177 protein-coding genes and 18 pseudogenes (2 of these 195 running past the window's edge) are annotated in these 230686 nt (G+C 64.3%); 111 read left to right on the top strand and 84 right to left on the bottom strand.

Going from position 1 to position 230686, the window contains the following annotated elements; genetic code table 11:
- The 5 genes from ABIF91_RS03010 to cnbZ all read left to right on the top strand — a co-directional run.
- Window positions 1–119, top strand: partial view of a MexW/MexI family multidrug efflux RND transporter permease subunit gene (locus ABIF91_RS03010; RefSeq protein WP_028178280.1) — the final stretch only. It extends 2977 nt beyond the left edge of the window; only the last 119 of its 3096 coding nucleotides appear in the window; its start codon lies off the left edge, out of view; it ends in the stop codon at window positions 117–119.
- Between the two features lie 127 nt (window positions 120–246).
- Window positions 247–2307, top strand: coding sequence for a sensor histidine kinase (locus tag ABIF91_RS03005; RefSeq protein ID WP_028178279.1), 2061 nt, complete (start codon window positions 247–249; stop codon window positions 2305–2307).
- Window positions 2304–2693 carry a response regulator gene (locus ABIF91_RS03000; protein WP_024340065.1) on the top strand — a complete coding sequence of 130 codons (390 nt, stop codon included), beginning with the start codon at window positions 2304–2306 and terminating at the stop codon, window positions 2691–2693. Before ABIF91_RS03005 ends, ABIF91_RS03000 begins: the two co-directional genes overlap by 4 nt.
- Window positions 2690–3940, top strand: a complete 1251-nt coding sequence (locus ABIF91_RS02995; protein ID WP_028178278.1) for an adenylate/guanylate cyclase domain-containing protein — start codon at window positions 2690–2692, stop codon at window positions 3938–3940. Before ABIF91_RS03000 ends, ABIF91_RS02995 begins: the two co-directional genes overlap by 4 nt.
- Before the next feature lie 9 nt (window positions 3941–3949).
- On the top strand, window positions 3950–4696 hold the full coding sequence (gene cnbZ / locus ABIF91_RS02990; RefSeq protein WP_035673498.1) for a 2-amino-5-chloromuconate deaminase CnbZ: 747 nt from the start codon (window positions 3950–3952) through the stop codon (window positions 4694–4696).
- Here the strand turns inward: cnbZ and ABIF91_RS02985 are convergent.
- The 12 genes and pseudogenes from ABIF91_RS02985 to ABIF91_RS02930 all read right to left on the bottom strand — a co-directional run bounded on the left by ABIF91_RS02985 (window position 4693) and on the right by ABIF91_RS02930 (window position 18747).
- Window positions 4693–5580, bottom strand: a complete 888-nt coding sequence (locus ABIF91_RS02985; RefSeq protein ID WP_197967062.1) for an ABC transporter permease — start codon at window positions 5578–5580, stop codon at window positions 4693–4695. The genes cnbZ and ABIF91_RS02985 overlap by 4 nt on opposite strands.
- 3 nt (window positions 5581–5583) lie before the next feature.
- Window positions 5584–6525, bottom strand: a complete 942-nt coding sequence (locus ABIF91_RS02980) for an ABC transporter permease (protein ID WP_028178275.1) — start codon at window positions 6523–6525, stop codon at window positions 5584–5586.
- 160 nt (window positions 6526–6685) lie between these two features.
- Window positions 6686–8196: pseudogene (locus tag ABIF91_RS02975) on the bottom strand (ABC transporter substrate-binding protein).
- Between the two features lie 17 nt (window positions 8197–8213).
- Window positions 8214–9323 carry an ABC transporter ATP-binding protein gene (locus ABIF91_RS02970; protein WP_424578747.1) on the bottom strand — a complete coding sequence of 370 codons (1110 nt, stop codon included), beginning with the start codon at window positions 9321–9323 and terminating at the stop codon, window positions 8214–8216.
- 175 nt (window positions 9324–9498) lie between these two features.
- Window positions 9499–10488 carry an ABC transporter ATP-binding protein gene (locus ABIF91_RS02965; protein ID WP_028178273.1) on the bottom strand — a complete coding sequence of 330 codons (990 nt, stop codon included), beginning with the start codon at window positions 10486–10488 and terminating at the stop codon, window positions 9499–9501.
- Entirely contained in the window at window positions 10485–11195 is a 711-nt protein-coding gene (locus tag ABIF91_RS02960; protein ID WP_028178272.1) for a DUF1028 domain-containing protein, read from the bottom strand. The genes ABIF91_RS02965 and ABIF91_RS02960 overlap by 4 nt, the downstream gene beginning before the upstream one ends.
- A 9-nt stretch (window positions 11196–11204) precedes the next feature.
- The gene (locus ABIF91_RS02955) at window positions 11205–13010 is read right to left on the bottom strand and encodes a gamma-glutamyltransferase family protein (RefSeq protein ID WP_284282928.1); all 1806 of its coding nucleotides are present in this window, start codon (window positions 13008–13010) and stop codon (window positions 11205–11207) included.
- 86 nt (window positions 13011–13096) lie between these two features.
- The gene (locus tag ABIF91_RS02950) at window positions 13097–14086 is read right to left on the bottom strand and encodes an ABC transporter ATP-binding protein (RefSeq protein WP_028178270.1); all 990 of its coding nucleotides are present in this window, start codon (window positions 14084–14086) and stop codon (window positions 13097–13099) included.
- Window positions 14083–15069: an ABC transporter ATP-binding protein gene (locus tag ABIF91_RS02945; protein WP_028178269.1), complete on the bottom strand. Its 987-nt coding sequence runs from the start codon at window positions 15067–15069 to the stop codon at window positions 14083–14085. Before ABIF91_RS02945 ends, ABIF91_RS02950 begins: the two co-directional genes overlap by 4 nt.
- A gap of 13 nt (window positions 15070–15082) precedes the next feature.
- Window positions 15083–16055: pseudogene (locus ABIF91_RS02940) on the bottom strand (ABC transporter permease).
- Between the two features lie 11 nt (window positions 16056–16066).
- Window positions 16067–17047, bottom strand: a complete 981-nt coding sequence (locus ABIF91_RS02935) for an ABC transporter permease (RefSeq protein WP_028178267.1) — start codon at window positions 17045–17047, stop codon at window positions 16067–16069.
- Between the two features lie 104 nt (window positions 17048–17151).
- Window positions 17152–18747, bottom strand: a complete 1596-nt coding sequence (locus tag ABIF91_RS02930) for an ABC transporter substrate-binding protein (RefSeq protein WP_028178266.1) — start codon at window positions 18745–18747, stop codon at window positions 17152–17154.
- Window positions 18748–19051: 304 nt separating this feature from the next.
- Between ABIF91_RS02930 and ABIF91_RS02925 the strand changes: the two genes are divergently transcribed.
- The 6 genes and pseudogenes from ABIF91_RS02925 to ABIF91_RS02900 all read left to right on the top strand — a co-directional run bounded on the left by ABIF91_RS02925 (window position 19052) and on the right by ABIF91_RS02900 (window position 26769).
- On the top strand, window positions 19052–19309 hold the full coding sequence (locus tag ABIF91_RS02925) for a DUF6489 family protein (protein ID WP_028178265.1): 258 nt from the start codon (window positions 19052–19054) through the stop codon (window positions 19307–19309).
- On the top strand, window positions 19309–20109 hold the full coding sequence (locus ABIF91_RS02920) for an esterase/lipase family protein (protein WP_028178264.1): 801 nt from the start codon (window positions 19309–19311) through the stop codon (window positions 20107–20109). Before ABIF91_RS02925 ends, ABIF91_RS02920 begins: the two co-directional genes overlap by 1 nt.
- A gap of 47 nt (window positions 20110–20156) precedes the next feature.
- Window positions 20157–21707: a WS/DGAT/MGAT family O-acyltransferase gene (locus ABIF91_RS02915; protein WP_028178263.1), complete on the top strand. Its 1551-nt coding sequence runs from the start codon at window positions 20157–20159 to the stop codon at window positions 21705–21707.
- Between the two features lie 9 nt (window positions 21708–21716).
- Window positions 21717–22712, top strand: a complete 996-nt coding sequence (locus tag ABIF91_RS02910; protein WP_028178262.1) for an alpha/beta fold hydrolase — start codon at window positions 21717–21719, stop codon at window positions 22710–22712.
- Window positions 22713–22826: 114 nt separating this feature from the next.
- Entirely contained in the window at window positions 22827–26063 is a 3237-nt protein-coding gene (locus ABIF91_RS02905; protein WP_424578746.1) for a bifunctional cytochrome P450/NADPH--P450 reductase, read from the top strand.
- 30 nt (window positions 26064–26093) lie between these two features.
- A pseudogene (locus tag ABIF91_RS02900) lies at window positions 26094–26769 on the top strand (spermidine synthase).
- Here the strand turns inward: ABIF91_RS02900 and ABIF91_RS02895 are convergent.
- The gene (locus ABIF91_RS02895; RefSeq protein ID WP_028178259.1) at window positions 26766–27680 is read right to left on the bottom strand and encodes an alpha/beta fold hydrolase; all 915 of its coding nucleotides are present in this window, start codon (window positions 27678–27680) and stop codon (window positions 26766–26768) included. The pseudogene ABIF91_RS02900 and the gene ABIF91_RS02895 sit on opposite strands and share 4 nt — an antisense overlap.
- A gap of 166 nt (window positions 27681–27846) precedes the next feature.
- Here ABIF91_RS02895 and ABIF91_RS02890 point away from each other — a divergent pair, with 166 nt between their 5' ends.
- The 18 genes and pseudogenes from ABIF91_RS02890 to ABIF91_RS02805 all read left to right on the top strand — a co-directional run bounded on the left by ABIF91_RS02890 (window position 27847) and on the right by ABIF91_RS02805 (window position 43253).
- Window positions 27847–28227: a hypothetical protein gene (locus ABIF91_RS02890; protein WP_028178258.1), complete on the top strand. Its 381-nt coding sequence runs from the start codon at window positions 27847–27849 to the stop codon at window positions 28225–28227.
- Window positions 28224–29306 (top strand): PHA/PHB synthase family protein, encoded by a 1083-nt coding sequence (locus ABIF91_RS02885; protein WP_028178257.1) that lies wholly within the window; start codon window positions 28224–28226, stop codon window positions 29304–29306. Before ABIF91_RS02890 ends, ABIF91_RS02885 begins: the two co-directional genes overlap by 4 nt.
- A pseudogene (locus ABIF91_RS02880) lies at window positions 29303–29527 on the top strand (GNAT family N-acetyltransferase); the annotation flags it as partial. The gene ABIF91_RS02885 and the pseudogene ABIF91_RS02880, both read left to right, overlap by 4 nt.
- Before the next feature lie 91 nt (window positions 29528–29618).
- Window positions 29619–30748, top strand: a protein-coding gene (locus ABIF91_RS02875) for an IS3-like element ISRj2 family transposase (protein WP_129557670.1) whose coding sequence is annotated in 2 segments (ribosomal slippage) — window positions 29619–29871 and window positions 29871–30748 — 1131 coding nt in all. Because the reading frame shifts where the segments join, the coding sequence is not laid out codon by codon here.
- A 107-nt stretch (window positions 30749–30855) separates the two neighbouring features.
- Entirely contained in the window at window positions 30856–31263 is a 408-nt protein-coding gene (locus ABIF91_RS02870) for an N-acetyltransferase family protein (RefSeq protein ID WP_424579075.1), read from the top strand.
- 221 nt (window positions 31264–31484) lie between these two features.
- The gene (locus tag ABIF91_RS02865) at window positions 31485–31913 is read left to right on the top strand and encodes a phasin (protein WP_028178386.1); all 429 of its coding nucleotides are present in this window, start codon (window positions 31485–31487) and stop codon (window positions 31911–31913) included.
- 135 nt (window positions 31914–32048) lie between these two features.
- Window positions 32049–33335, top strand: a complete 1287-nt coding sequence (locus tag ABIF91_RS02860; RefSeq protein ID WP_028178385.1) for a DUF445 domain-containing protein — start codon at window positions 32049–32051, stop codon at window positions 33333–33335.
- A gap of 202 nt (window positions 33336–33537) precedes the next feature.
- Window positions 33538–34308, top strand: a complete 771-nt coding sequence (locus tag ABIF91_RS02855; protein WP_028178384.1) for an esterase/lipase family protein — start codon at window positions 33538–33540, stop codon at window positions 34306–34308.
- Window positions 34309–34500: 192 nt separating this feature from the next.
- A complete protein-coding gene (paaX, locus tag ABIF91_RS02850) occupies window positions 34501–35370 on the top strand; it encodes a phenylacetic acid degradation operon negative regulatory protein PaaX (RefSeq protein ID WP_028178383.1) in 870 nt (289 codons plus the stop codon).
- Window positions 35371–35447: 77 nt separating this feature from the next.
- A complete protein-coding gene (paaA, locus tag ABIF91_RS02845; RefSeq protein ID WP_028178382.1) occupies window positions 35448–36440 on the top strand; it encodes a 1,2-phenylacetyl-CoA epoxidase subunit PaaA in 993 nt (330 codons plus the stop codon).
- A gap of 10 nt (window positions 36441–36450) precedes the next feature.
- Window positions 36451–36738 (top strand): 1,2-phenylacetyl-CoA epoxidase subunit PaaB, encoded by a 288-nt coding sequence (paaB, locus tag ABIF91_RS02840; RefSeq protein ID WP_015687593.1) that lies wholly within the window; start codon window positions 36451–36453, stop codon window positions 36736–36738.
- Complete coding sequence (gene paaC / locus ABIF91_RS02835) at window positions 36738–37514, top strand: 1,2-phenylacetyl-CoA epoxidase subunit PaaC (RefSeq protein WP_028178381.1); 777 nt, start codon at window positions 36738–36740, stop codon at window positions 37512–37514. The genes paaB and paaC overlap by 1 nt, the downstream gene beginning before the upstream one ends.
- On the top strand, window positions 37508–38011 hold the full coding sequence (paaD, locus tag ABIF91_RS02830) for a 1,2-phenylacetyl-CoA epoxidase subunit PaaD (protein WP_028178380.1): 504 nt from the start codon (window positions 37508–37510) through the stop codon (window positions 38009–38011). The genes paaC and paaD overlap by 7 nt, the downstream gene beginning before the upstream one ends.
- A gap of 2 nt (window positions 38012–38013) precedes the next feature.
- Window positions 38014–39096 carry a 1,2-phenylacetyl-CoA epoxidase subunit PaaE gene (gene paaE / locus ABIF91_RS02825; RefSeq protein ID WP_028178379.1) on the top strand — a complete coding sequence of 361 codons (1083 nt, stop codon included), beginning with the start codon at window positions 38014–38016 and terminating at the stop codon, window positions 39094–39096.
- A gap of 101 nt (window positions 39097–39197) precedes the next feature.
- The gene (gene paaI, locus ABIF91_RS02820) at window positions 39198–39647 is read left to right on the top strand and encodes a hydroxyphenylacetyl-CoA thioesterase PaaI (protein WP_028178378.1); all 450 of its coding nucleotides are present in this window, start codon (window positions 39198–39200) and stop codon (window positions 39645–39647) included.
- A gap of 38 nt (window positions 39648–39685) precedes the next feature.
- Window positions 39686–41017 carry a phenylacetate--CoA ligase PaaK gene (gene paaK, locus ABIF91_RS02815; protein WP_028178377.1) on the top strand — a complete coding sequence of 444 codons (1332 nt, stop codon included), beginning with the start codon at window positions 39686–39688 and terminating at the stop codon, window positions 41015–41017.
- A gap of 64 nt (window positions 41018–41081) precedes the next feature.
- A pseudogene (locus ABIF91_RS02810) lies at window positions 41082–42085 on the top strand (quinone oxidoreductase family protein).
- A gap of 112 nt (window positions 42086–42197) precedes the next feature.
- Window positions 42198–43253, top strand: coding sequence for a YeeE/YedE family protein (locus ABIF91_RS02805; protein WP_028178376.1), 1056 nt, complete (start codon window positions 42198–42200; stop codon window positions 43251–43253).
- On the opposite strand, the gene ABIF91_RS02800 is transcribed toward ABIF91_RS02805, so the two are convergent.
- Window positions 43232–44146 (bottom strand): DMT family transporter, encoded by a 915-nt coding sequence (locus tag ABIF91_RS02800; RefSeq protein ID WP_028178375.1) that lies wholly within the window; start codon window positions 44144–44146, stop codon window positions 43232–43234. The genes ABIF91_RS02805 and ABIF91_RS02800 overlap by 22 nt on opposite strands.
- An 81-nt stretch (window positions 44147–44227) precedes the next feature.
- On the opposite strand from ABIF91_RS02800, the gene ABIF91_RS02795 reads away from it, so the two are divergent.
- Window positions 44228–45676, top strand: a complete 1449-nt coding sequence (locus ABIF91_RS02795) for a PLP-dependent aminotransferase family protein (RefSeq protein WP_284282170.1) — start codon at window positions 44228–44230, stop codon at window positions 45674–45676.
- A gap of 67 nt (window positions 45677–45743) precedes the next feature.
- Here the strand turns inward: ABIF91_RS02795 and ABIF91_RS02790 are convergent, their stop codons facing one another.
- The 5 genes and pseudogenes from ABIF91_RS02790 to ABIF91_RS02770 all read right to left on the bottom strand — a co-directional run bounded on the left by ABIF91_RS02790 (window position 45744) and on the right by ABIF91_RS02770 (window position 50485).
- Complete coding sequence (locus ABIF91_RS02790; protein ID WP_028178373.1) at window positions 45744–46967, bottom strand: bifunctional alpha/beta hydrolase/OsmC family protein; 1224 nt, start codon at window positions 46965–46967, stop codon at window positions 45744–45746.
- Between the two features lie 25 nt (window positions 46968–46992).
- Window positions 46993–47652, bottom strand: coding sequence for a sulfite oxidase-like oxidoreductase (locus ABIF91_RS02785; RefSeq protein ID WP_028178372.1), 660 nt, complete (start codon window positions 47650–47652; stop codon window positions 46993–46995).
- 3 nt (window positions 47653–47655) lie between these two features.
- Complete coding sequence (locus ABIF91_RS02780; RefSeq protein ID WP_028178371.1) at window positions 47656–48978, bottom strand: MFS transporter; 1323 nt, start codon at window positions 48976–48978, stop codon at window positions 47656–47658.
- 34 nt (window positions 48979–49012) lie between these two features.
- Window positions 49013–50234 (bottom strand): annotated as a pseudogene (locus tag ABIF91_RS02775) (cytochrome P450).
- 42 nt (window positions 50235–50276) lie between these two features.
- Window positions 50277–50485: pseudogene (locus ABIF91_RS02770) on the bottom strand (ferredoxin).
- A 136-nt stretch (window positions 50486–50621) separates the two neighbouring features.
- Between ABIF91_RS02770 and ABIF91_RS02765 the strand changes: the two are divergent.
- Window positions 50622–51269, top strand: coding sequence for a TetR/AcrR family transcriptional regulator (locus tag ABIF91_RS02765; RefSeq protein WP_028178368.1), 648 nt, complete (start codon window positions 50622–50624; stop codon window positions 51267–51269).
- On the opposite strand, the gene ABIF91_RS02760 is transcribed toward ABIF91_RS02765, so the two are convergent.
- The 3 genes from ABIF91_RS02760 to ABIF91_RS02750 all read right to left on the bottom strand — a co-directional run bounded on the left by ABIF91_RS02760 (window position 51266) and on the right by ABIF91_RS02750 (window position 54242).
- Window positions 51266–51916: an aspartate/glutamate racemase family protein gene (locus ABIF91_RS02760; RefSeq protein WP_028178367.1), complete on the bottom strand. Its 651-nt coding sequence runs from the start codon at window positions 51914–51916 to the stop codon at window positions 51266–51268. The two genes, ABIF91_RS02765 and ABIF91_RS02760, sit on opposite strands and share 4 nt — an antisense overlap.
- Window positions 51917–51926: 10 nt before the next feature.
- Window positions 51927–53345 carry an amidase gene (locus tag ABIF91_RS02755; protein ID WP_028178366.1) on the bottom strand — a complete coding sequence of 473 codons (1419 nt, stop codon included), beginning with the start codon at window positions 53343–53345 and terminating at the stop codon, window positions 51927–51929.
- Between the two features lie 120 nt (window positions 53346–53465).
- A complete protein-coding gene (locus ABIF91_RS02750; protein WP_028178365.1) occupies window positions 53466–54242 on the bottom strand; it encodes an SDR family oxidoreductase in 777 nt (258 codons plus the stop codon).
- A gap of 154 nt (window positions 54243–54396) precedes the next feature.
- On the opposite strand from ABIF91_RS02750, the gene ABIF91_RS02745 reads away from it, so the two are divergent.
- The gene (locus ABIF91_RS02745; RefSeq protein WP_424578745.1) at window positions 54397–55470 is read left to right on the top strand and encodes a tartrate dehydrogenase; all 1074 of its coding nucleotides are present in this window, start codon (window positions 54397–54399) and stop codon (window positions 55468–55470) included.
- A gap of 76 nt (window positions 55471–55546) precedes the next feature.
- Here ABIF91_RS02745 and ABIF91_RS02740 read toward each other — a convergent pair whose 3' ends face one another.
- From ABIF91_RS02740 to ABIF91_RS02725, 4 genes and pseudogenes are all read right to left on the bottom strand, one after another.
- Window positions 55547–56620, bottom strand: coding sequence for a malate/lactate/ureidoglycolate dehydrogenase (locus tag ABIF91_RS02740; protein ID WP_028178363.1), 1074 nt, complete (start codon window positions 56618–56620; stop codon window positions 55547–55549).
- An 11-nt stretch (window positions 56621–56631) separates the two neighbouring features.
- A pseudogene (locus ABIF91_RS02735) lies at window positions 56632–57544 on the bottom strand (NAD(P)-dependent oxidoreductase).
- A gap of 12 nt (window positions 57545–57556) precedes the next feature.
- Window positions 57557–58807: a Zn-dependent hydrolase gene (locus ABIF91_RS02730; protein ID WP_028178361.1), complete on the bottom strand. Its 1251-nt coding sequence runs from the start codon at window positions 58805–58807 to the stop codon at window positions 57557–57559.
- Between the two features lie 144 nt (window positions 58808–58951).
- Window positions 58952–59869, bottom strand: a complete 918-nt coding sequence (locus tag ABIF91_RS02725; protein ID WP_035673265.1) for a LysR family transcriptional regulator — start codon at window positions 59867–59869, stop codon at window positions 58952–58954.
- 120 nt (window positions 59870–59989) lie between these two features.
- On the opposite strand from ABIF91_RS02725, the gene ABIF91_RS02720 reads away from it, so the two are divergent.
- The 6 genes and pseudogenes from ABIF91_RS02720 (at window position 59990) to ABIF91_RS02695 (ending at window position 65569) form a co-directional block, all read left to right on the top strand.
- A complete protein-coding gene (locus ABIF91_RS02720) occupies window positions 59990–60805 on the top strand; it encodes a putative hydro-lyase (RefSeq protein WP_028178359.1) in 816 nt (271 codons plus the stop codon).
- 89 nt (window positions 60806–60894) lie between these two features.
- Window positions 60895–62139: an ABC transporter substrate-binding protein gene (locus ABIF91_RS02715; RefSeq protein WP_028178358.1), complete on the top strand. Its 1245-nt coding sequence runs from the start codon at window positions 60895–60897 to the stop codon at window positions 62137–62139.
- A gap of 196 nt (window positions 62140–62335) precedes the next feature.
- Window positions 62336–63169 carry a branched-chain amino acid ABC transporter permease gene (locus ABIF91_RS02710; RefSeq protein WP_244430028.1) on the top strand — a complete coding sequence of 278 codons (834 nt, stop codon included), beginning with the start codon at window positions 62336–62338 and terminating at the stop codon, window positions 63167–63169.
- A pseudogene (locus ABIF91_RS02705) lies at window positions 63169–64153 on the top strand (branched-chain amino acid ABC transporter permease). Before ABIF91_RS02710 ends, ABIF91_RS02705 begins: the two are co-directional and overlap by 1 nt.
- Window positions 64150–64881, top strand: coding sequence for an ABC transporter ATP-binding protein (locus ABIF91_RS02700; RefSeq protein WP_028178355.1), 732 nt, complete (start codon window positions 64150–64152; stop codon window positions 64879–64881). The pseudogene ABIF91_RS02705 and the gene ABIF91_RS02700 overlap by 4 nt, the downstream one beginning before the upstream one ends.
- Window positions 64865–65569 (top strand): ABC transporter ATP-binding protein, encoded by a 705-nt coding sequence (locus ABIF91_RS02695; RefSeq protein WP_424578744.1) that lies wholly within the window; start codon window positions 64865–64867, stop codon window positions 65567–65569. Before ABIF91_RS02700 ends, ABIF91_RS02695 begins: the two co-directional genes overlap by 17 nt.
- 182 nt (window positions 65570–65751) lie before the next feature.
- Here the strand turns inward: ABIF91_RS02695 and ABIF91_RS02690 are convergent, their stop codons facing one another.
- Window positions 65752–66420 carry an aldolase gene (locus ABIF91_RS02690; protein ID WP_424578743.1) on the bottom strand — a complete coding sequence of 223 codons (669 nt, stop codon included), beginning with the start codon at window positions 66418–66420 and terminating at the stop codon, window positions 65752–65754.
- Between the two features lie 104 nt (window positions 66421–66524).
- Here ABIF91_RS02690 and ltnD point away from each other — a divergent pair, with 104 nt between their 5' ends.
- From ltnD to ABIF91_RS02670, 4 genes are all read left to right on the top strand, one after another.
- Window positions 66525–67439 carry an L-threonate dehydrogenase gene (gene ltnD / locus ABIF91_RS02685; protein WP_028178352.1) on the top strand — a complete coding sequence of 305 codons (915 nt, stop codon included), beginning with the start codon at window positions 66525–66527 and terminating at the stop codon, window positions 67437–67439.
- A gap of 15 nt (window positions 67440–67454) precedes the next feature.
- Complete coding sequence (gene otnI / locus ABIF91_RS02680; RefSeq protein WP_028178351.1) at window positions 67455–68237, top strand: 2-oxo-tetronate isomerase; 783 nt, start codon at window positions 67455–67457, stop codon at window positions 68235–68237.
- A complete protein-coding gene (otnK, locus tag ABIF91_RS02675; RefSeq protein WP_028178350.1) occupies window positions 68234–69505 on the top strand; it encodes a 3-oxo-tetronate kinase in 1272 nt (423 codons plus the stop codon). Before otnI ends, otnK begins: the two co-directional genes overlap by 4 nt.
- A gap of 210 nt (window positions 69506–69715) precedes the next feature.
- Entirely contained in the window at window positions 69716–70912 is a 1197-nt protein-coding gene (locus ABIF91_RS02670; RefSeq protein WP_424578742.1) for an IS256 family transposase, read from the top strand.
- A gap of 29 nt (window positions 70913–70941) precedes the next feature.
- Here ABIF91_RS02670 and ABIF91_RS02665 read toward each other — a convergent pair whose 3' ends face one another.
- A complete protein-coding gene (locus tag ABIF91_RS02665; protein WP_424578741.1) occupies window positions 70942–72210 on the bottom strand; it encodes an IS256 family transposase in 1269 nt (422 codons plus the stop codon).
- A 237-nt stretch (window positions 72211–72447) separates the two neighbouring features.
- Here ABIF91_RS02665 and ABIF91_RS02660 point away from each other — a divergent pair, with 237 nt between their 5' ends.
- From ABIF91_RS02660 to ABIF91_RS02640, 5 genes and pseudogenes are all read left to right on the top strand, one after another.
- The gene (locus tag ABIF91_RS02660; protein ID WP_028178349.1) at window positions 72448–74139 is read left to right on the top strand and encodes a methyl-accepting chemotaxis protein; all 1692 of its coding nucleotides are present in this window, start codon (window positions 72448–72450) and stop codon (window positions 74137–74139) included.
- A gap of 293 nt (window positions 74140–74432) precedes the next feature.
- On the top strand, window positions 74433–76121 hold the full coding sequence (locus ABIF91_RS02655; RefSeq protein ID WP_424578740.1) for a methyl-accepting chemotaxis protein: 1689 nt from the start codon (window positions 74433–74435) through the stop codon (window positions 76119–76121).
- Between the two features lie 231 nt (window positions 76122–76352).
- Window positions 76353–78047 (top strand): methyl-accepting chemotaxis protein, encoded by a 1695-nt coding sequence (locus ABIF91_RS02650; protein ID WP_028178347.1) that lies wholly within the window; start codon window positions 76353–76355, stop codon window positions 78045–78047.
- 169 nt (window positions 78048–78216) lie between these two features.
- A complete protein-coding gene (locus ABIF91_RS02645; protein ID WP_284278230.1) occupies window positions 78217–81396 on the top strand; it encodes an efflux RND transporter permease subunit in 3180 nt (1059 codons plus the stop codon).
- Window positions 81383–82586 (top strand): annotated as a pseudogene (locus ABIF91_RS02640) (efflux RND transporter periplasmic adaptor subunit). Before ABIF91_RS02645 ends, ABIF91_RS02640 begins: the two are co-directional and overlap by 14 nt.
- A gap of 65 nt (window positions 82587–82651) precedes the next feature.
- Here ABIF91_RS02640 and ABIF91_RS02635 read toward each other — a convergent pair.
- Window positions 82652–84157 (bottom strand): acetyl-CoA acetyltransferase, encoded by a 1506-nt coding sequence (locus tag ABIF91_RS02635; protein ID WP_028178345.1) that lies wholly within the window; start codon window positions 84155–84157, stop codon window positions 82652–82654.
- Between the two features lie 136 nt (window positions 84158–84293).
- Window positions 84294–85427 carry a nitronate monooxygenase gene (locus ABIF91_RS02630; protein ID WP_035675231.1) on the bottom strand — a complete coding sequence of 378 codons (1134 nt, stop codon included), beginning with the start codon at window positions 85425–85427 and terminating at the stop codon, window positions 84294–84296.
- Window positions 85428–85679: 252 nt separating this feature from the next.
- On the opposite strand from ABIF91_RS02630, the gene ABIF91_RS02625 reads away from it, so the two are divergent.
- Entirely contained in the window at window positions 85680–87335 is a 1656-nt protein-coding gene (locus ABIF91_RS02625; RefSeq protein ID WP_028178343.1) for a flavin-containing monooxygenase, read from the top strand.
- Window positions 87336–87517: 182 nt separating this feature from the next.
- Entirely contained in the window at window positions 87518–88393 is an 876-nt protein-coding gene (gene yghU, locus ABIF91_RS02620) for a glutathione-dependent disulfide-bond oxidoreductase (RefSeq protein WP_028178342.1), read from the top strand.
- Window positions 88394–88466: 73 nt separating this feature from the next.
- Here the strand turns inward: yghU and ABIF91_RS02615 are convergent, their stop codons facing one another.
- From ABIF91_RS02615 to ABIF91_RS02600, 4 genes are all read right to left on the bottom strand, one after another.
- On the bottom strand, window positions 88467–89084 hold the full coding sequence (locus tag ABIF91_RS02615; RefSeq protein WP_028178341.1) for a flavin reductase family protein: 618 nt from the start codon (window positions 89082–89084) through the stop codon (window positions 88467–88469).
- 67 nt (window positions 89085–89151) lie between these two features.
- On the bottom strand, window positions 89152–90429 hold the full coding sequence (locus ABIF91_RS02610; protein WP_028178340.1) for an acyl-CoA dehydrogenase family protein: 1278 nt from the start codon (window positions 90427–90429) through the stop codon (window positions 89152–89154).
- Window positions 90430–90714: 285 nt separating this feature from the next.
- Window positions 90715–91095 carry a VOC family protein gene (locus ABIF91_RS02605; protein ID WP_424578739.1) on the bottom strand — a complete coding sequence of 127 codons (381 nt, stop codon included), beginning with the start codon at window positions 91093–91095 and terminating at the stop codon, window positions 90715–90717.
- Window positions 91096–91224: 129 nt separating this feature from the next.
- On the bottom strand, window positions 91225–92004 hold the full coding sequence (locus ABIF91_RS02600) for an SDR family NAD(P)-dependent oxidoreductase (RefSeq protein ID WP_028178338.1): 780 nt from the start codon (window positions 92002–92004) through the stop codon (window positions 91225–91227).
- Between the two features lie 189 nt (window positions 92005–92193).
- Between ABIF91_RS02600 and ABIF91_RS02595 the strand changes: the two genes are divergently transcribed.
- The 3 genes from ABIF91_RS02595 to ABIF91_RS02585 are packed head-to-tail and all read left to right on the top strand — an operon-like array spanning window position 92194 to window position 94346.
- Window positions 92194–92982 (top strand): enoyl-CoA hydratase/isomerase, encoded by a 789-nt coding sequence (locus ABIF91_RS02595; protein WP_028178337.1) that lies wholly within the window; start codon window positions 92194–92196, stop codon window positions 92980–92982.
- Complete coding sequence (locus ABIF91_RS02590; RefSeq protein ID WP_035675237.1) at window positions 92979–93965, top strand: phosphotransferase family protein; 987 nt, start codon at window positions 92979–92981, stop codon at window positions 93963–93965. The genes ABIF91_RS02595 and ABIF91_RS02590 overlap by 4 nt, the downstream gene beginning before the upstream one ends.
- A 3-nt stretch (window positions 93966–93968) precedes the next feature.
- The gene (locus tag ABIF91_RS02585) at window positions 93969–94346 is read left to right on the top strand and encodes a DUF6285 domain-containing protein (protein WP_028178335.1); all 378 of its coding nucleotides are present in this window, start codon (window positions 93969–93971) and stop codon (window positions 94344–94346) included.
- Between the two features lie 159 nt (window positions 94347–94505).
- Here ABIF91_RS02585 and ABIF91_RS02580 read toward each other — a convergent pair whose 3' ends face one another.
- Complete coding sequence (locus ABIF91_RS02580; RefSeq protein ID WP_028178334.1) at window positions 94506–95285, bottom strand: enoyl-CoA hydratase-related protein; 780 nt, start codon at window positions 95283–95285, stop codon at window positions 94506–94508.
- Between the two features lie 213 nt (window positions 95286–95498).
- On the opposite strand from ABIF91_RS02580, the gene ABIF91_RS02575 reads away from it, so the two are divergent.
- Window positions 95499–96773, top strand: a complete 1275-nt coding sequence (locus ABIF91_RS02575; RefSeq protein ID WP_035675239.1) for an acyl-CoA dehydrogenase family protein — start codon at window positions 95499–95501, stop codon at window positions 96771–96773.
- 173 nt (window positions 96774–96946) lie between these two features.
- Here ABIF91_RS02575 and ABIF91_RS02570 read toward each other — a convergent pair whose 3' ends face one another.
- Window positions 96947–98524 carry a fatty acid--CoA ligase gene (locus tag ABIF91_RS02570; protein WP_035694898.1) on the bottom strand — a complete coding sequence of 526 codons (1578 nt, stop codon included), beginning with the start codon at window positions 98522–98524 and terminating at the stop codon, window positions 96947–96949.
- 281 nt (window positions 98525–98805) lie between these two features.
- Window positions 98806–99678: an SDR family oxidoreductase gene (locus ABIF91_RS02565; protein ID WP_028178332.1), complete on the bottom strand. Its 873-nt coding sequence runs from the start codon at window positions 99676–99678 to the stop codon at window positions 98806–98808.
- 104 nt (window positions 99679–99782) lie between these two features.
- Between ABIF91_RS02565 and ABIF91_RS02560 the strand changes: the two are divergent.
- The 5 genes and pseudogenes from ABIF91_RS02560 to ABIF91_RS02540 all read left to right on the top strand — a co-directional run bounded on the left by ABIF91_RS02560 (window position 99783) and on the right by ABIF91_RS02540 (window position 104831).
- A pseudogene (locus ABIF91_RS02560) lies at window positions 99783–100591 on the top strand (crotonase/enoyl-CoA hydratase family protein).
- 159 nt (window positions 100592–100750) lie between these two features.
- Window positions 100751–102295 (top strand): acyl-CoA synthetase, encoded by a 1545-nt coding sequence (locus tag ABIF91_RS02555; protein WP_028178331.1) that lies wholly within the window; start codon window positions 100751–100753, stop codon window positions 102293–102295.
- Window positions 102296–102392: 97 nt separating this feature from the next.
- Window positions 102393–103196, top strand: a complete 804-nt coding sequence (locus ABIF91_RS02550) for an enoyl-CoA hydratase/isomerase family protein (RefSeq protein ID WP_028178330.1) — start codon at window positions 102393–102395, stop codon at window positions 103194–103196.
- 88 nt (window positions 103197–103284) lie between these two features.
- The gene (locus tag ABIF91_RS02545) at window positions 103285–104376 is read left to right on the top strand and encodes a rhomboid family intramembrane serine protease (protein ID WP_028178329.1); all 1092 of its coding nucleotides are present in this window, start codon (window positions 103285–103287) and stop codon (window positions 104374–104376) included.
- 50 nt (window positions 104377–104426) lie between these two features.
- Entirely contained in the window at window positions 104427–104831 is a 405-nt protein-coding gene (locus tag ABIF91_RS02540) for a YccF domain-containing protein (RefSeq protein WP_424578738.1), read from the top strand.
- Window positions 104832–105035: 204 nt separating this feature from the next.
- On the opposite strand, the gene ABIF91_RS02535 is transcribed toward ABIF91_RS02540, so the two are convergent.
- Window positions 105036–106037, bottom strand: coding sequence for an AraC family transcriptional regulator (locus ABIF91_RS02535; RefSeq protein ID WP_050995101.1), 1002 nt, complete (start codon window positions 106035–106037; stop codon window positions 105036–105038).
- 128 nt (window positions 106038–106165) lie between these two features.
- Here ABIF91_RS02535 and ABIF91_RS02530 point away from each other — a divergent pair, with 128 nt between their 5' ends.
- The 5 genes from ABIF91_RS02530 (at window position 106166) to ABIF91_RS02510 (ending at window position 111599) form a co-directional block, all read left to right on the top strand.
- Window positions 106166–106702 carry a helix-turn-helix domain-containing protein gene (locus tag ABIF91_RS02530; protein WP_244430029.1) on the top strand — a complete coding sequence of 179 codons (537 nt, stop codon included), beginning with the start codon at window positions 106166–106168 and terminating at the stop codon, window positions 106700–106702.
- A gap of 204 nt (window positions 106703–106906) precedes the next feature.
- Entirely contained in the window at window positions 106907–107566 is a 660-nt protein-coding gene (locus ABIF91_RS02525; protein WP_196233512.1) for a hypothetical protein, read from the top strand.
- Between the two features lie 96 nt (window positions 107567–107662).
- Window positions 107663–109093 carry a DUF1254 domain-containing protein gene (locus ABIF91_RS02520; protein ID WP_028178325.1) on the top strand — a complete coding sequence of 477 codons (1431 nt, stop codon included), beginning with the start codon at window positions 107663–107665 and terminating at the stop codon, window positions 109091–109093.
- Window positions 109094–109241: 148 nt separating this feature from the next.
- The gene (locus tag ABIF91_RS02515; RefSeq protein WP_028178324.1) at window positions 109242–110681 is read left to right on the top strand and encodes a DUF1254 domain-containing protein; all 1440 of its coding nucleotides are present in this window, start codon (window positions 109242–109244) and stop codon (window positions 110679–110681) included.
- 141 nt (window positions 110682–110822) lie between these two features.
- Window positions 110823–111599 carry a SphA family protein gene (locus ABIF91_RS02510; RefSeq protein ID WP_348522393.1) on the top strand — a complete coding sequence of 259 codons (777 nt, stop codon included), beginning with the start codon at window positions 110823–110825 and terminating at the stop codon, window positions 111597–111599.
- Here the strand turns inward: ABIF91_RS02510 and istB are convergent.
- Together istB and istA are read right to left on the bottom strand one after the other, a co-directional pair.
- Complete coding sequence (gene istB / locus ABIF91_RS02505; RefSeq protein ID WP_038952109.1) at window positions 111591–112358, bottom strand: IS21-like element IS1631 family helper ATPase IstB; 768 nt, start codon at window positions 112356–112358, stop codon at window positions 111591–111593. The genes ABIF91_RS02510 and istB overlap by 9 nt on opposite strands.
- Window positions 112359–112362: 4 nt before the next feature.
- A complete protein-coding gene (gene istA, locus ABIF91_RS02500; RefSeq protein WP_424578737.1) occupies window positions 112363–114120 on the bottom strand; it encodes an IS21-like element IS1631 family transposase in 1758 nt (585 codons plus the stop codon).
- Window positions 114121–114230: 110 nt separating this feature from the next.
- On the opposite strand from istA, the pseudogene ABIF91_RS02495 reads away from it, so the two are divergent.
- Window positions 114231–114608 (top strand): annotated as a pseudogene (locus ABIF91_RS02495) (SphA family protein); the annotation flags it as partial.
- Between the two features lie 79 nt (window positions 114609–114687).
- Here ABIF91_RS02495 and ABIF91_RS02490 read toward each other — a convergent pair.
- Entirely contained in the window at window positions 114688–115152 is a 465-nt protein-coding gene (locus ABIF91_RS02490) for a hypothetical protein (RefSeq protein WP_028182463.1), read from the bottom strand.
- Between the two features lie 432 nt (window positions 115153–115584).
- Between ABIF91_RS02490 and ABIF91_RS02485 the strand changes: the two genes are divergently transcribed.
- Window positions 115585–116094: a hypothetical protein gene (locus tag ABIF91_RS02485; protein ID WP_284280967.1), complete on the top strand. Its 510-nt coding sequence runs from the start codon at window positions 115585–115587 to the stop codon at window positions 116092–116094.
- 78 nt (window positions 116095–116172) lie between these two features.
- Here ABIF91_RS02485 and ABIF91_RS02480 read toward each other — a convergent pair.
- A protein-coding gene (locus tag ABIF91_RS02480) for an IS3-like element ISRj2 family transposase (protein ID WP_129557670.1) occupies window positions 116173–117302 on the bottom strand; the annotation gives its coding sequence in 2 pieces (ribosomal slippage) (window positions 116173–117050 and window positions 117050–117302; 1131 coding nt in all).
- Between the two features lie 103 nt (window positions 117303–117405).
- On the opposite strand from ABIF91_RS02480, the gene ABIF91_RS02475 reads away from it, so the two are divergent.
- Window positions 117406–117846, top strand: coding sequence for a hypothetical protein (locus ABIF91_RS02475; RefSeq protein ID WP_028180649.1), 441 nt, complete (start codon window positions 117406–117408; stop codon window positions 117844–117846).
- A gap of 154 nt (window positions 117847–118000) precedes the next feature.
- On the opposite strand, the gene ABIF91_RS02470 is transcribed toward ABIF91_RS02475, so the two are convergent.
- The 3 genes from ABIF91_RS02470 to ABIF91_RS02460 all read right to left on the bottom strand — a co-directional run bounded on the left by ABIF91_RS02470 (window position 118001) and on the right by ABIF91_RS02460 (window position 121894).
- Window positions 118001–118978, bottom strand: a complete 978-nt coding sequence (locus ABIF91_RS02470; RefSeq protein ID WP_244430031.1) for an HAD family hydrolase — start codon at window positions 118976–118978, stop codon at window positions 118001–118003.
- A gap of 189 nt (window positions 118979–119167) precedes the next feature.
- Window positions 119168–120841: an arylsulfatase gene (locus tag ABIF91_RS02465; protein ID WP_424579074.1), complete on the bottom strand. Its 1674-nt coding sequence runs from the start codon at window positions 120839–120841 to the stop codon at window positions 119168–119170.
- A gap of 126 nt (window positions 120842–120967) precedes the next feature.
- Window positions 120968–121894 carry a formylglycine-generating enzyme family protein gene (locus tag ABIF91_RS02460; RefSeq protein WP_035676162.1) on the bottom strand — a complete coding sequence of 309 codons (927 nt, stop codon included), beginning with the start codon at window positions 121892–121894 and terminating at the stop codon, window positions 120968–120970.
- Between the two features lie 791 nt (window positions 121895–122685).
- Between ABIF91_RS02460 and ppc the strand changes: the two genes are divergently transcribed.
- Window positions 122686–125484: a phosphoenolpyruvate carboxylase gene (ppc, locus tag ABIF91_RS02455; RefSeq protein ID WP_028180646.1), complete on the top strand. Its 2799-nt coding sequence runs from the start codon at window positions 122686–122688 to the stop codon at window positions 125482–125484.
- Between the two features lie 120 nt (window positions 125485–125604).
- On the opposite strand, the pseudogene ABIF91_RS02450 reads toward ppc, so the two are convergent.
- The 4 genes and pseudogenes from ABIF91_RS02450 to ABIF91_RS02435 form a co-directional block, all read right to left on the bottom strand.
- Window positions 125605–126722, bottom strand: a pseudogene (locus ABIF91_RS02450) (SMP-30/gluconolactonase/LRE family protein).
- 114 nt (window positions 126723–126836) lie between these two features.
- Window positions 126837–127751, bottom strand: a complete 915-nt coding sequence (locus ABIF91_RS02445) for an SDR family oxidoreductase (protein WP_035676155.1) — start codon at window positions 127749–127751, stop codon at window positions 126837–126839.
- 158 nt (window positions 127752–127909) lie between these two features.
- Window positions 127910–129049, bottom strand: coding sequence for a thiolase C-terminal domain-containing protein (locus ABIF91_RS02440; protein WP_028180643.1), 1140 nt, complete (start codon window positions 129047–129049; stop codon window positions 127910–127912).
- 3 nt (window positions 129050–129052) lie between these two features.
- On the bottom strand, window positions 129053–129466 hold the full coding sequence (locus tag ABIF91_RS02435) for a Zn-ribbon domain-containing OB-fold protein (protein ID WP_028180642.1): 414 nt from the start codon (window positions 129464–129466) through the stop codon (window positions 129053–129055).
- Between the two features lie 178 nt (window positions 129467–129644).
- Between ABIF91_RS02435 and ABIF91_RS02430 the strand changes: the two genes are divergently transcribed.
- From ABIF91_RS02430 to ABIF91_RS02410, 5 genes are all read left to right on the top strand, one after another.
- Window positions 129645–130994, top strand: coding sequence for an amidase (locus ABIF91_RS02430; protein ID WP_028180641.1), 1350 nt, complete (start codon window positions 129645–129647; stop codon window positions 130992–130994).
- The gene (locus ABIF91_RS02425) at window positions 130987–131673 is read left to right on the top strand and encodes a DUF2848 domain-containing protein (protein ID WP_028180640.1); all 687 of its coding nucleotides are present in this window, start codon (window positions 130987–130989) and stop codon (window positions 131671–131673) included. Before ABIF91_RS02430 ends, ABIF91_RS02425 begins: the two co-directional genes overlap by 8 nt.
- 151 nt (window positions 131674–131824) lie before the next feature.
- Window positions 131825–132571, top strand: a complete 747-nt coding sequence (locus ABIF91_RS02420) for a 2OG-Fe(II) oxygenase (protein WP_028180639.1) — start codon at window positions 131825–131827, stop codon at window positions 132569–132571.
- Window positions 132572–132580: 9 nt separating this feature from the next.
- On the top strand, window positions 132581–133234 hold the full coding sequence (gene alkB, locus ABIF91_RS02415) for a DNA oxidative demethylase AlkB (protein WP_028180638.1): 654 nt from the start codon (window positions 132581–132583) through the stop codon (window positions 133232–133234).
- A gap of 53 nt (window positions 133235–133287) precedes the next feature.
- Entirely contained in the window at window positions 133288–134532 is a 1245-nt protein-coding gene (locus ABIF91_RS02410) for an MFS transporter (RefSeq protein ID WP_424578736.1), read from the top strand.
- Here the strand turns inward: ABIF91_RS02410 and ABIF91_RS02405 are convergent.
- The 6 genes from ABIF91_RS02405 to hpaH form a co-directional block, all read right to left on the bottom strand.
- The gene (locus ABIF91_RS02405; RefSeq protein WP_028181528.1) at window positions 134510–136138 is read right to left on the bottom strand and encodes a thiamine pyrophosphate-dependent enzyme; all 1629 of its coding nucleotides are present in this window, start codon (window positions 136136–136138) and stop codon (window positions 134510–134512) included. The two genes, ABIF91_RS02410 and ABIF91_RS02405, sit on opposite strands and share 23 nt — an antisense overlap.
- Before the next feature lie 25 nt (window positions 136139–136163).
- Window positions 136164–137033, bottom strand: coding sequence for a fumarylacetoacetate hydrolase family protein (locus tag ABIF91_RS02400; protein ID WP_028181529.1), 870 nt, complete (start codon window positions 137031–137033; stop codon window positions 136164–136166).
- Window positions 137034–137202: 169 nt separating this feature from the next.
- A complete protein-coding gene (gene hpaD / locus ABIF91_RS02395; protein WP_035676149.1) occupies window positions 137203–138186 on the bottom strand; it encodes a 3,4-dihydroxyphenylacetate 2,3-dioxygenase in 984 nt (327 codons plus the stop codon).
- A gap of 132 nt (window positions 138187–138318) precedes the next feature.
- On the bottom strand, window positions 138319–139857 hold the full coding sequence (gene hpaE / locus ABIF91_RS02390; protein ID WP_028181531.1) for a 5-carboxymethyl-2-hydroxymuconate semialdehyde dehydrogenase: 1539 nt from the start codon (window positions 139855–139857) through the stop codon (window positions 138319–138321).
- Window positions 139850–140248 carry a 5-carboxymethyl-2-hydroxymuconate Delta-isomerase gene (locus ABIF91_RS02385; protein ID WP_028181532.1) on the bottom strand — a complete coding sequence of 133 codons (399 nt, stop codon included), beginning with the start codon at window positions 140246–140248 and terminating at the stop codon, window positions 139850–139852. The genes hpaE and ABIF91_RS02385 overlap by 8 nt, the downstream gene beginning before the upstream one ends.
- A gap of 30 nt (window positions 140249–140278) precedes the next feature.
- Entirely contained in the window at window positions 140279–141085 is an 807-nt protein-coding gene (gene hpaH, locus ABIF91_RS02380) for a 2-oxo-hept-4-ene-1,7-dioate hydratase (protein ID WP_028181533.1), read from the bottom strand.
- A 111-nt stretch (window positions 141086–141196) separates the two neighbouring features.
- Between hpaH and hpaR the strand changes: the two genes are divergently transcribed.
- Window positions 141197–141727 carry a homoprotocatechuate degradation operon regulator HpaR gene (hpaR, locus tag ABIF91_RS02375; protein WP_028181534.1) on the top strand — a complete coding sequence of 177 codons (531 nt, stop codon included), beginning with the start codon at window positions 141197–141199 and terminating at the stop codon, window positions 141725–141727.
- Window positions 141728–141844: 117 nt separating this feature from the next.
- Window positions 141845–142930 (top strand): malate/lactate/ureidoglycolate dehydrogenase, encoded by a 1086-nt coding sequence (locus ABIF91_RS02370; protein WP_028181535.1) that lies wholly within the window; start codon window positions 141845–141847, stop codon window positions 142928–142930.
- Window positions 142931–143096: 166 nt separating this feature from the next.
- Here ABIF91_RS02370 and ABIF91_RS02365 read toward each other — a convergent pair whose 3' ends face one another.
- Window positions 143097–144440, bottom strand: coding sequence for an IS1380 family transposase (locus tag ABIF91_RS02365; RefSeq protein ID WP_424578735.1), 1344 nt, complete (start codon window positions 144438–144440; stop codon window positions 143097–143099).
- 288 nt (window positions 144441–144728) lie between these two features.
- On the opposite strand from ABIF91_RS02365, the gene ABIF91_RS02360 reads away from it, so the two are divergent.
- From ABIF91_RS02360 to ABIF91_RS02330, 7 genes and pseudogenes are all read left to right on the top strand, one after another.
- Window positions 144729–145505, top strand: a complete 777-nt coding sequence (locus ABIF91_RS02360) for an HpcH/HpaI aldolase family protein (protein ID WP_028179613.1) — start codon at window positions 144729–144731, stop codon at window positions 145503–145505.
- Window positions 145506–145601: 96 nt separating this feature from the next.
- Window positions 145602–147125 (top strand): UxaA family hydrolase, encoded by a 1524-nt coding sequence (locus tag ABIF91_RS02355; RefSeq protein WP_028179614.1) that lies wholly within the window; start codon window positions 145602–145604, stop codon window positions 147123–147125.
- Window positions 147126–147371: 246 nt separating this feature from the next.
- Complete coding sequence (locus tag ABIF91_RS02350) at window positions 147372–147890, top strand: PAS domain-containing protein (protein WP_028179615.1); 519 nt, start codon at window positions 147372–147374, stop codon at window positions 147888–147890.
- Complete coding sequence (locus tag ABIF91_RS02345; protein ID WP_028179616.1) at window positions 147868–149172, top strand: methyl-accepting chemotaxis protein; 1305 nt, start codon at window positions 147868–147870, stop codon at window positions 149170–149172. Before ABIF91_RS02350 ends, ABIF91_RS02345 begins: the two co-directional genes overlap by 23 nt.
- A gap of 267 nt (window positions 149173–149439) precedes the next feature.
- A pseudogene (locus ABIF91_RS02340) lies at window positions 149440–152709 on the top strand (DUF2126 domain-containing protein).
- 27 nt (window positions 152710–152736) lie between these two features.
- Window positions 152737–155262: a circularly permuted type 2 ATP-grasp protein gene (locus ABIF91_RS02335; RefSeq protein WP_424578734.1), complete on the top strand. Its 2526-nt coding sequence runs from the start codon at window positions 152737–152739 to the stop codon at window positions 155260–155262.
- Entirely contained in the window at window positions 155259–156137 is an 879-nt protein-coding gene (locus ABIF91_RS02330; RefSeq protein ID WP_028179619.1) for a transglutaminase family protein, read from the top strand. Before ABIF91_RS02335 ends, ABIF91_RS02330 begins: the two co-directional genes overlap by 4 nt.
- 116 nt (window positions 156138–156253) lie before the next feature.
- Here the strand turns inward: ABIF91_RS02330 and ABIF91_RS02325 are convergent, their stop codons facing one another.
- On the bottom strand, window positions 156254–156871 hold the full coding sequence (locus tag ABIF91_RS02325) for a Crp/Fnr family transcriptional regulator (RefSeq protein ID WP_028179620.1): 618 nt from the start codon (window positions 156869–156871) through the stop codon (window positions 156254–156256).
- A 142-nt stretch (window positions 156872–157013) separates the two neighbouring features.
- Here ABIF91_RS02325 and ABIF91_RS02320 point away from each other — a divergent pair.
- Window positions 157014–157349, top strand: a pseudogene (locus ABIF91_RS02320) (transglutaminase-like domain-containing protein); the annotation flags it as partial.
- Between the two features lie 170 nt (window positions 157350–157519).
- Here the strand turns inward: ABIF91_RS02320 and ABIF91_RS02315 are convergent.
- Both ABIF91_RS02315 and ABIF91_RS02310 read right to left on the bottom strand, forming a co-directional pair.
- Entirely contained in the window at window positions 157520–159634 is a 2115-nt protein-coding gene (locus ABIF91_RS02315) for an alpha/beta hydrolase (RefSeq protein ID WP_035670968.1), read from the bottom strand.
- A gap of 9 nt (window positions 159635–159643) precedes the next feature.
- Window positions 159644–160246 (bottom strand): TetR/AcrR family transcriptional regulator, encoded by a 603-nt coding sequence (locus ABIF91_RS02310; RefSeq protein WP_050995105.1) that lies wholly within the window; start codon window positions 160244–160246, stop codon window positions 159644–159646.
- Window positions 160247–160438: 192 nt separating this feature from the next.
- Between ABIF91_RS02310 and ABIF91_RS02305 the strand changes: the two genes are divergently transcribed.
- Window positions 160439–161503, top strand: a complete 1065-nt coding sequence (locus ABIF91_RS02305) for a class I SAM-dependent methyltransferase (RefSeq protein ID WP_028179623.1) — start codon at window positions 160439–160441, stop codon at window positions 161501–161503.
- A gap of 83 nt (window positions 161504–161586) precedes the next feature.
- Here the strand turns inward: ABIF91_RS02305 and ABIF91_RS02300 are convergent, their stop codons facing one another.
- From ABIF91_RS02300 to ABIF91_RS02280, 5 genes and pseudogenes are all read right to left on the bottom strand, one after another.
- Window positions 161587–162411, bottom strand: a complete 825-nt coding sequence (locus tag ABIF91_RS02300) for a phosphodiesterase (protein ID WP_028179624.1) — start codon at window positions 162409–162411, stop codon at window positions 161587–161589.
- A gap of 68 nt (window positions 162412–162479) precedes the next feature.
- Window positions 162480–163760: an ABC transporter substrate-binding protein gene (locus tag ABIF91_RS02295; protein WP_028179625.1), complete on the bottom strand. Its 1281-nt coding sequence runs from the start codon at window positions 163758–163760 to the stop codon at window positions 162480–162482.
- Window positions 163761–163788: 28 nt separating this feature from the next.
- Window positions 163789–164625 carry a carbohydrate ABC transporter permease gene (locus ABIF91_RS02290; protein ID WP_028179626.1) on the bottom strand — a complete coding sequence of 279 codons (837 nt, stop codon included), beginning with the start codon at window positions 164623–164625 and terminating at the stop codon, window positions 163789–163791.
- The gene (locus ABIF91_RS02285) at window positions 164622–165557 is read right to left on the bottom strand and encodes a carbohydrate ABC transporter permease (RefSeq protein WP_424578733.1); all 936 of its coding nucleotides are present in this window, start codon (window positions 165555–165557) and stop codon (window positions 164622–164624) included. The genes ABIF91_RS02290 and ABIF91_RS02285 overlap by 4 nt, the downstream gene beginning before the upstream one ends.
- Before the next feature lie 7 nt (window positions 165558–165564).
- Window positions 165565–166715 (bottom strand): annotated as a pseudogene (locus ABIF91_RS02280) (ABC transporter ATP-binding protein).
- Between the two features lie 152 nt (window positions 166716–166867).
- Between ABIF91_RS02280 and ABIF91_RS02275 the strand changes: the two are divergent.
- The 6 genes and pseudogenes from ABIF91_RS02275 to ABIF91_RS02250 all read left to right on the top strand — a co-directional run bounded on the left by ABIF91_RS02275 (window position 166868) and on the right by ABIF91_RS02250 (window position 173372).
- On the top strand, window positions 166868–167767 hold the full coding sequence (locus ABIF91_RS02275; protein ID WP_035694908.1) for a LysR family transcriptional regulator: 900 nt from the start codon (window positions 166868–166870) through the stop codon (window positions 167765–167767).
- Between the two features lie 227 nt (window positions 167768–167994).
- Window positions 167995–168822, top strand: coding sequence for an HD domain-containing protein (locus ABIF91_RS02270; RefSeq protein ID WP_028179629.1), 828 nt, complete (start codon window positions 167995–167997; stop codon window positions 168820–168822).
- 120 nt (window positions 168823–168942) lie between these two features.
- Complete coding sequence (locus ABIF91_RS02265) at window positions 168943–169839, top strand: alpha/beta fold hydrolase (protein ID WP_028179630.1); 897 nt, start codon at window positions 168943–168945, stop codon at window positions 169837–169839.
- Between the two features lie 152 nt (window positions 169840–169991).
- A complete protein-coding gene (locus ABIF91_RS02260; RefSeq protein ID WP_028181045.1) occupies window positions 169992–170567 on the top strand; it encodes an HdeD family acid-resistance protein in 576 nt (191 codons plus the stop codon).
- Window positions 170568–170761: 194 nt separating this feature from the next.
- Window positions 170762–171974: pseudogene (locus tag ABIF91_RS02255) on the top strand (ABC transporter substrate-binding protein).
- A gap of 183 nt (window positions 171975–172157) precedes the next feature.
- Window positions 172158–173372, top strand: a complete 1215-nt coding sequence (locus ABIF91_RS02250; RefSeq protein ID WP_028181043.1) for an acyl-CoA dehydrogenase family protein — start codon at window positions 172158–172160, stop codon at window positions 173370–173372.
- Window positions 173373–173502: 130 nt separating this feature from the next.
- On the opposite strand, the gene arsA is transcribed toward ABIF91_RS02250, so the two are convergent.
- The 3 genes from arsA to ABIF91_RS02235 all read right to left on the bottom strand — a co-directional run bounded on the left by arsA (window position 173503) and on the right by ABIF91_RS02235 (window position 178742).
- Window positions 173503–175257 carry an arsenical pump-driving ATPase gene (arsA, locus tag ABIF91_RS02245; protein ID WP_028181042.1) on the bottom strand — a complete coding sequence of 585 codons (1755 nt, stop codon included), beginning with the start codon at window positions 175255–175257 and terminating at the stop codon, window positions 173503–173505.
- 71 nt (window positions 175258–175328) lie between these two features.
- A complete protein-coding gene (locus tag ABIF91_RS02240; RefSeq protein WP_028181041.1) occupies window positions 175329–176516 on the bottom strand; it encodes an acetyl-CoA C-acyltransferase in 1188 nt (395 codons plus the stop codon).
- A 486-nt stretch (window positions 176517–177002) separates the two neighbouring features.
- Window positions 177003–178742, bottom strand: a complete 1740-nt coding sequence (locus ABIF91_RS02235) for a methyl-accepting chemotaxis protein (RefSeq protein ID WP_028181040.1) — start codon at window positions 178740–178742, stop codon at window positions 177003–177005.
- A 240-nt stretch (window positions 178743–178982) separates the two neighbouring features.
- On the opposite strand from ABIF91_RS02235, the gene ABIF91_RS02230 reads away from it, so the two are divergent.
- The 3 genes from ABIF91_RS02230 (at window position 178983) to eutC (ending at window position 182838) form a co-directional block, all read left to right on the top strand.
- Window positions 178983–180365: an ethanolamine ammonia-lyase subunit EutB gene (locus ABIF91_RS02230; protein ID WP_035671003.1), complete on the top strand. Its 1383-nt coding sequence runs from the start codon at window positions 178983–178985 to the stop codon at window positions 180363–180365.
- 151 nt (window positions 180366–180516) lie between these two features.
- A complete protein-coding gene (locus ABIF91_RS02225; RefSeq protein ID WP_028181039.1) occupies window positions 180517–182103 on the top strand; it encodes a B12-binding domain-containing radical SAM protein in 1587 nt (528 codons plus the stop codon).
- A 6-nt stretch (window positions 182104–182109) separates the two neighbouring features.
- Window positions 182110–182838 (top strand): ethanolamine ammonia-lyase subunit EutC, encoded by a 729-nt coding sequence (eutC, locus tag ABIF91_RS02220; protein WP_051393968.1) that lies wholly within the window; start codon window positions 182110–182112, stop codon window positions 182836–182838.
- Between the two features lie 20 nt (window positions 182839–182858).
- Here the strand turns inward: eutC and ABIF91_RS02215 are convergent, their stop codons facing one another.
- Window positions 182859–184127, bottom strand: a complete 1269-nt coding sequence (locus ABIF91_RS02215) for an IS256 family transposase (protein WP_038952271.1) — start codon at window positions 184125–184127, stop codon at window positions 182859–182861.
- Between the two features lie 385 nt (window positions 184128–184512).
- On the opposite strand from ABIF91_RS02215, the gene ABIF91_RS02210 reads away from it, so the two are divergent.
- On the top strand, window positions 184513–186879 hold the full coding sequence (locus tag ABIF91_RS02210) for an efflux RND transporter permease subunit (protein WP_028176738.1): 2367 nt from the start codon (window positions 184513–184515) through the stop codon (window positions 186877–186879).
- A gap of 228 nt (window positions 186880–187107) precedes the next feature.
- Here ABIF91_RS02210 and ABIF91_RS02205 read toward each other — a convergent pair whose 3' ends face one another.
- Window positions 187108–187605 (bottom strand): hypothetical protein, encoded by a 498-nt coding sequence (locus tag ABIF91_RS02205; protein WP_028176737.1) that lies wholly within the window; start codon window positions 187603–187605, stop codon window positions 187108–187110.
- A gap of 458 nt (window positions 187606–188063) precedes the next feature.
- On the opposite strand from ABIF91_RS02205, the gene ABIF91_RS02200 reads away from it, so the two are divergent.
- The 6 genes and pseudogenes from ABIF91_RS02200 (at window position 188064) to ABIF91_RS02175 (ending at window position 194210) form a co-directional block, all read left to right on the top strand.
- The gene (locus ABIF91_RS02200) at window positions 188064–188297 is read left to right on the top strand and encodes a hypothetical protein (protein WP_025035011.1); all 234 of its coding nucleotides are present in this window, start codon (window positions 188064–188066) and stop codon (window positions 188295–188297) included.
- A gap of 191 nt (window positions 188298–188488) precedes the next feature.
- Window positions 188489–189374 (top strand): annotated as a pseudogene (hpnC, locus tag ABIF91_RS02195) (squalene synthase HpnC).
- A complete protein-coding gene (hpnD, locus tag ABIF91_RS02190; RefSeq protein WP_028176735.1) occupies window positions 189364–190203 on the top strand; it encodes a presqualene diphosphate synthase HpnD in 840 nt (279 codons plus the stop codon). The pseudogene hpnC and the gene hpnD overlap by 11 nt, the downstream one beginning before the upstream one ends.
- A complete protein-coding gene (gene hpnE, locus ABIF91_RS02185) occupies window positions 190203–191459 on the top strand; it encodes a hydroxysqualene dehydroxylase HpnE (RefSeq protein ID WP_028176734.1) in 1257 nt (418 codons plus the stop codon). Before hpnD ends, hpnE begins: the two co-directional genes overlap by 1 nt.
- Before the next feature lie 52 nt (window positions 191460–191511).
- Window positions 191512–193464 (top strand): squalene--hopene cyclase, encoded by a 1953-nt coding sequence (shc, locus tag ABIF91_RS02180; RefSeq protein ID WP_028176733.1) that lies wholly within the window; start codon window positions 191512–191514, stop codon window positions 193462–193464.
- Window positions 193461–194210: a phosphorylase gene (locus tag ABIF91_RS02175; RefSeq protein WP_028176732.1), complete on the top strand. Its 750-nt coding sequence runs from the start codon at window positions 193461–193463 to the stop codon at window positions 194208–194210. Before shc ends, ABIF91_RS02175 begins: the two co-directional genes overlap by 4 nt.
- Before the next feature lie 123 nt (window positions 194211–194333).
- On the opposite strand, the gene ABIF91_RS02170 is transcribed toward ABIF91_RS02175, so the two are convergent.
- The 3 genes from ABIF91_RS02170 to ispH all read right to left on the bottom strand — a co-directional run bounded on the left by ABIF91_RS02170 (window position 194334) and on the right by ispH (window position 197206).
- Window positions 194334–194789 (bottom strand): cupin domain-containing protein, encoded by a 456-nt coding sequence (locus ABIF91_RS02170; protein WP_028176731.1) that lies wholly within the window; start codon window positions 194787–194789, stop codon window positions 194334–194336.
- Window positions 194790–195098: 309 nt separating this feature from the next.
- Entirely contained in the window at window positions 195099–196259 is a 1161-nt protein-coding gene (gene hpnH / locus ABIF91_RS02165) for an adenosyl-hopene transferase HpnH (protein ID WP_028176730.1), read from the bottom strand.
- A 35-nt stretch (window positions 196260–196294) separates the two neighbouring features.
- The gene (gene ispH, locus ABIF91_RS02160; protein ID WP_424578732.1) at window positions 196295–197206 is read right to left on the bottom strand and encodes a 4-hydroxy-3-methylbut-2-enyl diphosphate reductase; all 912 of its coding nucleotides are present in this window, start codon (window positions 197204–197206) and stop codon (window positions 196295–196297) included.
- Window positions 197207–197660: 454 nt separating this feature from the next.
- On the opposite strand from ispH, the gene ABIF91_RS02155 reads away from it, so the two are divergent.
- On the top strand, window positions 197661–200249 hold the full coding sequence (locus ABIF91_RS02155) for an MMPL family transporter (protein WP_028176729.1): 2589 nt from the start codon (window positions 197661–197663) through the stop codon (window positions 200247–200249).
- On the opposite strand, the gene ABIF91_RS02150 is transcribed toward ABIF91_RS02155, so the two are convergent.
- Window positions 200217–200870 (bottom strand): DUF2147 domain-containing protein, encoded by a 654-nt coding sequence (locus ABIF91_RS02150; protein WP_028176728.1) that lies wholly within the window; start codon window positions 200868–200870, stop codon window positions 200217–200219. The genes ABIF91_RS02155 and ABIF91_RS02150 overlap by 33 nt on opposite strands.
- 142 nt (window positions 200871–201012) lie before the next feature.
- Between ABIF91_RS02150 and hpnO the strand changes: the two genes are divergently transcribed.
- Complete coding sequence (gene hpnO / locus ABIF91_RS02145) at window positions 201013–202404, top strand: aminobacteriohopanetriol synthase HpnO (RefSeq protein WP_028176727.1); 1392 nt, start codon at window positions 201013–201015, stop codon at window positions 202402–202404.
- A gap of 244 nt (window positions 202405–202648) precedes the next feature.
- On the opposite strand, the gene ABIF91_RS02140 is transcribed toward hpnO, so the two are convergent.
- Complete coding sequence (locus ABIF91_RS02140; RefSeq protein ID WP_424578731.1) at window positions 202649–203530, bottom strand: alpha/beta fold hydrolase; 882 nt, start codon at window positions 203528–203530, stop codon at window positions 202649–202651.
- Window positions 203531–203560: 30 nt separating this feature from the next.
- A complete protein-coding gene (locus ABIF91_RS02135; protein WP_424578730.1) occupies window positions 203561–205180 on the bottom strand; it encodes a GMC family oxidoreductase in 1620 nt (539 codons plus the stop codon).
- A gap of 174 nt (window positions 205181–205354) precedes the next feature.
- Here ABIF91_RS02135 and ABIF91_RS02130 point away from each other — a divergent pair, with 174 nt between their 5' ends.
- On the top strand, window positions 205355–206527 hold the full coding sequence (locus ABIF91_RS02130; RefSeq protein WP_028176724.1) for a M20 aminoacylase family protein: 1173 nt from the start codon (window positions 205355–205357) through the stop codon (window positions 206525–206527).
- Between the two features lie 111 nt (window positions 206528–206638).
- Here ABIF91_RS02130 and ABIF91_RS02125 read toward each other — a convergent pair whose 3' ends face one another.
- From ABIF91_RS02125 to ABIF91_RS02115, 3 genes are all read right to left on the bottom strand, one after another.
- Complete coding sequence (locus ABIF91_RS02125) at window positions 206639–208267, bottom strand: inorganic phosphate transporter (RefSeq protein ID WP_028176723.1); 1629 nt, start codon at window positions 208265–208267, stop codon at window positions 206639–206641.
- A gap of 94 nt (window positions 208268–208361) precedes the next feature.
- Complete coding sequence (locus ABIF91_RS02120) at window positions 208362–209804, bottom strand: UdgX family uracil-DNA binding protein (protein ID WP_424578729.1); 1443 nt, start codon at window positions 209802–209804, stop codon at window positions 208362–208364.
- Entirely contained in the window at window positions 209804–211039 is a 1236-nt protein-coding gene (locus ABIF91_RS02115; protein WP_028176721.1) for a putative DNA modification/repair radical SAM protein, read from the bottom strand. Before ABIF91_RS02115 ends, ABIF91_RS02120 begins: the two co-directional genes overlap by 1 nt.
- Before the next feature lie 162 nt (window positions 211040–211201).
- Here ABIF91_RS02115 and ABIF91_RS02110 point away from each other — a divergent pair, with 162 nt between their 5' ends.
- From ABIF91_RS02110 to ABIF91_RS02095, 4 genes are all read left to right on the top strand, one after another.
- Complete coding sequence (locus ABIF91_RS02110) at window positions 211202–211990, top strand: ImuA family protein (protein WP_028176720.1); 789 nt, start codon at window positions 211202–211204, stop codon at window positions 211988–211990.
- The gene (locus ABIF91_RS02105) at window positions 211887–213482 is read left to right on the top strand and encodes a Y-family DNA polymerase (protein WP_035717226.1); all 1596 of its coding nucleotides are present in this window, start codon (window positions 211887–211889) and stop codon (window positions 213480–213482) included. Before ABIF91_RS02110 ends, ABIF91_RS02105 begins: the two co-directional genes overlap by 104 nt.
- Window positions 213479–216958 carry an error-prone DNA polymerase gene (locus tag ABIF91_RS02100; protein ID WP_028176718.1) on the top strand — a complete coding sequence of 1160 codons (3480 nt, stop codon included), beginning with the start codon at window positions 213479–213481 and terminating at the stop codon, window positions 216956–216958. The genes ABIF91_RS02105 and ABIF91_RS02100 overlap by 4 nt, the downstream gene beginning before the upstream one ends.
- 244 nt (window positions 216959–217202) lie before the next feature.
- Window positions 217203–218117, top strand: a complete 915-nt coding sequence (locus tag ABIF91_RS02095; protein WP_424578728.1) for a hypothetical protein — start codon at window positions 217203–217205, stop codon at window positions 218115–218117.
- On the opposite strand, the gene ABIF91_RS02090 is transcribed toward ABIF91_RS02095, so the two are convergent.
- Complete coding sequence (locus ABIF91_RS02090; RefSeq protein ID WP_028176717.1) at window positions 218059–218829, bottom strand: SDR family NAD(P)-dependent oxidoreductase; 771 nt, start codon at window positions 218827–218829, stop codon at window positions 218059–218061. The genes ABIF91_RS02095 and ABIF91_RS02090 overlap by 59 nt on opposite strands.
- 198 nt (window positions 218830–219027) lie before the next feature.
- Complete coding sequence (locus tag ABIF91_RS02085) at window positions 219028–219315, bottom strand: hypothetical protein (RefSeq protein WP_028176716.1); 288 nt, start codon at window positions 219313–219315, stop codon at window positions 219028–219030.
- Between the two features lie 139 nt (window positions 219316–219454).
- Here ABIF91_RS02085 and ABIF91_RS02080 point away from each other — a divergent pair, with 139 nt between their 5' ends.
- The 3 genes from ABIF91_RS02080 to ABIF91_RS02070 all read left to right on the top strand — a co-directional run bounded on the left by ABIF91_RS02080 (window position 219455) and on the right by ABIF91_RS02070 (window position 225390).
- Complete coding sequence (locus tag ABIF91_RS02080) at window positions 219455–220855, top strand: CoA transferase (RefSeq protein WP_028176715.1); 1401 nt, start codon at window positions 219455–219457, stop codon at window positions 220853–220855.
- Window positions 220856–220999: 144 nt separating this feature from the next.
- On the top strand, window positions 221000–222244 hold the full coding sequence (locus ABIF91_RS02075; protein WP_028176714.1) for an efflux RND transporter periplasmic adaptor subunit: 1245 nt from the start codon (window positions 221000–221002) through the stop codon (window positions 222242–222244).
- Window positions 222245–222273: 29 nt separating this feature from the next.
- Complete coding sequence (locus ABIF91_RS02070; protein ID WP_028176713.1) at window positions 222274–225390, top strand: efflux RND transporter permease subunit; 3117 nt, start codon at window positions 222274–222276, stop codon at window positions 225388–225390.
- 3 nt (window positions 225391–225393) lie between these two features.
- Here ABIF91_RS02070 and ABIF91_RS02065 read toward each other — a convergent pair whose 3' ends face one another.
- From ABIF91_RS02065 to ABIF91_RS02050, 4 genes are all read right to left on the bottom strand, one after another.
- Window positions 225394–226356, bottom strand: a complete 963-nt coding sequence (locus ABIF91_RS02065; RefSeq protein WP_424578727.1) for an amidohydrolase family protein — start codon at window positions 226354–226356, stop codon at window positions 225394–225396.
- Between the two features lie 191 nt (window positions 226357–226547).
- Window positions 226548–227978, bottom strand: a complete 1431-nt coding sequence (locus ABIF91_RS02060) for a TolC family outer membrane protein (RefSeq protein ID WP_028176711.1) — start codon at window positions 227976–227978, stop codon at window positions 226548–226550.
- A gap of 187 nt (window positions 227979–228165) precedes the next feature.
- Entirely contained in the window at window positions 228166–228945 is a 780-nt protein-coding gene (locus ABIF91_RS02055) for an enoyl-CoA hydratase (RefSeq protein WP_028176710.1), read from the bottom strand.
- Window positions 228946–229090: 145 nt separating this feature from the next.
- Window positions 229091–229762, bottom strand: a complete 672-nt coding sequence (locus ABIF91_RS02050; RefSeq protein ID WP_028176709.1) for a hypothetical protein — start codon at window positions 229760–229762, stop codon at window positions 229091–229093.
- Window positions 229763–230052: 290 nt separating this feature from the next.
- Here ABIF91_RS02050 and ABIF91_RS02045 point away from each other — a divergent pair, with 290 nt between their 5' ends.
- Window positions 230053–230598, top strand: a complete 546-nt coding sequence (locus tag ABIF91_RS02045; RefSeq protein ID WP_028176708.1) for a sigma-70 family RNA polymerase sigma factor — start codon at window positions 230053–230055, stop codon at window positions 230596–230598.
- A gap of 2 nt (window positions 230599–230600) precedes the next feature.
- Window positions 230601–230686, top strand: partial view of an NrsF family protein gene (locus ABIF91_RS02040; RefSeq protein WP_028176707.1) — the beginning only. 553 nt of this gene lie beyond the right edge of the window; only the first 86 of its 639 coding nucleotides appear in the window; it begins with the start codon at window positions 230601–230603; its stop codon lies beyond the right edge, outside the window.

The raw sequence follows: 230686 nt of genomic DNA, 5'->3' as shown, positions 1-230686 counted from the left end.
TCGTGCTGCCGGCGGTCTATGTGGTGCTGGCGACCGACCATCGCGCGGCGGCCGATTCGGAGCGGAACAAGCAGGTCAACGAGCTCGACCTCGGCTCCAAGGCGCTGCGGCCGACCTGAGGCCGCAAGGCAAGCCAGTTCAAGGGCGGCAGCGGTCATACGCTGCCGCCCTTTTTCGTTGTGCCCTGGGAGCCCGCTCCTGCGCTTGCGAGAGACAAGGTCCGGTCTTCTTGCTAGGTTCCGCGGGATGAGCCTTTCCCTCCACTCCGACACACCTCGAGCCGGGCCGCTGCCGAGCGCGGCCCCAGGCAAGGCAGCGTCCGGCGGAACGGCGGGCCGCGGAATCAGGTCGCGGCTGTTCACCAAATACGTCGCGCTGTTTGTGGCCGTCGTCGCCATCGCTCTGCTCGCCAATGGCTTGTTCGAGGTCTTCTTCTACTATCGCGAGCACAAGGCTTCGCTGATCAGAGTCCAGCACGAGCAGGCCGAGGCGGCCGCGGCCAAGATCGGCCAGTTCGTCAAGGAGATCGAGAGCCAGCTCGGCTGGACCACGCAACTGCCCTGGTCGGGAGGTTCGATCGAGCAGCGCCGGTTCGACGCGCTGCGTCTCCTGCGCCAGGTGCCTGCCATCACCGAACTTGCCCAGGTGGATTCGACTGGCAAGGAGCGGTTGCGGGTCTCGCGGCTGGCGATGGACGCGCTCGACAGCGGAATCGACCTGTCGGCCGACCCGAAGTTCACCGAGGCGGTCGCGCACAAGGTCTATTACGGCCCGGTTTATTTCCGCCGGGAGTCCGAGCCCTACATGACGCTGGCGCTGGCCGGCGCCCGCAAGGATGCCGGCGTCAGCATCGCGGAGGTCAATCTCAAGCTGATCTGGGACGTTGTGTCCCAGATCAAGGTCGGCGAGCACGGACACGCCTACGTGGTCGGTCCGGAGGGACGACTGATCGCGCATCCCGACATCAGCCTCGTCCTGCGCAATACCGACATGTCCGGACTCCCCCAGGTACGTGCCGCGCTGGCCGGGACCGGTACCGTCGCCGGCGCGCTTTCCCAAGCGCGCAACATCCAGGGCCAGAAGGTGCTGACCGCATCGGCCCCAATCGAGCCGCTGCACTGGACCATGTTCGTCGAGCTGCCGGTCGAGGAGGCCTATGCCGCGCTCTATGCTTCATTGCAGCGGCTTGCGATCGTGCTGCTCGCAGCATCGATCTTCGCGGTGCTCGCCGGGATCTTCCTGGCGCGCCGCATGGTCGTGCCGATCCAGGCGTTGCGCAGCGGTGCCGAGCGGATCGGGGGCGGCGATTTCTCCCAGCGCATCTCGATTAGAACCGGCGACGAGCTTGAAGGGCTCGCCGACCAGTTCAACGACATGGGTGCACGCTTGCAGCAATCCTATGCCGACCTGGAGAACAAGGTCGAGCAGCGCACCGCGGAACTCCGCCAATCCCTCAACGATCTGCGCACCGCGCAGAACCGCCTGATCCAGACCGAGAAGCTTGCATCTCTCGGCCAACTCACCGCCGGCATCGCTCACGAGATCAAGAACCCGCTCAACTTCGTCAACAATTTCTCCGCAGTGTCGACGGAGCTGATCGACGAGCTCAACGAAACGTTGCGATCCGCCGCTCTCGACGGCAAGACGAAGGAGGAGGTCGAGGAGCTGACCGGCATGCTCAGGGGTAACCTCGAGAAGGTGGTGCAGCACGGCAGGCGCGCCGATTCCATCGTGCGGAACATGCTGCTGCATTCGCGCGAAGGCTCCGGCGAGCATCGCGCCGTCGACATCAATGCCGTCGTGGAGGAAAGCCTCAATCTGGCCTATCACGGCGCGCGTGCCGAAAGGCCGGCATTCAACGTCACGCTCGAGCGCGCGTTCGATCCCGCTGCCGGCATGGTCGACATTTATCCGCAGGAGATCACGCGCGTCTTGCTCAACCTGATCTCGAACGGCTTCTACGCGGCGGCCAAGCGCAAGGAGAGCGAGGGGGACAGCTTCGCGCCCACCTTGGGCGCGACAACGAAGGATCTCGGCGGCAGCGTCGAAATCCGGATCCGCGACAACGGCACCGGGATTCCGCCCGAGGTGAAGGAGAGGATGTTCAACCCCTTCTTCACCACCAAGCCGGCCGGCGAGGGGACGGGGCTCGGCCTGTCCATGAGCCATGATATCATCGTGAAGCAGCACGGCGGCACGATCGACGTGAACACCGAGCCCGGTGTATTCACCGAGTTCATCATCACCCTGCCGCGGGCGATGGCAACAGGCGGCACGACTGGCAGTACACCCGGAGGCAAGTCTTGAACGTTTACATCCTGGTCGTCGATGACGAGCCCGACGTCGAGGCGCTGTTTCGGCAACAGTTCCGGCGCGACCTGCGCGCCGGCCGCTTCCAGATGGAGTTCGCGCTCTCGGCCCCCGAGGCGCTAAAGCGCGCCGCCGAGGTTCGCGATCCCTCGCTGATCCTGATCCTGTCTGATATCAACATGCCCGGCATGAGCGGGCTCGACATGCTGCCAAAGGTGCGTGCCGCGCATCCGGATGTGCCCGTCATCATGATCACGGCCTATGGCGACGCCGAGACGCGCCGAAAGGCGATCGAGCGCGGTGCCGTCGGTCTTCTCACCAAGCCGATCGACTTCGCGCTGCTGCGGCAGGAGATCGACACGAGGCTCGAGCAAGCCGCATGACTGCGACCATCCTCTTCGTCGACGACGAGCCTGACCTCGAGGCGCTGATCCTGCAGAAATTCCGCAGGCAGATTCGCGATGGAAAGCTCGCTCTCATATTCGCGCGCGACGGCCTGGAGGCGCTGGAGTCGCTCCAGCTGAACCCGCATGTCGACATGGTGGTTTCCGACATCAACATGCCGCGGATGGACGGGCTGTCGTTGCTGGCGAAGCTCCAGGAGGCCGAGGACAAGAAGTCGACCATTATCGTCTCGGCATATGGCGACATGAGTAATATCCGCATCGCCATGAACCGCGGCGCGTTCGACTTCCTGACCAAGCCGATCGACTTCGCCGATCTGGAGACCACGATCGAGAAGACCATTCGTCATGTGGAGATGCTGCGCGAAGTGCGGCGGCGCCAGATGGAGGCCGAGCGCGCTTATGCCTCGCTGTCGCGTTTCTTCTCGCCGGAGATCGCAAGGCGCCTGGCGGCGGATGTCCAGGGTGACGGCATTGAGGTGCATTGGCGCGATGTCGCCACCCTCTTCACCGACATCACCGGCTTCACCTCACTGGTCGAGTCCGCGGCCCCGCAGACACTGGGCGAGCTTCTCAACGAATATTTCGGCGGCATGACCGAGATTGTCTTCGCTCATGAGGGGACGGTCGCCAAGATCATCGGCGATGCGATCCAGGTGCTGTTCAATGCACCCGGCGACCAGCCGGACTATGCGACGCGTGCAGTCGCCTGTGCCCATGACCTCGACGCCTGGGCGGAGGACTTTTCGGCGCGCTGGAAGGCGAGAGGCGTGAATTTCGGGACCACCCGCATCGGTGCCCATGCTGGCCCCGCGCTGGTCGGCAATTTCGGCGGCAACCGCTTCTTCGACTACACGGCCTATGGCGACACCGTCAATACGGCAGCGCGGCTGGAGGCGGCCAACAAGCATCTGGGAACGCGCATCTGCGTCAGTGCCAGCGTGGCCAAGGGGGCTGCGAACTTCCATGGTCGGCCCGTGGGCGACCTGATGCTGCGCGGGCGCAGCGAGCCGCTGCGTGCGTTCGAACCGCTGCTCCAGGCGAAGTTCGAAGCCCCGGCGACGGCGCAATATTCCGAAGCTTTTGCCAAGATGGAGGCCGGCGATGCCGCCGCCATGCCGGCCTTTGCCGCGCTGGTCGGGATGCATGCCGACGATCCGCTGGCCGGTTTTCACCTGAAGCGCCTGCTCAACGGCGCCAAGGGCACTCGCATGCAATTGGAATAGGAGTCCGTCATGACGCGCGAATTCTCCGCCGGAAACTATCGTTTCATTCCATCCGTGTTCCAGTATTCCGCCGGCGCCGCCGCGGATGAGGGCTATGAGATTGAGCGCGTTCGGTTCGACCGCCTGGTGCCGCTCGCGGAAGGATTTGCGCTGGCTGCAAAGTTCATCCAGGAGGCGGGGCGTCCATTGACGGCGTTCTGTGCCTGCGAACTGCGCTCGCCGGCGGCCTTCAGCGAGGAGGGCTTTCGCGCGTTCAACCTGCACTATGTGAAGACGTTGTCCGAGTGGGGCATCTTCGACGGCACGATCAATCCGGTGGCGCGCAGCAATGTCTGTCCGGAGATCGATCCACCGTCAGAGCCGTCCTTCTACGCATTCTCCTTCACGCGACCGACGCGATCAAACACGCCCAGCTTCGTCATCGCCGGCGGCGCCGAGGCACGCGAGGGGAGCGGTACCTATGTCGAGCGCACCGTGCGCTACCGCGACCTCAGTCCTGAAGGCTTGCGGGAAAAGGTTCGCTTCACCACGACCTCGCAGATGGAGAGCCGGATGGCCGCCTTCGGCTTCGGCTGGAAGGACACGACCGGCGTGCAAGCCTATTCCGTGCACGACTTCCACCACGCGCTGGTCGACGAACTGGTCCGCCGCGGCGCCTTGCGCTCCGGCCTGACCTGGCATTTTGCCCGGCCACCGGTCGTCGATCTCGAATACGAGATGGATTGCCGCCGCGTGATGCGCGAGGTTGTGATCTAGCGCTGCCGCGGATCGAGCGCGTCGCGCAGGCCGTCGCCGAGCAGGTTCAGCGACAGCACCACGAGAAAGATCGCAAGCCCGGGCCAGATCGCCATCCAGGGCGCCTGGGTCAGGAAGCGTTGCGCGGCGTTGAGCATACTGCCCCAGGACGGCGCGGGCGGCTGCTGGCCGAGGCCGAGGAAGGACAGGGCGGCTTCCGCGATGATGGCGGCGGCGATCGAGAGCGTCGCCTGTACCAGCAGCGCGGGCAGGATGTTCGGCAGGATATGGGAGAACGCGATCCGCCACGGCGGATTGCCGAGCGCCCGCGCGGCCTCGACATAGTCCTCGGCCTTGACGACGAGCACCTGGCCGCGGGTCAGGCGGATGAAGATCGGGGTCGCCGAGATGCCGATCGCGATCATGGCATTGCCGAGGCTCGGCCCGAGGAATGCCGCGAGCGCGATCGCCAGGATCAGGAACGGGCAGGCCAGCATCGCATCGGTGATCCGGCTGATCAGCGCGTCGGTGAAGCCGCCGCGATAGCCGGCGAGAAGGCCGAGCGGCACGCCGATGCCGAGCGCGATCGCGACCGAGATGAGACCCGCGAGCAGGGAGGCGCGCGCGCCGTAGATGACGCGGCTCAGGATGTCGCGGCCGAGCTCGTCGGTGCCGAACCAGTGCGCCGCCGTCGGCGGCTTGCGCACCAAGCTCCAGCTCGTCGCGATCGGATCGTAGGGAACGACGAGTGGCGCAAGTGCCGCAAGGAGGATGAATACCGTGATCACGACGAGCCCGAACACGGCCGCCTTGCGCTTGAACAGCCGCCGCCGGGCGCGGCGCGCCGGGCTGTCCAGCTCGTAGGCTTGGGCGGCGGGGCTGGCGGGCAGCGCAGTGTCCGTCATCGCCTAGCCCCTCAGCCGCGGATTGACGAGGACATAGGCGACGTCGGCGACGAGGTTCAGGGTGATATAAACCGTGGCCGTCACCAGCACCACGCCTTGCACCACGGCGTAGTCGCGATTGAACACGGCGTCCACGATCAGCTTGCCGAAGCCGGGAATGGAGAAGATCTGCTCGGTCAGCACCGCGCCCGACAGCAGCGTGCCGAGCTCGAGCGCGCCGAGCGTGATGATCGGCGTCAGCGCATTGCGCATGGCGTGCTTGAGGATGACCGAGCGCTCGGAAAGACCCTTCGCGCGAGCGGTGCGGACATAGTCGCTCTCCAGCACCTGGAGCATGGCGCTGCGGGTGTGTCGCATCAGGATCGCGGAAATCGCGTTGCCGAGCACGAAGGCCGGCATGATGGTGGCCGCGAGACTCGCGCGCCAGTCCTCGGTCAGCGGCACGTAGCCCGAGGCCGGCAGCCAGCCGAGCTTGATCGAGAACAGGAAGATCAGGAGGATTCCGAGCCAGAAATTCGGCGTCGAGATGCCCCACAGCGCGAACAGATTGGCGCCATAGTCCCAGGCCGTGCCCTTCTTCACCGCGGAGACGATGCCGGCGGGAATGCCGATGCAGAACGCGATCAGGATCGCCATCGAGCCGAGCTGCAGCGTCACGGGCAGTTTCTGTGCGATCAGCTCGCGCACCGGCATCTTGTTGCGCAGCGACTCGCCGAAATTGCCTGTCAGGACGCCCTTGAGCCAGTAGACATATTGGACCGGGACCGGCTGATCGAGCTTGTACTGCTGGCGGATCTGCTCGATCACCGCGGGATCGCGCTCCTCGCCGGCCATCACGAGCGCGGGATCGCCCGGCAACAATTGCTGCAACGAGAAGATCAGCACCGACACGAAGAACAGCGTCGGCACGATCTGCGCGATGCGGCGGGCGAGGAAGTTCAGCATGGTGCGGCTTGTGTCCTGGGCGCTGCGCAACATGCAATGTTGCGCTGCTGAACCGGGGCCCGATGGCCGCGGTTCGCTGCTGCTGTGGGGCCCGGCTCTGCGGAGCAGCGCTTATGCGCTGCGCCGCGTCCGGGACACGCCATCGTCGTCATCAGATCTATCACTTGAACTTCAGCCCGACCACGCGCACGAGGCCATCGGGCATCTGCCGGTAACCCTCGAGCTTCTTGGTGTGCGCGATCAAAAGCGTGCGGTGATAGATGTAGATGATTGGCAAGTCGTCGAGCAGGATCTTGGTCAGCTTGGCGTAGATCGCCTTGCGCTCGTCGACGTTCGCTGTCGCTCGCCCCTCTTCCATCAGCTTGTCGGCCTCGGGGTTGGAATAGCCTCCGTCATTCTGCGGCGCCTTGCTGCGCATGAAGATGTAGGAATTGCCGTCGGGATCGATCCGGCCGCTCCAGTTGATCTGGAAGACCTGGAACTCGCCGGCCTGGGCCTGCTTGAAGGTGGTCGCAAATTCGACGGCGCGGATCTTGATGTCGAAGCCGGCTTCCGCGCCATCGACTGGACGACCTGGGCGACGGCCTCGTTCTCCGCGCCCTTCGGGATCATGTAGTCCACCGTCACCGGCAGGGTGACGCCCGCTTCCTTCAGGAGCGCCTTGGCCTTGGCAACGTCGCGGCCGCGAACCGGGAATGCCTTCTGGTAATAGGGATGCGTCGGGCTGACCCATTGATTGCCCGGCGTGAATTCTCCGTTGAACACGACCTGGTTGAGAGCCTCGCGATCGATGGACAGATCGAGCGCCTGCCGGACTTTGGCCGACTGGCTCAGCGGGCCCTTGTTCTTGTCGTTACCGATGTTGATGGTCAGGCCGAGATAGCCAAGCTCCGGCGCGGTCGACAATACGAGCCGGGAATCGGCGCGGACGTCCTTGATGTCGGTCGCGAGCACGCGTTCGATCAGGTCGAGCGCGCCGGATTTCAGATTGGCGAGGCGCACGGTGGCGTCGACGATCGGCTGGAACACGACGCGGTCGATGTGGATGTTGTCCTTGTTCCAGTAGTCGGCGAATTTCTCGAACACCATGCGGTCCTGCTGGACGCGCTCGACGAATTTGTAGGGACCGGCACAGACCGGATGCAGGCCGAACTTGTCACCGGCCTCCTTCGCAGCCTTGGGCGAGACCATCATGCCGGAGCGGTCGGTGAGCTGGGCGATCAGCGGCGAGTAGGGCGTCTTCAGCACCAGCTTGATGGTGAGAGGATCGACCACCTCGACGTGGTCGACGCTGGCGAGCTCCGACTTGCGGAACGAGGTCGGTAGCGTCATGTGACGCTCGATCGAGAATTTCGCGGCTTCCGCGTCCAGCGGTTCGCCGTCGTGGAATTTGACGCCCGGCCGAAGCTTGATCGTCATGGCCTTGCCGTCGGCCGATGTCTCGTAGGACAACGCCAGCTGTGGCACGATGTTGAGCTTCTCGTCGATGTCGAACAGCTTGTCACAGAACGCGGAGAAGACGATGCGGCCGACATAAGTGCGGCCGATGCTGGGATCGAGGATGTCGGGGTCCTCGGCGATGCCGATGCGAAGCGTAGTCTGCGCCTGGGCGGTGCCCGCGAGCGACGTCAGCAATGCTGACGCCAGGATTGTCAAACGCACAAAGCTCATCGCTCTCAACCTCTGTTTCACGGCGTTGTGGGGGCCGCCCCCAATGAACGAACCCCGCCGCCGCGTGCTGCTTCCGGCCCGCCGCTGAAGGCTGCGACCAGTTTTTCCAGGACCGGCGAGAAGCCGCCATCCATGGGGACGATCGTCTCCGAGGAGGGCAGTTCCGATGTTCGGTGGCAGGCCGTTGCATGTCCGATGCCATCCGCGACGAGCCGAGGCATTTCGCTGCGGCAGCGATCGACCACATAGGGACAGCGGGTGTGAAAGCGGCATCCCGGTGGCGGATTGAGCGCGCTGGGGATCTCTCCCTGCAGCACAATCCGGCTGCTCTTTGCCCGCGGTTTAGGCACGGGGATCGCGGACAGCAGCGCTCGGCTGTAGGGATGGCGCGGCGCGGCGAACAGCGCGTCCGCCTCCGCGGTCTCGACGATCTGGCCGAGATTCATCACCGCGACGTGGTCGGCGATGTGCTTGACCACGGCGAGGTCGTGCGAAACGAAAATGTAGGCAAGGCCAAGCCGGTCCTGCAGCTCGCGCAGCAGGTTCAGGATCTGCGAGCGGATCGAGACGTCGAGCGCCGAGACCGGCTCGTCGCAGATGATCAGCTTCGGCTCGACCGCGAGCGCGCGCGCGATGGCGATGCGCTGGCGCTGACCGCCGGAGAATTCATGCGGATAGCGCCGCGCCAGCCGCGGCTCGAGCCCGACCAGCCGCAGCAGCTCGGAAACGCGCTCGGATCGTCGCGGCGCCGGAACGAGATCATGCAGCGCCAGCGGCTCGGTCAGGATCTGGCCGACCGTCATGCGTGGATTGAGCGAGGCGTAGGGATCCTGGAAGATGATCTGCGCCTCGCGGCGGAAGGCGCGCAAGCCGTTGGCGTCGAGCGAGAGCAGGTCGCGGCCGTCGAAGCGGACCGCGCCCGCATCCGGCTCGATCAGCCGCAGCACCAGACGGCTGACCGTGGACTTGCCGCATCCGGATTCGCCGACGAGGGCCAGCGTCTTGCCGGCGTCGAGCGAGAAGGACACGCCATCCACGGCTTTGACATGCGCCAGCGGCCGGCCGAACAGCGAGCGCTCGGCGACGAAATGCTTGACCAGGCCTTCGACCTCGAGGAGAGCGCTCATTGCTTCTGCACCCCGCAAGTACCGATCTCGTGTCCCGGGCGCGGCGCAGCACGAAGTGTTGCGACGCTGAACCGGGACCCAGATTGCCGCCACATGGGCCCCGGTTCAGCAGCGCACCACCGCGCTGCGCTTGTGCTGCGCTGCGCCCGGGGCACGAGAAGGGAGAACGAGGCCATCACGACACCAACAGTTCGAGCGGCGCGCGGATGCAGCGCGAGAGGTGGCCGGGGCTGACCTCGACCAGCGGCGGCGGCGCGTTGGTGCAGGCATCCAGCATGAAGGGACAGCGCGCGGCGAAGCGGCAGCCGGCGGGCGGCTGCGCCATGTTCGGGACCATGCCTTCGATCGTCGCAAGCTGCTCGGCCCGATGGTCGAGCCGCGGGATCGAGCCGAGCAGACCGACCGTATAAGGATGCTGCGGAGCCGAGAACAGCTCGTCCACCGGCGCGCGTTCGACGATCTCGCCGGCATACATGACCGCCACCTCGTCGCAGACCTCGGCGACGACGCCGAGATCGTGGGTGATCAGGATGATCGCGGCGCCGCTCGCCGCTTTCAGCTCGCGCATCAGCTCCAGGATCTGGGCCTGCAGGGTGACGTCGAGCGCGGTCGTCGGCTCGTCGGCGATGAGGAGGCGCGGGTCGCAGGCCAGCGCCATCGCGATCATGACGCGCTGGCGCATGCCGCCTGAGAGCTTGTGCGGATACTCGTCGATGCGCCGCTCGGGCGATGGGATGTGGACGCGGCGCAGCAGCTCGATTGCGCGGTTCCGCGCACTCTTCCGCGAGCCCCCGCGATGGCGCAGGATCGTTTCGATGATCTGGTCGCCGATCGTGAAACTCGGGTTGAGCGAGGTCATCGGTTCCTGGAAGATCATCGCCAGCCGGTTGCCGCGGAGGTCGCGCAGCGTCTGGTCCGGGGTCTTCAACAGGTCGAAACCGTCGAAGCGGATCGCGCCTGATATCTCCGCGCTCTGCTTCGGCAAGAGGCCCATGATGGCCAGCGACGTCACGCTCTTGCCGCAGCCGGATTCGCCGACGAGGCCGAGCGTAGCGCCTTGGGCGACACTGAGATCGACGCTGTCGACGGCGTGCGTGACGCGGCCGTCGTCGCCGTGAAAGCGGATGCGCAGATCCCTGATCTCGATGAGGGAGCTCGGGCTCATGACCGCCTTGCCCGCGCTGCTGCGATGCTGGCGTCGATGACGCTGCGATCGGTGTTGCCGGCCGGGTTCTGCCGCGTCGGCATGGAGGCGCGGAAGTGCACCCACAGCTCGTGGCTGACCTCTTCGAGCCGCTCGAGCTCGCCCAGCGGATCGGGATGGTCGTCGGCGCGAATGTCGAGCGCCGGCCATTCCTCCTCGCCGTGGATCAGCAGCGCGGCGGACTGCTTGCCGCGCTTGTCGCCGCCGGCGGCTTCGCCCGCGCGCATCGCCGCGAGCAGGCGGCGCGGGAAGGGGAGGCTGTCATTGGCGATGTAGGTCTTGGCCGTCTCGTCGAGCACGTCGGCGCAGGCGAGCATATTGCCCGCGATCGAGAAGCCGCTGCCTGCGATGTGGCCGCACCAGTCGACACAATCGCGCCCTGTATGCGCGGCGATCTCGCCGCTGGCATCCATGATGTGGATCTGGCGGCTTTCGCGGCCTTCGTCGGCCGCGAGCAGGGTGGCGAGTACGTCGTGCGCGTTCAAACCTTCGCGCAGCAGCTTGACGCCGTCGATGCCGTAATAGGGGTTGACGAAGGCTTGCGTTGCGATGGCGCCGACACCGGCGGCAATGTAGGGAACCCTCGCGCCGACGGCGAAGAAGCGGGTCGCTACCGCAATGCCAAACTGGCCGGTGGCAGGGTCTCGCGCGATGATCGACCAGGTCATGTGCTGCCTTCAGCGTCCTGCGGCGTAGCCCTGCATGCCGCGCGGATTGGCGGCGGCGCGGCGGCGCACGCCGACGCGCGAGGCCGCGGTGAGGCGGCCTTCCGACCAGTCGGGACCGACCTCGACGATATGCCCGCGCTCGCGCAGGTTCTCGATCGTCGCCTTCGGCACGCGGTTCTCGACCACGAGCACGCCGGGGCGCGCGGTGCGCGGCCAGAACGAGATCGGGAAGTGCTCGGAGTGCCAGGCCGGCGCGTCGATTGCCTCCTGGAGGTTCAGATTGCAATGGACGTGGCGCAGGAAGAACTGCGTGATCCACTGGTCCTGCTGGTCGCCGCCGGGCGAGCCCCAGGCGAGGTACGGCTCGCCATCGCGCAATGCCATGGTCGGCGACAGCGTCGTGCGTGGCCGCTTGCCCGGAGCGAGCGAACTGGGTTGGTTCTCCTCCAGATCGAACATTTGCGCGCGGCTGCCGAGGCAGAAGCCCAGCTCCGGAATGACAGGGGAGGATTGCAGCCAGCCGCCTGACGGCGTCGAGGATATCATGTTGCCGGCCTTGTCGATGATGTCGAAATGCACGGTATCGCCGCGCACCTCGCCGAAGCGCCCCACGGTTGGTTCGCCGGCGCCGAGCGCGCCAACGGCCTCGCGTTGGCCTTCTGCGCGGCGCAGCTTCACCACGCCGCCAAAGCCCTCGACCGCGCCGGGCCGGAGATCGAGCGAAGCTTTCTCGGTAACCAGCTTACGACGTTCGTTGTTGTAGGCATCCGACAGCAGCGTCGCGACCGGGATTTCGCTGAACTTGGGATCCCCGTAGAATTTTTCGCGGTCGGCGAACGCGAGTTTTGCGCATTCGATCTGAAGATGAATGAACTCCGGTCCGGTCGGATCGAGCCCGTCGAGCGCAAAGCCCTTGAGCAGTGCGAGCTGCTGGAGCGTGACGGGACCCTGGCTCCAGACGCCGGCCTTGCAGACGGTGTAGCGGCCATAGTCGTAAGTGAGCGGCGCCTCGACCGTCGGCTGCCAGCGTGCCATGTCGTCGGCCGAGAGCACGCCGCGATGCGGCGAGCCGCTGACGTCCATCACCTCCTGCGTCCGGCAGAACCTGTCGATGGCTTCCGCAACGAAGCCTTGCGACCAGGCCTTGCGCGCGCGCTCGATCTCGGCGTCGCGGCCGCCGCCGCCGCTCTCGGATTCGCTGAGGATGCGGGCGTAGGTTGCGGCCAGCGTCTTGTTGGTGAAGAGCGTGCCGGGTTTCGGCACCTCACCGTTCGGAAGATACACCGCCGCTGAGGTCGGCCAGTGCTTGCGGAACAACTGCTCGACGGTCTGGATCGTGGCGCAGGCGCGTTCGACCAGCGGATAGCCGTCGCGTGCGTAGGAGATCGCCGGCTCCAGTACGTCGCGCACGCGCATCGTGCCGTAGTCGCGCAGCAGCATCATCCAGGATTCGAAGGTGCCGGGAACGCAGGCCGCGAGCAGGCCGGTGCCAGGCACCATGTCGAGGCCTTCGCTTCTGTAATGTGCGATGGTGGCGCGCGCGGGTGCCGGGCCCTGACCGCAGATCACCTCGGTGCGGCCGCGCTTCACGTCGTGGACGATGATGGGTACGTCGCCGCCGGGACCGTTCAAATGCGGCTCGACCACCTGGAGCGTGAAGGCGGTGGCAACGCCGGCATCGAAAGCATTCCCGCCCTTTTCCAGGATGGCCATGCCGACGGCCGTCGCAATCCAGTGCGTGGTGGCGACGACCCCGAACGTGCCTTCGATCTCAGGCCTCGTCGTGAACGGATCGGGATTGATATTGCTGCCCATGAACTTCACCACCTTATTTCCGGCGCGCGCAATTGATCACAGGGCCACGCCGCCGCCAAATGCGCAGGCTGCATGGCACGCGCGCGTCACGCCGGGACCGGCGCGGTGTTGACGGCGTGGCAGGCGACACCGTCGATCAGTTCCGGGGTCTCTTTACGGCAGAGATCGAACGCGAGCGGGCAGCGCGGATTGAAGGCGCAGCCCGGGGGCGGATTGATCGGGTTCGGGATCTCGCCCTTGACCGGAATGCGCTGGCGGCCGCTCATGGCGAGATCGGGCACTGCGCCCAGCAGCATCTTGGTGTAGGGCATGCGCGGGCGGGCAAACAGCTCGCGTCCTTCCGCGATCTCGACGATGCGGCCGAGATACATCACGCCGACGCGGCTCGCCATGTGGCGCACCACGGCGAGATTGTGGCTGATGAACATGTAGGTCAGGCCGAACTTGTCCTGGAGGTCGCGCATCAGGTTGAGGATCTGCGCCTGCACCGAGACGTCGAGCGCCGAGGTCGGCTCGTCGCAGACGATGAACTCGGCATCGGAGGCGAGCGCGCGCGCGATCGCGATGCGCTGGCGCTGGCCGCCGGAAAACTCGTGCGGAAACTTCAGCCGGTCGTCGGGATGCAGGCCGACGAGGCTGAGCAGCTCGCCGATTCGGGCCTGGATGTCACGCTCGCCCTGGATCAGGTCGAAGGCGCGGATCGGCTCGGAGATGATGGCATCCACGCGGAAGCGCGGGTTCAGGCTTGCATAGGGATCCTGGAAGATCATCTGGATGCGGCGGCGCAGCTTTCGCCGCGCCGGCGCCTGCCGCGGATCGGTCATCGAGACGCCGTCGATCAGGACGTCGCCGGAACTTGGCGGCAGCAGGCCAACGACCATCCGCGCCACCGTGGTCTTGCCGGAGCCGGATTCTCCGACCAGAGCAAACGTCTCGCCCTTTGTGATGTCGAAAGTGACGCCATCCACCGCCTTGAGGTATTCGAGGTGGCCACCTTCGAGCACGCGGTTGAGCCAGGGCTTCGAGACGTCGAAGACGCGGCGCAGATTTGTGGCCTGGACGAAGGGAGCGCTCATGCCGCGCTCTCCGCCGGCACATTGTCATAGAGATGGCACGCGACCGATTGCGTGCCGCGCGGCAGCGGCTCCGGCCGCTCGACCCGGCAACGATCGAAGGCGAAGGCGCAGCGCGGATTGAACGAGCAACCACGCGGGATCGCCGACAGCCGCGGCATGGAGCCGGGAATCTGCACGAGGCGCTTGTCCTCGCCCGCAAGCGTCGGGATCGCGCCCATCAGGCCCTTGGCGTAGGGATGCAGCGGGTTCCTCACGACATCCTGCACCGGGCCGATCTCCGCGATGCGGCCGGCATACATCACCGCGACGCGGTCCGAGGTCTCCGCGATCACGCCCATGTCGTGCGTCACCAGCATCACCGCGGTGCCGTGGTCGCGTCCGAGCCGCTTGATCAGCGAGATGATCTGGGCCTGCACGGAAACGTCGAGCGCGGTGGTCGGCTCGTCCGCGATGATCAGCTCCGGCTCGGCGCAGATCGCAAGCGCAATCACCACGCGCTGGCGCATGCCGCCGGAGAACTCGTGCGGGTAGCCGTCGATCCGCTTTTCGGGTGCGGGAATGCCGACCTCGGCGAGCAGGTCGATGGCGCGGCGGCGCGCCGCCTGCTCCGACAGATTGAGGTGCGTCCGGATCGTCTCCACGATCTGGTCGCCGACCCTGTACAGCGGATTGAGGGAGGTGAGGGGATCCTGGAAGATCATCCCGATGCGCTTGCCCCTGATCCGGCGCATCTGCTCCGGCGGCAGATTGTCGATGCGCAGGCCCGCAAGACGAATCTCGCCGCCGGCGATGCGGCCGGGCGGATCGATCAGGCCGATTACCGAGAGGCCGGTGACGGACTTGCCGGCGCCCGACTCGCCGACGACGCCGAGCACCTCGCCCTTGGCGATGTCGAAGGAGACGTCGTCGATGGCGCGCAACGTGCCTCGGCGGGAGGCGAACTCCACCTGGAGGTTGCGCACGGAGAGAACGGGTTCGGTCATGGGCGAGGCGTACTCATCGAAGCTTCGGGTTGAGCGCGTCGCGCAGCCAGTCGCCAAGCAGGTTGATGGAGAGGATCAGGGCGGCGAGCGCAAAACCGGGGAAAGCGACGATCCACCATTCGCCGGCGAACAGATAGTTGTTGCCGATGCGGATCAGCGTGCCGAGCGATGGCATGGTGTCGGGCAGACCGACGCCGAGGAAGGAGAGCGTCGCCTCGGTGATGATGGCGAGCGCGAGGTTGATCGTGGCGATGACCAGAATCGGGCCCATCGTGTTCGGCAGCACATGCCGCAGCATGATCTTCGGCGCAGGCAGGCCGATCAACTGCGCGGCAGCCACGTAGTCCTTGTTCTTCTCGACCATCACGGAGCCGCGCACCGTCCGCGCGTACCCGACCCAGAAGCTCAGGCCGATCGAGATCACCAGCACCACCAGCATGCTGGTGGCGTCGAGCCGGTTGCCGAGGATCGATTTCGCGATGCCGTTGACCAGCAGCGCGATCAGGATGGCGGGGAAGGTGAGTTGCACGTCGGCGATCCGCATGATCACCGCCGTCGACTGCGCCGCCGAAATAACCGGCGATCAGGCCGAGCGCGATGCCGAGCGCGCCGGCGAAGATCACGCCGGCGACGCCGACGGCGAGCGAGATGCGCATGCCATAGAGAATGGCAGAGAACACGTCGCGGCCCTGCTCGTCGGTGCCGAGCAGGAACGGGCTCTGACCGTCGGCGGTCCACAGCGGCGAGATCCGCGAATTCATCAATTGCAGCTGCGCCGGATCGAACGGATTCTGCACCGCAAGCACGGATGCAAAGATCGCGAGCAGGAAGAACAAGACTGTGATGGCCGCCGCCACCATGGTGAGCTTGGAACGCCGGAAAGAATAAAAGAGATCGCTGTCGAGCGCGCGCCTGAACCAGTTCTGGGCGGCATGTGATGGCTGCGCGCCCTGCTTGTCGGAACTGGAGACGGCTGCGTCGGACATGCAGGGCTGCCTTATGCGGCGCGACCGATGGTCGAGCGCAGGCGCGGATCGACCACGGTATAGAGAATGTCGACCACCAGATTGATGGTGACGAAGATCAGCGACACCATCAGCAGGTAGGCGGCCATGATCGGGATATCGACATTTTGCACGGCCTGGACGAACAGAAGTCCCATGCCCGGCCACTGGAACACGGTTTCGGTGATAATGGAAAATGCAATAACCGAGCCAAACTGAAGTCCGGCCACCGTGATCACCGGAATCAGCGTGTTCTTCAGCGCGTGGCCGAAATGGATGGCACGGGTGGTCAGTCCCCGGGCACGTGCGAAGCGGATATAGTCGGTCCGCAGCACTTCCAGCATCTCCGCGCGCACCAGCCGCATGATCAGGGTCATCTGGAACAGGCCGAGTGTGATCGAGGGCATGATCAGTGCCTTCAGTCCGGACAGCGTGAGCAGGCCCGTCGTCCACCAGCCGAGCTTGACCACCTCGCCGCGGCCGAACGAGGGCAACCAGCCCAATGTCACCGCGAACAGATAGATCAGGAGAATGCCGATCAGGAAAGTCGGCAGCGAGATGCCTACAAGCGAAACGGCCTGGAACAGTTTGGCCAGCACGGTGTCGCGTTTGAGCGCCGAATAGACGCCCATCAGGATGCCGAACACCATCGCGAAGACGGTCGCGCAGATTGCAAGCTCCAGTGTCGCGGGCATACGCTCCATCAACAGCGCAGAGACCGGCTGGCGGAACTGGTAGGAAACGCCGAATTTGAACTGCGCTGCATCGGCGAAATAGCGCACGAACTGCACCGGCACGGGATCGTCGAGGCCGAGCGACTTGCGCACGATCGCCCGCTCGGCCGCCGAGGTGTCGATCGAGACGATCTGGTTGACGGGGTCGCCGGCGAAGCGGAACATCGAGAACGCGATGATGCCGACGGCGAACATGACGCCGATGGCCTGAACGGCGCGGCGAAGAGTGAAAGCGAGCATGCCTTCCACTGTCCTTGGGTGTGCGTGCGGCTGACGTCTTTGCCAGCCGGAAAAGGAATGGTCCCGGACGCCTCACGCGACCGGGACCTTGTGTTCAACTGACGCTATTCCTTCTTGGTCGCCCAGTGGAACATGACCAGATTGTCGGCGCGCTGCGGCAGGTTGACCTTTTTCGATACGCCCCATGCCAGCGCCTGCTGGTGCAGCGGAATGTACGCCCAATCCTTCATGCCGATTTCGTAGGCCTGCTTGATCAGCTGGTTGCGCTTGGCGGTGTCGGTCTCGACCAGCACCTTGTCGGTGATGGCGTCGAACTCCTTGTTGCAGTAGCCGCCGAGATTGGCCTCGCCGCGCGAGGATTTCGCATCGTCGCGGCAGCCCATGATGTCGTAGAGCACGTTATGGGAATCCATGGTGCTCGGCGTCCAGCCCAGCAGGTAGAACGAGGTCTGGTAGCCGCCCTGCTTCAGCACCTTGGCGAAGTACTGCGCCTTCGGCTGCGCCAGCAGATTGATCTTGACGCCGATGCGCGCGAGCATGCCGACGACGGCCTGGCAGATCGCGGCGTCGTTGACGTAACGATCGTTCGGGCAGTCCATGGTGACCTCGAAGCCGTCGGGGTAACCGGCCTCGGTCAGGAGCTTCTTGGCGCCGTCAGGATCGAATTTCGGCCGCGTGAACTCCTTCGACAGCGCGAACAATTCCGGCGCGATCATCAGAGCCGACGGCGTCGACAGGCCGCGCATCACGCGCGTCTTGATCAGCTCGATGTCGATGGCCTTGTAGAAGGCTTCGCGGACGCGGGCGTCCTTGAAGGGGTTCTTGCCCTTGATGTTAGAGTAGAGCAGCTCGTCGCGAGTCTGGTCGAAGCCGATGAAGATCGTGCGCAGCTCCGGTCCCTTCAGCACCTGGGCATTCGGGCTGGAATCGACGCGGGAGATGTCCTGGATCGGAACCGGCTCGATGACGTCGACTTCGCCCGACAGCAGGGCGGCGACGCGGGTGGCGTCGGAGGCGATCGGGGTGAAGATGATGTCCTTCAAATTGCCTTCGACCTTGCCCCAGTAGTTGGGGTTGGCCTTGAACACCGTCTTCACGCCGGGTTGATGGCTTTCGATGATGAAGGGACCGGTGCCGTTTTCGTGCAGCGAGGCGTAGCTCGGCGTGGTCGCCGCCACCGGCGTCGGATCGACGACGTTGTTCGCCTCGGCCCACTTCTTGTCCATGATGTACCAGACATCCCACGACGAATGCAGGATGGGATTGGGCGAGGGCAGGATGAAATCGACGGTGTAGTCGTCGACCTTGACCACCTTGACGTCGGGCGCAAGGCGGGTCTGCATGTTGGACCCCTTCTTGCGGACGCGGTCGGCGGAGAACAGCACGTCGTCGGCGGTGAAGGGATCGCCGTTGTGGAATTTCACGCCCTTGCGCAAATGGAAGCGCCAGCGGGTCGGCTCCGGCGTTTCCCAGCTTTCCGCCAGTGCGGGAATGATCTTGAGGTCCTTGTCGCGCGCGGTGAGACCCTGATAGACGTGGCCAAGATGGGCGTGGGTGGTGCTCTCGTTCAGGGTGTAGGGATCGAGCGACTTCAGGTCACCCTGGTTGGCATAACGTAGCGTCTGGCTCGACGCCGGCGAGACCGCCAACGCAAGCGCACCGGCGAGCGCCGCCGCAAACAGACTTTGACCGATTGACATTCTTGACCCTCTCCGCACTGCCACGCCGGTGATTTTTGATTGTTCGGCGAGGCTGACTGATCCATGTTGCCCAGAGTTATCGACCCGTGCAAGCGCCATTCCAGCAAGGAACGCGCCAAGTTGCACCGCTGTGCAGCAATGCCGACGGTGTCACCGGGCATGGAGGACCATGTCTTTCGACTTTGGTTGACCATGCCGGCTGATTGCAGGACGGGGCATGTCGCGCCGGCATCAGGTCGCTTGCGTTGCACCACAACTCGCGGCGATACTCAGACAGGCCGCTCGAATCTCATCTGGAGGGGACATGAAGGTTAACATCGAAATCGACTGCACCCCCCTCGAGGCTCGCCAGTTCTTCGGTCTGCCGGACGTGGCGCCGATGCAGGCGGCGGTGATGGACAAGTTGCAGCAGCAGGTTCTCAGCAACATCGAGAAGGTCTCGCCCGAGTCCCTGATCCAGAGCTGGTTCACCTTCGATCCCAAGATCGCCGAGCGGTTTCAGGACATGTTCGTCACGATGGCCGGCCTCGGCGGCTCTCGCAGCGGCGACAAGAAGAAATAATGTCGTCCGGGCCGGACGGGCCGCTGGAGTCGGGCCGGCTTCGTCCGCCAGGTCTCGGCCTGCTGCTGGCCGAAGCCCGTGGACTGTTCGAATTGAATGCGAGCCTGCTGCTGTCGCCGCTCCTGATGCGCGCGCCGAGGGGCGACGGTCATCCGGTGCTGGCGCTGCCGGGCTTTCTCGCCAGCGACCTCTCGATGGTGCCGATGCGGCGCTATCTCAGCGAGCTCGGTTATGAGGCACATGCCTGTCGGATGGGCCGCAATCTCGGCGGGCTCGGGCGGATGCGGGATTCGCTGCGCACCCGCCTGGCCGAAATCCATGCCGCGAGCGGACGCAAGGTCAGCCTGGTCGGGTGGAGCCTCGGCGGCGTCTATGCCCGCGATCTCGCGCTTTGGGCACCCGACAAGGTCCGCTACGTCATCACGCTCGGCAGCCCTTTTGCCAACGACGTGCGGGCGACCAACGCCACGCGGCTTTACGAGGCGCTGTCAGGCGAGCGGGTCGAGGATTCTGCCGAAGCGCGCGAGGCGATCGCCGGCGATCTGCCGGTGCCGACGACGTCGATCTATTCGCGCGCTGACGGCGTCGTGAACTGGCGGACCTGCCTGCTTCGTCCCTCCGCGCGTGCCGAGAACATCGAGGTGCATTTGGCGAGCCACATCGGGCTCGGGGTGAACCCCGCGGCGCTGTGGGCCGTGGCGGATCGCCTTGCGCAACCGGAGGGGGAATTCCGGCCATTTGACCGGGCGGGGCCGTTTGCCATTGCATATGCCCCGCCGGAACAGGCAATATCGGCCTGACGAGAAGCGCCGTCCAAGGCGCCCGTCAGATCTTGTGGGAGGGAACCATGGCCGACGGGAGGAAGCTGTCGTCGCTGGACGCGTCGTTTCTCTATCTGGAAACGCCGGAGATGCCGATGCATGTCGGGAGCATGGCGATCTTCCGCCTGCCCGACGACTACAAGGGCGACTTCTTCGAAGACTTCAAGGCGATGATCGTCTCGCGCCTGCACATCGCGCCGATCCTCAAGGCGCGGCTGGAGAAGGCGCCGCTCGACATCGATCATCCCTCCTGGGTCGAGGACGACCAGTTCGACATCGACCGTCACATCTTTCGCGCCAGCCTGCCGCAACCGCGCGACCGCGCCACGCTCGAACGCATCGTCGGCTGGATGCACGCCAAGCTTCTGAACCGCGCCCGGCCGCTCTGGGAGTTCTACGTGTTCGAGGGCATGAAGGACAATGAGGTCGGGCTCTATTCCAAGATGCATCATGCCGCGATCGACGGCGGCGCGGGTGCTGCGCTGACCAACATGATCTACGATATCTCGCCGATCCCGCGGAAGGTCGAGCCGCCGACGCCAGGAGCGAAGCCCGCTCAGGAGCCGCGTGACATCGCCGCGAACCTGCTCGATTCGTATCAGCAGCTCTTCTCTCAACCGCTCGACGCTTCGCAGGCCGCGAAGAGCCTGCAATTGCCGCGCACCGGCAAGAGCGACATCGGCTCGATCCTGTTCGACAACGCGATGTACCAGATCGAGAGCGCGGTGCGCTTCGCCGGCAACATCCCGACCGTGCTGAAGAGCGTCTCCGACGTGCTCGGCAAGGTCGCCGATCCCAAGTCGCGCGAGAGCCTCGCCAGCATGGTGTCGCCGCCGACCATGCTCAACAAGACGATCTCGTCGGAGCGCAGCTTTGCCGGCGTGTCGATCCCGCTGTCGCGGGCGAAGGCCCTGGCCAAGCAGGCCGGCGGCAAGCTCAACGATGTGGTGCTGGCGCTGGCCTCCGGCGTGGTCCGGCGCTACCTCCTGCAATATGGCACGCTGCCGGCGAAGTCCTTGACCGCCGCCGTGCCGATCTCGCTGCGCGAGGAAGGAAACACGGAGGCCAACAACCAGGTGTTCGGCATGATCTGCTCGATCGCGACCAACATCGAGGATCCGAAGGCGCGGCTGGAGGCCATCATCGCGCAATCGACCAGGTCCAAGGAGATGTCGCATCCCTTGCGCGCCCTGATGCCGCAGGTCTCCAACATCTCCATGCTGGGCGCGCCGATCATGGTGCAGATCCTGGCGCTGCTCTACAGCCGCTCCAACCTGTCGGACGTGCTGCCGCCGGCCGCCAACATCACGGTATCCAACGTGCCCGGGCCGCGGCAGACGCTCTATGCCGCCGGCGCCGAGCTGTTGCATATCTTCCCGGTGTCGATCTCGACGCACGGGCAGGCCCTCAACATCACCGTGCAGAGCTATCGCGACCAGCTCGACTTCGGTTTCATCGTCGGCGCCAACATCATTCCGCATGTGCAGGTGATGTGCGATATGCTGCCGGGGGAGTTTGCCGCGCTGGAGGCCGCCTATGCGCCGCCGGCCGCCGACATCAAGGGCGCGGCGGAATAGGAAGCCATGATGATTGAAATGCCGCCGCTCAAGTTCGCGCAGACGAACGGAATCCGCATGGGCTATTACGAGGCAGGCCCGGCCGATGACAAGCCGCCGGTCGTCCTATGTCACGGCTGGCCTGAGCTCGCCTTCTCCTGGCGCCACCAGATCAAGGCGCTGAGCGAGGCCGGCATTCGGGTCATCGCGCCGGACCAGCGCGGCTATGGCGCGACCGACCGGCCCGAGCCGGTCGAGGAATATGACATGGAGCATTTGACCGGCGATCTCGTCGGACTGCTCGATCACCTGAATATCGACAAGGCGATCTTCGTCGGCCATGACTGGGGCGGCTTCGTCGTCTGGCAGATGCCGCTGCGGCATCCCTCGCGCGTCGCCGGCGTCGTCGGCGTCAACACGCCGCATTGGGACCGCGCTCCGGTCGATCCGATCGCGCTGTTCCGTCAGCGCTTCGGCGACCAGATGTACATCGTCCAGTTCCAGGACCCCGCACGCGAGCCGGACAGGATCTTTGGCAGCCGCGTCGAGCAGACCTTCGACGCCTTCATGCGCAAGCCGCTGCCGCGGCCGGCGGCGAAGCCGGAGGAGCCGCCGATCGCGGGCGTCGGCGCCTCGTCAAAGACCAATCTGGCGTTTCCGCAGATGATCGCGGCCTATGATGCCAAGGTGGATCCGCGCACGCCGATCCTGTCGGCGGAGGAGAAGAAAGTGTTCGTCGACACGTTCACGAAAACCGGCTTCACCGGCGGCATCAACTGGTATCGTAATTTTACGCGCAATTGGGAGCGCGCGAAGGGATTGGATCATCACATCCACGTCCCGTCGCTGATGATCATGGCCGAGAACGATGCCGTGCTGCCGCCGTCGGCAGCCGACGGCATGGAAAGCCTGATCGCCGACCTCGAGAAGTATCTCGTGAAGGACAGCGGCCATTGGACGCAGCAGGAGAAGCCGGAAGAGGTCAGCGCCAAGCTGATCGAATGGCGTAGAAGGCGGTTTGGGTGACGACGCAGTCGTCATCCCGGGGCGATGCATAGCATCGAACCCGGGATCTCGAGATTCCGGGCCTGGTCCTTCGGACCATCCCGGAATGACGCAGGGCGAGGGGAAGCACTTTTCATGTCATCCAAGAATCGTCTGGACCCGATCCCGCACCCGCCGACCAAGCCGGTGGTCGGCAACATGCTGTCGCTGGATTCGTCCGCCCCCGTGCAGCACCTGACGCGGCTCGCAAAGGAGCTGGGTCCGATCTTCTGGCTCGACATGATGGGCTCGCCGATCGTCGTCGTCTCCGGCCACGATCTCGTAGACGAGCTCTCCGACGAGAAGCGGTTCGACAAGACGGTGCGCGGTGCACTGCGGCGCGTGCGCGCGGTCGGCGGCGACGGCCTGTTCACGGCTGACACCAACGAGCCGAATTGGAGCAAGGCGCACAACATCCTGCTCCAGCCCTTCGGCAACCGCGCCATGCAGTCCTACCACGGAAGCATGGTCGACATCGCCGAGCAGCTGGTCCAGAAATGGGAGCGGCTCAACGCCGATGACGAGATCGACGTCGTCCACGACATGACCGCGCTGACGCTGGACACGATCGGCCTGTGCGGCTTCGACTATCGCTTCAATTCGTTCTACCGGCGCGACTACCATCCCTTCGTCGAATCGCTGGTGCGCTCGCTCGAAACCATCATGATGACGCGCGGCCTGCCGTTCGAGCAGCTCTGGATGCAGAAGCGGCGCAAGACGCTCGCCGAAGACGTCGCCTTCATGAACAAGATGGTCGACGAGATCATCGCCGAGCGTCGCAAGATCGCGGAGGGCATCGACGACAAGAAGGACATGCTCGCCGCGATGATGACCGGCGTCGACCGCGCGACCGGCGAGCAGCTCGACGACGTCAATATCCGCTATCAGATTAACACGTTCCTGATCGCGGGCCACGAGACCACCAGCGGCCTGTTGTCCTACACGCTCTATGCGCTGCTCAAGCACCCCGACATTCTCAAGAGGGCCTATGACGAGGTCGATCGCGTCTTCGGCCCCGATGTCAACGCGAAGCCAACCTATCAGCAGGTGACGCAGCTCACCTATATCACGCAGAGTCTGAAAGAGGCGCTGCGGCTGTGGCCGCCGGCGCCGGCCTACGGCATCTCGCCGCTGAAGGACGAGACCATCGGTGGCGGCAAGTACAAGCTCAGAAAGGGCACTTTCACCACCATCCTGGTGACCGCGCTGCATCGCGATCCCTCTGTCTGGGGGCCGAACCCGGACGTGTTCGATCCCGAGAATTTCAGCCGCGAGGCGGAAGCGAAACGGCCGATTAATGCGTGGAAGCCATTCGGCAACGGCCAGCGCGCCTGCATCGGCCGCGGCTTCGCCATGCACGAGGCTGCGCTCGCGCTCGGCATGATCCTCCAGCGCTTCAAGCTGATCGACCATCAGCGCTATCGGATGCACCTGAAGGAGACGCTGACGATCAAGCCGGAGGGCTTCAAGATCAAGGTGCGTCCGCGCGCCGATCGCGAGCGTGGCGCCTACGGCGGGCCCGTTGCCGCGACGGTTGCGATTCTGAAGACGCCGCGGCAGCCGACTGCGCGCCCGGGCCATAACACGCCGATGCTGGTGCTCTACGGCTCCAATCTCGGCACCGCCGAGGAGCTGGCGACGCGCATGGCGGATCTCGCCGAGATCAACGGCTTTGCCGTGCATCTCGGGCCGCTCGACGACTATGTCGGCAAGCTGCCGCAAGAGGGTGGCGTGCTGATCATCTGCGCCTCCTATAACGGCGCGCCGCCCGACAATGCGACGCAGTTCGTCAAATGGCTTGGCAGCGACTTGCCGAAGGACGCCTTTGCCGGCGTGCGCTATGCCGTGTTCGGCTGCGGCAACAGCGATTGGGCTGCGACCTACCAGTCGGTGCCGCGCTTCATCGACGAGCAATTGTCGGCCCATGGCGCGCGGGCGGTCTATCCACGCGGCGAGGGCGATGCGCGTAGCGATCTCGATGGCCAGTTTCAGAAATGGTTTCCGGCGGCGGCCGAGGTCGCGACCAAGGAGTTCGGCATCGACTGGAATTTCACCCGCACGGCGGAGGACGATCCGCTCTACGCGATCGAGCCGGTGGCCGTGACCGCCGTCAACACCATCGTCGCCCAGGGCGGCGCGGTGGCGATGAAGGTGCTGGTCAATGACGAGCTCCAGAACAAGAGTGGCCCCAATCCCTCGGAGCGCTCGACACGCCACATCGAGGTGCAGTTGCCGTCCGACGTCACCTACCGCGTCGGCGACCATCTTAGCGTCGTTCCGCGCAACGATCCGACGCTGGTGGATTCGGTGGCCCGCCGCTTCGGCTTCCTGCCGGCCGACCAGATCAGATTGCAGGTCGCCGAAGGCCGTCGTGCGCAATTGCCGGTCGGCGAGGCCGTGTCGGTCGGCCGTCTGCTCAGCGAGTTCGTCGAACTCCAGCAGGTCGCGACACGCAAGCAGATCCAGATCATGGCGGAGCACACCCGGTGCCCTGTGACCAAGCCGAAGCTGCTGGGCTTCGTCGGCGAGGAGCCTGAAACGCTGGAGCGCTATCACGGCGAGATATTGGCCAGGCGCAAATCGGTGTTCGATCTGCTGCTCGAATATCCCGCCTGCGAATTGCCGTTCCACGTCTATCTGGAGATGCTCTCGCTGCTGGCCCCGCGCTATTACTCGATCTCGTCATCGCCGTCGGTCGATCCGGCGCGTTGCAGCATCACCGTCGGCGTGGTCGAAGGTCCGGCAGCCTCCGGCCGGGGTACTTACAAGGGCATCTGCTCGAACTATCTCGCCAACCGGCGTGTGAGCGACGTGATCTACGCCACCGTGCGTGAGACCAAGGCCGGTTTTCGGCTTCCCGATGATGCCTCCGTGCCAATCATCATGATCGGACCGGGCACGGGGCTTGCGCCATTCCGTGGCTTCCTCCAGGAGCGCGCCGCGCGCATGGCCAAAGGCGCCGCGCTCGGCCCGGCCATGCTGTTCTTTGGCTGCCGTCACCCGGATCAGGATTTTCTGTATGCCGATGAGCTGAAGGCACTGGCGGCCGGCAGCATCACCGAGCTCTTCACGGCATTCTCGCGCGCGGATGGACCGAAGACCTATGTGCAGCATTTGCTCGCCGGCCAGAAGGACAAGGTCTGGCCATTGATCGAGCAGGGCGCCATCATCTATGTCTGCGGCGACGGCGGCAGGATGGAGCCCGATGTGAAGGCCGCGCTGGTTGCGATCCAGCGCGAGAAGACCGGCAGCGACACCGCCACGGCTGCGCGCTGGATCGAGGAGATGGGCGCGAAGAACCGGTATGTGCTGGATGTCTGGGCGGGTGGGTGACGGCCCGCCCGATCGTGCTAAACGTCTGGCATGATTCCCTGGGAAAAGATCGACACCGCCAAGATCCCCGGCTCCGACGAGGAACTCCGCCTGATGCGGCGGGGCAAGGAGTTTTCCATCAAGCTCGGCAGCAACGAGCTGATGAACAATCGCCTGTCGGGCTCGGAGGCCGCGCTTGCGACGCTCGCGGCAAAGCAGATCGCGCAGGTCGCAAAACCCGTCATCCTCATTGGTGGCCTCGGCATGGGGTTTACACTGCGTGCGGCGCTCGCTGTGCTCGGAAGCAAGGCGAAGATCATTGTCGCCGAGCTCGTGCCGGCGGTCGTGGCCTGGGCGCGAGGTCCGATGGCGGAGGTCTTCGGCGACAGTCTCGATGATGCCAGGGTGAGCATCCGCGAAACTGACGTCGGCGAGATTATCCGGGCGCAGCGCTCGGCGTTCGATGCCATTCTCCTCGACGTCGATAACGGGCCGGAAGGGCTGACCCGGAAAGGCAACGATACCCTCTATGATGCGAGCGGATTGAAGGCGGCGAAGACGGCGCTGCGTCCGGGCGGGCGTGCTCGCGGTGTGGTCGTCGGGCCCCAACCCGGCCTTCACCAAGCGGCTCGGCAGCGCCGGCTTCGACGTCAACGAAATCAACGTCCGTGCCACCGGCAGAGGCGGCGGCGCGCGCCACGTGATCTGGATCGCGCGGAAGACCTAAGCCGCCTGCGCCGCTGCTCCGTGCGCATGCTTGTCGATGGCGTCGATGATCTCGGGCCAGAACCGCATCGGCAGGGCATGACCCATGCCTTCGATCATCAGCAGCTTGGCATTCGGGATTGACGCCGCCGTGTCCTTGCCACCTTCGGGATGGACCAGCGGATCGACGGTGCCGTGGATCACCAGCGTCGGCGTCTTCACGCTATGCAGGCGCTCCTTGCGGCTGCCGGAGGCCAGCACGGCACGGAGTTGCCGGCCGACGCCGGCCGGATTGAGCCCGCGTGCGAACACGCGCTCGGCACGTCCGAGGTCGAGCGCTTCCTCTTCCGGAAACGAACCGGCACGCAAAATCTTCCAGGTCTGGCCGAAGCGGATGATGAACTCCTCCTTGCTGCGTGGCGGCGGCGCCATCAGCATCGCGGCGGCCTCGCGGGTTGGCGGCGGTATACGCGGATTGCCCGTGGTCGACATGATCGATGTCAGCGAACGCACGCGGTGCGGAAACGACAGCGCCACCTCCTGTGCGATCATGCCGCCCATGGAGGCGCCGACCAGATGCCCCGACTTGATGCCGAGTGCATCCATCAAGCCGACCGTGTCCTTGGCCATGTCGATCAGCTTGTAGGTTGCGGCCACGGGAATCCTGAGGAAACGCAGCTTCAGCAGCTCGAGCGGGGTCAGGCGCTTGCCGCCCGTGAGATGGCTCGACTTGCCGATGTCCCTGTTGTCGAAGCGGATCACGCGGAAGCCGCGCGCCGCGAGCTGCTCGCAGAACCCATCGTCCCAATGGATCATCTGCGCCCCGAGCCCCATGATCAGCAGCAGCGGCTCGGCATTGTCATTGCCGAAGATCTCGTAGCAGATGTCGATGCCATTGGCGCGGACGGTGTGGGGCGGCTGATGGGCGGTCACGGGCGCGGTCCCTCCTGCTGGTCGCTGCTGTATCGCACGGTTTCGTTCCGCGAAGAAGCCGCGAGCGCGACACCGCGCCCACTGCTTGCCGGTTGACCGGCATCTTGCAACGGTGTGGTATGGCGAGAAAAGAAGGGTGCAAAGCCCTCCACATGGGAGGACGCTGATGACCGACAAGATCACCGATCCGGTCGCCTTGTGGCAGAAGATGGTCGGCGAGATGGAGAAGGGTTTCAACTCTTTCGCGACCAAGGCGATGGAGACGCCAGAGTTCTCGCAAGCCGTGAACCGCGCCGGCGGCGTTGCTGCAGGTGCTCAGAAGCAATTTGGCGATCTCATGGAGAAATATCTGCTCTCCATGAACCTGCCGAGCCGCGATCAGATGACCGGTATCGCGGAGCGGCTTCAGTCGATTGAAGGCCAACTCGGCGAGATCAAGTCGATGCTGAGCCAGATGTCGGCCAGTTCGGGTGCGCAGCAGGGCGGCGCTGCTCCGCGGCCGCCGCGGACGAAACGTCCGCCGTCCGAAGGCGGAGACCAAAAATGAACGCGACGACGGGACTTGACTTCGCGTCCATCCCGGAGCGCATCCAGTCCGAGGTGCAGCGCGCGATCCAGCGCAGCATCAAGGGCGTCGAGTATTTCTCGACCTCGGGCCCTTCGCTCGGCTCGACACCGAAGGACGTGCTGCATTCGCGCGGAACCATGGGCCTCTACCACTATCGGCCGATGTCGGACGAGATCTACCGCGTGCCGGTGCTGATCGTGATGGCGACGACCAACCGCGGCTACATCCTCGACCTCGTGCCCGGCCAGAGCTTCATCGAGTTCCTGCTGAGGCGCGGCTACGACGTCTACATGCTGGACTGGACCGCGCCGCGGCCGGAGGAGAAGAACCTGCGCATGGAGGACTATGTCCTCGACTTCATTCCGGACTGCATCCGCCGCGTGCAAGCCGATTCCGGCGAGCAGGATGTCTCCGTCATCGGCTATTGCTTCGGCGGCGTGCTGTCGCTGCTCTACGGCTCGATCCACAAGGACGGGCCCATGAAGAATTTGATCTGCTTCACCACGCCGATCGACTTCCGCGAGATGAGACTGTTCTCGAACTTCTCCGACCGCCGCTATTTCGACGTCGATCGTCTCGTGGATAGCGTGGGAAACGTGCCGCCGGAGATGATCCTGTCCTCGTTCGAGATGCTGCGCCCCGCCTCGCGCACGGCGAGTCAGATCCAGCTTTGGGAGAACATCTGGAACGACGAGTTCGTAAAGTCCTACCGCATGTTCGACCGCTGGGCGACCGACACGCTGCCGCTGGCGGGCGAGTATTTCCGCGCCATCACCAAGGACCTGATGTGGGACAACAAGCTGTTCAACGACACCATGTCGGTTGGCGGCCGGGCGGCGAAGCTGGAAGACATCACGGTGCCGATCCTGCATGCGGTCGCCGAGCACGACCACATCGTGCCGTATGAGGCCGCCAAACATCTGATCGCCAAGGTCGGCTCGGCGGACAAGGAGGAGGTGATTCTGAAGGGTGGTCACGTCTCTCTCGTCGCGGGCGCCAACGCGGTGAAGCGACTGTGGCCGAAACTGGATTCCTGGCTGGGAAAGAGATCGACATGAGTGAGCAGCGTTCCTACCCGCGTCAGGTCGAGACCGAGGCCGGCGATATCGAGATCCGCTTGATGTCGCCTGCGGACGAGGCCGCCGTGCTGGCCTTCGGCAAGGGCCTGCCGACCCACGATCTGCTGTTCCTTCCCCGCAACATCAGCGAGCCGAAGGTCCTGTCGGCATGGGTCAAGGAGATCGAGCGCGGCGCGATCCAGAGCCTGCTCGCGGTGAGAGAGAGAGCTGGCCCCGCAAATTCGGACAGTAGCTTGAGTGGATTTTCTGCCTGACAGCGGCGAGGATTCTTGCTGCGAATCAGGAGCGAAGATGACGAAGAAGAGCCGCCGGACGCATTCTCCGGCATTCAAGGCGAAGGTTGCTTTGGCTGCGGTCAAAGGCGACAAGACACTGGCGGAGCTGGCGCAACTGTTTGATGTTCATCCGAACCAGATCACGATCTGGAAAAACCAGCTCCTGGAAGGCGCCGCCGGCGTGTTTGGGCATGACAAGACATCGGCCGAGACGCCGGTCGATTTGAAGGCGTTACATGCCAAGATCGGCGAGCTGGCGTTGGAAAACGATTTTTTGTCCGGCGCGCTCACCAAGGCGGGCCTGCTGAGCGCAAAGCGATGATCGACCGCGATCATGATCTTTCTATCGTGCGCCAGGCGAAGGTCCTGAAGCTGGCTCGCAGCACGGTCTACTATGAACCTCGGCCAGTTTCGGCCGAGGACCTTGCCTTGATGCGTCGGCTCGATGAGCTGCATCTCGATTATCCCTTCGCGGGAGCGCGTATGCTGCGATCGTTGCTGCGGCGGGAGGGCGTATACGCCGGTCGCCGCCACATCGCGACGCTGATGAAGCGCATGGGGATCGAGGCGGTCTATCGTCGCCCGAACACGAGCAAGCCGGCTCCGGGGCACAAGATCTACCCGTACCTGTTGCGCGGATTGAAGATCGAGCGGCCCGACCATGCGTGGGCAATGGACATCACCTACATTCCGATGCGGCGTGGCTTCGTCTATCTCGCGGCGGTCGTCGATGTGTTCAGCCGACGGGTCCTGGCCCATCGCGTCTCGATCACAATGGAGGCGGCCTTCTGCGTCGAAGCGGTCCAGGAGGCGTTGGCGAAGCACGGCAGGCCCGAGATTTTCAACACGGATCAGGGCAGCCAGTTCACCAGCCTCGAGTTCACCGATGTGCTGCTGGACGCGAAGATCGCCATCAGCATGGACGGCAAGGGCGCCTGGCGCGACAACGTGTTTGTCGAGCGGCTCTGGCGCACGGTCAAATACGAAGAAGTATATCTCCGCGCCTACGACAGCGTGTCCGAGGCGCGAGCGTCAATTGCCAAGTATCTGGCCTTCTACAATCAGGGACGCCCTCACTCGAGCCTTGACGGGCGCACGCCCGACGAGGCTTACTTCGGCACGCAAGCTATGGTGATGGCCGCATGACCGTCGCCGACGGTTTTGTCGTCGCTCTGGTCGGGCTACGCCCTCCCGACGCAACGACAAAACCGTAAAGCCCCGCGTTCAGCATAATCCGGCAGGAATCCACTTAAATCCAGCGGGGCGCTGTCCAAACAACCGGGGCCAGCTCTGAGGGCAGGGTGGTCGGGTGCGGCACGCTGGTGCGCGATCCGCATTCCTGGTCGCCGCATGTCGGCGAGATCCGGATGGTGGTCTCGCCCGATGTCCGCGGCAAGGGAGTGGGCAAGGCGCTCTCGCAGGAGACCTTTGCACTCGCGCTCGGCGCCGGCCTGGAGAAGCTCTCGGTCCAGATGACCGTCGATCAGCAGTCGGCGATCGCCCTGTTCGAAAGCCTCGGCTTCAAGGCCGAGGCGCTGCTGCGCGACCATGTCCGGGATGTCCACGGCAAGACCCACGACATCGTCGTGCTCGGTCACAACATCGCGCAGGTCCAGGCCCAGATGGAGGCGTATGGGGTGCCGGGCGCTGTCCAGCACTAGGAACGCGCGCTCCACATTCGGTTCAAATCGGGCCGATCATCGGACCGGTGGCTAAAGAGGCATCATGATGCCTCTTGCCGAGGCTTGTCACACTTTTGTGATGGTGCGTCGCAATATGTATGTTGCGTCGCACAATTAACTATGCCATACAGATGGTTGCCCCGGGCCAATGAGGACGGGGTGAGCCCATAGCTCAGATCAATGAGGATGGAGAGAACCCCATGACCACTGAAACCAACACCGCTTTCGAGGGCTTCAAGGACGCTTTCAAGAACATCCAGAATCTGGAAGTTCCCGAGGCCGCCCGCGAATTCGTCAAGAAGACTGCCAACACTGCCAAGGACCGTGCCGCGGAGGCCTTCGCCGGCTCCGAGCGGGTGACCGCCGCTGTCGAGAATGCAGTGGCCGAATCCGTCGCCGAGGCCGGCAAGATCAGCCGCAATATCCAGCAGGCGATCTACGAGGACGCCGAGGCGTTCTTCTCGGGCATCGACAAGCTGGCGTCGGCAAAATCGATCAGCGAAGCCGTCGAGATCCAGTCGAGCCTGCTCCGCTCCCGCGGCGAAGTGTTCGTCTCGCGTGCCAAGGCGACCGCCGACTATCTCGGCAACCTCGCCGCCAACGGTGCGAAGTCCGCTCAGGACAATTGATTTGGTGCCTGAGTAGAAACTGAATTTGAGGCCCGCTTCGGCGGGCCTTTTGTTTGAGCTGCCGTAAGCACATCCACCGTCATTCCGGGTTCGATGCTTCGCATCGCCCCGGAATGACGTAGTCTCCAATTCACAATGACTCCACCCGCCACCTTCTCCTTCGATACCCCCGGCGATGCCGAACGCGCGGCCGAGCTGCGCCGCGTGAAAACGCTGGCGACGCTGGTGCTGGCCGCGACGCTTCTGCTCTTCATCGTCGCGAAATGGCTTCTTCCGGTGCATCCCGTGTTCGGCTTCGTTGCAGCCTTCGCGGAAGCGGCGACCATCGGTGGTCTTGCCGATTGGTATGCGGTGGTCGCGCTGTTCAAGCGGCCGCTCGGCCTGCCGATCCCGCACACGGCGATCATTCAGAGCAATCAGGCCCGCATCGCCGACAAGCTCGGCGAATTCATCCAGGTGCATTTTCTCGAGGCGGGTCCCGTCGAGGCCAAGCTGAAGGAGATCGATTTCGGCTCCTTCGTCGCGGACTGGCTGCGTGACCGCAAGCGCAGCGACGACCTCGCGCGCTTTGCGCTGCGCCTGTTGCCGGAGGCCGTTTCCGCCACGGAAAGCTCTGGCCTGATGACCTTCATCATCCGCCGCCTGTCCTCGCAGCTCCAGGCGATCGACCTTGCGCCGCTCGCGGCCGGCACGCTGCGCGGCTTCGTGGCGGAGGGGCGGCACCAGATCCTGTTCGACGATCTCCTGCGCGTGATGCACGACACGCTGAACCAGAAGGAAACGATGGCGATGATCCGCGAGAAAGTGCGCGCGGAGTTGCCGACCCTGCTCAGGCTCTATCGCGCCGACAAGTTTCTGGTGAACAAGATCGTGGCCTCAGCCACCGCTTTCTTCAACGAGGTGCGCAGCGATCCCAAGCATCCGTTCCGCGGCGAGTTCGATCGCATGGTGCTGAGCTTCGTCGATCGGCTCGGCACCGATCAGGCCTATGTCGATCGCATCGACGGCTTGAAGCGCGATCTGCTCGCGCGTCCCGAGCTTGCCGAACTCGCCCGCACCGTCTGGGCCAACACGCGCTCCTTCATCGAGCGCAGCGCGAGCGGCGAGACGCAGGTGCTGCAGCATCATCTCGCCGGCATGTTCGTCGCGGCCGGCGAGGCGCTCGCCGGCGATGCTGAGCTGCGCGGTGAGATCAACAAGGGCCTTGTAGCGGTACTGCGCAGCTTCGTTGCCGACCAGAAGAAGGGCGTCTCCACCTTCATCTCCGATCAGGTCAAGGCGTGGAATATGACGCAGCTGATTACGCTGATCGAAATCAACATCGGGCGCGACCTGCAATACATCCGCTTCAATGGTTCGCTGATCGGCGGTCTCGCCGGTCTCGCGCTCTACTCCGCAGAATTCCTGCTTCGATTGCTGTGACTTTCGCGTCACGGCCGTCAGCATTACCGCGCGGGCCTATTGCCGCCGCGCATCTCTCCCGCTTGAATGTCTGGAACCGGCCACCTAGCTGATTCATGTTGCGCTGCGGAACGTTCGAGAAGCCGGTGCATTGGAATTCATGCCAATTTGCCGGCTCCGCAGCCGGCGTCCTTTCCAGGAAGTCTCCCAGGGGGAAACATCGATGACCGCAACTGCCCAGACGCTGCGTCCGCCGTCCCGTACCCTGATGTTTCTGGAGGGGCGGGCGCTCCACGAGTTCGGCGCATTCCTAGGCGCGCTGCCGCTCCTGAGCCTTGCGCCGCGCGGCGATGGACATCCGGTGCTGGTGCTGCCGGGCCTCGTGGCTTCCGATGCGTCGACGCGCGCGCTGCGCACGTTCTTGACGAGCAAGGGTTATGCGGTGAGCGGTTGGCGTCAGGGTCGCAATTACGGCCTGCGCGAGGGCGTGCAGGACGCCATGGTCGATCTGGTCCAGGAGCTCAGCGACAAGCACGGCCGCAGGATCAGCCTGGTCGGCTGGAGCCTCGGCGGTCTCTATGCCCGCCAGCTCGCCAAGATGATGCCGGAGCGGGTGCGCCAGGTGATCACGCTCGGCAGTCCCTTCGCCGGCGATCCGCGATCGACCAATGCCTGGCGCGTCTACGAATGGGCCAGCGGGCACAAGGCCGATGAGGTCGATCCGCGTTTCGGGGGAGAGCTTGCCGCTCCGCCGCCGGTGCCGACCACCGCTATCTTCAGCCGCACCGACGGTGTCTGCGCCTGGCAGGGCTGCATGGAGAAAACGGGCGCACAGACCGAGAGCATCGAGGTGGAGAGCAGCCATTGCGGCATGGGCCATCATCCTGCCGTCGTCTATGCCGTGGCCGACCGGCTCGCGCAGAAGGAGGGCCAGTGGCGCCCATTTGATCGCAGCGGCTGGCGCAGCGTGGTTTATCCCGATCCGCACAGGTAAGCGGGCTTGCATGGTTCGAGACGTGCGGCCGCGCTCCTCACCATGAGGGGGACAGCTGCTGACGCCGCGCAAAGGAGGGTAGACCTCACTCTGAGGAGGCGCGAAGCGCCGTCTCGAAGGATCGAGCCCGGTTCTCGCATTTGGTGCTCGCGTCCATTGTCGCGCCCGCATCAAACGCGCTATGCCTCGCGCATGGCGCATCCGCTCTCCCGCATCATCGACCAGCTCAAGCGCGAGCCGTCGCGCACCGGCTCCATCGTCATCACCGTGTTCGGCGATGCCATCGTGCCGCGCGGCGGCTCGGTGTGGCTGGGGACGCTGCTGGAATTCTTCGAAAGCCTGGACATCGACAGCGGCGTGGTCCGCACCGCAATGTCGCGGCTTGCTGCCGACGGCTGGCTGACACGCGAGAAGGTCGGGCGAAACAGTTTCTATCGCCTGGCCGACAAGGGTCGGCAGATTTTTGAAGCTGCCACGCGCCACATCTACGATCCGCCGCCATCGGACTGGACCGGCCGTTTCGAACTGCTGCTGATCGGCAATGGCGAGGATCGCGACGCCTCGCGTGAGGCGCTGCGCAATGCCGGCTTCGGCAGCCCTCTGCCGGGCGTCTGGGTCGCGCCGTCGGGCGTGCCGGTGCCGGACGAGGCTGCCGGCGCCATCCGTCTCGAAGTCTCGGCAGAGGATGACAGCGGGCGCCGTCTGCTCAGCGCGAGCTGGCCGCTCGATCGCACCGCGGATGCCTATTTGAAATTCATGAAGACGTTCGAGCCGCTCCGTGCCGCGATCGCGCGCGGCACGGATCTGTCCGAGGCCGACGCCTTCACCGCGCGTATCCTGTTGATCCACTACTATCGCCGTGTCGTGCTGCGCGACCCGCTGCTGCCCGAAGGCCTGTTGCCCGCGGATTGGCCGGGAAGGGCGGCCCGCGCGCTCTGCGGCGAGATCTATCGCGCGCTCCTCGCTCCATCGGAACTATGGCTCGATGGCCATGGAATCAACGAGAAGGGGGCGGCGTTGCCGGCGGCCCGGAAGCTGCTGGAACGGAGGTTCGATACTTGATCTTTTATGTTACAGAAATATCTTGCATGATGTAATTTCTGTTATATATTTACTCCCAATAAATCGGGAGGATGCGCATGTATACCCAGGCGCTGAACACGGCCGAGACCGACGATCGCGGTCTCGAAGACGCGGCCAAGGCTGCGCAGTTCCAGGCCCGCATCGATGCAGAGGAACGCATCGAGCCGAACGACTGGATGCCGGCGGCCTACCGCAAGACGCTCACCCGCCAAATCTCCCAGCACGCCCATTCCGAAATCGTCGGCATGCTGCCCGAAGGCAACTGGATCACCCGTGCGCCGGCGTTGCGCCGCAAGGCCGCGCTGCTCGCCAAGGTACAGGATGAGTGCGGCCACGGGCTCTATCTTTACGCCGCAGCCGAGACGCTCGGCACCTCGCGCGAGGAACTGGTCGACGCCATGCTTGCCGGCAAGGCAAAGTATTCCTCGATCTTCAACTATCCGACGCTGACCTGGGCCGACATCGGCACAATCGGGTGGCTGGTCGACGGCGCCGCGATCATGAACCAGATCCCGCTGTGCCGCTGCTCCTATGGCCCGTATGCGCGCGCGATGATCCGCGTTTGCAAGGAGGAGTCGTTCCACCAGCGCCAGGGCTACGAAATCATGGTGACGCTGTGCCGCGGCTCGGACGAGCAGAAGGCGATGGCGCAGGACGCGCTGAACCGTTGGTGGTGGCCGGTGCTGATGATGTTCGGCCCGCCGGATGTCGCGAGCCAGCACAGCGACACCTCGACGAGGTGGAAGATCAAGCGCTTCTCCAATGACGAACTGCGCCAGAAGTTCGTCGATGCCACCGTACCACAGGCGCAATATCTCGGCCTCACCATTCCCGATCCCGGCATGACGCAGGACGCGGACGGACACTGGCGCTACAGCGAGATCGACTGGACCGAATTCAAGCAGGTGCTCGCCGGCAATGGCCCCTGCAACCGCGACCGCATGGCCGCGCGCCGCAAGGCACACGAGGAGGGCGCCTGGGTGCGCGAGGCGGCAGCCGCCTATGCCGCCAAGCGCGCGCGGCGTCAGACCGCGCAAGCTGCCGAATAGGGAGATCAATATGGCCACGCCGAATACGCCGCTGTGGGAAGTCTTCATTCGCAGCCGCAACGGACTCGCGCACAAGCACGTGGGATCGCTGCATGCCAGCGACGCGACCATGGCCCTGCAAGCCGCCCGCGACATCTACACCCGCCGCGGCGAGGGCCTGTCGATCTGGGTCGTGCCGTCAAGCGCGATCACCGCGAGCGATCCCGCCGAGAAGGGCATGATGTTCGAGCCGGCGGAGTCGAAGATCTACCGGCATCCGACCTTCTACGAGGTGCCGGAAGAAGTAGGGCACATGTGATGGCCGTGGCCAACATCCAGGTCTCCGAAACACCGCTGGTGCTCTATACGCTGCGCCGCGCCGACGATGCGCTGATCCTCGGCCACCGGCTGTCGGAATGGTGCGGGCACGCGCCGATGCTGGAAGAGGACATGGCACTTTCCAACATCGCGCTCGACCTCATTGGTCAGGCACGCGAGCTCTACAGCTACGCTGCGAAGGTCGAAGGCAAGGACAATGACGAGGACAAATTCGCTTACTTGCGCGACGTTCGGCAGTACCGCAATCTGCTGCTGGTCGAGCAGCCGAACGGCGACTTTGCCCAGACGCTGGTGAGGCAGTTCTTCTATTCCGCCTTCGCCGACCTTTACTGGCGTGCCATGATGAGCTCGCGCGACACGACGCTTGCCGCCATTGCCGCCAAGTCGGAGAAGGAGAGCGCATATCACCTGCGCCACGCCTCGGAATGGATCATCAGGCTCGGGGACGGCACGGATGAGAGCCACGCGCGTGTTCAAGGAGCGATCGATCATCTCTGGGCCTTTACCGGCGAGATGTTCGCTGTCGACGATAGCGAACGCGCCCTGATCCAGGCCGGTATCGCTGTTGATCCCGCGAACTTGCGCGGCCGCTGGTTGACGACCCTGTCCGATGTCGTCAGTGAGGCGACGCTTGCGCTGCCGCGGAACGACTGGATGCAGCAAGGTGGTCGTTCCGGCCGGCACAGCGAGCATCTCGGCCACCTCCTGTCGGAGCTGCAGTCGATGCAACGCACCTTTCCGGGGTTGACATGGTGAGCGTGCTGGAGCGCGATAGCGAGTTGCGTCAACGCGCCTGGAACGCTGCGGCCAGCGTGGTCGATCCGGAAATCCCGGTGCTGACCATCGCCGATCTCGGCGTTCTCCGCGACGTCATAGTCGACGGCGATCATGTCGAGGTTGCGATCACACCGACCTATTCGGGCTGCCCGGCCATGAACATGATCGCGTTCGAAATCGAGGTCGCGCTGGAGCGCGCCGGCTTTCATCATCCCAGGGTGCGGACCGTTCTGTCACCGGCCTGGACGACGGACTGGATGAGCGAGGAGGGGCGCCGCAAGCTGAGCGCCTACGGCATTGCGCCGCCGCAGGCTTCGAACTCGCGCCGCACGTTGTTCGGCGAGCAGGCCGTCGCGTGTCCGCAATGCGGCTCCGACAGGACAGAGCTGTTGTCCGAGTTCGGCTCTACGTCCTGCAAGGCGCTGTGGCGCTGCAAGGCCTGCCGCGAACCCTTCGATTATTTCAAGTGTCATTGACCATGTCCGCAGCCGCACCGCGCTTCCATCTCCTGACCGTCAACGACCTCCGCCGCGAGGCGTCCGACGCCGTCTCGATGACCTTCGCCATCCCCGGCGAACTCGCCGGCGATTACGCCTTCACGCCCGGCCAGTATCTCACGCTCCGTACCATGCTGGATGGCGAAGAGATACGCCGCTCCTATTCGATCTGCTCCGGCCCCGACGACGGCGAGATCCGCATCGCCGTGAAGAAGGTTGACGGCGGCGCGTTCTCGAGCTGGGCGGCGGACGAGCTGAAAAGCGGCGATGAGCTCGACGTGATGACGCCGACCGGCCGCTTCGGCGTGGTCCCCGCGGCAGATAGCCCGCGCATCCATGTCGGCTTTGCCGCCGGCTCCGGCATCACGCCGATCCTGTCGATCGTGAAGGGTGTGCTTGCCCGCGAGCCGGACAGTCGCTTCTTCCTGTTCTACGGCAACCGTACCACCGACAACATCATGTTTCTCGAAGCGCTCGAGGAGCTGAAGGATCGCTTCATCGATCGCCTCTCGCTCTTCCACGTCATCTCCGGCGAGGAGCAGGACATCCCGATCCTGCATGGCCGGCTCGACGGCAGCAAGGTGAGGGTGCTGCTGCGCTCGCTGGTGCCGGCGGGGAGCGTCGATCACGTCTTCATCTGCGGTCCCCTTGGCATGAGCGAGGAGATCGAGGCAACCTGCCGCGATCTCGGCATCGCGGACGAACGCATCCACGTCGAGCGCTTCGTCTCCGAATTCGGCGGCAAGCCGCGGCCGAAGAAGGCGGTTGCGCCCGACGCGCCGCCGAAGGCGATCGCCTCGCTGATCATCGACGGCAAGCGTCGCGACGTGCCGGTCGCCGAGGACGAAGCGATCCTCGACGCCGCCCTGCGCGCCGGCGTCGATCTGCCGTTCGCCTGCAAGGGCGGGATGTGCTCGACTTGCCGCGCCAAGCTGGTCGAGGGTGAGGCGCCGATGGACATCAACTATTCGCTGGAACCGTGGGAGTTCAAAGCCGGCTTCGTCTTGACCTGCCAGGCAAAACCATCGTCCGAGCGTGTCGTGGTCGATTATGACCATGTCTGATCGGGCAGATCAGACCCCATGAATGCAAATGCGTCGCATTATTTGACAGCTTGAGCCAACCAGCAGAACATCATGTGCGAGCATCTGGCCCGGAGAAGCGCGTGAACGTCAAAGCCGCCCTGTCGCCCGAGGATATTGCCCGCGCCTGCGCTGACGCGATGTGGGCCGAGGACGATGCGTCCAAGGGGCTCGGGATGGAGATCGTCGAGATCGGCCCGGGCTTCGCAACGCTTGCGATGACGGTGCGGTCGGACATGGTCAACGGCCAGCGCATCGCCCATGGCGGCTTCATCTTCACCCTCGCCGACTCCGCCTTCGCGTTCGCCTGCAACTCGCACAACGAGCGCGTTGTCGCGGCGCAAGGACAGATCACCTTCATCAAGCCGGGCAAGCTCGGCGACCGTCTCGTTGCGACGGCGCGGGAGATAACTCGTGGCGGCCGTTCCGGCATCTACGACGTGCGCGTGACCGCGGGCGACACCGTCATCGCGGAATTCCGCGGACATTCTCGCGTCATTCCCGGCACGTGGCTGCCGGCGCAAGATCAATAAGACCAAAGAAAAGAACAAACCAATGTGGGGAAACGAGGATGGCTCTGACGAGGCTCAAGGAAGGTGCCAGTGGCTATAGCGCCGAGATGGACGCACATGAGCGCGCCTCTCGCGACGAGATCATGGCGCTGCAGAAGCAGCGGCTGGCCTGGTCGCTGAAGCACGCCTACGATAACGTCGCGCACTATCGCAAGGCCTTCGACAAGGCCGGCGTACATCCGTCCGACTTTCGCGAGCTGTCCGATCTCGCAAAGTTTCCGTTCACGGCGAAGACTGACCTGCGCGACAACTATCCCTTCAACATGTTCGCCGTGCCGCGCGAAAAGCTGGTGCGCGTGCATGCCTCCTCCGGCACCACGGGCAAACCGATCGTCGTTGGTTACACCCGGCGCGATATCGACACATGGTCGGAGGTGATGGCGCGATCGATCCGCGCCGCCGGCGGGCGCACCGGCATGATCATCCACAATGCCTACGGCTACGGCCTCTTCACCGGCGGGTTGGGTGTGCACTACGGCGCCGAGAAGCTCGGCTGCACCGTGGTGCCGATCTCCGGCGGCATGACCGAGCGGCAGGTGCAGCTCATCAACGACTTCCGCCCTGACATCATCACGGTGACGCCCAGCTACATGCTGGCGATTCTCGACGAGTTCAAGCGCCAGAAGCTCGACCCGCGCCAGAGTTCGCTCAAGGTCGGCATCTTCGGCGCCGAGCCCTGGACTAATGCGATGCGCGGCGAGATCGAGGACGCCTTCGACATGGACGCGACCGACATCTATGGCCTCTCCGAGGTGATTGGCCCCGGCGTCGCGCAGGAATGCATCGAGACCAAGGACGGCCTGCACATCTGGGAGGACCATTTCTATCCCGAGGTGATCGACCCCGAAACCGGCGCGGTGCTGCCGGACGGGGAGAAGGGCGAGCTCGTCTTCACCTCGCTCACCAAGGAAGCCTTTCCGGTGATCCGCTATCGCACCCGCGATTTGACGCGACTGCTGCCGGGCACGGCGCGGCCCGGCATGCGGCGGATGGAGAAGGTGACGGGGCGCTCCGACGACATGATCATCCTGCGCGGCGTCAATCTGTTTCCGACCCAGATCGAGGAAGTGCTGCTCGCGACCGACTGGTGCGGCGGGCACTTCATCCTGGAACTGACTCGTGAAGGCCGCATGGACGAACTGACGATCATTGCGGAGGCGCGGCCCGAGAGCTGGGACGGCCGTGGTCTGCTCGACCACGCTGACCGCGTCTCGACCCACATCAAGAACACGATCGGGATCAGCTCCAGGGTGCAGGTGGTTGCGCCCGCCACGCTGGAACGTTCCCTCGGCAAGGCCAGGCGGCTCTACGACAAGCGCCCCAAGGACTGACTGGATGGATTGACTTGACCGCGCCCAGAGGCGACAAGGCCCGCGAGAAATCGCGGGTCTTTTCATGTCGACAGCCGATGCCAAAACCGTCGAAGCGCGCTGCGTGCGCCTTGCCTCAAAGGCTGAAAACGCTGCCGCGCTTGCGCCAGTCGTGGAGCGCCTGACACTCGAGCGCGGTCCGAACGATCTGCTGGTCGAGGTGAAAGCCGCGGCCGTCAATCCATCCGACGTCAAGGCCGCGACCGGGCTGATGCCCTATGCCGTGTTTCCCCGGACCCCCGGCCGCGACTACGCTGGCGTGGTGATCGACGGGCCGGCGGGTACGGTCGGCGCGAAGTGTTCGGCTCCTCCGGCGATCTCGGTATCCGTCGTGACGGCACCCATGCCTCCCATCTCGTGGTCGAGGCTGATGCCGTCGTTGAGAAACCGAAGACCGTGTCCTGGGAGGAGGCCGCCGGCATCGGCGTGCCCTTCGTCACCGCGATGGAAGGCTTTCGCCGCGCGGGCGTGCCGAAGAGCGGCGAGACCGTGCTGGTGTTCGGCGTCAACGGCAAGGTCGGACAGGCCGCGGTTCAGATCGCGACCTGGCAGGGTGCGCGCGTCATCGGCGTGGTGCGCAGGACGGAAGCCTATGAGGGGCATAGCAGCGCGCCGGTCGAGGTGATCGACGCCTCTGCCATTGACGTTGCCACGCGTGTGCGCGAATTGACCGGCGGGAAGGGCGCCGACATCGTCTTCAACACCGTCGGCGATCCCTACTTCCAGGCCGCGCACAAATCGCTTGCGCTGCGCGGCCGCCAGATCCTGATCGCCGCGATCGACCGCATCGTGCAGTTCAACATCCTCGAATTTTATCGCGGCCAGCACACCTATGTCGGCATCGACACGCTGGGCCTGTCGTCGGTCGCCACAGGCGCGGTGCTGCGCGACCTCGGTCCCGGCTTCGCCAGCGGCCATCTGAAGCCGTTTCCGATCGGGGCGAATGCGATCTATCCGCTCGAGCGCGCCAAGGAAGCCTATGTCGCCGTCGCCGGCTCCTCGCGCGACCGGGTCATCCTGAAGCCGTAGCAAATCGTCATTGCGAGCGCAGCGAAGCAATCCAGCCTGTCTCCGCGGATGCATTTCTGGATTGCTTCGCTGCGCTCGCAATGACGGACGTCGAGAGATCTGAGAACAGTCGATGGAATCCGCCCAATTCGTCATCCTCGCCGGTCTCGTCATCGGGCTCGTCTACGGCGCCGTCGGCTTGCTCAGCGGTTTCTGCCTGATGAGCAGCATGCGCGGCTTTCTGGCGGAGGGGGACGGGCGGCTGGTGCGGAGCTATGCGCTGGCGATCGCCGTTGCGATCGCTGCGAGCCAGTTCCTTGCCGGCAACGGCATGGTCGATCTCGGCAGGTCGATCTACCTGCAGCAGTCATTCTCAGTGCCTGTGCTCTTCCTCGGCGGCCTGCTGTTCGGCTACGGCATGGTGCTGTCGAATGGCTGCGGGTCGCGGGCGCTGGTGCTGCTCGGCCGCGGCAATCTCCGCTCCTTCGTCGTCGTGATCGTGCTGGCCATCGCCGCGCAGATGACGCTGAAGGGCCTGATCGCGCCAGCGCGTATCGCGCTGGTCCAGGCCTCGCAAACGACCGTCAGCGCAAATTCGCTGCCGTCCGTGCTGGCAATGCTCGGTCTCACGGAATCGCTTTCGCGCGCGCTTGCCGCCGCCGCGACGGTCGTCGCGCTGATGCTGTTTGCCTTCGCGCACCCAGCGTTTCGCCGTTCGCCGGGTCAGATCGCGGCAGGTCTCGTCGTGGGCCTGCTCGTCGCCGGCTGCTGGTACGTCACCGGCTGTCTCGGCGCTGACGACTTCAACCCCGTCCCCGTCACCTCGCTCACCTTCATCGCGCCGATCGCCGATAGCCTGCAATACGCCATGCTCTCGACCGGTCTTACGTTGAATTTCGGCATCGCGACGGTGGCCGGCGTCTTCGCCGGCAGTCTGGTGACGGCGCTCGCGACGGGCCGGTTCAAGCTCGAAGGCTATTCCTCACCGCGTCACATGCTGCGCTCAGGCAGCGGCGCGGCGCTGATGGGTATCGGCGGTGTGATGGCGCTCGGCTGCTCGATCGGGCAGGGGCTGACTGGCGTCTCGACGCTCGCGCTGGGGTCGTTCGTGGCGCTCGCCGGCATCCTGCTCGGCACGACGGCGGGCCTGCGCGGTGCGCTGCGGGTTCAACCCCTCGCGGTGGCCTGACCGCGCAGCAGTCGGTCGCCGAGCGTCGCAAGGCCGATGCCGCTGACGATCAGTCCGGCCGCGATGGCAAGGCTCGCGTCGATCGGCTCACCCAGCACGATCGCGGCACTGGCGATGCCGACGAGCGGCGTCGCGGTGGTCCCGAGCGACGTGGTCAGCGCCGAGATGCTCTTGTTGACCGTCGACATCGCCCAATAGGCCAGCGCCGTCCCGATCAGGCCCGAGTACAGGAAGAGCGACACGAGCCTCCATGACCACTCGACTTGCGGCAGCCCGTCGATGATCATCGCCAGTGTCGACAGCACGGCCGTGGCCACGAGCACCTGCCAGAGCAGGAGCTGGAGCGGAGAAGCGATCCAGCGATGCGCGCGGATATAGATGATGTTCGCGGCCCAGGAGATCGCGGCCAGGATGACCATGCCGGCGCCGAGCAAGACGCCTGCATTGGTCCAGTCGATCGAGGACGGATTCAGGATGACGACTAGCCCGATCAGCCCGAGCAGGGCGCCGGCAAGCGTCGGCGCGGTCAGCGTGCCCTGTCCGAGGATGGGCGCGGCGAGTGCGACCCAGAGCGGCGTGGTGTAGCCGAGCACGACGCCCTTGCTCGCCGGCAGGAAGCGTAGACCCGCCGCGACGAGGATCGAGAATAGCGTCATGTGCAGCAGCGCGACGCTGAGGATGACGGGTATATCGCGTCGTTCCGGGATCACCAGATTCTTGCTCAGTCCGAGGATCACGATGAGGCTGACCAGAGCGATCCAACTCCGGATCGCGGCGGTCCACAGCGGCGAGACGAATTCCACGAGTTGCTTCGTCACCGACCAGTTCACACCCCAGGCCACCACGACGATGAGGAACAGACCGACGGCCGCGCGGGGTGAAAGTGAGTTCATCTCGGAGTCCTTGAAGCAGTCCGGTTCGCGGATAGCATCGCCGCTGGCACCTGAAAAAGCGCCAGATCGGAGAATAATGAGATGCCAGTTTCGGAAGAGGTGATCTCCGCTCTGATCGACTTGAAACGGACGGACGACGCGGGGCTGGTGACGCAGCTGACGAGCCAGCTTAGAGACCTGATCGCGAGTGGCCGCCTCGGGAAAGGCCGTACGCTGCCGTCGAGCCGTCGGCTCGCGAGCGATCTCGGCGTCTCCCGCAACACCGTCACTTATGCGTACGAACAGCTTGCCGCCGAGGGATATGTTGCGGCATCGCACGGCCGCCGTCCGGTGGTCACGGTCGATGGTGGCGGAGATCGTCTAGGAGCGGGTGCCGCTGCGGCGCCTGGACGCTCCCGAAAGCCGCGACTTTCGCCCTGGGCCTCGAATCTCAAGCAGACCGACTGGCCGATGTCCTATCAGGGATCACTGAGGCCGTTGCGCCCGGGGCATGGCGATTTCAGAGAGTTTCCGGACGAGGTCTGGGCGCGTTGCTTGCGTCGCGGTGCCCTGCGTGCAGCCAGGCGCGAGCTCGGCCCGCTCAACCGGACGCGCCTGCGCGAAGTGCTCGCGGATTATCTGGCGACCAGCCGGGGTGTCCGGGCCGCCGCAGACCAGATCATGATCCTGCCGAGTGCGCAGGCTGCGTTGATCTTGATTGCCGCGACCATCATCACGCCCGGCGATGAGGTCTGGGTCGAGGATCCCGGTTATCCCGGTGCTGCGGCCGCCTTCCGGGCGTCCGGCGCGCGCGTGACCGGTATCGGACTGGACGGGCAGGGTATGCAACGGATGCCGGGCCTTGCGGCGCCAAAACTGATCTTCATGACGCCCTCGCATCAGCATCCGACGGGGCGGCTGATGTCGCTGGCCCGCCGCGCCGAGTTTCTCGGCCTGAGCAGGCCCGGCAAGACCTGGATCGTGGAGGACGACTACGACGGCGAATTCCACTATGACAGCCGGCCGGTGCCGGCCTTGCAGGGGCTCGATGCCCATGGCCGCGTGTTCTATGTCGGCACCTTCTCGAAGGCGATGACGCCGGATATCCGGCTCGGCTATCTCGTCGCGCCGCCGGCACTGGCCAGCATCCTGGAGATCGCGCAGCGGCATATCGGACTGATCGCTTCGAGTCACATCCAGGAAGCACTCTCCGAGTTCATCGCCGATGGGCATTTCCTCGCACATCTGCGCCGGATGCGCCGGCTCTATCACGCGCGCCGCGATCACCTCGTCGAGCAACTGGAGCGACAGCTCGGCGGGATGCTCTCGGTCGAAGTGCCTCCTGGAGGCATCCAACTCGTTGCCCGACTCGAGCGCGGTCGCACTGATCAGGCGGCGGTGAAGCGGCTGGTTGCGGCGGGGGTCGAGACGCGCGCCCTGTCGAGCCTGGCGGTTGGCCGGCCCCGCGATCGCGGCCTGCTGCTAGCCTTCGCGGCGTGGCGCGAGAGCGAGATCAGCACGGCCGTGCGGACGATGGCATCGTGCTTCTAAAGCATCATCCGGAAAAGTGCGCAGCGGTTTTCCGAAGAGATCATGCTTAAACAACAACCTGAAGCGCCTAGTCAACCGCCTTCGTCACGATGCGGATCTCCGACGTCAGCGTCCGGTGCACCGGGCACTTGTCGGCGATCTCCATCAGCTTCTTGCGTTGCTCGGCATCGAGGGCGCCATCCATCGTGATGTCGCGTTCGATCTGGTCGAGCATGCCGTCGCGGGTCTCGCATTCTTCGCAGTCTTTTGCGTAAATCTTGGAATGCTTCAGCGTGACGGTCACGCGCTCGAGCGGCAGTGACTTGCGGTCGGCATAGAGGCGCATGGTCATGGAGGTGCAGGCGCCGAGGCCGGCGAGCAGGAAGTCATACGGGCCGGGCCCCGCATCTGCGCCGCCGGCCGTGACCGGCTCGTCAGCCACCAGACGATGCGGCCCGACGGTGATGATCTGGTTGAACTTGCTCTTGCGGGTCTCCTGCACCACGACCTTTCGCGGGTCCTCGGCTAGATCCATCGCTTTTGCGGGCTTTTCTGTGTCAATGTAACGGCTCGCCCAGGCCGCGATCACGTCGGCCGCGTAAAGCGCGTCGGCAGGCTTCGTCAGCAGATGATCGGCATGATCGAGCGAGATGAAGCTCTTGGGATGCTTCGCCGCAACGAAGATCTTCGTCGCATTGTCGATGCCGACGGTGTCGTCGACAGGCGAATGCATCACCAGCAGCGCCTTGTGCAGGCCGGTGACGTCCTTCATCAGCTCGCGCTCGGCGATGTCGTCGAGGAATTCACGCCTGATCCGGAACGGACGTCCCGCGAGCGAGACTTCGACCTCGCCCTCGGTGCGGATCTTGTCGATATGCTCCTTGAACAGACCGGTGACGTGGGCGGGATCGGACGGCGCCGCGATGGCCACGACCGCCCTGGCTTCGGGGATCTGTCCTGCTGCCGCGAGGATCGCGGCACCGCCGAGACTGTGGCCGATCAGGACTGACGGCGCCTTGCGGATGCTGCGCAGGTGATCGGCCGCGCGCACGAGATCGGCGACGTTGGAGGAGAACGTCGTATTGGCGAAATCGCCCTCGCTGGAGCCGAGCCCGGTGAAGTCGAACCGCAGCACCGCAATGCCTTTGGCGGCGAGCGCGACCGCAATGCGCTTGGCCGCCAGCGCGTCCTTGCCGCAGGTGAAGCAATGCGCGAACAGCGCGAAAGCCGCAGCCTCGCCGTCAGGCAGCTCCAGCGCGGCCGAGAGCTGATGACCGCCTTCTCCGGTGAATTGGAAGCGTTCGGTCGGCATGGGCTTCCCTCGTCCTTGCTTGAACCTAATCGCCCGAATAGCGTTGTTCGGCCCAGGGATCGCCGCGGTTATGATAGCCGCGGACTTCCCAGAAGCCCGGCGCGTCCTCGGTCAGGAATTCGATGGCCTGGAGCCATTTGGCGCTCTTCCAGAAATACAGATGCGGCACCACCAGCCGCACCGGGCCGCCATGTTCCTCGCTCAGGGGCTGGCCCGACCAGCTATGGGCGAGCAGCGCGTCCTCAGCGGCGAAGTCTTCCAGTGGGAGGTTGGTGGTGTAGCCGTCATAGGAATGCAACACGACGAAGCGCGCATCCTCGCGCGGCTGGCAGGCCGCGAGCAGCTCGCGCGTCGCGAGTCCCTCCCATTCATTGTCGTAGCGCGACCAGGTCGTCACGCAGTGGATATCGGAGGTGAACCGCGCCTGCTTCTGTGCAATGAACTCGTCGAAGGTCCAGAACACGGGAGTTTCGATCGCGCCGTAGACGTCGAGCCGCCAGCGCTCGCGCGAGACCGGCGGTACGACGCCCAGATCGAGCACCGGCCAGTCCTTGGTGAGGTGCTGACCGGGCGGCAGGCGCTGATCTTCCGGACGCGTGATCTTGCCGGTGAGGAACCGGCCCTCGCGCGCCCACTTCTCCTTGGTGCGCGTCAGCTTGCTGTCGGATGGCGTCTCGTCGGTCATGGCCTACTCGTGCCGATGCATTGCGGAGGCGCGCTTGGTGTCGCGCATGGTTGAATAGATGATCAGCGACAGGCAGATGATGCCACTTAGATAGAAATAAAACCATTCCTCGTGCCCGATGCTTTTGAAATAGAGCGCAATCGCCGGCGCCGTGCCGCCGAAGATCGAGACCGTGATGGCATAGGGCAGGCCGACGCCGAGGGCGCGGACGTTGGTCGGGAACAATTCAGCCTTCACCACGGCGTTGATCGAGGTGTAGCCGGCGACGAACAGCCAGGCGGCGCAGATCAGGATGAACGCCATGAAGGGCGATTTCGTCTCCTTCAGCGCCATCAGCAACGGAACGGTCGCGAGCGTGCCGGCGACGCCGAAGAAAATCAGCAGCGGCTTGCGGCCGATCTTGTCGGAGATCGCGCCATAGATCGGCTGGAGGATGGTCGCGAAAATCAGTGTGCCGAAGATCACGAAGGTGGTCTGGTCCTCGGTCAGCCCGACCGAAAGCTTGACGAAGGTCTGCATGTAGGTGGTGAAAGTGTAGAACGCCGCCGTGCCGCCGGCGGTGAGGCCGACGACCAGCAAGAGCTCGCGCGGATAGCGCAGCAGATTGGTGATCGAGCCGGTCGGCTTCACCACTTTCCTGGCCTCCTCGAACGCCTCGGTCTCGTGCAGGCCGCGCCGCATCACCGCGGCGAAGATCGCTAGCAGCGCGCCGATCGCGAAGGGGATGCGCCAGCCCCAGGCCTTCAGCTCTTCCGGTGTCAGGAAGACCTTCTGCAGGAGCAGCAGCACGATGATCGCGGTGAGCTGGCCTCCGATCAGCGTGACGTACTGGAAGCTGGAATAGAAGCCGCGATGCTTGGGGTCGGCGACCTCGCTGAGATATGTGGCGCTGGCGCCATATTCGCCGCCGAGGCTCAGGCCCTCGATGACGCGGGCGAGCGCGAGGATCACCGGCGCGGCGAAGCCGATCGTGGCATAGGTCGGCGTCAGCGCGATGATCAGCGAGCCGAAGCACATGAAGACGACGGACAGAGTGAGCGAAATGCGGCGGCCGAAATGGTCAGCGAGATAGCCGAAAAACCACCCGCCCAGAGGCCGCATCAGGAAGGTCGCCGCGAATACGACGGCGACGTTCAATTGCTGGACGACGGGGTCGTTACCAGGGAAGAACGCGGGTGCGAAGTAGAGCGCGAACGCCGTATAGGCGTAGAAATCGTACCACTCGACGAGATTGCCGATGGAGCCGATGAAGATCGCCTTGATCCGCCGCTCGGCGTCGGCGACGTCAAAAGTCTCGGAGGCCGGTTGGATTGCTTGCTCTGTCACGTCCGGCCTTCCGCTTCCTTCGTCTGGGGAAGGCCTACATCGCCTTTCCCAGCAAAAATGGCAACTGCCGGGGGCCTCTCACCGTGCCCTGTGACCAAGTCACGGTGCCTGCCGGATCGAGCCGGAAGTCTGGAATCCGCTTCAGCCATTCCTCCAGCGCAACCTGCATCTCCATTCGCGCAAGGTTGGAACCGACGCAGCGATGGATACCGAGGCCGAAGGCGGCGTGGCGGTTCTCGCGGCGGTCGATCACGACTTTGTCAGCATTTGGAAACATCTTGGGGTCACGGTTAGCGGCCGGGAACGACAGCAGCACCATGTTGCCGGGCTTCACCGGACAACCCGAGACCGTGGTTTCCTTGACCACCTCGCGCGCCATCGTCACCGGCGAATAGGCGCGCAGCAGCTCCTCCACCGCGGTCGGGATCAGCCCGGGCTCGGCGATCAGCCGCTCGCGGTCGGCCGGCGTCTTCGCAAGATGCCAGAGCGAGGAGCCGATCGCGCTCCAGGTGGTGTCGATGCCGGCGATCAGCAGCAGGCGCAGCGAGCCCAGCACGTGGGAGTCCTCGAGCGGGTTGCCTTGCTTGTCCCTGGCGTTCATCAGATAGGAGATCAGGTCGTCGCTGGGCTTGTTCTTGCGCGCATTCGATGTGGCCGCTGAAATAGCCCGTCATCTCCTGCACGGCCTGGAGCAGCTTGCTCTCGTCCTTGATGCCGAGCTCGAGGATCATGTGAATCCAGTTGATGAAGAGATCGCTGTCGTTCTCGGGAATGCCGAGCATGTGCGCGATCGCCCGAACCGGGATGTATTTGCTGTAGCGTGCGGCAGCGTCGACCTTGCCGTCGGCGATAAACTCGTCGATCAGTTCGTTGCAGATGGCGCGAACCCGCGGTTCGAGCTTCTTCATCGCGTCCGGCGTGAAAGGCGGCAGCAGCAATTGCTTGGCCGGCTTGTGCTCGGGCGGGGCCGAGGTGATCGGCGGTGCCGCGTTCCTCGCGACTTCGGGGCGCACATCGCGGACGATGATGCGGCGTGAGGAGAAGTGCTCGGTGTCGTTGGCGATCTCGCGCACGGCTTCATAGGTCGTCGGCAGGTAGCAGCCGAGGAAGCGTTTCGTGTGCACCACGGGACTCGCGGCGCGCAGTTCGTCCCAGATCGGGAACGGGTCCTCCGTCCATTGCGGATCGGTGTGGTCGAAATCATGGACCCAGTCGGTCACGGGCGGATGGGCGGCGGGCTGGTTGACGTCGGTCATGGCAGGGAATCCCTCGGCTCGTGTTCGCTGCAGCTGGCCGCGCTACTCCTCGATCACATCGATTGCGATTTCCGGGCAGTTGGCTTTCGCAAGCCAGGCTTGTCCTCGAGCCCCGGCGGGACCGCGCCGTCGCCGGCTTCGTGCGCGTTGCCATATTCGTCGAGCTCGAAAAGCTCCGGCGCGAGGGCCTTGCAGCGGGCGTGGCCCTGGCATTTCTCCGGATCGACGTGAACCCTTAGTCGCTCTGACATTGCGGCTTCCTCGGTCGTGCGCGCGCGGGGCCCGAAGGGCGGCGCGTTCCTCATCTGGGATTGTTCTAAGTTATATCCTATTACATTCGCGGCGGGCTTCCCCTGTCAAGCGCAAACTCATAGGCTTCGACTCAACATGCGTTCACAATTCGCTCGCAAATCCGAGAAGACCTATCACCATGGCGATCTCCGCGACGCCTTGATCAAGGCCGCATTGCGCGAAGCGGAACAGGGCGGCGCCGAGGCGATCAGCATCAAGGCGCTTGCCAGGCAGCTCGGTGTTTCGCAGCCGGCGCCATACCGGCATTTCGTCGACCGTGAGGCGCTGCTCGCGGCGGTCACGGCGGAGGCGTTCCGGCAACTCACAGCGGTTCTGCGCGAGGCGATGGCGGAGCCGTCGAAGCAGTCGAAGCTCTCGCGACTCGCGCAAGCGACGCTCGATTTCGGTCTGCGCCGTAACGGTATCTACCGCTTGATGTTCGCCTCGCGCACCGTGTCCTGCGCGGCCAAGGGCAGCGAGCTGCACGAGGCGACGCGGGAGACCTTTGCGCTCGTGATCGAGGCGCTGGAGGCCCCGGCGGTCGGCTACTTGCGCGAGCGGCAGGCGCTCAAGATCTGGGCCGCGCTGCATGGGGTGGTGATGCTGGCCGAGCAGGGCCTGTTCACCGGCGAGGCGGCGCATGCCACGCGCGAGGAATTGGTCGAGGATTTCGTCAACGAGACGAAGGCTGCGCTCTCGGTCGCGATCAAGGATGCGCGGCGCCGGACAAAGGCCGGCGCCTAAGCCTTCGCCTTCAGCAGCCTCATCAGCTTGTCGACGGCACTGTCCGGCGTCGTCACGACCGGGCGGCCAGTGGCCTCCGCAACCAGCGGCGCAGTCGCGGCGATGCTGAATTGCGCGAGCGCGATGACGTCGCAGTCGCGCAAATCGCGAGATGCTTCCGCGATCAGCCGGTCGTGCGTGGCACGGTCGCCGCGATCGAGCGCGGCCAGCGCGCCCTCGGCCAGTTTCGGCACGATCTGGACGGAGGCAGGGAACTCGGGTGGCATCGAGGCCAGCGTCGGCGGAAAGGTCGAGAGCAGGCCGATGCGCTCACCCATGGTTATGGCACGTTCGATCATGGCCTCGTTCGGCTTCAGCACCGGCATCGACGCATGTGCGCGCGCGACCGCCTCGATGCAGGGGCCGAACGCGGAACAAGTGAACAGGATTCCATCCGCTCCCGTCGCCGCTGCGTAATCGCCCAGCGCGAGGAAGCGCTCGGTCATGGCATCGGTGAGCGCGCCGTCACGCGCCAGATCCGCAGACAGGCTGTCGTCGAGCAGGTTCATCAGCCGCGCCTCAGGCCACGCCGTCGCGAACGCCGCCTCGATCGGGGCGATGGAGTGCTTGAGGGCGTGGATGAGGGCGATGCGAGGCGGCGTCGTCATCAGGTATGTGTCAGTTCTTCACCTTCGGATCGATCGGGGTCGTGCCGCGCAAGCCCAGAATATCCTCCAGCACCTTCGCGCCGGCGATCACCTGGGCGTCGGCCCGCGGTGCGCCGACGACTTGCACGCCGACCGGCAGGCCCGACGCCGTGAAGCCGCACGGCAGCGAGAGCGCAGGACAGCAGGCGAGCGTGATGGCGTAGACGATGCCGAGCCACTCGACGTAATTGTCGAATCTCTTGCCGGCGCATTCGGCGACATAGCGGTGTTCGATCGGGAAGGGCGGCACGATCGTCGTCGGCACCAGCAGGAGATCGTAGGTCTTGAAGAACTCGACCGCCCGCGCAGTCATGCCGACGCGCTGCGCCTCGGCGCGCGCGAGCTGATCGACGGTGAGCTTGAGGCCTTCCTCGATGTTCCAGATCACCTCGGGCTTGAGCATGTCGCGTTTGGTGCGCAGCAGGTTGGCCTTGGTGATCGCGAAATCGAACGCGCGCAGCACGTGGAAGCATTCATGCGCCTCGCGCCAGTCCGGATGCGCCTCCTCCACGATCGCGCCGGCTTCCGCGAAGCGCTCCGCGGCCTTGCGCGTGATCTCCTTCACTTCTGGATCGACCGGCGTGATGCCAAGGTCGGGTGAATAGGCGATGCGCTTCGGCTTCTTGCCTGCCTGTGCCGCCGAAAGGAACGAGGTCGTCGGCGCCGGCAGCGACAGCGGATCGTCCGCATAGTCGCCGCTCATGGCGTCCAGCAGCAGCGCGAGATCCTCGACGTTGCGCGCCATCGGGCCGACCACGCCGAGATTGCGATCGATACCTGACTTGGGGGTATGCGCGACACGGCCGATGCTCGGCCGCATGCCGACGACGCCGCAGAAAGCCGCCGGGTTGCGCAAGGACCCGCCCATGTCGGAGCCCTGCGCGAGCCAGGCCATGCCGGTTGCGAGCGCCACGGCCGCGCCGCCGGAGGAACCCGCTGCCGATTTCGTCGTATCCCAGGGATTGAGCGTCGCACCGAACACCTCGTTGAAGGTGTTGGCGCCGGCGCCGAATTCCGGCGTGTTGGATTTGGCGTAGACCACCGCGCCGTTCGCCTCGAGGTTCTCGACCATGAGGTCGGACTTCGCGGGGATGTTGTCCTTGAAAATCGGCGAGCCCTGCGTGTTCAACACGCCCGCGACGTCGGTGAGATCCTTGATCGGCACCGGCAGCCCTGCGAGCAGCCCGCGCGCGCCGGCCGGCTTCTGCATCAGTGCTTTCGCATTGGTTCGCGCGCGATCGAAGCACTGCGTCGGCAGCGCGTTGACCTTGCCGTCGACCTCCTTGATGCGCTTCTCCAGCACATCCAGGAGCTCGAGCGGCGAGACGTCGCCGGACCGCAGCTTGTCGACGACGGCGCATGCTGTTTCGCGGATCAGGTCTTGAGACAATTATCTTACTCCTGTGCCCATTCTTGGTTTCGTCATTGCGAGCGCAGCGAAGCAATCCAGACTCTCACCGCGGATGCATTCCTGGATTGCTTCGCTGCGCTCGCAATGACGAGGATGGAGTTAGCCCCATCCCGCGCTGATGCCGCCGTCCACCGTATATATCACGCCCGACGTGTAGCCAGAGCGATCCGACGCCAGGAACGCCATGAGGTCGCCGATCTCGCGCGCATGCGCGGGGCGGCCAAGCGGCAGGCTCTTCTGGAATTCCTTGTAGCGGCTCTCGTCGCCGAACTGGTGCTTTGCCCGCGTCTTGAGCAGGGTGACGTGGCGATCGGTGCCGACGGGACCGGGATTGATGCCGACGACGCGGATGTTGTCGGCGAGGCTCTTGCCGCCGAGCGCGCGCGTGAACGCCATCAGCGCGGCGTTGCCGGCGCTGCCGCAGATGTAGTTAGCGTCGAATTTTTCGCCGGCCGCGCCGATGTCATTGACGATGACGCCGCCGCCCTTCGCCTTCATCTGCGCATAGATGTGCCGCGTCAGGTTGATGTAGCCGAACACTTTCAATTCCCAGGCGTGCCGCCAGGTCGCCTCGTCGATCTTGTCGATCGAGCCGCCGGGGATGTCGCCGGCATTGTTGACGAGCACGTCGATGTCGGCGGCTTCTTTCGCCAGCCGCGCCACGTCCTCCTCCTTGCGCAGATCGACGATGCTTGTTGTGGCGTCGATCTGGTGTGCGGAGCGCAGGCGGTCGGCCAGCGCCTTCAGCGCCTCGCCACTGCGGGCGGCGAGCAGGAGATGCGCGCCTTCCTCGGCAAACGCCTCGGCGGCGGCTGCGCCAATGCCCTTGGACGCGCCGGTGATCAGGACGCGCTTGCCACGCAGATGCAGATCCATGGGAGTACTCGCAGGATAGGAACAGGATCAAACCAGTAGGCGCTCGGCCGCGCCATGGTCAACATTGCAGTGCAGCGTTGCACCGTCCGCGACTTTGGTCCATTGCAGTGCGATCAAAACGCGGCGGCTGCCGGACCAACCAAGGACGTTCTCGATGAGCAAGAAGCAATACCGGATCGCGGTCATTCCCGGCGACGGCATCGGCAAGGAAGTCATGCCGGAGGGCCTGCGCGTTCTGGAGGCGGCGGCGAAGAAGCATGGCGTCTCCGTGCATTTCGACCATTTCGACTTCTCGTCCTGGGACTATTACGAGAAGCACGGCCAGATGATGCCCGATGACTGGAAGGAGAAGATCGGCAAGCACGATGCGATCTATTTCGGCGCGGTCGGCTGGCCGGCCAAGATCCCGGATCACGTCTCGTTGTGGGGCTCGCTGATCAAATTCCGCCGCGAGTTCGACCAGTACGTGAACCTTCGCCCGGTGCGGCTGATGCCCGGCGTGCCGTCGCCGCTGGCGGGCCGTAAGCCCGGCGACATCGATTTTTGGGTGGTGCGCGAGAACACGGAAGGCGAATACTCCTCCGTCGGCGGCCGCATGTTCCCCGACACCGACCGCGAGTTCGTGACCCAGCAGACGGTGATGACCCGCACCGGCGTCGATCGCATCCTGAAATTCGCCTTCGAGCTCGCGCAGTCGCGGCCGAAGAAACATTTGACCTCGGCGACGAAGTCCAACGGCATCTCCATCACCATGCCCTATTGGGACGAGCGCGTGGAGGCGATGGCCAAGAAGTTTCCGGGCGTGAAGTGGGACAAGTACCACATCGACATCCTGACGGCGAACTTCGTGCTGCATCCGGACTGGTTCGACGTCGTGGTCGGCTCGAATCTGTTCGGCGACATCCTCTCCGATCTCGGCCCGGCCTGCACCGGCACGATCGGCATCGCACCATCAGGCAACATCAATCCCGACGGCGATTTCCCCTCGGTGTTCGAGCCGGTGCACGGCTCGGCGCCCGATATCGCTGGCCAGGGCATCGCCAACCCGATCGGCATGATCTGGTCGGGCGCCATGATGTTCGAGCATCTCGGCGAAAAGAAAGCAGGAAGATCGATCGTCGATGCGATCGAGCGCACGCTGGCCGAACGCACGCTCCGCACCAAGGACCTCGGCGGCAACGCCGACACGACCGCCTGCGGTAAGGCGGTCGCGGAGATGGTGGATTGAGGCGGTGCTTCACCCTCTTCCCTTGTGGGAGAGGGTGGCTTCGATGCGAAGCACCGAAGACGGGTGAGGGGTCCGTTCAGCCCGCGATCTTCTCGATCGCGGCCTGATCCAGGCCGAACTTCTTCCCGGCTTCGAGAATCTCCTGCCAGGTGGTCGGATCGACCGGAACGCCTTCCGCGAGCCGCTTCTTCTTGGTCTCGCGCTCGGGATCGCCGGCGATCTTCACCTTGTCGACGCCGGGGGCGGGCGGCGAGGCGGTGTGCCAGGCGACGAAACTTTCGACTTCGCTCGCGAGGTTCTCGCCGGTGCCGAGCTTGCCCGGGTCGATGATGATCGAGAGCATGCCGTTGAGGACGTTGTACTTGCCGTCGGATGGGCCCTTGACCACCTGCCCCCCGGAGAGCGCGCCGCCGAGGATTTCGCACACCAGCGCGAGCCCCGAACCCTTGTGCTCGCCGAACGGCAGGATGGCGCCGTGCGGCGGGATCACGGTGTAGCGCGGGTTGGTGGTCGGCTTGCCTTCATTGTCGATGATGGTGCCGGGCTCGAGTTCGACGCCCTTGTTGTGGGCGACGCGGGTCTTGCCCTGCGCGATCCTGCTGGTGGCGAAGTCGAGCACAATCGGGGCCTTGCCCCTGCGCGGGATGCCGACGCAGAACGGGTTGGTGCCGTGGCGCGCATCGCTGCCGCCCCAGGGCGCCACGATCGGGCGCGAGATCACGTTGACGAAATGGATCGAGACCAGCCCGTGGTCGATGCATTGCTCGGCCCAGTGGCCGATGCGGCCGATATGGTGCGAGTTCGAGAGGCCGACGAGACACACGCCGTTGCGCTTGGCGCGCTCGGCGCCCAGCTCCATCGCCTCATAGCCCATCACCTGGCCGTAGCCGGTGAGGCCGTCGAGGGTGAGAAGCGGACCGGTGTCGAGCACGATCTTGACGTGCTGGTTCAAGGCGAGGCCGCCTGTGGTGACGCTCTGGACATAGCGCGGGATCATGCCGACACCGTGCGAGTCATGCCCTCTAAGATTGGCCTCGACCAGATTGGTGGAGACGAGCTCGGCCTCGCGGTCCGTAGACCCGCCCGCCTTGACGATGGCACGGACGACGTTGGTAAGCGGCTCAGCCTTGATGGTGCGATAGTCGGCCATTGTTGTTGCTCTTATCCTTTCACGATCCGGCGGCAGTGGACCCAGGCCGCTTCAATCAGGTTCTCGCTCGCCTCCGGCGTGCGGAAAGCCGAATGCGCCGACAGCGTCACGTTCGGCAATTTCGTCAGCGGATGATCGCCGGGCAGCGGCTCGATGTTGAAGACGTCGAGGCCGGCATGGCGAATATGGCCGGACTTCAGCGCGTCGATCATGGCGGCTTCGTCGACGACCGCGGCGCGTGCGGTGTTGATGAGGATGACACCACGCTTCATCGCAAGGATCTTCTCGCGCGTGATCATGCCGCGGGTTTCGTCGTTGAGCAGCAGATGCAGCGACACGACGTCGCTCTTCGCCAGCACCGTATCGAGATCGGTGAATTCGACGCCAGGATAGCTCTTGGGCGAGCGATTCCAGGCGATCACTTTCATGCCGCTTCCCGTGGCAATGCGCGCAACTTCCGCGGCGATGCCGCCGAATCCGATCAGGCCGAGGGTCTTGCCGCGTGAGCTGCATGCCGTCTTCGCGCAGCCAGTTGCCCGCCCGCATCTCGCGGTCCATCATCGCGATGACGCGGGCCGAAGCCCACATCAGCGCGATCGCGGACTCGGCGACCGCCGTGTCGCCATAGCCCTTGATCAGATGCACGGAAATGCCGAGCTCGGCGAGCTCCTCCGGGTTCATGTAGCTGCGCGCGCCGGTGCCGAGGAACACGACGTGCTTCAGCCCCGTGCATTTCCTCGCCACTTCGGTGGGAAGCGCGGTGTGGTCGACGATCGCGATCTCGGCGCCGTCGAGGATTTCCGGGTATTGCTCCGGCTTGATGTCGGGGTCCCTGTGGATCCGCACCTTGGGATCGCCGGGCTTCTCCAGCCGTTCCATGATCACGGCGAGGGCTTCATTGGCGTCGACGAAAACTCCGCGCATGGCTCTCTCCGATCAGGACGCTACGCCGGCAATCGCCAGCACGGTATGCATCAGGACGTTGGTGCCCGCAGCGCAGTCGGTCTGCGTGGCGTCCTCCAGCTCGTTGTGACTGATGCCATCCTTGCAGGGTACGAACACCATCGCCGCAGGCATGACGGTGTTGAGGTTGCAGGCGTCATGGCCGGCGCCGGAGGTGATGCGGCGAGAGGGATAGCCCAGCGTCTTCGCGGCGTTCTCGACCGCCGCGATCAGCTTGGGATCGAAATGCGTCGGCGGCTTGCGCCAGACCAGGTCGATCTTGACCTCGACCTTGCGCCGCGCGGCGATCTCGGCGATGGCCGCACGAAGATCGCGATCGAGCGCATCCATGATGGCGCCGTCGGCACTGCGGCAGTCCATGGTGAAGGCGAGCTCGCCGGGAATGACGTTGCGCGAGGGATTTGCGATCACGGCCTCGCCGATGGTGCCGACCGCGTTCGGCCCGTGCTTCTTGGCGATGGCCTCCATCGCCAGCACGATCTCCGACAGCGTCGCCAGCGCGTCGCGCCGCAGCGGCATCGGGGTCGAACCGGCATGGCTCTCGAAGCCGGAAATCTTGCCGTCGTACCAGAGCACGCCCTGGCCGGAATCGACCACGCCGATGGTCTTGCCTTCCGCCTCCAGAATGGGACCCTGCTCGATGTGCAGTTCGACGAAGCATCCGAGCTTCTGGAAGCCGACCGGCTTGTCGCCGCGATAGCCGATGCCGTCGAGCGCCTGGCCGACGGTCATGCCTTCGGCGTCCTTGCGCGACAGAATGTCGTCAGTGGTGAAGTCGCCGACATAGGCGGCGGAGGCCATCATTGCAGGTGCGAAACGCGAGCCTTCCTCGTTGGTCCAGTTGACGACGCAGATCGGAGCCTCGGTCTCGATGCCGGCGTCGTTCAGCGTCCGGATCACTTCCAGCGCGCCGAGCGTCCCCAGGATGCCGTCATATTTGCCGCCGGTCGGCTGGGTATCGAGATGCGAGCCGATGCCGACGGGCGGCTTCGACATGTCGCGGCCCTTGCGCAGGCCGAACATCGAGCCGAGCGCGTCGACGTGGACTTCCAGCCCGGCGTCCTCGCAGGCCTTGCGGAACCAGTCGCGCACCTGCTTGTCTTCCGCGCTCAGTGTCAGCCGCCGCACGCCGCCCTTGGCGGTCGCGCCGAATTGTGCGGTCTCGTGGATGGAGCCCCAGAGGCGGGCGGAATCGATTTGCAGATTGGTGGCGGCTCGGCTCATGCGTCTCTTCCATTTGATCGCTGTCATTCCGGGGCGCCCAAAGGGCGAACCCGGAATCTCGAGATTCCGGGTTCTCGTCTCCGGGCCGCGCGTAGCGCGGTCCCGCGAGAGCCCCGGAATGACGGTAGAAAACCCGGCGCTTTTTCAATGACGCGCCTGCGCGGGCGCGTCAACCGCGAGGCTGCTCTGCGCAATCTGCCTTGCGAGCTCGGCGACGCGCTCCACGGCGACGACGTCGGGAGAGGCGAGCCAGCTCGCGGTGAATGTCAGCGGCGCGATCGCGAGATCGGTGTCGAGCAGTTGCAGCCGTCCGTCGGCGAGCTCGTTCGCGACGATGGCGTCGGGGATCACGGCGATGCCGAGTCCCTCGACCGCCATGTGGATGACCGTTGCGAGCGAAGCAGAGGCATGCAGGCGGATCGGCGGCAGCTCCGGCCGGTCGAACACCTCGCGCACGACCTCGTAAGGCTTGGTCTTGCGCGGGAAGGTGATGATCGGAAACCGGGCGAGGTCCGCCGGCGTCACCGGGCCCTTGCCGAGTCCCAGCGAGGGGCTTGCGAGGAAGCCGATCGGATAATCGGCGAGCACGCGGTTGTGCACGCCGGAGGCGGACAACGGCCCGACGACGAAAGCGAGCTCGATCTCCTGCGCGAGCAGGCGCCCGGTGAGGTTCGGCGTGATGTCGACCTCGATCTCCAGCGACAGGTTCGGATAGACCTCGTTCACGCTCTTCACCAGCCGCGGCAGCCAGGTGTGCACGATGGTCTCGGCGACGCCGAGGCGCATCACGCCGCGCATCGCCGACCGGTCGCCGATCTCCGCCATCATCGCGGCACGCAGGCCGATCAGCTTCTCGGCATAGACCATCATCTGTCGCCCGCTGGGGGTGGGCGAGGCCACGCGATGATCGCGGTTCAGGAGCTTCACGCCCATCTCGCGCTCGAGCTGTGCAATGCGCTGCGAGATCGCCGGCTGGGTGGTGTTAAGTCGTTGGGCGGCGCCACGGAAGCTGCCGAGCTTCACAACCCAGAGGAATGTTTCGATCGACCTGAAGTCCAGCATTGGAAGGATTTTCCCGATCGATAAGTTTAATTTATCGATATTGATTAGAAACGACGATTAGACTTTATAGCACGCTTGGTGTTGGCTTGTCTTTGTCGAGTTTCTAGGCAGGTCGATCACATGACTGTTTTGGTGGCAGCGCAGCAAACTGAAACGCCCGACTCCCTTCCGAGCCGCAAGGCCCGGCTGGCCTATCGCGAGGGGCTGGTCGCCTCCACCGCCGGCGTCGCTCCGGGTTTTGTCCAGGGCAATCTGGCGATCCTGCCTGCCGAATATGCCGGCGCCTTTCACCGCTTCTGCCAGCTCAATCCGAAGCCATGTCCGATCATCGGCATGTCCGATGTCGGTAGCCCGCAGATCCCGTCCCTCGGCGCCGATCTCGACATCCGCACCGACGTGCCGCGCTACCGCGTCTGGCGCGACGGCGAGGTCGTGGACGAGCCGACCGACGTGACGAAGTATTGGCGCGACGATCTCGTGACCTTCGTGCTCGGTTGCTCCTTCTCGTTCGAAGAAGCTCTGCTCGAGGAGGGCATGCCGATCCGGCACATCGAGCACAATGTGCGCGTGCCGATGTACCGCACCAACATCGCCTGCGGCGAGGCTGGTCCATTCGCCGGTCCGATGGTCGTGTCGATGCGCCCGTTCAAGCCGGCCGATGCGATCCGCGCGGTGCAGATCACCTCGCGCTATCCCGCCGTCCACGGTGCGCCCGTGCATCTCGGCCATCCGCATCTGATCGGCATCAAGGACATTGCGAAGCCCGACTACGGCGATCCGGTGCCGGTCGCCGCCGACGAGATTCCGGTGTTCTGGGCCTGCGGGGTGACGCCGCAATCGGTGATCAATGCCGCAAAACTCCCATTCGCCATCACGCATTCGCCCGGCCTCATGCTGGTGACGGATCTGAAGAACAGAAACATGGCCGTGATTTAGTAGGCAGCGTCTGCTGCTTCTTCAGGCTTTACCGCATCCATCAATCGCTTCATTCGATCAGCCGAAATTCAGTAACAGGGAACCTTGCCATGACGATCACTCGCCGCGACGTGTTGTTGGGAGCCACCGCCACTGCCGCTCTCGTGCCGCTGGCAGCGCGCGCACAGAGCTCGGAAGTCGTGATCGGCGTGATCTATCCGTTCTCCGGCGGCAGCGCGCAGCAGGGCGTCGACGCGCAGAAGGCTTATGAGACCGCGCTCGAAGTCATCAACAAGGACACCGCTTTCGACCTGCCGCTGGCGAAAGGCGAAGGCCTGCCGGGTCTCGGCGGCGCGAAGATCCGCCTCGTGTTCGCCGATCACCAGGCCGATCCGCAGAAGGGCCGCGCCGAGGCCGAGCGCCTGATCACGCAGGAGAAGGTCTGCGCCATCATCGGCACCTACCAGAGCGCCGTTGCCGTCACGGTCAGCCAGATCTGCGAACGCTACCAGGTCCCGTTCGTTTCCGCCGACAATTTCTCGCCCAGCCTGCATCGCCGCGGCCTGAAATATTACTTCCGCGCGGCGCCGCATGACGAGATGTACTCGGCCGCGATGTTCGACTTCTTCGATGCCATGAAGAAGAAGGGCACCAAGATCGAGACGCTGTCGCTGTTCCACGAGGACACCATCTTCGGCACCGACTCCGGCAATGCCCAGACCAAGATCGCCGGCGAGCGCGGCTACAAGATCGTCACCGACATCAAGTATCGCGCCAACTCGCCCTCGCTCTCGGCCGAGGTGCAGCAGCTCAAGACCGCCAATGCCGACGTGCTGATGCCCTCGAGCTACACCACCGACGGCATCCTCCTGGTCAAGACCATGGCCGAGCTCGGCTACAAGCCGAATGCGATCGTGGCGCAGGACGCCGGCTTCTCCGAGAAGGCGCTCTATGATGCCGTCGGCGACAAGCTCGAAGGCGTGATCTCGCGCGGCACCTTCTCGCTCGACCTCGCGCAGAAGCGTCCGATGGTCGGCAAGATCAACGACATGTTCAAGGCGAAGTCGGGCAAGGATTTCAACGATCTCACCTCGCGTCAGTTCATGGGCCTGATCATCCTCGCCGACGCCATCAACCGCGCCAAGTCGACCGACGGCGAGAAGATCCGCGACGCGCTGGCGGCGACCGACATCCCGGGCGAGCAGACCATCATGCCCTGGAAGCGCGTCAAGTTCGACGAGATGGGCCAGAACAACGACGCCGATCCGGTGCTGCTGCAATATGTCGGCGGCAAGTTCGTCACCATCTTTCCGCCGCAGGCCGCGATCGCCGAGGCGATCTGGCCGATGAAGTGAGAGTGGGAAGCGGGAGCTCAGATGTAGCTCCCGCCCTCGTCCTGAGGAGCGGGCGTAGCCCGCGTCTCGAAGGACGAGAGCTGGGCCATCCTTCGGGACGCGCGCTGATGCGCGCTCCGCAGGATGAGGATCTATTTCGGGGGACAGACTTTTGACAGCCCAAGCCATAATCCAAAGTCTCGCGAGCGGCCTCCTCATGGGCCTGCTCTACGGACTGATCGCGGTCGGCCTCGCGCTGATCTTCGGCCTGATGGACGTCACGAACTTCGCCCATGGCGAGTTCCTGATGCTCGCGATGTACCTGTCCTTCTTTCTGTTCGCGTTCTTCGCCATCGACCCCTTGCTGTCGGCGCCCTTGGTCGCCGCGGCGCTGTTCGTTTTCGGAGCGGTGATCTACCTGCTCATTGTTCGCTTCGCCATGCGGGCCAAGGCCAACGCCGGCATGGTGCAGATCTTCACCACCTTCGGTCTCGCCATCGTCATGCGCGGCCTCGCGCAGTTCTTCTTCACCCCGGACTATCGCAGCATTCCGCAGTCCTGGCTCGGCGGCAAAACCATCTCCTTTGCCGGCATCTTCCTGCCTGAGCCGCAGCTGGTCGGCGCGCTGGTCTCGGTTCTCGCCTTTGCCGGTCTCTACTTCTTCATCCACCGCACCGATTTCGGCCGCGCGATCGAGGCCACCCGCGAAGATCCTGGTGCGGTGGCTCTCGTCGGGATCGACAAGAACCGCGTGTTCGCGTTCGGCTGGGGCCTCGGCGCCGCGCTGGTCGGTCTCGCCGGTGCGATCATGGCGGTGTTCTTCTACATCTACCCTGATGTCGGCGCGTCCTTCGCGCTGATCGCCTATGTCACGGTGGCGCTGGGCGGCTTCGGCAGCGTGTTCGGGGCCTTCGCCGGCGGCATCATCGTCGGCCTCGTCGAGGCGGTCACGGCCCTGGTGCTGCCGCCCTCGCTGAAATCCGTCGGCATCTACGCCGTCTACCTGCTCGTCGTCTTCATCCGGCCACGCGGCCTGTTCGGGTCGATGTGATGGACAAGAATTTTGCCGCGCGGCGCCGCCGCGACCTCATCATCGCCGCGGTGCTGGCCGGGCTCGCGGCGCTGGCGCCGCTGTTCGTCAAGGACGTCTACGTCCAGAACATCCTGATCCTGACGCTGATGTACGCGGCGCTGTCGCAGAGCTGGAACATCCTGTCCGGCTATTGCGGACAGATCTCGCTCGGACACGCGCTCTATTTCGGCATCGGCGCCTACACCACCGAGCTGCTGTTCACCAAGTTCGGCGTGCTGCCCTGGTTCGGCATGTTCGCCGGTGGGGTGATCGCGGCCGTCATCGCGATGGGGCTTGGCTATCCCTTCTTCCGCCTGCGCGGCCATTACTTCGTGATCGCGACCATCGTCATCGCCGAGATCGGGCTGCTGCTGTTCCAGAACTGGGAGTGGGCGGGAGCAGCGATGGGAATCACCATCCCGATCCGCGGCGACAGCTGGCTGAAATTCCAGTTCCTGCGCACCAAGCTGCCGTACTTCTATTTCGCGCTGGCGCTGTGCTGCCTCGCCTGGTTCGTCACCTGGTGGCTGGAAGATTCCAAATGGGGCTTCTGGTGGCGCGCGGTGAAGGACAATCCGGAAGCGGCCGAAAGCCTTGGCGTCGTCGTCTTCAACTCCAAGATGGGCGCGGCCGCCGTCTCGGCCTTCCTCGTCGCCATCGGCGGTGCCTTCTACGCGCAATTTCTCGCCTATATCGATCCTGAAAGCGTCATGGGCTTCCAGTTCTCGCTGCTGATGGCGCTGCCGGCCGTGCTCGGCGGAATCGGTACTCTCTGGGGCCCGGTGTTGGGGGCCGCCATCCTGATCCCGATGACGGAGCTGACGCGCTCCTATATCGGCGGCTCCGGACGCGGCGTTGACCTCATCGTCTACGGCACGCTGATCGTGCTGATCTCGCTGGCGCTGCCGCAAGGTCTGGTGAGCCTGTTCTCCCCGTTCGAAAGCAAAGGGAGCCACGCGATGACGGCGCTCCTTGAAACCCGCGGCGTCTGGCAGCGCTTTGGCGGCCTCATCGCCAACAGCGACGTCTCGATCTCGGTCGGCCGCGGCGAGATCGTCGGCCTGATCGGCCCGAACGGTGCCGGCAAGTCGACCCTGTTCAATCTCATCGCGGGCGTGCTGCCGCCGACGCAAGGCTCGATTCTATTCGATGGCGAGGATGTCACCCACATGCCGGCGGCCGAGCGCTGTCAGCGCGGGATCGGCCGGACCTTCCAGGTCGTCAAGAGCTTCGAGACCATGACGGTGATCGACAACGTCATCGTCGGTGCGCTCGTGCGCAATACCGTGATGCGCGAGGCGCGCCGCAAGGCGCATGAGGTGCTGGAATTCACCGGCCTTGCCGCGCGCGCCGACGTGCTCGCCAGCGACCTCGTGCCGGCCGAGAAGCGCCGTCTGGAGGTTGCCCGTGCGCTCGCGACCGAACCGAAGCTGCTGCTGCTCGACGAAGTCCTCACCGGGCTCACGCCGACCGAAGCGCAGACCGGTGTGGCGCTGGTGCGCAAGGTGCGCGATGCCGGCATCACCGTGCTGATGGTCGAGCATGTGATGGAGATCGTGATGCCGCTGGTCGACCGCGCCATCGTTCTCGACCTCGGCAAGGTGCTGGTCGAGGGCAAGCCCGCAGACGTCGTCCGCGATCCCAAGGTGATCAGCGCATATCTGGGAGATCGTCATGCTGTCGGTGCGTGAAGTCACGACCGCCTATCAGGGCCTGGTCGCGATCTCCGCGGTCTCGATCGAGGTCCAGAAGGGCGAGATCGTCTGCGTCGCCGGCGCCAACGGCGCGGGCAAGTCGACGCTGCTCAAATCCATCGCCGGTGCCGAGCGTCCGCGCTCGGGCACGGTGACGTTCGACGGCAAGTGCCTCGACGGCATGGCGCAGCACCACATCACGGCGACCGGCATCGCCTACGTGCCCGAGAACCGCCGTCTGTTCCCGCGCCTGTCGGTGCGCGACAATCTGCGTCTCGGCAGTTATCTCTACCGTGGCGAAGCCAATCGCGAAGAGCCGCTCGATCTCGTCTTCACGCTGTTTCCGCGTCTTCAGGAACGTTTGGAGCAGCGCGCCGAGACGCTCTCCGGCGGCGAGCAGCAGATGCTCGCGATCGGCCGCGCGCTGATGACGCGTCCGCGGCTCCTGATGCTGGACGAGCCCTCGCAGGGCATCATGCCGAAGCTGGTGGATGAGATCTTCCAGGCGGTGAAGCGCATCCGCGACGCCGGCATGACCGTGCTGATCGTCGAGCAGCGCATGGCCGAGTGCCTGGAGATCGCCGACCGCGCCTACATCCTGCAAACCGGCCGCGTGCTGATGCAGGGCGCAGCAAGCGAGATCAAGGGCAATCCAGATGTGAGGAAGGCGTATCTCGGGCTGTAGTCGAGAAGTATCGGGCACGCCCGCGCAACATACTCGGTGTCATCGCCCGACTTGATCGGGCGATCCAGTACTGGGAGATGTCAGAGATGTGCGGAGAAGCCGCGGCGTACTGGATTCCCCGCCTTCGCGGGGAATGACAGCGGTGGGTGAGGCGGGGCTGTTCCGCGCATGACTGCACGTCGCTAATGCCCATGCTCCGGCAGCGTCACCCCGAACGCCTTCGCCAGATCTTTCACCTGCTCCGGCGACAGATACCGCGGGTTCATCCCGCGCAGCAGCAGGTACAACTTCGCCGTCTCCTCCAGCTCCTCGGTAGCGAACACCGCAGCCTCAAGCGTGTCGCCGGCGACGACCGGGCCGTGATTGGCGAGCAGCACGGATGAATATTTTCCCGCCAGTCCCTTGATCGCATCCGCGACCGCGGGATCGCCCGGGCGGTAATAGGGCACGAGCGCGGTGGCGCCGCATTTCATCAGGTAGTAGGCTGTCATCGGCGGCAGCGCGGCGCGCGGATCGATCTCGGGCAGCATCGATAGCGCGACCGAATGGGTGGAGTGCAGGTGCACGATCGCGCGCGCGCTTGCGCGTGTGTCGTAGAGCGCGGTGTGCAGCGGAACTTCCTTGGTCGGCGCATCGCCCGAAACCAGTTGTCCCCTTTCATCCAGCCGCGACAGCCGCGCCGGATCGAGGAAGCCGAGCGAGGCGTTGGTCGGCGTGACCACCCAGCCGCCGTCGTCCATCCTGACGCTGATATTGCCGGAGGAGCCCGGCGTCAGTCCGCGCTCGAACAGGGACCGTCCGAAGCGGCAGATATCCTCACGCAGCAATGTTTCGTTGCTCATGGCCGTCATGCCTGCTTGTCTCACGCTTTGGCAGCGCGGCCAAGCCGTGATATCGGTTCGCTGAGCCGCCGCAAAGGCGGACCATCCGGGAAACGTTCGCAAGGGTCAGTTGCATGTCCTCTACGTCACCAAATCAGCGCATCGCCGTCGTCGGCCTCGGCTCGATGGGATACGGCATGGCGACCTCGCTGAAGCGCGCCGGCCACGCCGTGACCGGCTGCGATGTCTCGGCGGACGCGGTAACCCGTTTCGTGAAGGATGGCGGCGCGGGCGCCAAGACGCCGGCCGAAGCGGCCAGGGAGGCCGATGTCGTCGTCAGCGTCGTCGTCAATGCCGCGCAGACGGAGACGATCCTGTTCGGCAAGGATGGGGCCGCCGAGACCATGCCGAAGGGCAGCGTCTTCGTATCCTCGGCCACCATGGATCCCGACGTGGCGCGGCGCCTGGCCAAGCAGCTTGAGGCGACCGGCCGGCATTATCTGGACGCGCCGATCTCCGGCGGGGCGCAGCGCGCCGCGCAAGGCGAGCTGACGATCCTCGCCTCCGGCAGTCCCGCCGCTTTTGCGAAGGCGCGGCCCGCGCTCGATGCCATGGCCGCAAAGCTCTACGAGCTCGGCGATGCCGCCGGGCAAGGCGCTGCGTTCAAGATGATCAATCAATTGCTCGCCGGCGTGCACATCGCCGCCGCCAGCGAAGCCATTGCGTTCGCGGCAAAGCAGGGCCTCGACATCCGCAAGGTCTATGAGGTGATCACGGCATCGGCCGGTAATTCGTGGATGTTCGAGAACCGCATGCCGCACGTGCTCGACGGCGATTACACGCCGCGTAGCGCAGTCGAGATCTTCGTCAAGGACCTCGGCATCATTCAGGACATGGCACGCACTGCCCGATTCCCTGTGCCGGTCTCCGCCGCCGCGCTCCAGATGTTTCTGATGACATCAGCCGCCGGCATGGGCCGCGACGACGATGCTTCGGTGGCGCGGATGTATGCGCAGGTCACCGGCGTCAAGCTGCCCGGCGACAAGTAAGCAAGAGGAGCTCCGATGCCCCGTTTCGCCGCCAATCTTTCGATGATGTTCACCGAGGTGCCGTTCCTCGACCGCTTTGATGCCGCAGCCCAGGCCGGCTTCACCGCCGTCGAGTTTCTCTTTCCCTACGAGCATCCGGCGGAGGCGATCGGCGAGCGGCTCAAGCGCAATGGCCTGACCCAGGCGCTGTTCAATCTGCCGCCGGGCGACTGGAACGCCGGCGAGAAGGGCTTTGCGGCGCTGCCCTCGCGGTTCAACGATCTCAAGGCGAGTCTGGAGACGGCGCTGCCTTATGCCAAGGCGACCGGCGTCAAGCGCCTGCACCTGATGGCCGGCATCGCGAACCGCGGCGAGCGTGTGGCGATCGAGGCGTTCTACAAGTCGGTGGCCTGGGCCGCGGAATTCTTCGCGCCGCACGGCATCGACGTCGTGATCGAGCCGATCAATGCGCGCAACGTGCCCGGCTATTTCCTCAACGATTTCGGCTTCGCGCGCGACCTGATCCAGGAGCTGAGGCTTGCGAACCTGAAGCTCCAGTTCGACATCTATCACTGCCAGATCATCCATGGCGACGTCACCATGCGGCTGCGCGAGATGATGCCGATCATCGGCCACGTCCAGATCGCCAGCATCCCTTCGCGCAACGAGCCCGACGGTGAGGAGCTGAACTATCCGTTCCTGTTCGCAGAGCTCGATCGGCTCGGCTATGCCGGCTTCGTCGGCTGCGAATACAATCCCCGCGGCAAGACTACCGATGGACTCGCCTGGTTCAAGCCTTACGCTGGAGTGAAGTCGTGACACTTGCGGTGGGCTGCATCGCCGACGACTACACCGGCGCCTCCGATCTCGCCAATACGCTGACGCGCGCGGGCCTGCGCACCGTGCAGACCATCGGCGTGCCCGCGGACGATCTGGCGCTGCCCGAGGTCGATGCCGTCGTGGTGTCGCTGAAGAGCCGCTCGATCGAAGCCGGCCTCGCCGTGTCGCGCTCGCGCGCGGCGGAGACATGGCTGCGCGGCCGCGGCGCGGGCCACGTGTTGTTCAAGATCTGCTCGACCTTCGATTCCACCGACGCCGGCAATATCGGCCCGGTGATGGATGCGTTGCGTGCCGATTGCGGCGAAGCCGTCGTGCTGGTGACACCGGCGTTCCCGGAAACAGGCCGTACCGTCTACCAGGGCAACCTGTTCGTCGGTGCCGTGCCGCTCAACGAGAGCCCGCTGAAGGACCATCCGCTCAACCCGATGCACGATTCGAACCTGGTGCGCGTGCTGGCGCGCCAGAGTAGGACACAGATCGGCCTCGTCGATCTCGCCACCGTCACGCGCGGCGCGGAGGCCGTGCGGGCGCGATTGGCCGAACTCGCGGGCAAGGGCATCGGCGCCGCGATCATCGACGCCGTCTTCGACCGCGACCTCGAGACCATCGGACTCGTCGCCGCCGAACATCGGCTGTCGGTCGGCGCCTCCGGGATCGGCCTTGGACTCGCGCGGGCTCTGGTATCGACCGGAAAGGTCAGTGCAACGGCAACCAGTGATGCAGGTGCGCCGGTCGGCGGATCGGCGGCATGCCTTGCCGGGAGTTGTTCGCAGGCGACGCTTCAGCAGATCGCCAATGCCGAACGCATCATGCCGGTGCTTCATCTTGATCCGGACCGTATCATTACGGGGGCGGGCGAAGCACAGCGCGCGCTGGAGTGGGCGAGGCCGCGGCTTGCGGAAGGTCCGGTGCTGATCGCATCGAGCTCGACACCGGATCAGGTCGCCGCGCTGCAGGCGCGCCACGGTCGCGACGCCGCCGGCCATGCCATCGAGCAGGCCATGGCCGATATTGCAGAAAGCCTCGTAAAATCAGGCGTGCGACGGCTGATCGTTGCCGGCGGCGAGACGTCCGGGGCCGTTGTCGATCGGTTGAAGATTCCCGGATTTCTCGTGGGAGTGGAAATTGCCGCAGGCGTTCCGGTGCTGCGCGCGGTCGGTGCCGAAAGCGACATGCTGCTCGCTCTGAAGTCCGGAAATTTCGGCGGAGCAGAGTTTTTCTCCGACGCACTTAGGCTCATGCGCTGAGCGCAGAGCATTTTTAGCTGCCTGTTCATTTCTTTCGGGCTCCGTGCTCGCACGGAGCCGTCGTTAACATCTGCACAAGTGCTCTGGTGTTGGATGGCGGCGCTGCTCCCTTTGGTTGATTCGTAGAATTTCGGACGCGCGCCGGCGCGAGGGTGTCAGTAACTCGGTGTAAGATGGTTTCTGTGAGTTTACCTTTGACAGGAGACTCACATGGCTACGGATTTTTCACCTGAGATTTTGGACCAGCTTCTTGCCGGGGGCAGCCTCAAGCCAGAAGACTTAGCCGGCGAAGACGGGCTTTTCAGACGACTGAAGAAGGCGCTTCTGGAGCGCGCACTGGGTGCGGAGCTGACCCACCACCTTGGCTATGAGAAGGGCGACCCGGCGGGCCGCGGGTCGGGCAACAGCCGCAACGGCACAAGCAGCAAAGCGCTGTTGACGGACGACGGCGAGATCGAGATCGAGGTGCCGCGCGACCGCGCCGGCACGTTCGAACCGGTGATCGTCGCGAAGGGCCAGACCCGCTTCGACGGCTTCGACGAGAAGATCATCAGTCTCTACGGGCGGGGCATGACGGTACGGGAGATCCAGGGCCATCTGGCCGAGCTCTACGGCACCGAGGTGTCCCCCGATCTGATCAGCAAGGTCACCGACGCGATTCTCGACGAGGTCCGCGAATGGCAGAGCCGGCCGCTGGAAGCGATCTATCCGGTGGTCTTCTTCGACGCGCTCAGGGTCAAGATTCGCGATGAGGGGATGGTCAAGAACAAGGCAGTCTACGTCGTGCTGGGCATCACTGCATCGGGCGAGAAAGACGTGCTCGGGCTTTGGATCGAGCAAACCGAAGGCGCCAAATTCTGGCTCAAGGTCATGAACGATCTGAGGAACCGCGGCGTCGCCGACATCCTGATCGCCGTCGTCGACGGTCTGAAGGGCTTTCCCGAGGCGATCAACAGCGTCTTTCCCAAGGCGATGGTCCAGACCTGCATCGTGCATTTGATCCGCAACAGCCTATCCTTCGTGTCCTGGAAGGATCGCAAGGCGATCCTTCCCTCGATCAAGGCGATCTATCATGCCGAGAATGCCGACGCCGCTCTGCTCAGGCTCGAGGACTTCGAAGCCGAGTGGGGCAAGCGCTATCCCGCGATCGGGGCGGCCTGGCGCCGGGCGTGGGAGCACGTCATTCCGTTCTTCGCCTTCGCGCCGGAGATACGCAAAATGATCTATACCACCAACACGGTCGAGGCGCTGAACCGTTCGCTGCGCAAGATCATCAAAACACGCGGCAGCTTCCCCAACGACGAGGCGGCGATGAAGCTGCTTTACCTCGCCATCAGAAATGCCGGCATCCATTGGCGACGACCGGTTGCATGGACGGCCGCAATGGGCCAGTTTGCCATCCAGTGAGCTATGCGGGATTTTGGGTGACGAGGCGATCAGGCGGCGTGGTTTTCCGGCACTTGGATGACCTCGATGCCGTTTTCGAATCTGACACCTGCGCTGACCTTCGGCAACTGATTTGTGCCTTTCAGCCGCCGCCAGGTCTTTGATGCGGCGCAGAGCAGCTTGAACACCATCAACTTGGCAGTCGTTGACGATAACGAACCTTTCGTGCGCACCGTTCTGTGCCGGACCGTCGCGAACACGCTTTCGATGGGATTCGTCGTCCGCAAGTGGTCCCAATGCTCGGCGGGGAATTCGTAGAACGCAAGCATTGCGTCGCGATCTTTCGTCAGGCACTCGACCGCCTTGTCGTACTTCGCTCCGTATTTCTCGGCAAAGACATCGATCGCCACTTCGGCCGAAGCTCGGTTGGACGCCAAATAGACCTCGCGCAGATCCTTCTTCATGCTGGCCTGTACCGACACTGCGACTTTGTTCAAGATATTCGCGGTTTTGTGCACCCAGTACCGCTGATGTCGCGTGGCGGGAAAGACCTCGTCGAGCGCCTTCCAGAAGCCGAGCGCGCCGTCACCGACGGCGATTTCCGGGGCGATCTTCAGCCCTCGGGTTTTCGCCTCGACGAGCAGTTCGTGCCAGCTCTGCGTGCTCTCGCGCACGCCGACCTGGAAGCCGATGAGTTCCTTCTTGCCTTCCGGCGTCGCGCCGATCAGCACCAGCATGCATTCGCTATGGTCTTCCATGCGAGCCTGCAGGAAGACGCCGTCCGCCCACACGTATACGTACCGGCGCGCCGACAGATCGCGCTTCTGCCAACGCTCGTACTCGAGCTGCCACTCCGTCGTCAGTCTGGAAACCACCGCCGGAGAAAGATTCGGCGCATCCTTGCCCAAGAGCGCCGCCAGCGCCTCCTGGAAGTCGCCCGTCGAGATGCCTCGCAGGTACAGAACCGGCAAAAGTGCATCCAAGCTCTTCGTGCGCCGTGCCCACAACGGCAGGATCGCCGAGGTGAAGCGGATCCGCTCGCCATCGCTGGTCACCGCGCGATCGCGAATCTTTACCCGGGCGACTTCGACGGCGCCGATCCCCGTCTGGATCGTCCGCACTGGACCATGGCCGTGTCGCACGAGGCGGTCGCGGCCATCGGGAAGCTTCAAGCCCTTCATCGCGGCGAGAAACGCCTCGGCTTCCATCTCGACAGCCTGCGCAAGCAGCTGCCGAGCTCCAGATCGCAAAATATTCGTCAGTGGATCGTCGATCTCATCGGGCTGACGCAGTGGGACAATGTTGCTATGCTCGTTCATGGCGTATCGCTCTCCTTGAGGTTCTGGCAGGCTCGACACCCGCCTCGATACGCCGCCTATCTCATTCCGTCATCACCCAGTTTCCCGCATAGCTCCCATCCAGTTCGGCGAGCGCTTTGCAGGCTCAGCGGACTGACCCCATGGGGTCAGTCCGCTGACCCCGCAAACCCCTCACAGAGACGCTCTTACACAAAACTTCTGACACTCCCGCCGGCGCCAATACAACGAGGCCCGATTATGTTTGCCAAACTCTCCATCCGCACCAAAATCATCAGTGTCGTGGCATTCCTGCTGGTCGCGATGACCGGCATGGGCCTGCTCGCGGTCATGAAGATGCGGTCGATGAATGCCAACACCGTCGACATCACCACGAACTGGATGCCCAGCGTGCGGGTGATCGGCGATCTGCGCGCCAGCGTCATCACGTATCGCAACGTGGTGCGCCAGCACATGCTCGCCGAAGCTCTGGAGGATAAGCTCGCGACGGAGAAGACCGCTGCCACGGTGACTGAAGCGCTCGCCAAGGTGCGCTCCAAGTACGAGGCCATGATCAGCTCCCCGGAAGAGCGCGCGCTCTACAACCAATGGTCCAAGCTCTGGGACGACTACAAGAAGGGCACCGAGGAGGTCATGGCATTGTCGCGCAAGGAGGCCGGCAAGCTCCCGCGCGAGGCGCAGGAGCTCAACTCCAAGACCGTCAACAAGATCGGGCTCCAGGCCGACGAGGTCCTGAACAAGGACATCGAGCTCAACACCAACGGCGGCGATCGGGCCGCTCAGGATGCCGCCGACAGCTACGCCTATGCCTTCATGCTGGTTTCGGTCATTCTCGGCGCTGCTGTCGTGATCGGCCTTGGGCTCAGCTTCTATCTCGTCCGAGACGTCTCCAGCGGCATCGACTCGATCATCCAGCCGATGCAGGCGCTGGGCAAGGGCGACCTTTCCGCCGAAGTCCCGCATCGCGGCGAGAAGACGGAGATCGGTGCCATGGCCGACGTGCTCCAGATCTTCAAGGAGGCGCTGATCGCCAAGAAGGCCGCCGACGAGGCCGCCGCGGCCGATGCAGAGGCCAAGATCGAGCGCGGCCGCCGTGTCGACAACATCACTCGCGAATTCGAAACGATGATCGGCGAGATCGTTCAGACCGTGTCGTCGGCCTCGACTCAGCTCGAAGCCTCCGCCTCGACGCTGACTGCGACCGCGGACCGCTCGCAGCAATTGGCGACCACGGTCGCCTCCGCTTCGGAGGAAGCCTCGACCAACGTGCAATCGGTCGCCTCGGCGACCGAAGAGATGGCTTCGTCGGTCGGCGAGATCAGCCGTCAGGTGCAGGAATCGGCGCGGATGGCGGGCGATGCAGTCGGCCAGGCCCGCGCCACCACCGAGCGCGTCGGCGAGCTCTCCAAGGCCGCCGCGCGCATCGGCGACGTGGTCGAGCTGATCAACACCATCGCCGGTCAGACCAATCTACTCGCGCTGAACGCCACCATCGAAGCCGCACGTGCCGGCGAAGCCGGCCGTGGCTTCGCCGTGGTCGCTTCCGAGGTGAAGGCGCTCGCCGAGCAAACCGCGAAGGCGACCGGCGAGATCGGCCAGCAGATTTCCGGCATCCAGGCGGCGACCAACGACTCGGTCGGCGCGATCAAGGAGATCTCCTCGACCATCGAGCGTCTGTCGGAGATCTCGTCGGCGATCGCGGCGGCGGTGGAAGAGCAGGGTGCGGCGACGCAGGAAATCGCCCGCAACGTGCAGCAGGCGGCGCAGGGCACGCAGCAGGTGTCGTCGAACATCACCGACGTGCAGCGCGGCGCGACGGAGACCGGCACGGCCTCCTCGCAGGTGCTGTCGGCGGCGCAGATGCTGTCGAACGACTCGAACCGGCTCAAGACCGAGGTCGGCAAGTTCCTCACCAACGTCCGCGCGGCCTGACCGGTTGTAATTCAGCGGCCAAAACAGCGGCGCTGCCCATTCGGCGGCGCTGACAGCTTGGCTCGGGGCCGCACATGGGTCCGGAGCCTGTAGTCGAGTGGCCCGCCTTCCATTTTCCGATAGGCCGGTAAGAATGCGGAGCATTGCTCCGCATTACCTCCGTAGGAATGCGGAGTATGGCTAATGGTTTCATCATAAGTCGCGCGCATAAAAACAGGGCCGAACTTCGTGCGCAACTCGGGGAGCTGTGCGTTCGATGAGCAATTGGTGCACCGGCAGGCTTGGGGTTTCTGATGTCCTGGATCAATAATCTGCGCATATCCATCAAGGTTTCTGCGGTGTTTGCCGCGATCTGCCTGGTCGTCGCTGGCAGCACCGGGGCGATCTACAATTCGCTGAGCGTGATGAATTCGACGGCAAGAATGACCGTTCATACCTACGAGGTGCTTGAGCAGCTTTCTGGCCTTGTCAGCGCCATGGTCAATCAGGAGACCGGTGTTCGCGGCTATCTCGTGTCGGGCGATGCCGGCTTTCTTGCCCCCTATGAGGCCGGACAAAAGCAGTTTCAGGCGGCGGCGGCCAAGGTCGGCAGCCTGACCTCGGATAATGCGACGCAGCAGAAGCGCCTTGATCAAGTCAAGGCGTTCGCCAATGACTGGGCGACCAACATCGCACAGCGCGAAATCGCGCTGATGAAGGATCCTGCAACTCAGGCAAAGGCCCGCGAGCTCGAAGCATCCGGCGCCGGCAAGAAAGCGATGGATGGCTTGCGCGGCGTGGTGCAGGAGATGGACAAGGAAGAGCGGTCGCTGTTGTCGGTGCGGGCAGCGGCTTCCGACGCCGCGTCAGGCAATGCAACTCTGTCCATGCTGATCGGCGGCCTCGTCACCCTTCTGCTATCGCTTGTGGGCGCCTTCGGCGTTGCGTTCGCGGTTACCCGCCCAATCCAGCGTATCACCACGGAGATGGGGATTCTTGCGCAGGGTGACACATCGGTGGTCGTATCGGGCACCGAACGCAAGGACGAGATCGGCGCGATGGCCCAGGCGGTCCAGGTGTTCAAGACCAATGCGATCGAGGTCGAGCGATTGAAGGCGGAACAGGTCGAAGCCGAGCGACGGAATGCGGAGCAACGCAAGCAAGACATGATCAGGCTCGCAGACGATTTCGAAGGCGCTGTCGGTCAGATCATCGGAACGGTCTCGTCCGCCTCGACGCAGCTCGAAGCGTCGGCCTCCACCCTGACGGGTACGGCCGAACGCTCGCAGCAATTGGCAACCACGGTCGCCTCCGCTTCGGAGGAAGCCTCGACCAACGTGCAATCGGTCGCCTCGGCGACCGAAGAGATGGCTTCGTCGGTCGGCGAGATCAGCCGCCAGGTGCAGGAATCGGCGCGGATGGCGGGCGATGCCGTCGGCCAGGCGCGCGCCACCACCGAGCGGGTCAGCGAGCTCTCCAAGGCCGCCGCGCGCATCGGCGACGTCGTCGAGCTGATCAACACCATCGCCGGCCAGACCAATCTGCTCGCGCTGAACGCCACCATCGAAGCCGCGCGTGCCGGCGAAGCCGGCCGCGGTTTCGCCGTGGTCGCTTCCGAGGTGAAGGCGCTCGCCGAGCAGACCGCGAAGGCGACCGGCGAAATCGGCCAGCAGATTTCCGGCATCCAGGCGGCGACCAACGACTCGGTCGGCGCGATCAAGGAGATCTCCTCGACCATCGAGCGTCTGTCGGAGATCTCGTCGGCCATCGCGGCGGCGGTGGAAGAGCAGGGCGCGGCGACGCAGGAAATCGCCCGCAACGTGCAGCAGGCGGCGCAGGGCACGCAGCAGGTGTCGTCGAACATCACCGACGTGCAGCGCGGGGCGACCGAGACCGGCACGGCCTCCTCGCAGGTGCTGTCGGCGGCGCAGATGCTGTCGAACGACTCGAACAGGCTCAAGACCGAGGTCGGCAAGTTCCTGACCAACGTCCGCGCGGCTTAAAGCGCGGGCCATCCATCAAGCGCATGAGCGGCGCTGTAAGCGCCGCTCATTTTATTCGGTAGCATGATGTCGTTTGAAGCAAGCGTCCGAGGCCTTCCCAGTAATCTTACGGGCACGCCGTTTCATTGATAGTTAAACCGGATTTACGAATGTCGGGCGAGGGCAGCCCAGCAAGGGGCGAGGTTCCCATTGGAATGATTTCACACTGAACCGGTTTTTTTGGGGGATCCGATGCGCAAGAATTTTCCGGTCACGGCCGTCGAATATCCCGTCAGTGATGAGACGCTGATCGTTTCGCGAACCGATCTCAAGGGAAAGCTCACCTACTTCAATGAGGATTTCATTGCCGCTGCCGGCTTCACGTCGGCGGAACTCATGGGCCAGCCGCACAACATCGTCCGCCACCCCGACATGCCGCCGGAGGCGTTCGACAATCTCTGGGACACGCTGAAGGCCGGCAAGCCCTGGCTCGGCGCAGTGAAGAACCGCCGCAAGAACGGCGACTTCTACTGGGTGCTGGCGACGGCCTCGCCGATCCGCGAGAACGGTCAGGTCAAGGGCTATACCTCGATCCGCACCAAGCTGCCGGCCGACCAGCGCAAGCTCGCCGAGGTGGTCTACGCTGCAATCCGCGAGAAGAAGCCTCATGGCTATCGCATCGACGCCGGCATCATCCGTCGCCGCTCGCTGCTCGACCGCTTCAGCATCTTCACCAGGACGCTGAAGGCGCGCCTGGTCACGACGATGGTGCTCCAGGCGCTGTTCATGCTCGCGCTCGGCATCGGCGGTGCCCTCTCCACCGGCGGTTCGGCCGGTCTGATCCTGTCCCTGCTGGCTGTCGTCGGTGCCGCCATCGTCGGCTTCGCCGGCCTTGCAACCATGCGTGCGATCGGGGGGCCGATGCGGCAGCTCAATGACACTTTGATCAACCTCGTGCAGGACAAGTTCGACAACCGCATCGTGATCGAGCGCGACGACGAGATCGGCGAGGCGCTGCGCAACCTTCAGACCGTGCAGACCATCATCCGCTTCAGCCGCGACGAGGTGCAGGCGGTGCAGCGCCGTGCCGAGGCACAACGCAAGGCCGACATGACCAAGCTCGCCAACGGCTTCGAAGCCGCGATCGGCGAGATCGTCGAGACGGTGTCGTCGGCGGCGACCGAGCTCGAGGCCTCGGCCTCGACGCTGTCCTCGACCGCGGGCCGGGCGCAGGAATTGGCGACGGCTGTCGCCACCGGCTCGGAAGCAGCGTCGACCAATGTCCATTCGGTCGCTTCGGCCGCCGAAGAGATGTCGTCCTCGGTGCGCGAGATCGGCCGGCAGGTGCAGGATTCCTCCCGGATTGCGAGCGAGGCGGTCAGTCAGGCCCACGCGACCACCGAACGTGTCAGCGAATTGTCGCGGGCTGCATCGCGGATCGGCGACGTCGTGGAGCTCATCAACGCGATTGCCGGCCAGACCAACCTGCTGGCGCTCAATGCCACGATCGAGGCGGCGCGGGCGGGCGAGGCCGGTCGCGGCTTCGCGGTGGTGGCCTCCGAGGTCAAGGCGCTGGCCGAGCAGACGGCCAAAGCCACCGGCGAGATCGGCCAGCAGATCGGCGGCATCCAGGCGGCGACGCAGGATTCCGTCAGCGCCATCGGCGAGATCAGCGGCACCATCGCGCGTCTGTCGGAGATCGCCTCGGCGATTGCTGCGGCCGTGCAGCAGCAGGGTGCGGCAACCCAGGAGATCGCCCGCAATGTTCAGGAGGCGGCCAGGGGAACGCAGCAGGTGTCGTCCAATGTCGGCGACGTCCAGCGCGGCGCCTCTGAAACCGGCTCGGCGTCGTCGCAGGTGCTGTCGGCGGCGCAGATGCTGTCGCGCGACTCCAACCGCCTCAAGCTCGAAGTTGGCAAGTTCCTGAACTCGGTCCGCGCCGCCTGAGGCGCGCTGCCGCATGGCTGCGATGTCGGTTTCGCAGTGCGGTAGCAGGGAAGTGAATGCGGGATAGCCGCCGGGGATTAGCGTTTCCGGCGGTGCTCAGGTAAAGGGGGAAAGGGATCGCCGTGGGGGCGGATTCCATATCCTCGCTTGACCTGGAATTGCCTGGCGCATGATTGCTCTGGTCCGTATTGCCCTGAGCCGGCCTTATACATTCGTGGTGCTGGCGCTGCTGCTGCTGATTATCGGACCGCTCGCGGCGCTGCGAACACCGACCGACATCTTCCCTGATATCCGTATTCCTGTCATCGGCGTGGTCTGGCAGTACACCGGGCTGCCGCCGGACCAGATGTCCGGCCGCATCACCACGCCGTTCCAGCGCGCGCTGACGACCACGGTCAACGACATCGAGCATATCGTCGCCAATTCCTACAACGGCTTTGGCATCATCAAGATCTTCTTCCAGCCCAACGTCGACATCCGTACCGCCAACGCGCAGGTCACCGCGATCTCGCAGACGCTGCTCAAGCAGATGCCGCCGGGCGCGACGCCTCCCTTGATCCTGAACTACTCGGCTTCCACCGTGCCGATCATTCAGGTGGCCCTGTCGGGCGACGGGCTCACCGAGCAGAATCTCGCCGATATCGGCATCAACCAGCTTCGTACGCCCTTGGTCACGGTGCCGGGCGCGGCGATTCCTTATCCGTTCGGCGGCAAGCAGCGCCAGGTGCAGATCGACCTCAATCCTACCGCCCTCCAGGCCCGCGGCCTCTCCGGCCAGGACGTTGCCAACGCGCTGGCCGCCCAGAACCTGATCACACCGGTCGGCACCCAGAAGATCGGCCAGTTCGAGTACAACATCCAGCTCAACAACTCGCCGCTCCGGATCGACGAACTCGGCGATCTGCCGATCAAGACCGTCAACGGCGCCATGGTCTATGTGCGCGACGTCGCCACGGTGCGCGATGGCAATCCGCCGCAGACCAACATCGTCCATGTCGACGGCAACCGCTCGGTGCTGATGATGGTGCTGAAGGCGGGCGCGACCTCGACGCTCGATATCATCGCCGGAATCAAGCAGAAGGTCATCGACGTCAAGGATCAGCTGCCCGACGCACTGAAGATCGGCTTCATCGGTGATCAGTCGGTGTTCGTCCGCGGCGCGATCCAAGGTGTCGCCTTCGAGGGCGTGATCGCGGCGTTGCTCACCAGCGTCATGATCCTGCTGTTCCTCGGCAGCTGGCGCTCGACCATCATCATCGCGGTCTCGATCCCGCTGTCGGTGCTGGGCGCCATCATCATGCTGTCGGCGATCGGCGAGACGCTGAACATCATGACGCTCGGCGGCCTCGCGCTCGCGGTCGGCATCCTCGTCGACGACGCCACGGTCACGATCGAGAACATCAACTACCATCTGGAGCAGGGCAAACCGGTCGAGCAGTCCATCCTCGATGGCGCCAACCAGATCGTGACGCCGGCCTTCGTTTCGCTGCTCTGCATCTGCATCGTGTTCGTGCCGATGTTCTTCCTCACCGGCGTCGCGCGCTTCCTGTTCGTGCCGATGGCGGAAGCCGTGATGTTCGCGATGATCTGGTCGTTCATCCTGTCGCGCACGCTGGTGCCGACCATGGCGAACTATCTGCTCAAGGCGCATGTCCATCACGAGGGCGGGCCGCCGAAGTCGCGCAATCCGCTGGTCTGGTTCCAGCGCGGCTTCGAGGCGCGGTTCGAACGCATCCGCGGTGGTTATCGCGGCCTCCTTGGCCTGGCGTTGGCGCACCGGGCGGTGTTCGTCATCGGTTTCATCTGCATCGTCGGCGCGTCCTTCGCGCTGGTGCCGTTCCTCGGCCGCAACTTCTTCCCGGCCGTCGATGCCGGCAACATCCTGATGCATGTCCGCACCCAGGTCGGCACCCGAGTCGAGGAGACCGCGAACCAGCTCGCCGATGTCCAGAAGGCGGTGCGCAAGCTGATCCCGGGCGAGATCGAGACCATGACCGACAACATCGGCATGCCGATCTCCGGTATCAACATGACCTACAACAACACCGGCGTGATCGGCCCGCAGGACGGCGACATTCAGATCAAGCTGAAGGAAGGCCACAAGCCGACCGAAGAGCATGTCCGCGTGCTGCGCGAGCAGTTGCCGCGGCTGTTTCCCGGCGTGAGCTTCGCGTTCCTGCCGGCCGACATCGTCAGCCAGATCCTGAATTTCGGCGCGCCGGCGCCGATCGACCTGCAAATCCGCGGCGCCAATGTCAGCGCGAATTTCGCTTATGCCAACAGCCTGCTGGCGAAGGTCCGCAAGATTCCCGGCGTCGCCGATGCGCGCATCCAGCAGTCGCCGAACAACCCGACATTCAACATCGATGTCGACCGCACCCGCGCGCAATATGTCGGCCTGACTGAGCGCGACGTCACCAACAGCCTCGTGGTCAATCTCGCCGGCTCCTCGCAGGTGGCGCCGACCTACTACCTCAATCCCGATAACGGCGTGTCCTACTCGATCGTGATGCAGACGCCGCAATACCAGATCGACTCGCTCAGTGCGCTGCAGACCCTGCCGATCACCGCGGCCAGCAATGCGCAGTCGCCGATTCTCGGCGGCATCGCCGACATCAAGCGCTCGACCTCGAGCGCGGTCGTCTCGCAATACGACATCCAGTCCATGGTGCAGATCTTTGCCACGACCTCGGGCCGCGATCTCGGCGCGATTGCCGCCGACATCCGCCAGCTGATCGCCGACACCGCCAAGGAGGTGCCGAAGGGCTCGTCCGTGGCGCTGCTCGGCCAGGTGCAGACCATGAACAGCGCCTTCACCGGCCTGCTGTTCGGCCTGCTCGGGGCCGTCGTGCTGATCTACTTCCTGATCGTCGTGAACTTCCAGTCCTGGTCCGACCCGTTCGTGATCATCACCGCGTTGCCGGCTGCACTCGCCGGCATCGTCTGGATGCTGTTCATGACCGAGACCACGCTGTCGGTGCCGGCGCTCACCGGCGCCATCATGTGCATGGGCGTTGCCACCGCCAACAGCGTGCTCGTGATCTCCTTTGCCCGCGAGCGTTACGAGGACCTCGGCGATCCCATCGCCGCCGCGCTCGAAGCCGGCTTCGTCCGGTTCCGCCCGGTGCTGATGACCGCGCTCGCCATGATCATCGGTATGGCGCCGATGGCGCTGGGGCTGGGCGAGGGCGGCGAGCAGAATGCACCGCTCGGCCGCGCCGTGATCGGCGGCCTGATCTTTGCAACGTTCGCCACGCTGATGTTTGTTCCCGTGGTGTTCAGCATGGTTCACAAGAAGCAAGGCGCCGAAGCCGCCGCCTCATTGGAGACTCCGCATGTCGCCCACTGAACCCCGCTCCCCGGTGTCGCACCGGAAACTGGGCATCTTCGGCGTGGTGGCGCTGATTGCGGCAGGCCTTGTCGTCGGCACCGGCATCCGTGCCCGCGAGGAGCAGGGCTCCAAACTGAAAGAATGGACCGACGACCAGGCCATTCCCAGCGTGGCGGTGACGCTGCCCAATGCCAAGGACCTCAATGCCACCATCGAGCTGCCGGGCCGACTGGAAGCCTACTACCCGGGCTCCGATTTTCGCGCGCGTGTCGGGCTATTTGAAGAGCTGGAGCGCCGACATCGGCGCGCGCGTCAAGGCCGGCCAGGTGATTGCCGAGATCGAGGCGCCCGACCTCGATCAGCAGCTGCTGCAAGCCCGCGCCGACCTCGCCAGCCAGCAGGCCAGCGCCAGGCTGTCGGAGGCAACGCTGAACCGGCGCAAGACGCTGGTCGCTTCCAACTTCGTCTCCGCGCAGGAGATCGACGAGCGCACCGCCGACCTCTCCAACAAGAAGGCCGCCGTCAATTCGGGGCAGGCCAATGTCGAGCGGCTGGAAGCGCTCGCCGGCTACAAGAAGATCACAGCGCCGTTCGACGGCGTCGTCACCGCGCGCGACACCGACGTCGGCGCGCTCATCAATGCCGGCGGCGGCTCGGGCCCGGCGATGTTCGTGATCTCGGACATCACCAAGCTGCGCGTCTACGTCAACGTGCCCCAGAATTACGTGCCGGCGATCAAGATCGGGGCCAAGGCGATCATCACGCTACCGGAATATCCCAACCGGACTTTTCAGGCGACGGTGGAGGCTTCATCGCAGGCCGTCGACGTCGCCTCCGGGACGACGCGCATGCAGCTCGGGCTCGACAATTCGAGAGGCGAGTTGATGCCCGGCGGCTATGCCAGCGTGAAGCTCAGCCTCCAGCGCGACTCCGCGCCGCTCAGCATCCCTGCCAGCGCCCTGATCTTCAACGGCAGCGGCCTGCGCGTCGCGACGGTCGGTGCGGACGACAAGGTGCTGTTCAAGCCGGTCACCATCGCGCGCGATCTCGGCCGCGAAATCGAGCTCGCGTCGGGTATCGCGCCGGATGATCGCGTCATCGCCGCCCCGCCGGATGGTCTGTCGGATGGCGACGCGGTTCGCGTCGTCGGGGCCGGCGCCAAAGGCAAGCCGGCAACGGCGTCCGAGAAGCAGGCGCCGAGGAGCTAGGACGGTCCGTGCCCCGGCTCTGCGGAGCGGCACTTCGCGCCGCACCGCGTCCGGGACACCAGAGCTTACGCCACCCGCCACTCCGGCACGCCATCCGCGGCCATCGCGATCTCGCCGATTGAGCCGACCGGCGTGCGATCCATGTCGAGCAGGTGCGCCAGCGTCGCCGCATCGCTCGCCGGAATCCGCGCCAGCGTGCGCCGGTCATCTTCGGTGCGCAGCATCACCACGCCGTGCTCGACATCGCCGCCGCGCCCATAGAGTACCGTAAAGCTCTCGACCTTGCCTTTGCCTCCGGCTTCGGTGACGAACTCCGGCACCGCGCGCTTGTTGCGGTCGGCCTCGGCCTGCACGCTCGTCTCCTGAATCAACGCTTCGCGTGGCGCCGTCTTCGAAACAACGAGCGCATGGTGCTTGGTGACGAAGCCGCCCTGGCCGTAGAGCAGGCCGAGCCCGGCGCCGTCGCGCAGCCGCCGCACCATCGCGCAGGCCGCATGCGTCATGTAGGTGTTGAGCGGCGCCCCGAAGAAGGTGAGCCCGCCGGTCACGGTCGGCTGCACGTCCGCGCCCAAGCCAAGCGTCCGCCGCGCCATCTTGGGCACGCAGGGGAAGCAGCTATAGAGCTCGATCGCATCGAACTTTCTACCGTCGCCGCCGGCGAGGTCCATCACGGCGTTCAGCACCGCGTTCTGCGGATGGCTCTCGTAGAACTGGTCGCGCAGGAGATAATCACGCGGTTCTTCGGCCGAGGCGCCGCCGAGCGGGTAGACCAACCTGTCCTCGGGAATCCCGGCCGCGCGCGCCTTGGCAAGGCTGGTGAGCAGCAGCGCACCGCCCATGTTGACGCTCGGGTTGGCAACCATGAGCTTGTTGTAGGGCCATGCGATCAGGCGGTTGTCGGCGGTCGGTGTCGTGATCTCCTCGGGCGCGTAGCGCCGCTTCAGCCAGGCATTCGGATTCTGCGCGGCGGCTTCCGAATAGCGCGACCACAGCACACCGGACTCCGCCATCGCCTCGCGCGGCGTCTGGCCCCAATGGGCGGAGGAAGCCGCCTCATAGAACGGATAGACGGTGACGGGGCGGAATACGCCAAGCTTGACCGCCAGCGGCTTCTGGAACGCCGCGCCGCGCTTGGGCTCCTCGACGTCATGCGCGAACGGGGTCCATGGCAGCTTGACGCTCGCACGTTCCGCCTTGGTCGCGGTCGACTGCGCCTCCGCCCCGCAGACTGCCGCGACGCTGCATTCGCCCCGTGCGATGCGCTTTGCCGCCTCGTGGATGTAGCGGATCGGGCTCTCGCCGCCGACCGGACCGTAATAGCAATGCGCAGGCGCGATCCCGAACCGTTGCGCCAAAAGCTGCTCCGGATCGCGATAACGCCAGCTCAGGAAGTTGACGACGTCGAGCGACTGCACCTCGCCGAGCAGTTTTGCGCCCGCATCGGCCTCGGCGTGCCGGAGCGCCTGTTCGAGCAGATCGAGCGGTTCCAGGCCTTCCGTGATCTCCTTGGGGCGGTCGACGATCTCGCCGATGCCGACGATGACGGGGATGCGGTCTGGGGAAATTGTCATTGTTCTTGCTTCTTCTCTCTCAGATATATTCGACCTCATCCTGAGGAGCCTGCGAAGCAGGCGTCTCGAAGGATCGGCCGCGGGTCTCATGGTTCGAGACGGCGCTTGCGCGCCTCCTCACTATGAGGGTCTGCACCTACTCCGCCACCAGCGCATTCATGTGCTCGACGGCTTCCGCAAACTCTTCCTTGAATTCCTGCACTACCGCGCCTGCCGATTTCACGCTGTCGACCAGGCCGACGCCCTGGCCGACGAAGTAGCTGACGAGATCGCGTGCCCTCGTATTCCCGCTCGCCGCCGCGCGGTCGATCGAATGGAAGGCGTCGCGGCTGATGATGCTTTGCAGCGGCATCGGCAGCGCACCGGGGCTTTCGGGCGCACGGTCCCAGGCATCGGTCCAGACCGAGCGGAGCTGCCGGGCCGGCTTGCCGGTGCGGCCCTTCGAGCGCACGGCGTCGCGCGAGGAGGCCGCGATCATCTTCTCGCGAAAGATCTCCGTGGTCTCCGCCTCGACGGTCGCAAGCCACACCGAACCTGTCCAGGCGCCGGCCGCGCCCATCGCCATGCAGGCGGCCATCTGCCGTCCCGTCATGATGCCGCCGGCCGCCAGCACCGGCACGTCGCGGATATTCTTGATCGCCTTGATCACCTCCGGAACCAGCACCATGGTCGAGACCTCGCCGCAATGGCCGCCGGCCTCGGTGCCCTGCACCACGAGGATGTCGACGCCGGCTGCGACCTGGCGCAGCGCATGCTCCTTGGCGCCGATCAGCGCCGCAACGGGGACACCGTGCTTCTTGCCCATCTCGATCATCGCCTTCGGCGGCACGCCCAGCGCGTTGGCGATCAGGCGGATCGGATGACGAAAAGACACTTCGAGCAGCTCCAGCGCCGTCTTCGCATCGAACGGTTGCGGCTGGTCGTCCGCGACTTCGGTGGTGGTCAGTTCGATGTCGTACTTCTTCAGGAGATCGCGCGTATAGTTGCGATGCTCTTGCGGTACCCGCGCTTCCAGGCTCTTCCAGGTGACGTCCTTCTCGCCCGCGGTCGAAATGTTTTCGGGGATCAGCACATCGATGCCGTAGGGCTTGCCGTCGACATGCGCGTCGATCCATGTCAGCTCGCGTTCGAGCGTCTCCGGCGTGTGCACGGTCGCGCCCAGCACGCCAAAGCCGCCGGCGCGGCTGACGGCGGCAACGACATCGCGGCAATGGCTGAAAGCGAGCAGCGGGAACTCGATGCCCAGCATGTCGCAGATCGGCGATTTCATGGCCCTCTCCCGGCAGCAGCCTTCGCGTTGCTGTTGTTGCTTTGCTTGCGAAGCCGCTCGACGCTAGCCCATCGCCATCCGCGATGGCAAGCCGGATTTGGTCGCGCATCTTGCGTGCAGGCGCCACGAAGCGGACGAGCCATTCCGCTGCATAAAATAAGCAGCCCAGAGCCGCCCGATTTGCCTCTTGCGCTTTCGAGAGCGACGGCAAATGCTGGCTCATAACAACAGAAAATCAGGGAGCGCCAGCCAATGTCGTCAGCGCAATCGAACCCGGCCCGCGCCGCCGAAGCTTACGACGTGGTCGTCGTCGGCGCCGGCTTTGCCGGACTGTACATGCTGCATCGCCTGCGCGGGCTCGGCTTCTCCGCACGCGTCTACGAGCAGGGCGGCGGCGTCGGCGGCACCTGGTACTGGAATCGCTATCCCGGCGCGCGCTGCGACGTCGAGAGCATGCAATATTCCTACTCGTTCTCCGAAGAGCTCCAGCAGGAATGGGACTGGAGCGAGCGCTATGCGCCGCAACCAGAGATCCTGAAATATGCCAACCACGTCGCCGACCGCTTTGATCTGCGCCGCGACATCCAGTTCAACACGCGCGTCGAGCGCGCCGCGTTCGACGAGTGCGCGACATGCTGGTCGGTGACGACCTCGGACGGCAAGACGGTCGAAGCCAAATTCGTCGTGCTCGCCACAGGTTGCCTCTCGAACGCGCGCAAGCCGGAGATCAAGGGCCTGGAGAGCTTCAAGGGGCCCGTCTACCATACCGGAAACTGGCCGCATGAAGAGGTCGACTTCACGGGCCTGCGCGTTGGCCTGATCGGTACGGGATCATCGGGCATCCAGTCGGCTCCCATCATCGCCGAGCAGGCGAGACATCTCACGGTGTTCCAGCGCACCGCGAATTTCTCCGTTCCCGCCCGCAACGCCGCGCTCATGCATGAGGAGCGCAGCGCGTTCCGCAAGAACTATCCGGAGATCCGTCGCTTCGCCCGCGAGGTCGCCCGCAATGGCATCTATACCGAACAGCCAGATCGTGGCGCGCTCGATGACAATGACGATGTCAGGCGCGCCAAGTATTCGGCGCGCTGGGGGCGCGGCGGGCTCACCTTCATGTATGCCTATAACAATCTCGGCCTCGACCGGGCTGCGAACGACACCGCGGCGGATTTCGTGCGCGGCAAGATCGCCGAGATCGTGAAGGATCCCGACACCGCGAAGCTGCTTCAGCCGAACAGCCACCCGATCGGCACCAAGCGCATCTGCGTCGACACCGACTATTTCGCGACCTTCAACCGGCCCAACGTTTCGCTGGTGGACATCAAGACCAATCCGATTCAAGAGATCACCGCAAATGCCGTGCGCGTCGCCGGGAAGGACCACGAGGTCGATGCGCTGGTGCTGGCGACCGGCTTCGACGCCATGACCGGCTCGGTCGCCAGGATCGACATTCTGGGCCGCGGCGGGCAGACGCTGAACCAGAAATGGGCGGAAGGCCCCAAGACCTTGCTCGGCCTGATGAGTGCGGGCTTTCCGAACCTCTTCATCATCACCGGGCCCGGCAGCCCGTCGGTGCTGTCGAACATGATCGTGTCGATCGAGCAGCATGTCGACTGGATCGCCGAGTGCCTGACCCACATGCGCATGCGCGGCCTCACGACGATCGAGGCGAGCGGGGAGGCCGAGGAGAAATGGGTCGCCCACGTTAACGAGGTCGCCGAGGGCACGCTCTATCCGCAGGCCAATTCCTGGTACATGGGCGCCAACATCCCGGGCAAGCCGCGCATCTTCATGCCCTATATCGGTGGTGTCGGCGTATATCGGCGGATCTGCGACGAGGTCGCGGCGAAGGGATATGAAGGATTTGTGATGGAGCACGGGGAGCAGCCGCAGGCGGCGGCGTCCTAGATGACGCTCGTCATTCCGGGGCTCGCGAAAGCGAGAACCCCGGCCACCCCGGAATGACGTCGGCGAGGGGGTGCCATGACGAAATGTAGAGTTGCCCCGCCGGGCAATGCATTTCCGGGGCCTTGTCATCGGCCGTTCGCGGGCTAATTAATGCAGACGCATCTTTCTGCCGGAGCCTTCGCATGACCGACGCCCCCGCCTACGTGCCGCCCAAAGTCTGGACCTGGAACAAGGAGAATGGCGGGCAGTTCGCCAGTATCAATCGCCCGATCGCCGGCCCGACCCACGACAAGGAGCTGCCGGTCGGCAAGCACCCCTTGCAGCTTTATTCGCTGGCGACGCCGAACGGGGTGAAGGTGACGGTAATGCTGGAGGAGCTTTTGGCGCTCGGCCACAAGGGCGCTGAATATGACGCCTGGCTGATCAAGATCGGCAACGGCGATCAGTTCGGCAGCGGCTTCGTCGATATCAATCCGAACTCGAAAATCCCGGCGCTGATGGATCGCTCCGGTCCGGAGCCGATCCGCGTGTTCGAGTCCGGCTCGATCCTGTTCTACTTGGCCGAGAAGTTCGGCGCCTTCCTGCCGAAGGACATCAAGACACGCACCGAGGCGATGTCCTGGCTGTTCTGGCAGATGGGCAGCGCGCCGTATCTCGGCGGCGGCTTCGGCCATTTCTATGCGTACGCGCCGTTCAAGATCGAATACGCCATCGATCGTTTCGCGATGGAGGTCAAACGCCAACTCGACGTGCTCGACCGGCGCCTCGCCGACAACGAATATCTCGCGGGCAAGGAATACACCATCGCCGACATCGCGGTGTGGCCCTGGTATGGCGCGCTCGCCAAGGGGCTGGTCTATGGCGCCGGCGAATTCCTTTCGGTGCAGGACTACAAGAACGTGCAGCGCTGGACCGACCAGATCGCCAAGCGTCCAGCCGTGAAGCGCGGCCGCATGGTCAACCGCATCTCCGGCGATCCCGCCAGCCAGCTCCACGAACGCCACGACGCGAGCGATTTCGAGACCAAGACACAGGACAAGCTCGCGCCTGCGACGTAAGGCGGCGCGCTCTTTCTTCACCTCGCCCCGCTCCCGGCAGGGCGAGGGGCGCACCTCGTGCGCAGTGTGACGGCTACTTCCTCTTCACACCCTCCGCCGCCGGGAACACCACGCGGTCATCGGTGCGGCAATAGCGGTCGGCGAACATGCGGCCGATCGGGTGATAGCGGTCCATGTGCACCCGCATCGCCTCGGGATCCCAGAGTTCGTCGCGGATGTGAAAGTGGATGCCTTCGCCCATGATCAGGCGGCGATCGTCGTTGACGTCGATCAGCTTCCAGAGCTTGCACTCCATCGCCCACGGCGTGTCGGCCAGTCGCGGCACGGCGATGCGGGTCGATGGCGCGAGCTTTAGCCCGAGATAGTCGGGCTCGCCGATATCGGGCGGAAAATCGCCGCTGCTCTCGTGCATCGCTTTCGCCAGCGGCTCGTCGGCGAGGTTGACCACGAACTCGCCGGTCCGCTGGATGTTGAGGAACGTGTCCTTGTCCTGGCCGTTCGGCTTGCGGTTGGCCGCGAACATGCAGAGCGGCGGATCCTCGCAGAAGGCGTTGAAGAAGCTGAACGGGGCGGCGTTGACCACGCCGGTCGGCCCGAGCGAGGTCACCCACGCAATCGGCCGCGGCAAAATGAAGGAGGTCAGCACCTTGTAGCGCTCGCGTGGCGTCAGGTCGCTGGCGGCGTAGTCCATGATGGCTCCGTGCGAGGTCTTTGCCTCTCCCCGCAAGCGGGGAGAGGCAACAGAGAGGGAAGGCGGATCACGCCATGCTCAGCTCGTGCCGTCCGACCACCATCCAGTGGACCTCGTCCGGACCGTCGGCAAAGCGCAGGTGACGCACGTCCTGATACATTTCGGCGAGCGGGGTCCAGTGCGAGATTCCGGTGGCGCCGTGCATCTGGATCGCCTGGTCGATGATCTTGCAGGCTCGCTCCGGCACCATGGCCTTGACCATGGAGACCCAGACGCGGGCTTCCTTGTTGCCGAGCACGTCCATGGCCTTGGCAGCCTTCAGCACCATCAGCCGCATCGCCTCGATCTCGCAGCGCGCCTGCGCGATGATCTGCATGTTGCCGCCGAGATGGGCGATCTTCTTGCCGAAGGCTTCGCGGGTGAGGCCACGCTGCACCATGAGGTCGAGCGCCTTCTCGGCCTTGCCGATGGTACGCATGCAGTGATGGATGCGGCCCGGTCCGAGGCGGAGCTGCGAGATCTCGAAGCCGCGGCCTTCGCCGAGCAGGATGTTCTCCTTCGGCACCCGCACGTTGTTGAAGCGCATATGCATGTGGCCGCGCGGGGCGTGGTCCTGGCCGAACACGTACATGGGGCCGAGCACCTCGACGCCGGGCGTGTCGCGCGGCACCAGGATCTGCGACTGCTGCTTGCTCGGCGCTGCATCCGGATTGGTCTTCACCATCACGATCAGGATCTTGCAGCGGGGATCGCCGACACCTGAGATGTAGTATTTCTCGCCGTTGATGACCCATTCGTCGCCGACGAGCTTGGCCGTGGTCGAGATGTTCTTGGCGTCGGAGGAGGCGACATTCGGCTCGGTCATGACATAGGCCGAGCGGATCTCGCCGTTGAGCAGCGGCTTCAGCCACTTCTCCTTCTGCTCCTTGGTGCCGACGCGCTCCAGCACCTCCATGTTGCCGGTGTCGGGCGCCGAGCAGTTCATGGTCTCGGAGGCCAGCGGGCTCTTGCCGAGCTCGGCCGCGATATAGGCGTAGTCGAGATTCTTCAGGCCCTGGCCGGTCTCGTCATCGGGCAGGAAGAAGTTCCAGAGACCTTCCTGCTTCGCCTTGTTCTTGGCCTTCTCTAGCACCTCGAGCTGCTTCGGCGTGAAGCTCCAGCGATCCTCCTTGCCTTCGCCCGCCTTGGCGAACTCGATCGACATCGGCTCGACGGTGTCGCGGATGAACTTCTTGACGTGATCATAGAGCGGCCGGACCTGATCCGACATCCTGAGGTCGTTGAGTTCGTCGCCGGGATTGAGGGTGTAGTTGGTGGTGCGGGGAATGTAGGCGTGTTTTGTCATTGTTCCTCCCGGAGCGCTAGCATTGTGCTGAACGCGAGAATAGTCGCAGCGCCGCCAAAGTGCGAGCGCGCTTTTGTCACGCGAGCCATGCCACGCGATGCAATATCGCGAGGTCGTTTGAAATGTTGTTTGAATGGGGGCGAAGGTTGGATATGCCCGCGCCACAACTGTCATCGCCCGACTTGATCGGGCGATCCAGTATTCCAGAGACGGTCGTGATTGAACCGAGAGGCCGCGGCGTACTGGATGCCCCGGTCAAGCCGGGGCATGACAGCGGTGGCTTAGTCAGTTCGGCATGCGGTGCATCGCGCAGATCTTGTTGCCGTCGAGGTCGCGCAGGTAAGCCAGATACAGCGTGCCGCCCGAGCCCTGGCGAATGCCGGGCGGATCCTCGATCGATGTCGCACCGGCGGCGACTCCGGCCTCATGCCATTTGTCGACCTGCTCGGGTGAGTTGCAGGCAAAGCCGATCGTGCCGCCATTCGCGCAGGTCGCCGGTTCGCCGTTGATCGGCTTCGACACCGAGAACACGCCGGTCTTGGTGATGTAGAAGATGCGATGGCCGTCGACCCTGGCCGGCCGCACTTCGAGCGTGCCGAGCAGCTGGTCGTAGAACGTCTTGGCCTTGTCGAGGTCGTTGGTGCCGATCATGACGTGTGAGAACATTTGCCCATTCCCTTCTGCGCTCAAAAACCAGAAACCGTAGGGTGGGCAAAGCGCAGCGTGCCCACCACCACCCTCACAGGGCTTTGGGTGGGCGCGGCGCAAGAGCGCCTTTGCCCACCCTGCGAGATCTCAAAACGCCGTATAGCCGCCGTCGATCACGAACGTATCCGCGGTGTGATACGACGACGCCTTGCTCATCAGATACACCGCGATGCCGCCGAAATCGGATGCCTCGCCGAAGCGCCGCATCGGAATGCGCGGCATGACGTTGGCGACGAACTTGTCGTTGGCCATGAGTCCTGCCGTCATGTCGCTCTTGATCCACCCCGGCAGGATCGCGTTCGCGGTGACTCCGTGGCGCGCCAGCTCGACGCCGAGTGCGCGCACCAGCGCGTTGATCGCGGCCTTGGTGGCCGCATAATGCTCGTTGCGCGCAGTGCCGAAAATCGAGGCGAGGCTCGAGGTAGCGACGAGACGGCCAAAGGGATCGCCGGCATTGGCGCGCTCGGTCATGTGCTTCGCCGCGGCCTGGAACGCGTGGAACACGCCGTCGAGATTGGTCGCGAACATCGTGCGCCACTCTTCCTCGGTGCGCTCGATGAAGGAGCGCCGGCCGCCGCCGCCGATGCCGGCATTGGCGAAGCAGCCGTCGACCCGGCCAAACGCATCGAGCGTCGCCTTCATCGCGGAATTCACCGACGCGGGATCGGTGACGTCGCAGACGCGGGTCTCGACCTTGCCGGCAAGGCCGGCCATGCTGGCGGCCGCAGCCTTGTTCTTGTCCGCATTGCGGCCCCAGATCGAAACGTTGCAGCCTTGGGCGGCGAGCGCCTGGGCGATGCCGAGCCCGATGCCGCCATTGCCGCCGGTGATCACGGCGACGCGGCCGGTAAGGTCGAAAAGGTTCATGGCGTTTCCTGCTATTGGCAAGTTCTCGGCAAGTCATCCTGGCATGCCGCAGCATCAGCCGCTGCGCACAAGATTGCTTGCCATGCTGCGATCACCATGGACAAGGTCGCGACAAAAATCAAATATGCGCCCCGGCAAAAGTAATTCCGGTCTGCGAAACTGTCGCGGGCCGCAACCGACGAGGAAACCATGCAGTTCAAACACGTCACGCTCGATTTCGATGGCGCGGTCGCGATCCTCAAGCTCGACCATCAGGAGGTGATGAACGCGGTCTCCGTGGACATGCTGGGCGGTCTCGCCGAGGCGCTCGATGCGATCGAGGAGAAGAAGGACGAGGTGCGCTGCGTGGTGCTGACCGGCGCGGGCCGTGCGTTCTGCACCGGTGCAAATCTCCAGGGCCGCAACAACCAGTCGAAGAAGACCAAGGCCGGCCTGACGCTGGAAACCGGCTTCCATCCTTTCCTGCGCCGCATCCGCAATCTGCACTGCCCGATCGTCACCGCGGTCAACGGTCCCGCCGCCGGCGCCGGCATGAGCTTCGCGCTGCTCGGCGACATGATCCTGTGCGCGCGCTCGTCCTATTTCCTGCAGGCGTTCCGCCGCATCGGCCTCGTGCCGGATTGCGGCTCGACCTGGCTCCTGCCGCGCCTCGTCGGCCGGGCGCGCTCGATCGAATTGTCGCTGATGGGCGAGCGGCTGCCGGCCGAGAAGGCGCTGGAATGGGGCCTCGTCAACCGCGTCTACGACGACGGCGTATTGATGGAGGAGGCGATGAGGCTCGCGCGCGATCTTGCCAGCGGCCCGACGGTCGCTCTGTCCCTGATCCGCAAGCTCTATTGGGACAGCCCGGAAAATTCCTTCGAGGATCAGCTCAATCTCGAGTTCCAGTGTCAGCTCCGCGCCGGCGACACCCAGGATTTTCGCGAGGGCGTCGGCGCGTTTCTCGAGAAGCGCCCCGCGCAGTTCAAGGGCAAATGATCGAGGCCGAGCTCTCGCGCAGCGCCGCGCGCTGGTGCCCGGGCGCAACCGGCGTCACGAGCGCGGCAAAACTGTCCGGCGGCGCCAGCCAGGAAACCTGGCGCTTCGACATCGTTCATCCCGATGGGCCGATCGGTGCGATCCTGCGCCGCTCACCGAAGGGCTATGGCGCGGCGCCAACGCGCGCCGCGGGCCTTGCCGCTGAAGCGAAGCTGATGCAGCTCGCTTTCGAAGCCGGCGTTCCGTCGCCGCGCGTGATGCATGTGCTGGTGCCGGAAGACGATCTCGGCACCGGCTTCATCATGCAGCGGGTCGAGGGCGAGACCATCGCGCGCAAGATCCTGCGCGACGACGAATACGCCACGGCGCGGCCGCTTCTGGCGCGGCAGATCGGCGGCATTCTTGCAGTCCTTCACAGGCTGCCGCAGGACAGATTGCCCGAGCTGCGCAGCCGGGGCGCGACCCAGGAGATCGCCGAGTTCGAGCGCGACTATCGCAGCCTGAACTGGCCCAAGCCCGTGTTCGAGCTGGCGCTGCGCTGGCTGCGCGACCACGATCCCGGTCCCGCGGCCGAGACCACGCTGGTGCATGGCGATTTCCGCAACGGCAATCTCATCATCGGCGCCGACGGTGTGCGTGCCGTGCTCGACTGGGAGCTCGCCCATCTCGGCGATCCCATGGAGGATCTCGGCTGGGTCTGTGTGAACTCCTGGCGCTTCGGGGAGATCGACAAGCCGGTCGGCGGTTTTGGCACACGCGAGGAGCTGTTCGCCGGCTACGAGGCGGCGGGCCGAAAAGTCGATCCCGAGCGCGTCAAGTTCTGGGAAGTGATGGGCACGCTGCGCTGGGGCATCATGTGCGGCGGCATGATGCAGCAATTTCGCGAGGGCCCGGACCATTCCATGGAGCGGGCCATGATCGGCCGCCGTGCCTCCGAGACCGAGATCGATCTGTTGCGGCTGCTGGCGCCGCGCGGGAGCTGACGCATGCAGGACGAACCGACACCGATCGAGCTGACGAAAGCGGTCGCCGATTTTCTTCGCAACGACATCACGCCGCTGATCTCCGGCCACCATGCCTTCAAGCTGCGCGTCGCCGTCAACATCCTCGATCTCGTGACGCGGCAGCTGACGCGGGAAGAGGGGGGCGATGCTGCCGAAGTGGAGCGCCTGCGCGCGCTGCTCGGCATGGACGGCTCGGTGACAGAGCTGAACCGGGCCCTTGCCGATCGCATCGCCAAGGGCGAGGTCGACCTCGCAACACCGGGCCTCGCCGAGCACCTCTGGGCGACCACGATGGACAAGCTCGCCGTCGATCAGCCGAACTATGCCTCGTACAAGCGGGAGCTGTCGAGGGGGGCGTAGGCTCCGCGGCATTCTCCGTCATTGCCGATGTCGAGACGGCTGCGCCGCTCTCCGCTTCGTCATGCCCGGGCTTGTCCCGGGCATCCATGTTCTTCGTACCGCGCCTCAAGACGTGGATGCCCGGGACAAGACCGGCCATGACGCGGAGACCGAGGATACCTACTTCCCCATCCATTTCGGCGGCCGCTTCTCCGAGAACGCCTTCGGGCCCTCGACGTAGTCCTGCGAAGCGACCATCGCCTTGACCGCCGGATACTCGCGCTGGTCCTCGATCGCCTGCTCCAGCGACACGCCAAGCCCCTTCTGGATCGCCTGCTTCGAGGCCCGGATCGACATCGGCGAATTCTTGGCGATCATCTCGGCCCAGCGCAGCGCGGCCGCGAGCGCCTCGCCCTGCGGCACCACCTCGTTGACGAAGCCGAGCTCGAGCCCTTCCTTGGCGCTGACATGGCGCGCGGTGAGGATCATGCCCATGGCGCGCTTGAGCCCGATCTGGCGCGGCAGGCGGTGCAGGCCGCCGGCGAGGGCGGCGAGGCCGACGCGCGGCTCGGGCAGGGCGAAGGTCGCGTTCTCCGACGCAATGATCAGGTCGCACGCCAGCGCGATCTCGAAGCCGCCGCCCATCGCGACGCCATTGACCGCAGCGATGATCGGCTTGTCGCAGTCGAACCGCGAGGTCAGGCCGGCAAAGCCGCCCTTGTCCCAGCCGCGCTTGCCGCCCGCCGCCTGCCACTTCAGGTCGTTGCCGGCGCAGAACGCCTTGTCGCCCGCGCCGGTGACGATCGCGATCCACTGCTCGGGGTCGGCCGAGAAATCGTCAAACACTTTTTGCAGCTCGAAATGCGCATCGGTGTGCAGCGCGTTGTAGACCTCGGGCCGCGACAGCGTGACGATCGTGATCGGCCCCTTGCGTTCCACCTTTGAGAATTTCAGCTCCATCGCGCGCTCCCGCATTTTCTCGTGAAGGAATATTTGACGGCATACTACCGCGCGCTGGCGGCAGAGCACCATCGAATTGCGCAATGCGCCTTGCGCGCGCCACACGCCTCGGCTTGCTTGACTTGCACGCGCTCTTCTCACCTTAATCGTGCGAAGCATGAGTGCGCCTAGCGCCTTAACGCAAAACGACAAAATCAATCCGGGAGAGAAGCTTTGGATTTCTCATTGCCTGCCGATCTCGTCGCCTATCTCGGAGAGCTCGACCGTTTCATCGAACGCGAGATCAAGCCGCTGGAAGAGGCGGACGACAACATCCGCTTCTTCGACCACCGCCGCGAATGGGCACGTACCGATTTCGAGAATGGCGGCCTGCCGCGCCACGAATGGGAAGCGCTGCTGCGCAAGGCCAAGGATCTCGCCGACGCTGCCGGCCATCTGCGCTTTCCGGTGCCGAAGCAATATGGCGGCAAGGACGGGTCCAACCTCTGGATGGCCGTGATCCGCGAGCACTTCGCCGCGAAGGGGCTTGGCCTCCACAACGATCTCCAGAACGAGCACTCGATCGTCGGCAATTTCCCCGTCGTCACCATGCTCGACCGCTACGGCCGCGACGACCAGAAGGCGATGATCGACGGTTCGATCAAGGGCAAGTACCGCATCACCTTTGGCCTGACCGAGCCGCATCACGGCTCGGACGCGACCCACATGGAGACGCGTGCGGTGCCGGCCACGCGCGACAACGTCAAGGGCTGGATCATCAACGGCGAGAAGATGTGGACCACCGGCATGCACGTCGCGACGCATTGTGCGCTGTTCGCGCGCACGAGCGGCAATGACGGCGATGCCCGCGGCATCACCTGCTTCCTGGTGCCTGCGAAAAGCCCCGGCGTCAAGGTTGAAGAATACATGTGGACCTTCAACATGCCGACCGATCATCCGCGCGTCAGCTTCACCGACGTCTTCGTACCGGAGGATGCGCTGTTCGGCGAAGTCGGCCGTGGCCTGTCGCTGGCGCAGTGCTTCGTGCACCAGAACCGCATCCGCCAGGCGGCGAGCTCGCTGGGCGCGGCCGTCTACTGTATCAATGAGAGCGTGAAATACGCGCGCGAGCGAAAGCCGTTCGGCAGGGCGCTCGCCGAAAACCAGGCGATCCAGTTCCCGCTGGTCGAGCTCGCGACGCAAGCCGAGATGCTGCGCCTTCTGATCCGCAAGACCGCCTGGGAGATGGACCAGCTCACCGAGGAGCAGATCGAGCGTACGCTCTCCGACCGCGTCTCGATGTGCAACTACTGGGCAAACCGCCTCTGCTGCGAATCCGCCGATCGTGCCATGCAGGTCCACGGCGGCATGGGCTACTCACGCCACAAGCCGTTCGAGCACATCTACCGCCACCACCGGAGATATCGCATCACCGAAGGCAGCGAGGAGATCCAGATGCGGAAAGTGGCGGGGTTCCTGTTCGGCTATATGGGGCCGGGGAAGCACTAACAGTTATCGCGCGTTCTCTCCGAGTCGTCCCCGCGAACGCGGGGACCCATAACCCCAGGGAGCGGTTTGGGGCGAGCCGGGCATTCCAAGTCTTCGCAAAACCACTTCCTGTGATTATGGGTCCCGGGCTCGCGCTGCGCGCGCCCCGGGACGACATCGTGGATAGAGCGCGATCAATTCACCCTTCGGTCCTTCCCCGCCCAATAGGGCTCCCGCAATTGCCGTCGCAGGATCTTGCCGCTGGGATTGCGCGGCAGCGCCGGCAGGAACTCCACGCTCTTCGGCGTCTTGTAGCCGGCGATGCGCTCGCGGGTGAAGTTGATGATGTCGGTGGCGGTCGCCTGCTTGCCCGGCTTCATCACCACCACGGCCTTCACCGCCTCGCCCCATTTGTCATCGGGCACGCCGATCACGGCGGCCTCGGCGACGTCAGGATGATCGCACAGCGCGCTCTCGACCTCGGCCGGGTAGATGTTCTCGCCGCCGGAGATGATCATGTCCTTGATGCGGTCGTGGATGTAGAGATAGCCGTCCTCGTCCATGTAGCCGGCATCGCCGGTGCGCAGCCACCCGTCGGCACGCAGCGTCGCAGCCGTGGCCTCCGGCAGGTTCCAATAGCCCGCCATGTTGGAGCCGGAGCGCGTTGCGATCTCGCCGACCTGGCGCGGCGGCAGCGGCTTGCCGTCCGTGTCCAGGATCGCGATCTCCACGCCCGGCAGCGCCTTGCCGGCCGAGCGCATCCGCTCCAGGCCCTCGACGTGATCCTCCGGCGGCAGCGCGACGATCGTTCCTGTCGTCTCGGTCATGCCGTACATCTGCACGAAGCCGCATTTGAAGACCTCGATGCATTCCTTCAGTAGCGCCGCGGGAATCGGCGAGGCGCCGTAGAGCATGTATTTCAGCCGCGAGAAATCCACGGTTCTCGCGCGCGGCTGCCGCACCACGAACTGCATCGCCGCCGGCACCATGAACAGTTTTGTGATGCCCGACTGCTCGAAGAAGTCCAGAACCTTGGTCGGATCGAATTCGCGCGCGATCACGCCGCGGGCGCCGTGATAGAGCCCCATCACGCCCCAACCGGAGCCGCCGATGTGGAAGATCGGCATCGCCACCAGCGAGACGTCGTCGGTCGACCACCGGTTCCACTCCGGCTTGTCCTCGGCATTGCCTGTCTGCACCAGGTTGAGGAAGTTCGCGTGGCTCAGCATCGCCCCCTTCGGCTTGCCTGTCGTGCCCGAGGTGTAGAGCTGGATCGCGATGTCCCTGGTGTCGATCGGCAGCCTCGGGTCGTCGCCGCTCCGCGCATCGCGCCACGCCGCAAAATCCGGCCACTCCGGCGCGCCGCCTTCGGTGGTGATGATGGCGCGCACGCCCGCTATCTGATCCCTGATCTGGCGCACCTGCGTGATGAATTCCGGCCCGACGAACAGCACCGGCGCCTTGCAATCCGCAACGATGAAGGCGACCTCGGGCCCCGCGAGCCGCCAGTTCACCGGCGCCATGACGACACCGGCTTTCATCGCGCCCATCAGGATCTCGAAATAGAGGTCGCTGTTCTTGCCGAGATAGGCGATGCGGTCGCCCTTCTTCACGCCCATCGCGATCAGGGCGTTGGCGACCTTGTTCGTCTTGACGTCGAACTCCGCAAAGCTGGTGGTGCGGCCCTCGAACTCGTAGGCAATGGCGTTGCCGCGGCTCTTCGCGCGCTCGCGCACCATGTCGGCGAGATTCGCCAATGGCTGTGTGGACATGTTTCTCCCGTACGTCTTGTTTTTATGCTTGGGAGTGTGGCGTCATCCGCAAACAAAGACAATACGAGAGAGGGCACACTGTCGTCCCGGACAAGCGCAGCGAAGCTGAGCGCAGATCCGGGATCCATAGCCACAGGAAGTTGTTTGGCGAAGACTCGGAGTGACCTGTCTCGCCCTACACTTCTCACTGTGGTCATGGGTCCCCGCGTTCGCGGGGACGACAGCTGAGGGTGGAGAAGGAGTGTTAGTCCCTCACGTAGCCACACTCTCGCCAAGCGACATCATCCCCGCTTCGCGCGATCCTTCTCGTTCTGCGCCATGATGCTCTCGCGCGCGGTCTTCCAGTCGTCGTCGCTCCAGTCGCGGAGCTGGTAGAAATTGCCGCCCATGGCGAGCGCCTGGGCGCCGTCCATGGCGATGGTCTCGCCGTTGATCCAGTCGCAGCCGCCGGAGATCAGGAACACCGCGAGGTTCTGCAGTTCCTCCATGGTGCCGACGCGGCCCATCGGGTTCATCGCCTTGGTGCGCGCGCCGGCCTCGTCGCCCGGCTTGATGCGCTTGCTCATGCCTTCGGTCGGGATCTCGCCCGGCGCGATGGTGTTGAGGCGGATGCCGTAGCGGCCCCATTCGGTCGCGAGCGACATCGTCATGGCATGGATCGCCGACTTGCTCATCGCCGACGGCACCACATAGGGCGAGCCGTTGCGCACCCAGGTCACGGTGATGGAGACGACGTTGCCGGGCTGCTTCAAAGCGATCCAGCGTTTGCCAACGGCATGCGTCACGTAGAACGTGCCGTGCATGACGATGTTGGCGACCGCATCGAAGCCGCGCGGCGACAGCTCCTCGGTGCGCGAGATGAAATTGCCGGCGGCGTTGTTGATGAGGTCGGTCAGCGGAGCCTCGCGGAAGATGGTCTCTACCATCTCCTCGACCGCGAGCGCGTTGCGGATGTCGACGCCGTGGCTGGTGACGCGGCCGCCATGGCGATCCATCAGCTCGGTCGCGGTCTCGTCGCAGACGCTCTTGCGTCGGCCGCAAATGTGCACGTCGGCGCCGAGCTGGAGGAACCGCTCCGCCATCGACTTGCCGAGACCCGTGCCGCCGCCGGTCACGAGAATGCTCCGGCCGGCGAGAAGATTTTCCTTGAACATGGCTGTTTCCCCCGTAGGGATTGTCAGTTAGTTGGTCGATTGACTAAATCCGGCCGCCAGCGTCCTGTAAAGCGGCACTGAACAAGAACAGGGAGAATTCGTCTATGGAAGAGCGCGTCTCGATCTCGATCTCGGAAGGCGTCGCCGACGTGCGGCTGGTGCGCGCGGACAAGATGAATGCGCTCGATCAGCCTATGTTCGAGGCCCTTGTCGCCGCAACCGAGCGGCTTTCCAGGGAGAAAGGCCTGCGCGCCGTCGTGCTCTCGGGCGAAGGCCGCGCCTTCTGCGCCGGTCTCGACATGGGGCGTTTTGCCGCCATGAAGGAAAGGGCGGCAACGGAATTCCGGGTGGCGAAAATCGCGATCTCACCAAGCGCACGCATGGCCAGGCCAACTTTCCGCAAGCCGCCGTGTGGGGGTGGCGCCAGCTCCCGGTGCCCGTGATCGCGGCCGTGCATGGCGTCGCCTTCGGCGGCGGCTTCCAGCTCTCGCTCGGCGCCGACATGCGCTTTCTCTCGGCGGACGCGCGGATGTCGATCATGGAGATCAAATGGGGCCTTGTGCCCGACATGGCGGGCACGCCGATCCTGGCCTCGCTCGTGCGCGACGACATCCTGCGCGATCTCACCTACACCGGCCGGATCTTCTCCGCCCAGGAGGCGATGACCTACGGCCTTGCTACGCGCATCTGCGACGATCCGCGCGCTGCCGCGCTCGAAGTCGCGCGCGAGATCGCCGGCAAGAGCCCCGACGCGATCCGCGCGGCCAAGCGGATGCTGAACAATCTCTCGGTCGATCCCGGCCCGGCGCTGCTCGCCGAATCCGTCGAGCAGCAGAAGCTGATCGGCAGTCCGAACCAGACCGAGGCGGTGCGCGCCAATCTGGAGAAGCGCGCGCCGAAGTTCGCGGATTAGCAGCTCGCCGTCATTCCGGGGCGATGCGGAGCATCGAGCCCGGAATCCATAACCACGATCGGGAGTATGGATTCCGGGCCTGCGCCTTTGGCGCATCCCGGAATGACGACGGTAGGTTTGGCCGCATTCTCGAACCCGACGAAAGATCGGAGAACAACAATGAGCGAAACGCCCCAATTCCTCGGCATCGTCTCCGGCGAGCGCCGCCGTGCCCACGCCGAGGTCGCAGACCGTAGCGACCGCATCGCCTCCGGCCTCGCCAAGCTCGGCGTCAAGCCAGGCGATTGCGTCTGCATGCTGATGCGCAACGACATCGCCTTCCTCGAAGCCGCCTACGCGGCGATGCGGCTCGGCGCCTATGGCGTGCCTATCAACTGGCACTTCAAGCCGGAGGAGATCAACTATATCCTCGAGGACTCCCGCGCGTCGGTGCTGATCGGCCATGCCGACCTGCTGCACGGCTTGCGCGATGCGATACCGAAGGGTGTCACTGTGCTCAGCGTGCCGACGCCGCCGGAGATCCGCTCCACCTACAAGATCGATCCCGATCATCTGACCACGCCGGACTTTGCGATCGGTCTCGAATCCTGGCTTGCGCAGCACCGGCCCTATGACGGCCCGGTGGTGCCGCAGCCCATGAACATGATCTACACGTCGGGCACGACGGGCCATCCCAAGGGCGTGCGCCGCAACGCGCCGACGCCGGAGCAGGCGGCGGCCGGCGAGCGCATGCGCGCGATGATCTATGGCCTGAAGCCCGGCGCTCGCGCGCTGCTGCCGGGCCCGCTCTATCATTCCGCGCCGAACTCGTTCGGCATCCGCGCCGGAAAGCTCGGCGGCGCGCTGGTGTTGATGCCGCGCTTCGAAGCCGAGGAGTTTCTGGAGCTGATCGAGCGCTACAGGATCGACACCATCTTCATGGTGCCGACCATGTTCATCCGCCTGATGAAGCTGCCGGAGAAGGTGCGCAAGCAGTACGACGTCTCCTCGCTGCGCCACGTCATTCATGCCGCGGCGCCATGCCCGGCAGACGTCAAGCGCGCCATGATCGAGTGGTGGGGACCGGTGATCTACGAGTTCTACGGCTCGACCGAATCCAGCGCGGTCACCTTCGCGACGTCAGAGGACGCGCTGAAGAAGCCCGGCACCGTCGGCAGGATTTCGCCGGGCGCCGAATTGCGGTTCATCGGCGAGGACGGTCGCGTGCTTGGCGTCGGCGAGATCGGCGAGATCTATTCGCGCATGGCGGAGATGGCCGATTTCACCTACCACAACAAGCCGGAGAAGCGCGCCGAGATCGATCGCGACGGCTTCATCACCTCCGGCGATGTCGGTTACATCGACGAGGACGGCTACGTCTTCATCTGCGACCGCAAGCGCGACATGGTGATCTCGGGCGGCGTCAACATTTACCCGGCCGAGATCGAGTCCGTTCTGCATGCGGTGCCCGGCGTGCACGATTGCGCCGTGTTCGGCATCCCCGACGCTGAATTCGGCGAGGCGCTGATGGCGGTGGTGGAGCCGCAGGCGGGTGTCACGCTCGAGGCCGCCGGTGTGCGCGCCGCGCTGAAGGCGCATCTGGCCGACTACAAGGTGCCCAGGCACATCGAGATCCGCACCGGCCTGCCGCGTGAAGATTCCGGCAAGATCTTCAAGCGCCGCCTGCGCGATCCCTATTGGGAGCAGGTGGGCCGGAAGATCTGACATTTCGTAGCCCGGGTGAGCGAAGCGATACCCGGGACGATGAGAGTAAGGTCCCGGATGTCGCTTCGCTCATCCAGGCTACAATAGAGGGGCTCCCATGAGCGATGCGGCAAGCGAGACCAAAGAAGTCCTCTACGAGGTCGCCGACCACATCGCGACCATCACGCTGAACGCGCCGGAGCGCATGAACACGATCTCCGGGCCGATGCTCAACGATCTCGCCCGCCTGCTGACCGAAGCCAATGAGGACAGGAACGTCCGCGTCGTGATCCTCACCGGCAAGGGCAGGGCGTTCTGCGCCGGCCTCGACCTGCGCAAGGAGCGCGACGGCAACGGCCTCAGCGCGGCTTCCTCGCCGACCACGATCAACCTCCGCAACACCCCGCCGACGGTCCTGCATGCGATGGACAAGCCGACCATATGCGCCGTCAACGGCGGCGCGGCTGGGTACGGCATGGATACCGCGCTCGGCTGCGACATCCGCATCATGGCTGAGTCCGCAAAGCTCGCTGCAGCCTTCGTCAAGCGCGGCGTGGTGCCGGAGTCCGGCGGCACCTGGCTGTTGCCGCGCATGCTCGGCTGGGCCAAGGCCTCCGAGCTGATCTTCACCGGCCGCACGCTTGGCGCCCGCGAGTGCCTGGAATGGGGCCTCGCCAACGAGGTGGTGCCGGATGCCGAGCTGATGAGCCGTGCCACGGCGATCGCCCGCGAGATCGCCGCCAACGCGCCGCTCGCGGTGCAGGCCTCCAAGCGCATGATGCGGATGGGCCTCAATGAGAATTTCCAGAACCACGTCCACCACGTTTATCTCCAGCTCCTGCCGCTGTTCAAAACGGAGGACATGGCCGAGGGCATGAAGGCCTTCATGGAGAAGCGCGCGCCGAAGTTCGAGGGACGGTAGCGGACACCGGATGCAACGCGCTGGAGTAGCAATCGTCGGTCGGCTCGGCTAGGTTGGCGTTCTCCACGCCAGCCCGTTGCGATCATCCATGCCCTCATACCGCGCCAGTCCCGGCTTCTTCGAAGTCCCTCATGCCGCCGTCTATACGCTGATGACCGTGACGGTCCTCGCGTCGGGGTTCTGCTTCATCCAGGCGGGCGGTCCGGCGGCGCCGGCGGAGTTACTGTATCGCTACGGCGGCATGTATGCGACCGCGATCGCTCGGCATGAATACTGGCGCCTCGTCGCCTATGGGTTCCTGCACGTCAATTTCGTTCATCTCACCATGAACATGCTGTGCCTCGTGCTCTGGGGTGCACATCTGGAGCGGCGGGTCGGGCCGGCCTATTTCCTCATCATCTATCTCTGCGCGATGGTGTTCGGTGCCGTCATCGGCAATGGTATCCATTCCACGCCCTATTTGACGGTAGGCGCGTCCGGTGCCACGTCGGGCATCCTGGGCGCGCTGCTTTGTTTGTGGATCCTCGGCAAGCTCGAGGTCGGGTTCGACTTCTTCGCCATCAACATCGGCTTGAACATCGCGTTTGCGCTCGGCAATTCGCGCATCGACTGGGGCGTTCACCTCGGTGGCTTTGCAGCCGGGCTGATCGTCTGCGCGCTGCTGGACCTGGTCGAGAAGGCGAATGCCTATCTGCTTCGATGCAAGTTTCCCGAAGCAGTGAAGGTCAATCTGGCCCTGCTTGCCTGCGTCATGACGCTGTGGGTCTGGAGCGGTCCGGCCAAGGCCATCGCCGCGGGGGCTTCTGAGTGGGGGCCGGTGATCATGATCGCGGTCGCATGTTGTGCCGTCGTGAAGCTGGTTGATCTCGCGCTCTCCATGAAGAAGGGTCTCGCGATCGTCGTGACGGCCTTGGCCGGACTGAACGCTGCTGCCGTGATGCTGTGCGGTTGGGCTCTGGCATTCTATTGCTTGCCGCACCTGCCAATTGGATACATTCCGCTCGACATTTTTCTTGTCATATTCTGCCCGAATCCAATTCTCATCTCGGGACTTGCCGCGATCGGCGTCGCCGCGCTGACGCTTTATCTCTGCGCGAAGGAGATTTCGCGCGGGATCGAGGATGTTGGATTTGTCGCCACATCGCTGCGTGCGGAACGCAGCCGGCGTCATGGACTATGACCTCGCGGGATGTGCTATAGTGAAGGGGTCATCGACCTGCGGATAGAACCATGGCCCCCGTCTCCATTCTCCTCAACATCCTCTGGATCCTGATCGGCGGCGCCTGGATGGCGTTCGGCTGGCTGGTGGCTGCCATCATCATGGCCATCACCATCATTGGCCTGCCCTGGGCGCGGGCGGCGTTCAACATCGCCATCTACACGCTGCTGCCGTTCGGCTCGCGGGCGGTGCGCCGCGACGAGGTCACCGGCATGAGCGATATCGGCACCGGCCCGCTCGGGGTGATCGGCAACATCATCTGGTTCGTGCTCGCCGGCTGGTGGCTGGCGCTCGGCCATGTCCTGACCGCGCTGGTCCTCGCGGTCACCATCATCGGTATTCCCTTCGCCTGGGCACACCTGAAGCTCGCGGGCATCGCGCTCTGGCCGATCGGCAAGGTGATCGTGCCGGCTTGAGGCGCGCGGACGCGTCAATGTCGGTCGCGGGGGCCGGTGCGCTCCGGCGAAGCAGACTTTGGAGCTTCGCGGCGATCGACGCTCCTGTGGGACTTTCGCATCGCTAGAGCATGATCCGGAAAAGTGCGAAGCGGTTTTCCGAAAAGATCATGCTCAAACAAGGACCTAAGGCGCGATGACGATTCATCCAAATCTCATCGCGCTTTAGGCTCGCGGCGAATTCTCTCGAAACTCGCGCGGCGTTATGCCCGCCATGCGGCGGAACGCACGGGCAAAGTGAGCCGGGTCGGTGTAACCCGTGGCAAAGGCAACATCGATTATCCTGGCGTCCGTCTTGCGCAGCAAGTCGGCACCTTTCTCGAACCGGACCTGATCGAGCAAACGAGAGTATGTCAGTCCTGCGCTTGCGAGGCCGCGCTGAAGGCTTCTCACGCTGGTCCCGGCGATCTCCGCCACCTCGGCGATGCCGAGGGGGCCCTTATCCAGGTACGACGGAAGCATCATCTTGAGCGATGTTATGGCATCGGTGCCGATGCGCCGAAACTCGCGCTCCGATGGGCCTGATGCCGTGGGCTTCACCGGATTGGGCAAGCTCAGCAGTGAAATGGGCACATCAATCCATGAAACCTTCTGACCCGATAGGAAGCGGGTGTGAGGCCACCGGGATTGGGTCTCGGGACCAGGCGTGTATCGAGCTTCAAAGGCGATGGTCGCCGGCGCCCAATTCGGCCCTGCAAACTGGCGGATGACGTACACCATCATCACGTTCTGCAGCCATTGCGTATGCTCGAGATGCAGAGTGCCAGCAGTTCCGGAGATGCTGTTGCAAACCCTCAAGAGGTCATCATGACGCTCGAGCCAATAGCGGACGAAGTTGTCTTCGATCTGGATAAGCTGACACCATTGCTCCAAGACGGAAAACAAGGTCGGCGCGTGGCGAACCGCAGCTTGAAGTTGGTCACTCATATGACCAAAGTGCATTCGTTGGACGGCTCGAAATCCAAGATCCGCAATCCCCTGCGATGACTGTGCAATCGTTGCGAACTGAAGTGCGGGAATGAGAGGGAAATAGTCATTGGGCTTCTGCTCGGGATGTGCTGGCAGGCCGAACCTGCTCAGCATCCGTTCAGCCGGGGCCCCGACATCGTTCAAAACCTCAACGAAAGGTGCAAGCAGGGCGCAACGCGCCACGACAATGGCCTTCATGGTCGTGCCCCGGGACGTCACGGCTTTCCGCTGTCCCGGCCTCCCAAGGTGATGCAACCGTGCGCCTTGTGCATGATGCTACTTTAGACTGAGTTCAAGATCAACCTGCCACGCTGCGCTGCGGCATCATGCCGGTGCTACCCTTCGCAACGGTCGGCGAAGTCGCATTTTGGCGCGCGATGGCCATACGTCATGGCGTCTTCTGCGTAAACATTGGCGAATATGTCGGAAGAGCGGAGGTTTCGCGCCGCATCATGAAGCGAGTCTCCACGCCGTCCCGATACGCTGTCCGGGCGGCCATCGCCGCGTCGCTGCGCCAGGACCGAGCCGTGCTCCTCCAAACGGCGCACCGGCTCGGCATCAGTGCCCGCTCGCTGCAGCGCCGCCTTGCCGAGATGGGCACCACCTACGCTGAGCTCGTCGCGGAGGTTCGGCTCGACACCGCCTGCCATCTGCTCGCGGAATCGGACGAAAACATCGCCGACATCGCTGCGCGTTTGGGTTTCGCAGGTGCTAGCAGCTTCAGCCGCAACTTCGCGCGCTTGATGAAGATCCAACCCAACGTCTATCGGCGACAGCAGTCAAACCGGACGAGTGGCTCGAAATACGGTCCTTTTGCCCGAAAGCCGGCAGGTAAGCGCTTCCCAGGACCTCGAAATGACTAACTCGACCTCGGAATGATTGGCGCGAAATGGCAAGACGCCGCGACGTCGAGAGATCATTCTGAACGCTGGTGCGAGCGTGCCTAGATTGATCAGTGAACTGGGAAGCGCGTCATGCAGGCATTTGGAATACCTGCCGTTAACCATTGGGTTTCGGCAGGCAACGGCCAACGAAAAAGACGAGCGGCAAACAGGAGTGAACGTCACATGCGGATCGCAGGACTAGATCGGATTATCGCAACACTCGCCCTGGCCATGACGTTTTGCAGCGCCAGTGCGTCGCTCGCCCAGAACGCGGCGGCACCGTCTTCCATGAAGACAATCGGCACGCCAGCAGCCTCAGCCAAACCCGAGATCGTGCCGTCGCTGTTCGTGCTCAACTCCCGCGGCGCCACGTTGCAAGGGGATACACTTACTTTGACCGGCGTGTCGCTCAGCTCCATCATATTTGCCGACCGTCCGGTGCGATCGGCGGGCCACCAGGCGACGGCTGATGTGATTGCGGAGTGGGGCTCGGGCGAAGACAATTTCGTCAAGAATCCTCCGAACGCGACCGTTTCCGTGCTGGGCAAGGATGGTTCGATCAAGGACGCCGTCGTGGTCCTCAAGAACCCGAAGCTCGAGGGCGACCAGCTCACCTTCCATGTCCAGACTCTGGAAGGCGATCTTGCCGGCGCCGACGGTGGCGCTGCCCTCTTCATCGACATCATCGGGCGGCCGTTCACGCCGATGTCGTTCGCCGGCGTTGCCCGGCGTAGCGCATTCCGCGGCGCGATGTATGCAGGCGCCGCATATGGCGCGGCTGCGTACTATCACCCCTACGCGCGGCCGGCATGCGGCTATTACCCGTATCCGCCCTGTTATTGAGACGAGAGAGGAGCGGGTTTCCCCTTAGCTCGGTGAATTGAGCGACCGAGCGCGTCGAAAGATTTCCAGTTCTTCATTTTCAACGGAGTTTGTATGATGGATATCACACGTCGCAACGTAACGATCGGCGGCATCAGCCTGCTCGCCAGTTCCTCGATAAGCACGATGGGCCACGCCGAGTTCGGCGAACTTCTCGGCACCGGCGAGGGACTTGAGGAGTTCGCACTCGCCACCGACGCCTACATCTTCGGCTATCCGCTCGTGACGATGGAGATGACGCGCCGTGTCATCACCAACGTTGCAACGCCGGTCGGCACGCGCGCGCCGATGGGCCAGATCATCAAGCTGCGCAAGTACCCTGATGCGTCTTTCCGCGACGTGACGGCACCAAATGCAGACACGCTTTACACCAGTGCGTTCTTCGACGTCGGCAAGGAACCGTGGGTGCTCAGCATCCCGGACATGAAGGGCCGTTACGCACTCTTCCCGATGCTGGACGGTTGGACGACGGTATTCCAGGTGCCGGGCAAGCGGACGACCGGCACCGGCGCGCAGACCTACGCCATCACGGGCCCCGGATGGAAGGGCACGCTGCCGTCCGGCGTCAAGGAATACAAGTCGCCCACCAGCATCGTGTGGCTGCTCGGCCGCATCTATTGCACCGGCACGTCCGAAGACTACGCCGAGGTGCACAAGCTGCAGGACGAGTGCAGGCTGGTCCCGCTGAGCTCCTATGGCAAGCCCTACACACCGCCCCAAGGCAAGGTCGATGCTTCCATCGACATGAAGACTGCTGTTCGTGATCAGGTCAATCGAATGGATGCGACGGCCTATTTCACGTTGCTCTGCAAGCTCATGAAAGACAATCCGCCGGCGGCCGCCGACGCGCCGCAACTCGCCAAGTTCGCGAGGATCGGAATCGTGCCCGGGCAGGATTTCGACGCAAGCAAGTTCAAGGCAGATTTCGTCAAGCGAGTTCCGGAAATCGGCTTCGATCGCATCATGCTTCAGTTCAAGATCAACAAGGACATGAAGGACGAGAGCGGCTGGGGCTTCACCACCAAGACCGGCGTCTACGGTACCGACTATCTGATGCGCGCGCTGATTACCGCCATCGGACTCGGTGCCAACCGGCCGCAGGACGCCGTATATCCGACATCGCTGAAAGACGCTGAGGGCCGCAAATACAACGGCGCCAACAAATACGTGCTGCGATTTGCCAAGGGGCAGCTGCCGCCGGCGCTCGGGTTCTGGTCGTTGACGATGTACGATGCGAACTATTTCTTCGTGGACAATCCACTCAACCGCTACTCGATCAGCGCGCGACAGAATTTGAAATCGAATCCTGACGGCTCCACCGATCTCTACATCCAGAAGGGCTCGCCGGGGAAGGACAAGGAATCCAACTGGCTTCCCGCACCGTCAGGCGATTTTGTCCTGATGATGCGGCTGTATTGGCCGAACGAGAAGAACCCCTCGATCATCAATGGATCTTGGAAGATTCCGCCGGTCAAGCAGGTCACCTGAGCCGAAGGCATACGACAGCACAAGCTCTCAAATATCTCGGCTGGTCCGGCCTGCGGCTATGACCTCATCCGCTCCGCCATCGAGGCCCAGCGCTTTGGCGCTGGCGTCCGCCGAACAAAAGGACATTGGTGACAAAGGACAGCGTCCCATGTTGACGAAACGCGATCTGCTCCGCTCCGCTGCGCTGACTGCGCTCGCCGTCACGACGGCCAAGTCCACCCCGGCAATTGCGCAGAACAAAGCCGATTGGCCCAGGCTGTTAGAGGCCAAGGACGTCGCCGAGGCAGGTTTCATCTATGGCCTGCCAATCGTGATGAACTATGCTGTCATGTACGAATACGCGGTCGACCGCAGTTCGGGGCAGTTCAAGGCACCGTTCAACCAAATCAAGAACGAGCCGAATGTCTACACCTACAAGGATACGGCAATCGTCACGCCCAATAGCGACACGCCCTATTCCTTCGTATGGCTGGATTTGCGGACGGAGCCGGTGGTGCTCTCGGTGCCCGCGATGGACCCGAAGCGCTACTACTCGGTCATGCTCTGCGACGGCAATACCTACAATTACGGCTATATCGGCAGCCGAGCCACCGGGAGCGAAGCCGGCGACTACATGGTGGTCGGGCCCGGCTGGAAGGGGGATACTCCGGCGGGTATCAAGCGGGTGTTTCGTTCGAGCACACAGTTTTCCCTCGCGGGCTATCGCACCCAGCTTTTCGGCCCGGATGATCTCGACAACGTCAAGAAGGTGCAAGCTGGCTACGAGGTGCAGATGCTCTCGGCTTATCTGAAACAGACGCCGCCGCCGGCCGCGCCAACCATCGACTTCCCCAAGATCGACAAGGAACTCGTGAAGACCAACTTCTTCGATTATCTCGACTTCGCGCTACAATTCGCGCCGGCACAGGATAATGAGAAGGAGATACGCTCCAAGCTGGCACGCATCGGGGTCGGGCCGGGCAAGACCCTCAACTTCAAGGACCTGCCACTGGAGCACAAGCTGGAGCTTGGCTTCGGCATGAAGGAAGGGCAGCGGAAGGTGGACGAGGCCGCCGCATCTGCCGGCAAGGCGATCAATGGCTGGCGCGTTAGCGGTCTTCCAGGCGATAGCGCTCACTACAATGGCGACTGGTTGAAGCGAGCCGCTGCCGCTCAGGCCGGCATTTACGGCAATGACCCGGCGGAAGCGACCTATCCGTTCACGCGCGTTGACAGCGACGGCCGGACGCTCGACGGCAGCAAGCACAATTACACACTGACCTTCCCGGCGGGACAACTACCACCGGTGAACTCCTTCTGGTCGGTGACGATGTATGACGGCAAGAGCCAACTCCTGGTCAAGAACCCGATCAGCCGCTACCTCATCAACTCGCCGATGTTGCCCGGCATGAAGAAGAATGAGGATGGCTCGCTCACTCTCTACATCCAGAAGGAGAGCCCCGGCGCGGACAAGGAAGCAAATTGGCTGCCTGCGCCCAATGACACGATCTATCTTGTCATGCGCTTGTACTGGCCGAAGAGCGAAGCACCTTCGATCCTGCCGGCCGGCGAAGGGAGCTGGCAGCCGCCTGGCATCAAGCGGGTGTGACAGACGTCCGAATGCAGATCGATTCGGCAGATGGTCCGGTCAGATCGTATGCCGCATACTTGTGGCGCGGACTGTGACCACCCGTTGCAGTTCAGCGACGGCCGTTTTGAGTTCAGACACAATTGGTGTCGGGGGCAGAGAATGACGCCATCCAAGCAGGAATCTCGGGTTTGGTTCATCCGCTCGAGTCTCGGCGCGGCCATGGTGCTGCTCGGCTGCGTGCCCGAAGCGGCATATGCCGATGAGGGTGGGGTTTCGTACTGGCTTCCCGGCCGGTTCGGCAGCCTCGCGGCCGTCCCGTCGGTGCCGGGCTGGTCGATGGCGGCGGTGTATTATCACACTACCGTATCCGCATCCGGGGCCACAGTCGCGGCGAAGGAAATCCAGATCGGCAGGTTTCCCGCGACGGTGAACAGCAGCCTCAATCTGCACCTCAATGCGCAGGGCGATCTCGTTCTGCTCAACCCCACCTACACCTTCGCAACGCCGGTGCTTGGAGGACAATTTGCCGTTGGCGTAACCGGCCTGTTCGGGCGGTCGAGCGCCGACCTGAGCGGGACGCTGACCGCGGTACTCGGACCGCTGGTGATAACGCGCAACGGCACCATCGCCGACTCCATCACATCGGTCGGCGACCTCTATCCGCAGGCGACATTGAAGTGGAACGCCGGCGCCCACAATTTCATGACCTATGTGACCGGGGACATTCCGGTCGGCGCCTATTCGCCAATCCGGCTTGCCAATCTCGGTATCGGCCATGCTGCTATCGACGGCGGCGGCGGCTACACCTACTTCAATCCGAAGACCGGCTACGAGTTTTCGGCTGTCGCGGGACCCCGCGGGTCACTTCAAATTCCTCCGGGTGTGGTCAGTCAAATTCCTCCACCCGCGAGGCAGGACAAGGGACTGTTAGTTTGAGTTTGTTTCCCGGGCAAGAGCTTCAGCGGCTTCTTTGAGCCGATAGCTGCGTCCGTCGAACTCAAGCAGATGGCAATGATGCATAAGGCGATCGAGGATCGTCGTGCTCATAGTGTTGTCCCCAAGGTATGCCCCCCAATCCTGCACGACGCGATTGGAGGTGACGATGACGCTGCGGCGCAGTTTGTAACGCTGATGGATCAGGGTCTGCAGCAAAGTGCCGGCGTCGTCGGGGATGGCGCGTGCGAGGAATAGATCGTCCAGCACGAGGAGATCGCAGTCGATGATGGTTCGCAGCCGGACCTCGCGTTGTGCCGGAGAGTTCAGGGCGTAGCGGTGGAAGAAGTCGTCGGTCTCAAGATACTGGACCTTGTGGCTTTGCAGGATCGCCTGATAGGCAATCGCCTTGGCGATGTGCGACTTCCCGGTGCCAGGTTTGCCAACAAGCAGAGCGTTCTCGCCAGCGGCAATGAACGCCAGGGTGTGGAGCTGGAAGCAGGTCTGACGTGGCAGTTTGGGATTGAAGGACCAGTCGAACTCGGCGAGCGTCAGCTTTTCGTCGAGCCCGGATTGCTGGTATCGCCGCTCGATAAGACGGGACTGACGACGGTCCAGTTCATCCTGCAGGATAAGGGAGAAGGTCTCGAGGAAGGGCTGGTTGGCGCCCTGCGCCTGGAGCACGCGCGTCTGCAGCGTGTCGCGGACACCCGACAGGCGCAGCTGTCGTAGGCAACGCTCAATTTCCGGCATGGTCATCATGTGGCTAGGTCTCCAGTTTAAGGTGAGAAGGTGCAGCGGGAGCGCTCGTGGCGCCGGAGTTGGCCGGGGTTGCGCAGGGGACACGAGCGCGGATTGCCGTGGCGTGATCGTCGTGAGCCTCGGCCTGCCGACCATTGTCGTCGGCGTCGCGCCGCACAGCGCGGCTGAAGAGGTCGCCGTATTCCGCGGGGGTACGGATCAGCGGATGATCCTGGGTGAGCGGCGATGCCGGCTGTGGCGTCACTCCAACCTGCTCGATCGCCTGTTCGAACAACCGCTCGACGGTCGCACGCACGTGCTTGTAGCGGTAGATGCGGTTGTCGATGGCGTGCGCGCAGGCCTGCTCGACCAGCCGCGCCGGATACTTCCGGCCCAGCCCGACAATGCCCCACATCGCGCGCTGTCCGGGGCGCCCTTCGGTGTCGAACACCTGCTGGCACAAGGCCCTGGTCTGCGGTCCGATGCGCTCGGCGCTCGCCAGCAGCACGGCGGTTTGCCGCGACGGGTTGAACGGCCGTTCGCTGGTCGGCAGGACGACAGAACCGGGGTGCGCCATCCGGGAATGAACACGCAGCAGCGCACGGGTGTGGCGATCACGGATCTCGATCGTGGTGGTGTAGATGCGCACGACGACCTGGCTGCCGATCGGCGCGGGCCGCGCGGCGTAATAGCTGTTGTCGACGCGTACGGTGGTGTCGTCGCAGACAGTCCGGACGACTTCGGTGAAGATGCGGAAGGGAGCGACAGGCAGCGGCCGCAGGTGCGGCTTCTCTTCCTGGAACATCGCCTCGACCTGACGGCGCGTGCTGCCGTGGATGCGTTTGGAAGCCCAGTTCTCCTCCCAGTGCCTCAAGAACTCGTTTTGCGCCTCCAGCGTCTCGAAGCGCCGTCCGGCCAGCGCAGTGCCCTGGGTATGTTGAATCGCATTCTCGACGCATCCTTTCCGATTTGGATCGGCCACGCGCGCGGGATCGGCGACCACGGCGTAATGAGCCAGCATCGCGCTGTAAATCGGGTTGAGCTGGGGCTCGTACAAATCCGGCTTGAGGACGCCTTCCTTCAGGTTGTCGAGCACGACATAGCTGGGGACCCCGCCAAAATACCGGAACGCCTCTTCGTGGAGCTGCGCCCAGACTTGTTGGCTGGACTTCCAGACTACCCGCCGGAAGCTGCGCCGCGAGTAGCGTAGCGTCATCACGAACAGGCGGGGACGACGGTACCGCCCGCTCTTCGGATCAACCGTCGGCGCGCCCTCGCCATAGTCGACCTGAGCTTCCTCGCCGGGGAGGAACTCAAGACGATCAAACTGCTCAGGATCAGCGTGCCGCAACCGGCGCACAAACCGCTTGACACTCTGGTAGCTGGACGGAAAGCCAAATTGATCAACCAGGTCCTGGTAAATCGCCTGCGCGTTCCGCTTCAGCCGGACCTGTTCTTCGATCCACGTCCGATGCGCTTCGCAAGCCGAACGGGCCAGGCTGCTGGTGACCGTCGCTTCCGATGTCCCAAAAGCCGGTGGTCGGGGTGGAGGAATTTGGCCGTCCGCGCTCACCGAGCCGGTGGTCACTTCCCCGGGGGAATTTGCCTCCGCACCGGCCCGCAGCGCCTGATAACGCCGGATCGTCTTGCGATCGACACCCGTCAGCCGGTGAATCTCGCGCTGGCTGGTGTTGCGATCAAGTAATGTAAGTACGGTGCTTTGCAGATGTCGCTTCAAGACGTTCAACTCCCCGGCCCCTTGCTGGCTAAAGGGGTCGAACATAAACGTCCTGCCTGACCGGCTACTGCTGTTCAGCGGCGCTGACGGCGATCATCAGGTGGGGGAGTTTCAAGTGACCATACCCGGGGGATTTTGACCGACCCACGGGGGCGGGACTTACCTACAATTTCAAGAACCACGACACACAATATCAGAATGGCATCGACTTCCACTTCGACTGGGGTGCCTCCCAGTTTCTCTCCAAACAGCTTTTTGTCGGACTGGTGGGGTACGGCTATCAGCAGATCACCGACGACTTTGGACAACACCCGATCCTCGGTGGTTTCCGGTCACGGGTCGTCGGCGTAGGTCCGCAGGTCGGATACCTGTTTCCGGTTGAAGACATGCAAGGTTATCTCAACCTGAAGGCATATGGCGAATTCGTGGCGGAAAACCGGCCGGCAGGATGGAACGCGTGGTTGACGTTCTCGATCTCGCCGATGGCTCCTGCCGGCACCGTGGCGCCGCCCCGACGGATGGTGACGAAATAGGCCGTGGTCGCACACAATTCCTCGCGTTGCCCGGTCGGGCAAAGCACGCCACATGCAGGTCGAGGGGCCAGAAGCGTCCTCAGATTTCGCAACTGGTCAGATTCAATGCCTTGCGCAAGCCACCAAACGCCTTGAGCCGACAGGGCTCGGTATTGTTGGCGGCCTTTGAACGCTGGACATTGGCAGTTCGCTTGACAACGGCTGCCTTCGGTTTTGGCTTGGGACGTTCAGCGGTCGCGATCTTCTTCGGATGGTGCCGATGACGGGTGATCGTTTCCGGCTCGTGCGAACCGGAATGGATGTCTTCTGGCGGAGCAACGGGCGGTTCGACCGAAGCAGCCTGTGTCGGCATCTCGCTGTCCACAGCGACGACGTCAAGGCGATCGGCCTTCGCCAATGCGTCATGTGCAGACCTGCCTGAGTTTTGCTCGGCAAGCGGCTGGACGATCGCGACCGCGCGACGCGGTGGAGCGCTCAGCTCCATTGCTGAGAGCATTCCTACACTCAACAGGATAAGGAGGCCCAACAACGCCATTCTCAGCATAATGTGCCTCTAACCTAGGTTAGTGCCGCTGAAAATTCTCCGCTGCAATAAGGCAACTTGTCGGCGGCTGCCGCCTCGCGACGAATCATTTGCGCGACAGGGTTAACGTCGGTGATGCCCTGCACGTTCCGAAAATGCCGCCGTTCACTATCTCGTAGGATGGGTAGAGCGTAAGCGAACCCATCAAGCTCCGCCGATGACGCAACGTGATGGGTTTCGCAAGGGCTCAACCCATCCTACACGCTGAGCCCCTCAATCGCTCGTGGTGCCCGGAGGCAAAACACGCCGCAGCGTGTGGCTGCTGCCTATGGCCTCGATCGGCAATTTGGCCTCCTGGCGGACACGCTGGCGGTTACGGGAGCGCGGCCGAGCCAAGTGGCGCGTCTGCGCGTAGAGGATCTACAGGACCATCCAACGCGGCCGAGATTACAGATGCCGAAAAGTGGCAAGGGCGGCGGACGAAACCGGGCACGGAAGAGGGCCGAGCACTATAGCGTGCCAATCACTCCGGCATTGTCATCGAAGTTGAAGACCGCCGCCGGCAACCGTGCTAACGATGCGCCGCTACTGACGCAATCGGACGCTAGGCCTTGGGGCGATAATCCCGGACAAAACTACCACCGGCTGGTCGCAGATGTGGTGGCCACCATCGGAGTCGATCCCGACGCTACGATGTACTGCTTGCGACACTCAAGTATCGTCCGCGCCTTGCCGCGCAATGTGCCGGTGCGAGTCATCGCAAGTTTGCACAACACCAGCGTTCGAATGATCGAGGCGCACTACTCGAAGTACATCACAGAGCACGCCGATGACGTCTCGCGCGTTGGCCTGCTACAGGACGAAACGCCGACTGGTGACAATATCGTTGCACTGGAGAGCTGGCCCCGGTTGTTTGGACAGCGCCCCGCTGGATTTAAGTGGATTCCTGCCGGGTTATGCTGAACGCGGGGCTTTACGGTTTTGTCGTTGCGTCGGGAGGGCGTAGCCCGACCAGAGCGACGACAAAACCGTCGGCGACGGTCATGCGGCCATCACCATAGCTTGCGTGCCGAAGTAAGCCTCGTCGGGCGTGCGCCCGTCAAGGCTCGAGTGAGGGCGTCCCTGATTGTAGAAGGCCAGATACTTGGCAATTGACGCTCGCGCCTCGGACACGCTGTCGTAGGCGCGGAGATATACTTCTTCGTATTTGACCGTGCGCCAGAGCCGCTCGACAAACACGTTGTCGCGCCAGGCGCCCTTGCCGTCCATGCTGATGGCGATCTTCGCGTCCAGCAGCACATCGGTGAACTCGAGGCTGGTGAACTGGCTGCCCTGATCCGTGTTGAAAATCTCGGGCCTGCCGTGCTTCGCCAACGCCTCCTGGACCGCTTCGACGCAGAAGGCCGCCTCCATTGTGATCGAGACGCGATGGGCCAGGACCCGTCGGCTGAACACATCGACGACCGCCGCGAGATAGACGAAGCCACGCCGCATCGGAATGTAGGTGATGTCCATTGCCCACGCATGGTCGGGCCGCTCGATCTTCAATCCGCGCAACAGGTACGGGTAGATCTTGTGACCCGGAGCCGGCTTGCTCGTGTTCGGGCGACGATAGACCGCCTCGATCCCCATGCGCTTCATCAGCGTCGCGATGTGGCGGCGACCGGCGTATACGCCCTCCCGCCGCAGCAACGATCGCAGCATACGCGCTCCCGCGAAGGGATAATCGAGATGCAGCTCATCGAGCCGACGCATCAAGGCAAGGTCCTCGGCCGAAACTGGCCGAGGTTCATAGTAGACCGTGCTGCGAGCCAGCTTCAGGACCTTCGCCTGGCGCACGATAGAAAGATCATGATCGCGGTCGATCATCGCTTTGCGCTCAGCAGGCCCGCCTTGGTGAGCGCGCCGGACAAAAAATCGTTTTCCAACGCCAGCTCGCCGATCTTGGCATGTAACGCCTTCAAATCGACCGGCGTCTCGGCCGATGTCTTGTCATGCCCAAACACGCCGGCGGCGCCTTCCAGGAGCTGGTTTTTCCAGATCGTGATCTGGTTCGGATGAACATCAAACAGTTGCGCCAGCTCCGCCAGTGTCTTGTCGCCTTTGACCGCAGCCAAAGCAACCTTCGCCTTGAATGCCGGAGAATGCGTCCGGCGGCTCTTCTTCGTCATCTTCGCTCCTGATTCGCAGCAAGAATCCTCGCCGCTGTCAGGCAGAAAATCCACTCAAGCTACTGTCCGAATTTGCGGGGCCAGCTCTCTGGCGAGCTGAATCATGCCCACCAAAGCCAAGATCACGGAAAGCCTGATCGATAAATGTCGGATCCGGTTCGAAGACGGTGAACGGGATGCTGTGTTAGATGCCATCGACCTCTGCGCACGTGCCGGTCTGGCACTGCCGGCGTGGCTCGTCGAAGCCTACTGCGCCGCCTGCACCAGGTGGGCCACCTACGAGCGAGAAGCTCGCTCGCTTGATCAGGCGTTCGGTGTAGAGCGCAAGGGCCAGAAACTGTCTCAACTGCGAAAGTGCGAATCCATGAAGGCAATCGTCGTGATCGAGGTTGCCAAACTGCGTCGACAAGGTGTCGCAACCGACGAAGCATTATTTGAACAAGTCGGTGAAAAGCTAGGCATTCCGACGGGTACGACAAGGAGCTTCTACTATGAAGATAATGCGGCACTTCAATGCCGATCTCCCAAAGATGCCGTTGCCTAACTGGTTGAAAGCAGCAGTGATCGCCGAGGTCGACAAGCCGCGCTGGCTCCGCCTTCAAGCCGTCCCTACCAGCCGATGGCTACGCAAAGGCGGCACGAGATGCTGAGCGCAGGGCGTGCCGATTCGGACGCACAATGGGCAGCCCTTGGCCTGCCTAGTCGAATGCAAAAATTCGCTTCCAGTCCTTCTTCATATCGACCACGGTCCACCTGTTCACCGCTGCCGCGTCCAGCGCCACGTCGAGCTTGCCGAAATGCGAATGCCGATCGTAGGCATATTCGCGCTCCGCATCGGTGTGGTGGACGAGCAGGCCAAACCGCGCGCCGGCGGCACCTAGCGTAGTCCATTGCAGCATTTCGAGATCGCCGTCGGAGTTGCCGAAGGCGGCGATGGGACGACGCCCGATATGCTCGTTGATGCCGATCGGCTTTCCCGTTTTGTCGTCGACAAAGTTGACTTCCTGCAGCCGGAAAAGCGTCGGCGCGCCGTCTTTCATCTCGAATCGAGTCTTGATCGACGATCCGACGACCTGCTCTGGCGGGATTCCATAAATCCGCTCGGTCCACGGCCGCATGAATTCGATGCCGCCGCCCGACACGATGAAGGTCTTGAAACCGTTCGCGCGTAGATAAGCCAGCAGTTCGAGCATCGGCTGATAGGCCAGTTCGGTATAGGGCCGCTTGAAGCGGTGATCGCGCGCGGTCGCTATCCAGTCCGAGGTGATCTTCTCGAACTCTGCCGTAGTCATGCCGGCATGCGTCACGGCGATGATTTCGACCAATCCCTTTTCGCCGGCTGCGGCCAGCGCTTTCATGTCACCGTCCAGCACAGCAGCGAACGGCTGCCTGGTCTTCCATTCCGGATGCATCGGCGCCATGGTTTTGACCCGATCAAGAGCGAAGGCCAACTGTATGTACATCGGCTGCTCGATCCAGAGCGTGCCGTCATTGTCAAAGGTCGCGATGCGCTGATCGACCGGTACGAAGTCGGGCCCGCCTTGCGTCGTGACGCGCCCGACAAAGTTGAGGATCGACGATTTGGTCGCGCCGTCGTTCCAGGAGGCGAGTGGATCGCGTTGCGTTTGAGCCTCCGCCGTAGTCGAGCGGAACGAGGCAGAGAGCAGCGGAAGCATCGCCAGCGACGAAAGCAGGGCGCGGCGATCGAGGGCTGGAAACTGCCGGACGAATTTCATGACTGGCTCCTTGCTGCCGTGGTCACGGTGGCTTTGGCCAAATGTTCTTCGCAAAGCCCATTATACAATCCTTGTAGTGGCCGGCCCCTTTGGGCCGGCCACATTGCTCCTGTTCTGCGCGGCTCGCAGCTAGTCGCTGCGACCGGCAACTTTGGCCTGCTTGATCTGTTGCATCACCTGGTCGAGGTTGTAGCTCGCCGGGTCCTGGAGCGGGGGGTACGCAATATAGCTCTCGAGTTCCTTCAGCCAGAGCGCCTGGCCGATGGGCAGCATGTTCCAGTCGTAGATGTAGGCGGTGGAAGGGGAGCCGATTGTGCCGCCCTGGCCCATGAGCGTCTTGTATTGTGAACCGATCGAGGTCTCGAACGGGTCTCGCTTGATATTGACGACCTGGGCCCAGTGATAGGGAAGCGCCCCGGCAATGAAGCCGGCCGGGTTGTCGGACACCATTGTGAAGTAGATCTTCCAGTTCTTGTAGCGGACCGCCGACGGATCCTTGCCGGAATAGTAGAAGAAGGTATCGCGCGCCGACTTCTCCGAACGCCCGGAAAGGTATTCGGTCTGATCGACGCCATCGAGCGTCGTCTTCACGATGCCGGGATACTGGCCGGCCTCGATGCGCTTCTTGAGCGCGTCTCCCTTCGCGCCGCCCGCGATGTTGACAAACGTGGGCAGCCAGTCGAGCGCCGCGAACATTTCGTTCTTGATGGTCTCCGGTTTGATGACGCCCGGCCAGCGAACGACCGCCGGAGCGCGCATGCCGCCTTCCCAGGTGCTCAGCTTGCCGCCTTTGAACGGAGTGGTGCCGCCGTCTGGAAAGGTGATGGTCTCGGCGCCGTTGTCGGTCGTGAACACGATGATCGTGTTGTCGAGCTGCCCCATGTCCTGGAGCTTTTTCAGCACATAGCCGATGTTGTCATCCATCTGCTTCATGCCGGCCTCGTTGAGGCCCCAGTCCTTGCCGCCGGGCTCGCCGATCATGGCCGCGTACTTGTCATTCAGCACGGTCGTGACGTGCATGCGCGCGGGGTTGTACCAGACGAAGAACGGCTTGCCCGTCGTCTTTGGATCGTTGCGGTCGATGAAGTCGATGACCTTGGCCGAGATTTCCTCGTCGACACCCTTCGATCGCTCGAGTGTCAGCGGGCCCTGGTCGACGCACTGCTGAGTCCTGCCCGTACCGTCCGACTTGCACGACAGGATGTTGCGCGGAGGCGTCAGGCAAACCGTCGTTTTCGGATCGACCGCGCCCGGTGCCTCGGGGATGCCGGGGATCGGCGTATTCTTGCATGGCGGGGCAACCGTCTGCTGGGTGGGGGACTTGTTGATGTCCGGGAAGCTCACGCCCTGCATCGCATCGAGGTGATAAAGGTAGCCCCAGTATTCCTGGAAACCATGCGCGGTTGGCAGCGCGTCGGTGTGATCGCCGAGATGGTTCTTGCCGAACTCGCCGGTGTTGTAGCCGAGGTCGAGCAGGAACTTGGCGAGCGCCGGCGTGCTGGGCCGCAGGTAGGATGGGCTGCCTGGCAGTTGCGGAGGAATCATTCCCGTTCGTAACGGATGCATGCCGGTGAAAAAGGCGTTGCGACCGGCGGTGCAGCTCTGCTCGGCGTAGTAATGCGTGAAGATCGCGCCTTCATTGCCGATGCGATCGATATTCGGCGTCTCGCCGACCATCAGGCCCCGATGGTAAATGCTCGGCTGGTAGAGGCCGATGTCGTCGCCCATGATGAAGAGGATATTGGGCTTCTGCGCCGGCTGCTGTGCGGTTGCAGGTGTGCTGACCGCTCCGCACAGCGGCATCAACATCGATGTGCCCAACAAGGCGGCGCAGGATCGCTTGAGACAACTGTATGACTTGCTTGGCGGCGTTGCGGCAGAAGACGGCTTGTCATCAAACGCGTAACTAAACATGACATCGCTCTCCATTTATGATGCGTCAGTGGCTCCTCGCCTGATGCATCGAAAGCCAAGGTGACTGGTGGAAGTATCGACCGGCTCCGCATGTCGTGCTGCCGGCCGATATCGTCGGCAGTAATTCGGCGCGCACAGATGCGAGCCGCCTTTGATGACCTTCCGCGGAATTTTCACGTTGGTCGTCCGAGGGTCATAGCTGTCCGCCTCGCGAGCACCGCGCGGGTTCTCGGGGATGCAGCAAGCCTTCGCGGCATCCGCCTGATGCTTTGGCGAATACCAATCGGCCGTCCATTCCCAGACGTTGCCGATCATGTCGTACACACCGTAACCGTTCGGCGGAAATGCGTTGACGGGCGACGTGTGCTCAAAGCCGTCTATGTTGGCGTTCTGGCGAGGGAATTCACCCTGCCAGGTATTGGCCATGTGCCGACCGTCCGGCGTGAACTCCTCGCCCCACGCGAACTCGGCACCGTCGAGCCCGCCCCGCGCCGCAAACTCCCATTCCGCTTCGGTCGGCAAATCTTTGCCGGCCCAATTTGCGTAGGCTAGCGCATCGCTAAAGGCCACGTGCACGACGGGATGATGGTCCAGCGCATGGATGTTGCTGTTTGGCCCATAGGGATGTCGCCAGTCCGCGCCCTTGGCGAAGGTCCACCACTGGTTGAAGTCCCGTAGGCTGACGGGATATGCGGGGGGAGAGAACATCAGCGAGCCCGCGTAGACCATGTGCGGGAGCATTCCGGGATAATCCTTCGGATCAGGCGTAATCTCGGCAACAGTGACGTGCCTGGTGGCCCGGACGAATTCCTTGAATTGCCGGTTGGTCACGGGATAACGGTCCATCCAGAAGCCGTCCACGATGACGCGATGTGCCGGGGCTTCTTCGGGATAATGCTGGTCCGACCCCATACGAAAGGTGCCGTCGGGAATCCAGATCATTTTCCCGATGTCTGAAGGATCGCCACAAATGGGGATATCGGGCCCGAGCCCAGGCTTCACTTTCAAGGCGTGAACTCCTTGCCGCTGGATTGTCTTGTCACGTGGAGGAAAGCATCAATCGTATTGGACGGGACCCAATAAGGGCGAGGCCCGGGATCAGGCGCCACGGTGAGACTGCTTTTCGGAAGTGTGGGGGATGGGCCAGGATAGTCTTGATCTATATCAAAGGATCGAAGTGGAGATGACCGCGCATCGGTCCGGTGTCCGTCCTTCGGGACAAAGTGGAACGGGATTGCAACATGCCGCTTTCAATTTCCACGATCACCTTATGTTCGCAGCTCGGTGTCGCGGTAGCTGATCGGGTGCCGTCATTCGATATCGCGCGTAACTGCAAACTCGACATGGCCGCCACGCTGGCCTGTTGCGCCCCTTCTTCTCGATGAGGGCGAAACGGACAGCAAGGCTCGGGCGAAACCGGCCGCGAGACCGCGAGACTATGTCCATTGGTGAGATTGCAGCAATCTCTCGTGCCCCGGACGCAGCGCAGCGCGTCGCGTCTTCGCGGCGTGATGCGCTGCGGAGCCGGGGCCCATGTTGCGGCAACGTGCTCTGTGGCTTCTAGGTCCCGGCTCGGCGCAGCAACGCTTGCGGCGTTGCTGCTTGTCCGGGACACGCGATCATCACCCCAGCCCTGCCGCGACGCCGCCAAGTTCATCTTGCACTGCGACAGAAAAATATCGCACACTCGCCGTTGCCGGGCATCCAAGCGAGCTCGAACCAAGGAGCGAGCCATGTCCCTCCAGACCGTACCATCCGACAGCACTGAACCCCGCGCCAACCGCCCTGAGGACGTCCAGGCGCTGGAGGCCGACGCGCGGCTGCGGGACGACATCCGCCTGCTCGGGCGCATTCTCGGCGACACCGTGCGCGACCAGGAGGGCGCCGACGTGTTCGACCTGGTCGAGCGCATCCGGCAGACCTCGATCCGGTTCCACCGCGACGAGGACCGGCTCGCCCGCCGCGAGCTCGAGCAGATCCTCGACAGCATGTCGACCTCCGAGACGGTGCGGATCGTCCGTGCCTTCAGCTATTTCTCGCACCTCGCCAACATCGCCGAGGACCAGAACAACATCCGCCAGATGCGCGCGCGCAGCGCCGCCAAGAACGGCGGCGCCGGGGTGCTGGCCGAGACGTTGGCGCATGCCAAGGCGGCGGGCATTGGTCCCGAGCAGCTCCGCAACTTCTTCAAGACCGCATTGGTCAGCCCGGTGCTGACCGCGCATCCGACCGAAGTCCGCCGCAAGAGCACCATGGACCGCGAGATGGAGGTCGCTAGCCTTCTCGACCGCCGCGAGCGGGTCGCGTTGACCGCGGAGGAGGCTGATGCCAGCGACGAGCAGCTTCGCCGCGAGGTGCTGACGCTATGGCAGACCAATCTCTTGCGCCGGACCAAGCTGACCGTGCTCGACGAGGTCGCCAACGGCCTGTCCTTCTACGACTACACCTTCCTGCGCGAGGTGCCGCGGCTCGTAAACGCGCTCGAAGAGCGGCTGGATGAGGACGGCGCACAAGCTGCCGGCGAGCTCGCCTCGTTCCTGCGCATGGGCAGCTGGATCGGCGGCGACCGTGACGGCAACCCCTTCGTCACCGCCGACGTCATGCGCGGCACGCTGCGGCTGCAGTCGAGCCGGGTGATGCAGTTCTATCTGAACGAGCTGCACGTGCTCGGTTCCGAGCTGTCGATCGCGGCTCATCTCGCCGATGTCTCCGAGGAACTGCGCAACCTGGCGGAGCGCTCGCCGGATACCTCGCCGCACCGGAGCGGCGAGCCTTATCGTCTCGCGGTGTCCGGCATCTATGCCCGGCTCGCCGCAACGGCCGAAATGCTGGAGGTCGAGATCACACGCCGGCCGGTCGGCAAAGCGGCGCCTTACCCCAGCGTCAAGGAGCTGCAGGCCGATCTCGACGTGCTGCACCGCTCGCTGATCTCCAACAACGCCCGCGTCATCGCCCGCGGACGGCTGCGGCTGCTGCGCCGCGCGGTGGACTGCTTCGGCTTCCATCTCGCCCGGCTCGACATCCGCCAGAACTCGGCCGTGCACGAACGCACCATCGCCGAGCTGATGGACGCCGCCAATCCCGGCATGTCCTATCTCGCGCTCGGCGAGGATGCCCGCATCTCGCTGCTCACCAACGAATTGCGCTCGACGCGCGCGCTGGTCTCGCCCTTCGTCAAATACAGCGACGAGACCATGGGCGAGCTCAACGTCTTCCATGCCGCCGCGGAAGCGCATGCGAAGTTCGGCTCGGACGCCATCCCCCAATGCATCATCTCGATGTGCAAGGGCATGTCGGACATGCTGGAAGTGGCCGTGCTGCTCAAAGAGGTCGGCCTTGTCCATCCCTCCGGCCGCAGCGCCATCAACATCGTGCCGCTGTTCGAGACCATCGAGGATCTGCAGGCCTCATCCGGCATCATGGATCGCATGCTGTCGCTGCACGATTACCGCCGGCTGGTCGACAGCCGCGGCAGCGTGCAGGAGGTCATGCTCGGCTATTCCGACTCGAACAAGGACGGCGGCTTCGTCACCTCGGGCTGGGAGCTCTACAAGGCCGAGATCGGTCTCGTCGAGGTGTTCGAGCGCCACCACGTGCGGCTGCGCCTGTTCCACGGCCGTGGCGGTTCGGTCGGCCGCGGCGGCGGGCCGAGCTATGACGCCATCATCGCGCAGCCCGGCGGCGCCGTGAATGGCCAGATCCGCATCACCGAGCAGGGCGAGATCATCTCGTCGAAATATTCCAACGCCGAGGTCGGCCGCAACAATCTGGAGATCCTCGCCGCCGCGACGCTGGAAGCAAGCCTCCTGCATCCGCGCCAGAGCGCGCCGCGCCGCGAATATCTGGTCGCGATGGACGAGCTTTCCAATCTCGCGTTCAAGGCCTATCGCGGCCTGGTCTACGAGACCGACGGCTTCGTCGATTATTTCTGGGCTTCCACCGTCATCAATGAGATCGCGACGCTCAACATCGGCAGCCGCCCGGCCTCGCGCAAGAAGACGCGCGCGATCGAGGACCTTCGCGCCATCCCCTGGGTGTTCTCCTGGGCGCAATGCCGCCTGATGCTGCCGGGCTGGTACGGCTTCGGCAGCGCGGTCGAGCAATGGATCGCCGAGCATCCCGACAAGGGCATGCCGTTCCTGAAAGAACTCTACCAGGAATGGCCGTTCTTCCGCATGCTGCTGTCGAACATGGACATGGTGCTGGCGAAAAGCTCGATCGCGATCGCCTCGCGCTATGCCGAGCTCGTGCCCGATGAAGCCTTGCGCGAAAAGATCTTCGGCCGTATCCGCCGCGAATGGCATTCCTGCATCGAGACGCTCCTGGACATCATGGGCCAGGACCGGCTGCTCCAGGGCAATCCGCTCCTGGAGCGCTCCGTGCGCCACCGCTTCCCCTATCTCGACCCGCTCAACCACGTGCAGGTCGAGCTCTTGAAAGAGCACCGCGCACAGAACCCGGACGAGCAGGTGCTGCGCGGCATTCAGCTGACGATCAACGGCATCTCGGCGGGGTTGCGGAATACCGGGTAGGGCCACGTGCTCAGCCGTCATGCCCGGGCTTGTCCCGGGCATCCACGTCTTTCCTCACTCGCGGCTACGCGTGGATGGCCGGGTCAAGCCCGGCCATGACTCGTGGTGATGCAGTGGCCATCAACAGAAATGCGCGCCCTGCGTCTCCACATAGACCGCATAGAGCGACTGGCTCGCGGTCATGAACAGGCGGTTGCGCTTCTTGCCGCCGAAGCAGACATTGGCGCAGGTCTCGGGCAGCAGGATCTGCCCGATCCGCGCGCCGTCGTTTGGCGCGAACACCTGCACGCCGTCATAGCCGGGCCCGACCCAGCCGGCGCCGACCCAGATATTGCCCTCGGTGTCGACGCGAAGGCCGTCAGGGAAGCCGGACTTGCCGTCGAGCTTCATGTCGATCAGCTTCTTCGGGTTCGACAGTTTTGGGCCGTCGACGTCATAGGACCACACCACATTCTCCGCTTGCGGGTAATGCGTGATGCCGGTGTCGCAGACATAGAGCTTCCTGTAATCGTGGCTGAAGGCGATGCCGTTCGGCTTGAATGGTTCGTCGGCGACCTTCGCGACTTGCCCGGTCTGGTGTCCAGGCGATAGACCGCTTCCTTCTGGTGGGGCTGGAGCGAGCCCGTCTTGGCGAGCTTGCCTTCGTAGATGCTGATCGCGCCATATCCAGGATCGGTGAACCAGATCGCCTTGTCGTTGGGATGGACCACCATGTCGTTCGGCCCGTTGAGCGGCTTGCCACCCGCCTGCTCGGCCAGGGCCGTGACCGAGCCGTCGTGCTCGTAGCGGACGAGGCGGGTGCGCTCGGCGCTGAGCTGGCGACCCTCGGTGTCGAACGAGTTGCCGTTGGATTCGTTCGACGGCTTGTGGAACTGCTCGGAGATATGGCCGTCATCGTCGAGATAGCGAAGCTGCCGTTTGGCGGGGATGTCGCTCCAGACCAGATATTGTCCCTGCGTATTCCACGCCGGCCCTTCCGCCCAAAGGCAGCCCGTGTAGAGCCGCTTGATCGCGGTGTTGCCGACCTTGGCCTTGAAGCGCTTGGGGTCGATGACGACGATGTCGGGGTCTGGATAACGCTGCGGCTCGGCATTGGCGCCGAAGTCGCGGGCATCGGCTTGCGAGGCCAGCAGGGCAGATGCGGCGACAGTTGCCGCGCCCTTGAGGAGATCGCGCCGGCCGAGGCCGCCGCGCTCGCTTGCTGTGGTCTCGTCGGAGTTGGTCAGTATTCTTGTCATGGTTTCCTCCCAAAGTTTGTTGGGAGGACACCATTCGCCCCATTCGGGCCTAAAGCAGGGCGATTTCAGGCGGAGACAACCAGAGATCGCAGGGCAGGGATGCCGGAAATGCAGCTAGACCGGATCCCAGGTGAAGATGTCGGCGGAGCGGTCGAGCTTGTAGAACGAACCCTTCAGTGCCGGCATGCCGTGTTCGGCGATCGACTGCGGCGTCCAGCCTTCGCTCCGCTGCACCGAGCGGATCGGCCGGTTCTGGCTGAACAGGAAGATCTCGTTCATGCGCACGCCGAAAATCTGGCCGGTGACGTCCTTGGCGGAATCGCCGAGCAGATAGCCGCAGAGCGGGGCGATCTTCTCCGGCCCCATCTGCTTGATCTTCTCGACGCGCGCCTTCTCGGCCTCGGTCTCGGTCGGGATGGTTCCGATCATGCGGGTCCAGGCGAACGGCGAGACGCAGTTGGAGCGCACGTTGAAGCGGCCCATGTCGAGCGCGATGGACTTGGAGAGCCCGATGATGCCGAGCTTTGCGGCGGCGTAGTTGGCCTGGCCAAAATTGCCGATCAGGCCCGAGGTCGAGGTGAAGTGCACGAAGGAGCCCGACTCCTGCTCGCGGAAGACGCGGGCGGCGGCGTGGCTGACGTAGAACGAGCCCATCAGATGCACCTTGATGACGGCCTCGAACGCCTCCACGCTCATCTTGTGGAAGATCATGTCGCGCAGGATGCCGGCATTGTTGACGACGCCGTCGAGCCGCCCGAAATGATCGGTCGCGGTCTTCACGATCTTGCTGGCGGGGATCGCTTCCGCGACCGACTCGAAGTTGGCGACGGCCGTGCCGCCGCGCTTCTTGATCTCCTCGACCACCTCCTCGGCCGGAGCAGCGTTCGCGCCGGCGCCGTCCGCGGCGCTGCCGGGATCGTTGACGACGACCTTGGCGCCCTCCGCCGCGCACAGCAGTGCGATCTCGCGCCCGATGCCGCGGCCTGCGCCGGTGACGATGATGACCTTGTCTTGCAGTGATTTCGTCATGTGGGTTCTCCGCTATCCATTCCAAATTCCGTCGTCATTCCGGGGCGCGCCTCTTGGCGCGAGCTCTGGTGTGCGGTTGCGCACCTGAGAATCCATGCTCCCGATTGTGGTTATGGATTCCGGGCCTGCGCCTTCGGCGCATCCCGGAATGACAGCCATTACCTCTCGTTCGTAAACACGATCGTGCCGCTTGCGGCGAACATGCCGCCGACGCCGTGGCACACCGAAATCTTCGCGTTCGGCACCTGGGCCGGCGCGATGCCGCGCATCTGGCGAACGCTCTCCTGGAGCGCGTACATGCCGTACATGCCCGAATGCATGTAGCTCAGTCCGCCGCCATTGGTATTGAGCGGGAGCTTGCCGCCGGGACGCGTGTTGCCGTCCGCGATGAACTGGCCGGTTTCCTCGTACGGCATGAAGCCGAGATCGCCGAGCCCGAACAGGGGCAGGTGTGCAAACGCGTCGTAGATCATGAGATGGTCGACGTCCTCATGCGCAATGCCGGCTTCCTTGAACGCCAGCGGCCCTGCAGTCTTGAACGCGCGCGAAGAATTGAAGGTCTCCATCTGGCTGACCATCGGCGTCTCCACGCTCTCGCCGGTGCCCATGATGTAGACGGGCTTGCGCGGAAAGTCCCTGGCGCGGTCCGCGGAGGTCAGGATCAGCGCGCCGCCGCCGTCGGTGACGAGGCAGCACTGGAGCAGGCGGAACGGATAGGCGATCATGCGCGAGTTGAGCACGTCGGCGACCGTGATCGGCTCCTTCATCATCGCGCGCGGATTCTTCGCCGCCCATTCCCGCTGTACCACGGCCACCGAAGCGAGCTGCTCGTGGGTGATGCCATAGGTCTTTATGAAGCGCAGCACGGGGATCGGAAACATGCTGGGCGGACCGTAGACGCCATAGGGAGCCTCGAACTGGCCGTTGAGGCTGTCCGGCGGGGTCGAGCGCGGCAGCTTGCCGATCATCGACTTGCCGCTCTCGGCGTGGGTGATCAGCACGGTCTTGCACAGGCCGGCCTCGATCGCCGCGGCGGCATGGCGGACGTGGAGCATGAACGAGCAACCGCCGACCGAGGTGCCGTCCACCCAGGTCGGCTTGATGCCGAGATAGTGGCAGACCTGCTGCGGCGTCTCGACGGCAGTGGCAAAGCCGTCGATGTCGGACAGCTTCAGCCCGGCATCCGCAATGGCGTTGAGTGCGGCGTCCGCATGAAGCTGGAGCTGCGAGGCGTTGGGGATGACGCCGAGCTCGGTGGTCTCGGCCGCGCCGACGACGGCAACCTGGTTCTTGCGCATGGCTTACCTCTTCGCCGGACGGAAGACGGGGAGGGTGATCTTGTCGTCGAGCTCCTGGAAGGCGACCTCGAGCTTCATGTCGAGCTCGAGCGCCTCCGGCGTCTGCGGGCAGTCGATGATGTTACTCATCATCCGCGGGCCCTCGTCGAGCTCGACCACGGCGATGGCGTAAGGCGGCGTGAAGCCCGGCGCGGCGGGGCGATGGTTGATCACGTAGCTGTAGAGAAAGCCCTTGCCGCTCGCCTTGAAGATGCTGACCTTGCGCGAGGCGCAGGAGGGGCAGAACGGGCGCGGCGGGAAGTAGACATGTGCGCAGGCGTCGCAGCGCTGCAGCCGCAATTCGCCCGCTTTCGTGCCGTCCCAGAAATGCTGGGTCTCCGGCGTCGATTTTGGTCGCGCGCGCTGCGGTTCGGCCATGTTGGGGGCTCCTCCCAAAAGACAGGCTTCCCGCCTGGCTGTTTCGATCTTGATGCGACAATCGACTATAGTGCGTCAACGGTCCAGCAATGCGCATGCATGCCATCATGCGCACAATGCTTGTGTCGAACTGAGCCAGCGCTATAGATTGCGCGCGACAATATTCCGTGAGACAGACATGCCCGATTTTCCGACACTGGCGAAGCTCGCCGAAGACCTCGAAGGCGGCCGCACGACCTCGCGCAAGCTGGTCGAGGCGTGCATTGCCAGGATCGCCGATCCCGCCGGTGAAGGCCAGCGCGCCTTCATCCATGTCGACAAGGACGCCGCGCTGGCGGCGGCCGATGCAATGGACGGCTTGCGCAAGGCCAAGGCGGCGCCGTCGCGCTTTGCCGGCATCCCGATCTCGATCAAGGACCTCTTCGACATCAAGGGCCAGGTGACGCGTGCCGGCTCGCGCGCGCTCGACGATTCGCCCCCGGCCGAGCAGGACGCCGCAACGGTGGCGCGGCTGCGCAGGGCCGGCTTCGTCGTGATCGGCCGCACCAACATGACCGAGTTCGCCTATTCCGGCATCGGCATTAATCCGCATTACGGTACGCCGAAGGGCGTCTGGAACCGGGCCGAAGGCCACGTGCCCGGCGGCTCCTCCTCGGGCGCGGCAGTTTCGGTGCTGGACGGCATGGCGCATGGCGCGCTCGGGACCGACACCGGCGGCTCCTGCCGGATTCCGGCTGCCTTCAACGGCATCGTCGGCTACAAGCCGACTCAGCGCCGCGTGCCGCTCGACGGCTCCGTGCCGCTGTCGTTCTCGCTCGACAGCATCGGCCCTCTGGCACGGTCGGTCAGCTGCTGTGCCATACTCGACGCCGTGCTCGCGAACGAGCCGATCGTCGCGCTGAAGCCGCGGCCGATCCAGGGCATGCGGCTCGCGGTGCCCACCACCATCGCGCTCGACGACCTCGACACGGAAGTGGCCACGACCTTCGAGCGCGCCCTGAAGACGCTTGCCGATCACGGCGCCATCATCGAGCGCATCGAGATGGCCGAGTTCCACGATGTCGGCCCGATGAACGCCAAAGGCGGGTTTGCGGCCTCCGAAAGCTATGCCTGGCATCGCTATCTCATCACGGCGAAGGGCGATGTCTATGATCCCAGAGTCGCCGTGCGCATCATGCGCGGCGAGTCACAGAGCGCGGCCGATTACATCGATCTTCTCAACGAGCGTCGCTCGCTGATCGCCCGCGTCAATGCGCGCATTGCGTCCTATGACGCGCTGGTGCTGCCGACCACCGCCAACACGCCGCCGAAGATCGCCGATCTCGCCGACGACAAGGCCTTCACCACCCAGAACCTGCGCGCGCTGCGCAACTGCACCCTGATCAACATGATCGATGGCTGTGCCATCTCGATTCCTGCACATCGTGAGGGCGACGTCCCCGTCGGCCTGATGCTGGCGGGGGCGGGCGGATCAGATCGTCGTATTTTCGAGCTTGCTGCCGGCATGGAGGCCGTCATTCGTGTTTGACCTGACTTTCACCGTCGATGCCCAGGACACCACCACGCCGCTGACGCTGGCGATCGACCAGATGGTTATCGCCGGCTGGACCGGCCGCGATCCCGTCGCCCGCGACAAGCACATCGCCGAGCTGCAGGAGATGGGCATCGCTCCGCCGGCGTCGACCCCGATCTACTACCGCGCCTCGGCGCGGCGACTGACCCAGGAAGACCGCATCGAATGCACCGGCGGCGATTCCAGTGGCGAGGTCGAGTTCGTGCTGATCGGCTGGCAGGGCCGCATCTTCGTCGGCTGCGGTTCCGATCATACCGACCGCAAGGTCGAGGCGTACAACGTCACGGTGTCCAAGCAGATGTGCGACAAGCCGATTGCCTCGACGCTGTGGGAGCTCGAAGACGTGATCGGCCATTGGGACAGGATGATCCTGCGCTCCTACGCCACGATCAAGGGCGAGCGCGTGCTCTACCAGGAAGGCACGCTCGACGCGATGCTGCCGGTCACCGAGCTCATCGCGCGCGGCTTTCCGGGCGGAAAGTTCCCCGACGGCTGCGCCATGTTCGGCGGCACCTTCGCCGCCAAGGGCGGCATCCGCCCCGCCGACCGCTTCGACTTCGAGTTGGAGGACCCCGTGCTGAAGCGCACGATCAGGCACGGCTATGATGTCGTGACGCTGCCGGTGAGGGGGTGACATCTCCGCTGTCATTGCGAGGAGCCCTTGCGGCGAAGTAATCCAGACTGGTTCCGCCGAGGGATTCTGAATTGCATTGCTTCGCGTAATGACGGGGAGAGAGTCGGGAATCGGGTGGCGGGGTGAACGTTGGGCTGCAAAGGTGATTGCTATGACAATGACCGCGCGAAAATCAGCCCAATCCTTCGCTCCGGACCTCGCCGCTCGCGTCGACGGCCTCGGCTGGCCGCAGATCACCGCCGAGCTCGACGCCCAGGGCTGCGCCGTCCTGAAGGGCCTGCTCACGCCCGATCAATGCCGCGCCATCGCCGCGCTTTATCCCGATGACGCGCACTTCCGCAGCCGCATCGTCATGGGCCGCCACGGCTTTGGCCGCGGCGAGTACAAGTACTTCTCCTATCCGCTGCCCGACCTGATCGCACAGCTCCGCCCGGCGCTCTACGCGCATCTGCAGGACGTCGCCAACCGCTGGAACGAGGCGATGGGGATCGACATCCGCTATCCCGGAGAACATGCGGCCTTCCTGAAGCGCTGCCATGAGGCCGGACAGGCGCGGCCGACACCGCTGCTGCTGCAATACGAGGCCGGCGACTACAATTGCCTGCACCAGGACCTCTATGGCGAGCACGTGTTCCCGCTCCAGGTCGCGATCCTGCTCTCCGAGCCGGGCCGCGATTTCACCGGCGGCGAGTTCGTGCTGACCGAGCAGCGTCCGCGCATGCAGTCCCGCGCTGAAGTGGTTCCGCTCGCGCAGGGTGACGCGGTCGTCTTCGCTGTGCATCACCGTCCGGTGCAGGGGACACGCGGCACATACCGGGTTAATCTCCGCCACGGCGTCAGCCGGATCAGGTCCGGCCAACGCCACACGCTGGGCGTGATCTTTCACGACGCCAAATGAGCGCTGCGATTGACGGGTGATCTGTTCGACAATGTTGCCGAGGCTCAGCCGTCTCGCGAGGAGATTGCGGACGGCGCCGTGCTGCTGCGCGGCTTCGTCAAGCCGATCGAGAGCGAGCTGATCGAAGCGGTGCGCGCCATCGTGGCGCAGTCGCCGTTCCGGCGCATGACGACGCCCGGCGGCTACCAGATGTCGGTGGCGATGACCAATTGCGGCGAGCGCGGCTGGATCACCGATCACACCGGCTATCGCTACGATCCCGTCGATCCGCGCACCGGCGCGCCATGGCCGGCGATGCCGCCTGTGTTCCGAGATCTCGCGCGCCGCGCTGCGGAGCAGGGCGGTTTCGCCGGCTTCGCGCCCGATGCCTGTCTCGTCAACCGCTACGAGCCCGGCACCCGATTGTCGCTGCACCAGGACAAGGACGAGCTGGACTATGCGGCGCCGATCGTCTCGGTCTCGCTGGGCCTGCCCGCGACCTTCCTGTTCGGCGGCCTGGCGCGCAGCGACAAGCCGCGCCGCTTCCGGCTTGTCCATGGCGATGTCGTGGTCTGGGGCGGGCCGAGCAGGCTCGCCTATCACGGCGTGGCGCCGCTCGCCGATGGCGAGCACGCGCTGCTCGGACGGCGGCGCATCAACTTGACCTTTCGCAAAGTGCTCTGAGGCATTCCCAAGAGGCGCCCCTGTCGTCTAAGCTTCTGCGAGGGGGCGGCGACATGACGACTGCACAGGTCTCGACCGGGGCGAGCACGAGCGCATCGCGCACGGGGCTTTATCTGGCCGTGCTGCAACTCGTGTTCACGCTGGGCTGGACGACCTATGTCGTCTACCTGCCGAAGCTCGCGGCGGACGTCGGCCTTGCGCCGGCGGCCGTGATCTTCATCCTGATGCTGGACCAGGCGATCTTCACCATCGCCGATACCGCGATGGGGATCGCGGCCGACAAGCTCGCGCCCGTCGTCGGGCGGCTCGGCCTGTTCGTCGGTGTGCTGGCGGCGATCTCCTGCGCCGCCTTCGTCGCGCTGCCTTTCGTGGCCGGCATCGGTGCCGGCGCGCAGGTCTGGTTCATCGTGCTGATCGTGGCCTGGTCAATCGCGTCGTCGGCCCTGCGTGCGCCACCGCTGACCCTGCTCGGCAAATACCGTGCCCGGCCGCAGGTGCCGTTCCTCGCGGCATTGGCCATGCTGGGCTATGGCGTCGCCGGCGCCGTATCGCCCTATCTCGGCGTGGTGCTGCGCGAGCACGATGCGCGGCTGCCATTCGTGATATCGAGCGCGGTGCTGCTGCTGACGGCGCTGGGGCTGTCGCGGATCGAGCATGACGTGGTGCGCGACGCCCCGCCGCCGACGCCGGCCGAGGCGGCCAAACCGCTTGGCCTCGTCCCGATCGCCTTCATCGTCGCGATGGTCGCGCTGGCACTCGGCTACCAGCTGCACTTCGCCATGAACAGCGCGCCGTTCTATCTGCGCTTTGCCAAGCCGGATGAGCTGCAATGGCTGATGCCGGTGTTCTGGATCGGCTTCAACACCGCGATGTTTCCGGCGAGCCTCGTCGTCAAGCACCAGGGCGGCCTGATCGTGATGGGCGCCGCCGGACTGTTCGGTACGGTGGCGATTGTCGTGGCGGAGCTTGCCGGCAGCCTCAATACGCTGATCGTCGCCCAGTTCCTCGCCGGCGCCGCGTGGGGCTGCATGCTGATGAGCGCGGTCTCGGCCGCGCTTGCGATCGGCTCGACCGGCGCGGAGGGAAAGGTCACGGGCCTCGTGTTCTCGGCGCTGGCTCTCGGCGCCTTCGCGCGCATGGCGGCGGTCGCGGGCGGCCTGCAGAAGATGCCGGACTACGCACCGCTGCTGCACTGGGCCCCCGTCGCCTGCTGGTCGGTTGCAGGCGCAGGCCTGTTGGTGATTGCAGCCGCCCGGCTCCAGGGCGGTGTTCAGCTCAAGGCTTCGGCGGGTGGATGAACGCCCAGGGGCTCACTTCTGAATCCCTGGTCACCTCGACCGAGATCAGATACGGCCCGCCATGGGCCAGCGCCTTCTCCAGCACGTCCTTGAACTGATCCGGCGCGGTGACGCGCGCGGCCGCGACGCCAAAGGACTCCGCGAGCCTGACGAAATCCGGGTTGACGAGGTCCGATGCCACCACGCGGCCGTCGAAACGTTCGCGCTGGTCGCGGCGGACGTTGCCATAGGCGTTATTGTTGAACACCAGCGTCACCACGCCGATGTTGAACTGCACGGCGGTCGAAAGCTCCTGCACGCCGAACATGAAGCCGCCGTCGCCTGTGATGGCGACCACCGGCTTGTCGGGATTGGCGACTTTCGCGCCGAGCGCGGTCGGAAAGCCCGAGCCGAGCGTGCCCTGGTAGCCCGAGGTGATGAAGGTGCGCGGCTCGTAGACCGGGAAGCCGTACCAGGAGGCGAAGCCGACCTGGGATAATTCATCTGTCACGATCGCATTCGCCGGCAGCACCTCGCGCAGGATGTTGAGATACGCCATCTGCGGCTGGATGCGCTGGATCTCGGTCTGCGCGGTCGCGGTCGCCTCGCGGATCGCCTCCCGCCGGCCGCGGGTGCGCGCATAGCCGGCTTTCTTCACGGCCGCGACGAGATCGGCCGTACCGGCCTTGGCGTCGGCGACGATGGCGGCATCGGAGATGATCCGGCGCATCTCGGCCGGGTCGATATCGATCCGAATGGATTTCAGTCCACTCGGTTGATAGGGCCAGCGAAAGCCCGAGGCCGGCAGCTCCGCGCGGGTGCCGATCGCGATCATCAGATCGGTCGTCGGCCACAGTCTGTAGGCCGCGGCCATGGTCAGGCCGAGTTTGTGCGCGTTCGAGACGATGCCGCGGCCGCTGCGGAAGGCGACCACGGGTGCATCGATCATCTCGGCGAGCTCGAGGATCTCCTCGCCCGCCTCGATCGCGCCGCTGCCGACGAAGATCATCGGTGCCTTGCTGGTCTTGATGAGTGCGGCCGCCTGCCTGACCAGGTCGGGATCGGGCCGCGGCGCGGGCAGCGGCTCCAGCACTTGAGCAGCCGCCGTATCCGCGCGCTGGGTGAAGACGTCCCAGGGCATCTCCACCGAGGTAGGGCCGCGCCGTCCCGACATCATCTCCTGGAACGCGCGCGCCACGACCGTCGGTGCGTTGCCGGGATATTCGATCCGGTCGGCCCATTTCACATAGGTGCGCAAGGTCGCGAGCTGGTCCGGCATCTCGTGCAGATGACCGCGGCCCTTGCCGAGGAACTGCGTCGGCACCTGACCGGTGACGCACAGCACCGGCTCGTTGCAGCCGAACGCAGTGAGCAAGGCGGCGCTGGCATTGAGCACGCCCGGGCCGGGCACCACGCTGAACACGCCGGGCCTGCCGCTGGAGCGCGCATAGCCGAATGCCATGTAGCCGCAGGCCTGCTCGTGCCGTGCGCCGATCACCTTGAGCTGTGCCTGATGGAAGGCGTCGAACAAGCCGTAGACCTGCGCGCCGGGCAGGCCGAACACGGTGTCGACGCCATGGGCGACCAGGCCGCTTACGATCGCTTCGCCGCCGGTGAGGGTGGTCATCTGGCTATTCCACTTCGATGATTGTTCAGGCTTCGTCGACGACGCCGTTGCGCAAGCGGCCGATGCCCTCGGCCTCGACCTCGACGACGTCGCCGGGCTTCAGGTACCGCGGTGGATCGAACCGTGCGCCCGCGCCGGTCGGCGTGCCCGTGACGATGATATCGCCGGGGACGAGGGTTGCGAAGGTCGAGATATAGTTCACGAGATAGCGGAACGGAAACATCAACCGGCTGGTGCGATCGTCCTGCCTGAGCTCGCCGTTGACATGCGTGGTGAGACGAATGTCCGCAATCTGCGATTCCGATGTGTAGGGCACGAGCCACGGGCCGAGGCTGCCGCTGGAGTCGAAGTTCTTGCCCTGGGTGACGTTGAACTTGGCGTGGCGCAGCCAGTCGCGCACCGAGCCCTCGTTACAGAGCGTCAACGCGGCAATGTGATCGAGCGCGTCGCTTTCCGGAATGTGCCGGCCTTGCTTGCCGATCACCAGCACGATCTCGCCTTCATAATCGAGCTGCGCGGACGCGCGCGGGCGCACCAGCGGCGTGTCGTGCCCGACGAAGGAGCGCGGCGAGCGCATGAACATGCTCGGATATTTCGGCGCGTCCTGGCCGTCCTTGTACTCGGCGTTGCGATCAGGATAGTTGACGCCGATGCAGATGATTTTCTCCGGCGCGGGCACCGGCGGCAGCCAGGTGATCTTGCTGAGCGCGTGATCGGGTGCGCGCGCCGCGGCTTCCTCGGCAAGGTTCAAGAGCTTGCCTGCTGCGATCACCTCGCGCAGCGTCGGATAGTCATTGCCGTAACGCGCGGAGAGATCGACGAGGCCGCCGTCCACGACGGCGCCGTAGCCGGTTGCACCGTTGACGGAGTAGGTGGCGAGGCGAGGGAGTTTCATAGGCAATCTCTCTCTCGTCCCTGCGAAAGCAGGGACCCATACCGCGTGATCCATTGATAGTGCGCGAGGGCGATCCCGAACGACCACACTCCGCCAAACCGCACCCTGTGGTTATGGGTCCCTGCTTTCGCAGGGACGACGGGGAGGGAGGCCGCGCCTGTAACCGTCATCAGTCCGCCACCAGCACGTCGGCCACGAATTTCGGCTCGCGCACGGCCTGGCCCGTGAACGGCGAGCCCTGCTCGAACCAGGAGCGCGGCGCGGGTGCGCCCCAGAGCGTCTGGCGGCGCGGATCGCGCAGCGACCAGCGCAGCGGCTCGTGGTCGTGATCCCCCGTGAAGTAGTCGCTGGTGTAGAGCTCGAGGCGGTGTCCATCAGGGTCGCGCACGTACAGGAAGAACGCGTTCGAGATGCCGTGTCGTCCTGGCCCGCGCTCGATGTTCTTCACGAAACCCTGCGAGGCCATGACATCGCAGAGATGGATGATGTTCATCGCCGTCGGCGTCCAGTAGGCGAAATGGTGCAGGCGCGGACCCTTGCCATTGGTGATGGCGAAATCATGGACGTTGCCCTTGCGATGCATCCAGGCCGCGGCGATGCGCCCGTTCGGGCCGTCCTCCTCGGCATATTCGGTGAGGCGGAAGCCGAGCCGGGCGTAGAATTCCATCGTGTCCTGCACCTCGGCAGCGAAGACGTTGAAATGGTCGAGCCGCTGTGGATGGCACCCCCGGTAGAGGTCGTAGCGGCGCAGCAAATGCGGCCGCCGGTCCATCGAGGCGTAGAGCTCGATCTGAAAGCCGAAGGGATCGGTGAATTGCAATGTGCGGCCCTGGAACGGCTGGTCGACGAAGGCGTAGGCCAGGCCGTTCTCGGAGAGAAAGGCCGCGGCCTTGTCGAGATCCTTGTCGTTGCCGACCTTGAAGCCGAGTCGCGCGCAGGCCGGCGCAGCCGCCTTGCGCAGCACCAGCGAGTGATGCTGGTGCTCCTCGGCCGCGCGCAGGTAAACGACATTGTCGTCGGCGTCCTCGACATGCAGGCCGACGGTGGTCTCGTAGAACTCGCGGCTCAGCTTCAGGTCGGTGACGTCGAGCACGACGTGACTGGAGCGGATGATGTTGAACGGCGGCTCGAAGACGTGTTGCGGTGCGGGCATATGCGTTTCCCCTCGGTCCCTTGTCATTCCGGGGCGGCTCGAAGAGCCGAGCCCGGAATCCATCGCGCAGCAGAGTTGGTGGACGAATGGATTCCGGGCTCGCGCTTCGCGCGCCCCGGAATGACACTGTCCCTAAATTCCCAGCTTCTGAATCTTGTGCGTGCCCCGCGCCAGCGAGACGTGCTTGGTTTCCATGTAGAAGTCGAACGAGTAATCGCCGCCGTCGCGGCCGATGCCTGAGGCTTTCATGCCGCCGAACGGCGTCGGCAGATGGCGGACGTTTTCCGAGTTCAGCCAGATCATGCCGGCTTCCAGCGCATCGGCCACGCGCAGCGCCCGGCCCATGTCGTTGGTCCAGACATAGCCGGTCAGGCCATAGCGGATGTCGTTGGCGATCTCGATCGCGTCGGTCTCGTCGCGGAACGGCAGCACGGTGAGGAATGGCCCGAACACCTCCTCCTGCGCCACGCGCATCTTGCCATGCGCGCCGGTCACCAGCGTCGGCTCGACATAGTGTCCGCCGCCGGGGCCGTCATGGGCCTTGCCGCCCACCGCGATCGTCGCGCCGTCCTGGCGCGCGACGTCGAAATAGGAGCAGACTTTTGCGAGGTGGCGCTCGTGGATCAGCGGTCCGATCTCGGTCGAGGGATCGAGGGGATGGCCGACCTTCAACGCCTTCACGCGCGCGGTCAGCTTCTCCACGAACTGTTCCGCGATGCTGTGCTGAATCAGCAGGCGGCTCGACGACGTGCAGCGCTCGCCATTGAGCGAGTAGATCATGAACACGACGGCGTCGAGCGCGCGGTCGAGATCGGCATCGTCGAACACGATCACGGGGTTCTTGCCGCCGAGCTCGAAATGCACGCGCTTCAGGGTTGGCGCACCCTGCACCATGATCGCCGAGCCCGTCGCGCTTTCGCCGACGAAGCCGATCGCTTTGATGGCGGGATGCTCGGTCAGCGCCTTGCCGGCCTCTTCACCGAAGCCGTGGACGGTGTTGAGCACGCCATCGGGCACGCCGGCCTCCTTGACGAGCTTCGCCAGAATGGAAGCCGTCACCGGCGACCATTCGGCCGGCTTGTGCACGACGGTACAGCCGGCAGCGAGGGCAGGGGCAATCTTCCAGGTCGAGAGCATGAACGGCGTGTTCCACGGCGTGATCACGCCGACCGGGCCGATCGGCACGCGGGTCGAGACGTTCCAGTGCTCGTCGCTCGGCGTGTTGAGGCCGTCGCGCGCCTCCGCGCATTTGTCGGCGAAGAAGCGGAAGTTCTCGGCGGCGCGGATCGCGGCCTTGGCCATGAAGCGATAGGCCTGGCCGGTGTCGATGCATTCGAGCACCGCAATGTCCTCGGCATTGTCCTCGATCGCATCGGCGACCCGGTGCAGCAGCTTGCGCCGCATCGCCGGTCCCATGTCGCGCCAGGATTTGAAGGCGAGCGCAGCCGCGGTTGCCGCAGCGTCGATGTCCTCGGCATTGCCGCGGGCGACGCTTGCCAGCGTCGCGCCATCGACCGGCGATTTCGTCTCGAACGTTTCGCCCGAGATCGAGGCGATGACCTTGCCGTCGATCATGTGGCCGATGCCGTCCGCGCGCAGCGTCTTCAAGAGCGGTGCGACGCGGTCGCAATTGGCCTGGAACACATCGGCTTTCGGCGTGGGCTTATCCATGGGCGGCCTCCGCTTTCAGGGCGTCGTGGATGTTGTTGCGCTTCCAGCTGGTGTCCTTGTCGTTGATCTGCATGTCGAACGACAGGGCGAACCTGCCGGCGGCAAAGACGGGATCGAGATGTCTTGAGAGCGCCTCGAAGACGTGCTCGCCAGCGTTCTGACGCGTTTCGAGATCGCGGCCCTCGCCGATGCGCAGCACCATATCGAGAAAACCGTAGTCCTGCCTTGCGTCGGCGATCGCATAATGCTCGCAGCGGATGGCGCGAACGCGGATGCCGCCGAGCGGGAAGATGCCGGTCTCGACCGCCGCATTGCGCACGACTTCGCACACCGCGCCGATGTCGAGACGGCCGTCGAGATTGGCCGAATATTCGATCGTGAAATGCGGCATCGCGGTTTCACTCCCTGTCTTCTTGTTCGCCTAAGCGAAGTAGCAGCTCACCGAGCCGTAGGCGCCATAATCGGCCTGAATTGTGTCGCCCTTGCGGGTCTCGATCGGGCGGATGAAGGATCCCGCGAGCACGACCTGGCCCGGCTCCAGCGCAAGGCCGAGCGGCGCGATCTTGTTGGCGAGCCAGGCCACGGCCGCGGCGGGATGATTGAGCACGCCGGCGGCAAGGCCCGTCTCTTCCAGCTGGCCGTTCTTGAAGCACAACGCGCCGATCCAGCGCAGGTCCGCGTGCAGCGGCCGGATCGGCCGTCCTCCGAGCACGATGCCGGCATTCGCCGCGTTGTCGGCGATGGTGTCGAAAATCTTTCGCGTCGCTTTCGTGGTCGGATCGACGCGTTCGATCCGCGTATCCAGGATCTCCAGCGCCGGCACGACGAAGTCGGTGGCGTTGAGGACGTCGAACATCGTGCAATTGGGCCCAGAGAGTCGCTTGCTCATGACGAAGGCGAGTTCGGCCTCGACGCGCGTCGCGATGAAACGCTCGGTCGGAACGATCCCGCCATCGGCGAAGAACATGTCGTCGAGCAGCACGCCGGAATCCGGCTCGTCGATATTGAGCGCGCTCTGCATCGCCTTCGAGGTCAGGCCGATCTTGTGACCCTTGACGATGCGCCCTTCGGCGATCTTGACCTCGACCCAGGCCTTCTGAATCGCGTAGGCATCGGCGATGGTGATCTCGGGAAAATCCAGCGACAGCTGCCGGATCTGCGTGCGGGTCTTCTCCGCCTGGTGCAGACGCCTTGCGCAAGCTTGGATATCGTCGTCGGAAAGCGCCATCTTTAGTCTGACAAATCGTGGTGCCCGGAGATACTTAACATGTTAAGTGAATGCGTCAAACATAATTCGGGCTTGCTGCACTGCAAACATTCTGCGGCTTGAAGGGGCGTCATGACGAAGAAACCCGCCGATCCCGCCAACGGAGGCGCGCCTGCCGCAGGACCTGCCGCAAGACAGGTGCCGATGCGCGACTTCTCGCGCTCGCTGCCGATGTCGCTGCTGCGGGCGCGCGAGGCGGTGATGCGGCAGTTTCGTCCCTCGCTGCGCGAGCACGGCTTGACCGAGCAGCAATGGCGCATCCTGCGCGCGCTGGCGGCGATCGAGGCGGTCGAGGTCACGGAACTCGCGCGCACGGCGTTCCTGCTGGGGCCGAGCCTGTCGCGCATTCTGCGCGATCTGGAGGCGCGCAACCTGATCGAGCGCAAGACCGCCAAGGCGGATCAACGCCGCAGCATGGTCTCGATTTCGAAAGACGGCGTGAAGCTGATGGCCTCCGTCGCGCCGACGTCCGAAGCGATCTACGCGGAGATCACGCGTCGCTTTGGCACACGCAAGCTTGCCGAATTGCAGGAGATGCTCGGCGAGCTCGAACGGAGTCTCGCGGGGCTCGGCGCCAGCGAGGAAGCAAGTCCCGAGGAGTGAGAGCAGATATGCGCTCCCATGCGGCAGCGGCCATGGACATGGTCGCGTTTTTTCGCTCAAGTGCCGCCGAAGCCGATCGCTGCAAAGTCGGCGCCGGGGAGAGGCAGACAGGCCGTCATGGTCACCATTCAGGTCCAGAAGCTGATCGACTTCGTCACCGAAGTCTTCGCGCATGCGCAGTCCTCGCCGGGGGAGGCCAGGCGTATCGCCACCTATCTGACCACGGCGAACCTGACCGGCCATGACAGCCACGGCGTGATCCGCGTTCCCGTCTATATCCGCTGGCAGAAGACCGGATCGGTCGTCCCAAATCAGAACGCGGAGGTCGTGCTCGACACGCCCTCGCTCGCGGTGATCGACGGCAAGTTCGGCTACGGCCAGACCGTGACGCCGCAGGCGGTCCGGATCGGCATCGAGAAGTGCAGGAAGGCCGGGCTTGCCGCGGTCGCGCTGCGCAACGCCGGCCATATCGGCCGCGTCGGCGACTGGGCCGAGATGGCCGCGGCCGAAGGTCTCGTCTCCGTGCATTTCGTCAATGCCGCGGGCTCGCTGCTGGTCGCCCCGTTCGGCGGCGTCGAGAAGCGGCTGTCGACTGCGCCGTATTGCGTCGGCATCCCGCGTGAGGGCCAGGACCCGATCGTGCTGGATTTTGCAACTTCGATCGTCGCCGAGGGCAAGGTGCTGGTCGCGAGCCGCGGCGGCAAGAAGCTGCCGCAGGGCGCACTGGTCGATTCCGACGGCACCTTGAGCGAGGATCCGGCCGTGCTCTACGGACCCTACACGCCGGACGGGCCGCGCGATCACACCAAGGGAACGGGCGCAATCCGTGCCTTCGGCGAGCACAAGGGATCGGGCCTCGCCTTCATGTGCGAGCTCCTGGGCGGCGCGCTGACCGGAACCGGCGCCACCTCGGGCGGGCGGCGCTTTGCCAACGGCATGCTGGCGTTCTATGTCGATCCGAAAGTCGTCGACACTTCCAACCTTTTCGACACCGAAGTCTCGCGCTACGTCGATTTCATCCGCGCCACCAAGCCGATGGCCGGGGTCGATCAGGTGCTGATTCCGGGCGATCCGGAGCGAAAGACCCGCGCTGAGCGGACCCGGAACGGCATCCCCTTGCCGGATGACACCTGGGCAGCAATAGTGAACACCGCCCGTGAGGTCGGCGTCAGCGAAGTCAGCATCCAGAGGGCGACGGCTTAGCCCGTCCTATTCGTGAGAGTGCGGCTTTTGGGCCCGATTGATGCGGCCGCACATCTTGTCTGACGAGGCGCACAGGATTGCCTTCGGCTTTTCGCCGCCTGACGACCGGTACTTTGCAACGCGCTTGAGGGATGGGTTGGGCGAACGGGGGCGGACGCCCCGCCGGTCAAGGACCGAGCGGCAGCAGCGCGCCGGGCAAGCCGCAGATCAGGTCGGCTTCGGGACATGCCGCGGCAAACGCAAGGCGAATGCGGCTCGTGGTCTCGACGACACGGGCGGCGATTTTCAAGAGCCGAAGACGCAGCGTCGCGAACTCGGCAGCGGCCAATTCCCGGGCTTTGGGAATGGCGTCGCGCACGGTCAGCATCAGCCAATAAGCGGCCGTATGGAGCACGAGACGGACCTGGTTGGCGAGCGCCGAACGGCAGCTGGTGCGATCGGAGGCGAGCTGCGTCTTATGCAGCTTGATCAGATTCTCGGCTTGGCCGCGCGCGCAATACAGGCTGTCGTAGATCCACTCGGCCGAGCCGACATCGAGGCTGGTGACGACGAAGCGGATGTCGAGGCCGAGCATCGTCGCCTCAATACGGGCGACAGTGCGCCGTTCGCGATCCCAGGACTTTGCCTTGTGGCGCGTCTCGGTATAGCCACGCAGAACCGGCAGGTTCTCGATGGCGCGTCGCGTGCGGATGTCGTCGGCGACCTCGTCGACTTTTCTGGCGAGAGGCTTGGTGCCGGACAGACCGAAGATGTAGTCGATGCCGTTGGTCTCGCACCACGCCATTGCCTCCGGCCGGGCATAGTGCCCGTCGCCACGGAACGTAATTTGCGTGTTGTGCCATCGCGTCCGGATATGCCGTACCAGGCGGCGCAGATGGGCACGCACCTCGACGCCGCCCGGCGTCTTGCCGGGCCGCAGCACGACGGCCACGGGCCGGCTCTTCTCCGTGTCGTAGACGTGGATCGGCAGGAAGCAGCGTTCGTCATAATGAGCGTTGAACAGCGAGAGCTGCTGATGGCCGTGGACGACGTCGCAGGTATCATCGATGTCGAGCGTGACGGATGCCGGCTCGCGCGGGTAGCTATCCATCCATGCGTCGACCAAAATGTAGGTCAGTCGGATCACGTCGCGCAGGCGCGGAGCATTCTCCAGCCGCGACAGCGTCGGCTGGGAACACAAATCCCGGCCCGTGTCCGGTAGGCGACCGCAGGCCAGCTTGAATGCCGGATCGGACCGCAGATGATCGAGGTCGTCGGCGTCCTCGTAGCCGCAGCAGATCGCGAACATGCGAGCGCGGAACATATCGACCAGGTTGTGCACGACCCGCGTCGGATCGCGCCGATCCGGGAACACCCGGGCCAGATTGTCGGCCAAGCCGAGACGCCGCTCGGCCATCGCCAGAAGGATCGCGCCCCCGTTCGAGGTCAGGCGACCGCCATCGAAGGCAGCCGTGACTTTCTTGGCGTGAACGGCTGGAAACGAGAAGGGCGGAATCGTATCATCGGTCATGGCGGGCGTGGCGTTCGCGGTTGAAGGTGATAGCGTTGGCTTCGCAACCGAATCCTACGCCGCATCAGCGCTTTACACCACGATCGCCAGCCTCTCAGGCGCACTCTTACGAATAAGACGGGTTAGACGCGTTTCGTCATTGCGAGGCGCGCCAGCGACGGAGCAATCCAGAGTGTCATGGCGGAGAAATTCTGGACTGCTTCGCGGAGCCCGTCATCGGGCCGCGCTTCGCGCGGGCCCGGTGGCTTGCAACGACAGTGAGTGAGATCAACAAAGAAGGAAGGCAACGTGGCGAATAAAGTCAAAGAGATCTGGAAGTCGGGCAAGGCGGTCGTCAACGCGTGGCTTGCCATACCCTCCGGCTTCTCGGCCGAGATGATCGCGCAATGCGGCTTCGACAGCGTAACCGTCGACATGCAGCATGGCGTCCAGGACTATCTGTCGATGGTGCAGTGCTTCCAGGCCATGGACAAGCATCCGATCACGCCGATGGTCCGCGTGCCCTGGAACGAGCCCGGCATCATCGGCAAGGTGCTCGATGGCGGCGCCTATGGCGTGATCTGCCCGATGGTCAACACGCCGCAGGAAGCCCGGAACCTCGTCTCCTATTCCAAATATCCGCCGAAGGGCGTGCGCTCCAACGGCCCGATCCGCGCCGGCATGTACGGCACCGCCGGCTCCTACCAGAAGACGGCCAACGACGAGATCGTGCTGCTGCCGATGATGGAGACCCGGACGGCGGTCGAGAACATGGAAGCGATCCTCGATGTCGAAGGCATCGACGGGGTCTATATCGGCCCGTCCGATCTCGGCTTCTCCTACGGCCTCGAGCCCAAGCTCGACCGCAGCGAGCCCGAGATCCTCGCGATCTACGAGAAGATCATCAAGGAATGCGGCAAGCGCGGCCTCAACCCCGGCATTCATTGCAGCGGGGCCGAAGGCGCGGCGCGCGCCATCAACATGGGCTTCAAGCTGGTGACCTTGTCGAACGAGGTCGGCCTGATGACGACCTACGCCAAGATGCAGGTCAACGCCACCCGCAAGGAATCGGGCGGCAAGGCCTGAGCTCTGGGCGAATGGCGAACAGGGAGTGGCGAATAGCGCCGCTCCCTTTTCCATTCGCTACTCACCATTCGCTATTCGCCTCCGAAGGAGAGTCCCATGACCATCAGCCCCGTCATCCGCCTGCATCCCGATGATGGCGTGGTCATCGCGCGCGCGAGCCTGCCGCCTGGAACAAGCGTGGCTGACGGCGTGACCACGGTCGATCGCATTCCCTCCGGCCACAAGGTCGCGATCAAGCCGATCGCCGAAGGCGAGCCGATCAAGCGCTACGGCCAGATCATCGGCTTTGCCACGGTGCCGATCGCGCCGGGCCAGCACGTGCACGTGCAGAACTGCGGCATGGGCGATTTCGCCAAGGACTATGCCTATTGCGCCGACGTCAAGCCGACGCCGAACTTCGACCTGCCGGCGACCTTCGAAGGGATCCGCCGCCCGGACGGCCGCGTCGCCACGCGCAACTATATCGGCATCCTCACCTCGGTGAATTGCAGCGCGCATGTCGCGAGCCTCGTCGCCGACGTCTTCAAGAAGAATCCCTTCACCGGCGACAATCCGCTGGCCGATTTCCCCACCGTCGACGGCGTGGTCGCGCTGACCCACAAGACCGGCTGCGGCATGACGCAGAACGAGCCCCTGGCGCTGCTCCGCCGCACGCTCGGCGGCTATGCGCGGCACGTCAATTTCTCCCATGTCATCGTGCTCGGCCTCGGCTGCGAGGTGAACCAGATCGGCGGCCTGATGGAAGAGCAGAAGCTCGCCGGCCGCCTCCGCGCGATGGACATCCAGGAGGTCGGCGGCACCCGCAAGACGGTGGAGGCGGGCATTGCCTTCGTGCGCGAGGCGCTGGCTGATGCCGACAAGGTCAGGCGCGAAACGGTGCCGGCCAGCGAGCTCACCGTGGCCCTGCAATGCGGCGGCTCGGACGGCTATTCCGGCGTATCCGCCAATCCCGCGCTCGGCGCGGCGAGCGACCTCGTCGTGCGCCACGGCGGCACCGTGATCCTGTCGGAGACGCCGGAGACCTACGGCGCCGAGCACCTGCTCACGCGCCGCGCCGTCAGCCGCGAGGTCGGCGAGAAGCTGGTCGATCTCATGCGCTGGTGGGACGAGTACACGACGCGCGAGGGCGCCGAGATGAACGCCAATCCCAGCCCCGGCAACAAGGCCGGCGGTCTCACCACCATCCTGGAAAAGTCGCTCGGCGCGATGGCCAAGGCCGGCACCACCAACCTCGTGGAGGTACTGCGCTACGCCGAGCCCGTCACCAAGAAGGGCTTCGTCTTCATGGACACGCCCGGCTACGATCCGGTGGCTGCGACCGGGCAGGTCGCCGGCGGCGCCAACCTGGTCTGCTTCACCACGGGCCGCGGCAGCGTGTTCGGCTGCAAGCCGGCGCCCTCGATCAAGCTCGCCACCAACACGCCCATGTACAAGCGAATGGAGGATGACATGGACGTCAATTGCGGCACCATCCTCGAAGGCGAGGAGAGCGTCGCGCAGTGCGGCCAGCGCATCTTCGATCTCATCCTCAAGACCGCTTCGGGACAGCCGACCAAGAGCGAGAGCTTCGATTTCGGCGGCGCCGAGTTCGCGCCCTGGGTGCTGGGCGCGACGATGTAGTCGCGCTGGGCGAGCGCCGTCGCGCGAGCGCAATCAAAAGCAGCCGGCAATTGTCGCTCGCGACCATTTGCGGCGCCCGCATGTGATTCGACGACATGCAACAATGGTTCGCTACGTAGTGATACGGAGGCGGCGTCGCTCGCAAAAGTTCCCCGACTTACACCTGGTTAACACTGTTGCCGTAGATAGGGGTTTGATGCGGCTCCACATCGTTGTGGGGCCGGCCTTTACTTGGGGATCGAACCGATGCAGGCGATACGTCCCACTGGGGTGGAAAATCTCCTCGGTGAGGAGGAGCTGATCGTATCGAAGACCGATCTCAAGGGCCGCATCACCTACGCCAACGACGTCTTCATCCGGATGGCGAAGTACTCGTGGAAGGAGCTGATGGGCGCCCCCCACAGCCTGATCCGCCATCCCGACATGCCGCGCGCCGTGTTCAAGCTGCTGTGGGACACGCTCCAGTCAAAGCAGGAGATCTTCGCCTACGTCGTCAATCTGGCGAAGGACGGCAGTCATTACTGGGTGTTCGCCCACGTCACGCCGACATTCGACGAGCGTGGCAATATCGTCGGCTATCACTCCAACCGCCGCAAGCCGGATCCCGCGCAGATCGAGCGAATCAAGCCGATCTACAAGACGCTGTGCGCGGAAGAGGCGCGGCATGCCAACGCCAAGGACGGCATGCATGCGAGCTTCGAGGCGATGGTCGGGCTGCTCAAGCAACAGGGTGTCGGCTACGATGAATTTGTGCTCTCTCTCTAAGGCGCAGGGAGCGACCGCGCTCGCGTGTGTTCTTGCCGTCGTTGCGTTCGTTCTCTCGCTTCTCGGCGTAACCGGAGTCAGCAGTGCTGTCTTGCTCGGCGCGACGGTCGCGTTGCTCGGCTACGCCGTCTGGTGCCAGCATCGCACGGCGGTGGCCGTCGACGAGGTGGCCGATGTGTGCCGCAAGGCGGCGCGCGGCGATCTCGAGGCGCGGATCATGAGCGACCGGCAGGCCGGGCGGATCGGAGCGATCCAGAAATCCGTCAACGACATGCTCGACATCACCGACGCCTTCGTCCGCGAGGCCTCGGCCTCGATGGACTATGCCAGCCGCGGCAAGTATTTCCGCAAGATCCTCGCGCGGGGTCTGCCCGGCTCGTTCCGCCGCTCGGCGGTCGTCATCAATGCCGGCACCGACAGCCTCGGCCGCCGCGTTGTCGAGATCGCGGAGCTCGCCAAGCAGTTCGGCACCCACCTCGATGAGGTCGCAGGCGGCCTGATGAGCGCGGCGACCGATCTCGAATCCGACGCCGGCCAGATGGCCGCGGCGGCCGAGACGACGAACCGTCAGACCTCCGGCGTGCGTAGCGCGTCCGATCAAGCCTCCAGCAACGTCGAGACGGTGGCGAGCGCGGCAGAAGAGCTGGCGTCATCGATCGCCGAGATCGGCCGCCAGGTGGCCGGCTCGACCACGAGCACGGGACGGGCGGTGAACGAAGCCAATCGCGCCGGCAGCGAGATCCGCTCGCTCGCCGACGCGGCGCTGCGGATCGGCGACGTCGTCAGGCTGATCAGCGAGATCGCCGAGCAGACCAACCTCCTGGCGCTCAACGCCACCATCGAGGCGGCGCGGGCAGGGGAAGCCGGCCGCGGCTTCGCGGTGGTGGCCTCCGAGGTCAAGAGCCTCGCCAACCAGACCGCCAAGGCGACCGAGGAGATCAGCGCCAAGGTCGGCGAGATGCAGCAGTCGACGACCAACTCGGTCGCGGCGGTCGAGGCGATCGCGCAGACCATCGCCGAGATCGACGGGATCACCGCCGCGATCGCGACCTCCATCGAGCAGCAGGGTCTCGCCACCCGCGAGATCGCCCGCAATGTCCAGGAGGCCTCGGCCAGCACCACGCAGGTGTCCTCCAACGTCACCGGCATCAGCGAAGCCGCCGCCGACACCGGCCGTGTGGCAAGCCGCGTCAACAGCGCCTCCGAACGCGTCCACGGCGAGGTCGAGACGCTCCGGCGCGAGGTGACGCAGTTCCTGCAGCGGCTGACCTCGGCGGCGTAGGGCGGCCCCATCAGAGGCCGTCATGCCCGGGCTTGTTCCGGGCATCCACGTTCTTGGGGACCGCAGACGAAGGCCGTGGATGGCCGGGACGAGCCCGGCCATGACGCTGTGGATGCTTTGGCGCACCAAACTCTCATGTCATAGATCGCCCCCGGGCTACGGGGCTACGAGGCGGATACTTCATAGGCACCCTCTGCCCGGTGTTAGTGCTTGATCGCGCTGAGTTCAGGTGTTCTGCTCAAAAAAGCTGCTGGAGTATCGCACGCCGTGTCGATCTACGTCGCATTACACCACGTCACGCACTACAAATACGACCGCCCGATCGACCTTGGCCCGCAGACCATCCGCCTGCGGCCGGCGCCGCATACGCGCACGCCGATCCTGAGCTATTCGCTCAAGGTCACGCCATCCAATCATTTCGTGAACTGGCAGCAGGATCCGCAAGGCAACTGGCTCGCGCGCTACGTCTTTCCGGAGAAGGCCACTGAGCTGAAATTCGAGGTCGACTTCACGGCGCAGATGACCGTGGTCAACCCGTTCGACTTCTTCGTCGAGCCCTATGCCGACAGTTTTCCGTTCGAGTACCCGAAGGATCTCAAGACGGAGCTGGCGCCGTATCTCGAGACCGTCAAGCCCGATCGCCTGTTCGCGCAATATCTCGACTCGATCCCGACTGAAGCCCCGAACACCGTCAACTTCCTGGTCGATCTCAATCGCGAGCTCCAGAAGAAGATCCGCTACATCATCCGGATGGAGCCGGGGGTGCAGACGCCGGAGGAAACGCTCGCGTCCTGCGCGGGGTCATGCCGCGATTCCGCTTGGCTCCTGATCCAGACGTTCCGCCATCTCGGCCTCGCCGCGCGTTTCGTTTCCGGCTATCTCATCCAGATCCGTCCCGACATCGATCCGATCGAGGGCCCGCCCGAAGTCGAGAACGACTTTACCGATCTGCACGCCTGGGCCGAGGTCTATCTGCCGGGCGCGGGCTGGATCGGATTCGATGCGACCTCCGGCATGCTCGCGGGCGAGGGGCACATTCCGGTCGCCGCCACGCCGCATTATCGCTCCGCGGCGCCGATCTCGGGCGGTGCCGGCTTTGCCGAGGTCGAATTCGCCTTCGATATGAGCGTGCGGCGCATCCGCGAGGCGCCGCGCATCACGAAGCCCTTTTCCGACGAGGCATGGGCGCGGCTCAACGATCTCGGCGAGCAGGTCGACGGCGATCTCGCCGCGCAGGATGTTCGGCTCACGATGGGCGGCGAGCCGACCTTCGTCTCGGTCGACGATCTCGAGGCGGCGGAATGAAACACCGACGCCGTCGGCCCGACCAAGCGCGCGCTCGGTGACGATCTGATCCGCCGCTTGCGCACGCGCTTCGCGCCGGGCGGCCTTTTGCATTACGGCCAGGGCAAATGGTATCCGGGCGAGAGTCTGCCGCGTTGGGCCTTCGGCCTTTACTGGCGCAAGGACGGCGTGCCGATTTGGAAGAACGCCGACCTCATTGCCAAGATCGAAAATCCGCGCCGTGCCGAGGTGAAGGACGCCGAGGCCTTCATGGAAGGCACGGCGGCCCGGCTCGGCCTCGATGCCGGCTACATCATGCCGGCTTATGAGGACACCGCGTACTGGCTCCAGAAGGAGGCCGAGCTTCCCGTCAACGTCGATCCCTCCGATTCCAAGCTGTCGGATCCGGAAGCCCGCGCGCGGATGGCGCGCGTGTTCAACGAGGGCCTCAACACACCGCGCGGCTTCGTGCTGCCGGTGCAGCGCTGGAACGCGCCGCCGCGCTGGCGCAGCGAGCGATGGCAACTCCGGCGCAATCATCTGTTCCTGATGCCAGGCGATTCGCCTCTCGGTTTGCGCCTGCCGATCGGGTCGCTCGGTCACGTCCCGCCCAACCAATATCCCTACATCGTCGAGCAGGACCCGATGGAGGCGCGGGACAAGCTGCCGGTGTTCACGCTCGCCGCGCGTCCGGAATCTCCGCCGCGGGTCGCGCCCGAGCATCTCAACACCTCCGTCCCGGTTCGCACCGCCATGTCGGTCGAACTCCGCGACGGCGTGCTCTGCGCCTTCATGCCGCCGGTCGAGCGCATCGAGGACTATCTCGAACTGGTCGCCGCGCTCGAAGCCACCGCGGAGGAAATGCAGCTGCAGGTCCATGTCGAGGGCTATCCGCCGCCGTTCGATCCGCGCATCGAGGTCATCAAGGTGACGCCCGACCCTGGTGTCATCGAGATCAACGTCCAGCCGGCGAAGAGCTGGCGCGACGCGGTGGAGATCACCTCCGGACTCTACGAGGACGCGGCGAAGGTGCGACTCGGCGCCAACCGCTTCCTGGTCGATGGCCGTCACACCGGCACCGGCGGCGGCAATCACGTCGTGGTCGGCGGCTCGAGCCCGCAGGACTCTCCGTTCCTTCGCCGCCCCGATCTCCTGAAGAGCCTCGTGCTGTACTGGCAGCGGCATCCGTCGCTGTCCTATTTCTTCTCCGGCCTCTTCATCGGCCCCACCAGTCAGGCGCCGCGCATCGACGAGGCCCGGCACGACAGCATCTATGAGCTCGATATCGCGCTCTCGCATGTGCCGCCGCCGGGCACCCAGGCGCCGCTGTGGCTGGTCGATCGCCTGTTCCGGCATCTGCTGGTCGACATCACCGGCAATACCCACCGCGCCGAGATCTGCATCGACAAGCTCTATTCGCCGGAGGGGCCGACCGGCCGGCTCGGCCTCGTCGAGTTCCGCGCGCTCGAAATGCCGCCCGATCCGCGCATGTCGCTGGCGCAGCAGCTCCTGATCCGCGCGCTGATCGCCAGATTCTGGCGCGAGCCGCAGGCCGGCAAGTTCGTGCGCTGGGGCACCGCGCTGCATGATCGCTTCATGCTGCCGCACTTCATCTGGGACGATTTTCTGGAGGTGCTCACCGAGCTGAAGCAGTTCGGCTACCCGTTCGAGCCGGAATGGTATCTGGCCCAGCTCGAATTCCGCTTCCCCGCCTTCGGCCGCATCCATCATGGCGGCGTGACGCTGGAGCTGCGTCAGGCGCTGGAGCCCTGGCACGTGCTGGGTGAGGAGGGCTCGGCCGGCGGCACCGTGCGCTATGTCGACTCGTCGGTCGAGCGGCTTCAGGTCAAGGCGGAGGGCTTCGTTGAGGGCCGCCACATCGTCACCTGCAACGGCCGCCGCCTGCCGATGACCCCGACGGGCCGCTCGACTGAAGCCGTGGCCGGCGTCCGCTTCAAGGCCTGGCAGCCGGCCTCCGGCCTGCACCCGACCATCCCCGTTCACGCGCCCCTGACCTTCGATCTGATCGATACCTGGAACGGCCGCTCGCTCGGCGGCTGCGTCTATCACGTCGCCCATCCCGGCGGGCGCAACTACGACACCAAGCCGGTCAACACCTACGAGGCCGAGGCGCGGCGGCTGGCGCGCTTCCAGGATCACGGCCACACCCCGGGTCCGATGCAACCGCCGCCCGAGGAACGCACAAGTGAGTTTCCGCTGACCCTCGACTTGCGGACCCCGCTCCTGCAATGAGTATGCTGCGGGGGCATGGAGACGCGCATGGGCGAGGGCGCAGCCGAACAGGATGACAAGGCGGGGAAGGCGCAAGGCCAGCGTGAAGGCCAGCGCCGCCTCGCGCAATGGGTCCGCGACTATAGCCGGCTGCCCGGCATCCCCGACGAGTTCTTAGACCCGGAGGGCGCCCCGCGCGCGGTCTGGAGCCGCTTCTTCGACGCCTTCGGCGCGCTGGCGCCCGACGAGATCGAGCGGCGCTTCGGCATGGCCGACCGCCATCTCCGCGAGGCCGGCGTCACCTACCGCGCGCCCGGCGACGACGCCGACCGGCCGTGGTCGATCAGCCATCTGCCGCTTTTGATCGACGAGGCCGACTGGCGGCAGCTCTGTGCCGGCATCACCCAGCGCGCCGAGCTGCTGGAGTGCGTGCTGCGCGACATCTATGGCGAGGGCCGGCTCATTGCCGAAGGCGCGCTGCCGGCGGCCGCGATCGCCGGCAGCCCAGAATATCTCCGTCCCGTCTGCGGCGTGCCGCCGCCCGGCGGGCGCTATCTCTCGCTCTATGCCGCCGATGTCGGCCGCGGCCCCGACGGCCGCTGGTGGGTGCTCGGCGACCGCACCCAGGCGCCATCGGGCGCGGGCTACGCGCTGGAGAACCGCCTGGTGCTGTCGCGCGCCTTCTCCGACCTCTACAAGTCGATGAACGTGCCGCGCGTCGCGCCGTTCTTCGAGGCGTTCCGCGACAGCCTTCGTGCGCGCGCCGACCGCGACGAGCCGCGGATCGGTGTGCTCACCCCCGGCAGCTTCAGCGAGACCTATTTCGAGCATGCGACGCTGGCGCGCTATCTCGGCTTCCTGCTGGTCGAGGGCGACGATCTCGCGGTCAGCGACAACCGCGTCCACATCCGCACCGTGGCCGGCCTGAAGCGGTTAGATGTGCTGTTGCGCCGGGTCGATTCCAACTCGCTCGATCCGCTCGAGCTCGATGCCTCCTCGCGGCTCGGGGTCCCCGGCCTGATCGACGTGCTGCGCAAGGACGGCGTCGTCGTCGCCAACATGCCGGGCTCGGGCGTCCTGGAGGCGCGGGCGCTGCTCGGCTTCCTGCCGGCGCTGAGCCGCCGCCTGCTCGGCGAAGACCTGAAGATGCCGCACATCGCGACCTGGTGGTGCGGCCAGCGCGCGGCGCGCGACGAGGTGCTGGCGCGGCTCGACGAGGTCGCGATCGAAGGCGCCTACCGGCGCGGTGTGCCCGGTTTCGACTCGAGCGGTCCGGTGCTCGCGAGCGAGCTGGACGCCGCCGACCGCCGGCGCCTGGTCGACGCCATCACCGCGCGCGGCATGGACTATGTCGGCCAGGAAGTGGTGCGGCTCTCGACCATGCCGGTGTGGGAGCAGGGCCAGCTCACGCCGCGTCCCTTCGTGCTACGCGTGTTCGCCGCCGCCACGCCCGACGGCTGGGCCATCATGCCCGGCGGCTTCTGCCGCATCGCCGAGCAGCCGGACGCGCGCGCTGTGTCGATGGGCGACGGCGCGCGCGCCGCCGACGTCTGGGTGGTCTCCGACAAGCAGGTCCCGACCGCGACGCTGCTGCCGGCGACCGACAAGGTGCGCATCCGCCGCATCGCCGGCGTGCTGCCGAGCCGTGCCGCCGACAATCTGTTCTGGCTCGGCCGCTATCTCGAGCGCGCCGAGGCGACGCTGCGGCTGGTGCGCGCATTGGGCTCGCCGAGCGGACCCAACAAGGGCACCGCGGCCTCGCTGCAATCGGCCGAACGCATCCAGCGCCTGCTGGTGGCCTGGGGCGCGATCTCGCAGACGTCGCGGACGGCGCCCGGGCGCATCACGGCCGAAGCGTTGCAGAGCGCGGAGCGCTTCGGCTCGGCACTGTCGCTGGTGCGCGCGGCACAGCGCACCGCGACCTCCTTGCGCGAGCGCCTGTCGCCCGATGCCTGGCAGGTCATCACCGAGATGGCCGAGCGCCTTGCCTACGAGGTCGAGGACGAGGACAGCGTGCTCAGCGCAGCCGAGCTGACCTTGCAGGAGCTGGCGAGCTTCGCGGGCCTCGCGCAGGAGAACATGAACCGCGCTGCGGGGTGGCGTTTTCTCGACATCGGACGTCGCACTGAACGCGCCATCAACACCACGCGCTTCACGCGGCAGTTCGCCTATGACGAGGCCGGCGACGAGGATCTCGACATCCTGCTGACGCTGGTCGATTGCCAGATCACCTACCGCTCGCGTTACCTGCTGGCGCCGATCCTGGCGCCGGTGCGCGATCTCGCCGTGCTCGACGGTTACAATCCGCGGTCGGTGGCGTTCCAGGTGACGACGCTGAACGAGCACATTGCCGCGCTGCCGAGCTTGAAGGAGCACGGCCTGATCGAGAAGCCGCAGCGGCTCGCGGTGGCGATGCAGGCGATGCTCGCGACCGCGGAGGCCGAGAAGCTCGAGGTCAAGACCCTGTTCGCGCTGGAGCAGGATCTGCTCAGCCTCGGCGACGCGATCGGGGAGCACTATTTCCCGCACGGTCCCAATGCCGCCCGGCCGGAAAAGCTGACGGGGCTGGCGTGATTTACGACATCCGTCACGTCACCACCTACGAGTACGAGCATCCCGTCAGCTTCGCCCGCTGCACGCTGCGGCTGGAGCCGAGAAGCGGCGGCGGCCAGGAGCTGATCTCGCACAATGTCGAGATCCATCCGCGCCCGGCCGAGCGCAATGTGCGGCGCGATTTCTTCGGTACGCTCACCGAGAGCGTCGTGATCGAAGCGGCGCATCGCAATTTGCGCATCGACTCGCGCTCGCGCGTGTCGGTGTCGCGCCAGCCGCCGCCACGTGATGCGTCGAGCCCGTCCTGGGAGAGCATTCGCGACCTTGCCTTCGAGGCGACGAGCCTCGGGCCGGCTTCGCCCGTCGGCTACGTCTTTGCGAGCCCCCTGGTGCCGGTGCTGCGCCCGGTCAGCGCCTATGCCGCGGAGAGCTTTGCGCCCGGCGCGGGCATCCTCAAGGGCGCGGTCGATCTGATGCATCGCATCCGCAACCAGTTCCGCTACGACCCCAAGGCCACGGTGATCTCGACACCGCTCGACGAGGTCTTCGACAAGCGTCACGGCGTCTGCCAGGACTTTGCCCATGTGATGATTGCAGGGCTGCGCGGGCTGGGCCTGCCGGCGGCCTATGTCAGCGGATATCTGCGCACCATTCCGCCGCCGGGCCGGCCGCGTTTGCAGGGCGCCGACGCCACCCATGCCTGGGTGTCGCTGTGGTGCGGGGTGGAGCTTGGCTGGGTCGATCTCGATCCGACCAACGATGTCCTCATCGGCAACGATCACATCGTGCTTGCAATGGGGCGCGATTTTTCCGACGTCTCGCCGGTTGACGGCGTCATCGTCGGCTCGCAGAAACAGAAGCTCGGCGTCGCCGTCGACGTGCTGCAGGTGGAGTAGGGCGTTTACTCAGAAGCATCGGCTTGCCAACGCAAGGCGGGAGTTTGCCGATCTAGATGTGATCGGCAGCTTGTGACCCGTTGCGGATTCGGAAAGGAGGCGATCCGATCGAGAACTCAGTTGGCGTGTGTACCGATAGGAGCCAGCCGCGAGGCATTTTGAGTCATTCGAGTAGCTGTCAGTCGCAGGAAGTACAACGATAAGCCGGGGTTACGCTCGCATAGCTTTTTCAATGCTTCGTCGCTGATGCAAAGCAGATCCACATCCGTTGCTGCAGTCACGGTTTGCGTACGTCGCCTCTCTAAGGAAAACAATCCAATCTCGCCAAAGAGATCACCTGCCGAAAGTCGCTGATTGATCTCCGGAAGCTCGACTTCACCCGATACCACGATGTAAAGTAAATCGGCGTGCTGGCCCTTCCTGAAGATCGTCTCCCCTGTCCTGAAGTGCTTCGGCCACATGAATGGCTGCATCCACAACGGCGAAAGATCGGTGGCCGCTGCGAGCTTCGCCTTCCGAAGCAAAATCGTCATGCGAACGAGAAATACCACGTTCAAAGGAAGCAGGACGATGTGCAGAATGAGGACGGGGTAAAGCCCGGCCGCCAAACCGTAGCTGATGAACGCGAAGTTGCTGCAGATTGCCACCGCACGCAGACTTAGCATTGTGCTCATGCAGAACGTCAGTAGGACAAGAGCCGACGCCAAATAGCCTACAGCTTCAACCAAGGTCATTTTGGTGCCCGACCGGCGCGATCAATATCGGAAAGTTTGCCGCTAGAGTCGCTTGCGACATGAGGCAAAAATGAGGCTGAGCGAGAGCGTTGAGCTCTCCTCCTGGGCTTCACATTCGGAACGCAGCTCTGGCCGTCGCCACAAGCGTCACGGGGCTGCCAGGACTTCGCCCATGTCATGATTGCGGGGCTGCGCGGGCTCGGGCTGCCCGCAGCCTATGTCAGCGGATAACTGCGCACTATTCCGCCGCCGGGCCAGCCGCGCTGCAGGGCGCCGACGCCACCCATGCCTGGGTGTCGCTCTGGTGCGGGGCCGAGCTCGGCTGGATCGACCTCGATCCAGCCAACGATCTCCTCATCGGCAACGATCACGTCGTGCTTGCCACGAGGCGCGCGACGTCTCGCGGGTCGACGGCATCATCGTCGGCTCGCCCAAGCAGAAGCTCGGCGTCGCCGTCGACGTGCTGCTGGTGGAGTAGGGCGTGTGCGAACAAGCGTCGGCTGACTCACGCAAAGCGGAAGTCTGCAATCCCGAATTTCATCGGCAGCTCGTGGCCCAATCGGACGTGCGGGGCTGTTTCGGTCGAGTTCAGACAAGGACAGGTAGCTCTGATAGGCTTCTGGCAGCTACGTAAACTTTTGTTGCCAGTCAGGAGGCCTGAAGCAGCTGTGCAATCATGCGCGCTGCGCGTTCGGCGCCGTTGGCTTCCACAGATTTGGATCGAACTGGTTCACGGAGAGCCGTGACCATTGTTTCCGAGATCTCTTCGGGGCTGACGTTGGCAAATTCCAGGCGATGTCCGGCCTGGTATCGATCCAGACGATGGACAACGTGGAAGTTCTGCTCGAAGTGATTGCGTAGCGGAAAATAGATGAATGGCGTACCAGCCGCCGTTAGCTCCATACAAGTCGTCAGGCCGCCCTGGACCAGCGCAAGGTCACACGCAGCGAGATGGCGATCAAGATCGGGCACAAACGCAACAACCTCAACATCGACTGGCGCTCCCAATGAGACCGGATCGATGCGGGGGCCTGCAACGACAATCATCCGGAGTTCTGGGATTTTCGCTTTGGCGGTTGGCCAGGCTTGCAGAATTCGCTTGATCAAGTGAGCGCCCACGCCGGATCCGCCGACCGTCACGATGCAGACCTTCTCGTCCGCTGCGTATCCGAGCGTCTCTCTCAATTCTGACCGGCCGCCGAAGATCTGCGGGTGCTCGCCCATGACGTAGCCCGCGAAATCGAAGTGCTTCGGCACCCATTCGCGCATGGATGGGAGATCCTTTCCAAATGACATGGGGGCAATGTCCGCTGGTTCCCCGACGAATATCGCCAGATCGCGCACGGCAGGATGTCGTTCGATATGCTCGATCATCTCAGCGTTATAATCGGTGGTCAGGAACGCTTCATGCTGGCCGCCTGAGGGCATGGGGATAAAGCCTACGAAATCCGTAAACCAGACTAAGGGAGCTCTCTTGAGTTCGGGGTGCTCGTGCCAGTAATGGTCGATATCCCATGCCTCGTCGGCGATCACGAGGTCGTATTGCTCTTCTTCGACAGCGTCTTGAAACGTCATGAAATTGGCGACCAAGATTTCGTCCATGCGGCGGATGGCTTGAAAAGCGTGAAGCTCGTGTTCGCCGGATTCTTGTTCGATGTGGCGCGTTTCGCTGGCGAGACGGCCGCTCAAGGGATGTATTGTCTCGCCGCTGGAGGCCAGTAGCCGCGTGACGGGATCCTGCGCCAGCCAGTCGATCTGCAAACCCGGAACGAGCTTGCGCAGTTCACGACTGACGGCAATGTCGCGGCGGGCATGCCCGAGCCCAATCGGCGACGACAAGTAGAGCGCTCGCCGCGGTTTGGAGCGCGATAGATTCGGCTTCGCTCTGACCGGCAGGCCGAGCTTGCGCTCAAGAAATTCGGAGATCAATCTGTTGCACTTTGCCGGAACACGCCCGAGTGGATTGTGGCCTCCACCCTCGATCGTCGTGAACTCGGCACCCGTCAGTTCCGCGACGAGTCGTCCGCGAGCGTAGCGCTGAATGCGATCGTCATCTCCATGGATCATCATCACCGGACATTTGATTTTCCGGTACATCGCCTCGCTCACATCGAAGGCTGGTGGAATCGACCTCGCATGGACCGTTTTAGCCAGGATAGGCCCTGTCGTCTCGTTGGCCCAGCCAACTGCGTCTTCAATCTGTTTCGTTGAGTGCGGCTCGGAGAAAATGTTGCCGACAAAGTGTGCGGCAAAATCCGGATAATCCGAAAGCCAATAATCCTCGTTGTACTTGCCCCACTCGTCAAAATTCGTGCGCTTGAGCTGAAAATGGCTAGTCGTCATATAGGGATGGCTGGGCCCGATGACGGCCGACGTGCCGACCAGTACAGCAGCCCTGACGCGGTCAGCGTGGTGTGCAGCCGTTATGCTGATGATCATGCCGCCTAATGAAAGGCCAACCAAAACTGCAGCTCCCGTTGCTGTCGCATCCATGATGGCGAGTAGATCCGCAACAAGGTTGTTGAGAGAGTATGCCGCGATGTCGTCCGGCCGATCGGATTTGCCATTCCCGCGAGGGTCATAGGTCACACAGCGAAACCGTTCGGCGAAATAGGGAACTTGCCCCTTGTACACGCGGGAGTGAACGATGCTCCATGGGGGCACGAAAACGATGGTTTCGGTGCCATTGCCATAAATCTCGTAGTGGAGCTTGACGCCGTCGCGCTCAACGGTTCCTTCCTGGACCGGCAGTTTGGCGCGCATGACGTCACCTCACTTCAGTGATTCCATGATGCGGATCAGATCGCCGAAGCGGCGAAGCGCTTGCCGAACGGGGGCGCCTTTCTTCTCCAGGCCGAGAAGATAGTGGCTCTCGGCACCAATGAAGGCGTTGCCGACTAGAATCGCGACTTCATCCGCGGTAAACGGGCCCAATCCGCCAAACTCGCGCTCGGCGCGCCGCGCCAGTTCGGCAATGAGCGTAATCCATCCCATGATGCCGGTTTGAATAACTTTTGCCACCGCGCCATCGGCCCAGCTCGCCGCGATAAGCTCCTGCAGCACACGAACATATCCCGATCCAATGTCTTCATCGAGGTAGTCGCAGGCCTTGTCCCACTGTTCCGATAATTTGAGCGTTTTGTCGTGGAATAGCACGCTCTGGCGATCGAGCAGTTGCGAATTCAAATACTCGAATAGCGCAAGCAGCATCCCCTGCTTCGAACCAAAGTGATAGTGGATCTGGCTAAGCGGAACGCCCGCGGCCGCGGCGACATCGCGGGTAGATAGCTTGGCGTAACCTTTCTGCCGAAGCACCTTCTTGGCGGCCTCCAAAACCACCGTGCTGGTATCTACTTTTGCCAATGTCCGCGCCATTACCCCTCTGCGAGATCGTTTCGTGATGTATTAATTCGGTCGGTCGACCGAAGTTCTAGCATAACCCGATAGCATTCAGAAAGAAGCGAACGGGCTTGACTCCAACTCGGTCCACGCCATAATTCGGCCGACCGACCGAAATTGGTCGATCGACCGAATTAGGCTCCGGTCCGCAAATAATGGAGTTAGGTCATGACCGTTATCGACAACGACAAGCTCGGTGCCCTCGTCGGGAAGATGCTGGGAGATCTCGGGGGTGCGTTCAGCGTACCAACGGCGGGTATCGGTTTCCGGCTTGGCTTGTTTGGCGCGCTGCATCGCGACGGCGCCTCAACTGTATCCGATCTCGCCAAGCGAACGGGACTTGCCGAACGATACGTGCAGGAATGGGCACTTGCGCAGGCGGCAAATGGATATATCGCCTTCGACAGAAGAGACCAGCGGTTCAGCTTGACCCCGGAGCAGGCCATGGTGTTCGCGGTAAAGGACAGTCCCGTATACCTTGAAGGAGCGTTTGATTTGGCTGCGGCGATGGTAGAAGGCCGGCCAAAGGTCGAAGAGGCGTTTAAGACCGGAAACGGAGTCGCCTGGGGAGAAAGCTCTGGATGCCTGTTTTGTGCGGTCGGCTCGTTCTTCCGGCCGGGCTATGTCAACAGCATTGTTCAGGCCTGGCTTCCTGCGCTGGAGGGCATGACGGACAAGCTGAAGAGCGGCATAAGGGTTGCGGACATCGGCTGCGGCGTGGGCTTCTCGACGCTGTTGATGGCGAAAGCGTTCCCGGAGAGTTCTTTCGTCGGCTACGATTTCCACGTTCCTTCGATCGAACAGGCCAATGCCCATGCCAAGGCCCACGGGTTAGCCGAGCGCGTGCGCTTCGTAGCGGCACCGGCCAAGGATATCGTTGAGCGGGAATTCGATCTTGTCACTATGTTTGACTGCCTGCACGACATGGGCGACCCAAAGGGATGTGCCAGACACGTTCGGGATCTGTTAAAGCCTCGGGGCTCCTGGATGATCGTCGAGCCGATCGCCGCGGATCATCCGGCCGATAACGTCGGAAACCCCGTGAGCCGTCTCTACTACAACGCTTCGACGATGATTTGTGTGCCGACGTCACTTGCGCAGGAGGTCGGCGAGGCTCTCGGTGCGCAGGCCGGAGAGGCGAAACTCACGGAGGTGTTGAAAGAGGGTGGTTTCCGGCAAATCCGGCGCGCCGCCGAAGGGCCGTTCAATATGGTCCTCGAGGCCAGAGTCTAGTTTGCTGTGAATTTCGCGAGCAACTCTCTTCCCAGTCTCCGGGCCTGAGGCTGGGAGAGGCTTGGCGCGCGGGCGCTCGCCGTTCAGCGCACCATGGTCTCGCGATTCCACGCCTTGTAGTCGGGCGAACCTTGGGTGCGGATGGGACCGTCATAGCCGTATTCCACCATGTGCACGGTCACATAGTCCTCCCCAAGAAATGCGACGCCGTAGGATTGCGGCAGGTCGCAGGCGCTCAGCAGGCTCGTCTCGGAGAATAGCGGAAAGCTCGCATGGTTGGTGCCGCGCAGCGACGAGACGGGGACGCCGGCAATCGAGCCTGCAAGAGGCAAGTGACAATGCCCGAAGAAGACGTGGCGGATCTTCGCCCGATGGCGACTGATGAGACGCCGGAACGCTGCATCGTCCAGCAGGCCGATCTGGTCGAACGGGACGAGATGCACCGGCATGGGGTTGTGGTGCATGAAGATCAGGAACGGCCCGTCATGCTCGACAAGCCGTGCCTCGAGCCAGCCGAGGCGATCCTCGCAATAGCGGCCGGCGTGCGTTTCAGGATGGGCGGTGTCGAGGAACAGGCAGCGGCCGGCGGCGGTATCGTGGATGCCCTGGACGAAGCCGTTGTCGTCGGCGAGGTCGGGGAAGACGCTCAGGAACGCGGCGCGCCGGTCGTGGTTGCCGATGCACAGCCGGATCGGCAGCGGATATTCGTCGAGGCGCTGCTTGAGCCATTGATAATCGGCGAGATCGCCCCAATCCGAGAGATCGCCGGTGATCACCATCAGTTCAGCGTCATGATGATCCTTCAGCGCGTGCGCCAGCGCCCGTTCGAAATTGACCCGCGGATCGCGGCCGCCGATGGTCGAGCCGGGCGCCGTCAGGTGAATGTCGCTCAGATGAAGCAGTTTCATCGCCATCTCCAGTCATTGGTGCGGCACGGGGCGCCGATGGCGTCCCGTGCCGGCGGATGTCAGGATCCTCAGCGCGCCGCGCCGGTGGTCTTCGGCAGCAGCTTCTGCACGTCCGCGGTCATGTCGGCGAGGACGGCCTCGGGCTCCTTGGCGCGGGCACCCGAGATGATCGAGTTGAGATGATCCTTGATCACGTCGGTGATCTTCAGGCCGTTGTCGCCGGGGAAGGCGTACCACTTGGTGAGCAGCGCGAGCTGGCTGACCGCGGTGTAGTTATTGGGGTTCTTGACGTAGAAGTCCTTCAGATAGACGTCGTTGGCGACCTTGTTCGGCGGCATGTAACCGGTGGTCTCAGCCATGATGGCGGCGCCCTTGGGGCCGGTCCAGAACTTCACCGCCTCCCAGGCCGCGTCGCGCTTGGCCTTGTCCTTGGCGAGGATCAGCACGACATTGCCGCCGGCCGGCAGCCTGCCATTCGGAGAGACGACGTCCGGGAACGGGATCGTCTTCAGCGCGAACTTGCCGCCGGTCATCTGCGTGACCTTGTTGAGGTCCGAGGTGGAGGTGATGTGGAAGCCGGTCTTGCCGGCCGCGAACGTCGCGCGCATCGACGGCTGGTCGAGATTGGGCATGCCGCCCTCGTTGACGAGCCGCGCAATCGTGTTGATGGCGAACTTGCCTTCCGCCCCGTCGAACGCGACCTTGGTCTCGTCGGCATTGAGCATGGTGCCGCCGCGCGCGAAGACCGGCGCCTGCCACAGCCAGTTGCCGGTGATGTCCCAGGCATAGGTGACACCGTTGGTGTCGTTGCCGAGCGCCTTGACCTTCTTGGCGAGCGCGATCAGCTCGTCCCAGCTCTTCGGCAGGTTGTTCACGTCGCCGCCGGCCTGCTTCACGAGGTCGAGATTGACGTAGACGATGGGCAGGGAGATCGCGAACGGAAGGGCATAGACCTTGCCGCCGGCGGTGCCGATGTCGTACATCGCCTGGTGGAAGCCCTGCTTGTCGAAGTCCTTTTCGGCCGCGATGTAGCCGCCGAGCTCGGCCGGGATGTTCTTGTCGACCAGGACGCGGATGCGGTTCAGGCCCTGGAAGGACACGTCGGGCATCTGGTTGGTGACGGCTTCGCGCAGCACCTTCTGGGTGGCGTCCTCGTAGGATTCGTAGGGCGCGCGCATCGTGACCTTGATCTCCGGGTGCACCTTGGCGAACTCCTCGGCGATGCGCTTGTGGGTCTCTGTGAACAGCTCCGGATAGGGATACTGCATCACGATCTCGGTCTGCGTCTGCGCGAGGGCAGAGCCGGCCGCAAGCGACAGAGCCGCCGCGGCGATGATGGACTTCAGCATGGGTAGACTCCTGTTTGAGGTGACGCGGTTACTTGATGCCGGTGAGGGTGATGCCCTCGATGAAACGGCGCTGGGCGAAGAGAAAGGCGATGACGAGCGGCGCGATGATCACCATCGCGGCGGCCATCAGCGGGCCGTAGCTGGTGCCGGCCTCGTTGTTGCGGAAATGCGCGACCGCAAGCGGCGGCGTACGCAGCTGCTCGCTGTTGAGCACGATCAGCGGCCAGAAATAGTCATTCCAATGCGCCACCACGGAGAAGATGCCGAAGGCGGTGACGGCCGGGATAGCGGCCGGCAGCATCACCCGCCAGACGATGCCGAATTCGGAGATGCCGTCCATGCGCGCGGCATCGACGAGATCGTCCGGCACGGTCTTGAAGAACTGGCGCATCAGGAAGATGCCGAACACCGAGATCGTGAAGGGCAGGACGAGCGCGGCATAGCTGTCGAGCAGGCCGGCCTTGTGCAGCATCAGGAAGACGGGGATCGCGGTCGCCTGCGGCGGGATCAGGATCCCGAACAGCACGAGCGCGAACAGCGTCTCGCGGCCGAGGAAGCGAAGCTTTGCCAGCGCATAGGCCGCCGGCAGCGCCACCATGACCTGCAGCACGAAGATCGAGACCGTGACGATGACGCCGTTGAGCAGGAAGCGCAGCAGATTGGCCTTGGCGAATGCCTCGCGCAGGTTCTCAACCAGCGCGAACTGGTGCGGGATCAGGTGCAGCTCGCTGGAAAAGATCTCGGTCTGCGGCTTGGACGCGGTCGAGATCATCCAGATGAAGGGCGCCAGCATGAGCGCGGCGCCTGCGATCAGCAGTACGTGGCGGAGGATCGCCCGGAACGGGATGTGATGCGCGGAGCTCATGTGTAGTGCACCCCGCGATCGGCGAGCCTCGATTTGACCAGCGTGAGCAGGAGAACGAAGACCAGGAAGACGACGGTGATCGCCGCGGCATAGCCCGAGCGGAAGAACTCGAAGCCTTCCGTGTACATGGTGTGGATCAGCACCTCGGTGGATTTCGACGGGCCGCCCTTGGTCAATAGGTGCACGGTGTCGAACACCTGGAAGGACCGGATGCCGGAGATCACGACGACGAAAGTCGTGACCGGCCCCAGCATCGGCCAGGTCACGAGGCGGAAGCGGGCCCAGCCGCTCGACGCGCCGTCGATTTCGGCTGCCTCGTAGAGCTGCTTGGGAATGGAGACGAGGCCGGCGAGAAACAGCACCATGTTGAAGCCGACCGCCTGCCAGATGCCGATCGCGCACAGGGCATAGAGGGCGGTGCTGCGGTCCTGCAGCCAGGAAAAGGCCGGCAGCCCGGCGCCGCGCAACATCCCGTTCACCAGGCCGAATTGCGGGTGCAGCATGAACTCCCACACCACCGCCATGGCGATCAGGGTCGCCATGACGGGCAGGAAATAGATCGTCCGGTAGAGGCTGCGCAGGCTGGTGCCGCTCTGGATCAGAAGCGCGATGGCAAGGCCTGCGATCACGGCGCCGGGCACCACGATTACGACGTAAGCCAGCGTGTTGCGCAGCGCGGTCCAGAACACCTTGTCGGCGAACAGGTCCTGGTAGTTGGCGAGGCCGATCCAGGAGAAATGCGGCGCGCCGAGCTGATAGTCGGTGAAGGAGAGGGCGATCACGCCGGCGAGCGGACCAAGCAGCATGATCAGCATCAGCGCCGCGGCCGGCGTCACCAGGGCGTAAGCGGAGTATGTCCGCCGGCTGCCATGGGCCGGCAGCGTGCGCCGTGTCGCGCCCGCGGGAGCAGCGATGGCTGCGTCAATGGTCATGGAGCCGTCAGACATGGGCGGGCTCACGGACGCGCTCGGGCTGCTCCAGTCTGAGCTCGATCCGCTTCCCGGCCGGATCGAAAATTCGCACCGCGTCGGGGGCGAAACCGAAGGTGACGGAGCTCGCCATCGCAGGCAAATGCCTGACGTCCGCGAGCCGCGCGATCAGGCGCAGTCCGGCGCCTTCGATCGCAAGGTGCATGAAAGCTTCCGCACCGAGATTCTCCAGATGGGCCACGGTTCCGGAGAAAGGACCCGCGCCGACGTCGATCCGCTCCGGGCGGACGCCGACGCGGCATTCGCCGGCCGCCGCATTGCACGACAGCTTCAGGGCAGTCCCGAGCACGTCGACGCCGCCGTCCTTGCGGATCCGGCCGGGGAGGACGTTGATCTTGGGGCTGCCGATGAATTCGGCGACACGGATGTCGCAGGGGTCGTTGTAGATCTCCGCAGGCGTCCCGGCCTGAATCAATTCACCGCCCATCATGACAGCGATCCGGCTCGACATCGTCATCGCCTCGGCCTGGTCGTGCGTGACGTAGACGAACGTCGCCTTGAGACGGCGATGCAGCTCGGCGAGCTCTGCGCGCATATGGACACGCAGCTTTGCGTCGAGATTGGAGAGCGGCTCATCGAACAGGAAAGCCAGCGGCTCGCGCACCATGGCGCGTCCGACCGCGACGCGCTGCCGCTGTCCGCCGGACAATTGCCCGGGCTTGCGCCGCAGCAATGGCGCGATGTCGAGCTGTTCGGCGATCCCTTCGACGTCGGCCCGGATGTGCCGTTCCTTGGCGCGCCGGCCCGGCAGCAGCGCACCGAGCAGCGGCAGCCGTTCGATTGCCGTGAGGCGCCGCATCCGCAACGGCACTGCAATGTTGTCGAAGGTACTCAGATGCGGGTAGAGCGCGTAGGATTGGAAGACCATCGCGAGGTTGCGCGCGCTCGGGCGAATGGCGTCCACGGGGCGGCCGTCGATGTGGACCTGGCCGGAATTCTGCGGCTCGAGGCCGGCAATGATGCGGAGCAGGGTCGACTTGCGCAGCCGGAAGGACCGACCAGCGAGATGAACTCGCCGTCCTCAATTCGGAAATCAATGCCCTTCAGGACGTCGGTGCCGTCGAAGGACTTGCGGATTGCGGAAAGTTCGATCTGCGCCATGCGCGCTTGGTCCCCTGCTGGCCTTGTGCGGCGCATGAGGAGTAGGGAGCGCATCTGACATTCACATAACGGTCAATGGCCTTCCTTATGGTCGTCCCAGGTTTTGCTTTCGGGTCCGGAACACGGGGAATATCGATCTTGGGTTGCTTGTCGTGGCGTTGACTTCCTCGCGCGTCCGGGCGGTCAATGCGGTGTTCGAGACCGGCAGTTTTGCCGCTGCGGCGAGGCGGCTCGGCGTGTCGCAGCCGGCGGTGGCGCAGCTCGTGCGCGATCTCGAAGCCGAGTTCGCGGTTGCGCTGTTCGACCGGCACGGCCAGACTCTGATCGCGACGCCGCTGTGCCGCCGGCTCTACGCAGCGACGAGCCGCATGCAGGCGATCGAGGCGGACGCACTGGCCATCCTGCAGCAGCGCGATGAGCTCACGGGAGGTGAGCTCCGCATCGGGCTCGGCAACGCCATGCCGGGCATGGCGCTGATCGCGGCGTTCCGCAATCTGTATCCGAAGATCCAGATCAACATCGAGATCGGCAGCTGGTCGGCGATCATGGCCGCCGTGCTCGATCAGCGCGTCGACGTTGCCGTCTTGCCCGAGGTGCCGCAGGACAACCGCTTCCGGCGCGAGCCCTGCGTGCAGCAGCGCGTCGTGGCAATCTGTCATCCCGTTCACGAGCTCAGTCGTGAATCGCGCGTGTCCATCGCCGGCCTCGTGCAATATCCGCTGGTCTTTCGGACCCGGGATTCCGCGACCCAGCGCGCCGTGGACAGGGCTCTTCGCGCCGTCAACCTGCGCGCCACTCCCGCGATCATCGTCAATACACGCGAGGGGATGCTGGAGGCGGTCGCCAACCGGCTTGGTGTCGGCTTTGTCTGGGAGCACGGCTCGAGCCGCATCGACCGGATCGCGAAGGTGGCGATCGCGGAGATCGAGGCGGAGTCACCCGAATACATCTTCTCGCTGGCCGGCAAACGCGGCAAGCTGGTCGAGCTGTTCTATCTGGCCAGAAGTCTTTCGCGCTCGGCCGAAGGTGCCGCCATGCTGGCCGCGCCCTGATGCGGCAATCGGGCCTGGAGTCGACCCCGGCCCTCCGGCGCCTTTGGTTGTGGTGTACTGTGGCGTCAACCATGATGCCGCGCGGCGGGACGGCAAGATATTTACGTATTTTTGCTTCGGAGTTTGGTGACCCGGCCCAAGATGGGCTATGCTCCCCGCTGCGTCGAGGACAAGAATGAGACGTCGGGAGATGGCATGGGACACCAGCGGCGGACGGGGCTGCATCCATGATGACGTTACCGAGACTGGCGGCCGAAACCCTGGAGAAGATGCTGGGTCGGTTCATGCGTCGCCGGTACGATGAACCTTCCGCTCGGGTACTGGAGGGATCGACGCGCACCGCGATGGAGTGTATCGGCAACAGCGACGCGCTGTACCACAACATCGAGCATACCATGCTCGTGACTCTGGCCGCTCAGGCGATCCTCTCGGGACGCAATCTCCATGCGCATCTTGCGGCGGAGGACTACCTCCACATCCTGATCGCCTGCCTGGCGCACGACATCGGCTATGTCCGCGGCCTGTTCCCGGAGGATGACGAAGACGGTTTCATCATCGACGAGGCCGGGACCAAGGTGTCGCTGCCGCGCGGTGCATCGGATGCCAGTTTGATGATGTATCACGTCGATCGCTCGAAGCTGTTCGTGTTGCGTCGGCTGCCGCCGATCCGCGGTCTCGACCCGGAGCGCATTGCGCGCGCCATCGAAGGGACGCGCTTTCCCGCCCGTGAAGGCCAGGAATATGACGAGGAGGCCTCGATCCTGCGCGCGGCCGACTTCATCGGCCAGCTCGGCGATCCCAACTATCTGCGCAAGGCCAACGCGCTGTATTACGAGTTCGAGGAGGTCGGCATCAACCGTCAGCTCGGCTACGATTCGCCCGCCGACATCGTGAATCGCTACCCGCAATTCTATTGGAATAGCGTCGCACCGCACATCCAGACCGAGATCGGCTATCTCAACAAGACCGAGATCGGCCGGCAATGGATCGCCAATCTCTACAGCAACGTGTTCCGCGCCGAACGCGACATCTCGCTGTCCGGTCCGCAGAGATAGGCTACGCCGCTGTAGCCCGGAAGGAGCGCAGCGAAATCCGGATTCGCGGATGCTCGTTGGCTTTCCGGGATTGCGCAGCCCTCCATTCGGGCTACGAAGCCCCAACGCGGTGAGCAAAGCATGCAACAAAAAACGATCACCACTGATGTCCTCGACGTCGCGTATCTCGAATTCGGCGCTTCTGATGGCTGGCCCTGCATCATGGGGCATGGCTTTCCCTACGATGTGAACGCCTACGCCGAGACCGCGCCGATCATTGCACGAGCCGGCGCACGGGTGCTGGTGCCCTGGCTGCGCGGCTATGGCCCGACGCGGTTTCGATTCCCGGAGACGCTGCGGTCCGGCGAGCAGGCGGCGCTTGGCGCCGATCTTCTCGCCTTCATGGATGCGCTCGGCATCGAGCGCGCGGTCATCGGCGGCTATGATTGGGGCGGGCGTGCGGCTTGCGTGGTCTCGGCGCTCTATCCGGAGCGCGTGATCGGGCTCGTCTCCGGCAATTCCTACAACATCCAGAACATCGCTCGCGCCATGGAACCGGCCTCGCCGCCGGAGGAGGCGGCACTCTGGTATCAATATCTCTTCCACAACGAGCGCGGCCGCCGCGCGCTGGAGCGCAACCGCCGCGGCTTTGCCCGTCAGCTCTGGGCGATGTGGTCGCCCAAATGGGCGTTCGACGACGTGACGTTCGAAGCAAGCGCTGTGTCCTTCGATAATCCCGATTTCGTCGATGTCGTGATCCACTCCTATCGCCACCGCTACGCGCTGGTGGCGGGCGACCCCGCCTATGCTGCGATCGAGGCCCGGCTTGCCGCGCAGCCGCCGATCCGAGTCCCGACCATCGCGATCGACGGCGACAGCGACGGCGTCAATCCCGGCACGGCCCACCACGCGCGCAAGTTCGAGGGGGTTTTCGAGCGGCGCGTCTTCGAGGAGGCCGGCCACAACCTGCCGCAGGAGCGGCCCGCCGAATGGGCCCAGGCCGTGCTCGACGTTCGCAACGCTGCCGAGCGCGCCTGATCATGGCAGCACATGGCAGACGTATTCGCCGCATTCGATCTTGATTTGCGTCAATGTTGCTGCCGATGAGGAGTGTTCTGCTGGCTGTCGTCCCGGTCCGGTTCGTGCTATCTTGAATTGTGCCTCCGGGCTTTGCACAAGGAGTGGCGGCCATGACGAGTGCTTCGGATACGTCTCACCAGGCGAGCCTCGGTTCGGGCATCGCCGCGCTGCATGCCAAATGGGGCTGGATCGTCGCGCTCGGCGTCGTCTATGTGATCGCCGGCTTCGTCGCTCTCGGCAGCGTCGTGATGGCGACGGTGGCGAGCGTGATCGTGGTCGGCGCGATGATGATCGTGGCCGGTGTCGCCGAGGTGATCGGCGCATTCCAGGTGAAGAGCTGGGGAAAATTCCTGATCTGGGCGCTGCTCGGCGTGCTCTATATCGTCGCCGGCTTCCTGACCTTCACGAATCCGCTGCTCGCGGCAGTCCTGCTGACGCTGTTTTTGGGGGCATCGCTGATCGCCTCGGGCGCCGTCAGGCTGTTTCTCGCCTTCAGCATGAAACGAGAGAGCCCGTGGGTGTGGGTTGCGCTCTCCGGCGCGATCACGTTGCTGCTCGGCCTGCTCATCGTGGCACGCTGGCCCGTGAACAGCGTCTACATCCTCGGCCTGTTTCTCGGTATCGACCTGATCATGGCCGGTGCCGGCTGGATCAGCCTCGGCTTTGGCTTGAAGCGACGAAGCTAGGCGCAGATCCCTCTTCGTCTCTCGCGTCGGGACAGGTGAAGCGAGGGCTTCATGTGCCAGGCCGACGCGGGCCATCAGCAACTCGACGCAAGACCATCTTGCGGAACTCGGCTGATCTGACGCGCTGACAATAAAGCAGCACGCCGCGCAAGCGTTGACCGCTTCGCGCGGGCGATCATCACCGGGGAGAAACCATGAGAGCCGCTTTGGCCCTGGCCGCAGCGCTGGCTGCCGGCTGCCTGTCCACGCCCGTTTCCGCGCAGAAATCCTACGGTCCCGGCGTCAGCGACACCGAGATCAAGATCGGCAACACCATGCCCTATAGCGGCCCGGCCTCGCCGCTCAGCATCACGGGCAGGGTGATCTCGGCCTATTTCGACGAGATCAACGAGAAGGGCGGAGTTGGCGGCCGCAAGCTCAATCTGATCTCGCTGGACGATGCCTTCTCCCCGCCCAAGACCATGGAAGCGGCGCGGCGCCTCGTCGAGGGCGACGGCGTCGCCTTCATCTTCGCGACCATGGGCACCGCGCCGAGCTCGGCCATCGCGAAGTATCTCAACAGATAGGTGCCGCAGCTCTTCTTGATCAGCTCGGCCTCGAAGTGGAACGATCCTGCCAACATGCCCTGGTCGATGGCGCTGCCCTGGGCGCCGAACTACACCAGCGAAGCCGCGATCGACGTCGCCTATGCCCGCGCCAAGAACCCGAATGCGCGCTTCGCGGTGCTCTATCAGAACGACGATGCCGGCAAGGAATATCTGCGCGGCGTCAAGGAGGCGCTCGGCGCCGACGCCGACAAGGCGATCGCGATGGCCTCGAGCTTCGAGGTCGCCGACCCAACCGTCGATTCCCAGGTGCTGACGCTGGCCAATACCAAGGCCGACGTCTTCCTGATCTATTCGGTGACGCCGCGCGCCTGCGCGCAGGCGATCCGGAAAGCCCATGAGGTCGGCTGGAGGCCGACGCGCTTCCTCGCGAGCGGCTGTGCCAACAAGGCGACCGTGATGGTGCCGGCCGGCCTCGACGCGGGCAAGGGCGTGCTGTCGCTCGGCTCGCTCGCTCAAGCCGTTCGTCGCCGAGCCCAAGGACGATCCGGCGATGACGGCCTATATCGATTTCATGAAGCGCCGCCTGCCCAACGCCGACGTCAACAACGTCGCCGGCCTCTATGGCTGCACCGTCGCCGAGGCGCTGGTGGTCCTGCTGAGGCAGTGCAAGGACAATCTGACGCGCGGAAACATCATGGCGCAGGCGGCCAACCTGAAGAACGTGCCGCTGTCGCTCTTGATGCCCGGCATCACCCTCAACACCACGCCGCAGGATTTCCGCCCGATCAAGGACGGCTACATGCTCCAGTTCGACGGCAACGACTGGGTCGTGGCGAGCGAGCTCTTGCGCGGGACGTGAAGGGTAGGCCGCAGAGACGGTGCACCCTCTCCCCTTGTGGGAGAGGGTGGATGCGCGAAGCGCAGCCGGGTGAGGGGTATCGCTCCGCGAGTCGTCTCTACATTTGAACTCTCGGAAACAACCCCTCATCCGGCGCTTCGCGCCACCTTCTCCCACAAGGGGAGAAGGGAACGGGAGACCATCATGGACTTTCAACACTCTCCCCGTTCGCTCGAGCTGCAGGACCGCGTGCGCCAGTTCATGCGGACGCATGTTGAGCCGGTCGAGGAGCACTACTACGAGCAGGTCAAGCCGGAGGCCGCGCGTTACAAGACGCCGCCGGTGCTTCAAGACCTGAAGAAGCTGGCGCGGGAGCAGGGGCTTTGGAACCTGTTCCTGTCAGGCGAGCATGGCCCGGGCCTGACCAATCTCGAATATGCGCCCGTGAAGGAGATCATGGGCCGCATCCTCTGGGCCCCGGAGGTCTTTAATTGTTCCGCCCCCGATGTCGGCAACATGGAGGTGCTGGCGAACTACGGCACGCCAGCGCAGCAGGAGCGCTGGCTGAAGCCGCTCCTGGAAGGACGCATCCGCTCCGGTTTCTCGATGACGGAGCCGCAGGTCGCCTCCAGCGACGCCACCAACATCCAGTGCGAGATCCGGCGCGACGGCGGCGACTACGTCATCAACGGTCGCAAATGGTTCACCTCGGGCGCGATGAACGAGGATTGCGAGATCCTGATCGTGATGGGCAAGACCGCGCCGGATCATCCCGACCGCCATCGGCAGCAATCCATGATCCTGGTGCCGAAGAATACACCTGGCGTCCGCATCGTCCGCGACATGCTCACTTACGGCTATGACGACGCGCCGGTCGGCCACCCCGAGATCGTCTACGAGAATGTCTGCGTGCCCGCGGAGAACATCCTGCTCGGCGAAGGCCGCGGCTTCGAGATCGCGCAAGGCCGGCTTGGCCCCGGCCGCATCCACCACTGCATGCGGCTGATCGGCTGCGCCCAGCGCGCGCTGGAGTTGATGTGCCAGCGCGCGGTCTCGCGCACGGCTTTCGGCAAGCCGCTCGCCGAGCAGGGCTCGGTGCGCGAGGACATAGCAAACTCCTTCTGCGAGATCGCGCAGGCGCGCTTATTGACGCTGCAGGCCGCCGACAGGATGGACCGCGACGGCAACAAGGGCGCGCGCGACCTGATCGCGGCGGCCAAGATCGTGGTGCCCAGCATGGCCGCCCGCGTCATCGACCGCGCCATCCAGATCCACGGCGCCGCCGGCGTCTCGCAGGATACGTTCCTCGCGCGTGCCTATGTCTACGCCCGCTTCATCCGCATCGGCGACGGGCCGGACCAGGTGCATCTGGCGGCGGTGGGCAAGGAGCTGATCCGGCGGGGCGGGGTGATGGGGTAGGGGATGCGACTTTCCTGCGGCAGGCAGTCACAAGACCCGCCCATGATTATATTGCGATCGTAACGCAAGCGAGCAATTGCTGCGCTTCGCCTTTTGACCCTGCCGCAGACGTCACACCGTCGAACAACGTTCATGACAGACTGCGCAGCTCTTCCACGCCGATTGGCGGCTTTACGCGCCATCCGACAATGAAAGCGCGCTTTGCGAGCCCGTTCTGAACGCGAGCGATCTGCGTCCGCTCTCTCTCGAGCCGAAGCCGCAGCAGGGGATCGCGAGTTCCCGAGACGGCGAGGCTCTTGTTGATGACCCAGCCGTATGGTTCGACGCCGGCACGTCGCAAGTCATCCTGAAGGGAAGCGGCCTCGGAAACCGGCGTCGTCTCCGGCAGCGCCACGAGAATGATCTTTGTGTGGTTCGGATCCTGCAGCCTCATCAACGGGGTAACGATACGTCCTGCACCGGTCGGTGCAACCTGGCTTGTCATCTGGCGGTGATAGGCGCCGGTCGCGTCCAGCAGTAGGAGCGTGTGGCCTGTCGGCGCCGTATCGAGCACGACGAAAGCGCTCCGGGCCTCCGCAACAATGTGTGAGAAGGCGTGGAACACGGCGACCTCTTCGGTGCATGGCGAAGCGAGGTCTTCGAGCAGCAGAGCCTTGGCCTGCTCGTCCAACTCCCGGCCCCGGCTAGCCATTATCTTTGCGACATACCGCTCCGTTTCAACCCGGGGGTCGATCCGGTCGATCGTCAGACCGGGCATGACGCCATCGACGACGAAGCTGACGTGAGCTGCGGGATCGGTCGTGCTGAGATGAACGGCATGACCCCGTTTGGCCAATCCCGCGGCGATGGCCGCGGCGATCGTCGTCTTTCCGACGCCCCCCTTACCCATGACCATGATGAGGCCATGCTTGCCCTGCGCGATATCATCGACCAACCGATTCAGGCCCGGCAGGTTGACCGGTTCAGTGCCGGGCTCGGCGGATACGAGCGATGGCTGATGGGTGGGCGACAAAAGTGCCCGCAGAGCCACCAGGCCGACAATGTCGAACCCGAGCAGAGGAATTTCGTCGCGCTGCAGTTTCGTGAGCGATGCTGGCATTGCGGCCAGTGCTTCGTCCTGATCCCGCTCGAGGGCAACTGCAACGACATCGGTCGGGTCCGTGGCATGGAAGCGCCCGTTCACCACGAGAAGCTGATTCGAGAGATTGAGCGCGTCAAGTTCGGCCGCCGTTCTGGCCGCTTCGCGGATCGCACCCCGGTCGGCGCGGGTGACCAGAATGATGGTGGTCTGCTTGGAATCGCCCAAGGCTTGGAGCGCCTTGCGAAAGCGGTCCTCCTGCATCTTCAGACCTGAATGCGGCCCGAGGCAGGATGCTCCCCGATCGTTGTCCTTGAGAAAGCCGGTCCACGCCTTTGGCAGGCTCAGGAGCCGCAACGTGTGACCGGTCGGGGCGGTGTCGAATATGATGTGATCGAACCCCGCGATATCGCCGTCCAGCAGTCCCACGAACTCGTCGAAGGCAGCTATTTCGGTGGTGCAGGCGCCGGAGAGCTGCTCGCGCACGGTCGATCGCTCGTCAGGGGGAACCTCCGGTCCGAGCTGCTCGAGCACTTTACTGCGATAATTTTCGGCCGCAGCCTCGGGATCGATGTTCATCGCCGAAAGTCCGGTCGCGTTTGGCACCGGGGTAGGGCGATCGGTCAAAGTGACCTCGAGCATCTCGTCGAGATTCGACGCAGGGTCGGTGCTGACGATGAGGACGCGCAGTCCGCGGTCGGCCAGGCTAACGGCCGTGGCGCACGCAAGAGAGGTCTTGCCCACTCCCCCCTTGCCGGTAAAGAACAGATACGGTGTTGGGGCGGTCAGCGCGCGAAAGTGGGGCAATATAGGCAGTCCTTAGGCCGCAGAGGTCACGCGACATTTTCCGATCGGTCGGGATGCCGCGTGAGCATTGCTCAATTGATCGATTCAAGCGCAAGCGCAATCCCCTGGCCGCCGCCGATGCAAAGAGTGACGATACCCTTTTTGATACCGTCGCGTTTCATCGAATGCAGCAATCGAGTGGTCAGGACCGCGCCGCTGGCTCCGATCGGATGACCATGCGCGATCGCACCGCCTTCCACATTGACGATACTGGCGTCGAGACCCAGGTCCTTCGCAACCGCAATTGCGATCGCCGCGAAGGCTTCGTTGATCTCGATGCGCTGGACATCCGATACCTTCCAGCCGGCCCGTTCGAGCGCCTGCTTCACTGCCGGCACCGGCCCCAAGCCGAACATGCCTGGTTCGACAGCGCCTATCCCGTAGGCAACCAGACGCGCCATCGGCAGCAAGCCCTTCTTGTCGGCCCAGGCGCGATCGGCGACGATCATCGCCGACGCGCCGGTATTGAGCCCGGGCGCGTTGCCGGCGGTAATGGTGCCGTCTTTTCGGAACGCTGGCTTCAGCTTGCCGAGGCTTTCCATCGTTGTATCGGGCCGGTTGTGCTCATCCTTGTCGAACTGTGCTGGACCCTTGCGGGAGGCAATTTCGACTGCCGCGATTTCTGCGGCGAACTTGCCGGCAGTCTGGGCTGCGGAAAATCGCTTCTGCGAGCGTTCGGCCCAACGGTCTTGCTCTTCGCGAGTGATCTGATGCGAGGCTGCGAGATCCTCGGTATGCCATCCGGAATGTTGCCCGGAGAAGGCGTCATTCAGGCCGTCCATCAGCATCGCATCGAAGATCTTCGCATCGCCCATGCGATAGCCCCAGCGCCCGGAACCCATGAGATACGGCGCGCGGTCCATGTTCTCCATGCCGCCGGCAACCGCGCTGTCAACGAACCCGAGCATCACCTCCTGGGTCGCGCTTGCAATCGCCTGCGCACCGGAGCCACAGACCCGGTTGACCGTCAGTGCCGGGACAGCGACGGGAACGCCGCCATTGATAGCCGCTTGCCGGGCTGGATTCATCTTGTTGCCGGCCTGGATCACGTTGCCCATGACGATGGTGCCGACATCGCCGGGCGACAGCTTCGCGCGCTCAAGCGTTGCACGGATCGCCACGGCGCCGAGATCGACAGCCGGCAAATCCTTCAGCGTGCCGCCATACGTGCCGATGGCGGTGCGCACGGGGGAACAGATCACGACTTCCTTATTGGCCATTGGTCATCTCTCGCTTTCGGCTGCATCGCTCTGCGATAGGCATCTCGCGCAAATTATGAACAACTCGGCCGAGGCTCTGTTGAGATGGATCAACGGACCGGAGGAACCAATCTGAATCGATGTCCGATCTCGGCCTCAGGCGGGCGGCCATCGTCGCGAGGGCTGTTGGGCCGAGGGCCGCCATCGACCCCATCGGACTCAAGCACTGCCTTCTGAGCGCATGGCCAACGCGACGATTCTTGGGAGCAGGCCTGCCCTGCACGCGCGCACCGATAGCAGCTGGGCCCGTCTACGTCGACGGAAGGACGGTGCGCCAATGATGACATCATGCCGGTGTTTTGCCCGACGAGTCAAATTGAGTTCGAAAAATCCGCAGAGACTCGCGGCGGCGGCTAACCGATTGATTCAGTTGCCCCCGCCTACTGTGCATGGGGTTGTTTTCGCACTTTTGTGTCGGCGCGGGCTTCGCGGGCAGCGCCCGCGCTGTCATCCCGCCCTGGCGAGGCGGCTGTCCGCCGACCCTGCGCGCAGGTTCTGGAAGAACTTCTTCACCTCGCGCGACAGCGTGTCCGCCGTCGTCGTCAGGCTGCTCGCCGCCGACAGCACGGACGCCGCGGCCGTATCGGTCTCGCCGATGGCATCGCGCAGCGAGGTGATGTTGGCCACCAGCGTCTCGTTGCCCAGTGCGGCCGATTGCGCGTTCGATGAGATCTCGCGCGTCGCGGCGTCCTGCTGACTGACGGCGCCGGCGATCGCCGAGGTGACCTCGTTGATCTCGCGCACCGCGCCGCCGATCTCGCGGACGGCATCGACGGCGTTGCGGGTCGAGGCCTGGATCATCGCGACGTTCTCGCTGATCTCGGCGGTGGCCTTGGCGGTCTGGCCCGCGAGCGCCTTCACCTCATGGGCGACGACGGCGAAGCCGCGGCCGGCATCGCCGGCGCGCGCGGCCTCGATGGTGGCGTTCAGCGCGAGCAGATTGGTCTGCTCGGCGATCGCCTGGATCAGGCTGAGCACGCCGTCGATGCGCTGCGTGGCCGCGGCGAGGCTCTCGATCTCGGCGATCGACTTCTCGGTGCGCTGGCCGGTCTGCTCGACCGCGCCGGCGCTCTGCCGCACCTGGCGGCCGATCTCTACCACCGAGGCCGACAGTTCCTCGGCCGCGCCCGCCACTGCCGTGACGTTGTGGGAGGCCTGCTCGGTGGCGTTCGCCGCCGTGCCGGCGCGGCTGTTCGCATCGGCGGTGACGCGCGTGATGGTCTGCGCGGTCTCGCGCATCACCGAGGCGTTGTCGCTGAGGCCGCGCATGATCGCGCCGATCGCCTCGCGAAACTGCTCGACGGATCGTTCGATGTGGCGGGCGCGCTCCTCGCGCGCGGCGGCGTCGTGCGACACTTGCGAGGCGAGGTTGCGGTTACGGCCCATGGCGTCCTGGAACACCTGGATCGCGCGGGCCAGTGCGCCGATCTCGTCGGCGCGGTCAGAGTGCGGCACCACGACGTTTTCGGCGCCGTCGGCGACCTGCTTGATGGTGGCGGTGATCGAGGCGAGCGGCCGGGCGATCGAGCGGGCGATGATGACGATGCCGATCACGACGAGGGCCAGCGCCATTCCGCCGAGGCAGGTCAGCACGAACGACAATTCGCGATTGGTCTCGGTCTGCTGCGCGATCTGCCTGGCGCGCTCGGCATAGACCTTGGACAGCGCCTCGAGGTCCTTGTTCAGGGCCGAGCGCACCGCACGGTTGGCGTCGTTGTCGCCCCATTCGCGGCCCGCGGCTGCATTGATCTCGACGCCGCGGCGCACCAGCTCCTTGCGGAACTCGACGAACTGCTCGATGCGCTTCTTGAAGGTGGCAAACTGCTCGGAATCGTCGGTCTTGACGATGGTCTCCCAACGCTTCACGACGTCCAGGATCTGGGCGTTGAACTTGAGCAGGCCATCGCCGTATTTCTTCACCACGGCCGGCTCGGTCGACATGTAGACGCCGCGCGATTCCATCACCACCGCATAGACCAGCGAGTTGACCCGCTCGACGTTCAGCGCGGCGGCGTTCGCCGTCTCGATCGCGCTGGTCAGGTCGGCGCTGCGGCGGCTGTTGTAGTCGGACAGCAGCGCGATCGCGGCCGTGAGCAGCGCGAACAGCGCGAAGATCGCGTAGAGCTTGGTGGCAAGCGTGAAACGGCCTGCCGGGGTTGCGGCATTCGCAGATCGGTCGGATGTCATGGTGTTCAAGGAGCTCGGGATGGCCTGAAGCGGCGGGTGAGCGGGGGTCGTCTAGAATTGATGCAAAACTTTGCAGGAGGAAGGTGGATGTGGCGTTAACGCGCCCGACGGGCTCCCTCCGTCCTTGGTCGAACGAAAGGTAAGATATTTCAGCGTCTTGATCCGAAGGAATAGTTTCAGGATAGTCTTTCAGCATAGTCTTGGAGTCGGCCGCTGGCCGACCAACCCCGGAGAGGCCTCTTGGTCTACCGTCACAGCATCGACGCCACGACCTACACCTTCCCTGATCTGCGCGACCTGCTCGCCAAGGCGACACCGCCGCGCTCCGGCGACCGGCTGGCCGCAATTGCCGCTGCCAGCTCCGAGCAGATGATCGCGGCACGGATGGCGCTCGCGGATGTGCCGCTCGGCCAATTCCTGCAGGAAGCCGTCATTCCCTATGAGACCGACGAGGTCACCCGCCTCGTCATCGACAGCCACGACGCCAAGGCCTTCGTGCCGGTGGCATCGCTCACGGTCGGGGCCTTCCGCGACTGGTTGCTGTCCGATGCTGCAACGCCCGAGATCCTGCGCAAGCTCGCGCCCGGCATCACGCCGGAGATGGCGGCCGCAGTGTCAAAGCTGATGCGCAACCAGGATCTGATCCTGGCGGCGCGGAAATGCGAGGTCACCACTGCTTTCCGCAACACCATCGGGCTGAAGGGGCGGATGAGCACGCGGCTCCAGCCCAACCATCCGTTCGATGATGCCAGGGGCATCACTGCCTCGATCCTCGACGGCATTCTGTTGGGGGCCGGCGATGCCTGCATCGGCATCAATCCTGCGAGTGATGATCCTGCCGTCATCGCCCAATTGCTGCGGCTGCTCGACGAGATCATCGCGCGGCTGAAGATCCCGACGCAAGGCTGCGTCCTGACCCATGTCACGACGACGCTGTCGCTGATCGGGCAGGGCGTGCCGGTCGACCTCGTCTTCCAGTCGGTCGCCGGTACAGAGGCCGCCAACCGCAGTTTCGGCATCGATCTCGCGCTCCTGAAGGAGGCCCAGCAGGCCGGGCTGTCGCTGCGGCGGGGCACAGTCGGGCAGAACGTGATGTATTTCGAGACCGGCCAGGGTTCGGCGCTGTCGGCGGGCGCCCATCACGGGGTCGACCAGCAGACCTGCGAGGCGCGCGCCTATGCGGTCGCCCGCGCTTTTGCCCCGCTGCTCGTCAACAGCGTGGTCGGCTTCATCGGCCCGGAATATCTCTATGACGGCAAGGAAATCATCCGGGCGGGACTGGAAGATCATTTCTGCGGCAAGCTGCTCGGCCTACCGCTCGGGGTCGACATCTGCTACACCAACCATGCCGAGGCGGACCAGGACGACATGGACAACCTGCTGACACTGCTCGCAGCCGCCGGCGTCACCTTCATCATGGGCGTCCCCGGCGCCGACGACGTCATGCTGAACTACCAGTCGACGTCTTTTCACGACGCTCTCTATGTCCGCGACGTCTTCGGCTTGCGCCGCGCGCCGGAATTCGACGACTGGCTGGTGCGCTCGGGAATTGCAGGCGCCGATCTCCGCTTGGCCGGCGATGCAGGCCTGCTGCCCGATTTTGCCTCGCGGTTGATCGCGTGAGGGGGCGCGCCAACTCGCACCCCGATGAAACTATCGGCGCCTCCCGGAATTGTGCTTGTGCCACAATATTGAGAAATTCCGGCGACAGCATTACCCTGAGTCTGGCTGGCAATTTCCGCACTATCGGTCGAGCGTGGCGGGGGGAGCTTTGATGCGAGCTGAAAGTAACGGAACGTCCCGGCGGATTCTCTGCGTGTTTCCGCGCTACACCTCGTCCTTTGGTACGTTTGAGCATTCCTATCCCTTGACCGACGGCGTCCGCGCCTTCATGCCGCCGCAGGGGCTGCTGCTGATTTCCGCCTACCTTCCGAAAGAGTGGCAGGTCAAATTCGTCGACGAGAACCTGCGCCGGACGACGAAGGAGGAATTCGAATGGGCCGAAGCGGTCTTCGTCAGCGGCATGCACATCCAGCGCCAGCAGATGAACGACATCTGCCGCCGCGCCCATGAATTCGATCTGCCGGTCGCGCTCGGCGGGCCCTCGGTCAGCGCCTGCCCGGACTATTATCCATCCTTCGACTATCTGCATGTCGGCGAGCTCGGTGACGCCACCAACCAGCTGATCGATATCCTGTCGCGCGACACCTCGCGTCCCGAGGCCCAGGTGGTGCTGACCACCAGGGACCGCGTGCCGATGACGGAGTTTCCGATTCCGGCCTACGAGCTCGCCGACGTGAAGAAATACTTCCTCGGCAGCATCCAATATTCCAGCGGCTGTCCCTATCAGTGCGAGTTCTGCGACATCCCCGGACTCTACGGCCGCAATCCGCGCATCAAGTCGCCGCAGCAGATCATCGCCGAGCTCGACCGCCTGCGCGAATGCGGCATGACCGACACGGTCTATTTCGTCGACGACAATTTCATCGGCAACCGCAAGGCGGCGCTGGACCTGTTGCCGCATCTGATCGAATGGCAGAAGCGGACAGGCTACGTGGTGCGGCTCGCCTGTGAGGCGACGCTCAACATCGCCAAGAGGCCCGAGATCCTCGAGAAGATGCGCGAGGCCTATTTCATCACCATCTTCTGCGGCATCGAGACGCCCGATCCGGACGCCCTGAAGGCGATGCAGAAGGACCACAACATGATGGTCCCGATCCTGGAGGGCGTGCGCACGATCAACTCCTACGGCATGGAGGTCGTGTCCGGCATCATCATGGGCCTCGATACCGACAAGCCGAACACCTCGGAAGCGCTACTCGCTTTCGTCGAGGAGTCCCGGATTCCGCTGCTCACCATCAACCTGCTCCAGGCGCTGCCGAAGACGCCGCTATGGGATCGTCTGGAGCGCGAGGGCCGCCTGGTCGACGACGACGGCCGCGATTCCAACGTCGACTTCCTGTTGCCTTATGACGAGGTCGTCGCATCCTGGAAGCATGCGATGGCGGTCGCCTACGCGCCTGAGAAGGTTTACGCGCGCTATCAGTATCAATGCGACAATGTTTACGCGCGCCGACTCAAGATGCCGGTGCCGGACGAGATGAAGACCTGGCCGAACATCCGGCGCGGCCTCGTCATGTTGCGCAACATATTCTGGAAGGTCGGCGTGCTCGGCGACTACAGGCGCGTGTTCTGGAAGTTCGCGCTGGGACGCATCAAGCGCGGTGACATCGAAGGCCTGATCGGCTGCACGTTGATCGCGCACCATCTCATCACCTTTGCGCGCGCGGCCTCCAGCGGCAAGCAGAACGCCTCGAACTATTCGATCCGCCTGCGCGAGGCCGCCGTTCCGGCCGAATGATGCGACATGTCTGATCCGGCTCCGCCGCGCCGACCGACCCTCGATTTGCGGGCGTTCACGCCCGCGCGCGTCGCGCTCGGGCGCAGCGGCGCGAGCATGCCGACGAGGGCGCTGCTTGATTTCACGCTGGACCATGCCCGCGCGCGCGATGCCGTGCATGCCGCCTTCGACACGCCGCGCCTGGTCGCCGATCTCGGCGCGCTCGGACTTGCCGTGACCGAAGTGAGGAGCCGGGCGGCCGATCGCAGCGACTATCTGCGGCGGCCGGATCTGGGACGACAGCTTGAACCCGGCTCGGCGCAGCTTCTGGCACGATGCGCGTCGGCGCCGTGCCAGCTCGCGATTGCGATCGGAGACGGCTTGTCCGCGGCGGCGGTTCACGCCCATGCGACGATCCTGGTGAGGCGCCTGTTGCCATTGCTTGCGCAAGGGGATGACGTCGCGATCGGCCATGTCGTTGTCGCATCGGGCGCGCGCGTCGCGCTCGGCGACGAGATCGGCGCCATTCTCGGGGCGCGCATGGTCGCGATGCTGATCGGCGAACGGCCCGGCCTGTCCGCGCCCGACAGTCTCGGCGCCTATCTGACATTCGCACCGAAGCCCGGCCGTACCGATGCCGAACGCAATTGCGTGTCGAACATCCACCAAGCCGGGTTGAGCTACGACGAGGCCGCCTTCAAGATCGCCTGGCTCGTCCGTGAGGGGCTCGCGCGGGAGACCACGAGCTATGGCTGATTTTGGGTGACGCGGCCTGATCAGGCGGCGTGGCTTTCAGTGTTCGGAATGACTTCGATTCCGTCGATGAACTTTACACCGGCGATGACTTTCGGCAACTGGTTCGTGCTCTTCAATCGCCGCCAGGTCTTCGATGCGGCGTCGATGAGCTTGAACACCATCAGCTTCGCAGTTTGTTGCGACAGCGATCCCTTGGTCCGCACCGTTCGGTGGCGCACCGTGGCGAAGACGCTCTCGATCGGGTTCGAGCTGCGTAGGTGGATCCAGTGCTCAGCAGGGAAGTCGAAGAAGGCGAGCAGCGCATGGCGATCCTTGATCAGGCACTCCACCGCACGTCCGTATTTGACGTGGTATTTCTCGACGAAGACGTCGATCGCGGTTTCAGCTTCGGCCCGGTGTGGGGCCAGATAGATGTTCCGCAGGTCGTTCTTCATGGGGCCCTGCACGGATTTGGCGACCTTGTCGAGTACGTTGCTCACTTTATGGCACCAGCATCGTTGGTGCCGCGTGCCGGGAAAGGCCTCGTCCAGTGCCTTCCAGAAGCCGAGGGCGCCGTCGCCGATGGCGAGTTGCGGGGCAATCCGTAACCCGCGTTGCCGCAGGTCGATCAGGAGTTCGCGCCAGCTCTGCGCGCTCTCGCGCACGCCGACCTGGAAGCCGATCAGCTCCTTCTTGCCTTCCGGCGTGGTGCCAATCAGCACCAGCATGCATTCGCTGTGATCTTCCATGCGGGCCTGCAGGTACACGCCATCGGCCCAGATGTAGACATAGCGACGCGCCGACAGATCGCGTCTCTGCCAGCGTTCGTACTCGACCTGCCAATCGGCCTTCAGGCCGGCGATCACCGAAGGCGACAGGTTCGGCGCATCCTTGCCGAGCAGCGCCGAGAGCGCCTCCTGGAAGTCGCCGGTCGAGATGCCGCGCAAATAGAGGACCGGGATCAAGGCATCCAGGCTCTTCGTCCGCCGCGCCCATAGCGGCAGGATTGCCGAACTGAAGCGGAGGCGGTCGCCTGGCCCGCTCGCTCCGCGGTCGCGGACCTTGGGACGAGCGACCTCCACCGGACCGATGCCGGTCGCAATCTCGCGCACCGGACCGTGCCCATGTCGGACCAGGCGCGCTCGACCGTCGGGCAGCGTCAGATTGGCCGTGCTGGCCAGAAACGCGCCAACCTCGATCTCGATCGCCCTGGCAAGCAGGTCCCGCGCGCCGGCTCGAACGATATCGGTCAGTGGATCATCAACCGCGGACGGCTGACGGAAAGCAAGAACATTGGTAGTCTCGGTCATGGCGTATCGCTCTCCTCGAGAGGTTCTGGCAGGCTCGTCACCCGCCTCGATACGCCGCCTTCCTCACACCGTCATCACCCAGATTCCGCCATAGCTCGGAGACCACCGGCGTGGCTCTGAAGGACGAGAGCACGGACCGGGCGCCGCGCCAGATTGGCACAGCGTCGCCGGGATGATGGGCGGTCGGGACCTGAAATCGCCGCTTCTTGATCGATTCGGCCACGCTTCGCCTGCTTGCGAGAAGACCTGTTGACCTGCTAAACCCCTCGCGGCGATTTTCCGCGCATTTTCAAAGGGCAAGCCTCCCATTGGTATGGCGTTTTCAAGCCGTTCGCGGGGCGCAACAAGCTCTCAACACCGAGCCGATCTAGGAACTGGACAAGGCATGCTCGAAAAGCACAGCGAGAATGAGGTTCATGTCGACAAGGTCGAGCAGGGACCTGCGTCCTCGATCGCCTTCGGGCTGGAGCGCCTCGGGCTGATCGCCGTTCGGGCGCCGATCGTCTCCTGCATCGTCCTGCTGGCGCTGATCGTCGGCGCCGTGTTCGGCATCCACCGGATCAAGATCGACGATTCGCTGTCGCAGCTCTTCCGCTCCGACACCCGCGAATTCAAACAGTATGAAGAGGTGACGAAGAAGTTCCCGGCCGAGGAGTTCGACGTCCTCGTCGTGGTCGAGGGCAAGACTCTGCTGGAGCGCGGCAACCTTGAGAAGCTGCGTGACTTCGTCACCGACCTGCAACTGGTCGATGGCACGCGCGGACTGGTCTCGCTGTTCTCGGCGCGCCAGGCGCCGGCCCCGGGCAAGCTGCCGGCGGCACTGTTCCCGGCCGAGTTGCCGGAGGGCGACGCGTACAACAAGTTCATCGAGACCGTCAAAAACAACGAAATCATCCGCGGCAAGCTGCTGTCGGAGGACGGCACGCTGGCGCTGATCGTGCTCTCGCTCGATCCTGAGGTGGTCGCCTCCAACAAGCTGACCAAGACCGTCGGCGACATCCGCGCGCTGATGAAGGAGGACCTCGGCGACACCGGGCTCAACGTGCAGCTCTCCGGCGTTCCGGTGATGCAGCTCGAGATCCGCAACGCGGTCGAGCGCGACGGGCTGACCTACAACATCCTCGGCATTCTCGCCGGCTGCATCATCGCCATCATCTTCTTCCGCAAGATCTCGTTCATGGTCGCGGCGGCATTCCCGCCGATGATCGCGATCCTGCTGGCGCTCGGCGCGCTCGGCTGGGCCAATTTCAACCTCAACATGTTCCTGAACGTGATGACGCCGCTCATCATGGTCATCAGCTTCTCGGACTCGATGCAGCTCACCTTCGCCGCGCGCGACCGGCTGATCGCAGGACAGGACAAGTTCACCGCGTTCAAGAACGCGGTGCTGGTGGTGGGACCCGCCTGCGTGCTGACGCACGGCACGGCCGGCATTTCCTTCATCGCGCTGCAATTCTCCGACTCCGACCTGATCCGCAAGTTCGGCGAGGCCGGGCTCGCCGCCACCATCATCGCTCTGGTCGCGGTGCTGTCGCTGGTGCCGGTGTTCGGCGTCCTGCTCGTGCGCAACGAGAAGGTGTTCGCCGTCAAGTTCCAGAGCGCAGATGCCGGCGTCCAGGCCCTGCGCAATTTCTGCTACTGGATCGCGGTGCGCATGGTCGGCCGTCCCGGCCTGTTCAGCCTGATTGCGGTGCTGTTCGTCGGCGGCCTCGGCGTCATCTACGCCAATCTGGAGCCGCGCTACCGGCTCGCCGACCAGGTGCCGGACAAGCGCCAGGCGGTCGCCGCCAGCGACCGGCTCGATGCCAAGCTGACCGGCGCCAACCCGGTCAACGTGCTGATCCAGTTCCCCAAGGACGAATCGCTGTATTCGCCGGAGACGCTCCAGACCATCGCCGACGTGCATGCGACCGTGGAGAAGACGGCCGGTGTCGGCAACGTCTGGTCGCTGGAGACGCTGCGCCGCTGGCTGGCCGAGAAGGCGGGCAGCGCCGACGTGGCGACGTTGAAGGAATATGTCAACGTCATCCCCGAGCATCTGGTGCGGCGGTTCATCGATGCCGAGCAGGATGCCGTCGTGGTCGCCGGCCGCGTACCGGACAAGGATTCCAGCCAGCTCCTGCCGATCGTCGACAAGCTCGACCACGAGCTCGACGCCGTCCGCAAGAAGCATCCCGGCTACGAGATCGCGGTGACGGGTCTTGCCGCCATCGCTGCGCGCAACTCGGCCAGCATGATCGAGAAGCTGAACCACGGCCTGACCATCGAATTTGCGCTGGTCGCGATCTTCATCGGCCTCGCGTTCCGCTCCTGGGTGGTGATGTTCGCCTGCATCCTGCCGGGCATCTTCCCGGTGGTGATGTCGGGAACGGTGCTGTGGGCGATGGGCGAGGGCCTGCAATTCGCCAGCGTCGTCGCGCTCACCGTCTCGTTCGGCCTGGGCTTGAGCGCGACCATCCACTTCCTCAACCGCTTGAGGCTCGAGAGCAAGCCGGGCGTCGGCTCGGCGCTCGCGGTGGAGCGGGCCACCGTGCTGGTCGGCCCGGCCCTGATCCTGACCACGGTGGTGCTGGCCTGCGGCCTCGTCGTCACTGTGTTCTCGGATCTGCCGTCGCTGCGGCTGTTCGGCTGGCTCAGCGCCTTCTCGATGGTCATGGCCCTCGTCGCGGACCTCTTCATCCTGCGGCCGACGGCGATGTGGCTGATCAATCTGCACGCCAGGCTTCAGGGCCCCGACAAGCCCGCGATCTGAGCGGTTTGTCCATCGGACATGCAGCGGCGCGGTCTGGACGACCGCGCCGGAGTTTTGGCCGAGGATGCGCTATGCGGCACGATAGATCGATCGTGGAGCTTCAGCAGAAGCGGGGCGGCGATTGCGCCGCCTCCGGCGCAGCCTTGAAGGCTTCCAAATGGCCGAGTCAGCAAAAAGCCCCCGGGTCGCGAGAGCCGGAGGCTGTATCCTTTCGCAGCGGGAAGGGCGTCAGCCCTTCGTCATCGTGATGTTGACGCCGCGGATTTCGCCCTTGGAGGAAATCTGCACGGTCTGCTTGGTGCCGTTGGTGCGCAGCGACAGGTTGGCGGCAAAGCCGTTGGCTTCGACGAACACGTCGATCTGGCCGCCGCCGGCGGTGCCCTGGAGGTTGCCGAAGATGTTGCGGCTGGACTCGCTCCAATTGCCGGAGATGCGCTCGCCCTGGCTCGTCACGTCGCTGGTGAGGTCGAACTTGTAGCTGTCGGAGGCGCAGTGCAGCGCCTGCTTCAGGTTGAGGCCGCTGCCGCCCACCTTGTAGTCCGCCTTGCAGCGAATGCGCTCGGTGGAGCCGTCGGACAACGACACCGTGCCGGTGCCGGTCCACGCACCGTCGAAACCGGCAAACGGTCCGGACGATTGAGCATGGCTCACCGGAATCGAAAAGAGCAGCGCCGCTCCGATGCCGGCCGCCTTGATTGCCAATCCAGATCGCCCAAAGAATTTCATCGCAAATATCCCATTTTGGAACGACGTTCGCTTACCCATTGAGACGTCTCGCCACATCGAAAGTTTAGTGCTCCGAGCCAGTGTCAGGTTCAAAGCCCTGACCGCCCGGGATGGCGGGTCACGACGCCTCGCGCCGGGCTTGATCCCCCGATTTGCCACGTTTCGGCATGTTTCCGGCGGGAAAGGCAAGGCGGACAGATGCAGCGCTGCAACAGGTATGCAGTAAAACGCAGATGTTCTGAATTATGACGTAGTATCAACCTCTTACATCTGCGAATGAAGGCACGGGGAAGACCCGATTCGGCGCGTGCGGTGCCAATTTGGCCGCATTTGCCGGTGCTTGTGCCTTCTCTGGGCCGCCACTCCTGCGGCGACTTGCCATCAGAACAATCCGCTCCGGTCGTTCGCCCTGTGCAGCCGGGTCCGGTATGATTCTGCCGTCAGAATGAAGGAATACAATGCGTAATCTTCTCGTCGCTCTTACCCTGCTGTCGGCATCCCTTTCGACGGCGGCGTTCGCTCAGCAAGGGCGTGGCACGGACGCCGAGCAGAAGGCCTGCACACGCGACGTGCAGAAATTCTGCCGTCCGGTCATCGATCAGGGCGATTTCACGATCCTCGCCTGTCTCAAGGAGAACCGGGCCAAGATCTCGCAGGCCTGCGACCAGGTGCTGAAGAACCACAACCAGTAAGCTTGGCCATTGGCTCCCAAAGGCGGATCCTGGAGCCGCCTTTGGGGTCCGATCCGCAAAGGGCGGCCATCGACAGACAGGATTGGTTTTGCGGCCGTATTCCCCTATATGGGGGCCGCGGCGGCATCGCCGGCATGAGCCCGCGCGAGCGAAAAAGCCTTCCTGTCCAAACGATTGTAAACCAGCCCTCGATGACCTCTGCGAGCGAATTGCGATCCGGCAAGGGTGACCGCGACGAGAATTTTCCCGTCGCGTCCTGGATCATTCATCCGCGTCATCGCGCCCTGATCCTGGCCTATTACAATTTCGTCCGCACCGCCGACGACATCGCGCGACCACGCGACCCTGCCGCCCGACCAGAAGCTTAGCTACCTCGACCTGCTCGAGGCGGAACTGCTCGGCAAGGGCGACACCCAGGCCGAAGCCGTCACCCTGCGCCGCGCGCTGGCCGAGCGCGGCATGGCCCCACGCCATGCGCTCGACGTGCTCATCGCCTTCCGCATGGACGTGACCAAGCTGCGCTATGAGAATTGGGACGAGGTCATCCATTATTGCCGTTACTCGGCGATGCCCGTCGGCCGCTTCATGCTCGACGTCCATGGCGAGAGCACCTCGACCTGGGCCGCATCGGACGCGCTCTGCGCGGCGCTCCAGATCAACAATCACCTGCAGGATTGCGGCAAGGATTTTCGCGAGCTCAACCGCGTCTATCTGCCACGCGATGCGCTGGCCGATAGCGGCGCCTCCGTCGAGCAACTCGGGCTTGCGCAGTCGCCGCCGGCAATGCTGGCCTGCCTTCACGCGCTTGCCGCGCGCAATGAAGCGCTGCTCAACGAGGGCAGGTCGCTCGCTGCGGAAATCCGGGATTTCCGTCTCGGCGTCGACGTCTCGGTCATCCAGGCCTATGCCGACCGCATCGTGCGCCTCTTGAAGGTGCGCGATCCCCTGCGCGAGCGCGTTCATCTGAACAAGTTCGAGCTGCTCGCCTTCAGCCTCGCCGGGATGATCGGCGAAGTCGGTCGCCGCGCGATCGGACGCAAGGCCATTTCCAGACCGGGGACTGCACATGACGCTTGAGGCGACCACGCCCGGCGCCAATTACGGCTCGACCGCATCCGGCAGCTCGTTCTATGCCGCGATGCGCATCCTGCCGCACGACCAGCGCGAAGCGATGTTCCAGATCTACAGCTTCTGCCGCCAGGTCGACGACATCGCCGATTCCGACGGCCCGCGGGAGGAGCGACTCGCCGCACTTCAGCAATGGCGCGACGACATCGACGCGCTCTATCAGGGCCATCCGCCGCCGCGGCTGAAGGACTACGTCGCCTCGGTGAAGACCTTCGGGCTCAAGCGCGAGGATTTCCTCGCCATCGTCGACGGCATGGAAATGGATGTGCCGCAGGACATCCGCGCGCCCGACATGGCGACGCTGGATCTCTACTGCGACCGTGTCGCCAGCGCCGTGGGGCGGCTGTCGGTGCGCGTATTCGGAATGCCCGAGGAAGACGGCATCCTGCTCGCGTACCATCTCGGCCGCGCGCTGCAGCTCACCAACATCCTGCGCGACATCGACGAGGATGCGGGCCTCGGGCGGCTCTATCTGCCGCGCGAAGCGCTGCTGCATGCCGGCATCACCTCCGATGATCCGGACCGCGTGATCGCCGAGCGCGCGCTGCCGAAGGTCTGCCTGCCGCTGGCGCAGCGCGCGAAGGTGCATTTCGAGAAGTCGGACGAGATCATGAACCGCAACAAGCGCCGCGCGGTGCGCGCGCCGCGGATCATGTCGAGATACTATCATTCCATTCTGGACCTGCTGATCGCGCGCGGCTTCACCGCGCCGCGCGAGCCGGTGCGTGTGTCGAAGGTCACACGCATCCTGATCCTGCTCCGTTACGCTTTCATCTGATGCAAAAGACAGCTCACATCATCGGCGCTGGAATTTCCGGCCTCTCCGCCGCTGTGCGGCTCGCCAATGCCGGCTTCAAGGTGGCCGTGCACGAGGCGACGCACCAGGCCGGCGGCCGCTGCCGTTCCTATTTCGACGGCGCCACCAATCTCACCATCGACAACGGCAATCATCTGCTGCTGTCGGGCAACAGCCATGCGCGCGCCTATGCGCGCGCGATCGGTACCGAGGCGGGTCTCGTCGGCCCCGAGAGCGCGCAGTTTCCGTTCGTCGATATCAAGACCGGGCAGCGCTGGCAGATCGATCTCGGCGATGGCCGGTGGCCGACCTGGGTGCTCGACGAGAGCCGCCGCGTTCCCGACACCGGCCTCACCGATTATCTGAAGCTGGCGCCGCTGATCTGGGCGTCGGAGGAGACGCTGGTCGGCAAGTCCATTCCTTGCGAAGGCATCCTCTACCAGCGTCTGGTGCAGCCGCTGCTGCTCGCGGCGCTCAACGTCGATCCGCCCGAGGGCTCGGCGGGGCTCGCGGGCGCGATCGTGCGCGAGACGCTGCTCGCGGGGGGGCAGGCCTGCCGTCCGCTGATCGCGCGCGACGGTCTCAGCGCGGTGCTGATCGAGCCGGCCGTGAAGTTCTTGCAGGAGCGTGGCCACTCGGTTCAGCTCGGCCATGAGCTGCGCTCGTTTGCGACCACCGACGGCAAGGTCGGCGCGCTGAATTTCGGCGGCGAGGATGTGATCCAGATCGGTGAGGGCGACGTCGTCGTGATGGCGGTGCCGCCACGCGCGGCCGCCAGCCTGCTGCCGGGCCTGAAGACGCCGACCGAATTCCGCGCCATCGTGAACGCGCATTTCCGCTTCGAGCCGCCGCCGGGCTCGGCGCCGATCCTCGGCGTGATCGGCGGTGTGGTGGAATGGCTGTTCGCGTTCCCGAACCGGCTTTCCGTGACGATCAGCAATGGCGACCGTCTGGTCGACATGCCGCGCGAGGAGCTCGCGCAGGCGATCTGGAACGACGTCTGCAAGGCGGGCGGTGTCTCCGGCGAGCTGCCCCCCTGGCAGATCGTGCGCGAGCGCCGCGCCACCTTTGCCGCCACGCCGGCCCAGAATGCCCTGCGTCCAGGGCCGGTCACTGCGCTGAAAAACCTGTTCCTTGCCGGCGACTGGACTGCTACGGGATTGCCAGCAACCATTGAGGGATCGGTCCGGTCCGGCGATCGCGCTGCCGATCTGGTGCTGGCCGCACAGCGGCCCTGACGGGCAGATGTCCCTGTCAAATTTCAATCGACTATCGGAGCAATCGAGCAACATGGATTCCGTGAACGCGACCAGCCGCGAGACCCTGGAATCGAGCATTGCGTCGGCGAGGGAAGGCGTCCTCGGCTTCCAGCAACCCGACGGCCATTGGGTGTTCGAGCTCGAGGCCGACTGCACGATTCCGGCCGAGTACATCCTGCTGCGCCACTATCTCGCAGAGCCCGTTGATACGGTACTCGAAGCCAAGATCGGCAATTACCTGCGTCGCGTGCAGGGAGCCCATGGCGGCTGGCCGCTGGTGCACGACGGCGAGTTCGACATGAGCGCCAGCGTGAAGGCTTACTTCGCGCTCAAGATGATCGGCGACTCCGTCGATGCGCCGCACATGGTGCGCGCGCGCGAGGCGATCCATGCTCGAGGCGGCGCGATCAACAGCAACGTCTTCACGCGCTTCCTGCTGGCGACGTTCGGCGTCGTGACCTGGCGCGCGGTGCCGGTGCTGCCGATCGAGATCGTGCTGCTGCCGTTCTGGTCGCCGTTCCACCTCAACAAGATTTCGTACTGGGCGCGCACCACCATGGTGCCGCTGATGGTGATCGCCGCGCTGAAGCCGCGCGCGAAGAATCCGAAGGGCGTCGGCATCGACGAGCTGTTCCTCCAGGATCCGCGCTCGATCGGCATGACCGCGAAGGCGCCGCACCAGAGCATGGCCTGGTTTCTGCTGTTCCGCTCGCTCGATGCGATCCTGCGCGTGATCGAGCCGCTGTTTCCGAAGAGCCTGCGCAAGCGCGCGATCGATGCCGCGCTCGCTTTCATCGAGGAGCGGCTCAACGGCGAGGACGGCATGGGCGCGATCTATCCGCCTATGGCCAACATCGTCATGATGTACGACGCGCTCGGCAAGGACGAGAACTACCCGCCGCGCGCGATCACGCGGCGGGGCATCGACAAGCTGCTCGTGATTGGCGACGACGAGGCCTATTGCCAGCCCTGCGTCTCGCCGGTGTGGGATACGACCCTGACCGCCCACGCGCTGCTGGAGGCGGGCGATGCGCAAGCCGTGCCGGCCGCCAAGCGTGGCCTTGATTGGCTGATTCCCAAGCAGGAGCTCGAGGTGAAGGGCGACTGGGCCGTGAAGCGGCCCGACGTGCGTCCGGGCGGCTGGGCCTTCCAGTACAACAACGCCCATTATCCCGACCTCGACGACACCGCGGTCGTGGTGATGTCGATGGACCGCATGCGCCGGGAGCACGGCGTCGCCGGTTATGACACTGCGATCGCCCGTGGCCGCGAGTGGATCGAGGGCATGCAGAGCGACGACGGCGGCTGGGCGGCGTTCGACGTCAACAATCTCGAATACTACCTGAACAACATCCCGTTCTCGGACCATGGCGCGCTGCTCGATCCGCCGACCGAGGACGTCACCGCGCGCTGCATCTCGATGCTGGCCCAGCTCGGTGAAACCACGACAACCAGCAAGCAGGTGGCCGCCGGCGTCGCCTACCTCAGGAATACCCAGCACCCGGAGGGATCCTGGTACGGCCGCTGGGGCATGAACTTCATCTACGGAACCTGGTCGGTTCTCTGCGCTCTCAACATGGCCGGCGTCGACCACAAGGATCCCATGATCGGGAAAGCCGCCGCCTGGCTGGCCTCGATCCAGAACGAGGACGGCGGCTGGGGCGAGGACGCCGTCAGCTACCGGCTGGACTATCGGGGATGGGAGGCCGCCCCCTCGACGCCCTCGCAAACGGCATGGGCCTTGCTTGCCCTGATGGCGGCAGGCGAGGTTGATCACCCGGCCGTCGCCCGCGGGGTGGAGTACCTGATTGCAACACAGAACAAAAAAGGACTGTGGGACGAGCAGCGGTACACCGCCACAGGCTTCCCCCGTGTATTCTATCTACGTTATCATGGTTACCCGAAGTTCTTTCCGCTGTGGGCGTTGGCGCGGTATCGGAACTTGCGGAACACCAACAGCAGGGTGGTAGGGGTCGGAATGTGACTTTGGGGACGGGGGACTATTTCACCGCGGGGCATACCATCGACCCGCGGCCGATACTGATCGTGACCGGACTGGTTCAGGAGGCCCGCATTGCGGCCGGGCCCGGAATGGCGGTCATCTGTTCATCCAGCAGCCCGACCCAGTTGCGGGCGCTGCTGACGGTGGTGGATCCCGAGACGATTCGCGGTGTGATTTCGTTCGGCGTGGCCGGCGGGCTCGACCCGACGCTGCGCTCCGGCGACGTCGTGCTGGCGACCGAAGTGCTATCCGGCGATACCCGCTGGGCCGCCGGCCTGTCGCTCGGCGACGACCTGATCGAGCGCCTGACTTCGGGCCGGCGCCGTGTGGTGCGCGGCAGCCTCGCCGGCGCCGAGGAAGTGGTTACCGGCCGGTCCTGCAAGGCGGCGCTGCATTCGGAGACGGGGGCGTTCGCCGTCGACATGGAGAGCCACATCGCGGCCGCCTACGCCGCCGAGGCCGGGCTGCCCTTTGCCGCGGTCCGCGTCATCAGCGACCCCGCCCACCGCGCCCTGCCGGCGCTCGCCCGCGCCGCCATCAAGCCGAATGGCCAGATCGACCTCGCCGCCGTGCTGCGCGGCATCGTGCGCAATCCGACCACGCTGCATGCTCTGGTCTCGACAGGCATCGACTTCAACCGCGCGCTGCGCAGCTTGCGCGGCTGCCGCGATTTTCTGATCGGGACGGAGCTCATCGAGAGCGAGGCCCTGGTCTCCAAGGCAGCCTGAGCGCAAGAGAACAAGCGACGACGGAACAGGTGAAAGCTCCGATCTCCATTGGAGGTCGGAGCTTTTTGCATTGACAGCCAAGTGTGCGTGCAGGCCAGGCGCCGCCTCGTCGCTCTGAGACGCTCAGTCGGCCTTCAGGACCGTAGCAACTGCGCCCTTCGGCTTCACGTCGATGACCAGGAGCTTGACCGGTTCGCTCCCGATATTCTCTGCCTTGTGCCATTGATCGACCGCTTCGAGAATGAAGCTGCCGGCACTGTAAGTCTCGGTCTTGTTGACGTCGAGATTGGTCACCCGCAGCGTACCCGATTGCATGTAGCCATAGCGGGGATGCGGGTGCTTGTGCTCAGGCAATTTCGCGCCCGCCGGGATGTCGTAGGTTGAAACGGAGATCTGCACGTCCTTCTGCGGCATCACGATTGGCTGTCCGCTCGATGTGTTCAAAGTCGTGAGTATCGGAGTCACCTTCACGGCCTTCGCGCTATCGGCTGCCTGAACATTTTCCGCCAGGGCCGGCGAAACAAGCAGAACAAGGCCCGCTGCAATTCCTGGCAGTCCGCGGTAATTCAACTTTGACACGTTGCGTCTCCTTTGTAGTCGTCGCGGATAGTCGATGCGCCAAAGGCGCTGACGGCGGCGACCATCCCGTGGGAGTGGATGCATGTCGCCCGCTACAAAAGTATTTCTGTCTCCTTCAGGGTCGTTACCAATGCAACGCTGTTGCGGATACATGTCGTCTTGAACAGCACGCCTGCTGGCGTCGGCTTGCTGAATGGCTTTGCGGGAATGATGCGGCAAAGGGAATGCAGGACGCTTGCGCCGAACAAGCAAAAGGCCCGGTCGCGATGAAGGCCGGGCCTTTTGTGTTTCGATATTGGTGGTCCGCTCTTACGCGGCGGTCGAAGCCTTCTGCGCGGCCTTCGCCTGCGCAGCGGCGGCCTCGTCTTTGCGAATCTCCGACAGGCGCTTCTGCACCTCCGCCGAGAAGATGTACTGCGCCGGGCGCTGCTTGGAGAGGTCGATCTCCGGGGCCATCGGGCCGGTCGTCCTGACGCCGCGCAGCGACACCCACATCGCCTTCAGCGGGTTGTTGAGGGCTGCGGTCGCCGCCGTCGGCTCGTAGCCGCAATGGGCCATGCAGTCGGCGCACTTTTCGTACTTGCCGGTGCCGTAGGTTTCCCAGTCGGTGGTCTCCATCAGCTCCTTGAAGGTCTTGGCGTAGCCTTCACCGAGCAAGTAGCAGGGCTTCTGCCAGCCGAAGATGTTGCGCGCGGGCATGCCCCACGGCGTGCACTCGTATTCCTGGTTGCCGGCGAGGAAGTCCAGGAACAGGCCGGAATGCATGAAATTCCACTTCTTGCCCTTGCCCATGGCAAAGACGTCGCGGAACAGCTTCTTGGTCTTGGTGCGGTTGAGGAAATGCTCCTGGTCCGGGGCGCGCTCATAGGCGTAGCCCGGCGACATCGAGACACCGACGCCGAGTTCGACGGTGAGGTCGAGGAATTTCGCGATCTCCTCGGCCGGATGGCCGTCGAAGATGGTGGCGTTGACGTTGACGGTGAAGCCGCGCGCCTTGGCCGCCTTGATCGCGGAGACGGCGCGGTCGAACACGCCCTTCTGCGACACCGCCTTGTCGTGGTGGTCGCGCAGGCCGTCGAGATGCACGGAGAAGAACAGGTACGGCGAAGGCTCGAACAGATCGAGCTTCTTCTCGAGCAGCAGCGCATTGGTGCAGAGCGAGACGAACTTCTTGCGTGCGACGAGGCCGCGCACGATCTCGCCGATCTCCTTGTGGATCAGCGGCTCGCCGCCGGGAATGGCGACCATCGGCGCGCCGCACTCGTCGGCGGCGTCCCAGCACTCCTGCGCCGTCATGCGGCGGTTCAGGATCGCGTCGGGATAATCGATCTTGCCGCAGCCGACGCAGGCGAGGTTGCAGCGAAACAGCGGCTCCAGCATCAGCACGAGCGGGTAGCGCTTGCGGCCAAGCAGTTTCTGCTTGAGCAAATAGCCGCCGATACGCATTTCCTTGAAGAAGGGGATAGCCATTACACGTTTCTTTCTGGGCTTGAAATTCGGGTGGGTCAGCTCGCGGCCAATTGGGCCGGAAGCCGAAATTCGATGTTCTCCTCGCGGCCCGGCAGCACCGAGACCTTGACCGGTCCGAGCCGCCGCATCGCTTCGATCACGTCATCCACGAGTATCTCGGGCGCCGAGGCGCCGGCCCTGGCGTTTTTCAGCCACTCCGGATTGAGCTCGCTGCCGTCGGCAATCAAATAGCTCGCGACGCCGGCCTCGGTGCCGATTTCGCGAAGCCGGTTCGAGTTCGAGCTGTTGGCAGCCCCCACCACCAGGATCACGTCGACCAGCTTGCTCAAGTCCCTTACCGCAGATTGGCGGTTCTGTGTCGCATAGCAGATATCCCGGATATCCGGACCTTGAATGTCTGTAAAGCGGGCCTGCAGGGCCGCGATGATGTCCTTGGTGTCGTCGACCGACAGGGTGGTCTGGGTGATGGAGGCCACCGGCGTATCCGCCGGCAGCGTGAGCGCCTTAACCTCCTCGACGCTCTGGACAAGCTGCACGGGCCCCGGGACCTGGCCCATCGTGCCCTCGACCTCGGGGTGGCCGGCATGGCCGATCAGGATCAGCGTGCGGCCCTTGCCGATGTAGCGCTTCCCCTGATTGTGAACCTTCGTGACCAGGGGGCAGGTGGCATTGAGCACCGGAAGATCGCGCGCGGCGGCCTCTTCCTCGACGCTGCGGGCGACTCCATGGGCGCTGAAGACCGTCACCGCTTTCGGGGGAACCTCGGAGAGTTCCTCGACGAAGATCGCGCCTTTGCTCTTCAGGCTCTCGACGACGTATTTGTTATGCACGATCTCATGGCGCACGTAGACCGGGGGGCCGTATTTCTCCAGTGCCCGTTCCACGATCTCGATCGCACGCACCACGCCCGCGCAGAAGCCGCGCGGTTGCGCCAGATACACTTCCATTGGACGCTCGTTACGCAAGTTTCACCAATCCGCTTTTGTAAGTCCCCGACGGCACCCCGATACTGACCAATGAGCTGCAATATCCGCACCATTGGTTCGCCTACGCGGTAGCTGCCCACCCCCGAAGGGGCTCCGGCGCATGGAGGCGCAATACTTTGTGTCAAAAAATCGGCATAAAGGAAAGGTCGGACCGCTACGGATCCCATTTTTAAGGTATCATAGTAGGATATGCGATGGGTGCAATGCGCGACATTCGTGCATCGTCCTTCGTCACTTTCCCGCCTCAACTCCCCGGCTATACCGGCCGCCCCGCATGATTTTGCCCCGGTCTCCCGCCGTTTACCTCGAACCTTCTCGCGGCGAGAACCACTCAAAACAGCAATAGGTTTCGCCCGGAAACTCCGATAAACAGCGGGCGTTTCCGGCAAGCTGTTTAACCGCAGAAAGAAAAGAAGTGCTGCAAAGCGTCGTCGTTGCCATTGTCAGGGCCTGCACCCGGTTTGCCTCCCTCGTCGTCCTTCTCGGGCTCCTGCTGTCGGTGGGAGCGGGCTATTACGCCGCGCGCCACTTCGCCATCAACACCGACATCAATTCGCTGATTTCCCAGAATCTCGACTGGCGCAAGCGCGACCAGCAATTCGACCAGGCGTTCGATCAGAACGAAACGATCCTCGCCGTGATCGAGGCCCGGACGCCGGAGATGACGAGCGCCGCAGCAGACGCGCTCTATGCAAGGCTGAAGGACGACAAGACCAACTTCCAGTCGATGCAGCAACTCGGTAGCGGCGAGTTCTTCGAGAAGAATGGACTGTTGTTCCTGCCGACGGAGGAAGTCGCCAAGACGACCGGCGAGCTCGAATCCGCCGCGCCCCTGATCGAGATCATGGCCGGCGATCCCTCGATCCGCGGCCTGACCGGCGCGCTGGAAACCGGCCTTGCCGGCGTCAAGCGAGGCCAGGTCAAGCTCGACAACACCGAACGGCCCTTCAACCTGATCGCGCAGACCGTCGAGACCGTGCTCAACAAGGGCAATGCCAGCTTCTCCTGGCGCGAACTCGTCAGCGACGAGCCGTTGAAGGCTTCGGACAAGCGTGCCTTCATCGAGTTCAAGCCCATCCTCGATTACAACGCACTGGAGCCGGGCAAGGACGCGACCAACGCGATCCGGAAAGCGGCGGCCGATCTGGACTTCCCCAACAAATACCAGGCGCGGGTGCGTCTGACCGGCCCGGTCCCGATCGCCAACGAGGAATACGCGACCGTCCAGGAGGGAGCCGTCGTCAACGGCGTCGGCACCGTTCTCGTCGTGCTGCTCATCCTGTGGCTGGCGCTGCATTCGGCGAAGATCATCTTTGCGGTGTTCGTCAATCTCTTCGTGGGCCTTACGATCACGACCGCGGCCGGCCTGATGATGGTCGGCTCGCTCAATCTGCTGTCGATCGCGTTCGCGGTGCTGTTCGTCGGCCTCGGCGTCGATTTCGGCATCCAGTACAGCGTCCGCTACCGCTCCGAGCGCTACAAGCACGATGACCTCTCGGGCGCGCTGGTGCTGGCGGCCAAGCGCTCGGCGGTGCCGCTGTCGCTGGCTGCAATGGCCACCGCGGCGGGCTTCCTCTGCTTCATGCCGACCGACTACAAGGGCATCTCGGAACTCGGGCAGATCGCCGGCGTCGGCATGCTGGTGGCGTTCGTGTCGAGCATTACCGTGCTGCCGGCGCTGCTCAAGCTTCTGAACCCGCCCGGCGAGCCGGAGCCCGTCGGCTATGCCTTCCTGGCCCCGCTCGATCACTTCCTGGAGAAGCATCGCGTGCTGATCGTCGGCGGCACGCTGCTGCTCGCGCTTGGCGGCCTGCCGCTGCTCTACTTCATGAAGTTCGACTTCAACCCGATGAACCTGCGCAATCCGAAGGCCGAATCGATCGCCACCTTCCTCGATTTGCGCAAGGACCCCAATACCGGTGCCAATGCCATCAACGTGATGACGACGTCGGAAGAGCAGGCGAGGCAGGTCGAGGCAAGGCTCGAGAAAGTGCCCGAGGTGCTCAGGGTGATGTCTCTCGACAGCTTTGTGCCGCAGGACCAGCCGCCGAAGCTGAAGCTGCTTGCGCAGGCGGCCAAGGTGCTGAACCCCGCGCTGAACCCCGATCAGATCGATGCGGCGCCGTCGGATCAGGAAAATGTGGAGTCGCTGAAATCCTCGGTCGACAATCTGCGCCGGACCGCGGGCGACGCGAAGGGGCCGGGTGCGGTCGCCTCGCGCCGTCTTGCAGACGCGCTCGAAAAGCTCGCCGATAGCGACGAGGCCACGCGCAACAAGGCGCAGGACGTGTTCGTCACGCCGATGAAGATCGTGTTCGACCAGCTCAGGAACGCCATGCAGGCCGAGCCGGTCACCCTGAAGTCACTGCCGCCCGAGCTCGTCAACGCCTGGAAGAGCAAGGACGGCATCATCCGCGTCGAGGCGCTGCCCAAGGGCGATCCCAACGACAACGACACCCTGCGCAAATTCGCGGCGGCGGTGCTCGCGGCCGAGCCGACCGCGATCGGCGGACCGGTCTCGATCCTGAAATCCGGCGACACCGTGGTGAAGGCGTTCATCCACGCCGGCATCTACGCGCTGGTCGTGATCGGGCTTTTGCTGTGGATCACGCTGCGCCGGTTCGTCGACGTGCTGATGACGCTGGTGCCGCTTCTGGTTGCCGGCGCAGTGACGCTCGAGATCTGCGTGTTGATCGGGCTGCCGCTGAACTTCGCCAATATCGTTGCGTTCCCGTTGCTGCTCGGCGTCGGTGTCGCCTTCAAGATCTATTATGTCGTGGCGTGGCGCTCGGGCAGAACAAACCTGCTCCAGACCAGCCTCACGCGCGCGATCTTTTTCAGCGCTCTGACGACGGCAACCGCGTTCGGCAGCCTGTGGCTGTCGAGCCATCCCGGCACGTCCAGCATGGGCAAGCTGCTGGCACTCTCGCTGGTGACGACGCTTGCCGCCGTGCTGCTGTTTCAGCCGGCCCTAATGGGCAAACCCCGCAATCTCAGGGAGTAGGCAGATGTCGCCGACGGGGTCGGCGGCGGCCTTCTGACCGGGCTTGGCGGCGCCGGCGGCCTTCGGAGCTGCAGGCGCAGGCGCAGGTGCCGTGGCGCCTGTCGTGGCTTGAGCTGCCTGCGCACCTTGAGCCTTCGGCGGCGTGGCGCCGCCGGATTTCGGCGCGCCCTTGGCCATGGCGTTGACGGGACTCGAGGGGATTGGCGGGCCGACCCGGGTCCAGGTCTCGCCGCCGCAGAGGAAGCCCATCACGCAGCCCTTGATTTCGAGCTGATCGGCACCAGCCGGCGTGATGGTCGCGCTATAGAGCTGTCCATCCTTGGCGTTGTAGACCTGTCCTTCCCACTGATCGATGCCGGGTTTCTTCTTCATATCGATCAGGGTTGCCATGCCCAGCGTCGGCCTGTTCTTTTTCGAGACATCCGGATTGTTCTCGTCGCGCCCCCCGGACTGCTTTTCCCAGGAGACTGCGCCCCACATGCTGCCATAGCATTGGGCGACACGAATGTTGGCGACGCCGTCGGCGACCCGCCAGTCGCCGGTCGGGTCTGCCGCGAGCGCGGGTGTCAGGCAGGTGTAACCGCCAGCCAGTATTAGTCCGGTGTAAAGGGCTAAACGCATGATGGTTCCTTGGCAGTGCAACATGATCTAAAAGCTGTGCTTGCGAAGATGGTCCGAAAAAGGGCAAAAGGCCGCACAGACCGTTTTCAGCAGCGGTCCGTTTTCAGTTGACGAGACGGCCTCCAATCGAAGTATGTAGCGGATGCACAGCCCAAATCCAGACATGTCTCAGCTATTCGCGGACCGTCAGGCCCAGCGCAGCACCCTGCATAACCGGTATCTGAACGAGCAGTTCGTTCGGGTTCTCAAGACCATCGGCTACGATGTCGGCTTCCAGAAGGGGCAGGGGCAGTACCTTTACGATCGCGAGGGCGCTCGCTACCTTGACCTGTTGTCCGGCTTTGGCGTTTTCGCGATCGGGCGCAATCATCCTGTCATGCGCGATGCGCTCAAGAGCGTGCTCGATGCCGACCTGCCCAACCTCGTCCAGTTCGACGTCTCGACGCTCGCCGGCGTGCTGGCCGAGCGGCTGCTGAAATACGTCCCCTATCTCGACAAGGCGTTCTTCGCCAATTCCGGCGCGGAATGCGTCGAAGCCGCGATCAAATTTGCGCGTGGCGCGACCGGCCGCCCCGGCATCGTCTATTGCGCCCACGGCTACCACGGCCTGACCTATGGCGCGCTGTCGCTGACGGGCGATTCGAACTTCCGCACCGGATTCGAGCCGCTGCTGCCGGGCTGCACCCCGGTCCCCTTCAACGATCTGGCCGCGCTGGAAAAGGCCCTGGCCTCGCGCGAGGTTGCGGCCTTCGTCGTCGAGCCGATCCAGGGCAAGGGCGTCAACATGCCCACCGACGAGTTCCTGCCCGGCGCGGCCGCGCTCTGCAAGAAATACGGCACGCTGTTCGTCGCCGACGAGATCCAGACCGGCATGGGCCGCACCGGCCGCTTCCTCGCGGTCGAGCACTGGAACGTCGAGCCCGACATGGTGCTGCTGTCGAAGTCGCTGTCGGGCGGCCACGTGCCGGTCGGCGCCGTGCTGACGCGCAAGAGCATCTTCGACAAGATCTTCAACCAGATGGACCGGGCGGTGGTGCACGGCTCCACCTTCTCCAAGAACGACCTCGCCATGGCCGCGGGCATCGCCACGCTCGACGTCATGGAGTCCGAGAAGCTGATCGAGTCCGCCGCCAAGCGCGGCGCCGAGCTGCGCCTCGCATTGACGCGCATGGTGCCCGGCTACGAGCTGATGAAGGAAGTGCGGGGCAAGGGCCTGATGATCGGCGTCGAGTTCGGCCCGCCGAAGTCGCTGCGCCTGCGGGCCTCCTGGAACGTGCTGGAGACCGCCAACAAGGGCCTGTTCTGCCAGCTCATCACCGTGCCGCTGTTCAAGGATCACAAGATCCTCACGCAAGTCGCCGGCCACGGCAGCCACACCATCAAGCTGTTGCCTCCGCTCACCATCACTGAGGAAGACTGCAGCTGGATCGAGCGCGCCTTCGACGACGTCATCGCCGGCAGCCACAAGGTCCCCGGTGCGATCTGGTCGCTCGGCAAGACGCTGGTGGACAACGCGGTGCGACGGTCGGCCTGATTTCTTGCCGGGCCTTTTCGACGATCGTCATTGCGAGCGCAGCGAAGCAATCCAGACTGTCCCCGAGGAGGCGGTCTGGATTGCTTGGTCGCTTCAGCGCAAAGTTGCTGGGCAATTTTGTCGCGAGCTCCTTGCAATGACGTGACAACGGGCGCTGCTATCCCTCCACATTCGCCTTCATCGCCGCCTCGAACTCGTCGCGTGAACGCGCTTATGGTGTTGCGCCGCGTCCGGGACATGAGAGCTATTTTGCAAACTCCCGCACGGCCTCGACCACGCATCCCGGCAATTCCTGCGCCACGCAATGACCGGCGCCCTCAAAGAACAATGTGCTGACGCTTGGAATCAGCGACGCGGCCCGTCGCGCCATCTCCTTGTAGATCGGCCCCGAATTCGCGGCTGTCGTGACGCGCACCGGGCAGTCGATCTCGGTCAGCCAGGCAAACGGATTGCCACGGGCGTCGCCAGCGTACACCTGCTCCATCGCCTCGAAGATCGGACGCAGGATCGCGGACTCGATCTCGGGTGTGCAGCAGAGTCGGACGCGGCCATCGTCGAGCGGCACGAAGCCGTGGCGCACATAGGCGCGCAGCGAGATCTCGGTCCAATCCGCAAAGGCCGGAGCGGCACGATAGCGATCGAACACGGCGTCGGCGCTGTCGAACTCAGCGCGCCGGCGCGTCGTGCTCTCGACGCGGGACAAGGATTCCTCGCTCAGTCCGCCGGAGCGCGTCCTGCGCGGGTCCATCACGGTCGGCTCCATCACGAATAGGCGCGTGAAGCGGCCGGGCAAGAGTTTCGCCGCGAGCAGGAGATCGGTCGCGCCCGCGCTGTGGCCAATGCCGTAGATGTCGCGGAGATCGAGCGCATCGATCACCCGGCCGACGTCGTCGGCGTAATCCAGGAAGTGATAAGCGCCGGGCTTGTGGCTCGCGCCATGGCCGCGGCGGTCGAGCGCATAGACTGTGTAAGTCGATGCAAGCTCGCGCGCGACCTCATCCCAGACATCGGCAACGAAGCCGGTGCCGTGCAGGAGCAGCGAGGGCGGCCTGCCGCTCTCGCCCCATTGCAACATGGCGATCTGCGCGTCGGCCGGGCCGATGGAAAAACGGTGCGGATTGATCATGGGTAAAGCAGTGATGCGCTGCGGGTTCGTTTACTTCGCGTCCTCCAGGATCATCGTGGCCCCTTTCTCCGCAATCATCGCCGTCGGCGTGTTGGTGTTTCCGGACGTGATGGTCGGCATGATCGAGGCATCGATGATGCGCAAGTTGCCGAGGCCGTAGAAGCGCAACCGCTCGTCCACCACCGCCATCGGATCGTTTGCCGTCCCCATCTTCGCAGTGCCGACCGGATGGAAGATGGTGGTGCCGATGTCGCCGGCGGCCTTGGCGAGCGAGGCGTCGTCGTCGCCGACGGAGGGCCCGGGCAGATATTCGCTTGGCCGGTACTTCGCGAGCGCCTTCTGCTGCATCAGGCGACGCGTCGTGCGGATGGCGTCGGCGGCGACCTGGCGGTCGTCGTCGGTCGACAGGTAGTTCGGCGCGATGATCGGCTTCTCATCCGGTGTCGCCGCGCGCAAGCGAACGGTGCCGCGCGAGGTCGGCTGGAGATTGCAAGCGCTGACCGTAATCGCGGGGAAGCGGTGCAGAGGATCGCCGAACTTGTCGAGCGACAGCGGCTGCACGTGAAACTGAATGTTGGCGCGGGCGCGCGTCGCATCCGAGCGCGTGAAGATGCCGAGCTGCGACGGTGCCATGGTCAGAGGACCGCGGCGGCGGAAGGCGTAGTCTAGACCCATCAGGCCGCGGCGGAAGAGGTTGTAATAGGTCTCGTTCAGGGTGCGGACGCCCTCGACCCTGTAGATCGCGCGCTGCTGGAGGTGGTCCTGGAGATTGCGCCCCACACCCGGCTTGTCCATGACAATGTCGATGCCGAGCGTCGACAGCCAGTCGGCCGGTCCGATGCCGGAGCGATGCAGCACCTGCACCGAGCCGATCGAACCTGCCGAGAGGATGACCTCGCGTTTCGCACGCGCCACGATGATCTCGCCGTTCTGGATGAAGCGGACGCCGACGGCGCGGCTCTGCTCGATGACGAGGCGATCGACCAGCACATGCTTCTCGAGCCGCAGATTGGGGCGGTTCAGTGCGGGCTTGAGGAAGCCGCGCGCCGAAGACCAGCGCCGGCCGCGCTTCTGGTTGACGTGGAAATAGCTCGTGCCTTCGTTGTCGCCGGTGTTGAAATCCGGGATGCGCTTGATGCCCATCTCCTCGGCGGCATCGCCGACGGCGTCGAGAATGGCCCATGACAGCCGCGGTGCCTCGATGCGCCAGCCGCCGCCGGCGCCGTGATGCTCGCTGGCGCCGAGGAAGTGGTCTTCCAGCCGCTTGAACAGCGGCAGCACGTCGTCATAGCCCCAGCCGGTCAGCCCAAGCTGGCGCCAATGATCGTAGTCGGCGGCCTGTCCGCGCATCGAGATCATGGCGTTGATCGCCGAGCAGCCGCCGATCACCTTGCCGCGGGGATAGGCGAGCGAACGGCCGTTCAGGCCGGGCTCCGCCTCGGTCTTGAACATCCAGTCCGAGCGGGGATTGCCGATGGCGAATAGATAGCCGACCGGGATGTGGAACCAGATCCAATTGTCGTCGCCGCCGGCTTCGAGAATGAGGACTCGGTTGTTCGGATCGGCGGAGAGCCGGTTGGCGACGACGCAGCCGGCCGTACCGGCTCCGACGACAATATAGTCAAACTCACCTTCGAGCCGCCTTGGCATTCTGCTTCCACCCGGATGGTCACTTTGCGTTCCGTCTAATAGGCAGACGCAGCGGATCGGGACAAGCCCGGCCATGACGAGAGAACAGAGCTACCCTGGACCCTCCGCCGGTTGGGTGGACCGGTGCTTGCATGGTAGACAGTCCTGTATTGCTAACAAAGCTTGGGACCTTCCATGCCTATCGTGAACCGCGTCGCCGACCTTCAGCCCGACATCCAGGCTTGGCGGCGGGACATCCATGAGCACCCCGAGCTGCTGTACGACGTCCACCGCACCGCAGCATTCGTCGCGGACCGGCTGCGGGAGTTCGGCTGCGATGAGGTCGTGACCGGTCTCGGCCAGACCGGCGTGGTCGGCGTGATCAAGGGCAACAAGCGTGCCGGCGAGGGGCCCAAGGTGATCGGCATGCGTGCCGACATGGACGCGCTGCCGGTCGAGGAGCAGACCAATCTGCCTTACGCCTCCAAGACCCCCGGCAAGATGCACGCCTGCGGCCATGACGGCCATACTGCGATGCTGCTGGGGGCCGCCCGCTATCTCGCCGAGACCCGCAATTTTGCCGGCGATGCCGTGGTGATCTTCCAGCCGGCCGAGGAGGGCGGTGCCGGCGGCGCGGCCATGGTCAAGGACGGCCTGATGGAGCGCTTCGGCATCGACCAGGTCTACGGCATGCACAACGGGCCCGGCATCCCGATCGGCTCGTTCGCGATCCGGCCGGGTCCGATCATGGCAGCGACGGACGAGGTCGATATCATGATCGAGGGCGTCGGCGGCCACGCCGCGCGCCCGCACAAATGCGTCGATTCCGTGCTGGTCGGTGCGCAGGTGATCACGGCACTGCAGTCGATCGTCGCGCGCAGCGTCGACCCGCTTGAATCGGCCGTGATCTCGATCTGCGAATTCCACGCCGGCAACGCCCGCAACGTCATTCCACAGACCGCGACGCTGAGAGGCACGATCCGCACCCTGTCGCCGGAGGTGCGCAAGCTGGTCGAAAAGCGCGTGCGTGAAGTTGTGGCAGGCGTGGCGCAGATCACCGGCGCCAAGATCGACCTGCGCTACAAGCGCAATTATCCCGTCGTGAACAATCACGCGGCGGAGACCGAAGTGGCGCGGCGCATCGCCGAGCAGGTCGCGGGTGAAGCCAATGTGCACGACATGGCCCCGCTGATGGGCGGCGAGGATTTCGCCTACATGCTCGAAGCGCGGCCCGGCGCCTTCATCTTCTGCGGCAACGGCGACAGCGCTGGCTTGCATCACCCCGCCTACAATTTCAACGACGAGGCGATCGTCTACGGCACGTCCTACTGGGTCAAGCTGGTCGAGGAACAGCTGGCGGCGTCGTAACGCTCCGTCGTCATTCCGGGTTCGGTCCTGCGGACCGCCCCGGAATCACAGCCTTGAATGCAAATGGCCGGGACAAACCCGGCCATCTGCGTTCATCGAGTGTCGTTCTGCTCAGAAGATTCGCGAGAAGATCACGTAGAGAGTGGCCGACAGCATGATCGCACAGGGCAGCGTCAGCACCCAGGCCATCAGCAGGTTGCGGATCGTCGACCATTGCAGGCCCGAACCGTTCGCTGCCATGGTGCCGGCGACGCCCGACGACAGCACGTGCGTGGTCGAGACCGGCAGGCCGAACACGTCGGCGGCGCCGATCGTGGCGGCGGCCACGAGTTCGGCCGAGGCGCCTTGCGCGTAGGTGAGATGGGACTTGCCGATCTTCTCACCGACCGTGATCACGATGCGCTTCCAGCCGATCATGGTGCCGAGGCCGAGTGCGATGGCGACCGCGATCTTCACCCAGTTCGGGATGAACTTCGTGGCGGCGTCGAGCGAACCCTTGTAGGCATTCAAGGTCGCGATCTCCTCCTTGTTGAGATCGTTCTCCTTGTCCTTCATCAGGAACCGGATCGCTTCCGAGATCATGTACATGTCGTTGCGGGTGTTGCCGACGGCTTCTGCCGGCACCTTGTTCAGCGTGCCGTATTTGGCGACCTGGTCGCCGACATCCTTCACCAGCACGGCGAGTGAGGGATAGGTGCCCTCGTTGATGTGACGCAACGTGATGTACTGCGTCACGGCCGGACGGGGATCGCCGATGATGCTGTGACCGGCGCCCTTCGCGGAGATCACCTGGGCGGCGGCATCCGAGGTCTTCTGGAACTGGATGACCTGGGATTCCGGCAATGCGCGGTTGAGCGCGTAGGCCGTCGGCACGGTGCCGATCAGGATCAGCATGATCAGGCCCATGCCCTTCTGGCCGTCGTTCGAGCCGTGCGCGAAGCTGACGCCGGTGCAGGTTGCGATCAGCAGGCCGCGAATCCAGAGCGGCGGCGGCTTGTTGCCTTCGGGGGCGGCATAGAGGGCCGGGTTAAGCACGATGAACTTGAGCAGCAGCAACAGCACGGCGGCGCAGATGAAACCGAACAGCGGCGACAGCAGCAGCGCATAGCCGATCTCGGTCGCCTTGCTCCAGTCCACGCCCGAGGTGCCGTCGGGGCCGCGCATCACGGCGTTGGCGACGCCGACGCCGATGATCGAGCCGATCAGCGTGTGCGAGGAGGAGGCGGGCAGGCCGAAGAACCAGGTGCCGAGATTCCACAGGATCGCGGCGATCAGCAGCGCGAACACCATGGCGAAGCCGGCGCTGGAGCCGACCTGGAGGATCAGCTCGACCGGCAGCAGCGAGACGATGCCGAAGGCGACCGCGCCGGAGGACAGGAGCACGCCGAGGAAGTTGAAGAAGCCAGACCACATCACCGCCACCTCCGCCGGCAGCGAATGGGTGTAGATGACCGTGGCCACCGCATTGGCGGTGTCGTGGAAGCCGTTGACGAATTCGAAGCCGAGCGCGATCAGGAGCGCAACGAACAGGAGGATGTAGGGCAGGTAGGTCGTCACCCGCACGCCCGTCGCGTTGACGTCGACATAGATGCTGTAGGCGACGAACAGCAGGCCGGCGGCGAGGATGCCGAAGAACAGGATCATCGTCAGCGGATTGAAGCCCTTGTCGAGATTTGGCCGCGAGGCTGGCTGGATCGGTGCGGGATCGGCTATTGCTCGGTCGAATGCAACATCGCTCATGTCTGGACGCCCCTTAACTTTCAGGTAAGGGTATTGTCCGCGATGGATTTGAAGGCCGGATGACACCTCAGGCGTGAAAGCCGTCTTCCAGTGTTCAGGCAGCCCGGGCGGCCTTCTTCTGCAAGGCAGCGGCGATCTTCAAATCCTCGACAAAGCGTCGATACTCCAGCACCTTGGCTTCCGGATCCGGCAGCCGCAGCAGATAGGACGGATGCACCGTCACGAGTGCTTTGCGTCCGTCGGGAAGGTCGATGAGCCGGCCGCGGTTCTTGCCGATCGGGGTGATCTTGCCGAACACGCTTTGCGCGGCGGTCGCGCCCATCGCCACGATGAGATCGGACTGGATTGCCGCAACTTCCCGCTCGTACCATTGCCGGCAGGCTCGGATCTCAGGTGTGTTCGGCTTCTGGTGCAGGCGGATTTTTCCGCGCGGCACGAATTTGAAGTGCTTGACCGCGTTGGTGACATAGACCTTCTTACGATCGACGCCGGCTTCCTCCAGCGCACGGTCGAGCATCTGACCGGCCGGACCGACGAAGGGATGGCCGGCGAGGTCTTCCTTGTCGCCGGGCTGTTCGCCGACCAGCATGATGTTGGCGGACTCCGGGCCTTCGCCGAACACGGTCTGGGTCGCGTCCTTGTAGAGATGGCAGGCGCGGCAATGCGCGGCCTCCTCGCGGAGCGCTTCGAGATCATCGGCAGCAAGCTTGTGTTTCATCGGGGCCTCCGGCCGCTTCTGAGGCTTGTGCGGATCGGTTGCGGCATTGGCGATCATGGCGCCGGTCATGCGCTCGGCGTCCTCGATCAGAGGCTTAATGATCGAAGCCTCGGGCAGGTTCCTCCAATATTTCTTCGGCATTTCGGCCTGCATCGCCTTCACCTTGAGCCGTGCCGGATTGAAGATGCTGGCGTAGTAGCGCCGCCAGGTTTCTTCCAGCCGGTCTTCGCTCGGTGCTTCGCTTCTGCTGACGCCGGATGTGAACGAAAGTGCGTGGCCATCCCAATGCGCGCAGAGGTCCGGTGTCAGGATCGACCAGGGCATGTCGGCAAAGCGTTTGGCGAAGAACGGCGCAGCGAGCTCGACGATATGATGCTCAGGCTCGAACCAGGCGACGTAATGCGCCTGGCGTTCCCGGCCGATCTCGCGGAAGCGGACGAAGGCATGCATCTTGTGCTCGTCGCGATAGACCGCTTTTGCCATGGCCGTGACCTGCGCGACGTCAGGATCGGTCGCAACCTCGATGAGATCGTGATTGTCCCTCAATCGCCAGAGCAGGCGATAGAGGATCGCAAAACGCTCGACATCGCGGTGCAGGATGGCGGCCTTGGCCAGCTCGACGAATTTTGCTGATACGTTGAAGGTGCCGTCGTTCACCTCGAGGGTCGGAGACGGCGCGGGTGGCGCAAACAACTCCGCTTCGCCACCTCGCACGGTCCAGGTGATATCACGCGGCTCCACATGACGTAGAACGAGCGTACGGGCAGCTTTGCGCCAGCCGTCGAAATCGGTTTCGGTATCGAGGGTGATGTACTGCATCAGAAGCCAAATCCGAGTTGCGTTGCCTTCGGCTTGAACCGTTCGATCAGCCCGGCAGCGTCGAGCCGATGGAGCGAGGGGCGGTGATCGCTGAGGACGATGAACGGCAGCGCCTTGTTCCGGGGCACGTGCAGCCGCGCGAGATCGGCAAGACGGATCGTGGTGGTGCGCCGCGTCGCAATGATGTGTTCGACCGCCTTGGTGCCGAAGCCCGGCACGCGCAGCAATTCCTCGCGGCTGGCGCGGTTGACGTCGAGCGGGAAGCGGTCGCGATGGCGGAGTGCCCAGGCCAGCTTGGGATCGATGTCGAGCGGCAGCATCGCGCTGTCGTCGACGATCTCGCCGACGTCGAAGCCGTAGAACCGCATCAGCCAGTCGGCCTGGTAGAGCCGGTGCTCGCGCAGCAGCGGCGGCTGCACCAAGGGCAAGGCACGGCTGGCATCGGGGATCGGGCTGAAGGCGGAGTAATAAACGCGCCGCAGCCGGTAGGCGCCATAGAGATTGGCGCTGGTGTGCAGGATGGTGTGATCGGAGGCCGCGTCGGCGCCGACGATCATCTGCGTGCTCTGGCCGGCCGGCGCGAAGCGCTGCGGCCTGGCCTTGGTCTTTGCGCTGCGGCTGTCCTCGGCCTCGTCCAGCTTCAGCCGCAGCCGGCCCATGGTGCGGCGGATCGCGCGAACGTCCTTCTCGGGCGCGAATTGCTGCAGGCTCGTCTCCTCAGGCATCTCGATGTTGATGGAGAGGCGGTCGGCATATTTGCCGGCTTCCGCGATCAGCGCGTCGTCGGCTTCGGGAATGGTCTTCAGGTGAATGTAGCCGCGGAAGTGATGCTCCTCGCGCAGCTTGCGCGCGACGCTGACCACCTGCTCCATGGTGTAATCGGGGCTGCGGATGATGCCGGAGGAGAGAAACAGGCCCTCGATGTAATTGCGCCGGTAGAAGTCGAGCGTCAGCTTCACGACCTCGTCGATGGTGAAGCGGGCGCGCGGCACGTTCGAGGAGGCGCGGTTGACGCAATAGAGGCAATCGTAATTGCAGGCATTGGTCAGCAGCACCTTGAGCAGCGAGATACAGCGTCCGTCCGGCGCGTAGGAATGGCAGATCCCCATGCCGGGCGCGGTCGAGCCCATTCCCTTGCCGTCGCTGGAATCCCGCTTCTCGGTGCCGCTGGAGGCACAGGATGCGTCGTATTTGGCGGCGTCCGCCAGGATTTCCAGCTTGCGTTGTACGTCCATCCTTGAATCCCTTTGATTCAACTCACGAATCCGATCGAGCGCCAATTCGATTGACTCTTCTGGTCCCGTTAGCTTTATATTAGAACATATCATGAACAAATGAGCCAGCCGCTGGTTCTTCTTTTGAAGACCACGGCACCAATTCCTGAAGGAGCGGCGAGCATGAGCGGGGCACGCATCAGCGCGCTTGCGATCCTGCGCGGGCAGATCGAGCGCATCGAGACGGCGGAGGTCGTGCATCAACACGATCGCGTCGCGCTCGGCCATGGCGAGGCTGACAGCGCGCTGAAGGGCGGGCTCGCGCGCGCGGCGATCCACGAGGTATTTTGCGAGGGGCGTCAGGGCGCTGCCGCGACCGGCTTCGTCATGGGCCTTGCGGGACGCGTGAGCGCGCGTCGGCCGCTGCTGTGGGTGCGGCAGGATTTTTCGGAGATAGAGACGGGCGCGCTGTCGATGAGCGGGCTAGCCGAACTCGGCCTCGATCCGCGCCGCGTGGTGATGGTGCGCGCCGCCGATGTCGAGAGCGCGCTGCGCACCTCGGCCGATGCGCTCGCCTGCGATGCGCTGGGCGCCGTCGTGCTCGAACTCTGGGGCGAGATCAGACAGTTCGATCTCGTGGCAAGCCGCAAGCTGACGCTCGCCGCGCAATCTTCCGGCGTCACCGGGTTGCTCCTGCGCATGGCCGCACAACCTTTGCCCTCGACTGCGGAGACGCGATGGATGCTGCGCGCGGCACATTCACCGCCGGGGCAGGCATGGAGCACATGGGGCGCGCCGGTGTTCGATGCCGAACTCTTGCGCAATCGTCATGGCCCGTGTGGCCGGTGGATCATGGAATGGAATTGTGATGAGTGCCAGTTCAGTGAACCGTCGACGTATCCTCAGCCTGTGGCTGCCGCGCCTGCCCATCGACCGGATCCAGCGGTTTTTCGGCAGCGCCGGGCTGGGTAAAGCCAATCATGAGCCTGATATCGTCGTCATCAAGGACAACAATGCGCTGGTGATCCATGCGCTGGACGAGGCCGCCGAGCGCCTCGGCCTGTATATCGGCCAACCCCTGGCCAATGCGCGGGCGATGTGTCCCGACCTGAGGGTGTTCGATGCCGATATCGTGGCCGATGCGAAGACGCTCAGCGATATCGCCGACTGGTGCGACCGCTTCACGCCGCTGGTGGCGCTCGACGCGCCGCACGGGCTGTTCCTCGACATCACCGGCTGCGCGCATCTGTTCGGCGGCGAAGCCGCGCTGTTGCGGACGCTGGTCCGGGCGCTCGACCGGCAGGGCTTTGCCGTCAGCGCCGCGATTGCCGGCACCTCGGTCTGCGCGCGCACGCTGACGCGGCAGGCCACGGGAACCATCGTTGCAGATGGTGGGGAGGCGGCTGCGATCGACCCGTTTCCGGTGTCCGCACTCGGGGCGGGCGAGGCGATCACGACCGGCTTGCGCCGCGCCGGCCTGAAGACCATCGGCGATGTCGCCTCGCGCAGCTCCCACGAGATCACGGCGCGGTTTGGCGCGCGGTTCTCCACGCTGCTCGCGCATGCGCTGGGGCAGGGCGATGAGCCGATCAATCCGCGCAAACCGCTGCCCGATTACATCGTCGAGAAGCGCTTTGCCGAGCCGATCGCGACGGACACCATGATCGCGATGACGCTGTCGCGGCTCGCCGACACGCTGATCGCATCCATGGAGAAGCAGGGCAAGGGCGCACGACGACTTGAGGCTGCCTTCTTCCGCACCGACGGCGTGGTGCGCGCGATCACGGTCGAGACCGGACGCCCCGTGACGCGAAGCGCCGTGATCGACCGGCTGTTCCGCGAACGCCTCGATGCGCTCGCCGATCCCCTCGATCCCGGCTTCGGCTTCGACATGGTGCGGCTGTCGGCGAGCCGCACCGAGATCGTGGTGCAGGAGCAGCGCGATCTCGATGCGCATGTCCACGACAATGACGAGATTGCTGCGCTGATCGACCGCATCGCCGCGCGCATCGGCGGAAAGCGCGTCGTCGTGCATCTGCCGCAGGACACCCATATCCCCGAACGCGCGGTTTTGTCCGCCCCCGCCCAGCATCATCTCGCCGCCGCCATGCAGGCCGAATGGCCGGCGCGCACCGAGAGCGAGCCGCCGCTGCGCCCCTTGCGGCTGTTCGACAAGCCGGAGCCGATCAAGGTGCCGTTCGCGACCGTGCCGGATGGTCCGCCGCATCAATTCACCTGGCGCCGCGCGCTGCATGCGGTGGTGCGGGTGGAGGGGCCCGAGCGCATCGCGATGGAATGGTGGCAGCAGGACGGCAAGCAGCTGACGCGGGACTATTTCCGCATCGAGGATGCCGAAGGTCTGCGCTTCTGGATCTTTCGCGACGGTCTCTACGAGGGAGAGACGTTCGACGGCGAAGGCAAGCCCGTTTCCCCCAACTGGTATGTGCACGGTCTCTTCGCATGACCACGCCTGCCTATGCCGAGATCGGCATCACAACGAACTTCTCCTTCCTGCGCGGCGGCTCGGATCCGCGCGCCTATGTGCATCAGGCCAGCATCCTCGGCATCCCCGCGATCGGCATTGCCGATCACAACACGCTCGCCGGCGTGGTGCGGGCCTACAAGGAGCTCGACAATGCCGAAGTGCTGCACAAGCCGAGACTGCTGATCGGCGCGCGCATCGTCTTCGTCGACGGCACGCCCGACATCCTGGTCTATCCGCGCGACCGCGCCGCCTATGGCCGTCTGTGCCAGCTTCTCACCCGGGGCAAGCGCGGCGACGACATCACGCGGATCGAGAAGGGCGTATGCCATCTCGCCTTCGCTGATCTCCTGGAGTTTTCGGAAGGCCAGCTGCTGGTCTTGACGTTGCCGCATCGCTTCGAGCCCGCTCAGGCGCTGAATGTTCTTTCAAAGCTCAGGAATAGCCGCGCCGAGGGCGTGTGGCTGGCGGCGAGCCTGATCTATCGCGGCGACGACAGGCGTCGCCTGGCGCGGCTCGATGATCTCGCGGCAAAAGCCCAAGTGCCGCTCCTTGCGACCAACGAGGTGCTTTATCACCATCCCGCGCGCCGTCCCCTCCAGGACGTGCTGACCTGCATCCGGGAAAAGACCACGATCGATGCGATCGGACGGAAGCTGGAGGCCAATGCCGAGCGGTTCCTGAAGCCGCCGCGAGAAATGGCGCGGCTGTTTCGCGATTTCCCCGATGCGATCGCGGAGACCATGCGCTTTGCGGACAAGATCGACTTCTCGCTCGACCAGCTCAAATATCAATATCCCGACGAGCCGGTGCCGCCGGGAAAGACCGCGCAAGGGCATCTGGAGGATCTGACCTGGGCCGGTGTCGACAAATATTTCGGCGGCAAGATCGATGACAAGCTGCGCGCGACGCTGAAGAAGGAGCTCGCGCTGATCGCCGAGCTGAAATACGCGCATTACTTTCTCACCGTGCATGACATCGTGCACTATGCACGCAGCCAGAACATCCTGTGCCAGGGGCGGGGATCGGCGGCGAACTCGGCGGTCTGCTACGTGCTCGGCATCACCTCGGTCGATCCGACCAAGGTCGATCTGTTGTTCGAGCGCTTCATCTCCAAGGAGCGACTGGAGCCGCCCGACATCGACGTCGATTTCGAGCATTCGCGGCGCGAGGAGGTGATGCAATATGTCTATCGCCGCTACGGCCGCCATCGTGCCGCGATCATCGCCACCGTCATCCATTATCGCCCGCGCAGCGCCATTCGCGACGTCGGCAAGGCGCTGGGCCTGACCGAGGACGTCACCGCCGCGCTCGCCGATACCGTCTGGGGCAGCTGGGGCAAGGGCCTCAACGACATGCAGGTCAGGCAGGCCGGGCTCGATCCGAACAATCCCATGATCAACCTCGCGGTCGAGCTTGCGACCGAGCTGATCGAATTCCCGCGCCATCTCTCCCAGCATGTCGGCGGCTACGTGCTCACCCAGGACCGGCTCGACACCTATGTGCCGATCGGCAACGCCGCGATGGACGATCGCACCTTCATCGAATGGGACAAGGACGACGTCGATGCGCTCAGCATGATGAAGGTCGACGTTCTGGCGCTCGGCATGCTGACCTGCATCCGCAAGTGTTTTGATCTGATCGATCGGCACAAGGGCGAGCGTTTTGTGCTGGCGAGTGTTCCGCAGGACGATCCCAGGGTCTACGACATGCTGTGCCGCGGGGAGTCGCTCGGCGTGTTCCAGGTCGAGAGCCGCGCGCAGATGAACATGCTGCCGCGCCTGAAGCCGCGGACCTTCTACGATCTCGTCATCGAAGTCGCGATCGTGCGCCCCGGGCCGATCCAGGGCGACATGGTGCATCCTTATTTACGGCGGCGGAACGGGCTCGAGAAGGTGAGCTATCCCTCGCCGTCGCCGGAGCATGGCGACAAGGACGAGCTCTACAAGGTGCTGCACAAGACGCTCGGCGTCCCGCTGTTCCAGGAGCAGGCGATGCGCATAGCCATCGAGGCTGCACATTTTACGTCCGAGGAAGCCAACGGCCTGCGCCGCTCGATGGCGACGTTCCGCAATGTCGGCACCATCGGCCAATACGAGGAGAAGCTGATCGGCAACATGGTGGCGCGCGGCTACGATCCCAATTTTGCCAGAAGCTGCTTTGACCAGATCAAGGGATTCGGCTCCTACGGTTTTCCTGAGAGTCATGCCGCGAGCTTTGCGCAACTGGTCTACATTTCGTCGTGGCTGAAGCACTACCATCCCGACGCCTTCTGCTGCGGCTTGTTGAACTCGCAACCGATGGGCTTTTATGCGCCGGCGCAGATCGTCGGCGATGCCCGCAAGAACGGCGTCGAGGTTCGCGACATCGACGTGTCCTACAGCTTTGCGCAGAACACGCTGGAGGAAGGGAGCGGCAAACATTGCGCCGTGCGCCTCGGCTTTCGCCAGATCGACGGCTTTCACTGGCTCGATGAGGATGAGGAGCGCCTGAAGCGCTCACAGTCGTCATTCCGGGGCGACGCGTCAGCGTCGAGCCCGGAATCCATAACCCCGATCGGGAGTATGGATTCTAAGGTGCGCAATTGCGCACCAGAGCTCGCGCCAAGAGGCGCGCCCCGGAATGACAACATGGAGAGAGTGCCCGACTGGGCCGACCGCATCGTCGCGGCACGCAGCCGTCGTCCCCTCACCTCACTGGAGGACTTCGCCCGCGACACCGGCCTGCCCAAGCGCGCGCTGATCCTGCTGGCGGATGCCGACGCGTTCCGCTCGCTCGGGCTCGATCGCCGCGAGGCGCTGTGGCAGGTGCGGCGGTTGCCCGACGACGTGCCGCTGCCGCTGTTCGAGGCGGCGACCGCGCGCGAGCAGCCGGACGAAGGCGCAAAGCCGCTGCCGGCGATGCCGCGTTCCGAGCAGGTGGTCGCGGATTACCAGACCATCCGGCTGTCGCTGAAGGGCCACCCGATGGAGTTCTTGCGCGAGATGTTTTCGCGCGAGCGCATCGTCGCCTGCAAGGACATCAGCCACGAGAACGAGCGGCGCCGCGTCCGCTGCGCCGGCGTGGTCCTGGTCCGGCAGCGGCCGGGTAGCGCCAGCGGCGTCGTGTTCATGACGCTGGAGGACGAAACCGGCATCGCCAATGTCGTGGTCTGGCCCAAGATCATGGAGCAGTACCGCAAAGAGGTGATGGGCGCGCGCCTCATCCTGGTCGAGGGCTATATCCAGAGCAGCCCGGAAAAGGTGACGCATCTCATCGCCCAGCGCATGGTCGACCGCTCGCACGATCTGGTCGGCCTCGCAAACGATACGCTCGGCAGCAAGCATCCGGTGCTGTCAGGTGCCACCGTGGTCGAGCCGCTCAACGAGGACCCCCGCGCCCTCGCGGACATGCCCGCGCAAAAAATCCGCCACCCCCGCAACGTCCGCATCCTGCCGCCTTCGCGGGATTTTCATTGAAGGATTATGAACAACCGCAGGAATCGGCCGATCCTGCCCAACGATCAATACGATTTGAATCGAGTCTCTGAGCAACCTGAAAGCGAGGCGTGCCTATCATTCATAGTGCCCATTTTGACACGGCGGGAGTCAATATTTGCAGCTGGAAGCGCCGCAACGATCGCGCGGCCTCGCCGTCGCCGTAAAGCCGGAGCGAAGGCCCTCCCGCATCGACAGGCTGGGCCTCTGGTTCTCCAAGAGCAGCATGATCGACGGGCTTTGGATCGGGACAACCGAAAGCAAGCCTTACCCGGCGTTGCGCCGCGTGGAAGAGGCGCTCCAACTCATCAAGCGTCACGACACACTCAACTATTCACGTATCTCCCGCAATCTCAATCGAATATGGGTACATCTGCTCCCCAGCGCCCAGGCGCACTATGATCGGTCACTAAACGCCTGCGCCCTCGATGAACGTTACGTTCTCAACGAGACAATGACGCCTGAGCGGATCGCCTCTACCATCGTCCATGAAGCGACCCATGCACGGTTAGACGGATGGGGGATCATCTATGAAGAATCGAGCCGCTATCGAATCGAGGCGGCCTGTCTTCGGCGCGAGCTCAGCTTTCTCAAGAAGCTGCCCGACACCGGGCTCATGCAGGAGGAAATCGTTCGTACATTGGAGTGGTGTGAAAGCGACGAGACCTACCTTACCGACGCCAGCTTTCGGAGCCGCGAATGCCAGGGCCAGATTGATACATTGCGCTATTTGAACGCACCGGATTGGCTCATACAATTCGCAATGTGGCTCATTCGCAGGCGACGTTCGCGCTATCCGCCCCATAAGCGTCTGTGCCTCTGCGAGGAGAGAAGCGGCGAAGCATCCAGACTGTTTCCCGGAAAGATTCTGGGTTTCTTCTCTGAGCCCGTCATCGAGCCGCGCTACGCGCAATCCGTTGGCTCGCAAATGCCAAGTTTGTCGAGAGATCGCGCACCACACTCTCAGTCGTCATTCCCCGCGAAGGCGGGGAATCCAGTACGCCGCCGCTTCTCGGCTGAACCACAACTGTCTCGGAGTACTGGATCGCCCGGTCAAAGCCGGGCGATGACAGTGTGCCCCCTCAAAAATTCACCCGGTTCGAGATCGCGCCATCCACGACGAGATTGGATCCCGTCGTGAATCCCGACACCGGGCTTGCCAGAAACACCGCCGCGCTCGCGATCTCCTGGGGCGTTGCCATGCGTCCCGTCGGGTTGCGGCTCATCGCATCCTTGTAGCGCTCGGGCATGTTCTGCTCGATCATCTCCCAGACGCCGCCCTTGAAATAGACCGTGCCGGGCGAGACCACGTTGACCCGGATCTTCTTCTTCGCATATTGCCGGGCCAGCCCCTTGGCCATGTGGATCAGTGCGGCCTTGATCGGGCCGTAGGAGCTGGCCGTGTCGGCCTGCGCCGCCGCGATCGACGAGATGATCACGAAAGCCGCATCGCCGTGGCTCGCGCCGCTGGCTTCGAGGAACGGTCGCGCGGCATCGAACGCATGCACGGCGCCGAGCACGTCGAGCCGGAAATTCTGCTGCCAAGACGCGGGATCGCCGCCTTGCGCCATCGCGCCGGCATTGGAGAACAGCAAGTCGACGCCGCCGAGCTCCTTTGCAGCATTCTCGATCCAGGATTGCAGCGCCGCGCCGTCGGTGACGTCGACCGGGCTGCCGGTGGCCTTGATGCCGCTCGCCTTCAGCTCTGCGACAGTGGCCGCAACCTGATCGGCGTTGCGCGCGCACACCGCGACATTGGCGCCTTCACCGGCCAGCGTCGCCGCAATCGCCCGCCCGATGCCGCGCGTGCCGCCGAGGACGATGGCGTTCTTGCCTTTGAGACCGAGATCCATTGTTGGTTTTCCTTGTGTTGGTCGCAGTGAGTGTAACCGTTTCAGACGATACACAGAAGCCTCGACATCGTCATTGCGAGGGGCTCCTGCGACGAAGCAGTCCAGCTGCCTTGGATCGATTCCGGATTCCTTCTGCCATCGCCGAGAGCCTCGGCGGACAGGTCGCTGCGCTCGCAATGACGGCGCCGCAGCGCTCTTCTACTCCGGTGCCGCCCCCACCGGCGGACCGCCGGGCGGGCGGTGCAGGAAGGTCAGCGACGCATAGGCGCCGGCCCAGGAGCCGATCGCCGCGAACGCGACATAGAACGCGTTATCGGTGTAGCTGATCACCGCGTAGGAGGAGAGCAGGTACCAGATCGCGCTCCAGTTCGCCGCCGGCACGCGCTTGCGCGCGATCACCGCCGAGGTGAACATGACATAGACCGCGTCGGTGGCCGCCGTCGCGATGAACACGGCGCCTGCGGTGAGGGGATCGATGGCGGCCATTGCATTCCTTCTTGTGCTGATGAATGGTCGCGAAAATTAGAGCATGATCCGGAAAGGTGTGCAGCCGTTTTCCATCGCGACAAACGCGGACCGCGTTTGCGCGGAGATCATGCTCAAGCTTCAAGGGAGGGCACCGGCCATGCAAAGCCCCGCCGACATTCTCAAGGGTATCTGGACTTCCGCCGGCGGCGATGCGGGTCCGCTCGATCGCGTGCGGCTGACCGGCACCGAGCCACAAATCCCATCCTCGTTTCGCGTCGCCGTCGCCGGCCAGACGACGATAGCTGCCGCCGGGCTCGCCGCCGCCGAAATCTGGCGACTGCGCAGCGGCGAGGTGCAGGACGTCTCCGTCGACATGCGCCACGCCGTCGCCGAATGTCGTTCCGAGCGCTATTTGCGCGTCGACGACAAGCCGCCCCCGCCGGCCTGGGACGCGATCGCCGGCGTTTACAGGACCGGCGATCGCCGCTTCGTCCGCTGCCACACCAATTTCCCGCACCACCGCGACGCCGTCTGCGAGGTGCTCGGCTGCGAGGCGGAGCGCGAGAAGGTGCAGGCGGCGTTGATGCATTGGAACGGGGAGGATTTCGAAACTGCGGCTTACGCCGCAGGCGGTGTCGTCGCCCTGCTGCGATCGTACGACGAATGGTTCGCCTTGCCGCAGGCGCGTGCGCTCGCGCAATTGCCGCTGGTCTCGATCGAGAGGATCGGCGAGGCCCCGCCGAAGCCGTGGCCAAAAGGCGATCGTCCGCTCTCAGGTCTTCGTGTGCTCGATCTCTCTCGCGTCATCGCGGGCCCCGTCGCCGGCCGCACGCTCGCTGCGCACGGCGCGGACGTGCTGCTGGTGTCAGGACCGGAGCTGCCCGCCATTCCCTGGCTCACCATCGACACCGGCCGCGGCAAGCTCACCACCTTCATCGAGTTGAAGAGCGAGTTCGGGCGGGCGCAGCTCCGCGAGCTGCTGAAGGACGCCGACATCTTCTCGCAAGGCTATCGCCCGCGCGCGCTCGCTGCCCTCGGCTTCGCGCCGGAGGACGCAGCGCAAATCAATCCCGGCATCGTCTATGTCACGCTGTCGGCCTATGGCCACACCGGCCCCTGGGCCGAGCGGCGCGGCTTCGACTCGCTGGTGCAGACGACGACCGGCTTCAATCATGCCGAAGGCCAGGCCGCCGGCATCGATGCTCCCAGGGAATTGCCGGCGCAAATCCTCGATCACGCCACCGGCTATCTGATGGCGTTCGGCGCGATGATGGCCAGGGTGCGCCAGGCCCGCGAAGGCGGCAGCTGGCACGTGCGCGTCTCGTTGGCGCAGACCGGGCGATGGTTGTGGAATCTCGGTCGGCTCGACAGCGGACTGAATACCCCGGATCTTACGGGCGAGGCCGTACATGCTGCGTTCATCGAAGACATGCCATCTGGCTTCGGCAGGTTGAAGGCGGTGCGTCATTCGGCAGTGCTGTCGAAGACGCCGGCACGATGGACCCGTCCCGCGATGCCACTCGGCAGTCATCCTGCACAATGGCCTGCGCGAAGCTGACATGAAGCTGACACGTCGCAAAACTTTAACGCAAACCGCAAGAGGCTCAGCGTTTTTTAGGTTGTTTGAAATCCTAATTCGGCACTATTAGCGCGACCGATGAGGCAGTCATTTGCCGAGATCGTCGCAAACACGACCGGGCCCATGGTAGTTGAAAAGACCAAGCGATTGCAGGTGCTTACAAAACAACGGGTGATCACATCCGTAGTTCTACTCGCTCTTGCCGGTGCCGGTGCCTACGGTTTCCTTTCTTCCGGGCCAAAGCAAAAAAAGCACTCCGAGATCTCCAGCCAGTCGCGCAGGAATGCGCAGACCTTCACACCCACGCCGTCCGAATGGGCAACGCTGACGATCGAGCCGGTCAAGGCCAAGAGCTTCCGAGCCGAGTACGTCACCGAGGGCAAGGTCGCGGTCGACGAGGACCGCTCGACGCCGGTGTTCTCGCCCTATGCGGGCCGGGTCACCAAGCTGCTGGCCAAGCCGGGCGAGATGCTGAAGCAAGGTCAACCGCTGTTTACGATCGAGGCCGCCGACACCGTGCAGGCCCAGAACGATTTCATCGCGGCGATGACCTCCCAGAACAAGGCGAAGTCGGCGCTCGAGCTTTCCGACATCCAGTTCAAGCGTGCCAAGGATCTTTATGAGGGACACGCCATTCCGCTGAAGGACTATCAGCAGGCGGAAACAACCCAGGTCCAGGCGCAGAACGACATGCGCTCCTCGGTGACGGCGCTGGAAGCTGCGCGCAACAAGCTGCGCATCCTCGGCTTCACCGACGAGACCATCAAGGCGTTCCAGGACAAGGGCACGATCAATCGGGAGGTCACGATCTATTCGCCGATCTCCGGCACGGTCGTGCAGCGAAAGATCGGCCCCGGGCAGTACGTCAATTCCGGCGCCAGCGACCCGGTCTTCGTCATCGGCGATCTCTCCACGGTCTGGCTCACCGCCTTCGTGCGCGAGAGCGACGCGGCCGCGGTGTGCATCGGGCAGGACATCACCGTCAACGTGATGGCACTGCCGGGCCGTCCGTTCACCGCCAGGATCAACTACGTCGCCGCCGCGATCGACCCCGCCACCCGCCGCCTTCTGGTTCGCGCGACCATCGACAACAAGGACGGCCTGTTGAAGCCGGAGATGTTCGCCAACGTCACGATCTATTCGGCCGGCGACCGCGCCGCGCCGGCAGTGCCGAAGCAGGCGTTGATCTACGAAGCCGACAACGTCCGCATCTGGGTCGCGCGCGAGGACAAGTCGGTCGAGCTGCGCAAGATCAGGATCGGCCTCATCAACGGCGACCTCGTCGAGGTCACCGGCAATCTCAAGCCCGGCGAGCAGATCGTCACCAAAGGCAGCCTGTTCATCGACCGTGCAGCCTCCGGCAGCTGATCGACGACCCCAAGAAATTGAAGACCTGAATGGATCGTCTCGTTGCCCTCGCCGTCGACCGGCGTTTCCTGATGGTCGGCATGTTCGCCGCCGTGCTGATCGGCGGCCTGATCGCGTTTAACCAGCTCAACATCGAGGCCTATCCCGATCCGACCCCGCCGATGGTCGACATCGTGACGCAAAGTCCGGGCCTGTCGGCGGAGGAGATCGAGCGCTACATCACGATTCCGATCGAGACCCAGGTGGCGGGTCTGAAGAATCTCACCACCATCCGCACCATCTCGCTCTACGGCCTCTCCGACGTCAAACTCCAGTTCTCCTTCGCCTACACCTATGACGAGGCGTTGCAGCAGGTGCTGAACCGCCTGGCGCAGCTCGCGCCGCTGCCGGGCAACGTGCAGCCGCAAATCTCGCCGCTCAGCCCGATCGGAGAGATCTTCCGTTACCGCCTGGTCGGCCCGCCCAATTACAGCGTGCTCGACCTCAAGACCATCCAGGATTGGATTCTCCAGCGCCGTTTCCGTGCCGTGCCTGGCGTCATCGACGTCACCGGCTGGGGCGGCAAGAGCAAGACCTACGAGATCCAGGTCGACTTCAACAAGCTGGTCGCCAACGGCCTGACGCTGCCGCAACTGCTCCAGGCCGTCGGCAATTCCAACGTCAATGTCGGCGGCAACACCGTCGATATCGGCCAGCAATCGGCCGTGGTGCGCGGCGTCGGCCTGATCCGCTCGATCGACGACCTCGCCAACACCATGGTGGCGCAGACCGGCGGCAATCCGGTGCTGGTCAAGGACGTCGCAACCGTCACCGTCGGCCAGAAGCCGCGTCTCGGCATCGCCGGCCTCGACGAAACCGACGACATCGTGCAGGGAATCGTCCTGATGCGCCGCGGCGAACAGAGCTCGCCGACCATCAAGCGGGTCGAGCAGCTCGTTCAGCAAATCAACAACTCCACCATTCTACCGCCGGGCGTGCGCATCGAACGCATCTACGACCGCAAGGACCTGATCGATCTCACCACCCACACCGTGCTGCACAACATGGTGGTCGGCATCCTGCTGATCGTGCTGTTGCAGTGGATATTCCTCGGCAATCTCCGCAGCGCGCTGATCGTCGGCGCCACCATTCCGTTCGCGCTGTTCTTCGCCGTGATCATCCTGGTGCTGCGCGGGGAATCGGCAAACCTGTTGTCGGTCGGCGCCATCGATTTCGGCCTGATCGTCGACGCCACCGTCATCATGGTGGAGGCGATCTTCCGCCGCCTGACGCAGACGACGCCGATCTCGGAATCCGAGCACACGTCGCCCGAGATGCTGTTCGGCATGAAGAGCCATGCCATCCTCAGCGCGGCCGCCGACGTCTCGCGCTCGATCTTCTTCGCCGCGGCGATCATCATCGCGGCCTTCCTGCCGCTGTTCACGCTGTCTGGGGTCGAGGGCAACATCTTCGGGCCGATGGCCCGCACCTATGCCTATGCGCTCGCCGGTGGGCTCCTTGCGACCTTCACCGTCACGCCGGCGCTGTCCGCGATCATCCTGCCCGCGCATGTCGAGGAAACCGAGACCAAGGTGATGCTGATCCTGCACCGGTTGTACTCGCCGCTGCTGCATTGGGCGGTCGCCAATCGCAACATCGTTCTCGGCGGTGCGGTCGGCCTCGTGCTGACGACGGTGGCGCTCAGCCGGCTGCTCGGCCTCGAATTCCTGCCAAAGCTGGAGGAGGGCAATCTCTGGATCCGTGCCACGCTGCCGCCGACCATCTCGCTCCACGAAGGCAACAGCTACGTCAACGAGATGCGTAAGTTGATCCGCGCCCGGCCGGAGGTCGAGTCCGTCGTGTCGCAGCACGGCCGCCCCGATGACGGCACCGACGCCGCCGGCTTCTTCAATGCCGAGTTCTTCGCGCCGCTCAAGCCCGTGAGCCAGTGGCCCGGCACGCGCGACAAGGAAGAGCTGACCGCGCAACTGCTCAAGCAGCTCGACGACCGCTTTCCCGGCGTCGAGTTCAACTTCTCGCAATATCTCCAGGACAACGTCTCCGAAGCCGTCTCCGGCGTGAAGGGCGAGAACTCGATCAAGCTGTTCGGCAGCGACCTCCAGGCACTGACCGACACCGCCAACAAGATCAAATCGGTGCTGGCCACCGTACAGGGCGTCACCGACCTTGCCGTGTTCACCTCGCTCGGGCAGCCGACCATCCAGATCGACATCGACCGCGCCAAGGCCGCGCGCTACGGCCTTGCGCCGGGCGACATCAATGCCACCATCAAGGTCGCAATCGGCGGCGACACCGCCGGCGACCTTTATGAGCCCGGAAGCGACCGCCACTTCCCGATCATCGTTCGCCTCGCGCCGGAATACCGCCGGAGTGCCGAGGCGATCCAGAATTTGCGGATCGGCGCGCCCGGGCCGAACGGCACCGTTACGCAGATTCCCCTGAGCGAGGTCGCCACCATCAGCCTCGTCTCCGGCGCGGCCTATATCTATCGCGAGCAGCAGGAGCGCTATCTGCCGATCAAGTTCTCGGTGCGCGAGCGCGATCTCGGCAGCGCCATCCGCGAGGCGCAGGACAAGATCGCCGAGCAGGTGCAACTGCCGCCGGGCTCGCACATGGAGTGGGTCGGCGAGTTTGGCAATCTCCAGGATGCGATCCGGCGGCTGTCGATCGTGGTGCCGATCTCGCTGGCGCTGATCGGCGTGCTGCTCTGGTTCAATTTCGGCTCGATGACCGACACGCTGCTCGCGATGAGCGTGATTCCGATGGCGATCTTCGGCGGCGTGCTGGGCCTCTTGATAACAGGCACGGCATTCAGCGTCTCCGCGGCAATCGGTTTCATCGCGCTGTTCGGCATCGCCGTGATGGACGGCATCATCATCCTCTCGCAGTTCAACCAGCTCATCGAAGAGGGCATGGAGCGCATGAGCGCGGTGGTCCGCACCGGCGAGCTTCAGCTCCGTCCCGTGCTGATGACCTGCGTCGTCGCGGGCGTCGGCCTGTTGCCGGCGGCGCTGTCGGAAGGCATCGGCTCGCAGGTGCAGAAGCCGCTCGCGGTCGTCGTTGTCACCGGCATGATGCTGGCGCCGCTCGTGATATTGGTGACCTTGCCGGTCCTGATCTCGTTCTTTTCCCGCCGCGCGCGCTGACCGTCAGAACCCGTAGAGCCGCGCCGGATTGTCGACCAGGATCTTCTTGCGCACGTCCGCATCCGGCGCCCATACCGGAAGCTGGTTGAGCAGGCGGCCGTCGTCGATCTGATAGAGAGGCGCGATGTCGGTGGGCTTGCGTCCCTCGACGCGGCTGGAATCCGGATGCGGCCAATCGGTGCCCCAGACGATGCGGTCCGCATTGGCCGCGATCAGCGCGCGGGCATAGGGCACCATGTCCTGATAGTCGGGCGCGAGCTTCGACGAGCGATAGGCGCCGGAGATCTTCACATAGGCCTTGCCGGATTTGACGAGGGCAATCAGGTCGGCAAATCTCGGCTGCTCCAGCCCAAGTGAGGCCTCGAGCCCGCCGAAATGGTCGAACACGGCGGGCACGGGCGACGCCAGCACGAGATCCTTGATCGCGGAGATCATCGCCGGCGTCGTGTAGAGCTGCACATGCCAGCCGCGCGCCTTCATGCGCTCGACGGCTGTGGTGAAGCGGGCGCGGCCGACATTGGGGTCGTTGATGCCCCCGGTTGCCAGATTGATGCGGATGCCGCGGAAGCCTTCCGCCTGCATCGTATCGAGCTCTGCTTCCGTGGTCTTGTCGTCGATCACGGCGACCCCGCGCGCGGTCGCGCCACGCGCCTTCATGCCGAACAAGGTGGAGGAATTGTCGGTGCCGTAGACGCTCGGCGTCACGATCACCACGCGCTCGACATGCAGCGCCTTGTGCAGCGCCGCCATTTCTTCGGGGCTCGCCGGCTCCGGCGTATAGACGCGCCCCGCGAAGAACGGAAATCTCTGGGGGTCGCCATGAATGTGGGTGTGGCAGTCGCAGGCGTGCGCCGGGATGTCGAAATTGATCGGCGTTGCGGGTTGCGCCGCACGGGCGCGGGCTTTGCTGGTCATGGCTACTCCGGCGGCAAGGGAGGCAAGCAGGACGCTGCGTCGGCTGCGCATGGCTTCTCTCTCCCTCTTTCGTTCTTTGGCAATGCGGCTGGGACGGTATCAGATCAGCCGGGTCAACTGCTGCGCCTGGCTGCATAGCTGCTCAACAAGGCCCGCAGGCGGACGTGAGCCGTCAACGCGTCCGACCGGGCACCGTCAAGACGGCGAACGGGCAGAGCGCTGGAGACGCCGCGCGTCGGCTGCTACTGCCCCGACGGCGTACGCAGGCCGTGCCAGGCGTCGCGGACCTGGTGGTAATGAACCTCGGGCAGGTAGTCCGGCGTGTTCAGGTTCAGCGTCTTGACGTCGAGATGGCCGATGGCGCTGAGCAGCGTGTAGGAGGCGATCACGCGGTCGCGTTGCGCTCCGATGAGGCGGGCCTTGGCCTGGATCAGATCGGCTTGCGAGTTCAGGACGTCCACGGTCGTGCGCTGTCCGCCCGAGGCCTCGCGCTGCACGCCCTGGAGCGCGACGGTCGCCGCCTTCACCTCGGACTCCGAGGCCGAGACCGTGACCTTTGCTCCTTCATTCGCAACCCATGCGCTGACCACCGCCGTGCGCGCCTGGTTGCGCACCTGGTCGAGCACGAGCCGGCTCTGTGCCGTGATCTCCTTGGCCTGCCGCGTCTGTGCCGCAGCCTGACCGCCGTCGTAGATCGGAGCGGTGACGTTGGCGACGATCGAGGCCTGGTCTTCGGCGAAGGTGCCTAGCGTCGGGTCGTTGTTGCGGCTCTTGCTTGCGCTGCCCTGGATGCTGGCGCTCGGCAGCAGCGTGCCTTCGGCGATGCGGATGTTGGTGGAGGCGACATCGACGTCGAAGCTTGCGGCCATCACCGCCGGATGCTGTCGGATCGCCATCGTCACGGCGTCTTCGCGGCTCTTCGGCAGATAGCGGTCGACGGCCTCGGCGGGCCGAAGCTGCGACGGCGCATTGCCGATCACCTGCGCATAGGTCGCCTGGCTGACGGCGAGCGCGACCTCGGCCGCGTTGAGATCGGCAAGGCCGCGGTTGAGACGGGCCTCGGCCTGCGCGGTGTCGGTCGGCGTGACATCGCCGGCGTTGAGACGGCGCTGGGTGACCGACAGTGTTTCCCGCAGGAAGGCGACGTTGGAGCGCTGTGCCTCGACCAGCGACTGGTTGGCGAGCACGTTGGTGTAGGCGGTGACTGCATCGAGCAGGACACCCTGGCCGACATTGCGCAGTGCCTCGCGGCCGGACTGCACCTGGAGTTCGGCGGCCCGCACGCTGTTGGCGGTGCGGAAACCGTTGAACAGGGTCTGCGTCACGGTGACGCCGATGATCCAGGGTTTCAGGTTGGCGGTCTGGATGGTGTTGTCGGGCAACAGATTGCGCACCGATTGCAGGCCGGCGCTGAGGCTGGCCACGATCTGCGGACGGTAACCGGCAAGCGCCTGCGGCACGTTCTCGTCGGTCGCGCGCTGGCGCGCACGCTCGGCATTGAGCTGCGGGTTGGTCTGGTAGGCCTTGGCCAGCGCTTCCGGCAGAGCTTCGGCCCAGGCGGAGGAGGGCAGGGCGCACGAGAGCGCCAGCGTGGCCCATGTCGCAAACGCGGGACCCACGCCCGATCGATGCCGCGTCACCCCGCGACCAGCTCTGGCGATACGCCCAATCATATGTTCCCGCGAAATTCCCGGCTGTCCGCCCCCGCCGACGGCGGTCCTCTTAACTGTTAAACCAGCCGAGGTCCCGCAGGCAAACTGCCGCGGGGGAAACCCCCATGAAATCCGTGCTTGTTGCAGCTCCGTCACAGCATTCTGCGGGGAACGCGGGAGAGCCTTACACTAGCCTGACCGGTTTGCCTTACCGGTTCTTGTTCACCGGCTTGCGCTTCTCGATGAACGCAGCCATGCCCTCGGAGCGGTCCTCGAGCGCGAAAGTCGAGTGGAACAGGTTGCGCTCGACGCTCATGCCCTCGGCGAGCGTGGTCTCGAAGGCGCGGTTCACCGCTTCCTTGGCCATCGCGGCCGCAGGGCGTGACATCGCGGCGATCTTCTCGGCTGCCGCCATCACTTCGTCCATGAGCTTGTCGGCGGGTACGATGCGGCTGACGAGGCCCGAGCGCTCGGCTTCCGCCGCATCCATCATCCGGCCGGTGAGGCAGAGGTCCATTGCCTTGGACTTGCCGATCGCGCGTGTCAGGCGCTGGGTACCGCCGATGCCGGGAATGGTGCCGAGCGTGATCTCGGGCTGGCCGAACTTTGCGGTGTCGGCAGCGATGATGAAATCGCACATCATGGCGAGCTCGCAGCCGCCGCCCAGCGCATAGCCAGCGACCGCGGCGATCGTCGGCTTGCGGCAACGCGCGAGGCGGTCGCCGCCGATCGCGGCGAAATCCTCGGAGAACATGTCGATGAAGCCCTTGGGCTGCATCTCCTTGATGTCGGCGCCAGCGGCAAAGGCCTTCTCGCTGCCGGTCACGACGATGCAGCCGATGGCATCATCGGCCTCGAGATCGTCGACCGCCGCGGCGATCTCGCGAAAGACGCCGAAAGAGAGTGCGTTGAGCATCTTCGGCCGGTTCAGCTTGACGATGCCGACCGCGCCTTTGCTTTCGACGATGATGTGTTCGAACGTGCTCATGCTCCACCCACGCTTTTGATTGGGTGGGCAATGTGCCCGCTGGCGCGATGGGCTTCAAGGGGCTGCAGGCCGCCGGAACGCGACGACGGGCGCGTTCCGGACGAGGTCCGTCAGGCCGGTACTCGGGCCGGGAAGCGGCCGGCAATCACGCCATGAACATCCGCGCGGCGGACACCAGCGTCAGCAGCGTGCCGACGCCGATGAAGATCTTGCCGATCAGGGAGCTCTGGTCCCAGGCCGAGCTCTGGTGGCTGCTTGCCATCACCGGCGCAGGCCGCGGCTGCGCCTCGGTTGCGGCAATCACCGCCTTCTGGCCGGGCGCCTCCTGTTGCAGGGCGCGATCGATGTCGTTGAGCTGATCGGGCGCGACGACCTGGCTTTCGGCCGGCGCGACGTTGGTATTATCGGCTGCAGCCTGGACATTGTCGTTGGCGCGGTTCGTCATCGCGGAGGCGGCAGCCGCAGTCGGCGTATCCGTGGCGAGCTGCGCGTTGGCATTGGCGACCTCCGGCGGCATCTGGCTCGACACCGGCACCTCACTGCTTGTCTTGTTGTCGTTCTTGTTGCCGTTCCGGGCCTCGTCAGCCCGTGCCGCGGCGCCCTTCTTGTCGGCCTTGTCGTCGGATTTCTGCGTCGTCTTGCTGCTGCTGGTGCGGCGCGAGTCTTGGCGCCGGTGCTTGGCCGTGTCGGCCTGCTGGTCCGCGCTGTCCGCTTTATTGCTTGCGGCCGAATTCGGCGCCGCCTGTGCAATGCCTCCGAACTGCAAGAAAAGCCCGGCCAAGACAATCAGGGCCACGCGTGCGCTGGCTTTCATCATGTTGACGATCTCCCCAATTCCGCCCGTCCCGGCAGCGAACAGAGACCCCGGGGCGTGACGACAGCGGGGCAGAAAATGGGAATCTTCGGGCTAGACCCGGCAAAAACGGGGCAAATTGCGTTGCGTTGTTGCCGCCGGATGCGGTAGGGGCCGATCGGTGTTATGAGCCGTCAGGGATCTCTGCGGCCGCATTGATCGCGTCGTCCGGTCGTGCATCACGAATTCGTGATGTGATGGGTGTCCGCGTAACAAATTGAAAGAGCGGCCGAATTGCATGGTGAGGGGCGCGGGTGCGCGGACGTGAGGACGAATGGACCGGCCTGATGCGGTCGGCCATGGCTGGCGATGACGCGGCCTATCATCGCCTGTTGAAGGCAATCACGCCGGTGCTGCGCGCTGCCGCGAGGCGAGGGTTGGTGCGGGCAGGTCAGCCTCCCGACCAGGCCGAGGATATCGTGCAGGAGATTCTGTTGGCGGTGCATCTGAAACGGCACACCTGGGACAGCGAGGCCCCCTTCGCGCCCTGGCTGTTTGCGATCGGCCGCAACAAGCTGATCGACGCGCTCCGCCGGCGCGGCAAGCGCGTATTCGTCAACATCGACGATTTCGCCGAGACGCTGCCGGGCGAGGTGCCGCAGGAGACCGCGTCGGCTGGCGAGGTCGCGGCCCAACTGGGCACGCTGCCGCAGCGCCAGCGCGACGTGTTGCAATCGATCGCGGTCGAGGCCGCCTCGATCAAGGATACGGCGGCGAAGTTTTCGATGAGCGAGGGTGCGGTGCGGGTCGCGCTGCATCGCGGACTTGCGGCGCTGACGGCCAAACTGCGGGACCATTAGTCATGGACACCGATCAACTCATTCGCTCGCTCGCAGCCGACAACGCGCACCGCGCTCCGCGCGTCGGCGCCGTGCTGACCATGGCGCT

Origin of the sequence: Bradyrhizobium sp. USDA 241 (assembly GCF_049739505.1) — a bacterium.
In the GTDB taxonomy this organism is placed as follows: Bacteria; Pseudomonadota; Alphaproteobacteria; order Rhizobiales; family Xanthobacteraceae; genus Bradyrhizobium; species Bradyrhizobium liaoningense.
The sequence above is the reverse complement of the archived record's forward strand: the minus strand, read 5'-3'. Positions and strand labels throughout refer to the sequence as shown.

Bases quoted from the DNA above. Each gene is read 5' to 3' on its own strand.
- ABIF91_RS02440 (WP_028180643.1), bottom strand. From the start codon at position 129,049: ATGCGCAAGAACCAGGTTGCCGTCGTCGGCGCGGCCGAGACCACCGAG.
- ABIF91_RS02430 (WP_028180641.1), top strand. From the start codon at position 129,645: ATGCCCGATTTTCCGACACTGGCGAAGCTCGCCGAAGACCTCGAAGGC.
- ABIF91_RS02405 (WP_028181528.1), bottom strand. From the start codon at position 136,138: ATGACCACCCTCACCGGCGGCGAAGCGATCGTAAGCGGCCTGGTCGCC.
- ABIF91_RS02805 (WP_028178376.1), top strand. From the start codon at position 42,198: ATGGAATCCGCCCAATTCGTCATCCTCGCCGGTCTCGTCATCGGGCTC.
- ABIF91_RS02410 (WP_424578736.1), top strand. From the start codon at position 133,288: ATGACGACTGCACAGGTCTCGACCGGGGCGAGCACGAGCGCATCGCGC.
- ABIF91_RS02760 (WP_028178367.1), bottom strand. From the start codon at position 51,916: ATGACGACGCCGCCTCGCATCGCCCTCATCCACGCCCTCAAGCACTCC.
- ABIF91_RS02435 (WP_028180642.1), bottom strand. From the start codon at position 129,466: ATGGCCGAACCGCAGCGCGCGCGACCAAAATCGACGCCGGAGACCCAG.
- paaK (WP_028178377.1), top strand. From the start codon at position 39,686: ATGGCTCTGACGAGGCTCAAGGAAGGTGCCAGTGGCTATAGCGCCGAG.
- ABIF91_RS02715 (WP_028178358.1), top strand. From the start codon at position 60,895: ATGACGATCACTCGCCGCGACGTGTTGTTGGGAGCCACCGCCACTGCC.
- ABIF91_RS02465 (WP_424579074.1), bottom strand. From the start codon at position 120,841: ATGCCGCTGTGCGGAGCGGTCAGCACACCTGCAACCGCACAGCAGCCG.
- istA (WP_424578737.1), bottom strand. From the start codon at position 114,120: ATGTTCGACCCCTTTAGCCAGCAAGGGGCCGGGGAGTTGAACGTCTTG.
- ABIF91_RS02055 (WP_028176710.1), bottom strand. From the start codon at position 228,945: ATGAGCACGTTCGAACACATCATCGTCGAAAGCAAAGGCGCGGTCGGC.
- ABIF91_RS02910 (WP_028178262.1), top strand. From the start codon at position 21,717: ATGATTGAAATGCCGCCGCTCAAGTTCGCGCAGACGAACGGAATCCGC.
- ABIF91_RS02655 (WP_424578740.1), top strand. From the start codon at position 74,433: ATGTCCTGGATCAATAATCTGCGCATATCCATCAAGGTTTCTGCGGTG.
- ABIF91_RS02070 (WP_028176713.1), top strand. From the start codon at position 222,274: ATGGATCGTCTCGTTGCCCTCGCCGTCGACCGGCGTTTCCTGATGGTC.
- ABIF91_RS02270 (WP_028179629.1), top strand. From the start codon at position 167,995: ATGATGACGTTACCGAGACTGGCGGCCGAAACCCTGGAGAAGATGCTG.
- paaC (WP_028178381.1), top strand. From the start codon at position 36,738: ATGGCCGTGGCCAACATCCAGGTCTCCGAAACACCGCTGGTGCTCTAT.
- ABIF91_RS02725 (WP_035673265.1), bottom strand. From the start codon at position 59,869: ATGCTGGACTTCAGGTCGATCGAAACATTCCTCTGGGTTGTGAAGCTC.
- ABIF91_RS02140 (WP_424578731.1), bottom strand. From the start codon at position 203,530: ATGATCAATCCGCACCGTTTTTCCATCGGCCCGGCCGACGCGCAGATC.
- hpaH (WP_028181533.1), bottom strand. From the start codon at position 141,085: ATGGCGCTTTCCGACGACGATATCCAAGCTTGCGCAAGGCGTCTGCAC.
- ABIF91_RS02630 (WP_035675231.1), bottom strand. From the start codon at position 85,427: ATGAAATCGCCGATCTGCGACATGCTGGGCATCGAGTTCCCGCTGCTC.
- ABIF91_RS02095 (WP_424578728.1), top strand. From the start codon at position 217,203: ATGATCGACGGGCTTTGGATCGGGACAACCGAAAGCAAGCCTTACCCG.
- ispH (WP_424578732.1), bottom strand. From the start codon at position 197,206: ATGGAAGTGTATCTGGCGCAACCGCGCGGCTTCTGCGCGGGCGTGGTG.
- ABIF91_RS02080 (WP_028176715.1), top strand. From the start codon at position 219,455: ATGCAAAGCCCCGCCGACATTCTCAAGGGTATCTGGACTTCCGCCGGC.
- paaE (WP_028178379.1), top strand. From the start codon at position 38,014: ATGTCCGCAGCCGCACCGCGCTTCCATCTCCTGACCGTCAACGACCTC.
- ABIF91_RS02635 (WP_028178345.1), bottom strand. From the start codon at position 84,157: ATGACAATTTCCCCAGACCGCATCCCCGTCATCGTCGGCATCGGCGAG.
- ABIF91_RS02385 (WP_028181532.1), bottom strand. From the start codon at position 140,248: ATGCCGCATTTCACGATCGAATATTCGGCCAATCTCGACGGCCGTCTC.
- ABIF91_RS02210 (WP_028176738.1), top strand. From the start codon at position 184,513: ATGCTCGAAAAGCACAGCGAGAATGAGGTTCATGTCGACAAGGTCGAG.
- ABIF91_RS02550 (WP_028178330.1), top strand. From the start codon at position 102,393: ATGAGCGATGCGGCAAGCGAGACCAAAGAAGTCCTCTACGAGGTCGCC.
- ABIF91_RS02215 (WP_038952271.1), bottom strand. From the start codon at position 184,127: ATGACCGAGACTACCAATGTTCTTGCTTTCCGTCAGCCGTCCGCGGTT.
- ABIF91_RS02135 (WP_424578730.1), bottom strand. From the start codon at position 205,180: ATGCCAAGGCGGCTCGAAGGTGAGTTTGACTATATTGTCGTCGGAGCC.
- ABIF91_RS02120 (WP_424578729.1), bottom strand. From the start codon at position 209,804: ATGCAGTACATCACCCTCGATACCGAAACCGATTTCGACGGCTGGCGC.
- ABIF91_RS02115 (WP_028176721.1), bottom strand. From the start codon at position 211,039: ATGGACGTACAACGCAAGCTGGAAATCCTGGCGGACGCCGCCAAATAC.
- ABIF91_RS02085 (WP_028176716.1), bottom strand. From the start codon at position 219,315: ATGGCCGCCATCGATCCCCTCACCGCAGGCGCCGTGTTCATCGCGACG.
- ABIF91_RS02740 (WP_028178363.1), bottom strand. From the start codon at position 56,620: ATGGCCGACTATCGCACCATCAAGGCTGAGCCGCTTACCAACGTCGTC.
- ABIF91_RS02925 (WP_028178265.1), top strand. From the start codon at position 19,052: ATGAAGGTTAACATCGAAATCGACTGCACCCCCCTCGAGGCTCGCCAG.
- ABIF91_RS02860 (WP_028178385.1), top strand. From the start codon at position 32,049: ATGACTCCACCCGCCACCTTCTCCTTCGATACCCCCGGCGATGCCGAA.
- ABIF91_RS02960 (WP_028178272.1), bottom strand. From the start codon at position 11,195: ATGACCTGGTCGATCATCGCGCGAGACCCTGCCACCGGCCAGTTTGGC.
- ABIF91_RS02985 (WP_197967062.1), bottom strand. From the start codon at position 5,580: ATGACGGACACTGCGCTGCCCGCCAGCCCCGCCGCCCAAGCCTACGAG.
- ABIF91_RS02470 (WP_244430031.1), bottom strand. From the start codon at position 118,978: ATGCTTCCGCTGCTCTCTGCCTCGTTCCGCTCGACTACGGCGGAGGCT.
- ABIF91_RS02240 (WP_028181041.1), bottom strand. From the start codon at position 176,516: ATGGCCAATAAGGAAGTCGTGATCTGTTCCCCCGTGCGCACCGCCATC.
- ABIF91_RS02445 (WP_035676155.1), bottom strand. From the start codon at position 127,751: ATGACGAAATCACTGCAAGACAAGGTCATCATCGTCACCGGCGCAGGC.
- ABIF91_RS02510 (WP_348522393.1), top strand. From the start codon at position 110,823: ATGACGCCATCCAAGCAGGAATCTCGGGTTTGGTTCATCCGCTCGAGT.
- ABIF91_RS02730 (WP_028178361.1), bottom strand. From the start codon at position 58,807: ATGAGCCGAGCCGCCACCAATCTGCAAATCGATTCCGCCCGCCTCTGG.
- ABIF91_RS02535 (WP_050995101.1), bottom strand. From the start codon at position 106,037: ATGAAGGCCATTGTCGTGGCGCGTTGCGCCCTGCTTGCACCTTTCGTT.
- ABIF91_RS02540 (WP_424578738.1), top strand. From the start codon at position 104,427: ATGGCCCCCGTCTCCATTCTCCTCAACATCCTCTGGATCCTGATCGGC.
- ABIF91_RS02525 (WP_196233512.1), top strand. From the start codon at position 106,907: ATGCGGATCGCAGGACTAGATCGGATTATCGCAACACTCGCCCTGGCC.
- ABIF91_RS02610 (WP_028178340.1), bottom strand. From the start codon at position 90,429: ATGACAAAACACGCCTACATTCCCCGCACCACCAACTACACCCTCAAT.
- ABIF91_RS02795 (WP_284282170.1), top strand. From the start codon at position 44,228: ATGCCAGTTTCGGAAGAGGTGATCTCCGCTCTGATCGACTTGAAACGG.
- ABIF91_RS02580 (WP_028178334.1), bottom strand. From the start codon at position 95,285: ATGGAGCTGAAATTCTCAAAGGTGGAACGCAAGGGGCCGATCACGATC.
- ABIF91_RS02710 (WP_244430028.1), top strand. From the start codon at position 62,336: ATGGGCCTGCTCTACGGACTGATCGCGGTCGGCCTCGCGCTGATCTTC.
- ABIF91_RS02100 (WP_028176718.1), top strand. From the start codon at position 213,479: ATGACCACGCCTGCCTATGCCGAGATCGGCATCACAACGAACTTCTCC.
- ABIF91_RS02265 (WP_028179630.1), top strand. From the start codon at position 168,943: ATGCAACAAAAAACGATCACCACTGATGTCCTCGACGTCGCGTATCTC.
- hpaR (WP_028181534.1), top strand. From the start codon at position 141,197: ATGACGAAGAAACCCGCCGATCCCGCCAACGGAGGCGCGCCTGCCGCA.
- ABIF91_RS02075 (WP_028176714.1), top strand. From the start codon at position 221,000: ATGGTAGTTGAAAAGACCAAGCGATTGCAGGTGCTTACAAAACAACGG.
- ABIF91_RS02890 (WP_028178258.1), top strand. From the start codon at position 27,847: ATGACCGACAAGATCACCGATCCGGTCGCCTTGTGGCAGAAGATGGTC.
- ABIF91_RS02350 (WP_028179615.1), top strand. From the start codon at position 147,372: ATGCAGGCGATACGTCCCACTGGGGTGGAAAATCTCCTCGGTGAGGAG.
- hpaE (WP_028181531.1), bottom strand. From the start codon at position 139,857: ATGGATAAGCCCACGCCGAAAGCCGATGTGTTCCAGGCCAATTGCGAC.
- shc (WP_028176733.1), top strand. From the start codon at position 191,512: ATGGATTCCGTGAACGCGACCAGCCGCGAGACCCTGGAATCGAGCATT.
- ABIF91_RS02605 (WP_424578739.1), bottom strand. From the start codon at position 91,095: ATGTTCTCACACGTCATGATCGGCACCAACGACCTCGACAAGGCCAAG.
- ABIF91_RS02370 (WP_028181535.1), top strand. From the start codon at position 141,845: ATGGTCACCATTCAGGTCCAGAAGCTGATCGACTTCGTCACCGAAGTC.
- ABIF91_RS02490 (WP_028182463.1), bottom strand. From the start codon at position 115,152: ATGCTGAGAATGGCGTTGTTGGGCCTCCTTATCCTGTTGAGTGTAGGA.
- ABIF91_RS02250 (WP_028181043.1), top strand. From the start codon at position 172,158: ATGGACTTTCAACACTCTCCCCGTTCGCTCGAGCTGCAGGACCGCGTG.
- ABIF91_RS02300 (WP_028179624.1), bottom strand. From the start codon at position 162,411: ATGAAACTGCTTCATCTGAGCGACATTCACCTGACGGCGCCCGGCTCG.
- ABIF91_RS02125 (WP_028176723.1), bottom strand. From the start codon at position 208,267: ATGAGCGATGTTGCATTCGACCGAGCAATAGCCGATCCCGCACCGATC.
- ABIF91_RS02745 (WP_424578745.1), top strand. From the start codon at position 54,397: ATGAGCAAGAAGCAATACCGGATCGCGGTCATTCCCGGCGACGGCATC.
- ABIF91_RS02995 (WP_028178278.1), top strand. From the start codon at position 2,690: ATGACTGCGACCATCCTCTTCGTCGACGACGAGCCTGACCTCGAGGCG.
- ABIF91_RS02110 (WP_028176720.1), top strand. From the start codon at position 211,202: ATGAGCGGGGCACGCATCAGCGCGCTTGCGATCCTGCGCGGGCAGATC.
- ABIF91_RS02855 (WP_028178384.1), top strand. From the start codon at position 33,538: ATGACCGCAACTGCCCAGACGCTGCGTCCGCCGTCCCGTACCCTGATG.
- ABIF91_RS02945 (WP_028178269.1), bottom strand. From the start codon at position 15,069: ATGACCGAACCCGTTCTCTCCGTGCGCAACCTCCAGGTGGAGTTCGCC.
- ABIF91_RS02295 (WP_028179625.1), bottom strand. From the start codon at position 163,760: ATGCTGAAGTCCATCATCGCCGCGGCGGCTCTGTCGCTTGCGGCCGGC.
- ABIF91_RS02335 (WP_424578734.1), top strand. From the start codon at position 152,737: ATGGGCGAGGGCGCAGCCGAACAGGATGACAAGGCGGGGAAGGCGCAA.
- ABIF91_RS02955 (WP_284282928.1), bottom strand. From the start codon at position 13,010: ATGGGCAGCAATATCAATCCCGATCCGTTCACGACGAGGCCTGAGATC.
- ABIF91_RS02585 (WP_028178335.1), top strand. From the start codon at position 93,969: ATGCAGGACGAACCGACACCGATCGAGCTGACGAAAGCGGTCGCCGAT.
- ABIF91_RS02420 (WP_028180639.1), top strand. From the start codon at position 131,825: ATGACAATGACCGCGCGAAAATCAGCCCAATCCTTCGCTCCGGACCTC.
- hpnO (WP_028176727.1), top strand. From the start codon at position 201,013: ATGCACAGCCCAAATCCAGACATGTCTCAGCTATTCGCGGACCGTCAG.
- ABIF91_RS02285 (WP_424578733.1), bottom strand. From the start codon at position 165,557: ATGACCATTGACGCAGCCATCGCTGCTCCCGCGGGCGCGACACGGCGC.
- ABIF91_RS02785 (WP_028178372.1), bottom strand. From the start codon at position 47,652: ATGACCGACGAGACGCCATCCGACAGCAAGCTGACGCGCACCAAGGAG.
- ABIF91_RS02235 (WP_028181040.1), bottom strand. From the start codon at position 178,742: ATGACATCCGACCGATCTGCGAATGCCGCAACCCCGGCAGGCCGTTTC.
- ABIF91_RS02935 (WP_028178267.1), bottom strand. From the start codon at position 17,047: ATGCTCGCTTTCACTCTTCGCCGCGCCGTTCAGGCCATCGGCGTCATG.
- ABIF91_RS02920 (WP_028178264.1), top strand. From the start codon at position 19,309: ATGTCGTCCGGGCCGGACGGGCCGCTGGAGTCGGGCCGGCTTCGTCCG.
- ABIF91_RS02970 (WP_424578747.1), bottom strand. From the start codon at position 9,323: ATGAGCGCTCTCCTCGAGGTCGAAGGCCTGGTCAAGCATTTCGTCGCC.
- ABIF91_RS02930 (WP_028178266.1), bottom strand. From the start codon at position 18,747: ATGTCAATCGGTCAAAGTCTGTTTGCGGCGGCGCTCGCCGGTGCGCTT.
- ABIF91_RS02965 (WP_028178273.1), bottom strand. From the start codon at position 10,488: ATGAGCCCGAGCTCCCTCATCGAGATCAGGGATCTGCGCATCCGCTTT.
- yghU (WP_028178342.1), top strand. From the start codon at position 87,518: ATGACCGACGCCCCCGCCTACGTGCCGCCCAAAGTCTGGACCTGGAAC.
- ABIF91_RS02665 (WP_424578741.1), bottom strand. From the start codon at position 72,210: ATGAACGAGCATAGCAACATTGTCCCACTGCGTCAGCCCGATGAGATC.
- ABIF91_RS02645 (WP_284278230.1), top strand. From the start codon at position 78,217: ATGATTGCTCTGGTCCGTATTGCCCTGAGCCGGCCTTATACATTCGTG.
- cnbZ (WP_035673498.1), top strand. From the start codon at position 3,950: ATGACGCGCGAATTCTCCGCCGGAAACTATCGTTTCATTCCATCCGTG.
- ABIF91_RS02750 (WP_028178365.1), bottom strand. From the start codon at position 54,242: ATGGATCTGCATCTGCGTGGCAAGCGCGTCCTGATCACCGGCGCGTCC.
- hpnE (WP_028176734.1), top strand. From the start codon at position 190,203: ATGCAAAAGACAGCTCACATCATCGGCGCTGGAATTTCCGGCCTCTCC.
- ABIF91_RS02980 (WP_028178275.1), bottom strand. From the start codon at position 6,525: ATGCTGAACTTCCTCGCCCGCCGCATCGCGCAGATCGTGCCGACGCTG.
- ABIF91_RS02225 (WP_028181039.1), top strand. From the start codon at position 180,517: ATGCGAGCTGAAAGTAACGGAACGTCCCGGCGGATTCTCTGCGTGTTT.
- ABIF91_RS03005 (WP_028178279.1), top strand. From the start codon at position 247: ATGAGCCTTTCCCTCCACTCCGACACACCTCGAGCCGGGCCGCTGCCG.
- ABIF91_RS02200 (WP_025035011.1), top strand. From the start codon at position 188,064: ATGCGTAATCTTCTCGTCGCTCTTACCCTGCTGTCGGCATCCCTTTCG.
- ABIF91_RS02700 (WP_028178355.1), top strand. From the start codon at position 64,150: ATGACGGCGCTCCTTGAAACCCGCGGCGTCTGGCAGCGCTTTGGCGGC.
- ABIF91_RS02885 (WP_028178257.1), top strand. From the start codon at position 28,224: ATGAACGCGACGACGGGACTTGACTTCGCGTCCATCCCGGAGCGCATC.
- hpnD (WP_028176735.1), top strand. From the start codon at position 189,364: ATGACGCTTGAGGCGACCACGCCCGGCGCCAATTACGGCTCGACCGCA.
- ABIF91_RS02765 (WP_028178368.1), top strand. From the start codon at position 50,622: ATGCGTTCACAATTCGCTCGCAAATCCGAGAAGACCTATCACCATGGC.
- ABIF91_RS02600 (WP_028178338.1), bottom strand. From the start codon at position 92,004: ATGAACCTTTTCGACCTTACCGGCCGCGTCGCCGTGATCACCGGCGGC.
- ABIF91_RS02485 (WP_284280967.1), top strand. From the start codon at position 115,585: ATGCCGAAAAGTGGCAAGGGCGGCGGACGAAACCGGGCACGGAAGAGG.
- ABIF91_RS02520 (WP_028178325.1), top strand. From the start codon at position 107,663: ATGGATATCACACGTCGCAACGTAACGATCGGCGGCATCAGCCTGCTC.
- paaA (WP_028178382.1), top strand. From the start codon at position 35,448: ATGTATACCCAGGCGCTGAACACGGCCGAGACCGACGATCGCGGTCTC.
- ABIF91_RS02315 (WP_035670968.1), bottom strand. From the start codon at position 159,634: ATGCGCGCCAAACTGCCGGTCCAGGAAGGAACCGTTGAGCGCGACGGC.
- istB (WP_038952109.1), bottom strand. From the start codon at position 112,358: ATGATGACCATGCCGGAAATTGAGCGTTGCCTACGACAGCTGCGCCTG.
- ABIF91_RS02555 (WP_028178331.1), top strand. From the start codon at position 100,751: ATGAGCGAAACGCCCCAATTCCTCGGCATCGTCTCCGGCGAGCGCCGC.
- paaB (WP_015687593.1), top strand. From the start codon at position 36,451: ATGGCCACGCCGAATACGCCGCTGTGGGAAGTCTTCATTCGCAGCCGC.
- ltnD (WP_028178352.1), top strand. From the start codon at position 66,525: ATGTCCTCTACGTCACCAAATCAGCGCATCGCCGTCGTCGGCCTCGGC.
- ABIF91_RS02690 (WP_424578743.1), bottom strand. From the start codon at position 66,420: ATGACGGCCATGAGCAACGAAACATTGCTGCGTGAGGATATCTGCCGC.
- ABIF91_RS02365 (WP_424578735.1), bottom strand. From the start codon at position 144,440: ATGACCGATGATACGATTCCGCCCTTCTCGTTTCCAGCCGTTCACGCC.
- eutC (WP_051393968.1), top strand. From the start codon at position 182,110: ATGTCTGATCCGGCTCCGCCGCGCCGACCGACCCTCGATTTGCGGGCG.
- paaD (WP_028178380.1), top strand. From the start codon at position 37,508: ATGGTGAGCGTGCTGGAGCGCGATAGCGAGTTGCGTCAACGCGCCTGG.
- ABIF91_RS02050 (WP_028176709.1), bottom strand. From the start codon at position 229,762: ATGATGAAAGCCAGCGCACGCGTGGCCCTGATTGTCTTGGCCGGGCTT.
- ABIF91_RS02570 (WP_035694898.1), bottom strand. From the start codon at position 98,524: ATGTCCACACAGCCATTGGCGAATCTCGCCGACATGGTGCGCGAGCGC.
- ABIF91_RS02310 (WP_050995105.1), bottom strand. From the start codon at position 160,246: ATGGCGCGGACATTGGCAAAAGTAGATACCAGCACGGTGGTTTTGGAG.
- ABIF91_RS02460 (WP_035676162.1), bottom strand. From the start codon at position 121,894: ATGATCTGGATTCCCGACGGCACCTTTCGTATGGGGTCGGACCAGCAT.
- ABIF91_RS02290 (WP_028179626.1), bottom strand. From the start codon at position 164,625: ATGAGCTCCGCGCATCACATCCCGTTCCGGGCGATCCTCCGCCACGTA.
- paaX (WP_028178383.1), top strand. From the start codon at position 34,501: ATGGCGCATCCGCTCTCCCGCATCATCGACCAGCTCAAGCGCGAGCCG.
- ABIF91_RS02065 (WP_424578727.1), bottom strand. From the start codon at position 226,356: ATGCGCAGCCGACGCAGCGTCCTGCTTGCCTCCCTTGCCGCCGGAGTA.
- hpnH (WP_028176730.1), bottom strand. From the start codon at position 196,259: ATGGCTATCCCCTTCTTCAAGGAAATGCGTATCGGCGGCTATTTGCTC.
- ABIF91_RS02950 (WP_028178270.1), bottom strand. From the start codon at position 14,086: ATGAGCGCTCCCTTCGTCCAGGCCACAAATCTGCGCCGCGTCTTCGAC.
- ABIF91_RS02355 (WP_028179614.1), top strand. From the start codon at position 145,602: ATGACCATCAGCCCCGTCATCCGCCTGCATCCCGATGATGGCGTGGTC.
- ABIF91_RS02130 (WP_028176724.1), top strand. From the start codon at position 205,355: ATGCCTATCGTGAACCGCGTCGCCGACCTTCAGCCCGACATCCAGGCT.
- ABIF91_RS02150 (WP_028176728.1), bottom strand. From the start codon at position 200,870: ATGCGTTTAGCCCTTTACACCGGACTAATACTGGCTGGCGGTTACACC.
- ABIF91_RS02720 (WP_028178359.1), top strand. From the start codon at position 59,990: ATGACTGTTTTGGTGGCAGCGCAGCAAACTGAAACGCCCGACTCCCTT.
- ABIF91_RS02545 (WP_028178329.1), top strand. From the start codon at position 103,285: ATGCCCTCATACCGCGCCAGTCCCGGCTTCTTCGAAGTCCCTCATGCC.
- ABIF91_RS02595 (WP_028178337.1), top strand. From the start codon at position 92,194: ATGCAGTTCAAACACGTCACGCTCGATTTCGATGGCGCGGTCGCGATC.
- ABIF91_RS02105 (WP_035717226.1), top strand. From the start codon at position 211,887: ATGAGTGCCAGTTCAGTGAACCGTCGACGTATCCTCAGCCTGTGGCTG.
- ABIF91_RS02670 (WP_424578742.1), top strand. From the start codon at position 69,716: ATGGCTACGGATTTTTCACCTGAGATTTTGGACCAGCTTCTTGCCGGG.
- ABIF91_RS02865 (WP_028178386.1), top strand. From the start codon at position 31,485: ATGACCACTGAAACCAACACCGCTTTCGAGGGCTTCAAGGACGCTTTC.
- ABIF91_RS02475 (WP_028180649.1), top strand. From the start codon at position 117,406: ATGCCCACCAAAGCCAAGATCACGGAAAGCCTGATCGATAAATGTCGG.
- ABIF91_RS02090 (WP_028176717.1), bottom strand. From the start codon at position 218,829: ATGGATCTCGGTCTCAAAGGCAAGAACGCCATCGTCCTCGGCGGCACG.
- ABIF91_RS02565 (WP_028178332.1), bottom strand. From the start codon at position 99,678: ATGTTCAAGGAAAATCTTCTCGCCGGCCGGAGCATTCTCGTGACCGGC.
- ABIF91_RS02205 (WP_028176737.1), bottom strand. From the start codon at position 187,605: ATGAAATTCTTTGGGCGATCTGGATTGGCAATCAAGGCGGCCGGCATC.
- ABIF91_RS02905 (WP_424578746.1), top strand. From the start codon at position 22,827: ATGTCATCCAAGAATCGTCTGGACCCGATCCCGCACCCGCCGACCAAG.
- ABIF91_RS02615 (WP_028178341.1), bottom strand. From the start codon at position 89,084: ATGGACTACGCCGCCAGCGACCTGACGCCACGCGAGCGCTACAAGGTG.
- ABIF91_RS02325 (WP_028179620.1), bottom strand. From the start codon at position 156,871: ATGACCTTGGTTGAAGCTGTAGGCTATTTGGCGTCGGCTCTTGTCCTA.
- ABIF91_RS02695 (WP_424578744.1), top strand. From the start codon at position 64,865: ATGCTGTCGGTGCGTGAAGTCACGACCGCCTATCAGGGCCTGGTCGCG.
- ABIF91_RS02790 (WP_028178373.1), bottom strand. From the start codon at position 46,967: ATGCCGACCGAACGCTTCCAATTCACCGGAGAAGGCGGTCATCAGCTC.
- ABIF91_RS02625 (WP_028178343.1), top strand. From the start codon at position 85,680: ATGTCGTCAGCGCAATCGAACCCGGCCCGCGCCGCCGAAGCTTACGAC.
- ABIF91_RS02060 (WP_028176711.1), bottom strand. From the start codon at position 227,978: ATGATTGGGCGTATCGCCAGAGCTGGTCGCGGGGTGACGCGGCATCGA.
- ppc (WP_028180646.1), top strand. From the start codon at position 122,686: ATGTCCCTCCAGACCGTACCATCCGACAGCACTGAACCCCGCGCCAAC.
- ABIF91_RS02260 (WP_028181045.1), top strand. From the start codon at position 169,992: ATGACGAGTGCTTCGGATACGTCTCACCAGGCGAGCCTCGGTTCGGGC.
- ABIF91_RS02515 (WP_028178324.1), top strand. From the start codon at position 109,242: ATGTTGACGAAACGCGATCTGCTCCGCTCCGCTGCGCTGACTGCGCTC.
- ABIF91_RS02305 (WP_028179623.1), top strand. From the start codon at position 160,439: ATGACCGTTATCGACAACGACAAGCTCGGTGCCCTCGTCGGGAAGATG.
- ABIF91_RS02650 (WP_028178347.1), top strand. From the start codon at position 76,353: ATGCGCAAGAATTTTCCGGTCACGGCCGTCGAATATCCCGTCAGTGAT.
- ABIF91_RS02590 (WP_035675237.1), top strand. From the start codon at position 92,979: ATGATCGAGGCCGAGCTCTCGCGCAGCGCCGCGCGCTGGTGCCCGGGC.
- ABIF91_RS02915 (WP_028178263.1), top strand. From the start codon at position 20,157: ATGGCCGACGGGAGGAAGCTGTCGTCGCTGGACGCGTCGTTTCTCTAT.
- hpaD (WP_035676149.1), bottom strand. From the start codon at position 138,186: ATGCCCGCACCGCAACACGTCTTCGAGCCGCCGTTCAACATCATCCGC.
- ABIF91_RS02400 (WP_028181529.1), bottom strand. From the start codon at position 137,033: ATGAAACTCCCTCGCCTCGCCACCTACTCCGTCAACGGTGCAACCGGC.
- ABIF91_RS02800 (WP_028178375.1), bottom strand. From the start codon at position 44,146: ATGAACTCACTTTCACCCCGCGCGGCCGTCGGTCTGTTCCTCATCGTC.
- ABIF91_RS02660 (WP_028178349.1), top strand. From the start codon at position 72,448: ATGTTTGCCAAACTCTCCATCCGCACCAAAATCATCAGTGTCGTGGCA.
- otnI (WP_028178351.1), top strand. From the start codon at position 67,455: ATGCCCCGTTTCGCCGCCAATCTTTCGATGATGTTCACCGAGGTGCCG.
- ABIF91_RS02530 (WP_244430029.1), top strand. From the start codon at position 106,166: ATGCCGGTGCTACCCTTCGCAACGGTCGGCGAAGTCGCATTTTGGCGC.
- ABIF91_RS02345 (WP_028179616.1), top strand. From the start codon at position 147,868: ATGAATTTGTGCTCTCTCTCTAAGGCGCAGGGAGCGACCGCGCTCGCG.